Annotated in this window: 207 protein-coding genes and 2 pseudogenes (1 of these 209 only partly in view); 105 read left to right on the top strand and 104 right to left on the bottom strand. The window is 61.3% G+C overall.

Annotated features, from left to right (window positions below):
- Nucleotides 1–142, bottom strand: partial view of a hypothetical protein gene (locus AB1286_RS22910; RefSeq protein WP_430365537.1) — the 5' end (the start) only. The gene continues 869 nt to the left of window position 1, outside the view; the window shows 142 of its 1,011 coding nt (coding positions 1–142); it begins with the start codon at nt 140–142; the stop codon falls past the left edge of the window.
- 371 nt (nt 143–513) lie between these two features.
- Here AB1286_RS22910 and AB1286_RS22905 point away from each other — a divergent pair, with 371 nt between their 5' ends.
- The 3 genes from AB1286_RS22905 to glgX all read left to right on the top strand — a co-directional run bounded on the left by AB1286_RS22905 (nt 514) and on the right by glgX (nt 4,933).
- Nucleotides 514–1,644 carry a branched-chain amino acid ABC transporter substrate-binding protein gene (locus AB1286_RS22905; protein WP_430365536.1) on the top strand — a complete coding sequence of 377 codons (1,131 nt, stop codon included), beginning with the start codon at nt 514–516 and terminating at the stop codon, nt 1,642–1,644.
- 34 nt (nt 1,645–1,678) lie between these two features.
- Entirely contained in the window at nt 1,679–2,686 is a 1,008-nt protein-coding gene (gene lhpH / locus AB1286_RS22900; RefSeq protein WP_430365535.1) for a trans-3-hydroxy-L-proline dehydratase, read from the top strand.
- Between the two features lie 63 nt (nt 2,687–2,749).
- Entirely contained in the window at nt 2,750–4,933 is a 2,184-nt protein-coding gene (glgX, locus tag AB1286_RS22895; protein WP_430365534.1) for a glycogen debranching protein GlgX, read from the top strand.
- 242 nt (nt 4,934–5,175) lie between these two features.
- Here the strand turns inward: glgX and AB1286_RS22890 are convergent, their stop codons facing one another.
- Together AB1286_RS22890 and AB1286_RS22885 are read right to left on the bottom strand one after the other, a co-directional pair.
- Nucleotides 5,176–6,285, bottom strand: a complete 1,110-nt coding sequence (locus AB1286_RS22890; RefSeq protein ID WP_430365533.1) for a hypothetical protein — start codon at nt 6,283–6,285, stop codon at nt 5,176–5,178.
- A gap of 159 nt (nt 6,286–6,444) precedes the next feature.
- Entirely contained in the window at nt 6,445–7,488 is a 1,044-nt protein-coding gene (locus AB1286_RS22885) for a double zinc ribbon domain-containing protein (protein WP_430365532.1), read from the bottom strand.
- 352 nt (nt 7,489–7,840) lie between these two features.
- Here AB1286_RS22885 and AB1286_RS22880 point away from each other — a divergent pair, with 352 nt between their 5' ends.
- Nucleotides 7,841–8,707 (top strand): crotonase/enoyl-CoA hydratase family protein, encoded by an 867-nt coding sequence (locus tag AB1286_RS22880; protein WP_430365531.1) that lies wholly within the window; start codon nt 7,841–7,843, stop codon nt 8,705–8,707.
- A 32-nt stretch (nt 8,708–8,739) separates the two neighbouring features.
- Here the strand turns inward: AB1286_RS22880 and pdeR are convergent, their stop codons facing one another.
- The 8 genes from pdeR to AB1286_RS22840 all read right to left on the bottom strand — a co-directional run bounded on the left by pdeR (nt 8,740) and on the right by AB1286_RS22840 (nt 19,365).
- Nucleotides 8,740–10,743, bottom strand: coding sequence for a cyclic di-GMP phosphodiesterase (gene pdeR / locus AB1286_RS22875; protein WP_430365530.1), 2,004 nt, complete (start codon nt 10,741–10,743; stop codon nt 8,740–8,742).
- A 221-nt stretch (nt 10,744–10,964) separates the two neighbouring features.
- Nucleotides 10,965–12,731 (bottom strand): diguanylate cyclase domain-containing protein, encoded by a 1,767-nt coding sequence (locus AB1286_RS22870; protein ID WP_430365529.1) that lies wholly within the window; start codon nt 12,729–12,731, stop codon nt 10,965–10,967.
- Entirely contained in the window at nt 12,728–13,828 is a 1,101-nt protein-coding gene (locus AB1286_RS22865) for an extracellular solute-binding protein (RefSeq protein ID WP_430365528.1), read from the bottom strand. Before AB1286_RS22865 ends, AB1286_RS22870 begins: the two co-directional genes overlap by 4 nt.
- Before the next feature lie 41 nt (nt 13,829–13,869).
- On the bottom strand, nt 13,870–15,672 hold the full coding sequence (locus tag AB1286_RS22860; RefSeq protein WP_430365527.1) for a methyl-accepting chemotaxis protein: 1,803 nt from the start codon (nt 15,670–15,672) through the stop codon (nt 13,870–13,872).
- 312 nt (nt 15,673–15,984) lie between these two features.
- A complete protein-coding gene (locus tag AB1286_RS22855) occupies nt 15,985–16,842 on the bottom strand; it encodes a class I SAM-dependent methyltransferase (RefSeq protein ID WP_430365526.1) in 858 nt (285 codons plus the stop codon).
- Nucleotides 16,843–17,058: 216 nt separating this feature from the next.
- Nucleotides 17,059–17,700 carry an RBBP9/YdeN family alpha/beta hydrolase gene (locus AB1286_RS22850; protein ID WP_430365525.1) on the bottom strand — a complete coding sequence of 214 codons (642 nt, stop codon included), beginning with the start codon at nt 17,698–17,700 and terminating at the stop codon, nt 17,059–17,061.
- Entirely contained in the window at nt 17,684–17,932 is a 249-nt protein-coding gene (locus AB1286_RS22845; RefSeq protein WP_430365524.1) for a hypothetical protein, read from the bottom strand. The genes AB1286_RS22850 and AB1286_RS22845 overlap by 17 nt, the downstream gene beginning before the upstream one ends.
- On the bottom strand, nt 17,929–19,365 hold the full coding sequence (locus AB1286_RS22840; protein ID WP_430365523.1) for a YeiH family protein: 1,437 nt from the start codon (nt 19,363–19,365) through the stop codon (nt 17,929–17,931). Before AB1286_RS22840 ends, AB1286_RS22845 begins: the two co-directional genes overlap by 4 nt.
- A gap of 203 nt (nt 19,366–19,568) precedes the next feature.
- On the opposite strand from AB1286_RS22840, the gene AB1286_RS22835 reads away from it, so the two are divergent.
- The 4 genes from AB1286_RS22835 to AB1286_RS22820 all read left to right on the top strand — a co-directional run bounded on the left by AB1286_RS22835 (nt 19,569) and on the right by AB1286_RS22820 (nt 23,990).
- Nucleotides 19,569–20,996 carry a class I SAM-dependent methyltransferase gene (locus AB1286_RS22835; RefSeq protein ID WP_430365522.1) on the top strand — a complete coding sequence of 476 codons (1,428 nt, stop codon included), beginning with the start codon at nt 19,569–19,571 and terminating at the stop codon, nt 20,994–20,996.
- Between the two features lie 30 nt (nt 20,997–21,026).
- Nucleotides 21,027–21,833, top strand: a complete 807-nt coding sequence (locus AB1286_RS22830; protein ID WP_430365521.1) for a 4'-phosphopantetheinyl transferase family protein — start codon at nt 21,027–21,029, stop codon at nt 21,831–21,833.
- A gap of 535 nt (nt 21,834–22,368) precedes the next feature.
- Nucleotides 22,369–23,610: a DUF6402 family protein gene (locus AB1286_RS22825; protein ID WP_430365520.1), complete on the top strand. Its 1,242-nt coding sequence runs from the start codon at nt 22,369–22,371 to the stop codon at nt 23,608–23,610.
- A complete protein-coding gene (locus AB1286_RS22820) occupies nt 23,538–23,990 on the top strand; it encodes a hypothetical protein (RefSeq protein ID WP_430367391.1) in 453 nt (150 codons plus the stop codon). Before AB1286_RS22825 ends, AB1286_RS22820 begins: the two co-directional genes overlap by 73 nt.
- 12 nt (nt 23,991–24,002) lie before the next feature.
- On the opposite strand, the gene AB1286_RS22815 is transcribed toward AB1286_RS22820, so the two are convergent.
- Complete coding sequence (locus AB1286_RS22815) at nt 24,003–24,914, bottom strand: LysR family transcriptional regulator (protein ID WP_430365519.1); 912 nt, start codon at nt 24,912–24,914, stop codon at nt 24,003–24,005.
- A 97-nt stretch (nt 24,915–25,011) separates the two neighbouring features.
- On the opposite strand from AB1286_RS22815, the gene AB1286_RS22810 reads away from it, so the two are divergent.
- Together AB1286_RS22810 and AB1286_RS22805 are read left to right on the top strand one after the other, a co-directional pair.
- Complete coding sequence (locus AB1286_RS22810; RefSeq protein ID WP_430365518.1) at nt 25,012–25,458, top strand: ester cyclase; 447 nt, start codon at nt 25,012–25,014, stop codon at nt 25,456–25,458.
- Between the two features lie 29 nt (nt 25,459–25,487).
- Nucleotides 25,488–26,438 (top strand): NADP-dependent oxidoreductase, encoded by a 951-nt coding sequence (locus AB1286_RS22805; RefSeq protein ID WP_430365517.1) that lies wholly within the window; start codon nt 25,488–25,490, stop codon nt 26,436–26,438.
- Between the two features lie 18 nt (nt 26,439–26,456).
- On the opposite strand, the gene AB1286_RS22800 is transcribed toward AB1286_RS22805, so the two are convergent.
- Nucleotides 26,457–27,404, bottom strand: a complete 948-nt coding sequence (locus AB1286_RS22800) for a LysR family transcriptional regulator (protein WP_430365516.1) — start codon at nt 27,402–27,404, stop codon at nt 26,457–26,459.
- A 111-nt stretch (nt 27,405–27,515) separates the two neighbouring features.
- On the opposite strand from AB1286_RS22800, the gene AB1286_RS22795 reads away from it, so the two are divergent.
- Nucleotides 27,516–28,874: an aspartate aminotransferase family protein gene (locus AB1286_RS22795; protein WP_430367288.1), complete on the top strand. Its 1,359-nt coding sequence runs from the start codon at nt 27,516–27,518 to the stop codon at nt 28,872–28,874.
- Between the two features lie 62 nt (nt 28,875–28,936).
- Here AB1286_RS22795 and AB1286_RS22790 read toward each other — a convergent pair whose 3' ends face one another.
- Nucleotides 28,937–29,683, bottom strand: coding sequence for a siderophore-interacting protein (locus tag AB1286_RS22790; RefSeq protein ID WP_430365515.1), 747 nt, complete (start codon nt 29,681–29,683; stop codon nt 28,937–28,939).
- 399 nt (nt 29,684–30,082) lie between these two features.
- Between AB1286_RS22790 and AB1286_RS22785 the strand changes: the two genes are divergently transcribed.
- Entirely contained in the window at nt 30,083–30,655 is a 573-nt protein-coding gene (locus tag AB1286_RS22785) for a TetR/AcrR family transcriptional regulator (RefSeq protein WP_430365514.1), read from the top strand.
- 20 nt (nt 30,656–30,675) lie between these two features.
- Here AB1286_RS22785 and AB1286_RS22780 read toward each other — a convergent pair whose 3' ends face one another.
- The 6 genes from AB1286_RS22780 to AB1286_RS22755 all read right to left on the bottom strand — a co-directional run bounded on the left by AB1286_RS22780 (nt 30,676) and on the right by AB1286_RS22755 (nt 37,848).
- Nucleotides 30,676–31,635, bottom strand: a complete 960-nt coding sequence (locus tag AB1286_RS22780) for a Csu type fimbrial protein (RefSeq protein WP_430365513.1) — start codon at nt 31,633–31,635, stop codon at nt 30,676–30,678.
- Nucleotides 31,632–33,884, bottom strand: coding sequence for a fimbria/pilus outer membrane usher protein (locus AB1286_RS22775; RefSeq protein ID WP_430365512.1), 2,253 nt, complete (start codon nt 33,882–33,884; stop codon nt 31,632–31,634). Before AB1286_RS22775 ends, AB1286_RS22780 begins: the two co-directional genes overlap by 4 nt.
- Nucleotides 33,885–34,050: 166 nt before the next feature.
- On the bottom strand, nt 34,051–34,806 hold the full coding sequence (locus AB1286_RS22770) for a fimbrial biogenesis chaperone (protein ID WP_430365511.1): 756 nt from the start codon (nt 34,804–34,806) through the stop codon (nt 34,051–34,053).
- A 14-nt stretch (nt 34,807–34,820) separates the two neighbouring features.
- Entirely contained in the window at nt 34,821–35,345 is a 525-nt protein-coding gene (locus tag AB1286_RS22765) for a Csu type fimbrial protein (protein WP_430365510.1), read from the bottom strand.
- Nucleotides 35,346–35,602: 257 nt separating this feature from the next.
- Nucleotides 35,603–36,376, bottom strand: coding sequence for a 3-hydroxybutyrate dehydrogenase (locus AB1286_RS22760; protein ID WP_430365509.1), 774 nt, complete (start codon nt 36,374–36,376; stop codon nt 35,603–35,605).
- A gap of 65 nt (nt 36,377–36,441) precedes the next feature.
- The gene (locus AB1286_RS22755) at nt 36,442–37,848 is read right to left on the bottom strand and encodes a sigma-54 interaction domain-containing protein (protein ID WP_430367287.1); all 1,407 of its coding nucleotides are present in this window, start codon (nt 37,846–37,848) and stop codon (nt 36,442–36,444) included.
- A gap of 409 nt (nt 37,849–38,257) precedes the next feature.
- On the opposite strand from AB1286_RS22755, the gene AB1286_RS22750 reads away from it, so the two are divergent.
- The 3 genes from AB1286_RS22750 (at nt 38,258) to AB1286_RS22740 (ending at nt 40,529) form a co-directional block, all read left to right on the top strand.
- Nucleotides 38,258–39,697: an RAD55 family ATPase gene (locus AB1286_RS22750; RefSeq protein ID WP_430365508.1), complete on the top strand. Its 1,440-nt coding sequence runs from the start codon at nt 38,258–38,260 to the stop codon at nt 39,695–39,697.
- Between the two features lie 15 nt (nt 39,698–39,712).
- Nucleotides 39,713–40,087: a response regulator gene (locus AB1286_RS22745; protein WP_430365507.1), complete on the top strand. Its 375-nt coding sequence runs from the start codon at nt 39,713–39,715 to the stop codon at nt 40,085–40,087.
- A gap of 73 nt (nt 40,088–40,160) precedes the next feature.
- The gene (locus AB1286_RS22740) at nt 40,161–40,529 is read left to right on the top strand and encodes a response regulator (protein WP_430365506.1); all 369 of its coding nucleotides are present in this window, start codon (nt 40,161–40,163) and stop codon (nt 40,527–40,529) included.
- A 102-nt stretch (nt 40,530–40,631) separates the two neighbouring features.
- On the opposite strand, the gene AB1286_RS22735 is transcribed toward AB1286_RS22740, so the two are convergent.
- Together AB1286_RS22735 and AB1286_RS22730 are read right to left on the bottom strand one after the other, a co-directional pair.
- On the bottom strand, nt 40,632–41,834 hold the full coding sequence (locus AB1286_RS22735) for an amino acid aminotransferase (protein ID WP_430365505.1): 1,203 nt from the start codon (nt 41,832–41,834) through the stop codon (nt 40,632–40,634).
- A gap of 164 nt (nt 41,835–41,998) precedes the next feature.
- Nucleotides 41,999–42,913, bottom strand: coding sequence for a methyltransferase domain-containing protein (locus tag AB1286_RS22730; RefSeq protein WP_430365504.1), 915 nt, complete (start codon nt 42,911–42,913; stop codon nt 41,999–42,001).
- Between the two features lie 243 nt (nt 42,914–43,156).
- Here AB1286_RS22730 and AB1286_RS22725 point away from each other — a divergent pair, with 243 nt between their 5' ends.
- Complete coding sequence (locus AB1286_RS22725) at nt 43,157–43,363, top strand: hypothetical protein (protein WP_430365503.1); 207 nt, start codon at nt 43,157–43,159, stop codon at nt 43,361–43,363.
- Between the two features lie 23 nt (nt 43,364–43,386).
- On the opposite strand, the gene AB1286_RS22720 is transcribed toward AB1286_RS22725, so the two are convergent.
- Together AB1286_RS22720 and AB1286_RS22715 are read right to left on the bottom strand one after the other, a co-directional pair.
- Nucleotides 43,387–44,532, bottom strand: coding sequence for a sugar-transfer associated ATP-grasp domain-containing protein (locus AB1286_RS22720; protein WP_430365502.1), 1,146 nt, complete (start codon nt 44,530–44,532; stop codon nt 43,387–43,389).
- 53 nt (nt 44,533–44,585) lie between these two features.
- Complete coding sequence (locus AB1286_RS22715) at nt 44,586–44,951, bottom strand: hypothetical protein (protein WP_430365501.1); 366 nt, start codon at nt 44,949–44,951, stop codon at nt 44,586–44,588.
- Nucleotides 44,952–45,168: 217 nt separating this feature from the next.
- Here AB1286_RS22715 and AB1286_RS22710 point away from each other — a divergent pair, with 217 nt between their 5' ends.
- The gene (locus AB1286_RS22710) at nt 45,169–45,828 is read left to right on the top strand and encodes a response regulator (protein WP_430365500.1); all 660 of its coding nucleotides are present in this window, start codon (nt 45,169–45,171) and stop codon (nt 45,826–45,828) included.
- A complete protein-coding gene (locus AB1286_RS22705) occupies nt 45,825–47,294 on the top strand; it encodes an ATP-binding protein (protein WP_430365499.1) in 1,470 nt (489 codons plus the stop codon). The genes AB1286_RS22710 and AB1286_RS22705 overlap by 4 nt, the downstream gene beginning before the upstream one ends.
- Here AB1286_RS22705 and AB1286_RS22700 read toward each other — a convergent pair.
- Nucleotides 47,231–49,534 carry a heavy metal translocating P-type ATPase gene (locus AB1286_RS22700; RefSeq protein WP_430365498.1) on the bottom strand — a complete coding sequence of 768 codons (2,304 nt, stop codon included), beginning with the start codon at nt 49,532–49,534 and terminating at the stop codon, nt 47,231–47,233. The two genes, AB1286_RS22705 and AB1286_RS22700, sit on opposite strands and share 64 nt — an antisense overlap.
- Nucleotides 49,535–49,824: 290 nt before the next feature.
- On the opposite strand from AB1286_RS22700, the gene AB1286_RS22695 reads away from it, so the two are divergent.
- The 3 genes from AB1286_RS22695 to AB1286_RS22685 all read left to right on the top strand — a co-directional run bounded on the left by AB1286_RS22695 (nt 49,825) and on the right by AB1286_RS22685 (nt 52,924).
- Entirely contained in the window at nt 49,825–50,784 is a 960-nt protein-coding gene (locus AB1286_RS22695; protein ID WP_430365497.1) for a universal stress protein, read from the top strand.
- A 252-nt stretch (nt 50,785–51,036) separates the two neighbouring features.
- Nucleotides 51,037–52,245, top strand: coding sequence for a cytochrome C (locus AB1286_RS22690; RefSeq protein WP_430367286.1), 1,209 nt, complete (start codon nt 51,037–51,039; stop codon nt 52,243–52,245).
- A gap of 91 nt (nt 52,246–52,336) precedes the next feature.
- Complete coding sequence (locus tag AB1286_RS22685) at nt 52,337–52,924, top strand: c-type cytochrome (protein WP_430367285.1); 588 nt, start codon at nt 52,337–52,339, stop codon at nt 52,922–52,924.
- A 21-nt stretch (nt 52,925–52,945) separates the two neighbouring features.
- Here AB1286_RS22685 and AB1286_RS22680 read toward each other — a convergent pair whose 3' ends face one another.
- Nucleotides 52,946–54,148: an MFS transporter gene (locus tag AB1286_RS22680; RefSeq protein ID WP_430365496.1), complete on the bottom strand. Its 1,203-nt coding sequence runs from the start codon at nt 54,146–54,148 to the stop codon at nt 52,946–52,948.
- A 116-nt stretch (nt 54,149–54,264) separates the two neighbouring features.
- Between AB1286_RS22680 and AB1286_RS22675 the strand changes: the two genes are divergently transcribed.
- From AB1286_RS22675 to AB1286_RS22650, 6 genes are read left to right on the top strand one after another with little or no spacing between them, the layout of a single operon-like run.
- Nucleotides 54,265–54,660, top strand: a complete 396-nt coding sequence (locus AB1286_RS22675; protein WP_430365495.1) for a BlaI/MecI/CopY family transcriptional regulator — start codon at nt 54,265–54,267, stop codon at nt 54,658–54,660.
- Complete coding sequence (locus tag AB1286_RS22670; RefSeq protein ID WP_430365494.1) at nt 54,650–55,525, top strand: hypothetical protein; 876 nt, start codon at nt 54,650–54,652, stop codon at nt 55,523–55,525. The genes AB1286_RS22675 and AB1286_RS22670 overlap by 11 nt, the downstream gene beginning before the upstream one ends.
- Nucleotides 55,513–56,580, top strand: a complete 1,068-nt coding sequence (locus AB1286_RS22665) for an efflux RND transporter periplasmic adaptor subunit (RefSeq protein WP_430365493.1) — start codon at nt 55,513–55,515, stop codon at nt 56,578–56,580. Before AB1286_RS22670 ends, AB1286_RS22665 begins: the two co-directional genes overlap by 13 nt.
- A gap of 3 nt (nt 56,581–56,583) precedes the next feature.
- The gene (locus tag AB1286_RS22660; RefSeq protein WP_430365492.1) at nt 56,584–59,655 is read left to right on the top strand and encodes an efflux RND transporter permease subunit; all 3,072 of its coding nucleotides are present in this window, start codon (nt 56,584–56,586) and stop codon (nt 59,653–59,655) included.
- Complete coding sequence (locus AB1286_RS22655) at nt 59,652–61,067, top strand: TolC family protein (RefSeq protein ID WP_430365491.1); 1,416 nt, start codon at nt 59,652–59,654, stop codon at nt 61,065–61,067. The genes AB1286_RS22660 and AB1286_RS22655 overlap by 4 nt, the downstream gene beginning before the upstream one ends.
- Nucleotides 61,068–61,086: 19 nt before the next feature.
- The gene (locus tag AB1286_RS22650; RefSeq protein ID WP_430365490.1) at nt 61,087–62,148 is read left to right on the top strand and encodes a DMT family transporter; all 1,062 of its coding nucleotides are present in this window, start codon (nt 61,087–61,089) and stop codon (nt 62,146–62,148) included.
- 37 nt (nt 62,149–62,185) lie between these two features.
- Here the strand turns inward: AB1286_RS22650 and AB1286_RS22645 are convergent, their stop codons facing one another.
- Nucleotides 62,186–62,455 (bottom strand): hypothetical protein, encoded by a 270-nt coding sequence (locus AB1286_RS22645; RefSeq protein ID WP_430367390.1) that lies wholly within the window; start codon nt 62,453–62,455, stop codon nt 62,186–62,188.
- Here AB1286_RS22645 and AB1286_RS22640 point away from each other — a divergent pair.
- A complete protein-coding gene (locus AB1286_RS22640) occupies nt 62,336–63,124 on the top strand; it encodes a glycine betaine ABC transporter substrate-binding protein (RefSeq protein ID WP_430367284.1) in 789 nt (262 codons plus the stop codon). The genes AB1286_RS22645 and AB1286_RS22640 overlap by 120 nt on opposite strands.
- On the opposite strand, the gene AB1286_RS22635 is transcribed toward AB1286_RS22640, so the two are convergent.
- Nucleotides 63,118–63,984, bottom strand: a complete 867-nt coding sequence (locus AB1286_RS22635) for an NAD(P)-dependent oxidoreductase (protein WP_430365489.1) — start codon at nt 63,982–63,984, stop codon at nt 63,118–63,120. The two genes, AB1286_RS22640 and AB1286_RS22635, sit on opposite strands and share 7 nt — an antisense overlap.
- 131 nt (nt 63,985–64,115) lie before the next feature.
- Here AB1286_RS22635 and AB1286_RS22630 point away from each other — a divergent pair, with 131 nt between their 5' ends.
- Nucleotides 64,116–64,715, top strand: coding sequence for a TetR/AcrR family transcriptional regulator (locus tag AB1286_RS22630; protein WP_430365488.1), 600 nt, complete (start codon nt 64,116–64,118; stop codon nt 64,713–64,715).
- A gap of 279 nt (nt 64,716–64,994) precedes the next feature.
- On the opposite strand, the gene AB1286_RS22625 is transcribed toward AB1286_RS22630, so the two are convergent.
- Entirely contained in the window at nt 64,995–66,683 is a 1,689-nt protein-coding gene (locus tag AB1286_RS22625; RefSeq protein WP_430365487.1) for a DUF4041 domain-containing protein, read from the bottom strand.
- Nucleotides 66,684–67,195: 512 nt separating this feature from the next.
- Between AB1286_RS22625 and AB1286_RS22620 the strand changes: the two genes are divergently transcribed.
- Both AB1286_RS22620 and AB1286_RS22615 read left to right on the top strand, forming a co-directional pair.
- Entirely contained in the window at nt 67,196–68,317 is a 1,122-nt protein-coding gene (locus AB1286_RS22620) for a hypothetical protein (RefSeq protein ID WP_430365486.1), read from the top strand.
- A 445-nt stretch (nt 68,318–68,762) separates the two neighbouring features.
- The gene (locus AB1286_RS22615; protein ID WP_430367283.1) at nt 68,763–69,380 is read left to right on the top strand and encodes a LysE family translocator; all 618 of its coding nucleotides are present in this window, start codon (nt 68,763–68,765) and stop codon (nt 69,378–69,380) included.
- A 48-nt stretch (nt 69,381–69,428) separates the two neighbouring features.
- Here the strand turns inward: AB1286_RS22615 and AB1286_RS22610 are convergent, their stop codons facing one another.
- Nucleotides 69,429–70,574 (bottom strand): AraC family transcriptional regulator, encoded by a 1,146-nt coding sequence (locus AB1286_RS22610; RefSeq protein WP_430365485.1) that lies wholly within the window; start codon nt 70,572–70,574, stop codon nt 69,429–69,431.
- A 330-nt stretch (nt 70,575–70,904) separates the two neighbouring features.
- Between AB1286_RS22610 and AB1286_RS22605 the strand changes: the two genes are divergently transcribed.
- From AB1286_RS22605 to AB1286_RS22595, 3 genes are all read left to right on the top strand, one after another.
- On the top strand, nt 70,905–72,542 hold the full coding sequence (locus AB1286_RS22605; protein WP_430365484.1) for an AMP-binding protein: 1,638 nt from the start codon (nt 70,905–70,907) through the stop codon (nt 72,540–72,542).
- A gap of 119 nt (nt 72,543–72,661) precedes the next feature.
- Nucleotides 72,662–73,783 (top strand): Glu/Leu/Phe/Val family dehydrogenase, encoded by a 1,122-nt coding sequence (locus tag AB1286_RS22600; RefSeq protein WP_430365483.1) that lies wholly within the window; start codon nt 72,662–72,664, stop codon nt 73,781–73,783.
- A gap of 208 nt (nt 73,784–73,991) precedes the next feature.
- Nucleotides 73,992–74,552, top strand: coding sequence for a glycine zipper 2TM domain-containing protein (locus AB1286_RS22595; RefSeq protein WP_430365482.1), 561 nt, complete (start codon nt 73,992–73,994; stop codon nt 74,550–74,552).
- 62 nt (nt 74,553–74,614) lie between these two features.
- Here the strand turns inward: AB1286_RS22595 and AB1286_RS22590 are convergent, their stop codons facing one another.
- The 3 genes from AB1286_RS22590 to AB1286_RS22580 form a co-directional block, all read right to left on the bottom strand.
- The gene (locus AB1286_RS22590; RefSeq protein ID WP_430365481.1) at nt 74,615–75,814 is read right to left on the bottom strand and encodes a porin; all 1,200 of its coding nucleotides are present in this window, start codon (nt 75,812–75,814) and stop codon (nt 74,615–74,617) included.
- 136 nt (nt 75,815–75,950) lie between these two features.
- Entirely contained in the window at nt 75,951–77,273 is a 1,323-nt protein-coding gene (locus tag AB1286_RS22585; protein WP_430365480.1) for an MFS transporter, read from the bottom strand.
- A gap of 99 nt (nt 77,274–77,372) precedes the next feature.
- Complete coding sequence (locus AB1286_RS22580; protein WP_430365479.1) at nt 77,373–77,996, bottom strand: gluconokinase; 624 nt, start codon at nt 77,994–77,996, stop codon at nt 77,373–77,375.
- Between the two features lie 149 nt (nt 77,997–78,145).
- Between AB1286_RS22580 and AB1286_RS22575 the strand changes: the two genes are divergently transcribed.
- Nucleotides 78,146–79,174 (top strand): LacI family DNA-binding transcriptional regulator, encoded by a 1,029-nt coding sequence (locus AB1286_RS22575; protein WP_430365478.1) that lies wholly within the window; start codon nt 78,146–78,148, stop codon nt 79,172–79,174.
- Between the two features lie 21 nt (nt 79,175–79,195).
- Here the strand turns inward: AB1286_RS22575 and AB1286_RS22570 are convergent, their stop codons facing one another.
- From AB1286_RS22570 to AB1286_RS22545, 6 genes are all read right to left on the bottom strand, one after another.
- On the bottom strand, nt 79,196–80,551 hold the full coding sequence (locus AB1286_RS22570) for a DNA/RNA non-specific endonuclease (protein WP_430365477.1): 1,356 nt from the start codon (nt 80,549–80,551) through the stop codon (nt 79,196–79,198).
- 362 nt (nt 80,552–80,913) lie between these two features.
- Nucleotides 80,914–81,945 carry a helix-turn-helix domain-containing protein gene (locus tag AB1286_RS22565; protein ID WP_430365476.1) on the bottom strand — a complete coding sequence of 344 codons (1,032 nt, stop codon included), beginning with the start codon at nt 81,943–81,945 and terminating at the stop codon, nt 80,914–80,916.
- Nucleotides 81,946–81,966: 21 nt separating this feature from the next.
- The gene (locus AB1286_RS22560) at nt 81,967–82,815 is read right to left on the bottom strand and encodes a helix-turn-helix domain-containing protein (protein WP_430365475.1); all 849 of its coding nucleotides are present in this window, start codon (nt 82,813–82,815) and stop codon (nt 81,967–81,969) included.
- Nucleotides 82,816–82,937: 122 nt separating this feature from the next.
- Complete coding sequence (gene wecB, locus AB1286_RS22555; protein ID WP_430365474.1) at nt 82,938–84,164, bottom strand: non-hydrolyzing UDP-N-acetylglucosamine 2-epimerase; 1,227 nt, start codon at nt 84,162–84,164, stop codon at nt 82,938–82,940.
- A gap of 47 nt (nt 84,165–84,211) precedes the next feature.
- Nucleotides 84,212–85,852 (bottom strand): NfrA family protein, encoded by a 1,641-nt coding sequence (locus AB1286_RS22550; RefSeq protein WP_430365473.1) that lies wholly within the window; start codon nt 85,850–85,852, stop codon nt 84,212–84,214.
- Nucleotides 85,849–87,762: a glycosyl transferase family protein gene (locus AB1286_RS22545; protein ID WP_430365472.1), complete on the bottom strand. Its 1,914-nt coding sequence runs from the start codon at nt 87,760–87,762 to the stop codon at nt 85,849–85,851. The genes AB1286_RS22550 and AB1286_RS22545 overlap by 4 nt, the downstream gene beginning before the upstream one ends.
- Nucleotides 87,763–88,218: 456 nt before the next feature.
- Between AB1286_RS22545 and AB1286_RS22540 the strand changes: the two genes are divergently transcribed.
- Together AB1286_RS22540 and AB1286_RS22535 are read left to right on the top strand one after the other, a co-directional pair.
- Entirely contained in the window at nt 88,219–90,372 is a 2,154-nt protein-coding gene (locus tag AB1286_RS22540; RefSeq protein WP_430365471.1) for an EAL domain-containing protein, read from the top strand.
- Between the two features lie 105 nt (nt 90,373–90,477).
- On the top strand, nt 90,478–91,968 hold the full coding sequence (locus AB1286_RS22535) for an aminotransferase class V-fold PLP-dependent enzyme (protein WP_430365470.1): 1,491 nt from the start codon (nt 90,478–90,480) through the stop codon (nt 91,966–91,968).
- Between the two features lie 30 nt (nt 91,969–91,998).
- On the opposite strand, the gene AB1286_RS22530 is transcribed toward AB1286_RS22535, so the two are convergent.
- Both AB1286_RS22530 and AB1286_RS22525 read right to left on the bottom strand, forming a co-directional pair.
- Complete coding sequence (locus tag AB1286_RS22530) at nt 91,999–92,883, bottom strand: helix-turn-helix domain-containing protein (protein WP_430365469.1); 885 nt, start codon at nt 92,881–92,883, stop codon at nt 91,999–92,001.
- 196 nt (nt 92,884–93,079) lie between these two features.
- Nucleotides 93,080–94,285 (bottom strand): hypothetical protein, encoded by a 1,206-nt coding sequence (locus AB1286_RS22525; protein ID WP_430365468.1) that lies wholly within the window; start codon nt 94,283–94,285, stop codon nt 93,080–93,082.
- A 351-nt stretch (nt 94,286–94,636) separates the two neighbouring features.
- Here AB1286_RS22525 and AB1286_RS22520 point away from each other — a divergent pair, with 351 nt between their 5' ends.
- The 5 genes from AB1286_RS22520 (at nt 94,637) to AB1286_RS22500 (ending at nt 100,389) form a co-directional block, all read left to right on the top strand.
- On the top strand, nt 94,637–95,779 hold the full coding sequence (locus tag AB1286_RS22520; RefSeq protein WP_430365467.1) for a sensor histidine kinase: 1,143 nt from the start codon (nt 94,637–94,639) through the stop codon (nt 95,777–95,779).
- Nucleotides 95,776–96,189 (top strand): response regulator, encoded by a 414-nt coding sequence (locus AB1286_RS22515; protein WP_430365466.1) that lies wholly within the window; start codon nt 95,776–95,778, stop codon nt 96,187–96,189. The genes AB1286_RS22520 and AB1286_RS22515 overlap by 4 nt, the downstream gene beginning before the upstream one ends.
- Complete coding sequence (locus tag AB1286_RS22510) at nt 96,186–97,688, top strand: response regulator (protein ID WP_430365465.1); 1,503 nt, start codon at nt 96,186–96,188, stop codon at nt 97,686–97,688. The genes AB1286_RS22515 and AB1286_RS22510 overlap by 4 nt, the downstream gene beginning before the upstream one ends.
- On the top strand, nt 97,678–98,319 hold the full coding sequence (locus AB1286_RS22505) for a response regulator (protein WP_430365464.1): 642 nt from the start codon (nt 97,678–97,680) through the stop codon (nt 98,317–98,319). Before AB1286_RS22510 ends, AB1286_RS22505 begins: the two co-directional genes overlap by 11 nt.
- A 228-nt stretch (nt 98,320–98,547) precedes the next feature.
- Nucleotides 98,548–100,389 (top strand): hypothetical protein, encoded by a 1,842-nt coding sequence (locus tag AB1286_RS22500; protein WP_430365463.1) that lies wholly within the window; start codon nt 98,548–98,550, stop codon nt 100,387–100,389.
- 133 nt (nt 100,390–100,522) lie between these two features.
- Here the strand turns inward: AB1286_RS22500 and AB1286_RS22495 are convergent, their stop codons facing one another.
- Entirely contained in the window at nt 100,523–101,509 is a 987-nt protein-coding gene (locus AB1286_RS22495; RefSeq protein ID WP_430365462.1) for an aldo/keto reductase, read from the bottom strand.
- Nucleotides 101,510–101,521: 12 nt separating this feature from the next.
- Nucleotides 101,522–102,295 (bottom strand): SDR family NAD(P)-dependent oxidoreductase, encoded by a 774-nt coding sequence (locus tag AB1286_RS22490; RefSeq protein ID WP_430365461.1) that lies wholly within the window; start codon nt 102,293–102,295, stop codon nt 101,522–101,524.
- 131 nt (nt 102,296–102,426) lie between these two features.
- Between AB1286_RS22490 and AB1286_RS22485 the strand changes: the two genes are divergently transcribed.
- Nucleotides 102,427–103,356 carry a LysR family transcriptional regulator gene (locus tag AB1286_RS22485; protein ID WP_430365460.1) on the top strand — a complete coding sequence of 310 codons (930 nt, stop codon included), beginning with the start codon at nt 102,427–102,429 and terminating at the stop codon, nt 103,354–103,356.
- A 27-nt stretch (nt 103,357–103,383) separates the two neighbouring features.
- Here AB1286_RS22485 and arsB read toward each other — a convergent pair whose 3' ends face one another.
- Genes arsB through AB1286_RS22470 form a run of 3 tightly spaced genes read right to left on the bottom strand, consistent with a single transcriptional unit; the run spans nt 103,384 to nt 105,212 of the window.
- Nucleotides 103,384–104,454 carry an ACR3 family arsenite efflux transporter gene (gene arsB / locus AB1286_RS22480; RefSeq protein WP_430365459.1) on the bottom strand — a complete coding sequence of 357 codons (1,071 nt, stop codon included), beginning with the start codon at nt 104,452–104,454 and terminating at the stop codon, nt 103,384–103,386.
- Nucleotides 104,455–104,463: 9 nt separating this feature from the next.
- Nucleotides 104,464–104,871, bottom strand: coding sequence for an arsenate reductase ArsC (locus AB1286_RS22475; protein WP_430365458.1), 408 nt, complete (start codon nt 104,869–104,871; stop codon nt 104,464–104,466).
- Nucleotides 104,868–105,212, bottom strand: a complete 345-nt coding sequence (locus AB1286_RS22470) for an ArsR/SmtB family transcription factor (protein ID WP_430365457.1) — start codon at nt 105,210–105,212, stop codon at nt 104,868–104,870. Before AB1286_RS22470 ends, AB1286_RS22475 begins: the two co-directional genes overlap by 4 nt.
- Before the next feature lie 221 nt (nt 105,213–105,433).
- Here AB1286_RS22470 and AB1286_RS22465 point away from each other — a divergent pair, with 221 nt between their 5' ends.
- The 6 genes from AB1286_RS22465 to AB1286_RS22440 all read left to right on the top strand — a co-directional run bounded on the left by AB1286_RS22465 (nt 105,434) and on the right by AB1286_RS22440 (nt 109,994).
- Nucleotides 105,434–106,678, top strand: coding sequence for an amidohydrolase family protein (locus AB1286_RS22465; RefSeq protein WP_430365456.1), 1,245 nt, complete (start codon nt 105,434–105,436; stop codon nt 106,676–106,678).
- 267 nt (nt 106,679–106,945) lie between these two features.
- On the top strand, nt 106,946–107,149 hold the full coding sequence (locus tag AB1286_RS22460; protein ID WP_430365455.1) for a cold-shock protein: 204 nt from the start codon (nt 106,946–106,948) through the stop codon (nt 107,147–107,149).
- A gap of 123 nt (nt 107,150–107,272) precedes the next feature.
- Nucleotides 107,273–107,539, top strand: a complete 267-nt coding sequence (gene infA / locus AB1286_RS22455) for a translation initiation factor IF-1 (RefSeq protein WP_430365454.1) — start codon at nt 107,273–107,275, stop codon at nt 107,537–107,539.
- 142 nt (nt 107,540–107,681) lie between these two features.
- Nucleotides 107,682–107,993 carry a DUF4148 domain-containing protein gene (locus AB1286_RS22450; RefSeq protein ID WP_430365453.1) on the top strand — a complete coding sequence of 104 codons (312 nt, stop codon included), beginning with the start codon at nt 107,682–107,684 and terminating at the stop codon, nt 107,991–107,993.
- A 117-nt stretch (nt 107,994–108,110) separates the two neighbouring features.
- Nucleotides 108,111–109,340, top strand: a complete 1,230-nt coding sequence (locus AB1286_RS22445; protein ID WP_430365452.1) for a hypothetical protein — start codon at nt 108,111–108,113, stop codon at nt 109,338–109,340.
- A gap of 105 nt (nt 109,341–109,445) precedes the next feature.
- Entirely contained in the window at nt 109,446–109,994 is a 549-nt protein-coding gene (locus AB1286_RS22440; protein WP_430365451.1) for a GNAT family N-acetyltransferase, read from the top strand.
- 3 nt (nt 109,995–109,997) lie between these two features.
- Here the strand turns inward: AB1286_RS22440 and AB1286_RS22435 are convergent, their stop codons facing one another.
- Complete coding sequence (locus AB1286_RS22435) at nt 109,998–110,954, bottom strand: nitrilase-related carbon-nitrogen hydrolase (protein ID WP_430365450.1); 957 nt, start codon at nt 110,952–110,954, stop codon at nt 109,998–110,000.
- A 93-nt stretch (nt 110,955–111,047) separates the two neighbouring features.
- Between AB1286_RS22435 and AB1286_RS22430 the strand changes: the two genes are divergently transcribed.
- The gene (locus tag AB1286_RS22430) at nt 111,048–111,941 is read left to right on the top strand and encodes a LysR family transcriptional regulator (protein WP_430365449.1); all 894 of its coding nucleotides are present in this window, start codon (nt 111,048–111,050) and stop codon (nt 111,939–111,941) included.
- Between the two features lie 32 nt (nt 111,942–111,973).
- On the opposite strand, the gene AB1286_RS22425 is transcribed toward AB1286_RS22430, so the two are convergent.
- A complete protein-coding gene (locus AB1286_RS22425) occupies nt 111,974–112,225 on the bottom strand; it encodes a GlsB/YeaQ/YmgE family stress response membrane protein (protein WP_430365448.1) in 252 nt (83 codons plus the stop codon).
- A gap of 294 nt (nt 112,226–112,519) precedes the next feature.
- Here AB1286_RS22425 and AB1286_RS22420 point away from each other — a divergent pair, with 294 nt between their 5' ends.
- Both AB1286_RS22420 and AB1286_RS22415 read left to right on the top strand, forming a co-directional pair.
- Complete coding sequence (locus AB1286_RS22420; RefSeq protein WP_430365447.1) at nt 112,520–113,386, top strand: YihY/virulence factor BrkB family protein; 867 nt, start codon at nt 112,520–112,522, stop codon at nt 113,384–113,386.
- A gap of 374 nt (nt 113,387–113,760) precedes the next feature.
- A complete protein-coding gene (locus AB1286_RS22415; protein WP_430365446.1) occupies nt 113,761–114,924 on the top strand; it encodes a porin in 1,164 nt (387 codons plus the stop codon).
- 188 nt (nt 114,925–115,112) lie between these two features.
- On the opposite strand, the gene AB1286_RS22410 is transcribed toward AB1286_RS22415, so the two are convergent.
- The gene (locus tag AB1286_RS22410) at nt 115,113–115,721 is read right to left on the bottom strand and encodes a Fic family protein (protein WP_430365445.1); all 609 of its coding nucleotides are present in this window, start codon (nt 115,719–115,721) and stop codon (nt 115,113–115,115) included.
- A gap of 447 nt (nt 115,722–116,168) precedes the next feature.
- Here AB1286_RS22410 and AB1286_RS22405 point away from each other — a divergent pair, with 447 nt between their 5' ends.
- The 4 genes from AB1286_RS22405 (at nt 116,169) to AB1286_RS22390 (ending at nt 121,530) form a co-directional block, all read left to right on the top strand.
- Nucleotides 116,169–117,833, top strand: coding sequence for a phospholipase C (locus AB1286_RS22405; protein WP_430365444.1), 1,665 nt, complete (start codon nt 116,169–116,171; stop codon nt 117,831–117,833).
- Between the two features lie 122 nt (nt 117,834–117,955).
- Complete coding sequence (locus AB1286_RS22400; RefSeq protein ID WP_430367282.1) at nt 117,956–119,395, top strand: cytochrome-c peroxidase; 1,440 nt, start codon at nt 117,956–117,958, stop codon at nt 119,393–119,395.
- A 321-nt stretch (nt 119,396–119,716) separates the two neighbouring features.
- The gene (locus tag AB1286_RS22395; RefSeq protein WP_430365443.1) at nt 119,717–120,499 is read left to right on the top strand and encodes a cytochrome d ubiquinol oxidase subunit II; all 783 of its coding nucleotides are present in this window, start codon (nt 119,717–119,719) and stop codon (nt 120,497–120,499) included.
- A 92-nt stretch (nt 120,500–120,591) separates the two neighbouring features.
- The gene (locus tag AB1286_RS22390; RefSeq protein ID WP_430365442.1) at nt 120,592–121,530 is read left to right on the top strand and encodes a LysR family transcriptional regulator; all 939 of its coding nucleotides are present in this window, start codon (nt 120,592–120,594) and stop codon (nt 121,528–121,530) included.
- A gap of 26 nt (nt 121,531–121,556) precedes the next feature.
- Here AB1286_RS22390 and AB1286_RS22385 read toward each other — a convergent pair whose 3' ends face one another.
- From AB1286_RS22385 to AB1286_RS22360, 6 genes are all read right to left on the bottom strand, one after another.
- Nucleotides 121,557–122,333, bottom strand: coding sequence for a response regulator (locus AB1286_RS22385; protein WP_430365441.1), 777 nt, complete (start codon nt 122,331–122,333; stop codon nt 121,557–121,559).
- Between the two features lie 63 nt (nt 122,334–122,396).
- Nucleotides 122,397–124,541 carry an ATP-binding protein gene (locus AB1286_RS22380; RefSeq protein WP_430365440.1) on the bottom strand — a complete coding sequence of 715 codons (2,145 nt, stop codon included), beginning with the start codon at nt 124,539–124,541 and terminating at the stop codon, nt 122,397–122,399.
- 17 nt (nt 124,542–124,558) lie between these two features.
- Nucleotides 124,559–124,924 (bottom strand): response regulator, encoded by a 366-nt coding sequence (locus tag AB1286_RS22375; RefSeq protein ID WP_430365439.1) that lies wholly within the window; start codon nt 124,922–124,924, stop codon nt 124,559–124,561.
- Nucleotides 124,925–125,074: 150 nt separating this feature from the next.
- Complete coding sequence (locus AB1286_RS22370; protein WP_430365438.1) at nt 125,075–125,296, bottom strand: hypothetical protein; 222 nt, start codon at nt 125,294–125,296, stop codon at nt 125,075–125,077.
- 167 nt (nt 125,297–125,463) lie between these two features.
- Nucleotides 125,464–127,605, bottom strand: a complete 2,142-nt coding sequence (locus tag AB1286_RS22365) for an FUSC family protein (protein WP_430365437.1) — start codon at nt 127,603–127,605, stop codon at nt 125,464–125,466.
- A gap of 260 nt (nt 127,606–127,865) precedes the next feature.
- On the bottom strand, nt 127,866–129,020 hold the full coding sequence (locus tag AB1286_RS22360; protein ID WP_430365436.1) for a porin: 1,155 nt from the start codon (nt 129,018–129,020) through the stop codon (nt 127,866–127,868).
- Between the two features lie 394 nt (nt 129,021–129,414).
- Here AB1286_RS22360 and AB1286_RS22355 point away from each other — a divergent pair, with 394 nt between their 5' ends.
- Together AB1286_RS22355 and AB1286_RS22350 are read left to right on the top strand one after the other, a co-directional pair.
- Nucleotides 129,415–130,377 (top strand): LysR family transcriptional regulator, encoded by a 963-nt coding sequence (locus tag AB1286_RS22355; RefSeq protein WP_430365435.1) that lies wholly within the window; start codon nt 129,415–129,417, stop codon nt 130,375–130,377.
- Nucleotides 130,378–130,508: 131 nt separating this feature from the next.
- The gene (locus tag AB1286_RS22350) at nt 130,509–130,838 is read left to right on the top strand and encodes a DUF4148 domain-containing protein (RefSeq protein ID WP_430365434.1); all 330 of its coding nucleotides are present in this window, start codon (nt 130,509–130,511) and stop codon (nt 130,836–130,838) included.
- Nucleotides 130,839–130,940: 102 nt separating this feature from the next.
- On the opposite strand, the gene AB1286_RS22345 is transcribed toward AB1286_RS22350, so the two are convergent.
- From AB1286_RS22345 to AB1286_RS22310, 8 genes and pseudogenes are all read right to left on the bottom strand, one after another.
- A complete protein-coding gene (locus AB1286_RS22345) occupies nt 130,941–131,387 on the bottom strand; it encodes an HU family DNA-binding protein (RefSeq protein ID WP_430365433.1) in 447 nt (148 codons plus the stop codon).
- A 264-nt stretch (nt 131,388–131,651) separates the two neighbouring features.
- Entirely contained in the window at nt 131,652–133,760 is a 2,109-nt protein-coding gene (locus AB1286_RS22340; protein ID WP_430365432.1) for a phosphocholine-specific phospholipase C, read from the bottom strand.
- 186 nt (nt 133,761–133,946) lie between these two features.
- Nucleotides 133,947–134,267: a hypothetical protein gene (locus AB1286_RS22335; protein WP_430365431.1), complete on the bottom strand. Its 321-nt coding sequence runs from the start codon at nt 134,265–134,267 to the stop codon at nt 133,947–133,949.
- A gap of 246 nt (nt 134,268–134,513) precedes the next feature.
- Nucleotides 134,514–135,404 (bottom strand): UTP--glucose-1-phosphate uridylyltransferase GalU, encoded by an 891-nt coding sequence (gene galU, locus AB1286_RS22330; RefSeq protein ID WP_430365430.1) that lies wholly within the window; start codon nt 135,402–135,404, stop codon nt 134,514–134,516.
- Between the two features lie 447 nt (nt 135,405–135,851).
- A pseudogene (locus AB1286_RS22325) lies at nt 135,852–137,645 on the bottom strand (glycosyltransferase); the annotation flags it as partial.
- Between the two features lie 266 nt (nt 137,646–137,911).
- A complete protein-coding gene (locus tag AB1286_RS22320; RefSeq protein ID WP_430365429.1) occupies nt 137,912–139,375 on the bottom strand; it encodes an efflux transporter outer membrane subunit in 1,464 nt (487 codons plus the stop codon).
- 18 nt (nt 139,376–139,393) lie between these two features.
- A complete protein-coding gene (locus AB1286_RS22315) occupies nt 139,394–140,995 on the bottom strand; it encodes an MDR family MFS transporter (RefSeq protein WP_430365428.1) in 1,602 nt (533 codons plus the stop codon).
- Entirely contained in the window at nt 140,988–142,127 is a 1,140-nt protein-coding gene (locus AB1286_RS22310; protein ID WP_430365427.1) for an HlyD family secretion protein, read from the bottom strand. The genes AB1286_RS22315 and AB1286_RS22310 overlap by 8 nt, the downstream gene beginning before the upstream one ends.
- A gap of 120 nt (nt 142,128–142,247) precedes the next feature.
- On the opposite strand from AB1286_RS22310, the gene AB1286_RS22305 reads away from it, so the two are divergent.
- Nucleotides 142,248–143,021, top strand: coding sequence for a CerR family C-terminal domain-containing protein (locus tag AB1286_RS22305; RefSeq protein WP_430365426.1), 774 nt, complete (start codon nt 142,248–142,250; stop codon nt 143,019–143,021).
- 217 nt (nt 143,022–143,238) lie between these two features.
- Here AB1286_RS22305 and AB1286_RS22300 read toward each other — a convergent pair whose 3' ends face one another.
- From AB1286_RS22300 to AB1286_RS22275, 6 genes are all read right to left on the bottom strand, one after another.
- Nucleotides 143,239–144,198: a nucleoside hydrolase gene (locus AB1286_RS22300; RefSeq protein ID WP_430365425.1), complete on the bottom strand. Its 960-nt coding sequence runs from the start codon at nt 144,196–144,198 to the stop codon at nt 143,239–143,241.
- Between the two features lie 8 nt (nt 144,199–144,206).
- On the bottom strand, nt 144,207–144,596 hold the full coding sequence (locus tag AB1286_RS22295) for a cytidine deaminase (protein ID WP_430365424.1): 390 nt from the start codon (nt 144,594–144,596) through the stop codon (nt 144,207–144,209).
- A 41-nt stretch (nt 144,597–144,637) separates the two neighbouring features.
- A complete protein-coding gene (locus AB1286_RS22290) occupies nt 144,638–145,915 on the bottom strand; it encodes a NupC/NupG family nucleoside CNT transporter (protein ID WP_430365423.1) in 1,278 nt (425 codons plus the stop codon).
- Between the two features lie 127 nt (nt 145,916–146,042).
- A complete protein-coding gene (locus tag AB1286_RS22285) occupies nt 146,043–146,330 on the bottom strand; it encodes an H-NS family nucleoid-associated regulatory protein (protein WP_430365422.1) in 288 nt (95 codons plus the stop codon).
- 148 nt (nt 146,331–146,478) lie between these two features.
- The gene (locus tag AB1286_RS22280; RefSeq protein WP_430365421.1) at nt 146,479–146,757 is read right to left on the bottom strand and encodes a hypothetical protein; all 279 of its coding nucleotides are present in this window, start codon (nt 146,755–146,757) and stop codon (nt 146,479–146,481) included.
- A 113-nt stretch (nt 146,758–146,870) separates the two neighbouring features.
- Nucleotides 146,871–148,337 (bottom strand): sigma-54 interaction domain-containing protein, encoded by a 1,467-nt coding sequence (locus tag AB1286_RS22275; protein WP_430365420.1) that lies wholly within the window; start codon nt 148,335–148,337, stop codon nt 146,871–146,873.
- A 321-nt stretch (nt 148,338–148,658) separates the two neighbouring features.
- Here AB1286_RS22275 and AB1286_RS22270 point away from each other — a divergent pair, with 321 nt between their 5' ends.
- From AB1286_RS22270 to AB1286_RS22255, 4 genes are all read left to right on the top strand, one after another.
- Nucleotides 148,659–150,062 carry a GntP family permease gene (locus AB1286_RS22270; protein WP_430365419.1) on the top strand — a complete coding sequence of 468 codons (1,404 nt, stop codon included), beginning with the start codon at nt 148,659–148,661 and terminating at the stop codon, nt 150,060–150,062.
- Between the two features lie 170 nt (nt 150,063–150,232).
- Complete coding sequence (locus AB1286_RS22265; RefSeq protein WP_430365418.1) at nt 150,233–150,493, top strand: DUF3079 domain-containing protein; 261 nt, start codon at nt 150,233–150,235, stop codon at nt 150,491–150,493.
- A 386-nt stretch (nt 150,494–150,879) separates the two neighbouring features.
- On the top strand, nt 150,880–153,198 hold the full coding sequence (locus AB1286_RS22260) for a nitric-oxide reductase large subunit (protein ID WP_430365417.1): 2,319 nt from the start codon (nt 150,880–150,882) through the stop codon (nt 153,196–153,198).
- Between the two features lie 154 nt (nt 153,199–153,352).
- Complete coding sequence (locus AB1286_RS22255) at nt 153,353–154,189, top strand: oxidoreductase (protein WP_430365416.1); 837 nt, start codon at nt 153,353–153,355, stop codon at nt 154,187–154,189.
- Between the two features lie 55 nt (nt 154,190–154,244).
- Here the strand turns inward: AB1286_RS22255 and AB1286_RS22250 are convergent, their stop codons facing one another.
- Entirely contained in the window at nt 154,245–154,832 is a 588-nt protein-coding gene (locus AB1286_RS22250) for a J domain-containing protein (RefSeq protein WP_430365415.1), read from the bottom strand.
- A gap of 408 nt (nt 154,833–155,240) precedes the next feature.
- On the opposite strand from AB1286_RS22250, the gene AB1286_RS22245 reads away from it, so the two are divergent.
- Nucleotides 155,241–155,810 (top strand): TetR/AcrR family transcriptional regulator, encoded by a 570-nt coding sequence (locus AB1286_RS22245; protein WP_430365414.1) that lies wholly within the window; start codon nt 155,241–155,243, stop codon nt 155,808–155,810.
- 256 nt (nt 155,811–156,066) lie between these two features.
- On the top strand, nt 156,067–156,312 hold the full coding sequence (locus AB1286_RS22240) for a hypothetical protein (RefSeq protein ID WP_116141685.1): 246 nt from the start codon (nt 156,067–156,069) through the stop codon (nt 156,310–156,312).
- A 122-nt stretch (nt 156,313–156,434) separates the two neighbouring features.
- Here the strand turns inward: AB1286_RS22240 and AB1286_RS22235 are convergent, their stop codons facing one another.
- Nucleotides 156,435–157,859: an OprD family outer membrane porin gene (locus AB1286_RS22235; RefSeq protein WP_430367281.1), complete on the bottom strand. Its 1,425-nt coding sequence runs from the start codon at nt 157,857–157,859 to the stop codon at nt 156,435–156,437.
- Nucleotides 157,860–158,303: 444 nt separating this feature from the next.
- Here AB1286_RS22235 and AB1286_RS22230 point away from each other — a divergent pair, with 444 nt between their 5' ends.
- The 4 genes from AB1286_RS22230 (at nt 158,304) to AB1286_RS22215 (ending at nt 163,431) form a co-directional block, all read left to right on the top strand.
- Nucleotides 158,304–159,815 carry a peptide MFS transporter gene (locus tag AB1286_RS22230; RefSeq protein ID WP_430365413.1) on the top strand — a complete coding sequence of 504 codons (1,512 nt, stop codon included), beginning with the start codon at nt 158,304–158,306 and terminating at the stop codon, nt 159,813–159,815.
- Nucleotides 159,816–160,061: 246 nt separating this feature from the next.
- Complete coding sequence (locus tag AB1286_RS22225) at nt 160,062–161,222, top strand: zinc-binding alcohol dehydrogenase family protein (RefSeq protein WP_430365412.1); 1,161 nt, start codon at nt 160,062–160,064, stop codon at nt 161,220–161,222.
- Between the two features lie 86 nt (nt 161,223–161,308).
- Complete coding sequence (locus AB1286_RS22220) at nt 161,309–162,553, top strand: CaiB/BaiF CoA transferase family protein (RefSeq protein WP_430365411.1); 1,245 nt, start codon at nt 161,309–161,311, stop codon at nt 162,551–162,553.
- A complete protein-coding gene (locus AB1286_RS22215; protein WP_430365410.1) occupies nt 162,550–163,431 on the top strand; it encodes an HpcH/HpaI aldolase/citrate lyase family protein in 882 nt (293 codons plus the stop codon). Before AB1286_RS22220 ends, AB1286_RS22215 begins: the two co-directional genes overlap by 4 nt.
- A gap of 52 nt (nt 163,432–163,483) precedes the next feature.
- Here AB1286_RS22215 and AB1286_RS22210 read toward each other — a convergent pair whose 3' ends face one another.
- Nucleotides 163,484–164,977 carry an MFS transporter gene (locus AB1286_RS22210; protein WP_430365409.1) on the bottom strand — a complete coding sequence of 498 codons (1,494 nt, stop codon included), beginning with the start codon at nt 164,975–164,977 and terminating at the stop codon, nt 163,484–163,486.
- Between the two features lie 191 nt (nt 164,978–165,168).
- Nucleotides 165,169–166,062 carry a LysR family transcriptional regulator gene (locus tag AB1286_RS22205; protein WP_430365408.1) on the bottom strand — a complete coding sequence of 298 codons (894 nt, stop codon included), beginning with the start codon at nt 166,060–166,062 and terminating at the stop codon, nt 165,169–165,171.
- Between the two features lie 256 nt (nt 166,063–166,318).
- Here AB1286_RS22205 and AB1286_RS22200 point away from each other — a divergent pair, with 256 nt between their 5' ends.
- The 4 genes from AB1286_RS22200 to AB1286_RS22185 all read left to right on the top strand — a co-directional run bounded on the left by AB1286_RS22200 (nt 166,319) and on the right by AB1286_RS22185 (nt 173,996).
- Nucleotides 166,319–167,836 carry an alkaline phosphatase family protein gene (locus tag AB1286_RS22200; RefSeq protein ID WP_430365407.1) on the top strand — a complete coding sequence of 506 codons (1,518 nt, stop codon included), beginning with the start codon at nt 166,319–166,321 and terminating at the stop codon, nt 167,834–167,836.
- A 30-nt stretch (nt 167,837–167,866) separates the two neighbouring features.
- The gene (locus AB1286_RS22195) at nt 167,867–168,217 is read left to right on the top strand and encodes a VOC family protein (RefSeq protein WP_430365406.1); all 351 of its coding nucleotides are present in this window, start codon (nt 167,867–167,869) and stop codon (nt 168,215–168,217) included.
- A gap of 900 nt (nt 168,218–169,117) precedes the next feature.
- Nucleotides 169,118–172,924 (top strand): M48 family metallopeptidase, encoded by a 3,807-nt coding sequence (locus AB1286_RS22190; protein ID WP_430365405.1) that lies wholly within the window; start codon nt 169,118–169,120, stop codon nt 172,922–172,924.
- 124 nt (nt 172,925–173,048) lie between these two features.
- A complete protein-coding gene (locus tag AB1286_RS22185) occupies nt 173,049–173,996 on the top strand; it encodes a GlxA family transcriptional regulator (RefSeq protein ID WP_430365404.1) in 948 nt (315 codons plus the stop codon).
- Nucleotides 173,997–174,057: 61 nt separating this feature from the next.
- Here the strand turns inward: AB1286_RS22185 and AB1286_RS22180 are convergent, their stop codons facing one another.
- From AB1286_RS22180 to AB1286_RS22150, 7 genes are all read right to left on the bottom strand, one after another.
- Complete coding sequence (locus tag AB1286_RS22180; protein ID WP_430365403.1) at nt 174,058–174,540, bottom strand: YybH family protein; 483 nt, start codon at nt 174,538–174,540, stop codon at nt 174,058–174,060.
- Nucleotides 174,541–174,666: 126 nt separating this feature from the next.
- Entirely contained in the window at nt 174,667–175,527 is an 861-nt protein-coding gene (locus tag AB1286_RS22175; RefSeq protein ID WP_430365402.1) for a DJ-1/PfpI family protein, read from the bottom strand.
- Between the two features lie 147 nt (nt 175,528–175,674).
- Nucleotides 175,675–176,421, bottom strand: a complete 747-nt coding sequence (locus AB1286_RS22170) for an SDR family oxidoreductase (RefSeq protein ID WP_430365401.1) — start codon at nt 176,419–176,421, stop codon at nt 175,675–175,677.
- Between the two features lie 198 nt (nt 176,422–176,619).
- Complete coding sequence (gene bla, locus AB1286_RS22165; RefSeq protein ID WP_430365400.1) at nt 176,620–177,492, bottom strand: class A beta-lactamase; 873 nt, start codon at nt 177,490–177,492, stop codon at nt 176,620–176,622.
- 49 nt (nt 177,493–177,541) lie between these two features.
- On the bottom strand, nt 177,542–179,302 hold the full coding sequence (locus AB1286_RS22160; protein ID WP_430365399.1) for a M56 family metallopeptidase: 1,761 nt from the start codon (nt 179,300–179,302) through the stop codon (nt 177,542–177,544).
- Nucleotides 179,299–179,682: a BlaI/MecI/CopY family transcriptional regulator gene (locus AB1286_RS22155; protein WP_430365398.1), complete on the bottom strand. Its 384-nt coding sequence runs from the start codon at nt 179,680–179,682 to the stop codon at nt 179,299–179,301. Before AB1286_RS22155 ends, AB1286_RS22160 begins: the two co-directional genes overlap by 4 nt.
- A gap of 118 nt (nt 179,683–179,800) precedes the next feature.
- Nucleotides 179,801–180,385, bottom strand: coding sequence for a glutathione S-transferase C-terminal domain-containing protein (locus tag AB1286_RS22150; protein ID WP_430365397.1), 585 nt, complete (start codon nt 180,383–180,385; stop codon nt 179,801–179,803).
- 92 nt (nt 180,386–180,477) lie between these two features.
- Here AB1286_RS22150 and AB1286_RS22145 point away from each other — a divergent pair, with 92 nt between their 5' ends.
- Entirely contained in the window at nt 180,478–180,846 is a 369-nt protein-coding gene (locus tag AB1286_RS22145; protein WP_430365396.1) for a winged helix-turn-helix transcriptional regulator, read from the top strand.
- Nucleotides 180,847–181,209: 363 nt separating this feature from the next.
- Here AB1286_RS22145 and AB1286_RS22140 read toward each other — a convergent pair whose 3' ends face one another.
- Nucleotides 181,210–181,926, bottom strand: a complete 717-nt coding sequence (locus AB1286_RS22140; protein ID WP_430365395.1) for a hypothetical protein — start codon at nt 181,924–181,926, stop codon at nt 181,210–181,212.
- Nucleotides 181,927–182,239: 313 nt separating this feature from the next.
- Between AB1286_RS22140 and AB1286_RS22135 the strand changes: the two genes are divergently transcribed.
- The 4 genes from AB1286_RS22135 to AB1286_RS22120 all read left to right on the top strand — a co-directional run bounded on the left by AB1286_RS22135 (nt 182,240) and on the right by AB1286_RS22120 (nt 183,929).
- Nucleotides 182,240–182,491 (top strand): type II toxin-antitoxin system Phd/YefM family antitoxin, encoded by a 252-nt coding sequence (locus tag AB1286_RS22135; protein WP_430365394.1) that lies wholly within the window; start codon nt 182,240–182,242, stop codon nt 182,489–182,491.
- Complete coding sequence (locus tag AB1286_RS22130; protein ID WP_430365393.1) at nt 182,475–182,762, top strand: type II toxin-antitoxin system RelE family toxin; 288 nt, start codon at nt 182,475–182,477, stop codon at nt 182,760–182,762. Before AB1286_RS22135 ends, AB1286_RS22130 begins: the two co-directional genes overlap by 17 nt.
- A 139-nt stretch (nt 182,763–182,901) precedes the next feature.
- Nucleotides 182,902–183,267, top strand: coding sequence for a hypothetical protein (locus tag AB1286_RS22125; RefSeq protein WP_430365392.1), 366 nt, complete (start codon nt 182,902–182,904; stop codon nt 183,265–183,267).
- A 152-nt stretch (nt 183,268–183,419) separates the two neighbouring features.
- Nucleotides 183,420–183,929 (top strand): DUF1697 domain-containing protein, encoded by a 510-nt coding sequence (locus AB1286_RS22120; protein WP_430365391.1) that lies wholly within the window; start codon nt 183,420–183,422, stop codon nt 183,927–183,929.
- 214 nt (nt 183,930–184,143) lie between these two features.
- Here AB1286_RS22120 and AB1286_RS22115 read toward each other — a convergent pair whose 3' ends face one another.
- Entirely contained in the window at nt 184,144–185,088 is a 945-nt protein-coding gene (locus tag AB1286_RS22115; protein WP_430365390.1) for a LysR family transcriptional regulator, read from the bottom strand.
- A gap of 231 nt (nt 185,089–185,319) precedes the next feature.
- On the opposite strand from AB1286_RS22115, the gene AB1286_RS22110 reads away from it, so the two are divergent.
- The 7 genes from AB1286_RS22110 (at nt 185,320) to AB1286_RS22080 (ending at nt 191,484) form a co-directional block, all read left to right on the top strand.
- Nucleotides 185,320–186,627 (top strand): MFS transporter, encoded by a 1,308-nt coding sequence (locus tag AB1286_RS22110; protein ID WP_430365389.1) that lies wholly within the window; start codon nt 185,320–185,322, stop codon nt 186,625–186,627.
- A 2-nt stretch (nt 186,628–186,629) separates the two neighbouring features.
- A complete protein-coding gene (locus AB1286_RS22105) occupies nt 186,630–187,820 on the top strand; it encodes a M20 aminoacylase family protein (RefSeq protein ID WP_430365388.1) in 1,191 nt (396 codons plus the stop codon).
- A gap of 498 nt (nt 187,821–188,318) precedes the next feature.
- Nucleotides 188,319–188,567 carry an energy transducer TonB gene (locus AB1286_RS22100; protein ID WP_430365387.1) on the top strand — a complete coding sequence of 83 codons (249 nt, stop codon included), beginning with the start codon at nt 188,319–188,321 and terminating at the stop codon, nt 188,565–188,567.
- A 533-nt stretch (nt 188,568–189,100) separates the two neighbouring features.
- Nucleotides 189,101–189,685, top strand: a complete 585-nt coding sequence (locus AB1286_RS22095; protein WP_430365386.1) for an RNA polymerase sigma factor — start codon at nt 189,101–189,103, stop codon at nt 189,683–189,685.
- A 17-nt stretch (nt 189,686–189,702) separates the two neighbouring features.
- Complete coding sequence (locus AB1286_RS22090; protein WP_430365385.1) at nt 189,703–190,017, top strand: hypothetical protein; 315 nt, start codon at nt 189,703–189,705, stop codon at nt 190,015–190,017.
- A 1-nt stretch (nt 190,018) separates the two neighbouring features.
- Nucleotides 190,019–190,315, top strand: coding sequence for a 4Fe-4S dicluster domain-containing protein (locus AB1286_RS22085; RefSeq protein WP_430365384.1), 297 nt, complete (start codon nt 190,019–190,021; stop codon nt 190,313–190,315).
- 227 nt (nt 190,316–190,542) lie between these two features.
- A complete protein-coding gene (locus AB1286_RS22080) occupies nt 190,543–191,484 on the top strand; it encodes a LysR family transcriptional regulator (RefSeq protein ID WP_430365383.1) in 942 nt (313 codons plus the stop codon).
- Between the two features lie 4 nt (nt 191,485–191,488).
- Here the strand turns inward: AB1286_RS22080 and AB1286_RS22075 are convergent, their stop codons facing one another.
- Entirely contained in the window at nt 191,489–192,568 is a 1,080-nt protein-coding gene (locus AB1286_RS22075; RefSeq protein WP_430365382.1) for a porin, read from the bottom strand.
- A 95-nt stretch (nt 192,569–192,663) separates the two neighbouring features.
- Entirely contained in the window at nt 192,664–193,566 is a 903-nt protein-coding gene (locus AB1286_RS22070; protein WP_430365381.1) for an HpcH/HpaI aldolase/citrate lyase family protein, read from the bottom strand.
- 274 nt (nt 193,567–193,840) lie between these two features.
- On the opposite strand from AB1286_RS22070, the gene AB1286_RS22065 reads away from it, so the two are divergent.
- The 11 genes from AB1286_RS22065 to AB1286_RS22015 all read left to right on the top strand — a co-directional run bounded on the left by AB1286_RS22065 (nt 193,841) and on the right by AB1286_RS22015 (nt 205,253).
- On the top strand, nt 193,841–194,590 hold the full coding sequence (locus tag AB1286_RS22065) for an IclR family transcriptional regulator (RefSeq protein WP_430365380.1): 750 nt from the start codon (nt 193,841–193,843) through the stop codon (nt 194,588–194,590).
- A 39-nt stretch (nt 194,591–194,629) separates the two neighbouring features.
- Entirely contained in the window at nt 194,630–195,916 is a 1,287-nt protein-coding gene (locus AB1286_RS22060) for a CaiB/BaiF CoA transferase family protein (RefSeq protein WP_430365379.1), read from the top strand.
- Nucleotides 195,917–195,982: 66 nt separating this feature from the next.
- On the top strand, nt 195,983–196,990 hold the full coding sequence (locus AB1286_RS22055; protein WP_430365378.1) for a cyclase family protein: 1,008 nt from the start codon (nt 195,983–195,985) through the stop codon (nt 196,988–196,990).
- 23 nt (nt 196,991–197,013) lie between these two features.
- A complete protein-coding gene (locus AB1286_RS22050; RefSeq protein ID WP_430365377.1) occupies nt 197,014–198,468 on the top strand; it encodes an MFS transporter in 1,455 nt (484 codons plus the stop codon).
- Nucleotides 198,469–198,783: 315 nt separating this feature from the next.
- A complete protein-coding gene (locus tag AB1286_RS22045; protein WP_430365376.1) occupies nt 198,784–200,289 on the top strand; it encodes a toluene monooxygenase in 1,506 nt (501 codons plus the stop codon).
- Nucleotides 200,290–200,313: 24 nt separating this feature from the next.
- Nucleotides 200,314–200,574, top strand: a complete 261-nt coding sequence (locus tag AB1286_RS22040) for a toluene-4-monooxygenase system B family protein (protein WP_430365375.1) — start codon at nt 200,314–200,316, stop codon at nt 200,572–200,574.
- A 7-nt stretch (nt 200,575–200,581) separates the two neighbouring features.
- Entirely contained in the window at nt 200,582–200,917 is a 336-nt protein-coding gene (locus tag AB1286_RS22035; protein WP_430365374.1) for a Rieske 2Fe-2S domain-containing protein, read from the top strand.
- A 14-nt stretch (nt 200,918–200,931) separates the two neighbouring features.
- Nucleotides 200,932–201,246: an MmoB/DmpM family protein gene (locus AB1286_RS22030; protein WP_430365373.1), complete on the top strand. Its 315-nt coding sequence runs from the start codon at nt 200,932–200,934 to the stop codon at nt 201,244–201,246.
- A 12-nt stretch (nt 201,247–201,258) separates the two neighbouring features.
- Nucleotides 201,259–202,245, top strand: a complete 987-nt coding sequence (locus AB1286_RS22025; protein WP_430365372.1) for an aromatic/alkene monooxygenase hydroxylase subunit beta — start codon at nt 201,259–201,261, stop codon at nt 202,243–202,245.
- Nucleotides 202,246–202,299: 54 nt separating this feature from the next.
- Entirely contained in the window at nt 202,300–203,307 is a 1,008-nt protein-coding gene (locus AB1286_RS22020; protein WP_430365371.1) for an NADH:ubiquinone reductase (Na(+)-transporting) subunit F, read from the top strand.
- Nucleotides 203,308–203,540: 233 nt separating this feature from the next.
- Nucleotides 203,541–205,253, top strand: a complete 1,713-nt coding sequence (locus AB1286_RS22015; RefSeq protein ID WP_430365370.1) for a sigma 54-interacting transcriptional regulator — start codon at nt 203,541–203,543, stop codon at nt 205,251–205,253.
- A gap of 46 nt (nt 205,254–205,299) precedes the next feature.
- On the opposite strand, the gene AB1286_RS22010 is transcribed toward AB1286_RS22015, so the two are convergent.
- From AB1286_RS22010 to AB1286_RS21935, 16 genes are all read right to left on the bottom strand, one after another.
- Nucleotides 205,300–206,679, bottom strand: coding sequence for an OmpP1/FadL family transporter (locus tag AB1286_RS22010; RefSeq protein WP_430365369.1), 1,380 nt, complete (start codon nt 206,677–206,679; stop codon nt 205,300–205,302).
- A gap of 83 nt (nt 206,680–206,762) precedes the next feature.
- Complete coding sequence (locus tag AB1286_RS22005; protein ID WP_430365368.1) at nt 206,763–207,593, bottom strand: alpha/beta fold hydrolase; 831 nt, start codon at nt 207,591–207,593, stop codon at nt 206,763–206,765.
- 63 nt (nt 207,594–207,656) lie between these two features.
- The gene (locus AB1286_RS22000) at nt 207,657–207,848 is read right to left on the bottom strand and encodes a 2-hydroxymuconate tautomerase (RefSeq protein WP_277428554.1); all 192 of its coding nucleotides are present in this window, start codon (nt 207,846–207,848) and stop codon (nt 207,657–207,659) included.
- 22 nt (nt 207,849–207,870) lie between these two features.
- Entirely contained in the window at nt 207,871–208,659 is a 789-nt protein-coding gene (gene dmpH, locus AB1286_RS21995) for a 2-oxo-3-hexenedioate decarboxylase (protein WP_430365367.1), read from the bottom strand.
- Nucleotides 208,656–209,702, bottom strand: a complete 1,047-nt coding sequence (gene dmpG / locus AB1286_RS21990; protein ID WP_430365366.1) for a 4-hydroxy-2-oxovalerate aldolase — start codon at nt 209,700–209,702, stop codon at nt 208,656–208,658. The genes dmpH and dmpG overlap by 4 nt, the downstream gene beginning before the upstream one ends.
- A gap of 66 nt (nt 209,703–209,768) precedes the next feature.
- The gene (locus tag AB1286_RS21985; protein WP_430365365.1) at nt 209,769–210,692 is read right to left on the bottom strand and encodes an acetaldehyde dehydrogenase (acetylating); all 924 of its coding nucleotides are present in this window, start codon (nt 210,690–210,692) and stop codon (nt 209,769–209,771) included.
- Between the two features lie 29 nt (nt 210,693–210,721).
- Entirely contained in the window at nt 210,722–211,504 is a 783-nt protein-coding gene (dmpE, locus tag AB1286_RS21980) for a 2-oxopent-4-enoate hydratase (protein ID WP_430365364.1), read from the bottom strand.
- Nucleotides 211,505–211,538: 34 nt separating this feature from the next.
- Nucleotides 211,539–213,050, bottom strand: coding sequence for a 2-hydroxymuconic semialdehyde dehydrogenase (locus AB1286_RS21975; protein ID WP_430365363.1), 1,512 nt, complete (start codon nt 213,048–213,050; stop codon nt 211,539–211,541).
- Between the two features lie 107 nt (nt 213,051–213,157).
- Nucleotides 213,158–214,102, bottom strand: a complete 945-nt coding sequence (locus AB1286_RS21970) for a catechol 2,3-dioxygenase (protein WP_430365362.1) — start codon at nt 214,100–214,102, stop codon at nt 213,158–213,160.
- Between the two features lie 27 nt (nt 214,103–214,129).
- The gene (locus AB1286_RS21965) at nt 214,130–214,480 is read right to left on the bottom strand and encodes a 2Fe-2S iron-sulfur cluster-binding protein (RefSeq protein ID WP_430365361.1); all 351 of its coding nucleotides are present in this window, start codon (nt 214,478–214,480) and stop codon (nt 214,130–214,132) included.
- 1 nt (nt 214,481) lies between these two features.
- The gene (locus tag AB1286_RS21960) at nt 214,482–215,549 is read right to left on the bottom strand and encodes an NADH:ubiquinone reductase (Na(+)-transporting) subunit F (RefSeq protein ID WP_430365360.1); all 1,068 of its coding nucleotides are present in this window, start codon (nt 215,547–215,549) and stop codon (nt 214,482–214,484) included.
- 76 nt (nt 215,550–215,625) lie between these two features.
- On the bottom strand, nt 215,626–215,982 hold the full coding sequence (locus AB1286_RS21955) for a phenol hydroxylase subunit P4 (protein ID WP_430365359.1): 357 nt from the start codon (nt 215,980–215,982) through the stop codon (nt 215,626–215,628).
- Nucleotides 215,983–215,997: 15 nt separating this feature from the next.
- The gene (locus AB1286_RS21950) at nt 215,998–217,545 is read right to left on the bottom strand and encodes an aromatic/alkene/methane monooxygenase hydroxylase/oxygenase subunit alpha (RefSeq protein ID WP_430365358.1); all 1,548 of its coding nucleotides are present in this window, start codon (nt 217,543–217,545) and stop codon (nt 215,998–216,000) included.
- A gap of 34 nt (nt 217,546–217,579) precedes the next feature.
- Nucleotides 217,580–217,849, bottom strand: coding sequence for an MmoB/DmpM family protein (locus AB1286_RS21945; RefSeq protein WP_430365357.1), 270 nt, complete (start codon nt 217,847–217,849; stop codon nt 217,580–217,582).
- 31 nt (nt 217,850–217,880) lie between these two features.
- Nucleotides 217,881–218,876 carry an aromatic/alkene monooxygenase hydroxylase subunit beta gene (locus AB1286_RS21940; protein WP_430365356.1) on the bottom strand — a complete coding sequence of 332 codons (996 nt, stop codon included), beginning with the start codon at nt 218,874–218,876 and terminating at the stop codon, nt 217,881–217,883.
- Nucleotides 218,873–219,115, bottom strand: a complete 243-nt coding sequence (locus tag AB1286_RS21935; RefSeq protein ID WP_430365355.1) for a phenol hydroxylase subunit — start codon at nt 219,113–219,115, stop codon at nt 218,873–218,875. The genes AB1286_RS21940 and AB1286_RS21935 overlap by 4 nt, the downstream gene beginning before the upstream one ends.
- A 298-nt stretch (nt 219,116–219,413) precedes the next feature.
- On the opposite strand from AB1286_RS21935, the gene AB1286_RS21930 reads away from it, so the two are divergent.
- The 3 genes from AB1286_RS21930 (at nt 219,414) to AB1286_RS21920 (ending at nt 222,353) form a co-directional block, all read left to right on the top strand.
- Complete coding sequence (locus AB1286_RS21930; RefSeq protein ID WP_430365354.1) at nt 219,414–221,111, top strand: sigma 54-interacting transcriptional regulator; 1,698 nt, start codon at nt 219,414–219,416, stop codon at nt 221,109–221,111.
- Nucleotides 221,108–221,875: a GntR family transcriptional regulator gene (locus AB1286_RS21925; protein WP_430365353.1), complete on the top strand. Its 768-nt coding sequence runs from the start codon at nt 221,108–221,110 to the stop codon at nt 221,873–221,875. Before AB1286_RS21930 ends, AB1286_RS21925 begins: the two co-directional genes overlap by 4 nt.
- A gap of 142 nt (nt 221,876–222,017) precedes the next feature.
- The gene (locus AB1286_RS21920; RefSeq protein ID WP_430365352.1) at nt 222,018–222,353 is read left to right on the top strand and encodes a carboxymuconolactone decarboxylase family protein; all 336 of its coding nucleotides are present in this window, start codon (nt 222,018–222,020) and stop codon (nt 222,351–222,353) included.
- Between the two features lie 2 nt (nt 222,354–222,355).
- On the opposite strand, the gene AB1286_RS21915 is transcribed toward AB1286_RS21920, so the two are convergent.
- A complete protein-coding gene (locus AB1286_RS21915; RefSeq protein ID WP_430365351.1) occupies nt 222,356–222,964 on the bottom strand; it encodes a TetR family transcriptional regulator in 609 nt (202 codons plus the stop codon).
- Between the two features lie 138 nt (nt 222,965–223,102).
- Here AB1286_RS21915 and AB1286_RS21910 point away from each other — a divergent pair, with 138 nt between their 5' ends.
- Nucleotides 223,103–223,834, top strand: a complete 732-nt coding sequence (locus AB1286_RS21910) for an SDR family NAD(P)-dependent oxidoreductase (protein ID WP_430365350.1) — start codon at nt 223,103–223,105, stop codon at nt 223,832–223,834.
- 318 nt (nt 223,835–224,152) lie between these two features.
- Here AB1286_RS21910 and AB1286_RS21905 read toward each other — a convergent pair whose 3' ends face one another.
- Entirely contained in the window at nt 224,153–224,404 is a 252-nt protein-coding gene (locus tag AB1286_RS21905) for a hypothetical protein (RefSeq protein WP_430365349.1), read from the bottom strand.
- 84 nt (nt 224,405–224,488) lie between these two features.
- On the opposite strand from AB1286_RS21905, the pseudogene AB1286_RS21900 reads away from it, so the two are divergent.
- Nucleotides 224,489–225,129 (top strand): annotated as a pseudogene (locus AB1286_RS21900) (DDE-type integrase/transposase/recombinase); the annotation flags it as partial.
- A 55-nt stretch (nt 225,130–225,184) separates the two neighbouring features.
- Here the strand turns inward: AB1286_RS21900 and AB1286_RS21895 are convergent.
- Together AB1286_RS21895 and AB1286_RS21890 are read right to left on the bottom strand one after the other, a co-directional pair.
- Nucleotides 225,185–227,236 (bottom strand): M3 family metallopeptidase, encoded by a 2,052-nt coding sequence (locus tag AB1286_RS21895; protein WP_430365348.1) that lies wholly within the window; start codon nt 227,234–227,236, stop codon nt 225,185–225,187.
- 197 nt (nt 227,237–227,433) lie between these two features.
- Nucleotides 227,434–227,655, bottom strand: coding sequence for a DUF6434 domain-containing protein (locus AB1286_RS21890; protein WP_430365347.1), 222 nt, complete (start codon nt 227,653–227,655; stop codon nt 227,434–227,436).
- A 371-nt stretch (nt 227,656–228,026) separates the two neighbouring features.
- On the opposite strand from AB1286_RS21890, the gene AB1286_RS21885 reads away from it, so the two are divergent.
- The 4 genes from AB1286_RS21885 to AB1286_RS21870 are packed head-to-tail and all read left to right on the top strand — an operon-like array spanning nt 228,027 to nt 230,657.
- Nucleotides 228,027–228,479 (top strand): MarR family winged helix-turn-helix transcriptional regulator, encoded by a 453-nt coding sequence (locus AB1286_RS21885; protein WP_430365346.1) that lies wholly within the window; start codon nt 228,027–228,029, stop codon nt 228,477–228,479.
- Between the two features lie 29 nt (nt 228,480–228,508).
- Complete coding sequence (locus AB1286_RS21880) at nt 228,509–229,072, top strand: isochorismatase family protein (RefSeq protein ID WP_430365345.1); 564 nt, start codon at nt 228,509–228,511, stop codon at nt 229,070–229,072.
- Between the two features lie 2 nt (nt 229,073–229,074).
- On the top strand, nt 229,075–229,404 hold the full coding sequence (locus AB1286_RS21875) for a hypothetical protein (RefSeq protein WP_430365344.1): 330 nt from the start codon (nt 229,075–229,077) through the stop codon (nt 229,402–229,404).
- Nucleotides 229,401–230,657 carry an MFS transporter gene (locus AB1286_RS21870; RefSeq protein WP_430365343.1) on the top strand — a complete coding sequence of 419 codons (1,257 nt, stop codon included), beginning with the start codon at nt 229,401–229,403 and terminating at the stop codon, nt 230,655–230,657. Before AB1286_RS21875 ends, AB1286_RS21870 begins: the two co-directional genes overlap by 4 nt.
- Nucleotides 230,658–230,686: the final 29 nt, after the last annotated feature.

The raw sequence follows: 230,686 nt of genomic DNA, 5'->3' as shown, positions 1-230,686 counted from the left end.
CGCCCAAACGCGAATCGCCCGCAAAATCGACCGGGCGGCTGGCGCCGGCACCGTGAGGTTCAAAGGGACCGCCCGTATAGTCGGCCGTATGCAAGCTCGAATAGGTTGCGCCGAGCGTGCCGAAACCGCTCAGCGTGAACATCGAAAAGAGATCGTCCGCATAGGCACAACGCGCAGTGCATAGCACGGCGGCAAAGGTGCTCAGCGCGAAAGCGCGCGCGGCAATCGGTGGAAGGGGTCGAAACATTACCGCGATTTATCGGTTTGGCTGTCCTCATATACGGCACGGTACGGTTTTTCTTTAGCCGCTACATAGGACGCGCAACGTCGGGAACGCTGCGGGAAGGCCTAGCTGCGCCGCATCGAATACTCGCCATAAGTGTTATGCGCTATTTAGAGTCCTAACTCGGAACGACTCGCGCATCGATGGACCGCATCGATAAGTTGAACGCCTGTCGCTTGCGCGAAATGTGGACTACATTGATTCTTCCCTCAACTCGGTTTCGGACGACCATGCGCTCCCTTACTACCATCGTCGCGGCCGTTTCGGCACTCGTCGTTGTTACGGCGGCACAGGCTCAACAAGACGTTTTGATCGGGCATTCCGCGCCGCTGACGGGCCCGCAAGCCGCAAACGGCAAGGACAACGAAAACGGCGCTCGCCTTGCAGTCGAAGAATTGAATCGGCAGTCGTTCAAAGTCGCGGGCAAGCCGGTGACGTTCACGCTCGTTTCGGAAGACGATCAAGCAGATCCGAAGGTCGGTGTGCAAGTGGCGCAAAACCTAGTCGACAAAAACGTCGTCGCGGTAGTGGGTCCATACAATTCCGGCGTGGCCATTCCGTCCTCGCGCGTCTATAGCAGCGCGGGAATACCGATGCTTCCCGTCGCGTCGAACCCCGACCTGACGAAGCAGGGATTCAATAATATTTTTAGGATCGGCGCGAACGATTCGCAACTCGGCGGGACGATGGGCGAGTTCGCCGCTAAAACGCTGAAGGCCAAGACAGCCGCCGTCATCGACGACCGCACGGCCTACGGTCAAGGCGTAGCCGAGGAATTCATCAAGGAAGCCAAGAAGAACGGAATCCAAATCGTCGACCGGGAATTCACCAATTCGCAAGCCAACGACTTTCTCGGCATTCTGACGACGATCAAATCGAAGAATCCCGATGTGATCTTCTTCGGCGGCTATGCGTCGCAAGGCGCACCGATGGCCAAGCAAATGCTGCAACGCGGCCTGCGCGCGAAGTTACTGGGCGGCGACGGCATTTGCTCGGCCGATATGGGCAAGGTGGCCGGTTCGGCCGCATCGATCGTCTATTGTTCGCAGGGCGGCGTTGCACTCGATTCGACGCCTGCGGGCCGTGCGTTTCTCAAGAAGTACCTCGATACCTATCACACGCAGCCGCAGGTATACGGCGTCAATTACTATGACGGCGTGAAGTTGCTTGCCGATGCGATGGCAAAGGCCGGGACGACGACCGATAAGGCGAAACTCATCGCGCAGTTGCACAAGGCGCATTACAAGGGTGTAGCCGGCACGTATTCGTTCGACGAGAAAGGCGATCTCGAAGGCGCGCCGACGACGGTCTACGTCATTCGCGACGGCTTGCCCGTACCGTACGAAAAAGGCGCGAAGTGATAGGCTGTCGGCCCATCGACACTTCGAGCGCGGCATGAAACTGAATCGATCGATATCCACTGTCGAAGTCCATACCGGCGGCGAACCGTTTCGTATTGTCACGAGCGGTTTGCCGCGCCTTCCCGGCACGAGCATCGTGCAGCGGCGGACATGGCTCAAGGAAAATGCCGACGAAATCCGGCGCGCGCTCATGTTCGAGCCGCGCGGCCATGCCGACATGTACGGGGGCTATCTGACGGAGCCCGTCTCGGCCGGCGCCGATTTCGGCGTGATCTTCCTTCATAACGAAGGCTATAGCGACCACTGCGGACACGGGGTGATCGCGCTCGCGACCGCGGCCGTCGAACTCGGATGGGTCCAGCGCACGCAGCCCGAAACGCGCGTGGGAATCGATGCGCCATGCGGCTTCATCGAGGCGTTCGCCGCGTGGGATGGCGAGCACGTGTCGAGCGTACGTTTCGTCAACGTGCCGTCGTTCATCTGGGAGCGCGACGTCTCGGTGGATACGCCCTCGTTCGGCAAAGTCACGGGCGACATTGCCTACGGCGGCGCGTTTTATTTTTATGCCGACGGCGCGCCGTTCGGATTGCCGATCCGCGAAACGGCGGTCGAGCCGCTGATTCGCTTCGGCGCCGAAGTGAAAGCCGCGGCCAACGCGAAATATCCGGTCGTGCATCCGGAGATTCCCGAAATCAATCATATCTACGGCACGATCATCGCAAACGCCCCCCGCCATCCCGGCTCCACGCAAGCCAATTGCTGCGTATTCGCGGACCGCGAGGTCGATCGTTCACCGACGGGATCGGGCACCGGCGGGCGCGTCGCGCAACTGTACCAACGCGGGCTTCTAAAAGCGGACGACACGCTCGTGAACGAATCGATCGTGGGCACGATCTTCAAAGGGCGGGTACTCGGCGAAACGCGCGTGGGCGACATCGAGGCCGTCATTCCCGAAGTCGAAGGCACCGCGCATATTTGCGGTTTCGCCAACTGGATCATCGACGAGCGCGATCCGCTGACGTACGGTTTCCTCGTGAGATAACCCGCCCTTCGGGAATGAACTTTGCTCTTTCCTGGCGCCTAGACAAAACCGCCGGGAGAGGCCATGCCGAGTACCATATCGATCGCCGAAGGGCTGCCGTTTCCGCTAGGCGCTAGCTGGGACGGTGCGGGGGTGAATTTCGCCCTGTTTTCCGCCAACGCGACCAAAGTGGAGTTGTGCCTATTCGATGAGACTGGAGAACGGGAGCTCGAACGGATCGAGCTGCCCGAATACACCGATGAGGTCTGGCATGTCTATATGCCGGATCTGAGGCCGGGCGCTGTCTACGGCTATCGCGTGCACGGCCCCTACGAGCCCGAGGCCGGTCATCGTTTCAATCCGAACAAGCTCCTGCTCGACCCTTATGCCAAGGCCCACGTCGGCGCATTGAAATGGGACCCCGCCGTATTCGGCTATACGATCGGCGCGCAGGGAGACGACCTGACGTTCGACGAACGCGACAGCGCGCCGTTCATGCCGAAGTGCGTCGTCGTCGATCAGCATTTTTCGTGGACGCACCCGATGCGCGTGCGTGTCCCGTGGGACCGCACGATCCTGTACGAACTTCACGTGCGCGGCTATACGAAACGGCACCCTGCCCTATCGCAACGCTTGCGGGGTACGTTCGAGGGACTGGGCCAGAAGGAAGTCATCGATCACATCAAGCGGCTCGGCGTGACCGCCATCGAATTGATGCCGATCCATTCGTTCGTCAACGACAGCTATTTGCTCGACAAGGGCCTGACGAACTACTGGGGATACAACACGATCGGTTTCTTCGCGGCCGATCCGCGCTTCTTCGCGCGGGGCGCCGGCGCGGTCGGCGAATTCAAGGAGATGATCGACCGCTACCACGATGCAGGCCTCGAGGTCATTCTCGACGTGGTCTACAACCATACCGCGGAGGGCAACGAGCGCGGGCCGACGCTGTCCTTTCGCGGCATCGACAATGCGTCCTATTACCGGCTCCTGCCCGATCAGCAGCGCTATTACATCAACGATACGGGCACGGGCAATACGCTGAACCTATCGCATCCGCGCGTGTTGCAAATGGTCACGGACAGCTTGCGCTATTGGGTCGGCGAAATGAACGTCGACGGCTTCCGTTTCGACCTGGCTACGATCCTGGGCCGCGAACCCTATGGGTTCGACGAAGGCGGCGGCTTTTTGCACAGTTGCCGGCAAGACCCCGTGCTGTCCAGCGTCAAGCTCATCGCCGAGCCGTGGGATTGCGGGCCCGGCGGCTATCAGGTCGGCGGATTTCCGCCGGGCTGGGCCGAATGGAACGACCGCTTCCGCGATACGGTTCGCGCCTTCTGGAAAGGCGACGACGGCACGGCGCCGGAACTGGCCAGCCGGATCACCGGCTCCGGCGACAAGTTCAACCGGCGCGGACGCAGGCCTTGGGCCAGCGTCAACTTCGTGACGGCGCATGACGGCTTCACGTTGAACGACCTCGTCTCCTACAACGATAAGCACAACGAAGCAAACGGAGAGGATAACAACGACGGCCATTCCGACAATAAATCGTGGAATTGCGGCGCCGAGGGCCCAACCGACGACGCGCAAATCCGCGTGTTGCGCGAACGCCAAAAACGCAATCTGTTGGCCACGCTGCTCTTCTCGCAAGGCACGCCGATGATCGTGGCGGGCGACGAGTTCGGCCGAACGCAACGCGGCAACAACAATGCCTATTGTCAGGACAACGAAATTAGCTGGGTCGACTGGGATGCGATCGACGACGACGGACGCGCGCTGACCGATTTCGTCACCAAGTTGACGACGTTGCGCCATACCCTGCCTGTCTTGCGCCGCAATCGCTTCTTGACCGGTCAGTTCGACGAGCGACAGCAATTGTGCGAAGTGCGATGGATGAGCCCCGCGGGCACCGAACTCACCCAGGAGCAATGGCAAGATCCATCGATGCGTTGCTTCGGCGTTCTGCTGGACGGCCGGGCGCAAACGAGCGGCATCCGCAGGAGCGCATCCGATGCGACGCTGCTCGTCGTGCTCAATGCGCATCACGACGTCGTCGAGTTCAAACTGCCCGATATCCCCGGCAGCGATCAGTGGAGCTGCCTCATCGATACGAATATGCCCGTGCGCGACGAGTTGCCGGAATTCGAAACGGGGGATGTCTATCAAGTCACGGGGCGCTCGCTACTGCTTTTCGCTCTGCACGCGAAGGGCCAAACGCAGCGGATCTTCATGAGGTTGGAAAAAGCGCTGACCGAGGAGACGCAATAGCGAATGTCGGATTGCAATGCGGTAAGCCGGCATCGGCGCTACCGCGCCGACGCCGACTTAAGCGATTTGAGATCGGTCAGTGATAAAGCAAGGCGATCAAGATAATGATCGGAATCGGTACACCGAGCAGATAGAGCAGGATCGAGCGCATGGGTCCTCCTTGGTCGGTTGAATTCGCTATGGGGATGGCGCGGGCGTCATCCCCGGTAAGCGTGATGCGTCTTCGTCAAAGCGCTTCGGTTTCAGACATCGCGCAAGCGCCCGCCGAAGACCGCCATGAAGCTTGCGGAAAACGCGCCTAGCAACAGCGCGACGAATAACCAAAGCGAGGCGCCCACGCTTGCGTGGCGCGCCTTGTCCGCGGCAACTTTGGCCGCCCCCTCGATCGCCACCACCTTTTGCTGAAGCTGCCCATAGGTGGCCGCCACGCGCAGTTGCGCGGCCTGCGGCGAAAGACCGGTGTAACGGGAGACGATGCCCGCCACATAAGCCGTGTCCGCAGCCGATAGCGGGTCGTCCGTAGCAAGGCTGTTGACGAAGATACGCGTGACCTCCTGCTTCGGCGGCATCCCGCCTTGGCCCGGCTCGCTCACCGCCGCGGCCGGTTCGGCGGCGCTCGAGACGGCCGGCGTGGCAACCGGCGTGACGACGCTACCCGCCGCGACATTGGCGGTGGCGCCTTGGCTCGCGGAGAGCGGCGGGGACGCCGAGGCCGGTGCCGATGCACTGGACGCGTCGCTCGCGGCCGTATTCGCCGCCGGACTGGCGATTGCCGGCGCGGCGGAGGGCGCGGCCGTGAGGGCAGCCGGACGACGGAATAGCGCATCGACGTAATAGCCTACGGGCCAACGATCCATCGCGGCTTTGGCATCGCCGCGATCGACGACAGACGCCGTGGACGCCGCTTTCTCCAAGGCCTGCGCGCCGGCGCGTTCGGCCGACGGCAACATCGCGGCGGCCAGCGCCGCCGTCGCTAACGTGGCAAGCGCCCAGGACAGGAAACCGTGCGCCGTGTCGCGAAAATAGACCTCGTCGAGTTCGACCGCCGGCCATCGATGCCTGAGCCGGCCGGCGAGATAACCGCCGAGGCCCGACGTGAGAATCTGCGTCACGCAGACCCAGACGATCGCGGCGAAACCGAATGCCGTCGCGCTCGCGCCGGCGTGGTGCCATGGCGAGAGCGCGGCCAGCCCGAGCCCCGTGCCGAGCGTGAGTAGGATCAATCCGAACGCGGCGGCGGCCGCTGCGCCCGCGAAAACGGCACTCCATGAAACGACCGCCGAATGCGCTCGCCAAGCGTCGACGTGTTCCGCCCACGCGGCGGATCTGACAGGTGCGTTGAGTTCGGCCATGACTTGTCTCCGAGAGAGCCGCGCCACGCGCAGCTCGGTTCATGCGGTTCGATAGGTCGGTACGGAATAAACGCATGAGTTCAGGGAGCACGACTTGTGCCCAACCCGGGGCCGCCAGCGCGCGCCGCCACGGCTAGGGGGAAACACAAACGGCGGCGGCTAAGCCTCGCCCTTACCGCACGCGTGGCAAAAGCGGCTGAACGCGTTCTTACGCGTCTGGCAATGGCTGCACGTATTGAACACGGCAATGCCGCAATGCGGGCAAAAATTCGCATGGGGATCGGTCGTGTCGATGGGCCGCTCGCAGCCGGGGCAAACCTTCGCTGCGACTTGCGCATAGGCCTTGACGAAATCGAGCGCTTCGCGTCGACTCGCGCCCGGCTGCTGCTCCTCCTCGCGTTTGCGCTCGAGATAGCGCGACAGCGCGCGAATCGCGTATCGGCCGAGCAGCACCGTCAAGACGATACCGACCGCGTAGCGCACATAGCCGCCGTAACTCGGCAAGTACGGTACGAGCTCGACGAAAAACGCGAACAACGCAAAAAAGATGAAGCCCCAGGCAAACGGCCAGTAACGGCTTTGACGCTTCTTCGCAAACAGCCACCCGGCGATCAGCAACAACGGCAACGTGAACAGCAACCGGATGCCGAATACGCGCAACTCGACGATGCGTTGCGCGCTTCGATATCGATCGTCCGCTTGCGCGTTCAACACGTCGAGCGAGCGCGTCGCGGCATCGCGCTCGTGCTCGAGCGCCAGCCGGCTTTGCTTGAGCGTATCGATCCGTGCTTGCGCATCGCGCTCGCGCCGCGTCGCCGCCTCGAGGGCTTGCGCATGCGCCGTTACCGTCGGGTCTTGCTGTGCATCGGCCGTCGCGTGACGCGTGGCGATGCTCGTGCGGAAGGCTTCTCGCGCCTGCTGCGTATCGTGCTCGGCGGCCGTGAGTAGCAGCATGGCTTGATCGAGCGCATCGCCGTTGGCGCCGAGGTCGGCTTCGGCTTTCTTCAGTTGCGCCTGCATCGGCGCGCTCGCGGTCCGATCCACGAATGCGTCGCGGTCGGCTCCATTCTCGACGCGCGGAAGATCGTCGACGACCTTTCCGCCCAGCCCGATTAAAAAGCCCGCGAATACGATCGCGATGATCCATAAACCACGCTGAAACCAAACCTCGGCCAGCCGCAGCCCTTTTGTCGATACCGTCATGAATGTGATCTCCGCGCGTTGCCGGTTGCTCGCCGGCGACATGGCGGCGAGCAACCGTGCCTTGAATGAACAAGGGCAAACCCGCGGTCGATGATGCCAGAGATGGATGCCGGCCGCATTCAATTACGGCGCCCTACCGTTCGAATGCCCCTATAGCGGGCGAATAACCCGCTATTCGAATCCCTATCGGCCGATTTACGCGTCGATCCTCCAACGGCGCAATCGATTGCACCCCCGGACTTTTACTGATTTCGCTCGGCAGACGAGTTGCGTCACGCAAAATTGCCGCGCCCAAGGATGCATTCGCCTCTTTGAGTTCGGTTCAACCCAATGCAACAGCAAAGGAAAAACCATGCGATTAGACGTCACCCCCGGATGCCGGCTTTTTCACGAGGCGGGCGAATTCACTCAACTCACGGCCTATTACGAGGAGGAGCGACACACCATGTGGATGATGCTTCGTTCCGCGCCGCGGCCATGCTTCAACCAGCAGCTGGTATCGGAAATCATTCGCCTGGCTCGCGCGGCGCGCGAGTCCAAACTCCAGTTCGATTTCTGGGTCACGGGTTCGCTGGTACCCGAAATCTTTAATGTCGGCGGGGACCTGAACTTTTTCGTCGACGCGATCCGCAAGGGCGAGCGCGACCGGCTAATGGCCTACGCGCGCTCGTGCGTCGATGGCGTTTGGGAGATCTACAACGGCTTCGGAACCGATGCCGTCACCGTTGCCGTGGTAGACGGCAGCGCGCTCGGCGGCGGCTTCGAGGCCGCCCTCGCGCATCACTATGTGCTCGCGCAACGCGGTACGAAACTCGGCTTTCCGGAAATCGCATTCAACTTATTCCCGGGAATGGGCGGCTATTCGCTCGTCGCGCGCAAGTCGACCATGCGCGTCGCCGAAACGCTGATCGGCACGGGCGAATCGCGCGTCGCCGAATGGCACGCTGAAAACGCACTCGTCGATGGGCTCTTCGAACCCGGCGACGCAGCGATGTCCACGCGCACGTTCATCGACGTCATCCGGCCCATGCTCAACGGCACACGCGCTATGTTGCGCGCACGGCAGCGCGTATTGCCGCTCGCGAAAGCGGAGCTGATCGAGATTACCGAAGATTGGGTGAATTCGGCGTTTATGCTCGAAGACAAGGACGTCGCGTTCATGGAACGGCTCGTCGTGCTGCAAAACCGGCGCGTGTCGAAGCTGAAGGCCGTCCTCTGAGCCCCGGCATCGGAGAGCCGCCGACGCGAAGCTCAGGCGATGAGCCTGAGCTTTTTCTTATCGACGAGCCACGCTTCGAGGTGCTCCGCCGGCATCGGTTTCGCGTAGAAAAATCCCTGCGCGTAGTCCACGCCGATGTCTCGCAGAAACTGCACTTCCCGCTCGGTCTCGACGCCTTCCGCGACGATCGTGAAGCCGAAGGCGCGCGCCAGTCCCAACACCGAACGTACCAGCGACTGCGCTTGAAAATTTTGATCGATGCCGGTGATAAAGCTGCGATCGAGTTTGATCACGTCGATCGGCAATCGGGTCAACTGGGACAGCGACGAGTAGCCGGTGCCGAAATCGTCGAGCAAAATGCGCGCGCCGAGTTGCTTGAATTGTCGCATCAAATCGATCGCGGCCCTTTCGTCTTCGATGAAGCAGCTTTCCGTCAATTCGATATCGATGAGCGTGCGCGCCGCGCTGTCTTGGTCCACGAGTTCGCGCAGTTGGTTGACGATTTCCGCATCGCGTAGCTGCCGCGCCGATACGTTGACGGACACGCGGAGGTTCAATCCGCTTTCATGCCAGCGGGCCGCCTGCCAGGCCGCCTCGCGCATCAGCCACCGGCCGATCGGGATGATCAAGCCCGATTCCTCGGTGAAACGAATGAATTCCGATGGAGGAACCAACCCACGGCTCGTCGATTGCCAGCGGAGCAACGCTTCGACGCTATGCAGGCGGCCCGTGCATAGGTTGATCAACGGCTGGTAGTGCAAGACGAACTGCTTTTCCTCTATCGCCTTTCTGAGTTCCGTATCGAGCCAGATGTACTTGGCCACTTTCTGGTTCATCTCCGGCGAGAAAACGCGATACGTTTGTTTTCCCGCCTCCTTGGCGGCGTACATCGCCGTATCCGCGTGCGAGATCAATGCTTGCAGCGTCTTGCCGTGTTGCGGATAAAGCGCGATCCCGATCGAGCAGCTCGCATAGACATCGATCAGTTCGAGACGGATCGGCACGCGAAGACGGTCGATGATCGATTGGGACAGAGTTTCGAGCGACCCCTGAGTGCATGAGTCGACCAGGATCAAAAACTCGTCGCCGCCGAGACGCGCCAGCGTCATGCCTTGTCCGAGGCATTCGCTGACGAGCTCGGATACGCGCTTGATCAATGAATCGCCGTTGACGTGTCCATAGTGATCGTTGACGCGTTTAAAGTTATCGAGATCGAGAAACATGATCCCGAGCACACGCGACGGATCGTTGCGCGCATCCTCGAGCGCCCATTCGATTTTCGCGTTGATCGCATAGCGGTTCATGAGGCCGGTCAGTACGTCCTTCGAAGCCAATTCCTTTAGGCGCCGCTGAGCATCGCGCTCGTCGGTGATATCCGTACCGGAGCAAATGATGAACGTTTCTTCGATTCCGCTGCCGCTATGCACGAATTTGTTGCGAAATTGATAGAGGCGCGGGCCTTTGACCGTGTTGATGACGCGTTCGACCTCGAACGATTGCTGCTTTTCGAAAAACTGTTGGATGTTCGTGCGCGACTGGGCCCCCTGGTCGGGCGTCATGAACAATTCAAACGCGCTCTTGCCGATCACATCGACCTCGCGCACGCCCGTCACCTCTTCGCACATGCGATTAAAACGCTGCACGATGCCGTTTCGGTCAAGGATGACGACGAGCGAATTGACTTCGGAGACGACTTGCTCGGCCGCCGCAAGCCCATTCGATAGTGCGTTGGCGACCGAAAGCGTGTCGGAATAGTCGCAAGCGGTACCCGCCCAATTGCGAGCATCGATCTTCTTGCCGACGAGGTGAAGAGTGACCGTATGCCCGCGCAGCGACACATCGAGCGTGCGATGGGAGGTGACGCCGGTCAGTTCGCGAATGCTTCGCGCTTGCTCGGCGCTTAGCGCGACGCTCAAGTTCGCCGAATCGCGCCGCGCCGCGAGCTCCAGCGCGTTGCTGTCGCTGGGAAGCCGCCAGCAAGGGCTTTTCGTTCCGAGCAAGACCTCGAGCACCGAGCCGTCATTTTCGTCGAACATAGCTAGCCCCGTTGAACGAGCACTGCAATCGCACGTGCAATTCAGCAAAATCCGAACCCTGTAACGCTGTGACGGCTCCTATACAGGGGCGGGCCCCCTTGGCATAGGAACGCTGCTTTGCAGCATTCCCGCGGGGACCGATGACAGATGCCCGATTATCGCCCCCGCCCACCACTCCCGGCATTGCCGCGTCATCGCTGATCGCGCTTCACTTTCTCGGTTTATGCAAGCCGGCCGCTGCTTCCGCACTGCGCTTGCGCTTCGTTGGCGCCAAGGGCCTGAAAGCGCACATAGCGGCGATGGATCGACGTCTTCGCAACATACATCGCCGCATCGGCCTTCGCCAGTAGTTCCTCGGCGCGCTGTCCGTCGGCCGGAAATTCGCTGATACCCATACTCGCGCCCACGCGCATGCGGTGCGTACCGACGATCACAGGCTCGTCCATTGCCGTCTGGATCCGTTGCGCAGTCGCATCGATCGCCTCGATCGATCGCTCGTTCGAGAAGAGGATGACGAACTCGTCGCCGCCGAGGCGAGCCACGAGATCGGTTTCCGGCAGGGCCTCGCGCAAGCGCTGCGCGACGGCGACCAGCGTTTCGTCGCCGGCGGAATGGCCGAATCGATCGTTGATTTGCTTGAAACCGTCCAAATCGACGAACATGATCGCCAACCGCTCGCCGTTCGACAATGCATGCCCGACCGATGCCTCGAATCGCTCCATGAATCGCATCCGGTTGGGCAGCCCCGTCAGCGTATCGTGACCCGCAAGATGGCTCAGTTCCTGCTGCCTCGCGTGAAGTGTAGTCATTTGCGAACGAATTTCGAGCCGCATTTGATCGAAGCAGCGCGCGAGCACGCCGATCTCGTCGGAGCGCTTGACCGGCAAACGCTGTGTGCTGTCGCCGTCGAACAGCTGCGTCGCGGCATCGGCCAGCACGCGTAGCGGACGAGCCAGCGCGCGCGCGAATAACGTCGCGAGGACGATTGCGATCGCGCTGGAGACGAGCACCATGCGCACGATTTGGCCACCCAATGCGTTCGCCGATGCCAACACGCTCGTGAGCGACCGTCCAAGGCCGACGACGATGAAGCGGTTACCGTCGACCGTACCGAACGGCGAACGCACGAAAGCGAAAGCTTGCACGGGCGCCCGGCCGATACCGCCCGAGCCGTTGAAGGTGACGCTGTTCGGGCCGCCGTCGAATAGCGCATGGGTTCCGGGAAAGGTGTTTTGCATCAGTACTCGCCGCCCATGCTCGAACCCGAACGTCTGACTCGGATCGGGATGAATGAGAAAATCGCCCCATTGATTGGCGAGATACACGAGATAGCCGGCCGGCAGATCGCGCTCCAGCTTCTGGAACACCTGGGTAAGATCGGTCTCGACGACGAGCACGCCAACCTTGTTTCCATGCGCATCGACGATCGGCGCGCCGATGTACATGCCCGGCCGGCCCGTGTCCACATTCGCCGCCGATTCATGAGCGAGACCGATCGGCGACAGATAAGCATGGCCTTGAACCGTCGCCAGCGTATCGAACACATAGGCGAAATGCCCTTTTTCCTGCAACCGGCTATCGGGAGCGATCACGATCCCATGCGCGCCGCGCTCCACGCGGATTCGTTCGAGCCCATAGTCCGCCCGAGTCACGAGGCGGATGGTCAGATATTCCGGGTGGTGCATCATGAATCGCAGAAAAACCTGCGAAAGTCTCGCGCGGCCCGGATCGCTCGCGTCGTCGCCCCGCGCGACGGCCACGGCGGAGGGCATCGTCGCCAGCACGAGAACGTCGTCGGCCACGTCGCCCAACGCGGCCGTGAAGCGTTGGCTCAGCAACTGGGTGGCCGGCAGCAAGCTGCGCTCCGCTTCCTGCATCATCATCGCGCGGTTGGCGCGATAGGCGTAGTAGCCGGTCGCGCCGGACGCCGCCACGCCGATACAGACGAGCAAAATCGACAGCCGGGCGGTCAATCCGAGCTTCATCATTTCGGGAAGCTCCGGAGCCGGTCGCCCGATTCGATTCGCTGCCACAATGCCGCGCGCTCGCTCGTGCTCTCGACGCGCTCGATCCACACGAGGCGTTGCGCCTCGCGCGATGCTTCGCTCGGCTCGGGCAGCAACGTATTCGCGAGCCCTTCGCGCTGCGTGAGCTGCGCCCCGATCGACGGCTCGAGCATTTGATTGATCCAATCGTAGGCCAGCGCGGGATTGGCGCCGCCCTTGACGATCGCCCAACAATCGAGCCAGGCGAGCGCGCCTTCGTCGGGAATCGCATAGCCCACGTCCGCGCCTGCACGGCGCAAGAGTTCGACCTGCTGGGTCCCATAGTTGCCGAACATCAGAGCGGCATGATGTTGGACAAAAAGCGCCGTCGCCTCCTCGGGCAAGGTGTAATAGGTGAGGAGGTTGCGTCGCAGTTCGACGAGCTTGCGCGCAACGGCGCGCATCTGAGCCGGCGATAGGTGGAACGGATCGCGATAGCCGAGCGCCAAAGCGGCAAACGAAAAGTTATGCTGCGCGCTGTTGAAATCGAGCACCTTGCCGCGATAGCGCGGATCCCACAAAGCCAACATCGAGCGCGGCGCCACGCCAACCTGTTTGCGGTCGTAGATGAGCCCCATCGACGAGTAAGTGAATGGGATTGCATAGGCGTCGTGGCCGTCGACGAGTCCGGGAATCCCGTCCAGTTGCCGAAAATACCGCCGCTGCCCGGCGCGATTCGGAATCGCCGATAGATCGAGCGGTGCCAGCAGGCCCGCACGCGCGTAACGCGCGATCTCGGCGGTGTTGGCGGCCAGCACGTCGTACGGGGGCGGATTGGCGCTATGCATACGCGCCCATAACGCTTCATCGGAATCGACGAGCGTGACCTCGACCTTCACGTGCAAGCGCTTCTCGAAGGCGCTCACCCAATCGTCGTCCGCGTAGCCGGGCCATGCAAGCACGCGCAATACGGTGGGTCGCGGCGAGGCCGAATCGGCCAGCGTGCCTGCCCAAAACGCGCCGAGCACGATCGCGGCGACGACGAGCCGCGCAACGAAGTTGCGCGCACGCCGCCGCGACGTTCGGTTCTTGCCGAACATCCGCTTCCGCTTCCATGCTCGCCGCCCGGCGATCGTCATCGCTACGCCGAGAGCTTGAACTCGCCTACGGCTTGCGCCAGTTTCGCGGCTTGCTCACGCAGCATCTGCGCCGCGGCGGCCGATTGTTCGACGAGCGCGGCGTTCTGCTGCGTCGTATTGTCGAGCTGAGCGAGCGCCTGATTGACTTGGCCCAACCCCGTGCTTTGTTCCGTCGCCGCGATCGAGATTTCGCCGATGACGTTCGTGATCCCGCGTACGCCTTCAACGATCTCGTCCATCGTGGTCCCGGCCGTTTGCACCAATGCGGAGCCGGCTTCGATCCGCTCCACCGACGAGCTGATCAACTGTTTGATCTCCTTGGCCGCCTGCGCGCTGCGTTGCGCAAGCGCCCGCACTTCGGCGGCCACCACGGCAAAGCCGCGGCCGTGTTCGCTCGCGCGTGCCGCCTCGACCGCCGCGTTCAGCGCAAGGATATTCGTTTGAAAAGCGATACCGTCGATGACGCCGATGATGTTCGAGATTTCCGTGGATGCTTTCGTGATCGCATCCATGGTCGAGACGACATCCCCCACCACCTTACCGCCTCGCATAGCGACATTCGATGCCGATTCCGCGAGTTCATTGACTTGCGTGGCGGCATCGGCGGAATTGCGCGCGGTCCCCGAGATCTCCTCGAGCGCCGCGGCGGTCTTTTGCAAGTTCGAGGCCGCAAGCTCGGTACGACTCGATAGATCTTGGTTGCCCTGCGCGATCTCGGCGCTCGCCACGTTGACCGACTCGCTGAAATCGCGAATATGCCGCAAGATGTCGCTGATCTTTCCGGCGAACAAATTGAATGCGTGCGCGATTTGCGACGCTTCGTCATTGCCGCTCACAGGCAGACGTCGCGCCAGATCGCCGCTTCCGCTGGCCACGTCGGTGAGCGCGTCGCGCACGAGCAAGACGCGTTTGAAGGCGGCGTGGGTCAAGGCACCCACCAGCGCGGCGGAAATGAGCGCGACCAGAACGATCGCCACGAGCGTCGTCGTGGCGACAGCCCGCATGCCGCCCGTTACGTCCGCTTGATCCAAGGCGAGCACGAGGCTCCAATCGGTACCGGCGATCGGCTGAGCCCGCAGCAGTTTGGTCTGGCCGTCGATTCGCGTCGCGACGGAGGACGACGCGCCTTGCATCGCCTTGAGCGCATCGGGCGTCAGGGCCGGGGCCATATCGGTAGCCGGCTTCATGATGAGATCCGTCTTGGCGCTCGCAATGACGTTACCCTTCTCGTCGACGAGAAAGGCAAAACTCGCCGGAGTCGGATGTACGGATGTCACGATCTCGCTGACGCTTTGCATGAACAGGCTGGCCGCCATGACCGCCTTCACGTTGCCGTCACGAACGATCGGTACGGCGAATGCAACGGCCGGCTTGCCCGACGACACGTCGCGGTACAGCGCGGTGACGACGATGTGGCCGGCCGCGACAGCTTGCTTATACCAAGGCCGCGCCGTCGGATCGTAGTTCGGCGGAAGCGGCACGTTCGAAAAAGCCGTCTTATCCGGCAAGCCGAGCGTCATGACTTCGAAACCGCCCGATTTGGCCAATAGCTTGAGCGCCGGCACCGGATCGCCCTCTCCGACCGGAAGGGTATCGGCGAGGGCTTGGGTTTCGCGGGTACGGCTTTCGACCCATCCGTCGATGGCCAACGCATGGCCCGTCAGAATGGATTTGAAATTCTGGTCGATGGCTTCGTCGTTATGAATCTTGACGACGTAATAGATGAGCCCGCCCGTGACCGCAAGCGCGGTCACGACGATGGCGACACAAGTCGCGAGGATTCGACCGCGAATGGTTCCGAGCATTGCCGTAAGTCTCCGAGAGCCAGCAAGATACGATTGATAAGCGAAGGCATTACGCTAGAGATAACGACCGCTTACGAAGGAAACTTGAGATGCAAGGATCGAAAAATTGGCAATGACTCACTCTTCCAAGCGCGCATCGGAGCGACGAAATTGCGTAATTAAGGAAATTCTTAACGATTAGCCGACCCGTCGCCAGGGCTCGTCTTGGGCGAAATCGCGCAGTCGCGCGGGCGGCAATGCAGGGGGAGAGGGTGCGCGCGCGCCGCGCCGGGAACCCGAATGATTCGGCGCGGCAGCTGCGTGGTAGCGGTTTTAAATGGGCGCGGGATAGAACGTGCCGCCGACCACATCGTCGGTCGCGACGCCGTGCCAATCGAAATGTTCGACGTCGCGGCGCTTCACGCCGAGATACTGACTATGACAGTACAAGCCGTGGACCCAGCGGCCGCGCAAGTAGGCGTCGGCCAAGGCCGAGAATTTCCCGGAGATCGGATTTGCCATCGTCGCTTCTAGGCATTCGAATCCGAGCGCGGGCGAGAACAGGGCGCGCAATCCCATATCGCTGAATTGAAAGAAGTGCCACGGACGTTCGTGGGAGGAAAACGAGAAGTGCGTTTCGACGAACAAGATACCGCCGATCTTCAGCAGCTTCGATATTTCCGCGGCGACCACCCAAGGCATGGCCAAGTGTTCGAATACCGCGCTAGAAAAGATGAGGTCGAATTTCTCGTCGGGCCCAAAATAGCTCGATAGCTTATGCGCATCGCCGACGACGTCGACGTTCGGTCCCGGGTAGTAGTCGAATCCGACGTATTTCGCTTCCGTGAATCGCGTGCGAATCGTGGATTCGCCCGTCACTTCCCGGCTGCCGATCTCCAGCACCCGCATGCCCGGTTTATTCCCTAGTTCGACACACAGATTTCCCTGATTTTGATGAGCGTCCTTCAGCTTACCCGGCAGGGGAACGCTGTTGTCCAATAAGGCGCGATCTATCTCAGCATCCGACATCGTCGGCTTGAATTGCTTTCGTTGCTCGTTCTTTCCGAACTGGGAAAAATGCACGAACCCTGTCACCAACGGGTTGCGCAGCACCTCTTGCGCAACGTCCGGATTGGCCAACAAATAACCCAACTCACTGAAATTCTCGAAGGTCGCAAGCTCTAACATCATTTTATTTATATGTGCCGTAACGGTTGACGAAAACATTACGGGCTGCAATCCGTCGGATTGCATGCCGGCACTCGGCGCGAATTCCCATTGAACAGGGAATAACCGGAGAGCAGGCGGATGATAGCGCTATCAATCAAACGACTGCGTGACAAAATAACGCACGACGCATCGTATTCCAACCAACGGAATCAAACTCTTTCCATTTTTAGTAAACGATTATCCCGGGGAGAAAACATCTTCGTGCCTTAAAAGCGATCGAGCGGAAGATGAAATCGGTCGCTGCTCGATTTTCTGGAAGACGTTCCTTGCGGCATGATGCACGAGCGTGTCGACGAAGAATTTGGCGCGCGGCCAAGGGCCGAAACCGGCCGCCGTATTGATATGTCCGGCCGCGCCCAAGTTGACGAATGCGCTGCCGAGCCGGCTTGCGAACTCGCGCGCCTCCGGCGCGGACATCCATGGATCGTTTTCACTGCCGATCAAAATCGACGGCACGGCCAAACGGTGCGGCGATAGCCGGCCGCACGCCGCGAACTTTTCAGGGCTCGCGGGGGCGACGAACAAGACGCCGACGATATCGGCCGCAAGCGTCGTGTAGCGAGCGAGGGCATGTACCGTCGCCAGGCACCCGTAGCTGTGCGCAGCCAAGACGAAGGGGCCGCGCGCTTGCTCGAGACGATCGCCGACCGAGCGAGCCCACCCTTCGAGCGACGGGGCCTCCCAATCGAGCTGCTCGACGCGAAGCGAACGCGAGAACTGCCGCTCGAGCCAGCTTTGCCAGTGCGCCGGCTCGCTTCCATGTAGGCCGGGGACCGTCACTAGGCGCGGGGGCCAGTTGAAATTACCGCACACGCTCATCGATATCTCCGTCTTTGCGTAACGCTTCGAACGCCGGGCACACGTCGTCGGGCGAGACGAATTGATCGTGCAGCAGGCAAAGCCGGCTATCGGCCACGCTCGCGCCGTACCCCGATCCCAATACGACGAGCCCCGCCACGGCCCGCTCGATAGTCGCGCGGTCGGGATTGCGGTGCCGGCAGTCGCCGCATCGCGCGAGGCGCCCTGCGCAAACATAGCCCGGCGAACTCATTGACCCAGGCTCCCCCAATAGTGTCCAAACACATGCACCGACAATGCATAGCCGACGATCACATTGACGACCACGCCGGCCGTGAACGCGAGAAACGGTCGAGCGCCGGTTGCGGAAAGCGACTTCAGGCGCGTGGTCAGGCCGATCGAGAAGAAGCAGAAGATAAATGCCCAGGTACGCAGAACGGTGATCGGCCCCGTCAATTCCGGGGTGACGACCTTGCGGTAGGTGCCCAACGTGTGGCCGCTTGCGACCCACGTTACGAACACCGAGGCAACGATGAAGCCGATCACGAACTTGGGAAACCGGGACCAAATCTCACGCGCCCGCGGTTTTGCCGCAACCCCGCTTTCACGGTCCCAACGCGTCGTCGCGACGATCGCCAGTACGAAAGCCCAGATCCCGATCCAGATGTCGCGGCCGACGACTTTCATCAACGTGAAGGCTTGCAAAGCGGCTTCCGGTGCGCCGGCGATGGCTCCCGCCTCCGCGTGCTTCGCGAGATCGCCGTACGCCTGCGCCGCGGCGATGCCGGCCGCATCGGCAAATTCCGATGTGCCGATCCAGGCGCCCGCGACGCCGGTTGGCAGTCCCAGCGCCCGCGAAACGAGCGGCAGCGCGAAAATCATCACGATCGCCCAGCCGATCACGAGCGTGATCGCGACTGGCGCATGCTCGCGCTTGGCGCGCACCGCGCCCGCGATCGCGATCGATGCCGAAACACCGCAGACGGCGCCGCCGGCACCGAGCACGGCGGCGAATCGCTTATCGAGCCCCAGGGCGGAGGCCGTAAAGAAGATCACGAAGAAGGTCAACAGCGAAACGATGCCGGCTTGCCCCACCGCGACCGGTCCGGCCCAAACGAGCAGCGTGAACGGCAGCGTCGCGCCGAGTAGGACGATCCCCACTTTGATATAAAGCTCGACGCGCAATCCCGCATGAAACCAATCGGGCAGTTCGAATAGGTTCGACAGCAAAAGGCCGGCGGCGAGTGCGACAAGCGGCGGCTCGAGGTTGTATTTGAACGCGCCGGTCCACGCACCGAGCGAAAAGATCACGATAGCGCCCAGAAATACGATGGCGAACGATGCGGCGAAATGCGCGACGCGTTGGCCAAGCGCGGCGATAGCGATCGAGAAGAGCGCACCGAATACGGCGAACAGCGCGAGATAGTTTGGCCAATGCGCGCCGAAATACCGGACGGCATCGCCAAGACTCGTCCATGGCGCGGGCGCCACGGCAAGCCATCGGATACTGCCGCCGCTTGCGTAGAAAGCGTAGGCGACCAATATGAGCCCGAGGCCGATCACGATCGACCACCCATCCTCTTGCGACGCCAATGCGCGCCAGAAGGCACCTCGCCTTGGCCCCCGAGCCGTTTCGGGCCCCTGCCCGCTATCGCCGCGTGCCGCGCTAGCTTGCGATCCGCTCATCGTTCATCCCCCGGTCAATTGCGCGCTGCGCATGTCGAGCGACGATTATCGAAAGCGGAGGGAGGAAAACGAACGAATACTTTGGACTATCGATAGCGCGCCCGATGCGTTGAGCCGGGCTGCCACACCGTCTTCCCGTCGGCGCCGCCGCGCCGCCGCGCAGTGTGGCACCATACTAAGCTTGCGAGGAAAACCTCATTCTCATGCAAGCATCCGATTCTTTCTCCGGCTACCTAAGCGACGTGACGTTTCCGGATCGCTTCCATCGGGAGCTGTCCCCCGCCTGGCTGAACTACGCAAGCGTGCTCGGCGGCGCCAGCCCGAAAGCGCTGGACCGGCCGTTCCGTTACCTGGACCTAGGCTGCGGGTTCGCGTATTCCACGATCGTCAACGCCGCGGCCTATCCGCACGCCGAGTTTCATGCCTGCGATTTGAACCCCGCCCACATCGAAGCCGCTTCTCGACGCGCGACACGGCTGGGAGTTCGCAACGTCGCGTTCCACGAGGCCAGCTTCGAAGCCTTGCTCGAGCGGGATCTGCCGGCATTCGATTTCATCGTGCTGCACGGCATTTATAGCTGGGTGGATGCGGACGTGCGGCGCGTGGTGCGACAGCTTGTTGCCGAACGACTTGCCGAAGAAGGGCTCGTTTATTTGAGCTACAACTGTCAGCCAGGCTGGTCCGCCGAGGCGCCGTTGCGCAAGCTGATGCTCGAATTGGCGCAGGCCGCGCCCGGCGACGTCGAGGCGCGCACCGGCAGCGCGATTGCCCGCATGCAAGCGCTCGGTACCCCGAGCTTTCGCTATTTCCGCGACAACCCGGCTGTCGCCGATGCGCTATCCGCGCTGGCGGCGAGCCCGCTCGACTACCTCGCGCACGAGTATTTGAACGGAACGTGGGAAATCCACTACTCGGTGGACGTGATCGACGACATGGCTCGTGCGGGCCTCGCCTATACAGGCAGCGCAACGCTCGCCGACAATCACCCTACGCTGTTGATGGATCGTCAAGCGGCCGAGGCGATGGCCGCGCTGCCGAATGCGCGGTTGAGGCATCTTGCCGAGGATTTCGCCGTCAACCGGCGCTTTCGTCGAGACGTGTTCGTCCGCGGCGGACGCACGGGGCGATCGCAGGCCCAAGCGCTTCAAGCACTCGAAGAGATCTCGATCGGCTGCGCGTCCGAAATCGAGCGAATCGATATCCGAGCGACGATCCCGCGTGGCGTGCTCAGCTTCCAACCCGAATTCATCGCGGATTTGCGCGGGCTGATGCAGCAAGGCTCGATGCGCATCGGCGAGATCGTCGGGCAGCTCGGCGGCGAGGGGCGCAATCCGCGCGAGATTTTGCAGAACCTGCTTTTTCTCGTCGCCGGCGGCATCTTGACGCCGTTCGCGCGGGCGGGGGGATATAACGCCGCTGGGGCGCGGCGTGCGGTAAACGCATCGGCGGCGGCCGCGCTCGCGGCCAGCGCCGCCGATGCGGGTAACGCGTACGTGCCGAGCGAACTGGTCGGAAACGGCGTTGCGCTCGGCGCCGACGAAGCGGCGCAGGCGCTGCAATGGATTGCCGGCGACCAGACAGTGCCCTGCCCCGCACGTCTCGCGCGCCTCGGCGTGTTGTGCGGGACTTGAGGGGACTTGCTAGCGATGACCGATTCAACGATGCGAACGGCCCTTGGCCGCCAAATGCTCGATCAGCTACCGCTGCGCGAGGGCGAGGTCGATATTTGGATCGCCGTCGTCGACCAGGTACCCGGGGTCGACCTGGCCGCTCAATTCGAATGTGTGTTGACGGCGGACGAGCGTGCGCGGCACGGCAGATTCCTGTTCGAGAAAGACCGGCGCCGTTACCTCGTGACGCGCTCGCTGGTCCGCTATGTCCTTTCGCGCTACATCCCGATCGCACCGGCCGATTGGCGCTTCGACGCGACCGAGTTCGGCCGCCCGACGATCGCGAACGCCCATCCGGACACACGCGGTTTGACGTTCAACATTTCGCATTCCGATCGGGTGGTCTTGCTCGGCGTGACGCGCGACGTCCAGCTTGGAATCGATGTCGAGGACCTACAGCGCCGAATTCCGCTCGACGTCGCCGACGGATTTTTCTCGGCCGACGAGGTGCGTCAGTTGCGGTCGCTTCCGGAAGCGTTGCAGCCGGGGCGTTTTCTCGATTTTTGGACGCTCAAGGAGAGCTATATCAAGGCTCGCGGCAAAGGGCTTTCGTTACCGCTCGATCAGTTCGGATTCGACTTGAGCGATCAAGCGGCCCTGCGGGTGTGGTTCGACGAAAGGCTTGGCGATGCGCCGGAACAGTGGACGTTTTGGCAGTGGCGCCCGAGCGAGGAGAGCATTGCCGCGCTTTGTCTTGAAAACAGGCCCGGTGTGGAAAAGCGCATTGCAGTCAGGAGAATCGTGCCGTTCGTTTCGGAAGAGCAGATGGCGTTCGAGGTCTTGCGCGGATCGATGTAGTGGGGTGGGGTTTCCTATCTTGATCGCAGAAACTTTCACACGAGTAGTGAACGATTAGCGGTGCTCTCCCGATAAATTCCGGCGAGGCGTATGGGGCTCGTCGCTGGCTGGCCGTCCGCTAGTCCTCCCGTTTGGGGTCAAGCGACTTATCGAGCAGGCGCATCGCATCACGTGGCGCTCGACATCGTGACCTCATCGCCCTGCAAGCCGAATCAGTCCGATAATTGCGCCTGGTTTCCAGAGCCACCGGACTTCTCAGCTACCCTGCGAGCGCTCATCACTGGGACTCGACGGCGCTTTTTGCTTCGCGCCGTTTTGAGGCCTCCCGCGGTACGGCTGATTCTTCCCTTGTGAAAGCAATCTGTGGCATCGCCCTGCCGTAAACCGGGGCGGAGTCGCAAGCCTTATTCGCCGCGTTCCAAGGGTAGAACTAACAATTCGAATGACAACACAAAATAGAATTGCATACTTCAAACCGGAGAAGGTGGGCCTTTTTTCGCGAGACACAAAGTGGAAGAAGGACTTTTGCAGACCGTTGAACAATCCGCAAGCTCGTATTCTGATGGACAGGGCGCCTGACGGATGGAGGCCACCAGCACCGCAGACCAACGAACCGAGGGCTAACGAGAAGCGCGAGAAGAAACCCGAAAAGCAACTTCTCGATATGCCGAAGCCTGCCGCGCCGTCCGAAAGCAAGCATCAATTAGATGACGACTGCCGCAGGCCGCCGCCGTTCGACATGCTCGATCTTCCCGCCGCGATGGGTAAGATGGGATTTCACGTGGCTGCGAAATTGTCCCGCCGCTGGTTCAATGGCCGAAAAAGCATCGTCGGCAATCTATCCGATCGCTACCCCGACGATATGGTCGATCGCAAGACAGTGTCGCTCGATTTCACCCTCCGGTATGGCGGTGCCGAAGCCAAGCTTCGCAGTTTGGTCAACAAGGAAATTTATACTGAAAATGCGATCACGGCACTCAAAGAAAGCATACTTCATTTTGTTTCAAAACAATTCACAGACCATAGCATCGCTTTTAGTGGCGAGATAGATTCATGGAATCTATCCAATGACGACATTCAAACCTTTCACAAAAATTATCAATTCCAACGTATAAAAGTCAGTAGCTTCGAGACGTTGAACCGAAACGCCGGACCAACCGATCTAACCGCTGCGCTCGGGAACTTCTTTTACATGGCAGCAGTTGCAAACGCCACGGTATATTCCGAGAAATATTGTGACTATACCGGCTCATCGCCACGTTTTTGCTGTCGATCGAGAGTGGAGGTAACGCAGATATACGTCTACGTACGCGACAGCTATTCATTCGCCGACAAGCCCGGTGGCACTGCATCTCAGTACCTTGGTCATTGGAACCGATATGGCATGATATTGGTTCCGGCAGCTATTATCGCCGATACGTTAAACAATGTGATCGGAAGAGAGGGAGGTGGCCTTCAATGGGGCAACAACCCGAACACACCTTCCGCGTCATTAATTTACGACAACGGATTCAAAAGACCAGTCGACATCATAAACGGAATCTTTAAAGATAGCCTTAGGAAGCAGGACGTTTACTATCCAGTTTATAATAGCAACTATAATGCATGGAGAAAGAAATATGATCAAGGCGGAGATTTTGTCATATACTCCGAATTGAAAAAAATAAAATTACCAAAGCCCATTCATTTGACTTTGGAGGAATCATGCAAACCGGGCAAGCAAAATGGATTTCAAAAACATGGAAGATTGCCAAGCGATTTTTCATCGTCATCATAGTAATCTACGGAATCCTATTTGCGATAAATAGGAAATATCCCAAACAATTCTATGATTGCGAGCGAGACACCCAATATTTGCACGGGGGAGTCCAGACCTATGACGGACAAAAATACGGCATAGTCCTTTGCGGCACCGGCGGCGACGAGAACTTTATGGGCGATGAGATCCGACTACAGGTTCTCTCGGAAAAGGGCGAGTTGTTGGCACAGCGAAGATTCACTGTCGACTGGATAACGAACTTTCCGCGAGAGCTGAAATATGGGCCGGACTATGTGACTTACTATGATGCGTCGCAGCAGACCCATTTCGAGCATCGGATCAGCATGCCGCCTACTCGGTGGGATTGGGTTCGGGCTCGACTACCGTTGCTGAGCTAGTCCCCCCGCACCCTATAGCAATCCCGCCTGCTCCGCCACAAACGTCCTTAACCACCGCTGTGCCGGATTGGCATCGCTGCGACGATGCCAAATCAGATCGAACCTCACTTCGGATAGCGCAATCGGCGGTGCGAACAACACGAGCTTGCGGCCCACCGCCGACTTCAGCGCAATACGCTTCAGCACCGTCGCCGTCGCTTGCGTTCGCGCGACGATGTCGGGCACAGCGAACATCTGCGGCAGTGCGACGGCCACCGTGCGGCGCAAACCGCGCTGCATGAGCGCCTGATCGACGAGCCCATAGCGGTCTCCCTCGGGCGAGGCAAGCACGTGCTTAAGCGCAAGATAACTTTTCATCGTCATGCCGCGCCGCGCCGCCGGATTGTCCTTCGAGACGATCGTCACGAATTCGTCGCTGAGGATAGGGCGCGAGAAAATGCGCGGATCAGACTGCGTCGGCGGCACGCCGATCGCCGCATCGATTTCCCCCGCATCCAACAGATCGACCGCCGCGTCGCGATCGTTGAACGCGCGAACGCCAATCGATATCCCCGGCGCCGCTCGCTCCAACGCGGCGAGCAAAGCAGGCAGCAGCACAAACGCCGGGTAATCCGACAACCCGAGGTTGAACGTCAATGAGGCTTCGCCGGGCTCGAAGCTCGGCTCCGCAACCAGCGTTCGTTCGATTTGACGCAACGCTGCACCGATCGGCTCCGCCAGTTCCCTAGCCTTCGGCGTAGGCAAAAGCCCATCGGCACTGCGCAGAAACAACGGATCCCCCAACAACTTACGCAGCCGCGACAGCGCGGCACTCATCGCCGGCTGGCTCACGCCCACCTGCGTGGCCGCGCGCGTCACGTTGCGTTCGCTCATCAAGGCGTCGAACGCCACCAACAGGTTTAAATCGATCCCATGAAAATCCATGATTCGAATAATCATTCATACCGGTTATTTGTTGGACGGATTTTATGCCCATCGACACAATCACGCCATGCTCACCACCCAGAGAAGGCCACAAACCATGCAAGCATCCACGCTCCCAACCCATGAAGCCGCAACGGCAGAGCTAGACGCGGTCAAAACGCTGTATCGCGCATTCAGCGAGAAAAATCCCGATCTCGTCGACGCCATCCTTGCAACCGACTGGGACGATATCCCGCTGGGCCTGGGGCAACAACCGGGACCGGAAGGGATCAAGCCCATCATCAAAAGCTTCGGCGAAGCATTCCCCGACGTTCATATCGCAGTGCACGACGTTGTGCAGGCGCCAGGAAAAGTCGCCGTCCGCGCCGAAATCACCGGCACCCATCAAGGCGAATTCTTCGGCATCGCGCCGACAGGCAAGAAAGTGAGCGTGCGCCTACACGAATTCCATGTGGTCGAGCACGGCCGCTTGAAGACGACATGGCACATGGAGGACTGGTTCGGTCTATTTACGCAACTCGGCAAATTTCCCGTTCAAGACTGAGCCGTACCCCGTACGAACAAGAGATAGATATGAAAGCATCGTTCATCCATTCATTCGGAAGCCCGGATGTCATTGCCGAAGGCGATCTCCCATCACCGTCCATCGGTGCCGACGAAGTTGTAGTACGCGTCGAAGCCGTGGGCTTGAACCCGCTCGATCTGAAGATCATGACGGGCGTCATGCAGCAGGTATTCCCAGTCGAATTCCCCTACGTGCCGGGAACCGACTTCAGCGGCGTCGTCACCAAAGCCGGCGATAACGTGAGCGAGGTGCGCCCCGGCGATCGCGTCGTCGGCCGAACCTCGCCGAACGCAGGCGGCGCACTCGCTCACAGCCTGGCGATAGCGGCCGCCGATCTATGCATGATCCCGTCGGAGATGAGCTTCGAGCAAGCTGCCGCGCTGCCTACCGCCTTCGGCACGGCCAGCCAAAGTCTCATCGACGTAGGCGGTTTGCGGCGCGACGAACGCGTCCTGATCCACGCGGCCGCGGGCGGCGTCGGCATCATGGCGGTGCAATTGGCTAGCGACGCGGGCGCGCATATCGTCGCCACGGCGTCCGCACGCAATCATGACCTCCTTAAAACTTTGGGCGCGGACGAACTTATCGACTACCGCGTCGACGACTTCACACAAATTCGCGATATCGATCTCGTGCTCGATTCCATCGGCGGCGAAACGCTGGAGAAGTCGTGGTCGGTGCTGCGCGCCGGCGGCCGCATCGCAAGCATCGCCGAGTTTGCTATCCGGGAGCGAAAAGGCCTTGCCGGGCAGTTCGTCTTTTTCGCCGAAGCCAAACGTTATCTGCCGAACGCCTTCAGGATGTTCGAGGCGGGCCGGCTCCAGATCGTCATCGACGCGATCTTTGCCGCCGACGAAACGCGCGCCGCCTTTGAAAAACTCGCGACGGGACATGCACGGGGGAAAATCGTCGTTCGCATGGGCAGTGGACATGCCAATCCGGCCAACGCCAACGAATAGACCTCGATACGAGGCCGCCTAAGCCGATCGTGTCTCGGCATGCGCGGCCTCGAGGCAAGCTTGAAACAGCAGGGCCGCGCGCGAAGGCCTAGGCGAGCGGCGCGTGAGCCCTACGTAACGACACTCGTAGTGGAAACGCTGCGGCGCGATAGCCCGCAACAGACCCTTTTGCTCGAAGCTCTCGGCATAATGGTCCGGCAAGAAGCCCAGAAATCGCCCCGATAGAATCAACGTCGCAATCGCTTCTTGATCGAATGCCGTCGCGCGCCGCGTGAGCTTCGCCCGATGGCTAAGCTCCATGTTCGGCGAATGAAAGCCGAGCCCGGCGAACGCATGCTTGCGAATCGTGCTCCATGTAAGACGTGCATGCGACGCATCGAACAGCGGATGCTGACTGCCGCAGTAAAGCAGCATCTGTTCGTCGAACAGGTTCGTATAGACGAGGCTCTTGGACGCGCGATGCGCCGGAATGATGCCGACCTGGTAGCTGCCGTCGATCACTCCGCGTTCGACCTCATTGATCGATGCGACATGCACGTTCAAAGCCACATCGGGCGCGTCGTCGACGAATTGCCGGATCGCATCGCCGATCCGCGCATGCGGGTTGGTGGCGGTTTTGTCGAACACCGCCAGATGAAGCTCGCCGCCCATTTTGTCGTGGATACCGTCGATTCGACTGCGGAATGCCTCGATCGACGAGAGCAACACGAGCGTTTCCTCGTAGACGGTTTGCCCCTCCGCCGTCAGCGTAAACCCGGCCCGCCCGCGCCGGCACAGCACGAGGCCTAGCCGTATCTCCAGGTCTTTGACGTGCCGGCTGATCGTCGAGATGCCGATATTGAGTTCGAGTTCGGCCGCCGCCATACCCCCGCATTGGACGACGGCCTTGAACACGCGCAGCAGCCGCAAATCCATGTCGCTGAGCTGGCCCAGCAGCGCCCGGCTCTTCGTCTTTTTTACTTGCATGAATTGGAAAGTAAAGATTGATATTGCGATATCGAAGAGACTAATTGTCCAGCCGAAAATGCGCAACATACTCACACCGAGGGGCGCCCGGCGCCGAGCGACATGACCGATATGGCAGATATCAATACCGCGTTGAACCAGACAGAAGGCGGCGTCCGGACGGACGCTGCGTGGCTGGAGGCGCACTGGATGCCGTTCACGGCCAATCGGCAGTTCAAGGCCGACCCGCGGATGATCGTCGGCGCCCAAGGCGCCTACTACACCGACGCCGATGGCCGAAAAATCTTCGACGGGCTCTCCGGCCTGTGGTGCTGCGGTCTCGGTCACGGCCGCACGGAGATCACGGAGGCGGTGAGCCGGCAGGTCGCCGCACTCGACTATGCGCCCGCCTTCCAATTCGGCCACCCGAAGTCGTTCGAACTCGCCAATAAAATCAAGGCTTTGACGCCGGACGGGCTCGACTATGTCTTTTTCACGGGCTCGGGCTCGGAAGCCGCCGACACGTCCCTCAAAATGGCACGCGCCTACTGGCGTGCCAAGGGCAAAGGGACCAAGACGCGATTGATCGGCCGCGAAAAGGGCTACCACGGCGTGAACTTCGGCGGCATTTCGGTGGGCGGGATCGGCCCGAACCGCAAGCTGTTCGGCCAGGGAATCGAAGCCGATTTCCTGCCGCACACCCAATTGCCGGAAAACCGCTTCTCGCGCGGCTTGCCGGAGCATGGGGCGCAGTTGGCCGACCGTCTGCTCGAGCTCATCGCCCTGCACGATGCCTCGAACATCGCGGCGGTCATCGTCGAGCCGTTCTCGGGCTCGGCGGGCGTCGTCGTTCCGCCGAAAGGGTATTTGCAGCGGCTACGCGAAATCTGTACGGCGCACGACATCCTGCTGATTTTCGACGAAGTCATCACGGGCTTCGGCCGCACGGGCGCGATGACGGGCGCCGAGTTTTTCGGTGTGACGCCCGATATCGCGAATTTCGCGAAGCAGGTCACGAACGGCGTCCAGCCGCTCGGCGCGGTCGTGGCGAGCAAGGAGATCTACGAGACGTTCATGGCCGCCGGCGGGCCCGACTATATGCTCGAATTCCCGCACGGCTATACGTATTCGGCGCATCCGGTGGCATGCGCGGCGGGCGTAGCCGCACTCGATCTACTGGAGAAAGAAGCCGCGATCGACCGCGTGCGCAATTTGGCGCCGCGTTTCGAGGCAGCAGTGCATGGGCTGAAGGGGCAACGCCATATCGCAGATATCCGCAATTGCGGACTGGCGGCCGGCATCACGATCGAGGCTAAGCCCGGCGAACCGGCACGCCGTCCGTTCGAGATTGCGATGCATTGCTGGAAAAACGGCTTTTATGTGCGCTTCGGCGGCGACACGATTCAGCTCGCGCCGCCGTTCATCGCCGAGCCGCGCGAAATCGACGACCTGGTCAACGCGCTGTCGGACGCACTGAACGCCGTCGATTGAACGGCGATCGGGCTAACCTACCCGACTCGCTAGAAGGCAACGGGCCGCACGCGGCCCTTTCTTCAATCTTCGAATTTCTCGTTCGCGTCGGCGCGGCCTTTGATCCAGTAGCCCGAAGCCTTGACCGAATTGGGAGAACCCTTGAGCACACCACGCACATGGTCACGCACGGCGCGCGTGACGTGTGCCTCCGCCGCAATCCAAACGAAACCGTCGCCGTCGGGCAACGCCAGTTTGGCGAGCGCATCGAGGACCGGCTGCGGATCGTCGGCTCGGTCGGCCGGACGATGCACCCAATGCGCCTCGTATTGCGCGCGCGTGTCGAAAAGCTGCTCGTTCGCCTCGTTCGTGACGGCAACGAGGCTGATCACTTTCGCCCCCGCGGGTGCTTCCTCGATGCTTCGGCCAATCGCGGGCAGCGCGGTTTCGTCGCCAATGAAAAGCCGCCAGGCGGGCTCGCCGTCCATCACCCGCGAGCCTTTCGGGCCGCCCACTTGGAGCGTATCGCCAGGCTTCGCGCCCAGTGCCCAGCGCGTGGCGGGGCCCGCATCATGTAGGGCGAAATCGATATCGAGCGTACCCGCGCTCGTATCGAAGCGGCGCGGCGTGTAGTCGCGCGACACCACCTCACCGCCCTCTTGAACGACGAATAGCTTGATGTGATCGTCGGGCGCGGCGCTAGTGAAATCGTGCAGATCGTCGCCGGCGAACGTGATGCGCAGCATCTCCGGCGTCACGCGCCGCGTCGCGCGGACCGTCAGCTCCCGTCTGCGCAACGTATGCATTACTCGTCTGAAAGTGAAACTCATATCGCACTCCTGGTTTCGATCCCACTACGTTTCAGATCAATCCCACTCTCTTCGCCGAACGCCGACGTGCACGCGCGGGCCATTCGCCCGCCCGGGTTACATCATCGGATGAGCGAGCAGATAGTTCAGCAACGCCGATGCCAAGAGTCCTGCCGCACCAACGAGAAAGAGGGTCTTGATGATAGTCATGAATTCGCTTGTTATAGGTGTTCGGGGCATTTCTGGCTAAGGCTCGCTCGGAGGACGAGCCAACCGCAAGCTCGATGCGATGAAGCTTTTCTTCTAAATACTCAACGGTATCCGAATACTAGCACGGATGCCGATAGCAATTATTCGCCTTTCCGGCATGTCGGATACTTGCTAGGATCTGGCAGATCCCGCTGTCCAGGAGACACACGAATGACGAGGATGACTCGCGAACAAAGTCAAGCGAACACACGCTCCCGGCTACTGTCGGTAGCGCAGCAGCATTTTGCTCGCTATGGCTATGCGGCCTCTTCGCTGGACCGGATCGCGGACGAGGCCGGATTCAGCAAGGGAGCGGTCTATTCGAATTTTTCCGGGAAAGACGATCTGTTTCTAGGGGTACTGGAAGCCCACACGCACGCCACTGTAGCCGAAGTCCTCGATGAATTGAAAGACGCGTCCGACATCGAGGAGGCGATCGAACGAATCGCCGCCTGGGCGACGCGCAATTCGCGGCTCGGCAATTGGCCGATGCTGGTCCTCGAATACGCACGGGTCGCGGCACCCGAGGACAATTTTCGCAAGCAGCAGGAGAAGATCCTGCGCGCACAGTGGAAAGCCCTGGGACGGCTATTGCTTGCGCTTGACGATTCGCCCGATCTCAAGCCGGAAATCCTCGGCGCGCTCGTATTCGAACTTACCTATGCGCCCGCGATGAGTTTCGTCAGCAAGCCCACGTCGGGCGATCTCCTGCGCGTCGCGTTGCGTGGAGTATTCGGAAAATGATCCGCTGAGGGCGCACCGCCTCAAAAGCTGATCGTGGCCGTAATCGTGTCGCTGTAGGTTCCCGGCGCCGGTGTGTTTTGCGGGGGCACTTCGCCGTAGATGGAGAGCACGGTCGTATAGCCGCTTCCCGTTCCGGTTCCGGTCGAGGTTGCGCCTGAGCCGTCGCCCCATACGGTCGCACGCGCCGAATCGAGGTATAGCTGATAGGCGAGCTCCCCCCCGCCGCCCGAGCGCTGCATCTTCCGCGCGACGACATTGCCGCTCGATCCTCCGCTCAACGCGATCCGCCATGCATCTCCGTTCGTACAGCGCGCGGAAATCGCACCGGCTGAACGCAGGCGCGTCGTCGTCGCCGACGTCGCGCCGAAGTTGACATTCGCCGTCGTGATGCGACAGTCGTTGACCACGGTAGCGGAAACGGCGAACGGGAAACGTCCAGCCGAAAAGAGCATCGAGCAATTGGGTTCGATGAAGCCGTAAAACGCGTAGCTCAATTCGGTCGACGTGCCATTGAAGTTTTGCCGATAGCGCGTGTTGCTATTGTTGACTGTCGGAACGGTCAGTTGATTGGCCGCAATCCGCCCATAGACCGTAACGGACTGCGAGGCGCTAGCGCCGCCGGCAGGCTTCGTCAAAATGAGTGCGATCGGCTGCGTCCCTGCGGAAACCGAGCCCCACTCGATCGAACGAGCCGGATCCTGATACAGCGCATATTGCAATGTATTGCCGCCGCTGCGAAGCTCGCGAGGCGCGGTCCCGCCCAAGTTCAGGCAAACGAGCGCATTGGGCATCAACGTGGGGATCGGCCAAGTGCATGTGACCGTAATCGTGCCCGTGGTATCCACCGCGTTCAGCGCGATCGGGCTGACGGGACCGAAGTCGATCGCGGAGGCGGACGCCGAGCAGCCGATCGCATGAGCGGAGGTAGTCTGCAACGTCATGACGAGGAAAACGAATATCGCCAACGCATATCGCTTCATTGCCGGGCCTCCATCAAGCTTGCGCAGGTCAAAGGTCCGATCGTGGGTATTGCGCCGTCGCGCGGCGGCGCGTACGCGAATTGCACCAGGCAACGCGACGTTCCGGCGCCCACCAGCAGGCGATTGTTCGGCTGGAGTTCATCGATAAACGCGATGCCGTCATAGCCGACGATCGTATCCTTTCCGCTTTCCATATCGTGCACGCGCGATCCCGGAGGCAGGGCCTTGCCCCGAGCATCGAGAAGAATCACGGATGCGGCGGCATAGCGACGCATTCCGAATCGCGCCAAGACGCCCGAGCGCGCCTGCGGCGTTATGTTCATCGATGTCACGGCAATGCGCGTATCGACCGGCAGCTTCATGCTGTCGATGCCGATTTGATTGGGCTCGTAAGCATTCAAATCGGACACCAACAAATGGCCGGAGCGATCGGTGACGCCGATTACCCGGTTGTCGTGCAGCACCGGGACGCCGCCCACCCCATCGGTCGAGACCAACGCGAATCCGTCATCGATGCGGCGCGCGAACTCGATGCTTCGATCCATCAACACGACGGCGCCCGCTACGTCGAGCGATGCATTCGCCGCGCTGCCTGTGCGCTGCGCGATCGCCGTCGCCTCGCCGTCGCGGCCTAGATATTGGAATTGAGTCTGGCCGAACGAGGTGCCGCCCATCCGCCCCACTTGCACGCCCCAACCCCATCCGCCCGCGTAGTCGGGCGTACGAATCGCGTTCAACGTGCTGTCGACGCGACCGTTTGCGAACGCACCGCTGGCACTCGTCGAAATCCTTTCGGACGGCGCGAAGTTCAACGCGATGAAGAAGCCCGACGCGTGACGTTGCTTGAAGTCCGAGTACGCATTCAGGTTCAGCGAAACGAGATTGCCGAGGTTCACGGTATAGGAGACGGCGCCGATCCGCGAAGCGAATGCCCCCGAGACCTTCGATCCGATATAACTCAGTGAAATCGATTGATGCCGCACGAAGGGAAGCGACAGCGTCAATTGATCGGTTGCCGATGGGACGAGGGCCCCGTCGCTCGATGCTAGATCGCCGAAATTGCCGTATGCCCGAACCGTCTGCGCCTCGATCGAAAACTGCGGCCGAATCAGTTGGTAACCCAGGCTCGCTTGAACACCGGCGAAATGGCCGGTACTGGCGGACAGCGCGCCGTTGAGTACGCCGGATTGCCCCATCCTCATCAACGCGCCGCCCCCGGCATCCAGGAGCCCGCGCGTGCCCTCGCCATGGGACTCCAAGGTCAGCGCATCGCTTAAGCCATAACGGGCGGAGCCGCTGAGCGCGGGGTGCGGATTGTATGAGAAGGATTCGAGGCCATAGCCTCGGCGCAAAAACCCCGCTTCGAATGAAAAACTCGAGAGCCCCGCCGCGAGCATCCGTGCGTCGACATACAGCGGCAAGGACGTCGAGATCGTTCGACCGAGCGCATCGCGCGTGACGACCGTGGCCGTGCCCGCTCCCGTGATGCCGAAGACGTTATTCACGATGAACGGACCGCTGGGCACGTCGCCGCTGAATTGCTTCACGTTGTTCACATAGACATCGACACTGGACGGAACGACGGCAGAGCCATAGAGCGCGGGAACGGGGAACGTCACCAGGTCGGGCCGCAATGAGAAATTGCTGCGCCACTGAAAGCCGCCGATTCGAATGGAGCGGCTCCAGCTTAGCGACGACGTGATCGTATCGCCGATTTGGACGGTACTCGGCACGGCCGCATTCGACTGGCTCCACGACGTGTCGTAGCGCAAATAGCGGCGGTCGCCGCCTGAAACGTAGGCTATGCCGGATTGGCTGAGCACACCCGACGGATTGAAATAGCGCGCTTCATTTGCCAACGCAATCGGTTGGCCCGGGATGGACGACGCGAATAGATCGTAGTCGACGTAAAGCCCCGAGGACGACGTGGCCGGCGGCGCTTCGGGCAACGCGCGCGTATCGATCGCATGGGGCCTTTGCAAAGCGTCGGGCACGCTCAGCGCGATCGTTTGTCGAGCGGCATCGTACGTGTACCGGAGGCCGGCGACCGTATCGAGCGATATCTCCGCCGCGGCATCGGCACCTAAGCGATCCACGCGCAGCCCCAGTTGTTCCAAGTCGGCCGCGCGTGCATAGAGTTGACCTTTGGATAAACGAAAGCGAGCGATCTTCGAGGTTGGCTGACCGTTCAAGACAACTTCGAGGTAGACGTCTTGCGAGAGGTCCACCCGCGCCACGGGCGTATCCACCGCGTGCTCGCTCTGAGCCTGAGCGCAGCGCGACCCAAGCACCGACGCACATACGAGGAAAGCGCGAAACAGGCCGGCCGCGCGCCTTGCGCAAACTAGGCGCCGCACGATCGCCGACAAGCATGAGGCATAGGCGAGGCTGCACCGTAGGCGCAAGGCCATTGCCCTAGCGGGTGGTTTGCACGTCCACCGCTGCTTCCATGGAACGCGAATTGACGAGTGCTCGCGCCTTCACGCCGCCTTGCAATTCGGCCGCCGTCGGAAGCGTGATCGGCCATTGCCTGCTGCGTCCAGCGAGCACGTATCCCAGCAATCCCTTGCTGACTTCAAACCTTTGGGCGGCGCCATCTAAGAACTCGGCCGCCGCCACCTGGGCACGCCGCGTGCCCCTGTTGTCCACGCGCAGCACCCACCGCTCGCCGCTTCCGATGAGGTGCCACAAGAGCTTGGGCTCTCCCGGTACGCCAGGCGGCTCGATGAAAACCGGTACGGAGTAGCGCAGCCGAATCGTCACGCCGTGAGCCGGTACCTCGGCCGGAGCCGGTAGTTCGTCAACCAATATCCGATAGCTCTGTTCGATTGCGATAGGCGACGAGGCGAGACGAATCAATCGCACCAATTGCGTCGATTGCGGGCCGAGCTCCACGAGCGGAGGGCTCGCGGCGAGTTCGGTCGTCGGCTCGAGGCTATCGTCACCGTCGGCTTGGTCCCAGCGAAACACTCGCACCTGCCCATACAAGGGCTGCACTCCGGAATTGCGCAAAGTCAGGCCGGCCGCCGTCTCGCCGGGTTGCAACTCGAGCACGACCGGCGAGACCTGTAGACTTGCCGCCACGCTCGCGCGCGGCAGCGAGCCGACGACCACGACCGAGACCGCAAACGCGGCGAGCACGATCCGGCATTGGACAAAGCGCGTACCCATAGGCGGGTGCGCGCTCAAAAGTACACAGTCGCGGTCACAGAGGTCTGATACGTATCGGGCTGAGGCGTGGGTTGCGTGGGCACTTGGCCGTAGATTGCGATCGACTGCGCGGCGCCGTTGCCGATACCGCCAACTGTGTTCGTCCCTTGCGTATTGCCCCATATCGTGGCGTGGCCTGCATCTTGGTAGAGCTGGAACGAAACGGCCGTCCCCGTATTGCCGCTGGAAGTGCCCGCCATCAACCGCGTGGCGATGGTGGAGCCGGTCACGGTGCCTGCATCGAGACCGATGTTGTAGGGCGTTGTGTTCGTGCAGTTCACCGCAACCGAGCTTTGCTGATTCACGGCCGTTGTCAGCGGGCCCGTCGCGGTGAAAGCCAATGGATTGGCCGCGATCGTACAGCCCCCTTGCAACACGAGCGACACCGTGAACGTCGCCGTCGCCGTGCCGTTGCTGAATGTGCCCGCGCTCGCGTCGCCCATGAACACCGCGCAGGCTAGCGCCGCCGCGATCATCGACAAAGAAAGGTCTCGCTTCATTTTTTTCCCCTTTAAGCCGTGTGGCGATTTATTGCCGTCAATTGACACCCCTCACGCGATGCGCCGCATGCCACGTCGACGGGTCGAACGGATGCGGCGTTGCCCGCGTTGTAACGAGTATGGTCGAGTCGACGTGATAGTCGTGTGCAGCTTTCAGTCGGCGGGCCAAGCGATCGCACATACTGAGGCGGGGATAAGGCGGTCTTTCGGCCGCCGTGTCTCCGTTTCGATACAGATGTCGCGAAACGGAGACAAACTCATTGCGCCACCCATCCTCCGTCGACGTTCCATGCGGCGCCGTTCACTTGCTTCGCCGCGTCGCCGCACAGAAAGACGACGAGCGCGGCGAGCTCATCGGCCGAAACGAATTGGCCGGACGGCTGTTTCTCGCGCAGGATGATGCGGGTCGCCGCCTCGATATCGATGCCGTCGGCGGCGGCTCTCGCTTCGATTTGTTTTTGCACGAGAGGTGTCAACACCCATCCGGGGCAGATCGCGTTGCAGGTAATGGACTGGCCGGCCGTCTCCAGCGCGACTGTTTTCGTGAAACCGACGAGGCCGTGCTTGGCCGCCACGTAAGCGGATTTATGCGCCGATGCGACGAGGCCGTGGACGGAAGCCACGTTGACGATACGCCCCCACCCGCGCTCGCGCATCCGGGGCAAGGCAAGCCGTGTCGTGTGGAAGGCCGAGGTCAGGTTGATGGCCAGTATGTCGTCCCACTTCTCGATCGGAAACGCCTCGACGGGCGCGGTGTGCTGAATACCCGCATTGTTGACCACGACATCGACGCCGCCGTACCGTTCGCCGGCCTCCGCCATCATCTGCGCGATCTCGTCGGGCCGGCGCATATCCGCAGCCGAATAAATCGCCTGCGCGCCCAGTGCGCTCACCTGTTCAACGGCGCTTGCGTAATCGCCGAAGCCGTTGATGACGAGATTGGCGCCTTCGCGCGCCAGCGCACAAGCGATGGCCAAACCGATGCCGCTGGTGGATCCCGTGACGAGGGCCGTCTTCCCGCTTAATGACATTCATGCTCTCCTGTGCTCGTTCGCGATGGCACGACACGTGCCAAGCGGGGCCACAGGAAAGCAAGTCATATACCATGCGGGGTCGCTATACCGAGGCTGAGCATCTTCTTGTACAGGGTCGCCCGGCCGATGCAAAGGCGCTTGGCGGCATCGGCCACGCGGCCTCCGCATTCGGCCAGTGCGTTTTCGATCAGCGTTCGTTCGAATTGAGCGAGCGCCTCGTCGTAACGCGCGACTCCGATACGCGGCTTGTCGTGCCGCTGCGCGACCGGGCTTGCGTGCATGCCGGCTGCGATGGCGGCTCGGATCAGGTCCGCATCGAGGGTCGCCCCTTCGGCCGCGAGCAGCGCCCGCTCGAGCACGTTGCGCAATTCGCGCACATTGCCCGGCCAATCGTGCCGGCGCAACGCCGTCAATGCCTCGGGAGCGAGCGTCGCCTGCTCGTAACACCCATGCGTGCAGAGCTCATCGAAGATCGCCTCGCAAATTACCTCGATATCGTCCAGGCGCGCCCGCAACGGCGGAACGACGACGTTCAATACGTTGAGCCGATAAAACAAGTCGGAGCGGAAATGGCCGTTCAGAACGGCCTCGTGCAGGTTCTGCGACGTCGCGGCAATGACGCGCACATCCGCATGAATCACCTTGTTCGAGCCCAACGGCTCGAATTCCTTCTCTTGCAGTACGCGCAGGAGTTTGGACTGCAACGCCAGCGGCATGTCGCCGATCTCGTCGAGAAAAAGCGTCCCGCCTTGAGCCGCTTGGAACTTGCCGGGGCGCCCCTTGGGGCCTGCGCCGGTATACGCGCCGGCGGCCGTGCCGAAGAACTCGGCTTCGAGCAACGTATCGGGCAACGCCGCGACGTTGACGCTGACGAACGGCTTGCTCGCGCGCGGCGACGCGGCGTGAATCGCATGGGCCAACAATTCCTTGCCCGTGCCCGTCTCGCCCAACAGCAGAACCGGCGATTGCGCTGCGGCCGTACGACGCGCGTGACGTTTGAGCTCGAGCGTGACCGCGCTCGTCCCCGCGAAGTTGGCGAACGAGTATTTCGGCCGCCGCTCCTGACGCAACGACTCGCGCGCCGAAGCCAATTGCTCTTGCATGAGCCGATAGCGCGCGAGCAACGGCGAGAGCGAATTGAGCCGTTGATGAAGTGCGAACCCGATCGCGCCGATCGTCTCGCCTTGCTCGTCCTTGATCGGCAAACGCATGACGACGAGCGGACTCGGTTCGCCCTCGAGGACATCGAGCAATAGCGGTTCGCCGCTTTGGACCACTTCGCGCATCCGGCTATTGGGGATCACCTCTTCGCAAGGCATGCCGATGACCTGATCGGCGTGCCTCGTGCCGAATCGCTGCACGTATTGCTCGTTGACCCATACGACGCGCGCTTGGTCGTCGACGATCAGCGTCCCCTCGCTCGAGCGCTCCAGCACGTCGAGCAACGATTGCATCGCCGACAGCCGCATATGGGTGTAGTCCGTCAAATTGCGGGCCGTACCGCTCTTTTGCGCACGCGTGCGCCCGCCGCTCGATTTCGGCCGCGCGGCCTGCCTATTTTCGCCTTCGGCGGGCACGATTGCCGCGCCCGAATACGCTTCGTCGGTCGATACCGCCATCGAAATTCTCCTGCTCATGCCGAAATGCATGGTGCTTGTGCCGCGCAAGGGTAGCCGAGTACGAGCATGCTGCCCATCGGTGAAGTCACGAAGCATCCGAGCCGCAAGCGCTCCGTCCCTTGCTCACCGGCCTTCGTCGCCATCCGAACCTGCTGTAGACTTGCGAAATCGATGACGCCAACGGTTCAAACGGCAAGGCCTTACGGCACTTGCCCAGGCCGTCTTGTTCTCACGCCCTTTAAGAAATAGGTCCAACGCAATGGAAAATGTGCCGGCGCGACTGCGCAGCGACGTTCCGGGGCTCGACGAAATATGCGGCGGCGGCCTGATCGCAGGTTCGTCGTACATCATTCAGGGCCGCCCGGGAGCAGGCAAGACGATCCTTGCGAATCAGCTCGCCTTCGCGCAGGCCAGGCAAGGCCGTAAGGTTCTTTACGTGACGTTGCTCGCCGAGTCGCACGATCGCCTATTCCAGTCGCTGTCCACGCTCGAATTTTTCGATGCGGCGAAGGTCGGCAAGGACATCACGTTCATTAGCTTGTTGCGCACCCTGCGCGAAGAAGGGTTGCGTGCACTCGTCGAAATGCTGCGCGGAGAGCTAGCACGGCAAGGCGCGAGCATTCTCGTGTTGGACGGCCTGCTCACGGCACGGGAGACGGCTCATAACAACCTCGACGTCAAAACGTTCGTGGCCGAATTGCAGGGTCACGCGGCTTTTACGGGTTGCACCGTCCTGTTCCTCACGAGCGCCCGCATCGACGAGTCGAGCCCGGAACACACGATGGTCGATGGCGTGCTGCAACTCGAGGAGGCCGTCACCGGCTCGCGCACCGTCCGGCAAATTAGGGTCGCCAAATCGCGCGGCAGCCGTGCGCTGGGCGGCTTCCACTTGTTCGAGATCACGGGCCGCGGCATGGATGTCTATCCGCGCCTCGAAGCGGCACTGGCGCAACCGTCCGGTAACGACACGGCGCCGCCCGAGCGACTGGCCACGGGCGTTCGCGGGCTGGACGAGCGTCTCGGCGGCGGCTTGCCAGCACACTCGGTAACGGTCGTCGTCGGTCCCGCCGGCAGCGGCAAAACGACGTTCGGGCTCGGCTTTTTGCATGCCGCTACGCCGGAGCGGCCAGCCCTGCATTTCGGCTTTTACGAAACGCCGCAGCGGCTCGCGGCGAAAGCGTCGGCGCTCGGCATCGATCTCCAAGCGATGATCGAATCTAAAGCGCTCGCGGTCATGTGGCGGCCGCTCACTGAAAACTTACTGGATAAACTCGCGCACGAATTGCTACAACAGGTGCGCGCCACCGGCGCGCGGCGGGTGTTTATCGACGGGCTCGCCGGTTTCGAGCGCGCCACGGTCGATCCGCATCGCATGGTGGAATTCTTCGCGGCACTGTCAAACGAGTTGCGGGCGATCGGCGTGACGACCATGTGCACCTGGGAAATCAAAGAACTCTCGGGGCCCTGGATTACCAATCCGTCCCCGGAAATCTTGAGTCAAATCGACAACGTGATTGCTTTGCATCACACGCTGACGGACGACACGTTGCGTCGCGGCATGAAAATCATGAAGGTGCGCGATAGCATCTTCGATACGGCCGTGGTGGAGTTCGAGATCGCCGGCAGCGGCATGGGACTGCGGGTGACCGGCTCCGCTCCCGTCACCGCCGCGGTGCGCACCGGAGTAGATTGCCGGTAGGCAACGGATCAACGCATGACTACCCTGCTTGTCGTCGACGACGAGTCGCTCGTGACCGATTTCCTTTCGTTTCTGCTATGGCGCGAAGGGTATGTCGTGCATGCGACTCGCACCGGCAGTGAGGCACTCGAGGCGACCGAGCGAGTACAGCCGGATTTGATCGTGACCGATCTGATGATGCCCGTCATGTCGGGCCTGGAGCTTGCGCAGGCGCTCCAGCGCGACGAAAAGCGAGCAGCTATACCGATCGTTCTATGCACCGCGGCACCGGGTGCGTTGACCGAGGAGGAGAAGCGGCTTTTCGTTGCGGTGCTCCGCAAGCCATACTCGCCGGCGTCGCTGCTCGACATCATCGCTCGCAAGGTTGGCCCGGGGCGGCATCGGGAATGAGTGCGCCGCCAGGCTCGTTGCCCGGTTGAGGCTACGCAGTCCCTGCGGGCAACCACTCGGTCTTGAGCAAGCAATGAAGCGTGTCCTTCTAGTCGACGACGAATACGAACTGCTCGAGGCCCTGAGCTTCGCATTGCAATACGCGGGATATGAGGTCGATTGCGCGAGCAACGGATGCGACGCTCTCGCACATGTGCAACGACAAGTACCCGATCTCGTCGTGACCGACTTCATGATGCCCGATATGGACGGCATGTCCTTATGCCGGTCGCTGCGCGCGCATCCCGACTGGGTGCGCATTCCGATCGCACTGCATACGTCCGCACACGTGAACTCGAGCACTGCCGAGCCGCCGCTATGGGACGCCTTTCTGCGTAAACCGGCGCACATGGACGACTTTCTATCCACCGTGGCACGCCTGTTGCAGCTGGGACGACCCTGAGCGAGCGGCGCCGGGCGCAAATGAGTGCGAATGAGTCGGATCGCACGGCCTTGCACTGCGCGAGATCCGACCCGACCGTCGATCGGGCCTTGGGAATCGGCGTTAGGCGCCCTTTACCAGCACCTTCGAGATCGCATCGGCGACCGGCCCGACGTTGCGCTCGTTCAATCCGGCCACGCACATGCGGCCCGAACGCAAGATGTACACGCCGTGCTCTTCGCGCAGACGGTCCACTTGGTTAGCGTCGAGCCCCGTATAGGTGAACATCCCGCGTTGCTTGATGTAACGCGAAAGGGCCTCGCCACCGATATACCGGCTCAGATGCTCGTGAATCGCCTCGCGCATGCCGGCAATTCGACGGCACATCGCAGCGAGCTCGTCGCGCCACATTTGATTCAGCGCGGGAGAAGTGAGCACCTTGGTGACGATCTTCGCGCCATGCGTGGGCGGGTTGCTGTAGTTCGCGCGCACGGCGCTCGTGAGCTGCCCCACGACGCGCTGTGCTTCGTCCGTGCTCTCGCAGAGCACGCTGAGCCCGCCGCAGCGTTCGCCATACAGCGAAAAATTCTTCGAAAACGAATTCGCGACCAACATCGGCACGTTGCGGCGCGCAAGTTCTCGCACGGCGAATGCGTCTTCGTCGAGGCTCGAACCGAATCCTTGATAGGCGATGTCGACGAACGGCAGCAATTCACGCTTTTGTAGCACAGCGATCAGTTGCTCCCATTGCCCATTGTCCAGATCGACGCCCGTCGGGTTGTGACAGCACGCATGCAGCACGACGATGCTGCGGGGCGCCAATGCATCGATCGCGGCCAGCATCGCATCGAACTTCAAACCGCCCGTGGCATCGTCGTAGTACGGATACGTGTTCACCGTGAACCCGGCCCGCTCGAAAATGAAGCGGTGATTTTCCCAAGTCGGATCGCTGACCCATACTTGTGCCTGCGGGAAATAACGCTTGAGAAAATCGGCGCCGACCTTCAAAGCGCCCGAACCGCCCAGCGTCTGCACGGTGGCGATGCGGCCCTCCGTTCGCGCGGCACAGTCCTCGCCGAATACGAGCGACTGCACGGCGTCGCGATAGGGCGCAAATCCCGCCATCGGCAAATAGGGCTTCGGCCCGAGATCGGCCAGCATCGCCGCTTCGGCCTCGCGAACGGCCTTCATGACCGGCAAGCGGCCGTCGTCGTCGAAATAAATGCCGATGCTCAGATTGATCTTTTCTTGCCGCGGATCTTTCTGGAAATTCTCGTTCAGCGTAAGAATGGGATCGCCGGGATAGGCGTCAACATGTTCGAACATGGTCAATGTCGCTTCAATGGGAGAAGTGGGGTGCCGCTCGCCGGCGCGCAGGCAAGCTCGCGGACGACAGTGTACGGGCGAACGCGAGAAATAAAATTTCGCAATCGATGCGGGCAAACGCCGATTTTAGGTCATAAATTGCGTCGCCCAGTCGATATCGGCGTTTAATGACCCGATTTCGTCGCCGTCAGCCAGGCGATTCGTTGCGCGCCGAATTGCTTGCCGCTCTCGACCAACGGTCGCAACCGCGCTTCGAAAAACGCGCGCTCGTCCTTCGTAAACTGTTCGTCCAAGACCGCTTTCAACGACGGCGCCAGCGGATGCGGCGAACTTTCGACGAATACGTCCCACGCGATCGGGTCGGCCGGCACCACATCGATATGGAGCTCGAGGTGGATATCGATAAAGCCCGCATCGATGGCAAAGCGCACGAGATCGCGCTCGCCATAGTTCGTAATCGGCAGCGCGCTCGCCTTTTCCTCGGTATCGGGAAACTGCGCCGACCGCCAGCGCAACAACAGGGGGAAAAACGCGTCGCCCGCACCCGGCGGCCGCGCATCGACCATCCGCTTCAGGGCGCATACCTCGAACGCCTCGTCGCGCAGCACCGGCTCCGCCATCGATAGACGCCCGCCCGGTTTAAGGATTCGATAAAACTCGCGCATGGCCGTACTCTTGTCCTCGACGTACGCCAACACGGCGCGCATCGCCACGGCATCCACGGCGGCGTCGCCGATTCCGCTCAACTTATCGGCCGGTCCTTCCACGAACGTACATTGCCCCTCAACGCCGCGCTCGGTCGCGCGATGTGCGGCGTGACGCAAGAGCGGCGCGGAAATATCGGTCATCAATACCCGCAGCGAGGGGCCGAACCGTTCGATCGCTCGCATACCGACCAGGCCGTCTCCCGTGCCGATATCGGCAAGCGTCATGCCGTCGCGCAAGCGCGCGCCGTCGAGGACGCGGTCGGCGTATCGCGTCACGTCCGCATGAACTGCCTGCCGATATCCCGTATCGTCGCCGTGTCGACGGCGAAGAACCCATTCGGACCATATGTCCGAGTCTTGTTGGTGCGTCACGTGATCGGATCTCAAGTTGCCTTACCCTATTCATCGATTTTCTTGTGTGCTTCGAATTCTAAGTGATCAAGGCCCGCATAGGCAGCAATCGATACGCGAACATCAGGAATCCTTAATGTTCGTGAGTCATCATAAGCGCCGGCCGATTGCATTTCCGCAACCGGGCTCGCATCTAGGTGGACGCGCGCTCGAATTGACGCAACGGCCGATCCGGTCCGCCAACACACTAAAGGGTAATCACCCATGACCATTTCATCGATCGGCATGCATGCCGCCGGTTTGGCATTGCAATCGGCACTATATGCTTCGTCGGGGAACGAAGCGCGAGAAGTCGGACCCGACCGCGACGGCGACGCCGACGACGGCCGGAATATCGCGTCCATCTCCGTCTCCGCGAGCATCAATCCGCAAGGCCAGAAGGTCGGTACCACGATCAACGTGACCGCCTGAGCCTAGCAACGAACGCCCTCTGTCTATAGAGACTTCGTTAGACCGGTGCCGGCTTCGCCTTGCGGAACCGGCACCGGCGCGGGTGCAGACGCAGCTACCTGCGGCGCGGCGTGGCGCCTCGGTACCAGCAAATCCCATCGCAAATCGGCGAAGCACGGTCCTTGCGTGGCCTCGCTGAATTTGATGTCGTTATGCTCCGCGTTCCACTCCATGAGCTGGACGCGACCATCGTCCGCAACCGCCACATCCCAACCCACGCACCGCGCGTAGGGAACCTTTCGATGATGAGCAAGGACGCTCGTCAAACAGTCGTCGAAGGCGGGAATCTTCACGCCCGCGAATGGAATCTTGCTATCCGGATGTTCTCGCACGACGGTCCAATCCGTCAGATAACCGCTTTCGGCCAACTCTCCCGTGGCGCAATCGACCGGAATCCGAACATGACTACTCGACTGAACGTGCGTATCGGCGTCACGACCGAGGCGCAGGTAGCAGGCACGAATGGACACGACACCGCTATCGTCGACCGCGGTCGTCATGCGCAGCGTCGCGACCGATCGCGGCGCGAAGCGCGCTAAAACCTCATGCTGCACGATGTTTTCTTGGAACACGCCGTTGCCGAGCGTCCTGATCTTCTCGAGATCGAACGTCGCTCGGTCGAAGAAGAATATCCCTCGCCCCTGCAAAGAGTTGTCGACCTTGAATACGACCGAGTCGTTCTGCGAAAACAAGCGCCGGGCAAGCGCTTCGGGGGAAACGACCGTCGCATCGGGCGCCAGGAAAAGCCCGTTGGCGAAATAAGCCAGATCGGGGAACGCGTCGCTATCGAATATCGCGCGTTGCAGCGACTTCAAGCTCGAAGCGATACCGTAGCCGCCCTTGAGCTTCGGCACCACCACATAGCCGTAGTAGTTGTCGGGAATCCAGCCTTCCTTGAAGCGCCCCGCGACAGCCGAATAGACGTACAGCCACGGCGCGTAGCGCAGGTGTCCCAACACATCGTGCGCGTAGGCGTCGGCACGCTCGATATCGGCGCGGCGGGTTTTCCCTAGATAGCCTTCGAGCGTCCTATGAATGGCCGTCGCCTGCAAACGGTGCGACCGATGAAATCGAAGATCGAACACACGGCGAGCCCATTTTCTCGCCACAACCTCGGCATCGACTTTCAAGGGACGCTCCTCTCTTTTATTGCGCAACTCACGCGTTTCAAACGCGGTTCGATTTAAACGGTGTCGGCAAAATCGTCCAGCAATACGATACGTCGGCTACCGAAACGCAAATGAAGCACAACGAGGGAAAGACGCGGACAGCGCGACGAAAGCGACACGGCTCCGTGCTTTCCTCCCCAAACGGTCAGAAATCCGCGCTTATACGCCGAGTGAAACGCGGCATTCGCGATAACGTGCACCGCTATCACGATGCCCACGACGAACGACATGGCGGCGAACCTGAACGCCTCGGATACGAAGATGCGCTCGGGAATGCCGAAGAGCAAGATGCACAGCAGCGAAAAAATTTGAACGAGCGATGCCGCTAGCGAGGCAACCAGCAAATTGGCTCGCACTCGGCCCACCATCGACGGCAACATGTAAGCTCCGACTGTTTCGATCCAGCCGCACCGGCTTGTATGAATCGTCGCGCACCGACGCCGATGATCAGCGGCAAAAATCATATCCTTCAGAGCTTAAGAAATGCTGAAGAAACCCACGATAATGCAGTGCCGGAGGCACTTCTCGTTTACACTGCGCTGCGATTCGCATCGTCTAAATCATTCAGGCACCCCGCGCTGCCGCTAGCAATTGCATATGAGAATTCTTCTTGTTGAAGACGACGAACTGATCGGCTCAGGCGTCGAAATCAGTCTTCGCCAAGCGGGCTACGCCGTGGATTGGGCGCGCGACGGCCGACAAGCCGAGCTCGCGCTCGCCACGAATCACTACGCACTGGTGGTGCTCGATCTAGGTTTGCCCGGCCGCTCCGGCGGCGAGCTGCTCAAAGGGCTACGCGACGCCCGAAACGACGTACCGGTGCTCGTGCTCACCGCTCGCGGCACCATCGGGGATCGCGTGCGCGGTCTTGACGCAGGCGCCGACGACTATCTCGGCAAGCCTTTTGATCTGACGGAATTGCTCGCGCGCTGCCGGGCCCTCGTTCGTCGCTCGCAAGGCCGCAGCGTCGAGCAAATCGTCTGGCGCGATCTGTCGATCGATTTGATTTCGCGAACCGTCACGCGCGGCGATGCGCGCATTCATCTGACGACGCGGGAGTGGGCCGTATTGGTTCAACTCATCACGCATCCGGGCATTCCCCAATCGCGCGCCGATCTGGAGGACAGCCTTTACGGCTGGCAAGAGGAAATCGAAAGCAATGCGATCGAAGTCCATATGTCGAAGCTGCGCAAAAAGCTGGGGCAGGAGCTGATTACGACCGTTCGCGGCGTCGGCTACATGATCGAGAAGCCATGACGCAAAGCTCCATCCGTCGGCGCCTCTCGCTGATGGTACTGGCGAGCGTCGCGCTCGTATGGGCGGTGACGCTCGTCTCCACGTTTCGCCACGCCTCTCAAGAAGTGCGGCGCTGGCAAGATACCCGGCTCGTGGAATACGCCAAGCTCATCGCATTGCTCAGCGACGACGATCTCCTCAAGCTTTCGCGTTCGCACATCGACGCGCGCATCGAATTGCCCCATCCCGACGAGCTGGCCTCGGGCACCGTCGACAGCGATATCGCGCCGCGCGAAATGCTGTTCGCAGTGAAGGATGCGCAAGGCCGCACGATCGCGGCCAGTCCGGCGCTGTCCGAACTCGGTCCTATCGCGCCGCCGCCGGGAAATATCGACGAGCCGTGGTCGGCCACGTTGGGCAATACCGTCTGGCGTATCGAAACGATTCGCGATGCGAACACCGGACGCTTGATCCAAGTCATGCAAACGTCGAACTCGCGCAGCGATTTGGCACGCGACGCGGCGTTGCACGTGAGCCGTCCTTTGCTTCTCGGGCTGCCGGCGCTCGCGTTGCTCGTATGGCTCGCCATCGGGCGCTCGCTCGCCCCGCTGCGCATGCTGTCGGAGACCATCCGCGCGCGAGATGCGACGACGTTCGAGCCCATCGACATCGAGCGCGTGCCGCCGGAGGTGCGGCCGCTCGTCGACGCGATCGATCAATTGCTTGCTCGGCTCAAGCAATCGATCGCGCGCGAGCGAGCGTTCACGTCCGACGCCGCGCACGAACTGAAGACGCCGCTTGCGGCAATCAAAGTGCAGGCGCAGGTCGCACTGGCCGCGGAGGATGCCACGCAGCGGCAATTGGCGATACAGCGCGTCGTGCAAGGTGTAGATCGCAGCACGCGCCTCGCGGAACAATTGCTGCTGCTTGCACGGCTCGACGAGCACGAACGTATCCCGACGGTACCCGTCGCGCTCGACGCATTCGTGCTCGAGGCCATCGCGCGGCATACCGAGCGCGCGCGGCAGAAACAGATCGAGATCTCGTTCGCCGACGTGCTCCACCGCACGGTGCTAGCCGAGCCGTTCCTCATCGGTATCTTGCTCGATAACCTCTTCGACAATTCGATCAAGTACGGGAAACAGGGCGGACACATCGACATCGGATTGTTCGACGACGGCGACGCCGTCAGCTTGGTCGTTCGAGATGACGGCGAAGGCGTTGCGCCATCGGAGATGTCGCGGCTCGTCGATCGTTTTTATCGCGGCGTCAACGCCGCGGCCCCCGGAAGCGGCCTCGGCCTGTCCATCGTCAGACGTATCGTCAGCTACTTCAACGGGCGCCTGACGTTCGAGGCGGGCATCGACGGGGCAGGCCTCACGGTGATCGTCTCGCTGCGGCGCGCGAACGCGCCGGCACCGCATCAATCGCCGGCAGCCGCCGTCGCCGAAAGCACATGGAACAGTTCGTCTTCCTGCTCGCAGTGAAGGCGCACGATCGCGTCAAGGCCATACAGCAACCGCTGAAATTCCGCGAGGCCGCGGGCGTCGGGTCCTTCGGGCGGCAAATCCGCCGTCATATTGGCGAGCAAGCGAACGATCCGAAATATCTCGCGATGCATGCCGCTCATCGCCGCCATCGGATCGTCCCCGCCTAAGAGGCGCGCCAAGCCGGGATAGACATGCGCGTCGTCACGCTGCTCGTGCGGCACTAACTCCCGGGTCAACGATTCGTTCATTTGCGCGAGCGCCGGCGCGACCGATGCCTTCGGCAGCCGAGGCAGCTCATCGGCCAACGCTCTGATTCGCGCGATGACGGGCGCAAGCCGTACGTGCTCCTGCTTCAAATGGTCCGCCTCCTCGCGTGCGAGCGCCCCGGCGGCGAGACGCGGACTCATGCGTAGTACGCGCAGCGCATTGACGATCACGGCGACGTCGATGAATTCTTGAGCGATCGCACCGGCGATCGGCGGCACCAGACCGAACGCCGCCGCGATCATGGCGACGGCGGACATCGCCATGCCGGCCACGACGCTTTGTACCGCGATGCGGCGGGCTCGCCGTGCAATCCGCAACGCATCCACTAAACGATCGAGACGATCGACGAGCAGAACGACGTCGGCGGCCTCCGATGAGGCCGCGGCCCCGCGTGCGCCCATCGCGACGCCAACGTCTGCCGCGGCGAGCGCAGGCGCGTCGTTCACGCCGTCGCCCACCATGATGACGATTCCGTCGGCTCTTGCGGCCTGAATCGCGTCGAGCTTATCGGCCGGCGTTTGTTGCGCGCGCACTTCGGTAACGGCCAATAACGCGCCGACCGTTTCGGCGATGTCGCGCCTATCGCCGGTCAGCATGATCAGCCGCTCGATCCCTTCGCGCTTGAGCAGGCGCAGCGCTCTCGGGGTTTCGAGGCGCAGCTGGTCCGCCATCCGTACGGCTCCGATCATCGCACCATCGACACCGACGAATACCGCGGCTTGCCCCTCATAGCTCAACGTGCGAAGCACGGCAGCGCTCCACTGCGCAACGCGGGTCGCCGCGCTTACGTAGGCGAAGCCGCCGATCGTCACCGCCCGGCCTTCCACTTGGCCCGTTAAGCCCGCGCCGGCGGTTTCGACCACGGCCGACGGCGGCGACAAGCGCACGCCCCGCTCGCGCGCCGCGATCGTCAAAGCCTCGGAGATGACATGGGCGGATGCTTGCGCGAGCGAGGCCGCGTAGTACAGCACGGCCGCCTCCGTCGTTTCGGGACCGCACTCGATCGAGACCAAACGCGCGTGACCCTTGGTGAGCGTCCCTGTCTTGTCGAAAAAGAGAATGGACGCCTGGGCAAGCCGCTCCAACGCGCCGCCGCCCTTGACGAGAATGCCTCGCTTCGCGCAACTCGACATACCGGATACGATCGCAACGGGTACGGCGAGAATCAACGGACAGGGCGTTGCGACCACGAGCACCGCGAGCGCACGCGAGATTTGCCCTGCCATGATCCAACTCGCACCGGCGAGCGCCACGGAAACGAGGACGAAGAACAGCGCGTAGCGATCGGCCAATCGCGCGGCCGGACTCCGCTCGCGCTGGGCCGCTTGTACCATGCGCACGATGCCGGCGAACGTGCTGTCCGCCGCGCGGGCCGACGCGATCATCTCGAACGGGACGCCCGCGTTGAGCACACCGCTACATATCGCTTCGCCCGATAGCCGCCGCACGATCGCCGATTCGCCGGTCAGCGTGGCTTCATCAAGGTCCGCCACACCGGCAAGCGAGCCATCGACGGGTACGAGTTCGCCGCTGCGAACGAGCAGCCGATCGCCGGGCTGCACGGCGTCGAGCGCAACCGAATGCCATTCGCCGTCTTTCAATGCGTTCGCCTGACGCGGAGCGCGGCTCAACAATGCGGTCATTTCGCGCTGCGCGCGGCTCCCCGCATACTGCTCGAGCGCACGACCGCTCGCCACCATCAGCGCGATGACGGCCGCCGCGAGCGTTTCCCCGAGCGCGAGCGCAAGCGCGATCGCCATCCACGCCAAAATGTCCACCCCGGCCTGGCGCCTAATCACCCCTTGTACGATCGATACGGTCAATGCGACCCCTATGGCCGCCGCACCGGAAAACCAAAGCGCTCCAGCGAGCGCCCGAGCCTCTAGCGCGATGCACACGCCGCCCACAGCGAGCGTCGCCGTCGATACGATCAGCAAAGCGAAATCGACGTAACGAAAAGCGCGCGACATGACGCTGCGTGGATTCGCGCCTGAAAAGCGCGATGGATCATCCGCTGAGCGGAAAGGTTTGCCAGGCATGAGTCCAATGCTATGACCCGGCGCCGGCCGCGATTTGATCTGAAGCAAGCGTGTCACGGCGCGCGCTGCCGGCGCTCGTCACTCTGCTTGCGCTTAACAGATCTTCATCAATCGCGCATTACGCACCTTCGCCGGCATTGATTTCAATCAAACAATCAGAACGGTTCGGCCAACACAATAGATCTACGAAATACCGAACCCACATCGACGAGGGCCGAACCATGAGCGCATCGACTCCTCCAATCAGCCCTGCCTGCACCCTGCCCGGTCGGGTCTTGATCGCCGTCGATTCCACCGTCGCGTCCGAACGCGCCATCGCGTACGCGAAAGGGGTCGTGGCACCGGGAGGTCGGGTCCTGCTCGTCAGCGTCGCGGAAAACCCCCGCACGCTAATGCCGACCGGCACCTTCACCGGCGACGTGCTCAAGGCGGCCCGCGAGGAATTGCTAAGGGATGCGAACGAAGCGCTCGCCACGGCACGCGCGGCTTTCGCACGAAGCGATATCCAAGTCGAATCGGAAGCGATCGATTTGTCCAAACACGGCAGCGACGTCACGCATGCCTTGATCGATGCAGCGCAAAGATGGGACGCTCAATTGCTCGTCGTCGGCGCTCGCCAGCACCACGGATTGCTTCGATGGGTCGAGGGCACGGTATCGACTCCATTGGCCGGTCTCGCACCATGCCCCGTTCTCATCGTGCCCGCGACCTATCGCGCCGACGCGGTTCGCGCGGCGCGGCGCATTTTGTTTGCCGTGGACGCTAGCGCGCAAGCCGCCGAGGCGCTTCGCACCGGCCTGCGGTTCGCGACGCATGCTACGGCTGGCAGAGCAATCTATGTCGTCGACCGAGCGGTGCGTTTGAGCGACTTCGTCCCGATCGATGTCCTCGAAGATGCTTTCGTCGAAGAGGGAACGCGCACCCTCGCCAAGGTCGAGCCGCTGCTTGCGGATCGATGCGGCGAAGCGAGTGCCTCGCTCGTCGAAACCAAACGCATAAGCGACGACGTACCCCACGCAATCGTTCGTGAGGCGCACGATTGGCGGGCCGACTTAATCGTTATGGGAACGCACGGCCGACGCGGTCCTTCGCGATGGCTGCTCGGCAGCGTTGCCGAGCATGTCGGCCGCTTAACTGAAACGCCGCTATTGCTTGTACACGCACAAGCGACTGCCGGTTAATTTGAAACGCGTGTATGTGTTAGTTCGAACAACAGGGCACACTTAAATTACATCTTTTGCTCGAATTGTCCTATAAACCGAGAGACATAAAGCAGTAGTCGGGGGGGTGCGATGATTGCCACGCTAAAGCGCAATGTTCGCGCGCGGTATGCAGCGATGCTCATGGCGGCAACGCTTGGGCTTCTTAGTCACGTCGCACAAGCGGTCCCCGCATTCGCGAGGCAGACCGGGCTCGCCTGCGTAGCTTGCCACGTGAGCTTCCCCGAACTGACTCCGTTCGGGCGATTCTTTAAGCTGAGCGGCTATACGCTGACGAACAACAAAACGATCCCGCTCGCGGGGATGGTTCAATTTTCGCAAACCAATACGCGAACGATCCGAAACGATCAATACGATTTCGTCCGCAACGGCGACATCGCGTTGCAACAGGCCAGCCTTTTCTACGGCGGTCGAATCGCGGGGCCCGTCGGCGCATTCGTGCAATGGACCTACGACGGCATCGCCCATCATAGTGGTATCGACAACACCGATATTCGCGCCGCCGGCCAATTCACGCGGGGCGACATCGATTTCATCTACGGGATGACGCTCAACAACAACCCGACGGCGTCGGATGTTTGGAACAGTACGCCGGCATTCGGCTATCCCTATGCATCGAGCAGTGTCTCGCTGACGCCGATGGCCAGTACGCTGATCGACGGCGGGCTCGCGCAACAAGTCGCGGGCTTGACGGCCTATGCGTTTTGGCAACGCAGTATCTATGCGGAATTCGGGTTGTACCGAACCGCCGATCGGATGTTCTCGTTTCTGCGCACGGGTCAGGACATATCGAGTCCGGGCGGCGTTGCGCGCTTATCCGGAAACAACCCCTATTGGCGGCTTGCCTACAATGCCGAGTGGGGTGCGCACTCGCTCATGGTCGGCACATACGGTCTTATCGCGGACAAGTATCCGGACAATACGATCCCCATCTCACCCACCGACCGCTTCACCGACTACGCATTCGACACTCAATATCAATATCTGACCTACACGCATTCGATCACCGCGCAGGCCACCTGGATACACGAGAAGCAAAGTTGGGACGCGAGTTTCCCGAGCGGCGGCATAGGCGCCGGCCCAACGCCGACCAATTCGACCGACACGCTCAACACGTTCAAGGCGAAAGCATCCTATTACTTCCGACGGAAATACGGCGGCACGCTCGCGTATTTTCAAACGACGGGCAGCAACGACCCCGGACTCTATGGCGCGGCGCCAGTGACCGGCAGTGCGAACGGAACGCCGAATTCGAACGGAGTCATTCTCGAGGCGGATTACTTGCCGATTCCCCAAGTCAAGCTATCGGTCCAATACACGTGGTTCCTCAAGTTCAACGGAGCACGCTACAACTACGACGGCAACGGACGCAATGCCAGCGACAACAATACACTGTACTTATTGGCTTGGATCGCGTTCTGACATAGCGCACTCAAAGACAGACGCAACTCATTGGATGGGCCGGAAAATGAAAAAGCCACCGCGTTGCCGCATCGAGTCGGCGATTACGGCCATGTTGCCGCTCATTATTTGTAGCGTGCTATTGAGCGCCCCTTCGGTACGCGCGCAAGACGCCGGTCGCCTTGCCAAGCAATTGTGCGTCGCCTGCCACGGCGTGAGCGGCGACAGCAAATCGCCGATGTTCCCGAAACTCAACGCGCAGACGTCCGACTATCTCGTCGCGCAGTTGAAGGGCTTCCGGCAACACGTTCGCGGCGAATCGGATGCCCGCGCCTATATGTGGGCCATCGCCTCGCAACTCGACGACGCAACGGTCGCATCGCTCGCCGACTACTATTCGCAACAGCCTGCCACAACGGGCGGCACGGGCGACGCCACGCTGATTGCCGAGGGACAAAAGATCTTCGAGCAGGGCCTGCCCGATAAGGGCGTGCCGGCGTGCGCGTCGTGTCACGGCGCGCAAGGACACGGAAACGGGCAATTCCCCCGACTTGCGGGGCAACATGCCGACTATCTCATGCGCCAAATCGAGGTATTTCAGAACGGGACGCGCGCGAACGCCCCGGTGATGTCGGCCGTCGCGCATACGCTCGGGAAGGACGATGCGAAAGCGGTCACGACGTTCCTTCAGTCGCAATAGCGCCGATGCGGTAAAGCGGGCTCAATGTTTGGCGATGCGAAGCCGGCCGGCGGTCGCAAGCAGCAACAGCGTAGTCATGCCGAAGGCCGCGCCCGCATAGAACGTCGCCGCTGCGCCGACACGATCCCACAATGCTCCGGCGATGACGCTCGAGGCCACCGTGACCACGCCGCTCAACAAATTGAAAAAGCCGAACGCGGTCCCGCGCAGTTGAGCAGGCGCGGTATGCGCGACCATCGCCGCGAGCAATCCCTGCGTCATACCCATGTGCAGTCCCCAGAGCACCACGCCGGCGACGACAACCGTCCAATGCACGCCGTGCGCCAATACGACGTCCGATGCGATCAGCAGGATCAGCCCCGCCACCAGCAATCGGTTATGGCTCATCTGATCGGCGAGCTTACCGAACGGATACGCGGATAACGCATAGACGACGTTCATGGCGACCATCACGAGGGGGACCAGCGCGATCGGAACGCCGCTCTTCATGGCTCGCAAGACGATGAACGCTTCGCTAAAGCGCGCGAGCGAAAAAGACGCGCCGACCGCCACGACCCACCAGTAGGAACGGCTCAATTGCTTGATGCTATTCCAGCGAATCGGATTGCCGCGCGTGCGCTCTCCCTCGCGCCGTGGCTCTCTGATTCCCAATGCCAGTACGGCCACAGACAGCAACCCGGGAATCAAGGCGAGCCAGAATGCGAGCCGGAAGTTATCGCGCCAAGCCAGCATGACCGTCACGCCCAACAGCGGCCCCAAGAACGCGCCCACGGTGTCGAGCGATTGCCGCAATCCGAAGGCCGCCCCACGTAAATGCGAAGGCGTGACGTCGGCAACGAGCGCATCGCGCGGCGCGCCGCGAATGCCTTTACCGATGCGATCCACGATGCGCGCGGTAGCGACGACGCCGATCGTCGGTGCGATCGCGAACAGCGGCTTGCTGAGTGCGCCCATCGCATAGCCAGTCACCGCGAGCCATTTGCGGTTGTGCAGATAGTCGCTCAACGCCCCCGAAAACAGCTTGACGATAGGTGCGGTGGCCTCGGCCACGCCCTCGATGATCCCGATGGTGGCGGCGCTCGCACCGAGGCTCGTCATCAGAAACATCGGCAAAAGGCTATGGATCATTTCGGACGAGACGTCCATGAGCAGGCTGACGCAACCGAGTATCCAAACACTGCTGGGTATCTGCCGCAGGACACCGGCCCGCGAATTTGTACTCATTCGCTTCCCACCTTCCACGAATACGGTTCGAACGGACCGACGCCATGGAGGCGCCGGCGCTATCCCTCGAAAATCCGCGCTTGACGCGGCTACGACAGCCGTCGTAATGTAGCCAAATGAATCGATACCGTCTACCTGCCGACGACCTCGAGTATGCGGCATTGACCGTGCTCTGGGAGCTTGGCACCGCTTCGGTACGTGCCCTGCACGAACGCCTCGGCGCGCCGGCGGGCCGCGTCTATACCACCACGGCGAAGGTCGTCGACCGCTTGCGGGAAAAAGGGCTCATCACGCGCGAGCGCATTGCAGGCGGATTCGTCTATCGTCCCGCCGTCGATCGTATCGATGTGGAGCGCGCCCGGGCACGACAACTCGTCACTCGCTTTCTCGGTACCACACCGCGTGCCGCCGTTGCGACGCTCGTCGATGCCGTCGGCGAAATCGACCCGGTCCTCCTCGAAGAACTCGAGCAGGCGATCCGTGCCAAAAGGAGTCGCAGCGATGGAACGTGAATCGTTATTGACGTTGCTGATGCTCGTACTCGGCGGTATCGCGCTCCAACCGCTTGCCATCGCCGCGCCGCGCTCGAACCCAACGAGCGCCGAACGTCAGGCTTGGATACGCCTCTTGCTTCCTGTCGCTCCGGCCTTATTGACGGCGGCTTGGCTATGCGGCTGGGCGCTTCGCGAGCCCGATCCGGTAGCCGATCGCGTCAATCGATGGGTACTGATCGCCGCCTGCCTGCCGTTCGCCGTCGTCTTCGCTCGCGCAACGGCGCGCGCGCTGTGGGCGCTCGCGCGCGACCCCTCGCAAGCCGGCGTCTGCACGGCCGGGCTCTTGCGACCGAAGGTCGTATTCTCGCCGTTCCTTGCGAAGACGTTGGACGACGCCGCGCTCGAAGCAGCTTGGCAACACGAGCAGGCGCACGCACGCCATCGCGATCCGCTGCGAATCTGGCTCGCGCAGTTTGCGACCGACTTGCAGTGGCCCTGGCCCGGCGCGGGCGTGCGCTTCGAGGCATGGCTCGAGGCGCTCGAATATGCGCGTGACGATGAAGCGCGCCGGCATGGCGTGTCGGGCGAGGCGCTAGCAGCGGCATTGCTCGCCACGCTGCGTCACACGAACGCGCTACATGCGGCGAACGCGGAACCGGGTAGGCAGGCGGCGCTCGCACAAGCGCGGCTCGTCGGCAGTCGCAACGCACTTCAAAGGCGTATCGCCCGCTTGCTCGCTCCATTGTCGGCTTCGCCCGCATCGAATACGTCGGAGCGTGCATGGTACGGGGCGCCTTTCGCCGGCCTGTTGCTGCTTGCAGCGGCACTTGGCGCGTACTACGGCGACCCCATCATGCGCGAGTTGCTCGCATGGACATCCTGACTCGCTACCCACGTCGCCTAGCATGCATTGCGGCGGTGCTCGCCGCACTCCCCTTGACTATCTTGTCGTATGCGCTGCCGGTACATGCCGGCAGTTCGGGTACGACGGTGATCGTCCACCAGCAAACGCTGCCCGTTCAGTTCAGTGCATACGGTCAGGTCGAGCCCACGTCGATCGTCAACGTTCGCACCGTGGAGGCCGGCACACTCAGCGAGCTGCACGTCGCGCCGGGCAGTCGCGTGCAAGCAGGCGAGGTGCTCGCCCGCTTGAACGGCCCGCAAATGCGAGCGCTGTTGACCGAGCGCGAGACCTCACTGCAAAGCGCGAAAGCAAAGCTCGACGCCGCCACGCATGCGCTTACCGTCGCCCGATCGCACCTCGCATTGCAATTGACGACCCGGCAGGCGGTTGATAGCGCATCGAGCGAACTGGCCGCCGCACGCGCCTCGGCAGAAACGGCGCAAACGCGGTTGGACGAAGCGCGCAACCAACAAACGATCAAGGCCCCTACCGCGGGCTCGGTCATCTCGGTGCAGTCGGCCGACGGCGAACAGGCCCAAACTGGGCAGACGCTGCTGACGATCCAGCCGAACGGACCGCTATGGGTTCGCGCGAAGTACTACGGCGCGGACGCGTCGGCGCTGCGCATCGGCATGACGGGCCAAATCGAGTTGGCGGGAGGCAACGCCGTCGTCCCCGTCAAGCTCGTGGCCATCGCACCCGCCGCCGCAACGGACGGCGGCGTTCAAGTCGGTCTCGCCGCAACGTCTCGGACCGATTGGATCGCCGGCCAGTGGGGTAGCGTGACGCTCGACGGCCCTTCGACCGCTTATGTCATGGTGCCGACAGCCGCGTTGATTCTCGATCGCGGCCAATGGTGGGTGCTCGTTCATACGCCGAAGGGCGACCAGCCGCGCCGCGTGGTGCCGGGTCAAGCGCACGGGTGGCAGACCGGCATCGTCTCCGGACTGCGGCCGGGCGAAGAAGTCGTCGCCCAGGACGCCTTCCTCGAATACCACCGCGATATCGCCCAAACCTACCAACCGCCCGACTGACCCATGGACCGCGATGTTTCGATACCGCGCGTATTGCGGCGCCCGGTGCTCTGGGTGCTGGTACTCGGCGCGGTGCTGATCTATGCGGCCTACGCGTTCGTCCGCATGCCGGTGGAAGTGCTGCCTCAGTTCGATTTTCCGCAGATCGGCGTAACGGCCCATCTCCCCGGTACGACGGCGACCGAACTCGAACGGCTCGTGGTCAATCCGCTGGAAAGCCAGATCCTGACCTTGACGAATATCGGCAGCGTGCGTTCGGTGATGGGCAACGGCACCGTCCAAATCGACGTACGGTTCCGGGAAGGAAGCAACGCGCAAATCGATCTGCAAGCGGTAAATGGCGCCATCGATCGAGCGCGTGCCGAGCTTCCGGCGCAGATCGATCCCGTCGCCGAGATCATGGGGAATGCCATCAACGAAGTGGCCGACTACGCTGCGCGTATTCCCGCCGATGTCGCACCTGCGCAAGTCCAGCGCGATTTGAGGGCGAACATCGTGCCCGCGCTGCGCGCCATCCCCGGCGTTCAATTCGTGCATGTCTATGGGGCCGGCGACGAAGCGCTCTGGATTCAGCCCGATCTCGGCGCCATGCAACGCTACGGCGTTCCGGTAACCGCGCTCGCCCAGGCCGTGCAGGCTCAAGTGCTGCTGGAGCCGGCGGGTTTCGTGACGATGGGCCACAACGACGTACTGATCGAAGCGCGCAATTTGCCCGTGCACGTCGGCGAACTCGAACGCATTCCGGTGACGACCTCGAGCGGCCCCGTGCCGCTCGGCGCGCTCGCGAAAGTCGTGCGGTCTCCGGAGCCGACCCATAACGCCGTCGCGCTCGATGGACGCCCGAGCGTCGCTTTGACCATCATCAAGCAACCGGGCGCCTCCACGCTCGCGGTGACGCGAGCCGTGCAAGCGACGCTCGATGCGAGCCTGTCGCAATTGCCGTCCGGCGTGAGCTGGGTGAGCACCTATAGCCAAGGTCACGTCGTGCGGCTCGTCGGGGCCGATCTTGGCCGTAATCTTTTGATCGGCGCCGTGCTCGCCGTTCTCGTGCTGTTTTGGGTGCTCGGCGCCGGGCGCGGGATCGTGACGCTGGCCCTGAGCATCCCGCTCTCGCTCGCGCTCGGCATCGCCGCCCTGCACGCGTTCGGACAAGACCTAAACCTGATGACGCTCGGGGCATTGACCGTCGCGGTCGGGCTGCTCGCGGACGACGCGATCATCGTCCTCGAAAGCATCTATCACCGGTGGGAAAGCGGCGACGCGCATTGGGCCGGCGTCTGGAACGGCTTGAAGGCGATCGCGATCCCGGACGTCACGGGCACGTTGACGAATGTCGCGATCTACATGCCGTTGCTATTCGTCGGCGGGTTGGTCGGCCTCTTTTTCATCCCGTTCTCGCTTGCGATGATTCTGGCGCTGCTCGCGTCGTTGCTCGTTTCGTTGACGCTCACGCCGCTTAGTCTCGGCTTTCTGAACGCAAGGTCGGCCGCCGGCACGAGCAGCGGCCGTCGTCTGCTGCAACGCCTACAGGCAGCCAATGAACGGCTCTTCGTCTGGGTGTCGCGCGCGCCTCGCGCAAGTCTTGCGATCACGTTCGCGGTGCTGCTGCTCAGTCTCGCCGCTCTCGTACTCGTACCGGTCAACTTCCTGCCGCTACCCAACGAAGGCGTGCTGCTCGAATCATTCACATTGCCGCCCGGCAGCTCACTGCTCGATGCACGCGCAGCTGTCGGCACGATTTCCCAACGGTTGCTGCATGAGCGCACCGTCGCGCACGTGTCCGCCCGTATCGGCTCGTCGGCGTCGACCTCGTACACCGAACCGGCCTATGCCGGCGAAATCCAAGTCGTGCTCAAGCCCGGCGTGAGCGTGAATGCGCTCGATGCGATCGGCGAACGCATTCAACGGGCGTCGCAGTTGCCCGGCGTGCAACTGGCGATCGATACGCCGACGATCGAGCGCGTCGGCGAAAGCCTATCGGGTTTGCCGCAGCCTTTCGTGATCCACGTCTTCGGCACGAGCGTCGCGCGGCTGCGCGCCCTCTCGCAAGAAATCGCAGCAAGATTGCGGCATATTTCGGCTTTGAGCGACGTCTTCGATAACGACGGCTATCCGGTCACGCAACTGCAAATCGAGCCCGACACGCAGGCGCTGGGCGCGAACGGCATGACGCCGGCCGCGCTCTATGCGCAGCTCGATGCGCTCGTCAATGGAGAAGTCGTCACGCGCGTGCCCGACGGCAACGTGCCGCTCGATCTCTATCTTCGTCTCGCGGACGCGCCCCAGCGCGGCCTCGACGAGCTCGGCGCCCTGCCGATCCGCACGTCGAACGGGTGGACGCCGTTGTCGCAACTGGCGCGCCTCACGCTCGTCAGTACGCCTAATCAAATGCAGCACGTGGCCGGAGCCCGCGCGCTCGACATCCTTGCTACGCCGAACGGTCCGTTAGGCAGCACCGATGCTGCTGCGCGACACGCACTCGAAGGCTTGCCTCTGCCTCCCGGCTACCGGATCGAATTCGGGGGACTGGCCGCGCAGATCGAGCAGGCCGCGCTCGGTCTTGCGCTCGCGACGCTGACCGCATTCGCCATCATGATCGGCATCTTGCTGCTGCAATTCGACGGCTTGCTGATTCCGGCCATTTTGTTGCTCGAAATTCCGCTGGCACTGACAGGCGGCACGATCGCGCTCGTCATCAGCGGCGTGGGGCTCAACGCAACGGGCATGATCGGCTTTCTGACGCTGATCGGTATAGGTCTTCGCCATAGCATCGTGCTGCTTGATCGCGTACGGCATAACGAAACGGCGGGAATGCCCGTGGAGGAAGCCGTACGCGAAGCGATCGGCGTCCGCTTTCGCCCGATCGTGTTGACCGCCGTCACGGCCACGCTCGGGATGTTGCCGACGGCACTCGGTCTAGGGCAAGGCGCGGCCCCCGAACAAGGGCTCGCGGTCGTCATCCTCGGCGGCTTGCTATGGAGTGCGGTACGCAGCACCAATCTGATACCGGCGCTTTATCTGCACTGGCGCCGCAATCAAATCGCCCGCCTCGCCGCACGGGAAACGCCGCCATGAAAGCGATGGCCACGCATTCGCTCAAATGGACGGCGAGCAGATTCGAGTCGTCGGGAATGATGAAGCGCTCGCTACGCCGAAGCCTCGTTGCCACCATGCTCGCTATGAGCGGATGTGCGTCCTATCATCCGCTTCCGCTCCCCGATCATGCTCGCCTCGTCGATCGAATCGGCAACGTGAGGCACACGCTGCCTGCGAGCGCTACGCGCCATGACATCGACGTCGGCAAGCCGCTGAGCGTCGACGATATCGGCTTGCTCGCGGTATTGAACGATCCGGAGCTACGCACTGAGCGCGGCGAGTTCGCGCTCGCACAAGCGGATCTCACGCAAAGCAAAACGCTGCCGAATCCTTCGATCGGTTTGACCTACGCGGCTTTACTCGGCGGCGAGGGGACGACGGACGCGTTTAGCGCGTCGCTGACGCAAGACGTCAAATCGATCCTGACCTATCGCCGACGCGTGGCGGCGGCACAGGCGCACGTGTCGCAAATCGACGCCGAGTTGCTTTGGAAAGAATGGCAGGTTGCCCAAAAGGCCCGGCTTTTAGCCGTGGATTTGTATTGGGACGGGCGCTCGGAGCAAAGCAGCGAAGCGGCGCTCGATGCCATCGAGCAGACCGCTTCGCGCGTACAAAAGGAAGTCGACGCCGGCGAGATGAGCCAATCGGATCTTGCGCCCCTACTGGCGTCGAAAGCGGCGCTCGAGCAATCGATTTCGTCCTCGCGTCTGTCCACGCTGAAGAACTGGGCGGACCTCGACGCGCTGCTGGGCATGACGCCGAACGCGCGCTTCGCCCTCGCGCGGCCCCAACCGCCGGCCCTGCCGCCCGATCTCGACGCGCAAATCGCGGCGGTGGCCGAGCGCCGTCCCGACTTGATTGCCCTTCGGTTGGGATATCGCAGCGCCGATGAGAACGTACGCGCCGCAATCCTCGGACAATTTCCCGCGCTCGTCCTCGGCGGTTCGTGGAGTTCCGATACCTCCGACGTTCGATCGGGCGGCCCGACGGTCACGTTCGACTTGCCGATCTTCGACCGCAACCAAGGCCAAATTGCGCGAACGCAAGCCACGCGGCGCGTGCTTTACGAGCAGTATCAGAGCCGTCTCGACGAAGTCGATACGCAGATCCTCGCGCTTGTCGCGCGCAGCCGGCAGATCGCCGCGTCGCTCGATATGGCGCGCGACGACGCGACAAGCGCCGACACGCAAGCCGCCCGAGCCAGGCAGGCGTTCAATGCAGGGACCCTCGATCGGCGCGCGCTAATCGAAGTCGAGATGACCGCACTGACACGGCGCCGCGACGTCTACAATTTCGAGCGAGCCCTAGCCGAGGCACGTACCGGGCTTGCCTTGGCGCTCGGCTCGGGCCTGCCCCGCACCCGGCTTGCCCCGCAAGATCCGGGAATGTAAGAAATCGATCGAAGACGCCATGCAAGTCAGATTCAATGCCGCCCTCACCGCTTTGCTCGCGGCCGCTCTATTCGGTGCAACGACCCCGTTAGCGAAGCTTTTGCTCGGGGCGCTATCGCCATTCATGCTGGCGGGGCTCTTTTATCTCGGCAGCGGCGTCGGCCTCGCTCTGACGATTGCCGTGCGGCGACTCCTACGCCAAAAGCCGACGCAGCACGATGAGACACGCGTTCACCGAAGTGAAATCGCATGGCTTGCCGGCGCCATCGTCGCGGGGGGCGTAGCCGGTCCTGCGCTGCTCATGCTGGGATTGGCGAGCACGCCTGCCGCCACCGGTTCGCTGCTGCTCAATCTCGAAGGCGTATTCACCGCGGTCATTGCGTGGGTGGTATTCCGCGAGAACGTGGACATACAAGTTTTCCTCGGCATGGTGGCGATCGTGGCGGGCGGCGTATTGCTGTCGTGGACAGGCGGTGCGGCCGGGGTTCCCGTGGGCGCCCTGCTCGTTGCCGGCGCTTGCCTGTGTTGGGCCATCGACAACAACCTGACGCGCAAGGTATCGACCAACGATGCGATGGTGATCGCCTGTCTAAAGGGACTCGTCGCTGGGCCCGTCAATCTCTCGATCGCTCATTTGACGGGCGCGGCCCTGCCAAGCGCGGGCCAGGCGGCCGCCGCGATGGCCACGGGATTCGCCGGTTATGGCGTCAGCCTCGTGCTGTTCGTCGTCGCGCTACGCAATCTCGGCACCGCACGCACGGGCGCGTATTTTTCCGTGGCGCCGCTGTTCGGCGTGGCACTGTCGCTCGTCCTATGGCCGGCGATGCCGCCGATCGTCTTCTGGTGCGCCGCAGCGTTGATGGCAATCGGCGTGGGACTGCACTTGCGCGAGCGCCACGAGCACACGCATACGCACGAACCGTTGGCGCACACCCATCGGCATCGGCACGACGAACACCACCGACACGAGCACGACTTCGAGTGGGACGGCACCGAGCCGCATACGCATTCCCATCGGCACTCGACCGTCACGCACACGCACGCCCACTACCCCGACATTCATCACCGCCATTCGCACTAGCCGCTTTTCAGCCCCGGCCGCTCGGGGCGGCCATCGGCTATACGCTGACAAGCGAGGCGGCGATTTTCTTCCGTGCATTGAAACTGAACGCTGTTCCGGCGACTGGTTCGATCGCGCTAGCGGTCGCAAGATGGGCATGTGCCGTTCTTGAAACGTCTTTTTTGCCCATGCCACTGCCATGTCCCACATCGAACCCATCGTCAAACTCGCCACGATCGATCTTTCCTTCCATCACGCTGCCGCCGGCATTGTTCGGGCCGTTCTGGCGCGTCACGGCATCCGGGTCGAAGAAATTCGCCGTCCGCATGAAGCCGCCTTCGAGCTATTAAAGAGCGGCGAGGCGGACATGCTTTGCTCCGCATGGCTACCGGGTAGCCATGGCGTCTATTTCGACTCGATTGCCAACGAATTCGATCCGCTTTGCGTCCTCTACACGCCCTATGCGCTGTGGGGCGTTCCCGATTACGTGCCGGCCGATGCCGTATCGAGCGTGGCGGATCTCAAGCGACCCGACGTTGCCGCGCGCATGACCAAACTCATTCAAGGCATCGGCCCGGGCGCCGGCATCTCGCGCTTTTCGCGAGAAATCGTCGCCGCTTACGATCTCGAGCGCTACGGCTATCGATTCGAGAACGGGACGCTCGAACAATGCGCCGCGGCGTTCGAGGATGCAGTGCGGGACCGACGCTGGTGCGTCGTGCCCTTATGGCAGCCCCAATACCTGCATTGGCAGCATGCGATTCGCGAACTGCACGAGCCGTCGGGTCTCCTGCGCGGCACCGACGCCGCCACGCTCGTTCTGCGCAAATCGACGCGCGATACGTTGCCCAGCGAGGCGATTGCCGCCCTATGCTCGCTGGCCCCAGGCAATAGCGAAATCACCCGGCTCGATCATTTGATTTCGCGCGAAGGGCTGGAGCCGGAGATAGCGGGCGAACGCTACCTTTGCGAAAAAGACAGTGACCGCACTCATTGATTCGGTGCGGGCCGGCTCGCGCCGATGGTCAATTCGGCCATGACCGACCAGTCGCGATCGCCCAGCCCGGCTTCGACCGCTTCCGCCATTCGGCCATGCACCGCTGCGAGCATCGGTAAAGCGCGGCCCATATCGGCAGCGACTTCCGATGCGAGGCGGAGGTCTTTCAATCCCAGCATTGCCTTGAAGCCGGGCTCGTAGTTGCCGTTCGCGATGTTCGCCGAATAAACCTGATACGAGCGGCTGCCGAACAACGTGCCGAGAATCAGATCGAAAAATCTATCGCGCGAGAGTCCATTGGCCTCCGTCAGCACGACAGCTTCGGCCATCGCTTCGATCGCCATCGAGATCATCATGTTGCATGCGATCTTGGCGGCGTTCGCGGCCGGCGCGTGAGGACCCATGTCCCAGATCCTGCCGCCGATGACTTCGAGCAGCGGCCGGATCCTTTCGACTGCCGCGGGATCGCCGCCGGCGAGCACGTTCAGTTCCCCCTTCGCCGCGACGTCGGGCCGGCCCAGTACGGGCGCGGAAACAAAGCCGACGCCGGCCTTTTCATGCGCTGCGACGAGTTCGCTCGCGAAGGCCACCGAAATGGTCGACGCGACGATATGGACCGCCCCGGCCCGAGCCTCGTCCAATGCGCCGGGCGCAAGGACGACCGAGCGTATCGCCGCGTCGTCCGACAGCATCGTAAACACGGCATCGCTTTCGAATGCTTGCGCCGGGGTGTCCACCATCGTGACGCCTTCGATCGCGCCGCCCGAACGGTTCCAGGCCCTGACAGCGTGACCGGCCACAGCGAGATTCCGCGCCATCGCCTTGCCCATCGCCCCCAATCCGATAAAGCCAACGTCCATTCTCTTTCCCCATCAAAGCGCCGTCCGCCAGCGGATGACGACACGCTCGTCGCTCCCGTTCACGGTTTCGCTTGAGTTAAAATAGCGATCACTATATATTTCGAGAAACAGCATCGCAAGGAATTTTTATAGTGACCACTAAATTAGAGAGTGCGCCGAGGCCGGGGCGTGGCCGGCCGCGCACGTTCGACCCTGAAGCCGCCTTGGCGATCGGCCAGCGCATGTTCCACGAATCGGGTTACGACGCGGTCGGGCTCAGTGCGCTGACGACCGAGCTCGGCATCACGCCACCGAGTTTTTACGCGGCGTTCGGCAGTAAAGCGGCGTTCTTCCAACGTGTGCTCGAACGGTACGCCGGTACGCAACTGGCGCTGGCCGGCATTCTCGTGGCGGGACGACCGCCGGTGGAGGCGCTCGCTGACCTGCTCGAACGGGCGGCGCGCACCTACGCGCGCGATCCCGAGCGCACCGGCTGCCTCGTGCTCGAAGCCGCGCGCGGCAATGCCGAGAGCGAAAGCGCCGTACTCGCGCGCGAGGTGGCGCAACGGCGCCGTGAACAGGTGCGCGCGTTCGTTGCGAAATCGCATCCGCGCCGTGCCGATGTGGTGACGGACTACGTATCGACCACGCTGTCGGGCCTGTCCGGCAGTGCGCGCGAAGGGATGACGGAAGCGCGGCTCGTTAAAGTCGCCAAGGCGGCCGAGGCGGGGCTTAGCGCTTTGCTTGAATGAGAAAGGAAGTGGAGGGAGAGAGGATGGCTATGGCCTCTCGAAAAAGAGAACTTTGCGCCCGCAGACAGATCAACGATCATGGCCATCTTTTCTGAAAGAGGCGTACGCTCCTCGCCTCAGAAAAAGTGTCCTCGACAAGGGAATTCGCAGAAAAATCGTCCTTAGAGCATGCCCGCCTCAGTCGGTGTATCTCGGGCAGAACTTGCCGGCAAACAGCCTCATTCGACGAAAAGAATCCGTAGGCGCTGTAACATCGGTCATCCGGACGATAGCGTGGAATCAGCCTATCGACGCAGACTCCACCCCACTATCCTCATCTTCCTCTAACGCAGCCTCATAAGCCATTTGCTGCCTGAACCACTTATCGCGCTGTTCCGGGTCGGACTCAATCTGACGCGCAATTGCAAGACTCTCGCGATACTGCGCCGCGGCAGCCGTCATCGTCCATGACACGTTCAGCCCCATGTCCTCGACAGTTGTCCTAAGATCCGCGAGGCCTACGCGGAAGAACTCCTTGCGCGGATTGACCTTGTTAACCTGGGCCTCGAAGAACTTGCGATGCAACGTCCTCTCGAGCGCGGGAGCATCCTCGGACCAAATCATCGCGTGGATATCAAACGAAAACGGCACGCTCGCATCACCAAGCTCTCGAACGCGGTCCAACGGCTCAAGACGGCGCGTCAGTCCAACCTTGTAAACATGCTCGCCAAACGAGCCGATGTTGGAAATGATGTAGACGTGCCCCGCTTTCGTTTGCTGCGCCATCGAAAGTGCACGTTGGTTCTTCTCGTCTGCTTGTCGTAACTTTTCTTCGAGCTCGGCAAGCTGAGCCTCGAATTGCGCCTTCTGCTCTTCCGTGGCTCGTGCAATCTGACTTTGCGCCTTTTCCATCGCCCGGCGAATCAAGTCTTGTTCCTTCGCAGCATCACGTATTGCACGCTCATATTCACGGCGAGCTTTTTCCTCCTCGCGCATCTGCTCACGAATCTGCCGCTGCTCCTCCTTCTCACGCTCGCGTAGCTCGTACGTCCGTACCGACCAGACCAGCTCGTCAATGCGCGCGTCGATATACTCCTTTGAAATCCGAGCATTTCGAAATGCGGCGCCGTTGTGATTTACCAGCGCGGCCGCATCCTTGATTTCCTGTTGCAGCGTGCCGAAGTTGTCCGCTTTAGCGCGCGAGAGGATGGAATCTACCTTCCCATTAAACGCGTCAACGACAAACCTGATAGCGGTATCGCGGCGGACTTTCTCCACGTAATCGCACTCCGCAGCCCGTTTCTGTGCCGCCATTAATTTCGAATAATCACGCGCAACTTTAAGCCGCTTCCCAGCCTCCGTATGCGAATAGGTCTCAGCCAGGCCATCGAGCAAACTGTGGCTGGGAATCATGTACGAATCCCCGTAGCCGTCAATGATGTTCTTCATAGCTTCCACCGTCGCTGTCAGACGGTCGGCATCGTTCAACGCACGGAGAGCATCACCACCGATTTCCTCTGCTCGGGTACGCGCGTCGTCGATAACCTTCGCCGCTTGCGAGCTCGCGCGCGAAATCATCTGCTCCGCTTCGCCGCGCTTCTGCTTGGCTTCAGCCGTCGCTTCTGCCACCAAACGTGTCGCCTCTTCCACGGCAGCTACAACGGACGCCGCGGACTTGCTCTCAGCAAAAAGCAGGATTTGAGCCGCTTCGGACCTGATGCGGTCAGCCTCCACCACGGTGTCGCGTATATCGACAAACTTGGAGAGCGAGTCTCTATCCGCCGTCGCTGTCGCCAGTTGTACTCGCAAATCGGCAATCTCATTTGCGTTCGCGGTATCGTTTTCCGCCTTCGCAGTTCGCAATGTTTCGAAGCGCATACCGAGATCGGCAGCTTCCTTCTTGCTTACTGACAATGCCTGGAAGGCGACGTAGTATCGCCACAGCAGCACCGCGGCGAAGAGGACAAGAATTGTAAGAGCTAAACCCACGGTCTCTCTCAAGGTTTTGCGTGCCGTCGGCCCTCGTAGCGGTTCCGGCACACCTATTTGATTTTTTCAACAGGCACTACTTTGCCACGTTCTCACCGCGGATGCGTGAACGGGGCTCCAAAATTTCCTAGGACTATTCCTAAATATCACCCGAACGTATCCTAACTCCACATTGCGTTTAACCTTATGCGTGATCTTGCAAGATTGAATGCCTCGAGCGAATAAGCTGCGAAGCGGCGGCGTATCTGGAGATCGACAGCTATGGTCTGTTCTCTATCTCCATCAACGCGACTACAATCGCATCGTCGCCCGCATGCGCCAGTGGACCAAATGCTGTTGCCGATCTTGGTCGTCCGGTAATGATGGGCTACCGCCCGACGTGATTGGCTGCGGCTGCCCCACTACGCTCGAACAAGGCCGCAGACGCACAGTCGAAGTGGTAAAAATGGCCCCATTTGTTTGACAGAGCAATGACATATGTCATTTCTAAGAATCGATATATCGAGGACATAATGATAGACCAAGAGCAACTCAAAAATATCGCAAATCAAATTAAACTATCAGGCTATCCACTTGAGCACTGGACCTCATCTCTACTGAGAGCGGAGGGTTGGTTTGTAACCACAAATCGCTACTACCTAGATTCAGACGATAAGAGGCCGAGAGAGATGGATATTATCGCCCACAAGGAAAAAAATCTTGGAAGATTTAAAGTTAGAACGGTCATATTGATAAGCTGCAAGAAATCCAAAAATTCAGTTTGGGGATTTTTGCGTCGACCGTTCCCCACGGAGAGAAATCGGACAAATTTATTTCCCGTTATGATCACATCAAACACTCCATCAATAAACCATTCTCTTCAAGATTGGAAATGGTCTTCCGATTATTGCAAATTCATAACAACACAGGGCTTGCCAGACTGGTTCGACGTTCCTCGATATGATGTTTTTGCACACCAGCAGATCCCATTAACCGAAAAAGGCAAACTTCATGACGGCGACATGCATAGCGCGACAATGCAACTTATCAAGGCACAGGCTTATGAAATGGCTGCGTATCGTAGACGAGATGCGCACGAGGTTACGCAATTCAACTTGATTTCTCTTACGGAGGGTGATTTTGTCGGCATTAATTTTGGCGATGGTGAGTCGATTGATGCCGAGGAAATATCAGAGCAGGTCGCCCTCGCAAGCTACAAGATAGACAACTGTGATCACAATTCTCGAGTGCTCTACCTTACGAAGAACGCCTTCTCGGCTGGCATGTCGAAATTTACCGACCTTCACGCCCTGAATGTCGAATTCTTTGATAATCTAGACAAAAAATTCCTAGAAAATGCCATCCACGACAAAGAAAAACGGATGGTGCACATTGATCAATTCGTTACTCGCACGAAAAATCTTATATTGAGGCAGACTCGAAGCTTCAGCACTCCCCCATACACCGTACCAGACTTAAAAATCTCACTACTTGCCGAAACGTCGAACAACCCAACTGTCTTCATAACCGCCAAAGACTCCGAAATCTTAGATGCGGCCCGCACACCCTACATAAAGGAATATCTTGCGAGAGACCTTAAGTTTTTTTGGGGATATGAAGGTGATTTCGATGTGAATGCAACCCGTGAAATGTGACGATCAATCGCCGGCAGCTCTGCGGTCGCAGCGCGCCTGGAAGCAAGACTCTGTAATGCTAGAAACGAGAAATTTGGCAACTAAACAGTATGTTTTCAAACAGCATTCACGTCGCGGATGTAGCGCCAGAATGGAGCCGATACCGTGTTGGCCGCTGAGTTACCTGTTCTCACGAACGATTGGATGCCATGCGTAGCGGCGTGGCGTTACCAGCACGCCGATCAAACGGTTCGGCAGCCGAGGTCACATCCTTTTCATACGAAGCTCAAGGACGACTTATCGATATTGCCGACTTTTTTTGGGGACAACAGTAGGGATCGAATAGTCCACCTACCCTCACCCCTGCTCCGTACCGCTAATTAACTAGCAATCTGTACCGGTACTGTTCCGCACACTGCACGTAGACTGTCTCGACTACCCCATCAGCCGGATCTACGAAGCGATGCTGCCCACTTTGTCCTATGCCGCCCTTTCCGCCGCGATGACGTTCGCGCTGGTCATGTCGATCACCCCTGGCCCGAACAACACGATGCTGCTCGCCTCTGGCGTGAACTTCGGTCTTCGCCGCACGATGCCGCACATGCTCGGAATCACCTGCGGCTGCGTCATCATGCTGATCGCCATCGCATTGGGACTGGGACAAGTCTTCGCACGATTCCCTCGGTTGTACTCCGTCATGGAAGCAATCAGCGCGGCCTATCTGCTCTATCTCGCTTGGAAGATCGCGCGATCGGGCGGGTTGTCCGTCGGCGCATCGAACGAGCGGCCCTTCACGTTCCTCCAAGCGGCCGCATTCCAATGGGTCAACCCGAAGGCATGGATGATGGCGGTGACCGGCGCAACCGCATTCCGGCTCAACGACAACCTACTCGTCAACGCCCTTTTCTTAGCGGTGGCCTTCGCGATCGTCAATCTGCCGAGCATTACCGTATGGGCTGCATTCGGTCTCGGCGTGCGGCGATTCCTATCGGGGCCGACGATGCTGCGTACCTTCAATTGGACGATGGCGGCATTATTGATCGTATCCATCGTGCCGATGGTGGGTCATGCATCGCCCCAATGAACCGCTAGCCGCAAAGCACCCGCCGCCGCCTGTTTGCGCGGCGACTTCTCAAAGAGCGCCGATAGCGTCGTACGTCCCCAGGGCTCCGCTGCGCCGCACCTCGCTTGGCGTCTTGCCGGTCCAGCGCTTGAACGCATGACGGAATCCGACCGAATCGCTAAACCCCAAGGTCTGGGCGATGTCCTCGACACCGAGCGACGTAGTCGTCAAATAGTCGATCGCAAGCGCCTTGCGTACGCTCGTGAACAATTCGCTGTACGAAGTGCCCTCGGCCTCGAGCTTGCGACGCAGCGTACGCGAGGTCATGCATAGGCATTCGGCGATTTGTTCGATGTCGGGAAACTGTCCCGGCGTGCGCGTCAACTCTTGATAGACACGCCGTGTGATCCCCGCCTGCCAGCGCAATTGCTCGAGTTGATGAGCGCAATGCCTAGACACCTGCGCGGCCGTGATGGAATTGGCGAGCCGTGGCGAGCGCGATAGCCAAGACGCCGGATAGCTGAGCAGATTCTGCGGCTGATCGAAGGCGAGCGGACACTCCAAGGCTTCGGCGAGCGCGGCCGCGTGCGGCGGTTCGGCACGCATAAAACTCGCCCTCGCCGGCACGCACCAACTGCCCATGATGTCCTTGGTCAAGATCACGTGCACCGTGAATTGCAAGTCGATCAGGAAGTCGTAGAGCGGCACATCCAGATCCGGCAAGAGAATCTCGCCGCGCTCGGGAAATATCCAGACCAATGCGTCGTCCCGCTCCACCCAGCGGATATCGAGCATCGGATTGGCGAGCTGATGGTATTTGACGGCGGTATCGAACGCCCGTCGCAGCGTCTCCGAGCACAGTAGGGCATAGCCGTACATACCGTAGCCCGACACATGCATCCGGCGCCCCACCCGTACGCCGAGATCGGGCTTCGGATAGAGCCGAACCGCATTGCGCGCGGCATCGAGAAATTGCATCGACGACGTCAGCGTAAACGGATCCGCGACCGTTTCCGGCGTGAGCCCGGTCCCCTCGAGCAAAGCCCGCGCATCCAACCCCAACTCCACACCCACCTCGACGAGCGCCGCAAGCTTGGAAGGCGAAAAGCGATGCTCGCGCAATTGAACGCCAGGGACTTCCCGAGACAACCGCTCCCGGCGCTTTTCGTTCGATCCGTTGCCTGAAGAAACGGCGGTGGCGATGGCACGTTCCATGTCCGAAATGATGCGTATTGTCCCGGGCCGCATTGTGCACCTCGGGACGCCGGCCGACCATAGGGTGCACTCCCGACCGTGTGCCGTCGCACGCTTTATTTCATCGTCGCCACTGCTCGATCGTTCGCCGTTTGCGCCGCCCTCTCGGGCTCGCGTGTCCGTTGCAATCATCGTTTTGGCCACGTCGATCATTTGCACCGCGCGGCAAGCGAGCGATAGTCGCCACGCGGTGCGCGCTCAAGGCTCCGAGCCTACCGAGCGATGCGCAAGCGTTCGGCCGCGGCAGCCATTCGGTCCCCGCCGGTACGACCCAACCCATAAGGAGCGACATTGAGCAGGAGACATTGGACCCGATCGTACGGATCGATCCCCGTCGAGATCGACGCGGATCGTCATTCGTCCTTGAACGCCGTCTTGGGACAAGCGATGCGGCAATTCGCCGCAAAGCCGGCATTCCACGCATTCGGTACCACGCTGACGTATGCGGATGTCGATCGCATGTCGCACGCATTTGCGGCGTATCTGCAAAAAGTCGCGGGCGTGAAAGCGGGCGATCGTGTCGCGGTCATGCTGCCGAACTTGTTGGCCTTTCCGATTGCCGCCATCGCGGTTTGGAAGATCGGCGGCGTGCTCGTGAGCGTCAACCCGCTCTATACGACGCGCGAGCTACAGCATCAACTGAACGATGCCGGAGTGGAATCGATCGTCGTATGCAACGCATCGGCGGCGACGCTCGCGGCCGTCATCGACAGCACGAACGTAAAAACAGTGGTGACCGTGGGTCAGGGCGATTGCGGCGGCGTCGGCCCGGTCCCGACCGACGCGGATCGCGCGGCACTACGCAACGCGGTGAGTCTCTCGGCAGCGATCGCGCGCGGCGAGACGCTCGAGTGCGACCCGGCGGACGTAGGTGGCAACGACGCATTGCTGCTGCAATACACGGGCGGCACGACGGGTGTCTCGAAGGGAGCGACGCTCTCGCATCGCAATCTCATCGCGAATATCGAGCAATTCAAGGCATTCATGACCGGCGCACTCGAGCCGGGCGCCGAGGTGGTGGTCACCGCGATTCCGCTTTATCACATCTTCGCGTTGGCGGTGAACTTCCTCACGTACTTCTCCATTGGCGCGGAAAACTGGCTCGTCGCGAATCCGCGCAACGTCGAAGCCTTGTTCGACGTGCTCGATGCCGCGCGGCCGACGATCTTGACGGGCGTGAACACGCTGTATGCCACGCTCGCATCGCACGGGCGCATGGGCACGACGGACTGGTCGCGCTTGAAGCTATCGGCCGGCGGCGGCGCCGCGGTGATGAGCGTGGTATCGGAACGCTGGCACGCAGCGACGGGCAAGATTATCCGCGAGGGGTATGGCTTATCGGAGACCTCGCCCGTGATTTCGTTCACCCCTCAGTTCGTCGACGAATTCACGGCAACGACGGGTTTGCCCGTGCCCTCCACCGACGTCAAATTGCTCGACGATGCGGATAACGATGTCGATATCGGCGCATGCGGCGAAGTGTGCGTGAAAGGCCCGCAGGTGACGGCCGGGTATTGGAACGCACCGGAGGCCAATGCCAAGGCGTTCACGGCCGACGGCTATTTCAGGACCGGCGATATCGGCGTATTTAACGCGCAGGGCTTTTTGAAGATCGTCGATCGGAAGAAAGACATGATCATCGTGTCGGGCTTTAACGTCTATCCGAACGAAGTCGAATCGGTCGCCGCCGCCTTCGCAGGCGTCGCCGAATGCGCATGTATCGGCGCACCCGATCCCAAAACGGGCGAGGCCGTCGAGCTATTCGTGGTTCGAAGGGCGAATAGCGACGTCAGCGAAAGCGCCCTTCTCGCACACTGCCGATCGGCCTTGGCCGCCTATAAAGTGCCGAAGCTGGTGCGCTTCGTCGATGCGCTGCCGAAATCGACGGTCGGCAAAATCCTCAGACGCGAGTTGCATCGCATGGGATGACCGAAGGCGTCGCGCGTTTGATCCGAATCAATCTGCAATGATTCGCAACGTCCAAGCTTGAAGCAAGCCGAGCATCGACCGTTGGCAGTCGGTGCTCGGCATTCGACGAGACTTGGAAAATGGCCGCGATCAACGATGTCTTCAGCTTCGCCGACGAATTGGGTCCCGCGAAGATCGTTCATGTGCACAACCGGGCGATCGGGCTGCGCGCAACGCTCGTCGTCGACAACGTCGCCGCCGGTCCCGCGATCGGCGGCGTGCGCATGGCGCCCGACGTCAGCACCGAGGAGTGCTTTCGCCTCGCGCGGGCAATGACGTTCAAGAACGCGGCCGCGGGCCTCGCCCACGGCGGAGGGAAAGTCGTTCTCTATGGCGATCCCAAGATGCCGCACGACGGCAAGGAGCGGTTGATCCGAGGCCTCGCCGGCGCGCTCGCCGACATTCGCGATTACATCTTCGGACCCGACATGGGCACCGACGAAACGTGCATGGCGTGGGTCCATGATGAGATCGGTCGCGCGGTCGGCTTGCCGCGCGAACTGGGCGGCATCCCACTCGACGAGATCGGTGCGACCGGCTGGGGCATCGCGCATGCGGCCGAAATCGCGGCGCCGTACTGCAAGGTCGAGCTCGCCGGCGCACGCGTGGTCATCCAAGGGTACGGCGCCGTGGGACGGCACGCGGCAAGATTTCTCGCGCGCAAAGGCGCCGTCGTCGTCGCGGCCGCGGACTCCGCCGGCACAGTTGTGGATCGTGCCGGCTTGGAGCTCGCATTGCTCGATCGAGTAAAAGCCGAAGGCAAGTCGGTGCTCGACTATCCCGGCGGCGAAAAATCGGCGCGCGAAGCCGTGCTCGACGTCGAGTGCGAAATCTGGATTCCCGCGGCCCGGCCGGATGTCGTGCGCGAAGAGAACGTGGCACGACTGAAAACGCGCTTAGTCGTTCAAGGGGCGAACATTCCGTTCACGCTCGGAGCCGAGCAATACCTTCACACGAATGGCGTGCTCTGCGTGCCGGACTTCATTGCGAATGCCGGCGGCGTGATTTGCGCGGCAGTCGAATACCATGGCGGTGACGAACGCACGGCGCTCGACACGATTGCCGATAAGGTCCGCGACAACACGCGTGCGGTGCTCGATGCCGCGACGGCGCACGGCCGATTGCCACGCGATGCGGCGACCGATTTGGCGATCGAGCGCGTGAAAAAAGCCATGTCGCTGCGTCGCTGGGGTACGTCCTGATCGATTCGCACAGCGTGTCCGGCGGCAGTCGAACACGGCTTAAAAACATCAAATAATGGGCCGCACATCGCCCGGCCCATCCCGCCGCAACAGACTTTACACACTGTTACCCGGCGCCCGCGTACAGTCGATTGCGCTTTCCCTATACTCCGGTCCGCAACTGATTCGTTTGCGCCTTGCAAGCGCTCTATCGATACCGAGAAATCCCATGAAACGGCCCACGCTGATCCAGTCCGCCTTGCTCGTTGCTCTCGTCGCGACGTCTACGCTCTCGCTTACGGGGTGCGTGGCACCGGGACCGTACGGCATGTACGGTTCGCAGCCGCAGTACGCGCAACCGACCTACGCCCAACCGAGCTACAGCGAGCCGAGCTATGCACAACCGGCCTACACGCCGCCGCCCCAGCCCGCGTATGTCCAACCCGGCAATTACGGCACGCAATACGGTACGGTGACGAACATTCGTCCGATCGGCGGCGCGACGAGCCCATCGGGCGTGGCCGGTTCGCTGGTCGGCGCATTAGTGGGCGGGGTGCTCGGCAATCAGATCGGCCGTGGGCACGGACGCGATGCCGCGACGGTCATCGGTGCGCTCGGCGGTGCGGTAGCCGGCAATCAGATCGGCCAAAACATGGGACAACCTTCAGGCTACCGCGTGGACATCCAGTTGAGCGACGGCACGATGCGCTCGTTCGATATGCAAACGCCGGGCGATTTGCGGCCGGGCGAGCGCGTACGCATCGACGGCAACCAAATCTCGCGGGATTGATGCAGCGCCGATCTTCGCGCGACGCGCGTGACGCGCCGCGCGAAATCGGCCGTCGTGTGCGGTTAAAACCGATGCACGAGACCGACGCCGACGCCGATTTGATTGCGCGTCGACGACGGGTTACCGCTAAAGCCATCGCCGATCGATGCCGTAGCGTCGACGATCGCGCCGTTGTTCATTGTCTGCCCGCTCGCATGCTGATACGCCTGCGCCGCGTATAAGCCGGTGCGCTTGGAGAGCGCGTAATACTGGGTCAGCGTGAATTGTTGATACTGGGCGCCCTTCGCTACGCCGTTGGCCTTCGTCGCACGCGTATAGGCATAGCCCGCCCCGAAGTCCCAAGCTGCTGCCGGCTTGAAGTGGAGTACCGCACCCAACGTATTGAAAATCGCTGTATCGCGAAAGGCCGAATTCACCCCCGGAACGTATTGCACGTTCGAATACGACACGCTCACATCCCAAGCCGACGAGAACTTATAGCCGCCCGTTACCGCGATGCGTTGCTGCGCCTGCGCCGTGACGTAGCCGTTGTTGATGGCTGACACCGCGGTTTGCGCGCCGCCGTTCGAAGTCGTCGAATTCGCGCCCCAGGCGCCGCCGCCCGAAGTCGAATTGTTGATGCGTTGGAACGCCGCCGCGATGCCGAACGGTCCTTGCAGATACTGCACGCCCGCACTCCACGTCGAGCCGGCGTTCACGCTGCCGGGCTCGCCGCCGAACGAATACGAGCCGCCGAACGTGAAGCCGTGCAACGAAGGCGACATATAGACGAGCGAATTGTTCGCACGGTACAGCGTATCGAGCGAATCGATGTCGCCGGGATGGGCGCCGAAGTATCCCGTCAGCCACGTCGTGGGGCTATACGGGGCAAGCAGCGTGTAATACGCCGTGTATTGCCGCCCAGCCGTTAGCGTCCCGAATCGGTCGTTCGTCATCCCCACCCAGGCCTGGCGCGTGAACAGGCCGTTCGTATATTGCGATGCGCCGTTGGTCGCCGCGAAGCCCGATTCGAGCGTAAAGATTGCCTTCGAACCGCCGCCTAGATCCTCGGATCCCTTCAGCCCGAAGCGATCGCCCAGCCACACGCCCGTGGACATTTTGACGAGCGAATGACCCGGTGCGGACGAACCGAGCGTCGTACCGTTGTTCTGATAAGCCAGGCCGTTATCGACCACCCCGTAAAGCGTCACGCTGCCCTGCGCACACGCGAGTTGGGACATCAATGCGGCGCAGGCGGCGAGAGTCATCGTTGTCGTTTTCATCGTTACTTCGTCTCCTATTAGGACTACTAATTAAATTTTTGCTACCGAAATCAACACTTCGATTTCGGCGAGGAACACGCGAGAAGGAGAAAGGCAGGTGCCGGGCGGGTCTATGAGCACCCGCCCGGCAAGAAGATCAAGCCAAGGACGTTGTGCGGCGGCTCACCGGTTCGTCCGGCTCGGCGACCGGCTCGATCCGGCCCATGACGAACACGAAAGAGACGATGCCGACCACGAGGATGACGCCCGCGATCAAGAAGGCGTTCGTGAACGAATTCGTGGCGCCGACGATGAAGCCCGTTACGACAGGCGCCGCCACGCCCATGAGGTTATTGGCGAAGTTCATGATGCCGCCGATGGTGCCCACCCCGCCCTTCGGCGCGATCAGCGAGGGCAGCGACCAGCCCACGGGTGCCGCCGCGGCGAGCCCGCCCAGCGCAACCGAGATCCAGACGATGGCCCACATGGGGTTAGTCGTCAGCGTGGCGCCGAAGACCGCGAGGCCCAGCACCATGCCGCAGACGAGCACGGCCTTGCGCACACGCGTTTCGTCACGCCCCTGAGCGATCAAATGATCGATCAACCAGCCGCCGACGACCAGATCGGCGACCGTCGCCACCGCCCAGGGGATTGCCGCAAAGCCCGCCGACTTGAGGATGCTCATGTGCATCGTCTGCACGAGGTATCCCGGCAGCCACGTCAGGAACAGATAGAACGAGTACCCGTACGCGGCAAAGCCGATCGTGAGCCCCCAGACTTTCGACTTCTTCAGCAGATAACCGAGCATCGACACGGCACTCGCACTCGGCGCGCCCTCGGGCGTGGCGCCGCCCTCGACGATATAGCGGCGCTCGGCTTCCGAAAGCTTCGGGTCTTTGCTCGGATCGCGGTAGATCAAGAGGAACGCGACGAAATAGGCGAAGCTCATGAACGCCGTCACGCCGAAGCCCCAGCGCCAGCCCAAGCCCACGACCACCACCGCCACGAGCGGCACGCCGATCACGTTCGAGAATTTCGCGGCCGCATCGAAGATCGCCGTCGCGAGCGCGCGCTCCTTGCGCGGGAACCAGTAACCGGTGGCCTTCGCGCTAACGGGGAAACCCGGCGCTTCGGCCACGCCGAGCATCGCACGCGCCGCGAAGATGCCGCCGAAGCCGCTGGCAAACGCCGTTACCGCCGATGCGGCCGCCCACAGGAAGGAGCCCCAGCGACCGAGACGGGTCACCCCGCAACGGTCTAGGATCACCCCTGCCGGTATTTGCAACAGCGCGTAGGGCCAGAAAAACGCGCTGAAGAGCAGGCCCATTTCGGCCGGAGAAATATTGAACGCAGCCTTAAGCTGCGGCGCCGCGACAGAAAGATTGATGCGGTCGAAATAGTTGATGAGCACGCCTACGCCCAACAATACCCCCATCACCCAACGCCGCTTCGCAACTTTTTGTGTTGCCGTCGATGCCATCATCGTCTCCTCAAATTTTGTCGGACTGGCTTCGTGAATCGTTGGAGTGCGTCCTGCGGCAGACAATAAAGCGCCGCGACGACGTACTCCGCGTTTGACCTATCGCTGAACCGGGAAAGGAGCCGCCATCGCGCACCGATTGCCCGCGTGCGAAGGCGCATCGCCAAAGACAGCGCTATCTCTTGTGACCGAGGAATAACCGCCGTCCAGAACCGTGTCCCGGTGCCAGTCGAAGGCTTGATCGACGATCGCGTCGAGCGGACGCGTCGCATCGACCGTGAGAATCGCCGCTTCGTCCACGGGCGCTTCCAAATCCGCGAACTGACTTGCCACCAGCGAATCAGGCATGAAGTGGCCGCTGCGCGTTCCCACGCGTTTCGCCGCTTCTTCCTGCGGCAGGCTCAGAAAGACAAAGCCGGTCGCCGGGCTGCCTAGCCGCAGACGCTCCCGATAGCGACGCTTCAGCGCCGAGCAAGCGAGCACCACGCGCTCGCCGCGTTCGCAAGCATCCTTCAGCTCGGCCGCCAGGCGGTCGAGCCAACCCCAACGGTCGGCGTCGACGAGCCCGATGCCGCGCCGCATTTTTTCGACGTTGGTAGCCGGATGAAACGCGTCGCCTTCAATGAAGCGGCCGCCGAGACGTGCGGCAAGAGCGTGCGCGACGCTCGATTTCCCGCAGCCTGCGACGCCCATGACGACGATAGCCGATACGGTCTGGTCCATCGATTCGAGTTCCTTGCGTTGAGATAGCGCTATCTCTTCTTACCGAAAGAAAGGCGGCTTCGGGCCGCCTCTCGCTTCAATCCGTCCCCATTCGAATACAATATCGAACGTTTGTACGACGGTTGAGACAGCGCTATCCTAGTTGAATCATGACGACCCCGACACCCAGGAAAACCCGCGGCACCGGCCGCCCGACGCTAGAGGAAGTGGCTCGCCGCGCCGGCGTGAGCACGATCACGGCCTCCCGCGCCCTGCGAGGCCTCTCGTCGGTCGGGGCGGAGTACGTCGATCGGGTGCAAGAGGCCGCGCGCGCGTTGAACTATGTGGCCAATCCCGCCGCCCGTGCGCTCGCGAGGGCGCAGAGCGATACGGTGGCCGTGTTGGTGCCGTCGCTGACGAACAACGTGTTTACCGACGTCGTCGAGGCAATTCATACGGTGCTGCGGCCGCACGGCATCGAAATTCTGATCGGCAACTCGCACTACTTGCGCGACGAAGAGGAAGCGCTTGTACGTCACTACCTGGCCTCGCCGCCGATGGGAATGATCGTGACGGGCTTCGACCGAACCGAGGCCGCGCGGCGGCTTATCGATGCGAGCGGCGTCCCGTGCGTCTATATGATGGAGCTTGCCCGCGCGGACAATCTCTATTGCGTCGGCTTCTCTCAAGAGGACGCGGGCGAAGCGGTGGCTCGGCATCTCGTTGCGCGCGGTTGCCGCCGCAATGCGTTTGTAGCCGCGCAACTCGACACGCGGATGTTGCAACGGGGCGAAGGCTTTCGCCGTGCATTGCAGCGTGCGGGGCTGCATGATCCCGAGCTCGAAATTCTGACGCCCGCGCCTTCGTCGATCGGGCTCGGTTGCGAGCTTTTCCGGCAATTGATGACGCAACGCCCGGACGTCGACGGCATCTTTCTCGGCAACGACGACTTGGCGCAAGGCGCCCTTTTCGAGGCACGACGGATGAACATCCGTGTGCCGGAGGACGTGGCGATCGTAGGCTTCAACGATTTGGCGGGGTCCGCAGATTGCGTGCCCCGGCTAACGACAGTACGCACGCCGCGCGCCGAGATGGGGCGCACGGCAGCCGATCTTTTGCTCTCGATCATGCGAGCGGAGCCCGTCGCCACCCCAATGGTCGATCTCGGCTTCGAACTCGTGGTCCGAGAAAGCGCTTAAGGGCAACCGCCGCTTTCCTCGCTATCGTTTGCTGTTTCGCTCCAAACGGCCGAGCGCGAGCGCGCGAAAGTCCGTTTTGACTTTCGATTTTCTGGCTCGCGTTTTCGGAACCCTAGCACGCTCGATGATCCCCTGCACCATGGTTTGGTTGGACTTCGCGCGATTCCATTTACCGCTCACCACCTGGGCGTTGCTGAAAGCGTCGGTCCCATTTTTTGCCCCGGCTTTCGCGATGATGTGATCGATCTGTGGGGCAAAGGCCGTCGAGTCTAGGAAAAGCGCCCCGCGCGGCATATGCATCGTCGCCTCCGGGCTAGTCGCAGGCAAACCGTTGCGCCACTCGCGAACCGCGTACTCGTAGCGGCCCATAGTCGGTTCTTCACCCGGATCCCTACCGTTCATCAATACTTGAACTTCTCGATAGACCTCGTCGAACTGATTGTCGGAAATCAGCAGACTCTCTTGATCGTGCAGGACCATATTCGCGGCAAAGATCAACTCTCGCTGCCAGTCCGCGAAGCCTTTCGAGCGAAAGCAAAGCGCGAGGTCCTTCTTGGCGAGCTTAGGAAAGAGTCGTCCAAGCTCGCCCGTCGAAAGCATATAGTCGAGGACCGCGTAAGGGCGCAGATCCACCGGCGGAAGCTTAAAGTCGAAGCCTCTCGAGCAAGCGGTGCCCTCAAGTTTCCAGTTCGCAGTCATCATGTCCTGCTGAGCCTGGAGGAGAGGCGTCTCGAGGATCCGCGCCATCGTTTGCAGGCTGCCCAAGTCCAATTTCGCCACGATCGTTATATCGGCGTCCGGCAAAATCAAGCTTGGAAGACTCGTCGCCAGCTTAATCTCTCGAATCTGTTCGACTTTAAAGGGCGAGAAAAGCGCCTTAACCGGCAAGTGGTATCCCATCGGGATAGCGCGAACGCTTCCGGCCATAAAATACGAACTCCACGTGTGCTGGCTACGCAACACGCTCTTTGTGCCGAAACTATATAACCGGACCACATAGCCGACGGGTATCCGCGGGTCTTGATTCGGTGCTCCATAAACGCATTGGATCCGCAACCCCAACAATTCGCCGGAGTGCTTGGCTGCAAGTGTGGTCAGTACGGCCTCCACCTGCTGCTTCCATGTCTGCTGATTGAAAACACGCGACATGGGAACGAGATTGCGTTCATGGTCCGCGCCGCCGAAGACGTCGGCAAGCAAGTGCCCACGCTCTGTGTGCGGAGGCATTTCGTCGTAGAGATCGACGTCGTCTTCGACCTCGTCGCGCGGCCCCCGCAACGAGAGGGGGTATGACGTTAGCGTTTTTCGTTTTCCGCCGTTAGTCGAACTCGGATTCAACACCGCGTAGGCAAAAGTGACACGCTTGCGGTTCGCCACGGAAGTCCGAAACCCGACGGGCATGTGGTTTCCCGGCCGGAATTGGAAATCCTCGCTTTCCGTACACCAGGCCAATATTTTTGGCATTTGTTGGTCTCCCCGCGACTACGTTCGGCCAATTCGTAGGAAAAGCAGCCCGATCCCGCACGCGCGCCGGTGTCTTCCGGCGCCCCCATACTGCTATGCGAAATCGTGTCGGCTCGAATGCTCGCATGCTGAACGTCCAAAACTCAATAAAGCCAAAGCGGAATGCCAACGAATGGTCCCAGCGTCTCAATGAGTTGTCTTTCCGTCTCGATGCGACAGAAAATCATAGCCACATGGCTCGGATGAGCGCTTCGTTACGCCCCAGACTTCGAGGTTCAACGTATCTGTGAGAGCCATGCCCGCCAGTCATGGGCTTGAACCGACAGCACGGGGTTCGCATGGCCTTCCAACGCAAGGGCTCGCGTTTCGCGCGGCGACATGCCGATAGCCCTACGATAGGCCCGCGTGAAATTCGACGCGTCGAGAAAACCATAGGCTTGGGCGATATCGGCAATGGATCGATGTCCTTGCGAGCGATCGGATAAGATGCCGTGACACAGCCGCAGGCGCTGTTGACGAAGATAGTGGAAAAAGCCCCCTACCGGTTCGAACAATCGGTAAAGCGTGGCGCGCGAGATGCCGAAGTGCGAAGCGACCCCTTGCGGCGTCAAGGTCAGATTCGTTATCTCTACGTCGAGATATCTGCAAATCGCCGAGAAAAGGCTCTGAGTCACTGCGCCGGCATTCGACTCGGTCACCGCGCTGTTGATCGCCGCAGCGGCCAATTGCAACGTCCCTGGCATAACGGCCTGGGCCTGCGCGTTATCAAGCTGCCCGGCAGTGCGATACAACGCGCAGAGGTGATCGCGCAAAAGCGCGATGAGCGGCGCGTTGCCGCTCATCACACGCATACTGAGTTCATCGGGCGAGCGCAGCAAAGGCGCCAGCAGCCGGCGCGGCACGACGAGACTGAGGAAGCGGCTGTCGCTCGTGCTCGTGGACAACGCTTGCGCCGCATCCACGATAAAAAGATCGCCGGGTCGAGTCGCGCTGTCATTGCCGCCGTCGCGCCGGCCACAGCTGCCGTCCAAGTAGTACTGAAGCACATAGGAGTCGATACCGTCGCGGCCGAGCTTCGAGCGCGACCGGTCGTAGTGCTGGGCCTGCGCGCTGATCATGCCAAGGCCCGTTTCTCCTAACAGATAGGCGTCCACCTGCGCTTGGAAACCATTCGCTTCGCCTCCGGCCGAGCGCGCATCGAACATCACGTTGATCGCCTCGCGCCACGCATCGAACTGAAGCTCGGGCGGCAGCACGCTCGTATCGAAATGCGAATGGGGGAGCTTACTCGAGAGGATGTCGGTCATAGCGCTTTTATCTTGAGCCGCCTAGTTGGCCAACGAAACGTGCAGTTCCATGTCGCGCGCTTGCTCATCCCCTCCGGTCGGCAGTGTCTGATAGATTTCAAAGGCACCCGCTGTTCCGAACGCCTCTTTCGATTGTTGAAACCAAGAAAGCACACGCGGCCGCAATCGAGCATGCCCCTCCATATATGTGCATCGCAACGAGAACACGACAAAGCGCGACGGCTCGGCGGCCAATTCGATCCAGCCGTCGGGAAGCGCATCCGGCGGCAGCGGCGCCTCGATGGCACAACCGTATCGGATCTGATCGGCGGGCGTGTTGTCGGGGTCGTCGAAAATCACGCCGTAGAACGGACCGATTGCCTTTAGATTCGACACATGAAGACGATCCGAGAAATCGGCCCAATGCATCAGTACTTGGTTATAAGCGCCGACATACCGGCGCATCCATAGCCGCCGCGGCTCGACCGATCGTTCGCTGCGTATCCCGATGGTTGGCTCCGGCGCTGCTTGCTCGAAAGGCGCGTAACGGGCGTGCGCCGCCTTCCTCATCTTCATCGGCGAAACGCCCTTCTCCTTCGAAAACGCGCGCGTAAACGATTGCTGGCCGTTATAGCCGACATTGAGTGCGACATCGAGCAAAGGCGCATGAGTCAGCGTGACGAAATTCGATGCGACCTGAAGTTTGCTCTGCTGAATGAATTCCCCGAGATCGAGACCCGTCTCGCGTTTGAATAGGCGCTGGAGCTGAAAGCGGCTCATCCCTACTTCACGCGCCAGGTCCTCGACGCGCAGCCCCGTGTCGCTGTCCATGGACTGCGTATAGACGGTCGTCTCGATCTTGCCGATGACGTGAGCAACGATCTTATTCATATTTTCCCCGTATTGCGGCCGCGCCTTCGATGTGCGCGATGGGTGAAATCTAACATGTCTTATTCCGCGATCCCGATGCGCACGCAAATCGGCTTGCCGTAACAGATCTGGGAGGCGTTACCTTATGCGGCCCGCACCGCGCGTAGTCCGACTGCCAACGCATCGTGCTCCGACATCGGAAACCGCTTCGAGTCGGCCGCCCCCATCGAGACGATTTCTTCGGAAGCGGGGGCCTGCTCCAATGCCGCAAGAATACGGCTGCTTGCATGACCGTCGCCATAGGGATTGGCGGCATGTGCCATGGCCTCATAATTCGCGCGGCTATCGAGCAGTCGCTCGATCTCCTCGACGATGCGGGCCGTATCGGTTCCCACGAGCCGTGCGGTGCCGGCCTCTAACGCTTCGGGCCGCTCCGTCGTTTCGCGGGTAACGAGAACAGGCTTGCCGAGTGCCGGCGCCTCCTCTTGGATGCCGCCCGAATCGGTCACGATAAGGTAGGCGCGTGACATTAAGTAGACGAACGACGCATACTGTTGCGGCCCGATCAGTCTCACGTTCGGCAGACCGCCGAGAATCGCGTTCACAGCCTCGCCAACGCGTGGATTGGGGTGCACGGGATAGAGCAATTCGACATCGCTGCGCTTGCGCGCGAGCGCCCGTAGCGCAAGGCAGATCCGTTCGAGCGGCTCGCCGAAACTCTCGCGGCGGTGCCCTGTCACGAGAATGAGCTTACGCGACGGGTCGAGAAACGAAAAGTCGGCCGCGGCCTGTGCGGCAAGCACGGGGTCCGTCTTCAGTCTCTCCTGCGTTTGCAGCAACGCATCGATCACGGTGTTGCCGGTCAGGATCACCTGCTCGGGCGGCACGCCCTCGCCGTACAGGTTGCGCTTCGCCGTTTCGGTCGGGGCGAAATGCCATGAGGCGACCGCGTCCGTTACGCGGCGATTCAACTCTTCGGGCCACGGCGAATGAATATTGCCGGTTCTCAGCCCTGCTTCGACGTGACCGATCGGTATGTATCGGTAAAACGCCGCGAGGCTCGTCGCCAGCGTGGTAGTCGTATCTCCATGCACCAAGACGATATCGGGCCGCGCGGCATCGAACACCCCTCCTATCCGATTCAAAATATTCGCCGTCAGATCCGATAGCGATTGGTTTTCGTGCATCACGTTCAGATCGAAATCGGGCTCGATGTCGAACAGCGAGAGCACTTGATCGAGCATTTGCCGATGTTGCGCCGTCACGCAGACGGTCACCTCGAATGCTGAATGTTGCTTCAGCGCCCGCACGAGCGGTGCCATCTTGATCGCCTCCGGGCGCGTTCCAAATACCGTCAATACGCGTTGCATCGTCGTTCTCCCCGGCTGCCGCCGGATGTCATGTCTAATGGATCGTTTTAAAACCAAAGGGTCGTGCGAACCACCAGCCCTTTTGCTCGATTGGCGTCGGTCAAGCGCAGGCGGTACTGCACGTTCAAATCGAACCAGCTTGCCGGCGCGCGATAGGCGCTTTCTCGAAACCAGTACCGCAGCCCGACACCGGGCCCGACACCGAGTGCAAGCCGATGCGGCGCGCGGCTGTCGAAGTCGCCGGCAACCGCGGCATGCGGAAATACGACAAGGCGCCCGCCGATCGAATCAAGCCGCCAAGCGTGGCCATAGCGCAGTTCGACCGGCTGGATGAAACGTCCCTGATTGGCGAAATAGGCGCTCTCGGTATAGATCTGCCAGCTCGGCCAATCCGGCTTGATCGGGTGAAGATCGATACCCTCGTCGAGCGAATAGCCGATCCGAAACAGCGTGTCGTCGTAGGCGGTACGGCCGCCCTTGATCAGCTTTTCGACGGTGAACACCAGATCGCGCGACGGGAAGGGTTTATAGCGCGCGCCCATCGACCATTGCAGCGTCGGCAAGCCCGTGGCACCGCCGCTACGGTCGTATAGCGTCGTGTACTGCCGCGCGAAGAGTTGAAAAATCTTTCCGTCCCGATAGCCGATCTTGGAAGGCTGCCAATAGATCTCAGTCCCACCTTGGAAGAGGCCGATCGTCTCTTGAGGACCGAATCCGCCCGATTGATATGCGCCGTTCACCACGACGCCGACCCGCCGCTCGGCATCGTCGATCGCGCGGCGATAGCCGAACGCGCGCTCGGCATCGTATTGACCTGCTCGTGCATTCGCATCGAGGCTGCGTCGAAACAGATCGTCGGCGATTTCGTTTTCGTTAAGGCCACGCGCGAGGTAAGCTGCGTCGGCATATTGCGTCGCAGTGGCCGGCTGTCGCGCAAAGCCGGTGCGAAACAAGGCGAGCGCTTTCCTTTCGAGCGCGCGATCGTGCTTGCCAAGCGATAGCGCGGTGTAAGCCGCGTCGACGTATTGAGAAGCCGTGCCCGTCTCCTTTGCGAAGCTCGCCTCGAACAACTCGAGCGCTTTCCTTGCATACGTGGGATCGTCGACGGCCAGATCGCGCGCCGCATAGGCCGCATCCGCATATTGCTGCGCGGTACCCGGCTGCAATGCGAAACTCGCGTCGAACAGCTCGAGTGCGCGCCTATCGTTCGCACGATCGCTATCGCCTAGACTCCGGGCCGCATAGGCCGCATCGAGATATTGAACGGCCGTGCCCGGCTGCTGCGCGAAGCTCGCATCGAAAAACTCAATCGCTTTCCTGGCATAAGACCCATCGATCGTAGAGAAACGGCGCGCCGTATAGGCTGCATCGAGATACTCGTCCGCCGTGCCCGGACGTTGCGCGAAGGCCGCTTCAAAGAAGACGAGCGCCTTCCTATCGTATTGGGCGTCGTGCTTGCCGAGGCGCGTTGCCGCGTAGGCGGCGTCGAGGTATGCGCGCGCCGTTGCCGGATGCCGAGCGAAACTCGCTTCGAACGATGCGAGGGCGTCCGCATCGTTTCCGGCATGCACGAGCGCGTACGCAGTGTCGAGAGATCGGCTGGTTTCATCCTGCGCGTAAGCGAGAGGAGCGGCGACGCAGACCGATAAGGCCGCGCAAACGGACAGCGCCGAAAAGCGTCGAGTCATATCGAGTCCACCTTCGACCGGTCGGCTCGGGCCTCGCCCGGAAGATGCAATTCATCGAGCGCGGCCGTGATCTCGGCCTCCGATGCGATGAAACATTGCACATCGACTCCGGCAGCAGCGCGCAACTGCGCCATGGCGGTCTCGTCGAGGGGGCTCGGAACCGCGACGTTCAACGCGCCCGCTTCGCCGTCTCCAAACGGAACGGCTTGATGGCGTAGCGCGATATACGCAGGCAAACGCGACACGAACGCCCGCCAATCGCGATCGCGCAAGTCCGCGCGCGGCAGCCCGGCCTGGAACGCGATCGCATCGGCAAGCGTGTGCGCGTCCAGCCCCGCGCCATCGACCAGCAATTCGCCCAACCGTATTCCGGGGTGGCTCTTTTGCATGGCCAGGGCGTCGTCAAGCTGTTTCTGCGTGATCGAATGCCAAGACAGCAGCAATTCGCCGAGACTGTGATGAACGAGCTTCAAATCCTCGCGCGACGGGTACGAATGCTTCGTCTTGTCCCAACCGATCGGTTGGCCCGTGATAGCCGAGACGGCGTATAGCCGCCAAGCGCGGCAGACCGCGAAGAAGTTGATGAAGTTGTTGACGACGAGCCGGGGGATCGAGAGCGCACCTTGTCGCCAACCGTTTAGTCGCGAGACGAAATAAACACGCTGAAATACCCGGTTTCCGAGCATCGCCGCGTTGACGAACATGATGTCGGCGAGCCAAGTCGGCGACGCCTCCAACAGCGTTTGATCGTCGACGATCCACCCGCGCGCCGCGGCAAAACGTTGACCCAGGTGATTGAATAGCAGGACGTAGGCGAGAATCGTCACGAGCGAAGTCACCGTACCCTTGCGGTCCCGCAGGTACATGTATTTGGTCGCCAGCGAACCGCGCCATCCGAGCCTATGCGCACCCTGAAACGCGATGCCGATAATCCAGCGCGCGCGTTGCCGGTAGGCGGCTCGAAACGTGCCCGGGAAAAGTTCGCGCGTGGCGATGATGCTCTTCGCGTCGATTTCGCGATGCTGCCCCCCCAGTAGGCGCCGGCGTCTCGTCTTGTATTCGAGCGGAAGCCAAACGAACGCCATGCGAGCACCGATACGCTTCATTTGGAAGCTTGTGTCGTAGTCTTCCGTCAGGCTGTCCGTGCAAAAGGGCTCGTCCTTCCCCGACTCGAGCAATCGATCGACGATGCGGCGGCTATAGCACGATGCGACGCCGGCGCCCGGCACACACCCTGTCAAGCTTTCGCGCACGACGAGATCCTTCGAATGCCACTCGCTGAAGTCGTCGAGGTAGGTGCATCCCACCCAGTCGCTCCACTTCCGTTCGAGCGACAGCACCGGAAGCTGAAGAAAGTCTTTCCGCTCGATCAAGTGATTGAAGAGCTTGAGCTCCAGGGGATGAACGATGTCCTCGCAGTCATGCATCGCAATTCCAGCGAAGCGCATGGCATGCGTGGCCTCGTGCTCGAGAATCGATTGGACGATCCAGTTGAGGCAATCGGCTTTGCACGTCGGTCCGTCATGCGGCACCATCGCGGGCCGCACGACGTTCGGATAGCGCCGCGCCATACGCTCGGCCTCGATCGTCGTATCGGCATCGTTGCGATAGGTACCGACGAAGATGACGAACTTGCGATATTCGAGCGTCGCTATGGTGTGCTCGATCATTTGCGCCAGCACCGCGTACTCCTTCCACGCGGGCACCATGATCGCGAACCATCGTTCCTCTTCGGTGCGAAGGGCTTGCGCCGTCAGTCTGGGGTAGCGCCGGCGTATGACTAGAGCGCGGTACGCGGCACGGATCCAGTAATAGGCGTCGATGAACAGATCGTCGAGCGACGACGCTAAGATGACCACGCATGCAATCACGACGAGAAGATTGAACGCGTTGAAGTACGCTGCTTGCACAGACAAGATCCCCGTATAAAGCCTATTTTTTAACTGCCCTCGGGGCTCTTGGATAACGTCCGAGCCGTTTTCGTATAGGTCAAATGTATCGTTGAGGACAACGAACTAAGTTGACGGCAGTCAACCGCGACCGGGCGCATGATGAAAACGCAACACCCTGTCTCGTGGGGTTTGACACGCTTCCTATCGATCCTGTCGATGCTCGTAATGGCGCCAAAACGAGCAAACGTTGTCGTGCACCGGTTCCAATCGACATCCGGCTAAAGCGGATCGCGTCCTTGACCCAGATCAAGGCCGACGAAGATGGCCTTAGTCAAACTGCTTGCGCATGCGAGATCCCGCGGTGACGCATCGCGAACGTTCGAAGCCGAGACAGTGTTTTCACCGCCGAAGATCCGTCTCCATTCGCCTAGAAATGCAAGTAGCCGTTGCGAAAGCGGTATCGTCGGAGACGCGATGAACGAACGACCCAAGCAAGAAGGCCTTCATCCGCTTCATCCTCGCGTCGAGCAAGCGCAATCGCCGCCGAACGGATACGCGTCGCCCTACGGCTACGCGGCTCGGACAGTACTCACAACGATTCAGACGACGCTGGAACACGCGATTCCAGAGGCGATCGAACTCTTCTACCTCCGGCTCAATCGACTCGAATTGCCGAAGCAATTGCTCGGCACGCTATCGCCCGACGAACACATGCATTTGCGCGCGGCGCAAAAGGACAATCTCAAGCTGATCGCCGACCCCGCACTAACGGAGGAGGCTCATCGCGCCTCGGCGATCAAGATCGGGCGGATCCATGCGATCGTCGGCCTCGACCGGCAACACTTGGCCCGCAGTCGCGGCATCTTGCTAGGATCGCTCACCGATTGCATCGACGTATCCGCCTACGGCGAATGCCTCTCTATCCTTTCGCGTCGGCTCAATCGCGACCTAGCCTGGCAACTCGAGGCGTACGAATCGCTACAAGAAGCTAGGCAACAAGCGTTGCTCGACATTACCGAGCTCGCCTGGTCGGCAAGCAGCTACACGGATCTCATCGCTCAGCTGGTTCGTATCCTCGCCTCGTTGGACGAGGTCACCGCCTGCGCCATCGGTCGCCCCGATCATCAAGGCGCGCTGCGCTTCGAAGCGGTATCGGACAAGCGCATGCAAAGCTATCTCGAGTCGATGGAGGAATCCGATTGCAGTATCTCGATTCATGCCGACGATCCGACCGGTCAAGGTCCTGCCGGAAAAGCATGGCGCGGCGGAAAACCGGAGCGCGTGCTCAATTTTCAAACCGATCTCGCCGTGACGGCCTGGCGCGATATCGCGCGTAGTGCCGGTTTCCGGTCGAGCATCGCGATTCCCATTCGCGCTCCCGGCCATCTGCCGTTGGCAATCTTGTCCCTATACAGCGCGCTGCCCGGCGGATATAGCGGCACGAGCCAGCGCATCTTCGTGGATCTGCTTCAGACGCTGCTCGGCTTCGCCTTAGCACGCATCCAAGCGACCGAAGGCGAGGGGCATACGATACCGTTCGGCGTACGTCAGCGATGGGTTACGCTGCTTCGCTCCGATGCGTTGCAAATGCACTATCAACCGATCGTCGACTTGATGACAGGGGAAGTGCAAAAGGTCGAGGTCTTGGCTCGTCTCTACGACGGCGACCGACTGCTGACGCCGGGCGACTTCTTGAGCGTGCTGTCGATAGAAGATTATTTCGCCCTCTATGTGCGTGCGCTCGAGCGCGCTTTGGAGCAACGCAATACCTGGCTTCGGGCCGGCTTCGATTTGGGCATCTCCATCAACCTGCCGCCGATGGCGCTGCATGACAGCCGCTACCTGCAAGCCACCCAAGAAGCGATGGATGCGCTTGGCTGCCCTCCGGGACGGCTCACGCTCGAAGTGCTCGAAACCGAGCGCGTACCGCAAAGCCTCGAAAGCCGCGACGAATTCGGCAAGTTCAAGGCAATCGGCGTTCTGCTGGCGGAAGACGATCTAGGATCGGGACACAGCAGCTTGGCTCGCTTGCATGAATTTCCTTTCGATCTGGTCAAGATCGATCGGTCCATCGTGGGAGAGATCAAACGCGATGCGTCCGATCCGCTGCGCTTCGTCTATCAGTTGACGCGGCTCGGGCATTCGCTCGGCATGTCGGTCGTCGCCGAAGGCATCGAGGATCCCGCGCTCTTGCCGGCGCTGCGGATTCTCGGCGTCGACGCGGCGCAGGGATACGCGATTGCACGTCCGCTGCCGGCAGATGAATTCTTCGCTTGGCTTCACGGCCGCAAGAGTTCGCCCGCGGACGAAAACGACGGCAATCGGTTCGTTCAACTCGCGCAGTTCATGCTCTGGGAAGAAAAGCTTTCCCTCGTGATGAACGACCCACATTGCAGGGAAAGACTCCGCGGCGGCCCGCCGACAGATCGCGAGGCAGACCGCAGCGAACGCGAACGCGGCGACCAGCCCCTCGTCGCAGCGCTAATCGGTACGGAGGGCGGCGCGAGCGGTGGCTTATTCGCCACGCCATGGCAGCGGCGCCTGGTTCAACTCGCGCTCGAGTATGGAATGCGTAGTCAGGAATATCGCACCCTGCGCGACCAGCTGCAAAGCCGCGTACCGGCGTAAAGAGAAAATTCTTCTATCGATATTCGAATTCTCGATAGATTTTGGAGCCATTTTCCAGCACGTTCGCCATATCATGCCCTCTTATCGATTGGTAAGAGAATCAGCATGAGCATCAGCGCGAACGAAACGTTGCATTACCTCGACTACGCAGCAACGACGCCGGCGGATCCGCGCGTGATAGAGGCGATGTGCGCCTGCCTGGGCTTCGACGGCGTCTTCGGCAACCCCGCGTCCACTTCCCATGCGGCCGGGACGCTCGCGCGGAAAAAGGTCGAACAAGCGCGCGCCCAAGTGGCTGCGCTCATCGGCGCCGACGCGGACGAGATCATCTGGACATCGGGCGCCACCGAATCGAACAATCTCGCGCTCAAAGGCTACGCCGACGCGGTGACCGAGCGGCGCCATTTGATGACGAGCCGTATCGAGCACAAGGCCGTTCTCGATACGATGGCGAGCCTCTCCGAGCGGGGCTTTTCGGTCAGCTATCTATCGCCGTCGCCGAACGGCGACATCACGGCCGACGCCGTCGCGGCCGCCCTGCGTCCGGACACGGGGCTCGTCTCGCTGATGCTCGTGAACAACGAACTCGGGACGCTGACCGACATCGCGCCCATCGCTCGGATCGTGCATGCCGCGGGCGCACTGCTGCATGTCGATGCGGCTCAGGCGCTCGGCAAGACGCCGATCGACGTCCGTGCCCTCGGAATCGACCTCTTGTCGATGTCCGCACACAAAGTCTATGGACCTAAAGGTATCGGCGCACTCTATATCCGCCGTGACATCACGTCCCGCATCGCCCCTCAAATGCATGGCGGAGGGCACGAGCGCGGATTGCGTTCGGGTACGCTCGCGACGCATCAGATCGTCGGCATGGGCACCGCATGCGAGTTGGCCGCGTCGAAACTCGAGGCCGAGGCAGCCAGGATCTGTGCGCTTAGCGCGCGCCTGAGAGAGTCGGTGTTGGCGCTAGGGAATATTTCGGAGAACGCCCGCCTTGCGCGACGTATCCCTCACACGTTGAGTCTGACCGTCGATGTGCCCGGCTTTTATCCATCGATGCTCGGCGACGCGCTCGCCGTCTCGTCCACGTCCGCCTGCAACTCGAACGCCGGTACGCCGTCGCATGTGCTGACGGCAATCGGTCTCGATCCGGAAGCAGCCGGCCGAACGGTACGCGTGAGTTTGGGCCGCTTTACGGCGGAGCGTGATATCGATTTTGCGGTCTCGTGCTTCCGTCGCGCCATCGAGCAATGCCGTGCGACGGCGTCGAGCGGATTCGCCGTTTCGCGGCAAATTGCACCCGCCGATCTGAAGGCGATACGCAACGCGGGCTTCCGCTCCGTCATCTGCAATCGCCCCGACGGAGAGAGCCCGGACCAGCCTGCCTTCGAAGAAATCGCCGCGGCCGCCCGCGAATTGGGCATCGAGGCGCGCTATCTGCCGATCGAGCCCGGCGAAAACGGCGATGCGCAGGTCGACGCCTTCGGCGCATTGGTGGAAGCGCTGCCGAAACCTATCCTCGCCTATTGCCGAACCGGAAACCGAGCAGGGATGCTTTGGAATCGTCTGGCAACCCGCAGTACGGCCCAGGCTTAGTTTCCGGCTATCGGCGCCGCGGCCGGCCGGTCAGTGCGGAATATAGTGGCCGCTCATCTGCTCGAGCTCGGCCATATTCACGATCGATACCTGCTTGCCCGCGCATTTGACGAGTCCGAGCGAGCCCAATTTGGACAGCCCGCGACTCACCGTTTCGAGCGTCAGGCCCAAATGGCATCCGATTTCGTCGCGCGTCATACGCAGGTTGAAATCGTGCGAGGAGTATCCGCGCTGCGCGTAGCGCTTCGAGATGTTGAGCAGGAACGCGACTAACCGCTCGAGCGCCGTCATCCGGCCCATCAGCATGAGTAGCGCCGATTCGCGCACGAGCTCGCGGCTCATCAGCTTGTGTAGATGGTTTCTCAAGCTCAGATCTTGTTCGCTCATTTCCGTCAGGGCATGGAACGGAAGCGAACATACGATGCCGTCTTCGAGCGCGATGGCATCGAATGCGTGAACGCCGGTCCCGATGCCGTCCATCCCAACGAACTCGCCCGCAATGGGGAAGCCGATGATCTGCTCGCGGCCGTCGTTATCGATAGCCACGGTCTTGAACGATCCGACTTTGCCGACATAAAGATTGCGGAACGGCTCGCCCGCTCGAAAGATCGCCTCGCCCTGTTTGATTTTGCGCGTGTTGCCGAAGACGCCGTTATGCGCGGCGGCTTTCTTCGTATCGAAACCCTCGGGCATGCAGAATTTGCGCGAGCTGCAATGTTCGCAGTCGTTGCGATCGGCTGCGCGTGCCGTGGCCGGCGTGGATTCGGGCGCTTGCGTATGCCATGCGATCGGCGATACGGCTGCGGCGCGTGCGCCTTGGCTCTGCGTCCGGCCCGGACCGCGCGGCAAACTCACCGCTGCTTTCGCCGCTTGCGGCGCGCCGAGTTCGATTTCCGCGAATGTTGTGCTGTGCATGTCCGTGCTCCCAAGGGGCGTAGATCGAAGTGTCGGCGGGCAGCCGTTTCATATCGCCTACCGTTAGACGCATTGTCCCGAACAAGCCAAGTCGCGACTATCGGCGATCCATGTCGCGTTTCGTAGGGGATCCCCTACATAAGAATGCAGCGTGCATAGCGAATCGCGCCGGCAGCCCGGCTCCGGCGCTGCCGGCTCACAAGCCGTCGCGCTCGGGTCGAGCCTGCTCGACGCGCCTGATATAGCGATCGAATACGCCTGCGATGCGATCGCATGCGAAGCGCCCGACTGACGTAACGTTAAGCTGCTTGTCCCCGACTTCGATCGCGCCGTCGCGACGAAACGGTTCAAGCGTAGAGAGTTCTCGGCGAAACGTCGACTGAAAATCGATGCCGTAGCATAGCTCGATCGCTTCGATATCGACTGAAAAATTCGTCAGCAAGCTTGCCATGACGGATCGACGGAGCAAGTCGTCTGCCGTGCAAAGAAACCCACGCTCGATAGGCAGCCGCTCTCCTTGCAGCATCGCCGCATAGGTTTTCGGGTCAGCCCAGTTCTGGTATTGCATCGGCCCGATGTTACCGATTGCGCCTTGACCGATCGCGATCGACGTGTGTGAAACACGCCTGCCGTAACCGTAGGGCCCCGGTACCAGCGCCGCCAGCCGCTTAGCATCGACAAAGGCATCGGAATGCAAAGCAAAGGCGTCGTGAGCGATGTACTCGTAACCGGTCGAGATCAACGTCGCGTAGGTTTCTTGCCATGCGCGCCGCACGAGGCTGGCCTCATCCCATCTGGCCGCCGTCTTCTGAGTCGCGGCGTCGTCGAGTCGCGCGAAAAAAATCCGGCTGGGCCGGCAAGCGGTCAGGACAGCCACCCACTCGCGCACGGTTCGCATCGGCACGGTCGGCACCGCGATCGGCAAATCGACGGCAATGGCACGGAAGCCTTCTTCACGCGTTTGAGCGAAAAATCGCTCGATCGATGCCGAGTTAGGAACGCGCGTCGGAGCGATGCTTGCGCGCAACGTGGTCACCCCAAGCGCGCGCAATATCGACAGCTGCGCGGGCGAACGCGCGTCCATCGTCACATGGGCTGTAAATCCCGCGCTGTCTTGGACGTCGTAACAGTCCGTCATCGTGGCGTGCAGACGCGACAAGGCCGGCTCCGGCAGGCTCGTTACGCCAACGGACCAATAGACATGCGACACGCCGGCGCGTGTCCCATGCTTGCGCGCGAAGAGCGACATCTCTTGCCGCAACAAATTCGCGCGCACGTCGTCGATGGCCGACTGATCGCGCGATAAGCCCTCTCCCCGGTGGCGGCCCACGGGGGTTAGGACGGCTAAGGTCGAGGGGCGAAACCAATGCGGTTGACGGCTCGCCTTGATCCACGACTCCACGTAGGACGCACCAAGGGCCTGCACAAACCATTCTGGCCCGGGATAACTAAAGTGCATGGCGTGCATGACGCGCGGCCGGATCGTAGTGACACTGGAGCACGTATCTTCCCCTGACGGCGCGCGCGCAGACATGACCTGCGTCAAGCACTGCCCTCGGCCGGTCAGCTCAGGGGGAATTTGCCGTCTAACATTGCCTCGCCGCGAGCGCGGGGCATCTAAAAAAGCTTTCGCACTGTTAAAATCGACGCTATTCCTGTTGGACGGGTATTGCGCTGCGCATTAGGTCCGCTATCGCCTGCGAACAGGTTGCATGCGCTCAATGGCGCACATGCCCCCACTGACTCGCCAAATATGAAAAACCATATCCTCGAAGGCCAAACACTGGACTGGCTGTTGAGTTCAGCTGCCGACGCGTTGATCATCGTCGATCGAGACGGCCGAATTGCGCTCGCCAATCCGCCCGCGGAACGATTGTTCGGCTATTCGAGCCAGGAGATGATCGGCCAGGCGCTGGAAATCTTGATGCCCGAGCGATTCCGCACGGCGCACGTCGCCGAACGAGTGGATTACTTCTCGCAGCTCAGAGCGCGCCCCATGGGCGTGGGGATGGAGTTGCGCGGTCAACGCAAGGACGGCACGGAAATTCCGGTCGAGATCAGCCTATCGCCCTTGGAAACCGATCGCGGGCTCAAACTCGTGATGGCGACCATTCACGATGTCAGCGTTCGCAAAAAGGCGGAGCAAGCGTTGCTCGATAGCGAGGCACGCTTGCGTGGATTGATGCAAGAGATCAGCGCCGCCAATGAAGAATTGACGAACTTCGCCTACGTCGTATCGCATGATTTGAAAGCCCCGCTGCGCGGAATCGCGTCGCTCGCGGATTGGCTGTCGCAAGACTATGCCGACAAATTCGACGAGGAAGGCAAAGAGCATATGCGGCTCTTGATTCGCCGCGTGCACCGTATGAGCGCATTGATCGACGGGATTCTCGAATACTCTCGGGCCGGCCGGATCAAGGAAACCTCGACGGTCTTGGATTTGAACGCCCTGCTGCGCGAGGTGATCGACCTCTTGGCGCCGCCTTCTCACATCGAAATCGAGGTTGCCGGGTCGCTGCCCACGCTGCTTGCCGATAAGACTCGGATCCAACAGGTCTTTCAAAACCTGTTGTCGAATTCGATCAAATACATGGATAAACCGGTCGGCCGCGTTCGCGTCGACTGCGTCCGGCAAGACGATGCGCTGCGGTTTTCCGTGTCCGACAACGGCCCAGGCATCGAGCAACGGCATTTCGAGCGGATCTTCCAACTCTTCCAAACACTGACGCCGCGCGATCAGTTCGAGAGCACGGGGGTTGGCTTGGCCTTGGTCAAGAAAATCGTCGAGATGTATGGCGGCCACGCCTGGCTGGAGTCAGAGGTGGGCACGGGCAGTACCTTCTTTTTTACTCTACCGCGGCAAATGCTTGCCCCATCGACGGAGAACAACGCATGAGGATTCCGAACAAACCCATCCTGGTGGTCGAGGACGACGACGTCGACGTCATGACGATTCGGCGCGCGCTGAAGGAAATCCACGTCACCAATCCGGTCGTCCGTCAGGAAAACGGCGAAAACGCGATCGCCTACTTGCGCGACAAGCAGAACACGATGCCCTGTATCATCTTGCTGGATTTGAACATGCCCGTCATGAGCGGGATCGAATTTCTCGAGGTGGTCAAGAACGACGAGCATCTGAAGCGAATCCCGGTGGTGGTGCTGACGACGTCCAAGGAGCAGGAAGACAAGGTCGACAGCTTCAACTTCAGCGTCGCCGGCTATATGGCCAAACCGGTCGATTACCGCCAGTTCGTCGATGTCATGCGCTCGATCGACGTCTACTGGTCGCTTAGCGAACTACCGTGACGGCCACGCGCCGCAACGATATGGCTGCGCCGAACGAAATCCGTATCTTGCTCGTCGAGGACGATCTCGTCGATCGGATCGCGTGCAAGCGTGCGCTCGCGGCCGATAGCGAGCGCCATTACGTCTTCATCGAAGCCGATACGGGCGAGCAAGGATTGCTGCTCGCGGCCGAGCAGCGGCCCGACTGCATCTTGCTCGACTATCACCTCCCCGATCAGACCGGGCTCGAGTTTCTCGAGGCGCTCGCGCGCGACGATGGAGAAATGGCCGTTCCGGTCATGGTGTTGACCGGCGGGAGCAGCGCGGCCTTGGCAGTGGAATTGATGCGACGCGGCGCGCGCGACTATCTAACGAAGGATGCCGATCGGCATTATCTGGGGCAGATATCGGCGGCGATCGAGCGCATGCTCAACGCACAACGGCTGCTCCAAGCGAAACGCGCGGCCGAGATGAGGTTTCGCGCGCTGGTCGAGCAGATACAGGCCATTACCTATATCTGGTCCACCGCGCAAAACCGGCTCGAATACGTCAGCCCCCAAATCGCCATGCTTGGCTTCACCGCCGAGCAATGGCTATTCGGCCCGTCGTTCCATGAGGCGCATGTTCATCCCGACGATCGCGATCGCGTGCGGCAAGCCGTGACGGCAAGTCGCACGAGCGGGGAGCCGCTCAGTATCGAATACCGGATGACGGCCAAGGACGGCAAGATCTTTTGGTTTCGCGACGAGGCGCAGATCGTCCACGACGGATCGGCGCACCCGCCGATCCAAGGGATCTTGCTCGACGTCACGCACAGCAAGCTCGCCGAACAAACGTTGCAGCGCTCCCAAGCGGAGCTTCGTTCGCTCGCCGCGCATCAAGAGCGGATCAAGGAGGACGAGCGCAAGCGGATCGCACAAGAGATCCACGACGAGCTAGGGAGCCTTCTGACAGGCATCAAAGCCTATGTATCGGTATCGGTCGAGCGCACGGTTCGGGCCGGCGGGACGGCCGATCCGCTGCTCGTGGACGCAACGCGCCTGGCCGACGATGCGATCGGCGCGGTCCGTCGCGTGATTACCGATCTGAGGCCGAGCGTCTTGGACCAGTTAGGCGTTTGGGAGGCGATGAAGTGGTACGCCAATCAAATCCAAACGCGCGCCGATCTCATTTGCGACTGTTCGATCGATCCCGCGTTATCGACACTCTCGATCGACGCCGAATTGAGCACGATGCTGTTTCGCGTCGTTCAGGAAGCGCTGACGAATACCGTGCGTCATGCGAACGCCTCGCACGTCAGCATTCGCGCCTATGCGCGTAACGACGAAGTCTTCATCGAGGTCAAGGACAACGGCAAGGGCATCACGCGCAAGGATCAGGTCAACGGCCAATCCTGGGGCATTCTCGGGATGCATGAACGAGCCCGGCATTTCGGCGGCAGTTTGACGATCTCGGGTCGCCCCGAACACGGCACGACCATCGAGTTGCGGATTCCGATTGGGGATACACATGGCCAGTGAGACGATCAAGGTTCTGCTTGTCGACGACCACACGATCGTTCGCAACGGCGTGCGATTGATGTTGAGCTCGGCGGCCGACATCGAGGTCACCGCGGAGGCTGCATCCGCCGCCGAGGCAACCCAGGCGATCGATGCTCAGCGATTCGACGTCGCCTTGGTCGACATCGCGTTGCCGGGGAAGAATGGGCTCGACTTGCTCAAAAGCATACAGGCCAGCCACCCGGAGCTCGCCGTACTGATTCTCAGTACCTACGCCGAAGACATCTACGCCATGCGAGCGCTCAAGCTCGGCGCGGCGGGCTATTTGACGAAAGACAGCTCGGCGGCAACGCTGATCGAAGCCGTCCGCAAGGCATCGAAGGGCGGCAAATACGTGAGCCCGTCTCTTGCCGAGCGATTCGCGAGCGCGATGAGCGGCAAATCGGGCGCTACGCACGAGGTGCTTTCCGATCGCGAACTCGAAGTATTGAAATTGCTTGCTCGCGGCGAAAGTCTGGTCAATATCGGCGAGCGATTGCATCTGAGTCCCAAGACGGTCACCACGTATCGGTCGCGGATACTGGACAAAATGGGCTTCGGCAGCAACGCCGAACTCACCCGCTATGCACTCGAAAACGGTCTGCTGAGCTAAAGCCGTTCGCGCGTACGGTCATCGTGCGGTCATGTTTTCTAGATCTTATTCGCTCGGCGGCTTGCATCGGCCGAGGCAATGTGCAATAGGCACATTAGGACAAAACAAGCGATCGCCAGGGTATAAAGTTATTTGGCTACGAGCCGTTATAGACGAATCACCCGCACTCATATAAGCGAGGAGGTTTTCTTGATAACGGTATCGCCTTCGAGATTAGTCAATAGCGCAGTGAACGTCGTACCGGCAGAGAGCTCGCCGGTCGCGCCGAGTAAGCTGCAACGCACGGGGCAAGAATCGGGGACGCTCGATTCGGCTGTCGTCTCCCTTGCCGCGGCTACTCAAATTCCCCCATCGATTTACGCGTTGCCGAGCATCACGTTGACGAATCCGTCCAGCGATGCGATCAGTACGCAAATGGTCCAGAATTATGTGAATTCGGTATCGCCTTCGTCGCCCACCCGCTTCCAAGGACTCGGCAGCGCCTTGCTCGATCGGTTCACCAATAGTGGCGCAAATTATGCACAATCCGCGCAACTCAGTGCGCCGCCCGGAACAGTCGGTATCGGCAGCGAAAGCGGCAATGGGATTGAATCCGACATCAAACTGACCGTTAAGACGAAGAGCGGCATCGATGTGGCATTAACGCTCGAAAGCACGGACGGCGGCCTGTCCGTCGGCATTCAATCGAGCGGGACGCTTAGCGATTCCGAGCGCAAGGCGCTTTCCAGTCTGGCCGGCGCTTTTCAACAAGCCATCGACGCAGCGAGCGCCGAGCCGCCGAAACTCGATCTGACGGGGTTGATGAAATTCGATCCGTCGGTGCTGGCCTCGGTCGATTTCACCGCGGGCGAAACAAACGGCGGAAAGTCTGTCCAGTCCGTCGCTTTCCATGCCGATAGCGCCACGCGGACAGTCGCTGTCACGAATGCACAGGGAAGCATCCACCTCAGCGTCGATGCGAACGATTCGGCAATCGCCGGCACGCCGCAACAGCGGTCAGCCGCGATCGCCGACTATCTCGCGCAATTCGATCAAGCCGCTGCGCGAGGCCATGCCGACGCGAGCTTGATGACGATGTTCAAAGACGCCTTCACTGAGTTGAATGAAGGCAGCGGCACGCAAACCTCGGCGAGCGCCGCGGCTAAGTCGTCTCGTTTGAACGATGCGGGCCTTGCGATGCTGACGGGGCTAGCGGATTTCAGCGCATCGATTACGGATACGACGAAGTCGGTTAATCCGATGCATCCCGCCGAAGTCGATTCGTTCTCCTATCAGGTCTCGCAGACGACGCAGATCGACGGAACGCCGCCGCTCGACGGCAGCGTCCGCCAGGCGGAGCAATCGCAACTCAGTGCCACGTTCCACACCGGCATATCGGGCGGCCCGGCGCCCGTGCTGACATCGCAGCGTGCATCACAGAGTTACGACTACGTCACGATCGAAGATATCGCTCAAAGCACGACCGCGTTCGGCTATCGACAAGGCGAACTAACGCTGGCCGCTTCCGAGCAGTCGGCGAGTCGATCGACACGCACGCAAACCTATGAGAACGGCAACGCAACGCAAGATTTGACGACGTTCGATGAGCAATCTCGCTCGACCGATCTACTTTTGTTGCTGAAAAAGCTGCCCGAAGCGCAAGACGAGGCGAGCCGGCAACAGGTCCTATCGAACGTGCACGATGCGATCGCACTGCAAGCGGATCCCGCCAAACTGACGGACTCGGCGAAGTCTTCCGCGGGCGGCACCATTCCGGCGTCGACGTTGCTGGCAGGGGGAGCGGGGCAATCGGGCGGGGCATCTTCGGCCACATCGCAAGCCTCGATCCGTCAAATCCAGCAGCGCATTGCGCAGCTCCAACGGCAATTGGCGGCGGTGGAAGCGCGGATTGCCGCTATGAAGCAAACGGCCAAAAGCCCGTCGGGCGCAAGCGAAGCCCAGACGGAATTGGGTGCGTTGCAGCAGCAAGCGGCCAGCATCCAAGCCGCTTTGTCGACGGCGGAAGGTGCGCTCGTTCAGGCAGTTCACGGTTCGGGCAGCGCGAGCCAGACCAGCGGTTCAACCGAGTAAGCCGCATCGTCCGTCGCATTCGCCCCGCACGTCGCGAGTGCCGATCCGTGCCAAGCATCCCGCACTCGGATCGGCACCGCTATGCCATTTCGGAACGGTCGATCTTTCGATCGACCGACCGGCCCAAGCCGCCTCACCAAGCGTGGTGGACGAAAGGCGCGATTTTGCCCAAATAAAGCGCACGCAGCGCCGTCATGGTTGCATCGGTGAGCGGCGGCAAGTCGCTCGCCGCCGCGTTCGCCTGCGCCTGTTCCCGGTTCTTGGCGCCCGGAATCACCGTCGTCACGGCGTCGTTCATCAAAATCCAACGCAGCGCGAACTGTGCCATCGTCACACCCGCCGGCACCAAGGGGCGAATCGCCTCGACCGCTTGGAGCGCCACGTCGTAAGGCACGCCCGCAAACGTCTCGCCCTTGTCGAAGGCTTGTCCTTCGCGATTGAACTGGCGGTGATCGTCGGCGGCGAACGTCGTATCGGCTTTCATCTTGCCCGTGAGCAACCCCGATGCGAGCGGCACGCGCACGATAACGGCAATGTCCTTCGCGCGCGCCTCGCGCATGAAAAGATCGGCCGGCCGCTGCCGAAAGATGTTGTAGATGATCTGAACGGACTTCACACCCGGGTATTCGATCGCCTTCAACCCCTCCTCGACCTTTTCCACCGAGACACCGTAGTTGCGAATCTTGCCCGATGCGACGAGCTTCTCCATCGCCTCGAACACCTCCGGCCGGTAGTACACCTCGGTCGGCGGACAGTGCAATTGCACGAGATCCAGGCAATCGGTATCGAGATTGGTCAGCGACCGGTCGACGAATGCATTGAGATTCGCCGCGTTATAGCCCTCGGCCAAATGAGGATCGAGTCTCCGGCCCGCCTTGGTCGCGACGAACGGTCGTGGGCCGCCGCGTTCCTTAAGCACCGCCGAGATGATCCGCTCGGAGCGTCCATCGCCGTACACGTCGGCCGTATCGATAAACGTCGTGCCGCTATCGAGCGCCGCATGCAACGCGGCCTTTGCATCGCTCTCCGAAACGTCGCCCCACGACCCGCCGATCGCCCATGCGCCGAACCCGATTTCGGAAACCGCCTTGCCTGTTTGTCCAAATAACCGCTGATTCATTTCACTCCTCTTTCATGGCATCAGTTGTCCGCCGTTGACTTCGATGATCTGCCCGGTGATGTATCCGGACAGCGTGGGTGACGCTAGGAAAAGAAACGCGCCGACACACTCCTCGGGAAGCCCCGCCCTGCCCATCGGCACGGATGCCGTTTGCAATGCCATGACGTCGGGGGGCGTGTAGCGATCGTGAAACGGCGTCTGAATGAGTCCCGGCGCGACCGCGTTGACGCGAATGCCGTCCTGCACGAACTCTTTCGCCTGGCCGCGTGTGATGCTGCTGACGAAGCTTTTCGTCGCCGCATAGAGCACGGCCCCTGCGCCTCCGCCGCTGCGCGCCGCGACGGACGACGTATTGATCACATAGCCGCGCGACGTCTTGAGAAACGGATAGGCGGCCGAGGTCGCCTCCCATACCGAACGCGCGTTGAGATTGATCACGCGATCGAAATGCGCCTGCGACATCTCGGTTGACTTGATGCGCCCCAACATGCCGCCTGCGTTGTTGACGAGACCGTCGAGGCCACCGAGCACATCGGCCGCAGCCGCAACGACGCCCGACGCGCCATCGGGCTCGCTCAAGTCGCCGCGAACGAGTTCGATCCGCTCGGGGCATTCGGCGCGCAGCGCTTGCGCGGCCGCCTCGCTCTCGTGGTAATGCGCGACCACGCGCGCGCCCTGCGCGGCGAACGCGCGCACGAGCGCCGCTCCGATTCCCGTCGATCCACCTGTCACGAGAACCTTCGTGCCGTTCAAATCGCCAATACGGATGTGCTCGACATTCGGCATGGATCCCTCTTTCGAAAAATGGCGAGCCGCAAGCCCGGCGGGCCTCGCCCCACGTTTATATCGGCCGGGAGGGAAATCATGGCATGGCATAGAATGAATGGAATTCACTGAGTAGCTGAACAACATTCATCATGGCAAAGAACGATCGGATCGATTTCGCGGACCTCAAATCGTTTCTCACGATCGTGCGGTGCGGCAGCTTCCGGCTGGCTGCCATCGAGATGGGGCAGACCCCGTCGGCGATCAGCCACGCCATGCGGCGACTCGAGGCGCGCTTGGGCGCGAAACTGCTGAATCGAACAAGCCGAGCGGTTTCGACGACGGCGGCCGGACGCGATCTCGCCGCGCGCTTGGAAGACGGGTTCAATCTGATCGGCTCGGCGCTCGAAACGTTCGACGCGCCCGGCGCGGGAAGACTCGGCGAAATACGGCTCAACGTATTCGCCGACGCCGCCGACTTATTGATCGCACCGGCGCTGCCGGAGTTCGCGCGCCTTTGTCCGGAGGTTCGTTTGACGGTGGTCGTCGAAAACCGGCCCATCGATATCGTGGCCGAAGGGTACGACGCGGGCATTCGCTACGGCCATTACGTGCCGGAAAACATGGTGGCGGTGCCGCTCACCGGCCCGCAACGATGGGTCATGGCGGCGTCGCCCGGTTATCTCGAACGGCACGGCACGCCGCGCGAGCCAAACGACCTGGCAAACCATACGTGCCTACAGCTGTTGCTGGGCGACAATTCGAGCTACCGCTGGGAAATCAACGACGCCGGCGAAAAGCGCCGCATCCGCGTGCCGGGGTTGCTGACGATCAACGACACCGCGACGACGATTGCGGCATGCAAGGCAGGGCTGGGAATCGCCTATTTACTCGAAGCGAGGATCGCAAGCGAATTGAAGCGAGGCGAGGTGCGGGTCGTGCTGGCGAGCAATGCATTCGTCGAGGACCCGCTTCATATGTATTACGGCAGCCGCCGCTACAACCACCCCGCACTCGTCACGCTGATCAATATCATCCGAGGTCAGCATGCACTGCCGAAGCTTACGAGGAAGAGGACGTAATACGTACGCCTGCCTCACCTCAATCGATTAAGCGCAGCGCTCGTACCATCGGCGCGAACGCATCACCACGCGTACCACCAGCAGCATCACGGGCACCTCGACGAGCACACCGACCACCGTGGCCAGTGCCGCGCCGGATTGAAAGCCGAACAAGCTGATCGCCGCTGCGACGGCCAACTCGAAAAAATTCGACGCCCCGATTAGCGCGGATGGGCATGCGATGCTATGCGATTCCCCCAGCGCGCGATTCAACCCGTATGCAAGGGCCGAATTGAAAAATACCTGAATGACGATCGGCACCGCGAGCAGCGCGATCACCAGCGGCTGCTTGATGATCGCATCGCCTTGGAACGCGAACAAGAGAACGAGCGTGGCAAGCAGCGCGGCAATCGACCAGGGGCCGATCTTCGACATCGTGACCTCGAACGCCGCGGTACCCTTCGCCAACAAGCGATTGCGCCAAATCTGGGCAAGGATCACGGGGATGACGATATAGAGCACGACCGATGTGACGAGCGTCTTCCAAGGTACGACGATCGCGGAGATGCCGAGCAAGAAGGCCACGATCGGCGCGAACGCAAACACCATGATCGTATCGTTCAACGCGACTTGCGATAGCGTGAACAGCGGGTCGCCGTTAGACAGCTTGCTCCAGACGAACACCATTGCCGTGCAGGGGGCGGCTGCGAGCAGGATGAGACCGGCGACATAGCTATCGAGTTGGTCGGCCGGCAGCATGGCGGCGAACAAATGGCGAATGAACAGCCAAGCGAGAAATGCCATAGAAAACGGCTTGACGAGCCAATTGACGAACAACGTTACGCCGATCCCACGGACATGACGCTTGACCTCGTGAAGCGCACCCAAGTCCACCTTGACGAGCATCGGGACGATCATCACCCAAATGAGCAGACCGACCGGTAGATTGACCTGCGCGAATTCGATCGCGCCGATGCGATAAAAAACGCCGGGGGCGACCTGCCCCGCCGCGATCCCCGCCACGATACAGAGGAACACCCACAAGGACAGGTATCGCTCGAAAAAACTCATGGCCGGTTTCGTGTTTACGCGGCCGGCCTGCTCGGATCGAACTGACATCGCAATACCTTATGAAAACAGGGCTTCGCGCACCGCCGGCACCAAACGGGCGCGGATATCGTTGCGCACGGCGATAAAGCTATCGAGGGGTTCGCCGTGCGGATCGTGGAAGCTCACGTGAATGCGCTTCACCGGCCCCGGGAAAATGGGACACGTTTCCTTGGCGTTGTCGCAGACGCTGACCACGAGGTCGATCGGTTCGTTTATCACCGCTTCGATCGTCTTCGGATAAAGACCGTCGGTGGGAAGGCCGGCCAATTCAAGCGCTCGGAGGGCCCCGTCGGCGACTTTCGGTTGAGGCGCGGTGCCGGCCGAAATAGCGCGCACACTGCCGGCGAGGTCATGGTTGAGAATGACTTCGCCCATTTGAGAGCGGCATGAATTGCCGGTACAAAGCACGAGGACTGTCTTGGTCATGATTCGGATTTCTCTCTTGGCTTCTTACAGGCCGATGGACTGATGGGCACGCATGGATTGCCGCCGCAGCAGTTCTCGGTCAGGAATGTCAGTAGCGCACCCATTTCCGTGTAATTCGCCGAATAGATCATGAACCGGCCACGCGGCACCGCCGCCACGAGCCCGGCATGCGTCAGCTCTTTCAAGTGAAACGACAACGAAGACGGGGCGATACTCAAACGCTCGGCGACCTGACCGGCAGGCAGCCCGTTCGGCCCAGCCTGCACGAGCAATCGAAAGACGGCGAGCCTCGACTCTTGCGCCAACGCGCTCAACGCGCGGACCACTTGGTTCGTTTCCATGTTTCAATAATAATCGAAATATAAAAAGAAGCCAATACGTCGACGAGCAACGATCGAGTCCCATCACAACGGCGCATGCCATCGAGTCATTTATCATACGTAAAGCGCACCCTAATTCCCGCGCTGTTCGGCGTCACGAAATCCGCCGACAATCGCGAACGAATGCGCCGTGGCATGCACGCGTGACGCCTTGCCCTTTATCAACCGACTCAGATTTTGCAATGACCATTACCTTGCTTGAAGGCGGTAACGTCCTCGATCTCGATCGTGGCACGCTGCTCGAACATCATCATGTCGTTATCGAGGGCGAGCGGATCCTGGAAATCACCGATCGCCCGGTCGATTTGCCGAACGCGCAAACGATCGACGTGCGAGGCAAGACCGTGATGCCCGGGTTGATCGATTGTCACGTGCATGTGCTGGCATCGAACGCCAACCTCGGCGCGAACGCTGCTCAGCCGAACATCCTGGCCGTCATTCGCGCGCTACCGATCCTCGATGCCATGCTCTCGCGCGGGTTCACCAGCGTGCGCGATGCGGGCGGCGCGGATTGGAGCCTCATGCACGCGATCGAAACGGGCCTCGTACCGGGGCCGCGTATTTTCCCCTCGGGCAAGGCGCTCTCGCAAACAGGCGGACATGGCGACTTCCGCCCGCGCAGCGATGTACTCGAACCGTGCTCGTGCTGTTTCCGCACAGGTGCGATCGCCCGCGTGGCGGATGGCGTCGACGCCGTGCGGCTCGCCGTCCGCGAAGAGATTCAAAAGGGCGCCACGCAAATCAAGATCATGGCATCGGGCGGGGTCGCGTCTCCAACCGATCCCATCGCCAACACGCAATACTCGGAAGACGAAATTCGTGCGATCGTCGATGAAGCTCAAGCCGCCAATACCTATGTGATGGCGCATGCCTACACGGGCCGGGCGATCGCGCGTGCCGTTCGTTGCGGCGTGCGGACGATCGAACACGGCAATCTCGTCGACGAACAGACGGCCCGCCTCATGCACGAGCTCGGCGCGTTCGTGGTGCCGACGCTCGTCACCTACGACGCGCTCGCGCAGCACGGCGCGCAGTTCGGGATGCTGCCGGCCTCGATCGCGAAAGTCGCGTCCGTGCAGCGCGCCGGCCGCGAATCGTTGGAGATCTATGCGAAGGCCGGCGTGAAGATGGGTTTCGGTTCCGATCTACTCGGCGACATGCACACGTTTCAATGCGGCGAATTCAGCATCCGCGCCGAGGTACTCGGCAACTTGGAGGCACTGCGTTCGGCCACGACGATCGCAGCGGAGATCGTCAATATGCAAGGACAGTTGGGGGTGGTGGCGGCAGGAGCCCTTGCCGATCTGCTCGTGCTCGACGGTAACCCGCTCGACGATATCGGCGTCGTCGGCAACGACGGCAAGCATGTGCGATACGTGCTGCAACGGGGAAAAATCGTCAAGACCCGTCAAACGACGGCGGACTGAACGGCCCGCGCCGCGGCGCTCGACAGCGGCCGGCGCCTCGCTCCCGAGCGAGGCGCCGGCTCTTGCCGCAGCGCCTCCCCAACGAAATGTCTTGACCGTGCCCACCATTACGCGTAAGGTCGATAGTTGAAGTCTTCAAGAAGCGCGATTGCTGTTCATCATTGACCGCGACCTGGCGGTATTCGTTGTCCTCTCCCTCCTTGATTTTCATTGTCGTGCCCCTTCGGGCGCGCGCATTCGCTCGTCTATTTTTTTCAAAGGATTTACATGGATACCGGTATCGTCAAATGGTTCAACGACAGCAAAGGTTTTGGCTTCATCTCGCCTGACAACGGCAAGGACGACCTGTTCGCCCACTTCTCCGAAATTCGCGCCGACGGCTTCCGCACGCTCGTCGAAGGTCAGCGCGTGAGCTTCGAAACGAAGCAAGGCCCGAAGGGTCTGCAAGCGGCCAACATCAAGCCGCTCTAATCGCCGTCCGTATTTCCCGTCATACGCGTCGGCAGGCCTTGTGGGTCGCCGACAACACTACGGCCGCGAGCCGTTGCCCTCGTTCGATACGAAGGCTCGGCCGCCATCACTGGGGATATCAATTTGGCAAAGGAAGAGTTGCTTGAACTAGACGGCGTCGTCGACGAAGTGCTGCCCGACAGCCGCTATCGCGTCACCCTCGAGAACGGGACCATCATCGCCGCCTATGCGGCCGGCCGATTGAAAAAGAACCATATCCGCATCTTGGCCGGCGACCGCGTACGACTGGAATTGTCGCTTTACGACCTGACCAAAGGTCGCATCAACTACCGGCACAAAGACGAACGCGCTGCGCCCAGTGCGGGACGCCCGCCGATGCGCCGGCGTTAAATCTGCCGTCCGTTGCGCCGTCCGCGCGCAACGACTCGCTTCAAACGATCGCCGGCACACCGGTTTCGGCTTGCGTCGCCGTCGACGCAAGCGGGCAAACTGTTTGCGTGAGAAACTCGAGTCCATCGCAAGGAGGCTCGAGATGAAATACCCCTCGCCCACATCGACGATTGTTTCCCTGTTCGCGCTATTGCTTGCCGGCTGCGTCGTCTCGGGCGCGCCACAGGCCGGTTATGCACCGCTTACCGCCCGTCAGTGCCGCGATCTGACGGCGCTCAAGAACGGAGCGCCGCTCACGCACGAGCGGAACTTGAGCGAATTGGCCGCACTCGAGGAAGCCGGGTACCAGCCGTCGTTATTCTTCGATCCGTACTATCCGGAAGATTTGCAAGCAGCGCAGCGCCGAGTGGATCGTTGGTACGAGACGCAGTGCCAAGGCACTCAGTCCGGTTGATGCGGCAGGCAATCGTTAGACATCAGATCGAACGCGGCGCGCTGCGAATGGCGGTAAGTACGGGCACGTTTAAAATAAACGCCCGCTTTCCGACCTGAATTACGCCAACGCACGCCCATGAAGTCGCAGAACAAACTTGCCTCGACGCGTCTAGCCGCCATCTCCACGATCGTATTCGCTGCTTTATTCGCGGCGAGCGCGTCGTCAGCGGCCGAGAGCACAGAAACCGAAGCACAACCGCAGCCCTCCCTCGATTGCAAATTGGAGACGGGGGCCTGCGCGCCGTGGAAGTATGTGGGGCAGACCACCTATGCGTTCGCAAATGAAGCGACTCGTACGCACGCCCACGACGCATTTCGGCTGTGGGCGGACGAGAAGCACGCCTTAGTCGCGGTCGACATGCGCTGGGACTTGACGCCCTTTATGTCGATGCCGCCGCGCGCGCCGGCTGGGAATCTGTTGTTTGAATGCGGTGACGGCGCGGCCAAATGCGAACTCATCAAAACGGACAGCCAGCAGCAGGTCTCGCATATCGTCGGCGGTCAGGGCGACGATAGGGTGGCGGAAGTCGAAACGTACAGCGCGGATAGCCTGAACTCATTCGATCCCAGCTATGCGCAGTCGAGCGACCGCGGTCGTACATGGTCGCCGATCAAGCTGCCGACGGCTTGCACGCGCAAGGCCACATGCACGTTCGCGTTTCCAGCCCCGCACCGATACGTACTACTCGTGACCGATATATCGGCTGATTCGTTCGACGCCTGGAGGACACGTGTTTTTCTATCGAAAGATAGCGCGCGTACATGGACGCCGCTCACGCAAGGCGAGGGTGTTGCCGCCTTTAGATGGAATGCGGCCGTTACACCGCGCACCGTCGACCTGGTGCAAGGCCGAGACAATGCCCCCAAGTCGATCACCGAAATCGACGATGACGGCCGAGCGACTACGGTATTGAGCAATGCCGAACAATTGCGGGGCCGCGTGGGCAGCCTGCTGGTCCGAGGCGACACGCTGTACGCGCTTCTCGACAGCGGCGCTTACCCGGCTTCGGGTGCACGCCTCTACGCGATCAAGAGCGGCGCCGCAACTCAAGTTTGGGCCGCAAACGACGACTCAGGTGGCGCATGGGCGACGCCCGAGTTGCTTGTCGTCGACACATGGAATCGGCAGGAATTCATCAAATCCGTAGGCGAATTCCGCAGAACGCTACATGTCAGCACCGACGACGGCGCGCACTGGCAGCGTTACGTCATACCGGACGAGTTCACGAACAGCGAAATCACCGTCGCGGGGCACCGCATTTGGGCCGTGTCGGGCCAAGGCGTCGCCTACTTTGACGCGCGTTGAGTGCGAGGTGAGGCGGTAGGCTCTAGTTGCCCGCACGCCTCTTCGACACACAAAAATGTCGGTATACACTGCGAGGCACCGATCACCTTGCAAGGTTGCATTGAGATGCCGATACCCGACGTGTCCACGTTGTCGACCGAACGCCTAACGCTGCGTCCGCTTCGAGCGGAGGACGCCAATCCGATGTTCTCGATGTATTCGGACGTAGAATTCATGCGCTACTGGTCGTTTCCCGTGATGAAGCGTTACGAACAGGCCGTCGATTATGTTGCGCGCCGCATGCAAGGCTCGGTGACGCAAATGGAGATTTTCTGGGCTATCGAGCTTACGGCGACGCGGGAGATGATCGGCACCTGCTGCCTGTTCGATGCCGACCCCGTGTCCAAGCACGCGGAAATCGGCTTCGGTTTGCATCGCGCCTTCTGGGGCCACGGCTACATGAGCGAAGCGGCGAGCGCCGCCGTCGATTGCGCGTTCGACGTGCTGCAATTGCATCGGCTAGAAGCGGAAATCGATCCGCGCAATACGGCCTCGGCACGCGTGCTCGAACGCTTGGGCTTCGTCAAGGAAGGGTTGCTACGCGAACGCTGGATCATCGACGACGAGATCTCGGACGGCGCCATTTACGGGCTGTTGCGGACCGACCGCCGGTAAGCGCTAGCGCGTCGGCCTTTTTCTGCCGACGACCGCGAAGCTGATCGCCACCGAACCGCGCGCGCACGCCTCGCGCTCCGGAGGCGACCAAGGCCGAGCGTCCCCATACGATTGCGTCTCCGACGCCATCAACGAAGCGTAGAGCTCCGGTTTGCGCGCGGCAAGCCAGCGACGAGCGTCGCTTTGCCGGGCAAGTTCGGGATCGATCGACGCCGTTGCCACGGGACAATCCGCGCTCGCGCCTCGCGCGATCACCGCGCCGCACGGGTCGGCAATGAGCGCGACTCCCGGTTTGCACGTCCCTCTCGCGTCGGCCCGGGCATCGCTTAGGACAGCGAACATTCCGTTGTCGCCGGCGCGTGCCGGCATCGCGCGGACAAACCAGTCGGGCTGGGGCGCAGCACCGCCCCCAACGTTGCTGCGATGCGGCGCCACGAGCAGGGTCGCCCCCTTGACCGCGGCCACTCGCGCGTTCTCCGGCATGTAGTTGTCCGCCCCGATCAAGATGCTCATCTTGATGCCCCAGGGCGTATCGAATACTTCGAACAATCCCCCGCTGCGCAAATGCGGGCTCTCCGTGGGGTACACCTTTCGATGGACGTGGCGCGCGCCGCCGGGCATACACACGACATAGCTGTTATAAAGCGCGCCGTCGTTCGCACGCTCGATCCAGCCGACGCCGGCCGCCACACCCGTCGCGTCGACAGCACGTCCGACAGCGGCAATCGAGGGCCCGTCAAGCGGCTCCGACAGCGCTTCGAGTTCGCCTCGACGAAGTCGTTCCACGCGGGCCGAGCCGACTAGGCTCATTTCGGGAAACACGGCCAAGCCCACGTGTTCGCGGGCAAGCTCGCCAAGCCGCTCGGCGATTCCGAGGAACGACGCTTTTTCCGCGGCTGCGGGCGACGAAGCAAAGGGCAGCGCGGCAACCCGAAGCGGGGCAACGGAAGCATTGGACATGGCGTACACGATCGGCGATGGAATACGGCTATTGGAGCGCTCGGCGATCAATTAGTAAAATGAATGCTTTTCCCCGTTCGATTCCACAAACGAATGGATCTCAAACTCCTCCGAGCCTACCTCGCCGTGGCCGAACTCGGGCATTTCGGCCGCGCCGCCGATGCCTTGCATACGAGCCAGCCGGCACTGAGCAAGCAAATCGTTGCGCTGGAAGCGAGCCTCGGCGCGCGGCTATTCGAACGCGGCAGGCATGGAGCTCAGTTGACGACCTTCGGTGCCGACTTCTTGCCGGACGCCGCGGCGCTCGTCCGCGATGCCGACGACATGCTGCTGCGCGCAAAGGAAGCGAGCGGCGGTAAGCGCGGCCGTCTGCGCGTAGGTCTGTGCCTGTCCGTGCTCACCATCGCCCCGCGCTTGATCGCCGACTTCCGGCGCCTGCATCCGAACGTGAACGTGACGCTGGTCGATCTCTCGTCGGCCGAGCAAACGCGCCGCTTGCTGGCCGGCACGCTCGACGTCGGCTTCATGCGCATGTCGAGCGGCGACGAACTCGCCACCGTGCCGATCATCGACGAATCGCTCGCACTGGCTATCCCGCAAGAGGCCAAAATCAAGCGGCTTCCCGCCGATTTGAACGTACTGAACGATATCGGCTTCGTCGCATTGACCCGTGCGCGCCAGGCCGGGACAGCCGATCAAGTCGATCGCTGGTGCGCCGAACGCGGCTTCACGCCACGCATCGTCCAAGAAGCACAGGATGTGCAATCGGTACTGGCCACGGTCGCGGCGGGTGTGGGCGTCGCATTCGTCCCTTCCCGCATGCGCTATTTGCTGCGCGATGCGACCGTGCTCACGCTGCAAGGCCCCCACGCGCGTTGGCGCGTCGGGCTCGCCTGGCAGGCGGGCCGCGACGACGTCGTCACCCAACGCTTCGTGGCGTTCGCGCGCGCGGCGCTTAAGCGCCAACGCGCCGCCGGGCCGGATTGACCGGGCAGTCGCGCCCGGCACGTGGCGGACCGCTACGATCGCTTGAACAAGCGTATGACGAACAGCAAGATCACCGCGCCGACGACGGCCGTAATGATCGAGCTGATCCACCCGCCGCCGATCGACAGATGAAGGACCCCGGCCAACCAACCGCCGATGAACGCCCCGACTATGCCGACGATGATATCGACGATGATGCCGAAGCCGCTGCCCTTGACGAGCAGACCCGCCAGCCATCCGGCGATGGCGCCGATGATGAGCCACGCGATGATGCCGTGTTGCATAGTTTCCCCCCGCTTCCGGTTATTGACGCGTTGCACGATTCGACTGCCTCGCCCCCGTCATGAATAAAAGGGGGACCATCGTGCACTCTAGTCGAGTTCGGCGTGATGCACCGGTAAATTTTTGTTAAACGTCGATCTGCCGGCGCGCGCTAGGGCGCGTCATGCCGACTCTTGGGACCCTCGCGACCATAAACAGGCATGCCGCCTGCAACCATCGTAAGCACCGGGGATACGAACGATCGGGGCAAAACGATGTCTTCCTTTTCGCTGAGTCGATTGCCGAGGGCCGCCCGCATGGAAGGGGCATGCGCCGTCGATGCGGTGCAGCACTTCGGCAACGACCGCTGCACGACGATGGCTGCCGGCATTGCGTTTTATTCGGCGTTTTCGCTGGCTCCGATGCTCGTCATGGTGATCGCCGTAGCGGGCTGGTTCTTCGGCACGAATGCCATACGCGGGCAGATCTTCCAGGACGCGCATTTGCTGATCGGAGACGAGGCGGCCGCCGCGATCCAAATGATCGTCGTCAACGCGCGCTCGCATAGCGGTTCGGGCGGCATGGCCGCGATCATCTCCTTCGCGGCACTGGCGCTCGGGGCTTCCGCGACATTCGCCTCGCTGAATACGGCCTTATCGGTGGTATGGCCGGCTAATGCCTCGAACCGAGTCTCGAGCGTGATCGCGCTCGTGAAGGTGAGGTTGATTTCCTTCGGTCTCGTACTCGGCGTCGCCTTTCTCGCGATCGTATCGCTCGTCCTCGATACCGTCGTCACCTATATCGGCGACTGGCTATTGGGCGGCACGCCGTTCGTCATAATCGGCAACGTCTTGCAACTGATACTCGGCGTGGTCGTACTGGCATTCGCGTTCGCCGCGCTTCTGAAGTTCTTGCCCGACGCGCGTGTGGCGTGGCACGACGCCTTGACGGGCGGAGTCGTCGCCGCATTGCTCTTCACCGCGGGCAAAAAGCTCTTTGCGCTGTATCTCGCGCACGCGGGACTCTCGAATGCATTCGGCGCCGCCGGATCGCTCGCCGTATTGCTGATGTGGTTGTACTTTTCCGCCGCCGTGCTGCTACTCGGTGCGGAATACGCAGCGGCGAGAGGGCGGCGTCACGGGCGAGTTCAATTACGCGGACAGACCGATAAGACTGACGATTAAGTTCGCATAGTGCGCCAATACATATTCGATCGACTTTGTCTAGTCGCGAGACTCGCGCTGCTATGGGGCATAGTGCCGCTTATATGTGCGCAACGCACCGATCGATATCGGCATGCCGCGTCGTAGCGCCCGCTGGGACCCCATACGGTGCGCGATGCTCACACGATGGGAAAACTTGCGCTATTGCGTCGCAATTTTGCACTTTTTCCAATTCAGTATTTCGTAGACAACAATAATCGCGTAGTCGTTTTTACGTGGTTGCGGACGGCCTGTTTCCTTTTGACGACACTACCTTTTTTTCCACTCTGCCTTTCAATGACGTTGCGCTATTCTCCTTTCCGCAACTTCTAATAATCGCTTCGCGTGGAGAAATGATGAAAAAAATCGCTCTGTCAACCCTCTCGCTTGCCCTGCTCGCCGCGACCGGTGCCGCGCACGCTCAATCCAGCGTGACGCTTTATGGCGTGATCGACGACTCGCTCACGTACGTGCACAACGCGCAAGGCAATAAGAATTTGTGGGCGTTGGGCAACAACAGCGGCGGCGACTTGGCCGGTACGCGTTGGGGCATCAAGGGACAAGAGGATCTGGGCGGCGGTTTGGCTGCGATCTTCCAATTGGAAAACGGCTTCAACCCGCAAAACGGTCAGCTCGGCCAAGGCAATCGTGAATTCGGCCGTCAAGCATTCGTCGGCCTGACGAGCCAAACGTACGGTACGTTGACGCTGGGCCGTCAGTACGACCCCGTGGTCGACATGGTTCAAGGCATCACGGCCGATAACTACTTCGGCAGCGTGTTCGCTACGCCGGGCGACGTCGACAACTACGACAACAGCGCTCGTACGAACAACGCAGTGAAGTACGTGACGGCGAACTACGCCGGCTTCCAAGCCGAGGCGATGTACGCATTCGGCGGCGTCGCGGGTTCGACGGAAAGCGGTCAAACGTGGTCGCTCGCAGCCGCGTACAACAACGGTCCGCTGGGCCTGGCCGCAGGTTACTACCATTCCGATAACTCGAACGCGCTGTCGACGACGACGGGTCTGCGCGCCGGTTGGGATGCGAATGCGACGTCGGGCAGCACGTTCAACAGCGCCATCAACAACGGCTACGCTTCGGCTAAGTCGATCGGCATCGCACGCGTGGCTGGCCAATACGCGGTCGGTCCGTTCACGATGGGTCTGAGCTACAGCAACGCGCAGTACAAGCCTGATGCGTTCTCGGGCTTCGGCTCGACCGAGAAGTACAACTCGGGCAGCGGCTTCTTCAACTACCAAGCAACGGCCGCGTTGTTGGTTGGCGTGGGCTACACGTACATGAAGTCGAGCGGCGATTCGTCGGCAACGTACCACCAAGCTTCGCTGGGCGCCGATTACTCGCTGTCCAAGCGCACCGACGTCTACCTCGTCGGCGGCTATCAGCACGCAAGCGGCCATACGGCCGGCGGCGCTGCGGCTACGGCATCGATCGGTTCGTACGGTTACGACGGCACGAACACGCAAGAGCTCGTCGCTCTGGGCCTGCGTCACAAGTTCTAACAAACTCGTTCGAGCAATCGACGAGAACAATACCTAGCAGTACGCTTTATCAAGCCAGCCGGAGTTGCTCCGGCTGGCTTTTTTCTTTGCGCTCGCGTCTTTCGCGAGGCGGGGAAGGTGCGACGCGCAAGTCACTCCTGCGCGCGCGCTCGATGATGGCGGCGCATCCCGCAGGCCCGCCCATCACCTTACGTAGCTTCGGGATGGCAATCGACAAGAAACCCCAGCATCTCCGTAGCATCGCGGTTCAGATAGAACCGAATCATCTTCTCGTTGAAAACCTGCGCCTTTGCCGCAGGGATGCTGATGGCATCGATGCCGTTCGACATCAGCACGCCGTTCATCATGAATCGCGACGTACGCTTGTTTCCGTCGAAGAAAAACCGTTGCAACGCGCCGAACAGGAAGAACGCGGTGCCTTTTTCGAAAGCGTCGGACACGTCGTCGTTCAATGCGTCGACGCCACGGCGAAACGCCTCGTCCAGATTTGTTCCACCGTTAACCGTAGGCAACGGCGTATAGCGCCCGTGTTCGCCCAAACCGACGTCGGGCGTGTAATGCCACTCGTCCCCCTCTCCTCTGAAATGCCCCCATTCCAGGGCCTCATTTCTGGCGACTAGTCGGTGCAAATGGACGAACGTAGCCTTATCCAGGCAGAACTGTCCGCTCTTCACTAGCTTGAGCAGCAGCTTGGAGCTCTCAACCAAGTTCAGAATCTGTTCCTGGTCGGAGATCCTACGGCCTCCCACGGTGATCCCGTCCAGCAACGTCTTGACCTCCGGGAAGGACGCTTGCATCCCATACGAACTCGGGAAGCATCTTGTGGAATCGAAAGCAGACTCGCTCGGCCGAATACCGCGGAATGTCGTTCGGAATAGCGGCACGATCCCACTGAAATCCTAACGCCTCGAAAAGCTTCATCACCCTCACCTTGCATGCATTCTCGGCGCTAAGCCGATGACGATGCACATCATACCGTTGCCGGTTACGCCCCATTTCGGCTACCTCCTCAGCATGATGCCTATTGCGCTCGACTAAGCGCGTTGAACGAATGAAATTGAAAGCTAACGAAATAGAGTCGAAAGCTATGTGTCGCGGACGCTTAACACTTGAATGGTCCAATGCGCCGTTCGTCCGAAAAATAACCATCGTCAACCGCGCTTTCGTTCGCTGTCATTCTCTCGGGATCGAATGACGAGGCTTGCAAGCGATACGCGGCGACGACAAACCAGGAGTTCGTCCCCATGTTTCGCCGTCAGCTTCTCCCCATTGCAGTGGCCGTTGCATCGCTGGCCGTGCTCGCCGCATGCGGCAGCAGCAACAACCCGGCCGCAACGCCGACCGCGTCGGTCAGCGTTCAAGACTCCGCGACGACTGCAACGCCCATCAAACACGTCGTGGTGATCTACGGGGAAAACGTCTCGTTCGACCACTACTTCGCGACTTACCCGAACGCGACGAACCCGGCCGGTGAACCGGCATTCGCGGCAGCGTCGGGCACGCCGACGGTCAGCGGCTTGAGCGGTACGCTCCTGACGGCCAACTTGAACTCGACGAACGCAGCGAACGGCGCGGGCGCATCGAATCCGTTCCGCCTCGACCGCACGCAAGCGGCGACGGCCGACCAAAACCACGCCTACACGGCCGAAGAACAAGCGTACGACAACGGCCTCATGGACCTCTTCCCGAAGTACACGGGTCGCGGAACAAGCGGCGGCGCCGGCGCATTCGGCACGACCGGCCAGGTCATGGGCTACTACGACGGCAACACGGTCACGGCACTGTGGAACTACGCGCAGAACTACGCGATGAGCGATAACGCGTACACGGACACGTACGGTCCGTCGACGCCGGGCGCACTCGAAGTCATCGCCGGCCAAACGAACGGCATGCAAATCGTGAAATCGTCGCGCAGCTCGTACTACACGGCCGACGGTCAAGGCGGCTTGACGATGATCAACGACGTCGACCCGGGCTTCGACACCTGCTCGAGCACGACCGACCAAGCGATGATGCTCGGCAAGAACATCGGCGATCTGCTGAACGCCAAGAGCATCACGTGGGGCGGCTTCATGGGCGGCTTCAATCTCGCGACGACGAACGGCAACGGCACGACGGGTTGCGCACGCAGCACGACGTCGACCGTCGTGAACGCCGCGACCGCCGATTACATCCCGCACCACAACTGGTTCCAGTACTACAAGACCACGTCGAACCCGACGCACGCACGTCCGACGTCGATGGCCGCGGTCGGCTTCACGAACGTGCCGAACAGCACGACGGTCGATCCGGCGAACCACCAGTACGACTCCGACGATTTCTTCGCCGCTGTCAGCGCGGGCAATTTCCCGTCGGTCAGCTTCGTGAAGGCGCCGGCGTATCAGGACGGCCACGCAGGCTACTCGGATCCGCTCGACGAGCAAGCGTTCGTCACGAAGGTCGTGAACTTCCTCGAACAGCAGCCCGATTGGCAAAACACGGCCGTGATCGTGGCCTGGGATGACTCGGACGGCTGGTACGACCACCAGTACGCAACGCCGACTTCGGCTTCGTTCTCGAGCGCGGACCAACTGAACGGGAACGGCATCTGCGGTACCGGCACGGCTCCGGCAGGCCTGAACGGTCAACCCGTGAACGGCCGCTGCGGCCCGGGCACGCGCATCCCGTTCGTCGTCATCTCGCCGTACGCCAAGAAGAACTATGTTGACCACACGGCGATTTCGCAAGCGTCCGTCGTCCGCTTCATCGAAGACAACTGGCTCGGCGGTCAACGCATCGGCGGCGGCTCGTTCGACGCCACGGCCGGCAGCATGATGAACATGTTCGATTTCACGAGCGCGCCGCGCACGACGCCGCTGTTCTTGGATCCGACGCTGGGTACGCAAGTAAGCACGGCTCCGAAGAGCTAACTTACGGCAACCAGCCTGTCGCCGGCGTGGCTCGAGCCACGCTAGCGCACCGATGACCCCACAGCCCGGCAACGGGCTGTGGCTTTTTGTCAGATAGCACTTCACGTTTCATCACCGACACGATGCAGCCGCTCGATTCCGCCTTGCCGAACACGCCCGCCGAACATGGCCACTCTTCCAGCCGCCGACACAAGCGCGTTCGCGCCGCCGCTTTCGGCCTCGCGATCGCCGCGGCACTCGCCTGTGCATGGGCGCTGGCCTACCCCGAGCGCACACCGGCCGCCGTCGGCGACATCGTGGAGCAATTGACGGGGGCCAACCCCCATCCCGTCCATCTTCAGCGCCCTGCGGTCGCGCCGCTGAGCGCCATGGCCCAACTGGGCAAGCAGATTTTCTTCGATCAGAGCCTGTCGGCGTCGGGCAAGCTCTCCTGCGCGTCGTGCCACAGCCCCGCAAACGCTTACGGTCCCGCGAATGCATTGCCGGTCCAATTCGGCGGACCGTCGATGACGCTGCAAGGCGATCGTCCGCCGCCTTCGTTGATGTACCTGAATCGACAGCCGAACTTCAGTATCGGTCCCGATACCGCCGATGCCGATACGGCAGCGAATTTCGCGCAGGAAGCGGCCGCCGCATCGGGCGTCGCACGTGCGCAGAAAACGGCTGGGGCGGCACCCGCGGCCCCCGCGATGGTGCCGCAAGGCGGCATGTTCTGGGACGGCCGCGCCGATACCTTGCAAGCGCAAGCGTTCGGACCGCTGATGAACCCGGTCGAGATGGCGAACAAGAGCGAGGCCGACGTCGCCGCCAAATTCGAACACGGCGCCTACCGTACCCAATTGCAGCAACTATTCGGGCCAAACATTTTCAACGATTCGCGCCTGTTGCTGTCGGAGGCGATGTTCGCCGTCGCACGGTACCAAGTGGAAGATCCGTCGTTCCACCCGTATTCGAGCAAATACGATTATTGGCTCGAAGGGCGCGCGCGTCTCACGCGAGCCGAGATACACGGCTTGCAGCTATTCAACGATCCGGCCAAGGCCAACTGCGCGGGGTGCCATCTGTCGAAGCCCTCCCGCGACGGCCTGCCGCCGATGTTTACCGACTATCAGTACGAAGCGCTCGGCGTGCCGCGCAACGGCGCGCTCGCGGTCAATCGCAATCCTGCGTTCTACGACATGGGCGTCTGCGGCCCCCATCGCACTGACCTTGCATCGCAAACGCAATACTGCGGCATGTTCCTCACGCCGACGCTGCGCAATGCCGCCACGCGCCACGCCTTCTTTCACAACGGCGTGTATCACTCCCTCGACGAAGTCATGAACTTTTATAACTTGCGCGAGGTGGCGCCGGACAAGATCTACCCGCACGATGCGCAAGGCCATACCCTGAAGTATGACGATCTGCCCGCGAAGTATCACGCCAACATCGATACGGCGGATGCGCCTTTCGATCGCAAAACGGGTGACGCTCCTGCGATGACGGATGCCGACATCAAGGACATCATCGCGTTCTTGCAAACGCTGACGGACGGCTACCAACCGAACGGCTCCACGCATTAAAGATTGGTTTCATCAGACTTGAACCCGCTAAGGGTTCAGTGAAAGGATATTGCAGACACCGTCTGCAATATCCTTCTCGCCCCTCTCCCTCGCATTCCCCCTCCCGGCAAGCCGTCGACCCGCGACGCGGCGCTCGTTACGCATACCCGTTACGAATGTAATGAGCGCGCGCCGAATCGCAATCGCTCGGCAACAGACGAGAACCAAACTCCGTCCAACGTCACTTGGGTTGCCGTCCGTCGTTTTCGGCGTCGACCTTATCGTGCGCATCATTGACCGCGGCGTGCTGCTCGGCGTCCGGCCGCTAATCGCGAAAACGTCATGCTTGTCTGGTTCTGGCTCGCCGAACTGGCCGTTGCCCTCGCCGCCTATGTCGCGGTCGACGGCATCGAACTCGGTATCGGCATTCTCAGCGGCTTTGCCGCAACGGCCTCATGGCGCGACCGGATGGTCGCCTCCATGGCGCCGGTAGAGGATCGTCATGGGACTTGGCTCGTGGTCGCGGGCACATTTCTATTCGGCGCTTTTCCCGCCATCTATTCGATCGCTTTTCCCGCGCTCTACGTCCCGCTCTCGGCCATGTTAGCCGGATTCATCATGCGCTTTGCGGCGTCCGAGTTGCGCCGCAAAGCGCACCCGGCTCGCCGGCTATGGGACCACGTGCTTTTCGCCGGCTCGCTGCTCGCCGCCTTCGCGCAGGGCGTGGCAATCGGTACCTGCGCCAAGGGTGTGCCTCTCGACCGCGTGCATTGCACGGGCAACGAGTTCGCGTGGGCCAGCGTCTTTCCGCTTTGGTCCGGAATCGGCGCGGTGCTCTGCTATGCCATGCTCGGCGCCGGCTGGCTGGCGCTCGATGGGGCGGCGGACCTGCACCGTTTCGGTTGCGAAATCCTCGACCGTCTCACGCCGCCGACGATCTGCGTTTTCGCGGCCATGTTCGTCACCGCGCTCATCACTCACCCCCTGATCGAAACACGCTCGCGGCTTCATCCCGCGCTCTTCGTACTGCCGGCACTGAGCGCCGGCCGGCGCGCGCGTCGAATCGGGCGAGGCCCATGCGCTCGACGAATTTCGTATCGACTCGACCGCATGGCGACGGCATGAGCCACATCGGATCGCCAGTGTGTCGGTGTAGGCCCACTCAAGCACAACGCATTTTGGATTTATAAAAACTGTCTATGAATACGTTGCAGAACATGCAGACTTTCGTCCAAGTCGTGGACTCGGGCAGTTTCACGGCCGCGGCAAACTCGCTCGATATGAGCGCGGCCTCGACGTCCAAGGCAGTGAGCGAGCTCGAACAGCATCTGCGCATTCGTCTACTCACCCGCTCCACGCGCCGCATTACCTTGACGGACGCCGGGCGTAACTACCTCGAGCACTGCCGAAAGATCGTGCGAGCGGTCGACGCGGCGCAGCAGGAGGTGTGCGAAGCAAGCAGCCGCGCAAACGGCCTACTGCGGATCCATAGTTTCGCAAGCCTCGGACAGCACTACATCGTTCCCGCGATTCATGCGTATCGCCGGCTGTACCCCGATGTACGGATCGAGCTGCAACTCTCGCAGACCTTGCCCGATCTGTTCGACGGCACCTGCGATACTTCGATCCTCGCCGTCTCCAGCCTGCGCGACTCCGAAATCGTCATGCATCGATTCGGTTCGACCTATAGCGTGCTCTGCGCGTCGCAAGCGTATCTGGACGCGCGCGGTACGCCCGCTCGTCCGAGCGACCTCATCGAGCATGACTGTCTGGCATTGAGCACGCCCACGTTTTCGCCGCGCGAGTGGACGCTCGAAAAAGCGGACGGTAGCCTCGCCGATCGCATCGCGATCAACAGCGTGTTCCGAATCAATATGGCCGAATCGCTGGTCGGCGCGATTCGCGCGGATATGGGTATCGGGCCGTTACCGGTCTATTCCGCTCTAGCGGGATTGCGCGCGGGCACGCTCGTGCGCGTGTTGCCCGAATACACGCTCGAAACCAAGAGTATCTGCGCACTCTTCCCGTCGCGCCGTTACCTCGACGCAAGAACGCGCACGTGGTCCGACTTCATGCGCGACTATCTGCCTTCCGCGCTCGCGCGCGATCAGGAAGCGCTCGCGAGCCTAATCGCCGAGCAGCAAGGATCCCGCTGAAGCGCGGCTCAATCGGCAACGCGCCCTCAAGACTCGCGATCGCCGTCGTCGGTCGCGGCGGAGCCGACCGCGGCCCGGCTTAGCTTGTCCACCGCAACGGCGAAAACATATCCGGCACCGCGCTCGGTCTTGATGTATTCGGGTCGCGAGGGGTTCTCTTCGATCTTGCGCCGCAAGCGTAGGATCTGGACGTCGATCGAGCGGTCGTAGACGTCGTCGTACAACCGGCTCGCCTCGAGCAGTTGTTCGCGCGTGAGCACTCGGCCCGGCGCCGCCAAAAACGCGCTCAATAAAGAGAACTCGCCGTTGGTCAGCGGCACGTTCTCGCCCGCCGGCGTAGTCAGTTTGCGCGTGCCGATATTGAGCTGCCAACCCGCGAAGCGATATGCGCGCGCGTCGAGCTGACGCCCGCTCGCGGCGGCCACGACGGCGGAGCGCCGTAGCAGCGCACGTACGCGAGCCAGCAATTCACGCGAACTGAAGGGCTTGGTCAGATAATCGTCGGCGCCCAATTCCAGCGCCATGACGCGGTCGGCTTCGTCACGGCGGCCCGATACGACGATGATGGGCAACGTGGACGACTCGCGAATCTTGCGCGCGATATCGATGCCGTCCTCGCCGGGCAAGCGCAGATCGAGTACGACGAGGTCGATGGCCTGCTCCTCGAGCGCCTTGGCCATTTCCTTGCCGTTGGCCGCAACGCTCACGCGCATGTCGTTTTCGCTCAGATAGGCGGCAATGAGATCGCGCACCGCTTCGTCATCGTCGACCACGAGCACATGGGCAGGGTTGATGTCGTTCATGAGGGACTGCTTTCGGCAACGCAAAGGAAAATTATAGTTGGAAGCGCCGGATCGACCACCGTGTCAACCCACGCCATCGCGTTTGAGCGCTTCGCGAACCGCAGCCGCCAGGTCCACGAGCAGCACCGGCTTTTTCAAAACCGTGCGAACGCCGAGCGCGCGCGTATCTTCCTCCGCGACCGCGGTGCCGTAACCGCTCATGAGTAGAAACGGCAAATCGGCGCGCACGGTTCTGATTTTCCCGATCAATTCGGTACCCGTCATCTCCGGCATCGAGTGATCGGTCAGCACCAGATCGAAACGCCCCGGATCGGCGAGGAAGGTTTCCAGCGCTTCGAGCGGCGAAGAAAATCCGAGCGGTTCATAGCCGAGTTCGGCCAACAGATCCTCGCAAAGCTCGACGAGCGCCCGCTCGTCGTCCACTAGTAGGATCGTCTCGCCGTTTCCGCGCTTCGTTTCGGTGGCCCGTCGCGGCGCCGCCGCAGGACGCTGAGCGGACAACGGCAAATAAATGTCGAACCGAGTGCCGCGTCCGACTTCGCTCTTCACTTCGATGGCCCCGCCATATTCCTTGACGATGCCGTCCACGAGCGAAAGGCCGAGGCCTGTCCCGCCCACCGACTTGCGGGTCGTGAAGAAAGGATCGAACATTCGCTCTTGAACCGTGGGACTAATGCCGGCCCCCGTGTCCGCCACGCCGACGCATACGTAGCGACCGCTTTGAAGCGTACCCGAGGTCAGCGCCAACGCTTGAGCGGTCGCGACCTCGCGGGCCGACACGGTGATCGTCCCCGACTCCGGGAGCGCGTGACGTGCGTTGCTGCATAGATTCATCACGACCTGATGCAGGTGCGTGGGATCGCCCAGCACATAGGCCTGCGGCGCGCCAAGCTCGAGAACGACCGTCACCTCGGGGGGCAAACTGGCTTTGAGCAATTCCACCGTCTCGACGAGAACCTGTTCCACATGCACCGGCAGGCGGGCCGTCATGCCGCTGCGGCTGAACGCGAGAATCCGTTCGACCAATAGGCTCGCGCGCATGCCTGCATTGAGCACCTGCTGAACGTCGCGCCGAAGCGGAGCGTCCGCGGCGAGTGCGCGGTACACTCGCTCGCCGTAGCCGACGATCGCGCTCAAGATGTTGTTGAAGTCGTGAGCGATACCGCCCGCGAACGTACCGAGCGCCTCCAGCTTTTGCGATTGGCGCAATTGCGCCTCGAGCCGCAGGCGTTCGACCTCGGCCTCCCGGCGCGCGCTCACGTCGTCGATCACGGCCACGAGCATCCCACCCAGCGCGCCGCTTTCGGAGAGCCGGGAAATCGTGATCTCGGTCCAAATGACGTGCCCATCCCGATGGATGTAACGCTTCTCGAACTTGACCGACGAGCGTTCGCCGCGCTCGAGTTCTCCGATCTTGACCTGCATCGATTCGATATCGTCGGGATGCGTGATGTCGGAGGCGCCCAATTGCTGCAACTCGTCTATCGAATAACCCACCATGCGTTTGAACGCCGGATTGGCGACCATGTAGGGCTGGTTCGGCTGCAACATGACGATACCCACCGGCGCCTCGTCGAACACGGCGCGCCAGCGCTGTTCGCCGGCCGCGAGCTCGCTGTTGGCCAACGCCTGGCGGCGGACCTGCCGCACCATCGCGTAGAGCAAGATGAGCACGAACGACGAAATGGCAAGCGTACGCACGAGCGCCGTCCACGCGTTGCCGCGCCACTCGCGCAGGATGTCCGCGCGCGGGCGGCCTACGTCGATCGTCAACGGATAGCCGGGCACGGGCAGCCGGGCAGTCTCGAGCTCGTTCGACTCGTCTTGCGGCAGCGACGCGCCTGCCGCACAGCGAAACGCGCTCTCGGCACCGGTGCCCGTTAGCGCGACCACCAGGCGCTCATCGCGCGCCATGTCGCCGACCCGAGCGAGTAGCGTCCCGCAATCGAGATCGCTGGGATGCTGCAACGCCGAGGGCATCCGATCGAGCGTGCCGCCGATGTGATCGGCTAGCACACGCGCAACGAGCGCGACGGTACGGTGACCTTCTTCGAGGGAAATTCGCCGAGCCTCACGCACGTTGTGAAAAGCCGCGGCGCACACGAGCGTGACGAGCAGCAGTCCACCCACGACCGTGGTGCGGTAACGGCTATGGATCGGCCAGCCGTCGTAAGTGCCGGCGGGCCTGCCGGAGGAAGGGGTATGCACGTTCTCGAGGCAGGCTTTTATTGGACGGGCTCGCCCATGAGTTGTCTGACGTTTGCGACGAGCGCGCCGCAATCGAGCGGCTTCGCAAGCACTCGGTCGGCACCGAGTTGCCGCGCAACCGACCCCGCCGTGGCCGCATTGAACCGGAAACGGCCCGAGATGGCAACGATTCGTGCATTGGGGTAGCTCGCGCGCAACGCGCGAAGGCTATCGGCGCCGCCCGTCTTCGGCTCGCCCAGGTCGACCACGAGCAGCTTCGGCACCGGGCCGGCATGTGCATCGATGAGCGAGGCCGCCGCGAGACCCGCATCGAGCAAGGTCGCGACGATCAACTCGCGCATCACCGAATCGTCTTCGATCACGAGAATTTGGTCCGCACTCACAATATCCTTTTGCCCCGCCGCTGTGCACGCGTAGTGCAGGCTGGCGAGGCAACGGTAGCTGCGGGCGGTTACCGGTCTGTTTCGGGCATCAACCCGTTAGGTTACATCCGAAACATAGGTGCGCGCCGAAGCCGGCGCGGCATGACGGCGTCAAGCGCCGAAGTAGATGTTGCAAAACGACACCGGACCGACGCAGTGGTCTTCGCTACCGGTTTGCGATCGCGGCTGTGCCCGCGCGGCAGCTTGCGCATCGGCGCTGCTCGGCGTGCTTTGTGCGGCGGCAGCGGCGGCCGTCACGGGCACGTTGCTCTGCGCATGAGCGACGGCGGCGCATAGGGAAAGGGCGAGAACGAGGCATTGCAGGGGTTTCACGGCTGGACTCCGAACAAGCAGCAAAGCGTGCTGCGACGGGACAAACTATAAGACGCGGTGTCGCATCAATTAAGCAGCCGCTGCGGAAAGGAGACTTTGCTCGGCCGGATCAATGCGGCGATCTCGTGCCGATGCGAAACGGCCTTTGCGCTTGTTCATGCGCCCGCTCATACGCGGCTCGCTTCCTCTCGATGAAACGGCGCGTCGTAATCGAGCAGCGCGCTACGCAACAGATAGAGGTCGCCCGCAAGTTGCTGGAACGTCGTTTGACGGGGCCCCGGCCCCACCGTGCGTGCCTGCACGGCCACCCTGGCCAGCGCCCGATCCGCGGCGCGCACCGCCAACGCCACGCGGCGCGCATCGGGTTGCTCGAACAAGTCCGCTACGCGCCGCCCGGTGTGTTCGACGCAACGCACCCAGCGATGTCGATCCGGTACGCGCTCGGGCGCGAGCCTGCCGAGGTTCGTGCGCAAGTCCAGTAACGCCTGCCCAAGCTCCAGCGTTGCGAGCAGCCAGTGCCACGCCTCGTCGTATCGACGCGTACCGGGCGTGAGCAATATGCGCAGCTGCGAGGACAAATCGTGCGTACGTGCGTGAAAGCGCGCATCGGCCCCATCGAGCCGGGTGGTCCATGCAAACGCCACTTCCCGTCGAAGGTCGCGCTGAATACGGCCCACCACCCACGGCGTTTGCAACGGAAAGACCAATGTCCCCATCACTACGGAGACAAGGAGTGCCGAGACCACGGCGAGCCCGTTGTTCAGCAGCGCGTCGGGCGTGTAGTTCATCACGTTGTCCGGCCCCGCGAGCACGACGAAGAAAACGCATAGACCGATACCGTATCCCGACACGGCCGGGCGCGCCGCCAGAAAAGCGCTGCCGGCGACGATCGGTGCGAGCACCATGCATAACAGCGGAAAGCCGTCGATCGCCGGATAGACGTAGCACATATAGACATAGCCGAGCGCCACGGCGGCGGCCGCGCCCAATGCGATTTGCATCGAAAGCTTTTCGGGGCGAGGGGCGGCCGATGTGAGACCGGTCACGATCGCGGCCGCGATAACGGCCAACTCGCCGCTCGGCCACGCGGTCGACACCCAAAACGCGCTGACGGCACCCACCGTCAGCGCGTTGCGCACGAACGTCAGCGCGACCACGTACGCGCTCGTACGCGTGGGCGGCGCCGCCACTCGCGGCGCCGAATCGGCTCGCGCATGGCCGGCGTCCGCGTCCAAGTATGCGAGCAGGCTGCCGATGAGCCGGTGGAGCGCTTCGCGCATCGTCTGCGTTTCGATCGAAGAAGGGATGTCCTCGTTCGCTGCGGGCGCCTGCGGCGAGCGAGGCGCGAGCGAATCGGCAAGACGAGCCAGCTCGGCGAGCGGCTGCGGATCGGGTGCGTGGGCGGAGTCGGCGCGCCACCGGTCGATCAGCGCCGAGGCTTGCCGCAATGCCGGCGATACGTCGGCCGTCAGTGCATTCGCGCCCGAACGGTCGAGCCGTTCGATCTGCTGCTCGAGCACGTGCAGCCGCGAGCATAGCGCAGCGAATTCGCCATCGATCTTGGTCAGCCGCCGGCTCCGCATGCGCAGGTTCGGGTCTTCGTAGGAGGCGAACGTGCGCGCCGCCTCGAACCCCGCGATGCCGGCCGCCAGGCCCGCGAAGCGCTGCTGGAACGAGGCGTCGTCGCAACGGCCGCCGAGCACGTCGGCGCATAGTTCGAGGATCGCGTTGCGGCGCTGACGCTGTCCATGCATGAGCGCGGTGCTGGCGCGAACCGGGAATACCAGCGCGCTGAACGCCGCCGAACAAAGGATACCGATGGTGACTTCCGCCGCGCGCGTCAACGCGGCGATAAACAGCGCATCGGGATGCGTCGTCGCCGGAATGCCGACGAGGACCGCCGTATAACCCGCAAGCACGAAGGCGTACCACCGGAAATGCCGGAAGCGGACGGCAAGCGCGGTACAGGTGGCGGTCCAAAGCGTGAGCACGCCGAGATACATCTCGGGCTGCTGCGGAAACACCGCGCCGAAGACCACGGCGGCGCTCGCCCCCGCCGCCGTGCCGAGAACGCGATAGAAGCACTTGGCGAGCACCATGCCCGTCACCGGCTGCATGAGGACGAACACGGTCAGCATAGCCACGGGAGGCGCCGGCAATTCGAGCGTCATCGCAATACCGAGCGCGACGAGGGCCGCGCATGTGGTCTTGAACAGATGAAGCCATATCAAGCCGTCGCGCGCGGCGAAATCCGACGCCGCCTCGCACAACCGCTTGAAAAAATAGGGCGTGGCGCTTCGTCCGGACAATGACGATTCGAAATCAGGTCGGGTGCTCACGATGGCGAGGGAGAAGGCGCTGCGTGCAGCGGCGAAATAGGATCGAATGCCGCGGTTGCAGCGGCATTTCAGAGGCCGCTTGCCGTATTACATTTGAATCAACGGGCGCGAATCGCCCTAAAAAAAAGCGCGGCGAGAACGCCGCGCAAAAACTCACTCAAGAGATACAGCTACCGCTTCTCTCGGCAAGCGAGAGGGACTACCAACTACAGGGGGTACAGAAAATTCCTTTAGAAGCGCGTGCGCATACCGATCGTGCCGACTACCTGGTTTGCCGTCGACGACGCGCCGCCCGCCGTATTGATGAAGGCGACGTAATGGTTGCCCGAGGCATGCTGGTACATCGCTTCGAGATAGACGTCCGTTCGCTTGGACAGCGCATAGACGCTCTGGAAATCGACCGAATGCCACTTCGGATCGTTGCCGAACGTCGCGGTGTTGTCGACGTGACCATCCGTATACGTATAGGCGAGGCCCAACGTCAGTTGCGGGGTCGCCGCGTAACGTCCGTTCACTTCGTAGTTGTTGAACGACACGTTTCCGCCCGCCGAACCGAAGGAATTCGAATTCTCGAACAAGCTGTGCGTATAGACGAAGCCGGCCGTTACCGGTCCGATCGCGTAATTCAGCCCACCGCCGATCACACGCTGTACGCCCGCGCCCAGCGCAAACCCGCCCTTGCCGTTCGCCGTCGATTCCGCGATATCGATCGCGCCGGGGCTGCCGGCGCTCGTGCCCGTCGAGCCGTTGATCTGCAAGTAGCCCGCCGCTACGTTCAACGGGCCGTTGTTATAGCTCACGCCGAAGCTGTATGCGCGATCGGCCGAGAAATTCTGGTTGTTCGAGAACGCGTACATGCCACCGAACTTCAGCCCGTAGATGCTGTTGCTCGCATACTTCACGGCATTGCTGATCCGCACCGAGTGGTTCAGATTGTCGTTGTCGAACGGGTGCGCAAACCCCGTATCGCCGAACGTACCGGCCGTTGCCGACAGCGGTGCGACATAGTCCACCAAGGAATCGTACTGACGGCCGAGCGTGAGCGTGCCGAACTCGCGGCTAGCAAGACCCAAGTACGCTTGGCGGCCGAAGAACCGGCTGTCCTGGCCAAGCTTGCCGTTTTGCACGTTGAATCCGTTCTCCAACACGAACAGCGCCTTAAGACCGCCGCCGAGGTCCTCCGCGCCGCGCACGCCGAAACGGCTGCCGTTAATGTTGCCGCTCGTCGCTTGCCACAGCGGGCCATGCGCGCCGCCGCTCGCCACGTTGTTCGTGTACATCAGTCCGGCATCGATCAGGCCGTACAGCGTTACCGCGCTTTGTGCGTGAGCCGCCGACGCGGCGACCAAACCCACTGCGCACAGTGCCAAGTGCAACTTTTTCACGAATTAGCTCCACGATTGTTCGGATGACTGAATGAATCAGCGGACGCAGTGTAGGAATTGATGCGCCTGAAAAAAGCCCATTCATCCGGATCGGTCCATTCCGTGGACGCGGGTAATCGATTCAATAATCCGTCACAGTGCCGCTGCGCCGAGCCTTCGCGAGACAAACGGGCACGGCCGCCCCGACGGGGAGTACGAGCGAGTTGCACCGAAACCACAGTCTGGGCGCGCATCGCCCAAGCACCCTCGGAGCCGCTCATTACATTTGAAATCGACCGCACGGGGCGATGAAACAGCGACGAAACAGCGCACTTCGATACTTCTCGCATCTCCAGACCGAAAGCCTCGCGCCCGCCTGCGCCTATCGGCATACCTCACGAATGCATCAGGCCAGATGAACACCTTGCACAACATGCAGATCTTTGTCCGGGTCATCGATACCGGCAGCTTCACGGCCGCTGCGGCGTCGCTCGACGTCGGCCTTGGCACCGCATCGCGGGCCATCAGCGAGCTGGAAGAACATCTGCGCACGCGCCTCATACACCGTTCCACACGACGCATTTCCCCGACGGCCGAAGGGCTCGTCTACGCCGAGCGATGCCGGCGCATTCTGGCGGACGTCGTACGCGCCGAAGACGATACCGCGAGCGCCGCGGATCGCCCGAGCGGCTTGCTGCGCGTTCATAGCTTAGCCAGTCTCGGTCAGCGGCACGTCATGCCCGCGATCAAGCACTACCGTGCGCGTTATCCGGAAGTGCAGGTGGAATTGACCTTGTCGCAGACGCCCCCCAGCCTCTTCGACGGGACCTGCGATGCGTCGGTCATTGCGTGGTCGTCTGCGGCCGACGGCAATACGACTTCGCATCGCCTGGGGTATTCGCATAGCATCTTGTGCGCCTCGCCGGGCTATTTGAATACGCGCGGTGCGCCGGAAACGTTAAACGAGCTCTCGTCGCACGCATGCCTCACGCTCGGCACGTCCGACTCCGCGTCCAGCCTCTGGCGTCTCGAAGGGCCCGACGGCGAAGTCGTCCCGTTGGAAATCGATAGCGTCGTCAGCATCAACATTGCCGAATCGCTGGCGACGGCGGCACGCGTGGGCATGGGGATCGCGGCAATTCCGGCCTATGCCGCGCTCGACCAGTTGCACGACGGCACCCTAGTGCGCGTGCTGCCGCACTACACGCTCGATACGCGCCAGGTGTGCGTGCTCTATCCCTCGCATCGATTCGTCGATGCGCGCACGCGCTCGTGGATCAATTTCATTTGCGCTTGGCTCCCCCCGCGACTCGAACGCGACGTGTCGGCGTTGAACGAATTGGCCGCGGGCATCGACGCGCAAACCGTCGCCGCCTGAATGTCTCGATTGCGGCCGCCGCCGGAAAGATTCCTTCTCCGGGCATGCGTTAACCCTAAGCGGCGCCCGCTCTACACTGGGCTATCGAATCAAGGCATACCCCGTCCCCCCCGTCCACGGAGCCTCTCAACGTGAAATCGCTTACCCGCGTCCTTACGCTTTCCGCCGTCCTCATCGTTCCCGCCGTTTCGTTCGCGCAATCGAATGGCCCGCTGACCCGCGCGCAAGTACGCGCCGAACTCGTGCAACTCGAAAGCACCGGCTGGCGCCCCGGCGCAGGCAAGGATCCTCATTACCCGGAGGACATCCAAGCAGCGGAAGCGAAAGTTGCCGCGATGAATGCGGCGAGCGGCTACGGCGGCAGCGCGAACGGAAGCGCTAACGCCGGACAACCGCATGAGGCGCAAACGCGCGCCGCCCAAACCTCGGGCGACTTCGCCCAGCTCTACCGCAACCCTTGAGCGCTCGACGTATGCGCCGCTTCGAGCGGCGCACGCAGCGCAAAAAAAATCCGCGAAGGCGATGACGCCTTTGCGGATTTTTTGTCGACCGAAGCAGCTAAATTAGCCCGCCGCAGCGTCCTTCAGCTTCTTCAGCGCACGTGCCTTGATGCGCACGCTTGCCGGCTTGGCCGGGAACCAACGCTCTTCGCCCGTGAACGGATCCTTGCCGAAGCGCTTCTTCTTTGCCGGAACGGCTTGCACGACGATCTTGAGCAGACCCGACAGCGTGAACTCGCCGGCACCCTTCTTGTGCACCGAGCCGAGGATCGTGTCTTCGAGCGCAGCCAGCACTGCCTTGACGGACTTCGGTTCGATAGCCGCGCGCTCAGCGAGGTGAGCAGCCAGCGAGGCCTTCGTGAAGGTGTCCTTGATCGGCGACGGAGCGCCGGACGCCTTCACGGCGACCTTCTTAGCCGCGGCAGTCTTCGCGGGAGCCTTCTTGGCAACGACTTTCTTTGCCGGTGCGGCAGCAGCCTTTTTCGCAACCTTCTTTGCGGAAGTAACCATGTTTCTCCTACCTGTTGGTCGTTGAACGCATGAAACGGGCACGATGTGCAACGCTTCAACGCCGGATTCTACAAGCGCCGCGCGGCTTCATGCATCTCTTTTTTGTATTTCGGGCGTATGTTTACAGGGGTTTTGTTGCGCGCGGCCGACTATTTCGCCGCTAGATAGGCCCGTCGTCGATCCCGAACAACCGTCGACGACGGGTATAGAGGGGGCTTTCAGATGAGACAAGCCCCGAAATCACACCATCTTTAAAGGCCCTGTTCAGGCGATGCCGAGCGCGGGATCGCTCGTGCTGTGCCGGCCCGTTTCGACGTGACCGGCCAGCATGCGCACGAACAACGGGTCGGTATCGACGCTCACGTGCAGGTCGTACCAAGCATGATGCGCACGCAAATCGACATACAGGTCCACACTTTCGCCGCCCGCGACGCGGCGCTTGTGCGTGCTGCCGTCGTAGGCGTTGGAAATCGTGAACTCGCACGCCGCCGAGCCCTTGTTTTGCAGGCACAGCTGAAGGTTGCCGTTCGCGACGTCGTACGACTCGACCACTTCGGGCACGGCTACGCCCGCACTCCACCAATGCGCCGCCACCGCGCGCCCGGCGAACCGGCGTGCAAAGCCGTTCGGACCATGCACCGCGAAATCGTAGCTACCGTCCAAATGCAGCGCGAAATCGTCGGTGAGATGCTTGTGCGGCTCCACCGTATAGGCGCGCGGAGCGTCCAAGCTATGCGCCTTGTAGACGTGAAACGCGGCGCCCGCGTGCCCCGTATTCGTGAATTTCAACCGAAGCTGCGCCTCGCCCGCATCCGCGTGAGCACGGACGAACAACTCGTAGGGCAAAGCGCGCGCCGGACGCACGCCCGGCTCCTGGGCGGGCTTGGCCTGCACCAGCGGCGGCAACGGCACGTAGTCGGGGTGGCGCTGTTGGTCGGGCGGCACGTAGCCGCTCGTGCTCGGCAGCGTCGGGAACGTGGCGTTGGGATTGGCGAAATCGAATGCGCGCGTCAAATCGCCGCAAACGGCCTTGCGCCACGGCGTGATGTTCGCCTCGCACAGATTGTGCGCGTGGCCGAAGCGGCGAGCGATGAAGCGAATGATCGACGTATGGTCGAACGTCTCGGAGCAGACCCATCCGCCTTTCGACCACGGCGAGACTACCAGCATCGGCACGCGCGGCCCCAAACCGTAGGGCCCGGCGGGATAAGTCGCATTCCCGGCGAAGTACTCGTTCGTGGTGTCCACGGTCGATAGGCCCGATTCTTTCGACCAGGGCGCATACGGCGGTGCGACGTGATCGAAGAAGCCGTCGTTCTCGTCGTAGGTGATGAGCAGTGCGGTCTTGCTCCACAGCGCGGGATTGGACGTGAGCACCTGCAACACTTGATCGACATACCATGCGCCGTAATTCGCGGGCCAGTTCGGGTGTTCCGAATACGCCTCGGGCGCGACGATCCACGACACTTGCGGCAGCGTACCGTTCGCGACGTCTTGCTTGAGCAGGTCGAAATAGCCGCCGCTCGCGGCCACGTTGGTGCCCGTGCGTGCACGCTCGTAAAGCGGATCGCCCGGTTGCGCGTTGCGATATTGATTGAAGTAGAGCAGCGAGTTGTCGCCGTAGTTGCCGATATAGGCGTTCTGCGTCCATCCCCAAGAACCTGCCGCATTCAGACCCGTGCCGATATCCTGATAGATCTTCCACGAGATGCCGGCCGATTGCAGCACTTCGGGATAGGTCGACCAGCCGTACCCTGCCTCGGCATTGTCGATGACGGGGCCGCCGCCCTTACCGTCATTGCCGACCCAACCGGTCCACATGTAGTAGCGATTCGGATCGGTGGGCGTCATGCCCGAGCAGTGATAGGCGTCGCAAATCGTGAACGCATCGGCGAGCTGGTAGTGAAACGGAATATCTTGGCGCGTCAGATACGCCATCGTCGTAGTGCCCTTTGCGCTGACCCATTGATCGTAACGGCCACCGTTCCACGCGTTATGCGTGGTCGTCCAATCGTGGGGCAAGTCCTGGAGGAACTGCATGCCCAGATCGGGCGCGCTCGGCCGGAACGGCAGGACCTGGCCGGCATCGGCCAGCAAGGGCTGCTGCCAGACGGAATTGCCGTTGGGCAAACGGATCGCGCGCCGGTCGCCGTAGCCCCGCACGCCGCGCAGCGTGCCGAAGTAGTGGTCGAACGAGCGATTCTCTTGCATGAGAATCACGATGTGCTCGATGTCGTTGATGCTGCGCGTGGCGTCGTTCGCGGGAATCGCGAGCGCGTTACGGATACCGGCGGGCAACGCGCCCATCGCGGCGGCCGCGCCTGCCGCTTGAGCGGCGGCGCGCAGAAAATCACGGCGGCTGTTCGATGTCATATTGAATTCGTGTTTCTGACGAGGGAAAGGAACGATGACGGCATCGCGCTCGGCGATGCGCATCGGCGCACTACGGCAAAACGAACGACTGCAAGACACAAGCAACGGACGGCACTACGAAGATAGGCGATAAGCACGTGCTTTCCGCCTACGCGCCGCCGCCCGAATAACGGTAAAGCGAACGGTTCAGTCGGCGGTATGCATGACCGGCGGCAGCAGCGCATCGGATGCGGCGTGCTCGGGCGTGCCGTCTCCCGTATCGAATTGCTGCGCACGCGCGCTCGCTTGCGGTGCGAGCGCCGCGCGTGTTCCCGGCAACATGGCCGTCGTGGTTTCGGATCGCGCCTCGACGTCGTCATGGCCGCCGTCGCAGCCCGAGGCAAGCGCACAGACCGCGCCGGCGGCCATCGCCGCGATCAGCACGCGCCGATATCGGGCAAGCGGCGAAACGATGGGGAAACGTTTGCTCGGCAAACCGAAGGCTGTCCACGATCGTCGCTGGGTCATCGCCACTGCAAGCTCCCGCGCGTGAGTCCGCGCACTATGCCGGACACCGCGGCATGCACGGTATCCGATCGAATGGCCGACAAGCTTAGAAACGAATCGTGTCCGCTTGATGAATGGGAATGCGTCGCAAACGCGAAAACGCGCGCACGGCGAGGCCGGGCGCGCGTTGGTGCGATAAGGTGCCTGGGGCGATGTCGAAAGCGCGGCGCTTGAGGGCAGCCGGCCGCCTATGCATCGCCCGGGCTGTTACGAAGACGACGATGCGAGATGCCCGACGTAATCGCGCAGGTATGCATCGAATGCGCCCCCGATCTCGGGGTGCCGCAGCGCGAATTCGACGGTGGCTTTCAGATAGCCGAGCTTGCTGCCGCAATCGAAGCGCTGGCCGTAGTACCGGTAGGCAAGCACCTGCTCTTCGGCGAGCAGCGCATGCAGCGCGTCGGTCAACTGCAACTCGCCTTGCACGGACGGCTCTAGGCGGCGCAAATGCTGGAAGATGCTCGGCATCAACACATAGCGCCCCACGACGCCGAGATTCGACGGCGCGGCCTCGGGCGAGGGCTTCTCGACGATGCCCGAGAGCTTGAAGATGTCCTCCTCCCATTCGCGCCCTTCGACGATGCCGTAGGAACGGCTGTCTTCGCGCGCGATCGCTTCGACGCCGATGATCGTGCTGTGATAGTGATTGAAGACGTCGATCATCTGCTTCATGACGGGCTGCGCGCCGTGCAGCAGATCGTCGGCGAGGATCACCGCAAACGGGCTATCGGCGACGAGCTTTTCGGCGCACAGCACCGCATGGCCGAGGCCGCGCGCGGCCGGCTGACGCACGTAAAAGCAATCGACGTGGCTCGGTTTGATGCCGCGCACGAGCTCCAGCAGCTTCTCCTTGCCGCGCGCCTCGAGCTCCGCTTCGATTTCATACGACGTGTCGAAGTGATCTTCGATCGCGCGCTTGCTGCGGCCCGTGACGAAGATCAGTTCGGTGATACCCGCTTCGATCGCCTCTTCGACCGCATATTGGATCAACGGCTTATCGACGACGGGCAGCATCTCCTTGGGACTTGCCTTGGTGGCCGGAAGGAACCGCGTGCCCAGACCCGCCACTGGAAACACCGCTTTCGTAACTTTCAACATCGTTCGTTCCCTTGGGGTAATTGTTATCGTGACTGCGGCGCGCGCCCATCCCAAGCTCCGCGCCGCTCGATACGAGCGATCCAATGCGATCGCGCACTACCAACAAAAGCCGGTCATCGCGCCTTGTGTACGCGAGGCGCAGTTTTGACTCGAACCCGCCGAAATACAGCTATCTGATCAAATAGTGGGTATTCTCGTGATCAGTCGATATAGGACGGCGTCACGGCCGACCGCCGGTTACGCGGGCCGGCGCTCAAGCTGCGCGCCGGCGCATCCCTTACGCATACCGCCCGCCCGGTGAAGCGGTAAAGCGTGGCCGCCCGCTCAGCGAGCGCCGCGCATCGCGGCCTGTGCGAGGATGGCCGAAACGCTCTCGATCTGCTTGCGAGGCGCGCACGGTTGCGACTTCGCCGGCTCGGCCCCGCGTTGCCCCCGCGGTTCCTCGTCGACAACATCGATACGCAACCGCGCCGATTTCGTAAAGGCTTCGAACGCTTGTTTGGAGGCGGCGCTATCGGCAATCGCGCGATCGAGCGCTACGCGTGCGCACCACTTGAGCGCTAAGCGCTGAGCCCGTCCGAGCGGGTCGGCCCCGACGCTTTGACGCAAGTGCCATACCACCGGACGTCGTACGACCATACCGGCCAGGGCGCCGACGAGCATCGTGCGCGGCGTATTCGCATAGATGACGTCGACATGCCGCGCGCGTTTGACTGTCTCGCGCACGAGCGACACGATGCCGGGCAGCGTGCGCGACTTGGGCCGGCTCTTGCGCTCCGTTTCGCCGTACAGCACGGGCGCATCGAGCACATCGACCGCTACCCCCGCTTCTTCCAACGCAAGACGGAACGGGCCGTCGTCGAAGAGCACGACTTCGACCGATTCCCTCAGATGACTCGCGACATTGAGCAACGATAGTTCCGCTTCGTCGAGGCCTCCGCTCTGATCGAGCGCAAGCACTCGGACCGAGCCCGGCATGGATGCCGACGAAACGCCGCCCGAACCGCCCGTCGAGGGCGTGCCGCCGGCTTGCCTCGTCGCCCCCGGCATGACTTGTTCGACGAACGCCATGAAGCGCTCGCGAAACGTCGCGATCGAAAAGCGTTCCGCATTCAAGCGGCAGTCGTGCGGCGAAAAGCGATGCGCATTGTGCTCGAAGTCGCGAACGGCGGCAACGATCGACGGCACGCTCTGTTCGCGAAAGAAGATACCCGTGGGGTGGGCGTCGCCGAGCTCGCGCACGGTCTCCAGCACACCGCCCTTACCGAATGCAATGACGGGCGTGCCGCACGCCTGAGCCTCGACCGGCGCGATGCCGAAATCTTCCTCGGCCGCGAACACGAAAGCCCTTGCCCGCCGCATATGCTCGTGCAAAACCGAGAACGGCTGATACCCCAGAATCTCGATGTTCGGACCCGCCTTCGCGCGGATCGCCTTCATCTCCGGGCCGTCGCCGATCACGACGAGCCGCTTGCCGGGCATGCGAGAGAATGCTTCGACGATCAGATCGATCTTTTTGTACGGCACCATCCGCGACGCCGTGAGGTAGAAATCTTCCTTGTTCTCGCCGACGAGAAACGATTGAACGTCGACGGGCGGAAAGATCACGCGGGAATCGCGGTGATAGACCTTCTTGATGCGCCGCGCGATGAATTGCGAGTTCGCGACGAAATGGTCGACGGCATTGGACGTGCGCGTGTCCCAATTGCGGATGTAGTGCAGCACGGCCCTCGCCATCGCCGAACGCAGCCCACGCGTCAGGTTGGACTGCTCGAGATATTGATGCTGCAAATCCCACGCGTAGCGAATCGGCGAGTGCACGTAGCTGATGTGCACTTGATCGGGGCCGGTCAGTACCCCCTTGGCCACCGCGTGACTGCTCGAAATGACGAGGTCGTACGCGCTCAAGTCGAGTTGCTCGATCGCGATCGGCATCAAGGGCAGATAGGCGCGATACTTTTTCCGCGCGAGCGGGAGCCGTTGAATGAACGAGGTCGTGGCTCGTTTGCCTTGCAAGAACTTACGATCTTCAACAAAATCGACGAGGCTAAATACGTCGGCCTGCGGGAAGCAGGCGAGCATTTGCTCGAGCACGCGCTCGGCGCCTGCGTAGGTGACAAGCCAATCGTGGACGATCGCCACGCGCGGCGCGCGTGCGATCGGCGCCGGTTGCGGGGCCCGGAAGGCCTCGCTGTGTAAATCCAACGTGGCGGATGCTTCGGCGAAAGTGTCGTGACTCATGCGGCTTCTCCTCTAGCCGCATTAGCCTACGAACAAAGTATTCTGGGTAAAGGTCGAAATTATTTCAAAAAAATGCAGCGCCCCGCCCGGAGCGCGCTGCGCGGGCGCCTCGCATGATAAAAACGCCCGTTGTCTTCATACTTTTTTCTCATTTTTTTCGTATCGCCGTATGGCTTCGATCACGCTGATAGGTATTCGAAAGCCACGGGTGCAGACGCACTGCTTGTTCAATTTACACGGTTTGTAAAAGCTGCCGCCGCCCAAGCTCAACCGGCGCTCGGTCGCGCTTGCCAGCCGAGACCGAGGCTCTTTTGCAGTTGAATGAAATCCTCGATGAGCTGCGCACGGCCTGCGATCACGTCTTGTTGCGCGCTGAACTGCGTACGTTCGGTGTCGAGCAAGTCTATCGCCGACGCCACGCCCGCGCCATAGCGCTGCCGCATCAACGTCGATGCGCGCTGCGCCGATGCGTCCACTTCCTCCAGCCGCACGACGTGCTCGCGCTGATGTCCGTAACGCGATAGCGCCGAATTCGCATCTTCGAGCGCCGCGAGGACCGTATGTTCGTAGTGGGCGCTCGCCTCGTCGCGCGATGCCTGCGCCGAGCGCACGTCGGCACTCACGCGCCCGAAATCGAGCACGTTCCATTGCAGATACGGCACGCCGAGCCACGAGAAATTCGTTTTCCTGAACAAATGCCCCGGATCGGCCGCCGTAAAGCCGATATCCCCTAGCAACGAGACCTTCGGGAAGTAATCGGCAACATGCTCGCCGATCTGCGCGTTGCTCGATGCAAGGCGCCGCTCGGCCGCGCGGATATCGGGCCGTTGCCGCAGTAGCGCGGCGGCATCGCCCACGGCAACGGTCGCGGGCAATGCCGGCAGCGGCCGTGCATCGGCAAGCTCGGCATCGAGCGCACCCGGCGCCTGCCCCGTCAAGACCGCGAGGCGGTCGAGCGATTCGGCGATCTGCTGATCCAGCGGCACGAGCGCGGCTCGCGTAGTCTGCACTTGCCCCGCCAAGCGTTCGACGTCGACGTCGGCCGCCGTTCCATGGGCGCGGCGCTGCTGCGTAAGCGTCAGCATCTGCTGTTGCAGTCCGGCCGATCGCTTGGCCAGCACGAGACGCTGCTGCTCGTCGCGCAGATCGATATAGGCCTGCGCCACTTCGGCCGCGAGCGATACCTGCGTATCGGCGAGATCCGCATCGAGCGCGTCCGCCTCGTCGGACGCCGCCTCGATCGAGCGGCGCGTGCCGCCGAACAAATCGATCTCCCACGACGCATCGAGCCCGGCGGTATAGAGCTGCAAGGGACCGCGGCCGTTTCGGTTGCCGCCCGAGAGCGCGGAGAGATCGGGGCTGCGCATGCGAACCGCAGCCGCGTCGACCGAGGCCTTCGGCAACTCGTTCGCTCGCGTGCGCATCAACTGCGCGCGTGCCGCGCGCAAACGCGCTTGTGCGACGTGGATGTCCGGATTGTGTGCGAGCGCCGCTTCGATCAGCGCATCGAGTTGCGTATCGCCCAACGCATGCCACCACGCGTTCGGCGCAGGCTCGGTGCCCACGACACCGGCGCCCGGGGCACGAACGAAGGTGCCCGCCTTGATCGCATCGGCCGCGACGGGAGGGGCGCCATGATAGTCCGGCCCGACCGTGCAGGCCGACAACGCGCACAACGCAATAGCGGTACAAGAAGCGGCGACGAACCGCGGGGAACGACGAATCGACATAGTCGTGGCCTAAAACCTTTAATGCCCCGCCGAGGGCGAGTTGCCCGGCTGCGACGCCGGCCGTTTCAACATGAGTGCGAGCGGGATGCAGGCAAGCAGTCCGATGGACAGTAGATAGAACGTTTCGGAGTACGTCATGACCAACGCCTGCTGCTGGATTTGCTGCGCCAATTGCGCGAGGGCTTGCATCTTCGCGTATGCGGCATCGCCCGTTCGCGCGAGCCAGTTCGCCGCGCTCGCCGCCATGCGCTCCTGCCCGATCAACGAATTGGCCGTGACGGAATCACGCAATGCGGCGACATGGTAGGCATTGCGCCGATCGATGATCACGCCGATGACGGCCAGTCCCACCGAGCCGCCGAGATTGCGCGCCATGTTGTACAGACCGGCCGCGTCGCCCGAGTCTTCCCGCGACACCGCCGACATCGACGCTTGATTGAGCGGCATCATCGCCAGCATCTGCCCGACACCGCGCAGCAGCTGCGACCAGACGAAATCGTGTCCCGCGCTTTGCGCGGTCAAGCTCGTATCGAACATGCAACTGACGGCGAAGCAAACGAGCCCGCTGATGACCATCAAACGGAAATCGACCTTGCCGAGCAATTTGGGCAGCACCGGCATCATCAAGAACGCGGGAATGCCCGAGAGCAGCATGATGTTGCCCGATTGCTCCGCGTTGTAGCCCGAAACGAGGCTCAAGAACTGCGGCACGAGATACGCCACGCCGTAGAGCCCCGCACCGACCGAGAAGACGATGACGATGACGCTCGCATAACGCGGATTGCGCAACAGCGAGAGCCGCATGATCGGTTTAGCCGCGACGAACTGCGAGATGCCGATCAAGATAAAGCCGAGCAGCGTAATCGTCGAAAACGTCACGATCTCGCTCGATTCGAACCACTGGTGCCGCTGCCCTTCTTCCAACACGAGCGTCAGCGAACTCAGTCCGATCGACAGCCCGACGATACCGATCCAATCCGCGTTGATGAAGTCGTGCCAATGCGGTCGATCGGCAGGCAAGCCCGCAAGCAGCAATGCCAGCAGCGCGATACACACGGGCAGGTTGATGAAGAAGCACCATTTCCAAGAGACGTTTTCGGCCAGCCATCCCCCGAGCACGGGGCCGAGTAGCGGCCCGAGCAAGACGATAAGACCGAAGATCGTCATCCCGACGGCAAGCTGCGAGCGCGGCAGCCGCGTGCGAATGATCGTTTGCGCGGTCGGAATCATCGCCCCGCCCGTGAACCCTTGGCCGACCCGGCCGATGATCATCCACTCGAGCGAATGCGATGCGCCGCAGACCATCGAAAACGCCATGAACAGCGCGGCGTTCGTCAGCAAAAAGTTGCGCAGGCCGAACACGCGCGTGAGCCACGCGGCGAGCGGGATCATGACGATCTCCGACATCAGATAGCCCGTCGAGATCCACGTGCCCTCGGTTCCCGTCGCCCCCACCGACCCCTGAATCTGCGGCAACGCCGAGTTCGTGATCGAGATGTCGAGCGTCGCCATCAGCGCCCCGAGCGATCCGGCCGCCACCGCGATCCAATCGTTCGCGTGCGCATGCTCGGGCTGGCTCGGCGCACCGGCCGTCGCCGGCTGCGATGGCGCGTTAGCCATGCGCGTTCTCTGCGGCAAGCCGGCGATCGTCGGCCTGTGCGGATCGCGTATCGACATCGACGGTCACCGACAACCCCGGCAACAGCAACGCACGCGTTTGCGGACCTGCATCGACGCGAATCCGCACCGGCACCCGCTGCACGATCTTCGTGAAATTGCCCGTCGCATTCTCGGGCGGCAGCAAGGCGAACTGCGAGCCCGTGCCCGGCGCGAAGCTGTCCACGACGCCGTGCAACTCGATCCCGCGCAGCGCGTCGACATGCAGTGTGGCGCTTTGGCCCGGGCGCATCTGGCCGATTTGCGTTTCCTTGAAATTCGCTTCTAGATAGAGGCTTTGCACCGGCACGACGGAAAGCAGGCGCGTGCCCGGTTGCACATACTGGCCGATCCGCACGGACCGATCGCCGATCTTGCCTGCAATCGAGCTATAGAGCGTCGTGTCGTTCAAGTCGAGTTGCGCTTGGCGCAAGCTTGCGCGCGCCGCTTCGACTTGAGCGCGGGCTTGGGCGATCTGCGCTGTCGTGGCATCGATCTGCGTCTGCGCGGAACGCACGGCGGCCGCGTTGGCTTGAACCGTCGCGCGCGCCTGGTCCCGCGTGCTGACCAAGCTTGCGAGCCGTTCGCTCGTCTCGGCGCCCGTGGCCGCGAGCGGCGCATAGCGGGTCACGTCGTCTTGCGCATGGCGCTCCGCGACGTGCGCGACTTGCTCTTGCGCCTGGGCTTGTACGACACCTGCCTGCTGCTGCTTCAAATCGGCTTGCGCTCGCGCGAGATCGGCCTCGCGCGCATCGACGGTGGCCTGCGCCTGAGCGAGCGATGCTTCGTACTGCCGAGTATCGAGCCGCACGAGCGGCGCGCCGGCCGCCACGGCTTCGTTATCGCGCACAAACACTTGCGTGACGTAACCGCTGATTTTGGGGGCGACGGTCACGCTATCGGCCTGCAAATAGGCATCGTCGGTACTTTCTATAAAGCGCCCGACCGTCCACCAATGCGCGATCCAAGCGATACCCGCTACGAGCGCGACGAGCAGCACGCCGATGAGCCAGCCGCGATTACGCGCGCGCCGTGGGGCGCCACCGCCCTCTTGTTGCGTCTGGCCGCGTGGCCGCGCCTCGGTTGTCGTTGACATGATTCCGGTGTCCTACCGTCTGAGAAATGATTCGGCCACAATTATTCCAGTTGGAAAAAATGTGTCAAGTGATATATTTCTGACGCACACCGCCGTAAACGTTAGAAAGGAATCCAGGTCATGACCGAGACGAAGCGCCCCCGCCGTTCTACCGAAGGGGGCTATGCGCGCGGCGAGGAGACGCGCCTTCGCATCATCCAGGCTGCCATCGAGCTATTCGGCGAGCATGGGTTCGTCGCGGCTTCGACGCGCGACATCGCGGCGAAAGCCGGCGTGAACGCTCCGGCGTTGCAGTACTACTTCGAAAATAAGGAAGGCGTGTATCGCGCCTGCGCCAACCATCTCGCCGACGAGGTTTGGGAAAAATTCGAACCGGTGGTTCGCCGCTCGACGCAGGCGCTGGAATCGACCGACGATCTCTCCGAGCTCATCGAAGCGTTCATCGATCTGCAACGCGTGATGATGGACAAAGCCTTGGAAACATCGAGGGCGCCGGCGCTCAAGCTGTTTTTCGTGCGCGAGCAAGGCGGTCAAGAACCCCCGATCGCCACCGAGATTCTTCAGCAGCGCGTTCGGCGTCCGCTCAATAGCGTCGCCACGAAAATCATCGCGAAAATTTGCGGCAAACCTTCGGACGATCCGTTGACGATCATGCGCCTCGTCTCTCTGCACGGACAGTTCTCGCTATTTCACATGGCTCCGCGCAGCATGCTGATGTTATTCGGCTGGCCTGCGCTCGATGCGCAGAAGGTCGAGTTCGTCAAACAAGTGGTCTTCTCGAATACGCGCGCGTTGCTGCGGATGTGGGCGGGCGAGCGCGAAGCGGCAAGTGCCGAAGCGAAAACCGCCGCAGCGCGCCGCAAACGTCCCGCACGCGTGAGTGCGAACGGCTGATCGATCGACCGGTTGAAAGCGAAGCGTTCGCCTCGCGGCCGGGCAAGCGCGAAAGGTGAGGGTTTGCGGGAGCAGCGTAAGAGCGAGGACCGAAAGCCCTTTGTGCAGGCGCGCTAGCGCCTGCACAAACAGCCGTAAGGTGAGCGTTTTCGGGAGTAGGAGCAGGAGCATGATCGCAACGGCGATATGCTCCCGCCCGCTTCGTCGATCGAAACGCTTAGGCCTTGCGACTCAACGTGCGCGCATAGAGGGCGAGCACGGCCGCACTATCGACTTCGACGCAAACGTCGCATGCGGGCCTGTCGTCCCAGGCCGGCGCGGGCGCCGCGAATCCGTTCGGCTTCTGAATCGTATGTCCGGCAGCGATGCCTTCGGTCAACACGCGCACGGGCCCGCTGCGCGTCGTGTACAACTGTGGCGCGAGCAAATAGGCGACGGCCGACGAATCGTGTACGTAGATGCCCTCGAGTCCGGCGCTCGAACGATGAAAGGCTTCATAGTCTCGCGACACGTCCCAAATGAACTGCCCGATGTCCCCCGCCGCATCGCGCAGCTTCGCAAGGTAGCCGGTGGTCATGATCGTGACTTGCGTGACGTCGAGGCCGACGATCGCGACGGGCCATGCGGCGCCGAACACGATATCGGCCGCATGCGGATCGCCGGCCATATTCGCCTCGGCTGCGGGCGAGACGTTGCCGTTCATGCCGCCGGTACCGAACGCGCCGCCCATGACGACGACTTGTTTGACGAGGCTTGCGATTGCCGGATCCTCTTCGAGCGCGAGCGCGAGATTCGTCAGCGGTCCGACCGCGACAAGCGCGACCTCGCCCGGATGCGCGCGAACGGTGTCGATAATGAATCGATGCGCCGGACGTGCATCGAGCGCGGCTTGCCCTTGCGGCGCCAATCCCGTGTTGCCGAGGCCGTCGTCGCCGTGAATCCAGCCGATCGGCGCGGGGGCTTCTCGTTGCAGCGGTGCGGCGGCGCCGCGCGCGACGGGCACGCCGGGCGCGAATCGCTCGACGAGATACAGCGCATTGCGCGTCGTCGTCTCGATCGTCGCGTTGCCGAATACGCTCGTGACGCCGAGTAGTTCGATCTCCGGATGCAGCGCTTGGAACACGAGCGCCATCGAGTCGTCGACGCCGGGGTCCGTATCGTAGATGACTTTATGCATAGCCGGCCTCACAGATAGAAAGCGTCGGGCAACTGTTCGCGCGCCGAAGTATCGCGCATATCGCCGCGCAGATTGCCCAACCTGATCGGCAGATCGGGGCCGCCCAATTCGATGATGACCTGGCGGCAGGCGCCGCACGGCGCGATGGGTCCATCGGTATCGCCGATCACGGCGAGCGCCGCGAATTCGTCGCGCCGGCATCCGGCCGCGATCGCGCTGAAAAACGCCGTGCGCTCGGCGCAGTTGCAAAGACCGTACGAGGCGTTTTCGACGTTGCAGCCGTCGAAAACCCGTCCGTCCTTGGTCAGCAAAGCCGCGCCCACCTTAAATTTCGAATACGGCGCATAGGCTTTTTCACGGGCCGTCTTCGCTCTTTCGAGCAATTGCTCCAATGTCATAGCATCCCTCTTTTCAATCCGCCGATCGCCCGTTTCGACGATCAATGAAACGTTAAAAACATTCCGGCGATCGTGGCACTCATCAAATTCGATAGAGTCCCGGCCAACACGACACGCAGCCCGTAACGGGCTACCTCCGAACGGCGCTCGGGCGCGACGGCGCTGAAACCTCCCGTCAGCACGGCGATCGAGGCGAAATTCGCGAAACCGCAGAGTGCAAACGAGACGATCGCCAACGTGCGCGGCGTCAGCACCTGGAGTCCCGCAGCGGCCACGCTCGCCGTATCCTTCAAGTACGGCGACAGCGAGGCATAGGCTACGAATTCGTTGAGAATGATCTTCTGTCCGAGGAAATTACCCGCCACCATGGCTTCATTCCACGGCACGCCGATCAAATACGCGAGCGGCGCGAAGACGGTACCGAGGATCGACTGCATCGAAACGTTCGGATGGCCGAACCATCCGCCGATGCCGCCGACCAAACCGTTGAGGAGTGCGATCAAACCGACGAATGCGATCAGCATGGCACCGACCATGACGGCGATCTTGAGGCCGACGGCGGCGCCGGAACTCGCCGCCTCGATCATGTTCGCCGGACGGCGTTCGTCGAAGCTCAGCTCCTCGAGGCGAACGCGGCTCGGCTCCGTGCTCGGATGAATGATTTTGGCGAATAGCAGTCCGCCGGGCACGGCCATGAACGAGGCTGCCAGCAGATATTCGATCCGCACGCCGAGACCGGCGTATCCCGCCAACACCGAGCCGGCGACGGCGGCCATCCCGCTCGACATGACGGCGAACAACTCGGCGCCTGTCATGTCGCGCGCGAATGGTTTGACGACAGCCGGCATTTCGCTTTGTCCAAGAAAGATCGTCGTGACCGCCGAAAACGATTCGAGTTTCGACACCCCGAGCAGCCGCTGAAACAGCGTGCCGAGAACGATCACAATCCATCGCATGACGCCGAGGTAGTACAACACCGAGATCAATGCGGTCACGAAGATGATGGCGGGCAGCACGCGCACGGCGAATACGAATCCGCCGTCGCCGAACAACGCAAACATTTTGGACTGGACGAGACCGCCGAATAAAAATTCGATGCCGGCATTGCCATAGTCCAGGACGTGATTGACGCCGGCGGCCATATCGGCCAGCACCACCTTACCGAACGGTACGAACAGCACGAATGCGCCGATCGCGACTTGCGTGAGCAGTGCCATTATCACGGTGCGGGGCCGGATTGCACGGCGATTCGTGGAAAACGCGAATGCAATCGCCAATAGGACGGCCATACCCAAGAGGTTTCGAGCGATCGAAGCCATGTCTCTCCATATTTTTAAATTGTTGTGATGGCTGCGATGCTAAACGAAACCGTAGTCGAACGAAAAGCAAAAGCATGCTTTTCGTTCGACTCGGCGGGCGCCGAACGGCGCCGAGGACTGCTGAGTACTACTGAATGAGGAACTTGTCGCGCCGCTTGCCGAGCCATGCCGGCGCACGGCCGCGTCCGCTCCAGGTGGCGCCCGTCTTCGGATCCCGATACTTCGGCGGCAGGCCGCCCGTTTTACGCGACGTCGCGCGCTTACTGCTAAAGCCAAGCTCCTCGGCGGTGATGCCGTACTCCGCGATCTGCTCCTTGATTTGATCGATCGTCGTGGAAAGCTCTTTTTCGCGAGCGGCTTCCATTTGTGCCTGCACCTTTGCCAGTTGTTCGGTCAACTGCCTATACGTCGCCATAGAAAATCGCCTCCTTGTTGATTGACGGTAAACGCTTCTCTGACTGCCCGTTCGTGCAAAAGTGCATTCGCCGGGGACCTACCTAGCCAGCAAACCATGGACCTCGGCGATGCGCGCTTGCCGCCCGGTAGGTCCACGGTATGCCGACTCATTTACGCTTGCAAGCAAACAGTAATTTATGCGAGCCGTCGATATCCGATTGATCGAGGATGTCGATATCGCCGCCGCAGATGGCGCGCGCATGCTCCGTGCAGTTGTCCCACGCGGCAGCCGCCGAACATTGAACGACCGTGGTGGGCCGCCCGTCGCTCGTAAAGAGCGGCGCGCTCGTACCGCATGCCGCGAGGATCGCGGCGCATGCCGACGCCGCCGCAACCGAGCGAGCCATCGCACCCGCGCGCGAATGAAAGAAAGACATGCCCTTCATTGAACGAACTCCTTTGGCCTAACGTTCTTTTTTCGAATGGCCGAGTATGCCACGGCATAAAGCGGGGGCTGTCGCCGTCGTCAATCGTTCAAGCAGCAAAGGCCCGAGAACGTTCAAATATCGATTCCCAAGGCCGCTATCTTTTTATAAAGCGTGGCTCGCCCCATCCCGATTCGCGCGGCCGCTTCGGCAACGTGGCCGCCCGTCGCGCGCAGGGCATCGCCGAGAAAACGACGCTCGAAGTCCGCCATCGCCTGCCCGTAGGAATCCGAGCGCCCCGCGTGGGCATCGGCATGCGACGCACGCGCGTCCCCATCGTGCACGCCACCCGGCATCGGCTGCACGACTGTGCCGATGAAAGCGGCGAGCGTGCGCGCATCTATGCGCTCGGTATCGGAGAGCATGACCGCGCGTTCCAATGCGTTTCGCAACTCGCGCACATTGCCGGGCCATTCGTGCGAGGCCAGCAAACGCAAGGCATCGTCTTGCAATTCGAAGTGCCGGCCATGCCCGCCCCGGCCCGGCGCGCAAAGCTCCTCCAAGATCGCGTAGGCCAGCGCTTCGATATCGGAGCGCCGCGAGCGTAGCGGCGGTGCATGAATCGTGAGGACGTTGAGCCGATAAAACAAATCCGCGCGGAAGCGTCCCGCCGCGACGAGCGCCGGCAGATCCGCCGAGGTCGCCGCAACGATACGGACATCGGTGCGTACGATCCGATTCGAGCCTAACGGCTCGAACTCCTGATCTTGGAGCACGCGCAGCAGCTTGCCTTGCAGTTGCAACGGCATATCGCCGATCTCGTCGAGAAAGAGCGTGCCGCCATGCGCGAGCTCGAACTTGCCCGCTCGGCCGCGCCGCTGGGCACCCGTATAAGCGCCCGGGTCCGCGCCGAAGAATTCCGCTTCCAGCAGCGTGTCGGGAATCGCCGCGACATTCACGGTGACGAGCGGCCCGCTCGCGCGCGACGACGTTCCGTGGATCGCGTGCGCGAGCAACTCCTTTCCCGTACCCGTTTCGCCAAGCACAAGCACGGGCGAATCGACGCTCGCCGCGCGCCGTGCCTGCCGCTTCACCTCGAGACTGGCCGCACTCGTGCCGACGAAGCTCGCCAACGTATATTTGGCCCGCCGCGCCTGCGCCAGCGATTGCCGCGCCGCAATCAATTCGGCCTGCACGCGCGAGTAATGCGAGAAAAGCGGCGTGAGCGATTTCATTTCGTCGAATAGCGCAAAGCCGACCGCACCCACCGTTTTTCCCGTCTCGTCTTCGAGCGGTAGCCGCGTCACGACAAGCGGCTCGCGCCCGTTTTCAAGTACGTCGAGCAAAATCGGTTTGCCCGTTTGCACGACTTCGCGCATCAAGCTATTTGGAATGACCGCCTCGCAGTCGAGCCCAATCGCTTGACGCGTATCGGTAAAACCAAAGCGCGCCGCATAGCGCTCGCTGATCCAAACGATCCGCGCATCGGAATCGACGATCAACGTGCCTTCGCTGAAATTCTCAAACGCTTTAAACAACGAATTCATGGCGCGGCGGACGATCGCGCTGTAATCGGCCGGTACGCCGATAAGGTCGCTCATTTGAGATTGTGTCTCCGGGTTGTGCGCGATCGGCGGCTCGACCGATCGATTCTCCAATCGGCGACAGCATATCTCAGATTGGAGACATCACCCAAATCCCTAACGAATCGCCAATACCGCGCACTAGCTCGGCATTTCCAATGGCTCGACCGTCTCCATTCGGAGATCGGCACCCAAGTCATAAAACCGGTTTCCTACTCCGGCGCGGCCAATCGTCTCGCTCAGCAAGCGGCGGCGTGCCATGGCACGGAAACTGCAATATGCGCTCCCTGCATTTTCCCGTGCGCACCCTCGCACTCACGATCACAATTTGGAGACCCGATGTCGTTCGTCATCGTTCTTGCCGCATTGGCGTTCTTGATGTTCGCCGCCTACCGCGGCTACAGCGTGATTCTATTCGCGCCGATCGCCGCCTTGGCCGCCGTCTTACTGACCGATCCCGCCGCCGTCGCGCCGGTTTTCACCGGCATCTTCATGGAGAAGATGGTCGGCTTCGTCAAACTCTATTTCCCGGTCTTTTTGCTGGGCGCCGTCTTCGGCAAGGTCATCGAACTCGCCGGGTTCTCCGAGGCGATCGTCGCCGCGGCCATTCGCTATATCGGCCGGAGCCGCGCCAATGCCGTGATCGTGGCCGTCTGCGCGTTGCTGACCTACGGCGGCGTATCGCTGTTCGTTGTCGTGTTCGCGGTCTATCCGTTCGCCGCCGAACTCTATCGTCAGAGCAACATTCCGAAGCGCTTGATGCCCGGCGCCATTGCGCTCGGCGCCTTCTCGTTCACGATGGATTCGCTGCCCGGCACGCCCCAGATTCAAAACATCATTCCGAGTGCGTTCTTCAAGACCACGGGATGGGCGGCACCGGCGCTCGGCACCATCGGTTCGGTATTCATCATCGTGGTCGGGCTCACGTATCTCGAGTGGCGCCGGCGTTCGGCGCTCGCGAAAGGCGAAGGCTACGGCACTTCGCTCGTGAATGAGCCCGAGCACGTCGGTACGAGCACGTTGCCGCATCCGCTCGTCGCGATCGCACCGCTCGTGCTCGTGGGCGTCGCGAACTTCGCACTGACCAAGTTGATTCCGCAATGGTACGGCGCCGACACCTATATCGTGCCGCCCGACGTTTTGCCGGGCGTGCATACGCCGCTATCGGCGACGATCAAGACGGTCGTCGCCGTTTGGTCGGTCGAGGGTGCGCTGATCGCCGGCATCTTGCTCGTCGCCGTCACGGCGTTCAATCGCGTCCGCGCTCGCTTCGCGACCGGCACGAAAAGCGCCGTCGCCGGCGCCTTGCTCGCATCGATGAATACGGCATCGGAATACGGCTTCGGCGGCGTCATCGCGGCACTGCCGGGCTTTCTCGTCGTGGGCGGCGCGCTCAAATCGATTCCCAATCCGCTCGTCAATGCCGCCGTATCGGTCAGTTCGCTGGCCGGCATCACGGGCTCGGCGTCGGGCGGCATGAGTATCGCGCTCGCAGCGATGTCCGATTGGTTCGTTAAAAACGCAACGGCCGCGCACATCCCGCTCGAGGTGCTGCATCGTGTCGTGGCCATGGCCAGCGGCGGCATGGATACGCTGCCTCACAACGGTGCCGTTATCACGTTGCTGGCCGTGACGGGGCTCACGCACAAGGAATCGTATCGCGACATCTTCGCCGTCACGCTCATCAAAACGCTGGCGGTCTTCTTCGTGATCGGCGTCTATTACACCACCGGCATCGTTTGATTTAAAAACGCCGTGGGCCGCGGCATGCGGCCCTCCTCTCTCCCGAACCATCAAGCGGCTAGGATGCATGCGGCAAATGGTCCTTATGCGTCGTTCTGACACAGAAGCGCCCCATACCGAAGCAGGATAATCGTCTTCATAGGTTGCTGCCGACGGATGGGAGAACACGCATGGCCAAGGTATTTCCGCTGCACCCGGTCCATCCGGAGCGGCTTTGCTGGGGATGTGACCACTACTGCGCAGCCGACGACATGCGCTGCGGCAACGGACAGAGCCGCACGCAGCATCCCGCCGAATTGCTTGGCGACGATTGGTACGACCAAGGCGATTGGGGACTCGACGTCCATCCCGGCGATAAGTGCGTCAAACCCGATAGCGCGCCGTCGAACCGAGAAGGCACTACGGCGATGACGCAACACGCGCCGGGATAAGCGCCTCCCGATACGCCCCTCCCTCTCCTGCACTCAAAGCGGCGCGGACCAATCTGACTGCGCCGCCTACCAACACCCGCGCATCCTGCGCGATCTCATTGCCACCGGCAATCGTGTGGCATGCCTCGCACTTCGTTTCTACATCGAACTTGTTTTGCTAAGCGCGGTTCGCGCGTGCCCACCGAAGTCATTGCGCATCGTCTTTGCGCTGAGCTTAGCGGCTGCTTTTTCGCAAATGATTAGGGCGTCCATTTCGGAGGATATGTACTACGCTGGGTTAGCGCGGCGGCAGCGCAAACGAAATATCACGTTTGCCCAGTATGCATTCGCTTTTATGACTCGGGTCGAAGAGTGTCACCACGAAGTGTTCGAAAAGGAGAACCTTGATGGATACGAACGCGACGATCCTGCAACGCATGGAGGAAGACCGGGTAAGTGCCGTTTTGAAATGGGTACTTCTCGGCATCGCGATTATTACTTTTGCGCTTCTCGCCTGGGCGACGCTCATCACCTACCGGACATCGCCCCCGCAACCGGATCGATTCACGGCCCCTGACGGCACCCTAGTCATGACTGCGCAAGATATCGAGGACGGCAAGGCGTCTTTTCAGCGCGCCGACCTGATGGATTACGGGAGCATCTACGGCATGGGATCGTATTTCGGCGAAGACTATACCGCCGAATACCTGCTGCGTCTCGGCCAAGTCACTGCCGATAACCTCGCGCGCGAGCGCTTCGGCAAAACATTCGCCGCACTCGGCGACGACGATCGCCGGGCTGTGCAAGCCGCGATGCAACGGCAGCTTCAGGACATCGATCTCTCACGCGCGCAAGTGCCGTTATCGGCAGCCGTCGCCGCTGCCTTGAGCACGCTGCAAGCGGAGATTGCGCAGCAGCTAACGCATCACGATTTCATCAAGGGGTGGACCCAGGCCTATAGCTTGGATGATCGCAACGCCGCAAAAACCGCCGATTTCATTTTGTATTCGGCACTGACCACGGTCGCACGGCGACCGGGCAGCAATGTCTCGTGGACTCAGAACTGGCCGTACGAGCCGTTCGTCGGCAACGTGCCGACGACAAGCACCTTCGGCTGGACCTGGGCGAGCTACTGTTTCACGTTCTTTTGCTTTGGCGCCGTTCTCTTCGTCTATCACCGCTACATCCGCGTCGACGACCAAGGCACGATGGACCCGACGCTCATTCAGTTCCGCGGCATGGCGCCAAGCCAGCGGAAGGTGGGCAAGTACTTCCTCGTTGTCGCCGCCGTCCTGCTGCTGCAAATCGCCGCCGGTGCCATCCTAGGCCACTATTACTCCGATCGCGCCAGCTTCTACGGTCTGCATTTCGACGACGTCTTGCCGTTCAATTTCTGGCGCAGCATCCATATCCAAGCCCCAATCGTCTGGATCGGTCTTTCCTGGATCGGTGCCGGCTTATTTCTCGCGCCGGCCATCAGCGGGCGCGAGCCCGCGGGGCAAGGGCCCCTTGTGGACTTACTGTTTTGGGCGACCGTCGTCATCGTTGCCGGGGCGCTCATCGGCGATTACCTCGGCATCATGGGTTTCATCGGCAAGGGTTGGTTCTGGTTCGGCAATCAGGGGCTCTCTTACCTCGAGCTGGGCCGATTCTGGCAGATCGGCTTTTTCGCGGGACTCGCGTTTTGGAGCGTCCTGGTGCTTCGCGGCCTCTGGCCGAACATCACCGCCCTCAAGGAAGCCGCCCAGCAATTCTGGACCGGCCATATCCGTCTCGAACACCTTATCTGGGCATCGACGACGAATATCGCACTGCTGTACGTATTCGGCATGGTTCCGTTGTTCGGTGTGAATCCGTCGTTCACGATCACCGACTTTTGGCGCTGGTGGGTCGTGCATCTTTGGGTCGAGCAATCGTTCGAATTCTTTGCGGCGGCGATCAGCGCCTACCTGCTCATGGGGCTCGGCCTCGTGTCGCGTCAATTGGCCGAGCGCTCCGTTTATCTCGAACTCATTCTTATTTTCCTAGGCGGCGTGCTAGGCACCGGGCATCACATTTATTGGGTCGGTGCCTCCGGCCTGTGGGTGCCGGTCGGCAGTATGTTTTCCTTCATCGAGGTACTGCCGCTCGTGCTGCTGATCCTCGACGCGATGGAGCACCATAGCCTGATCAAGAAGCAGCATCAGTTTCGTTACGGTCTCGCCTATACGTACGTCCTCGGCTCGGCATTCTGGAATTTCGTCGGCGCCGGCGTGTTCGGCGGCGGTACGCTGAACGCGCCGCTCGTCAACTACTACGAACACGGCACCTTCCTTACCTTGAATCATGCCCATACGTCCTTGTTCGGCGCATTCGGGCTGCTTGCCATCGGACTCATCTATTTCTGCCTGCGCTACGCCGCCGCGGATCGCACGACGTTCAGCGATAAGCTCGGCCTATGGGCGTTTTGGCTTTACAACGCGGGCCTCGTGCTGTGGATCGTCTTAAACTTTTTCCCAGTCGGCTGGCCTCAACTGAACGCGGTCTACGACCACGGTCTTGCCTATGCACGTAGCCTAGCCTTTTACGATACGACCGGCCTCTGGCAGTGGCTTCGCTTCGTGGGCGATATACCGTTCGCCATTGCCGCCCTGTTGATGGCCTTCGATTTCATCTTGAAGATGGGGCCGATGATTCCCGCAATCGCCAATCGCTGGGGGATCCGGCGCCAAAGCCGGCAAGGATGAGCGTGGCGGCGCAGAGGCTCTCTCGCCGATGCGTGGGCTCACGCGCCGCACCGGCGAGGCACGTTCATTGCGCCCTCTACGGTCCGCCGACACGCTGCGCTATGCCGTAGCATAGGCAGTGACTTCATTGCGACCGGAGGGATCGATGTCCACCATGCAAAGCAAAGTTTTTCTCATCACGGGCGTCAGCAGCGGCCTTGGCCGTGCGCTCGCGCAAGCGGCCATCGCCGACGGCCACCGCGTCGTCGGTACGCTGCGCGATCAAGCCGCGCTCGGCGAATTCGAACTGCTGGGCCCCGGTCGCGCGGTGGGCAAACTGCTCGACGTCACCCACACCGATGCGATCGGCGATACGATCGCCGATATCGAAGGCAAAGTCGGGCCGATCGACGTCCTCGTCAACAACGCCGGCTACGGCTATGAAAGCATCTTGGAGGAATCGACGCTGGCCGACTGGCGCAAGCAATTCGACGTCAACGTCTTCGGCGCCGTCGCAATGATGCAAGCGGTGCTGCCTTACATGCGCCGTCGCAAACGCGGCCATATTATCAATATCACGTCGATGGGCGGCTACATGACGCTGCCTGGCCTCAGCGCCTATCACGGCACGAAGTTCGCGCTCGAAGGTATCTCGGAGAGCCTCGCTCGCGAAGTGGCCGACCTGGGCATTAAAGTGACCGCCGTCGCACCCGGTGCATTTCGCACCGATTGGGCGGGACGCTCGCTCGTGCGCGGCGCGCGCTCCATCGCCGACTACGACGCCGTGTTCGATCCGGTGCGCGCGCGTCGGCAATCGGTCAGCGGCAAACAACCGGGCGACCCCGCGAAAGCGGCTCGTGCCATTCTCGACGTCATCGCATCGAACAACCCGCCGATGCATCTGCTGCTCGGCACGGACGCCGTCACCCGCGTGACCGAAAAGCTCGATGCATTGCGCGCGGAATTCAGCGCGTGGGAATCGCTGTCGAAATCGACCGATTTCACTTCCTGAGCGGGAACGGCGAGCCGCGCGGCGCACGATCGGCTTCGCCGCCCGCTCGCCGGCCTTAGGGGCGCAAACCGAACATGCCATGCCAAAGCGTGGTGAACAACCCGGCATGTCCGATCGGTTCCTCTTCGGTGGACGCATCGGCCGGCATCGCGCGAGAAGACCCGGGCACCGCTTTTTGCCGGTCGCCGCGCGATTTCTCGGCCGCGAAGGCTGCGACCCCGTCGGCAATGCGCGCGGCTAACGCCTCATCGCATCCTCGGCCGAGCAGCACGCCGAAGACGACATCGCGATTGTGGCCGCGCTCGGCATAGCGCATCGCCAGCGCCACGTATTTCTCATACCGTTCGCGCTGCGCCTGAGCCTCGCGCTCTGCCCGTTCGCGTGCTTGCCGCGCCTGCCGTTCCTCATGCTCGCGCAATTTACTCATTTCCTGCGCAAACACGGTGTCGTAGACGCGCCGCTGTTCGGGGTCGGACAAAATCGCGTAAGCCTGCTTGATTTCTTGGAATGCATCGTGCGCGGCGGCTTCGCGACCTTGATTGCGATCCGGGTGCGCCCGCATCGCCGCCTTTCGATACGCGCGTTTGATCTCGTCCTCGGAGGCGTCTTCGCGCACGCCGAGCGCTTCATACAGCGTCACCATATGTCGTGGAAGGGATAGTTGCCGGCACATCGATCGTATCACCGGGCCTTGAGCAGGGCGCGAAGCACGGCGCGTTTGGCCGCCGAAACGGCCTTTAACGACGAAAGCAAATTGTCAGCTTGACTTTTTGAACGGCGCCGAAAACGTGCAAGCACCTCATGCGAGCCCAAAATAAAACGCTCGTGCAATCCGATTAGTCGCGCAAAGGACTTGATTTCATCGCGCGCTTCGATTTGAATGACGAAGCTTCGAGATCATGTCGCGCATTGAGAGACTGCGCGGCAAGCCGATTCACGTCATAAACCGCGATAAGTTTCTTCTGAAATCCGTTTTTCGAGGAAGAAGCTTCGCGGCCGACGGGCTTCGACGCGAAAACACATAACTTTCACTATAGAAGCGGGCCTCTAAATGAGCGAAAAAAAGAAAGCGCTGATCGAAACCGCGACTCGGCTATTTTCGCAGTTCGGTTTTCACGCTGTCGGCATCGACCGAATCATCGCCGAATCGCGCGTCGCGAAGATGACGATGTATAAGCACTTCCCCTCCAAAAGCCGCCTTGTCGTCGAAGTGCTGAACGAACAAGGCGCGGGGTTCGCGGCGGGCATCGCCGCGGCGGTCGCCGCGCACACGGATGCGTTGGACAAGCTCCACGCGATCTTCCAATGGCACGACACCTGGTTCCGTGCCGAGTCGTTCACCGGCAACATGCTGATCCACGCGGCGGCGGAATTTCATGCCGAAGAAAATGAAATTCTCGCCGCATCCGAAGCACAGCGTCGCGCTTTTGTCCATTCGCTCGAACGCATTCTCGACGAACGTTTCGATCATGAAACCGCCGTTCGGCTCGCGCGTCGCTGCGCGCTGCTACTCGACGGCGCCACGCTCGCGCGGCAATTGAGCGGCCGTGTCGATGCGGCGCGCGACGCCTGGGAAATCGCACAAGCCCTCGTCGAAAACGAACGCGTGCACGTCGCCTAGCGGCCGGTGCCGGCCCGCGCCGGCGCCGAGAAAATTCGAAAGCGTCAACCCCAAGTGCACGCTCTGTGGCGCGTTGTGTTCGTGCACTTTTAAAAGCCACTGACGCCAGCGAACTTCGCGATACACTCATCGCCATGAAATGGGCGCGGGGCCGGTCGTCATGCCTGTCGCAAACGGCGCTATGCGCGCACGGCGACAGACATGGGCTCATGTAAGCCCGTACAATCGGTTCACCCACGACTCGAGGAAACGTTCGATGCGCACCACCGGCTCTTCCGGGGCAATGACCCTGCTCACCGAAATCCACGATACGGGCGGACATGTCGTCCGCACACTGCGACTCGAAGCAACAGACGACGGTAAAAGTATTCATCTGATCGAAGTCGACGAGCGTAAGCCCGGCATCCACCGGGAAGTGCGTTACGAGATCACGCCGGCCGAACTGATTGCGGCAATTCGAGCCCATGGGGCGGAATTACCGGGCGAACAACACGTACGGTAAATTTACCGGCACTCGATCGCCGGTTCTCGCGCGATCCGTCTCACCCCTCGTTTTCCCTTTAGGCAATCCAGGCGACTCGCGGCGGCATCGCCGCCACCGCGAGTCGTTCGGCACATCCCCCGTCAGAAGATACGCGTCGGCAGCGTGACTAAGAGCCGATAGACCTGATTCGTACCGTCCGAGTAAAAGGCCGATCCGACGTGCCACTGAGCAATCAACGTGAACTTCGCATTGCGCAGCGGCCCGCTTTGCACGACGTAGGTCGGGATGAAGCCGAACTCATGATGCCGGCCATGCAGCGGTTGGCCGTTTCGCTGGTAAAGCGCGTCATAAGACGCCCCATCTTGCGCGTATCGCTGCGCGCCCACCGACGTATCGGCGCCCCATCCTTGCTGAGCCCATACGATGGCGGTAAGCCCCGGCAGGCCGGCTTGCTTGCCGTCGAACGTATAGCGCAACTGAAGCGACTGTTCGTGCGGGGCGTTGTAATCGACATCCATCGAATTGACGAGATATACCCCCGCGGTTTCATCGATGTAATCGAAGAACTGATCGCCCAAGATCTTTTGGTAGGCCACCAGCAACCCATGAGGGCCGCGCTGCGCCGATAGCGACGCGCTGTAGGCATTGTTATGAATCGGTCCTTGCCGCGACGCCCCGGTATCGTGCGTCGAATAGAGATTGGCGAAGCCGGTCAGCCTCAACGAGCGCACGTTGCCGAACCCATGTTGCAACGAAGCGTAATACTGGCGCCATAAGTCGTCCGCTTGGTCGGCGTATAGCGACACCGAGCCGTCGGGCGAATAATCCCAAGTCGCACCCGCGTAGCTCACGCGCTTGAACGACACGCGCCCATATGTCGTGCGCAGATCGACAAGATTGGTCTGGCCGCGCGGGTCCGCCTTGGTAAAACTGCCAGCTTGCAGCGCAAGCCCGTTCACTTCGCGCGAGAGCAGCGACGCACCGAGAAACGTCGGGGGCAGCGCCCGATTGTCGTGAGGGTCGAGGAACGGATTCGACACTTGTTGCAGGCCATACTTCAATACGGAGTCCGAAATGCGTGCCTTCAAGCTATAGAGACCGGGATAGGCCCATGCGAGCCGACGCTCGCCGTCGCTATGGCGTCCGTTGTAGACCATGTTGTGAGCGCCGCGGCCACCGTCGAGCTTCAGCGCGCCGAACAGCGCCGCATCGATGCCGAAACCGATCGGCCCGCGTGTGAAGCCCGATTCGAATTTGGCCTGAAGGCTTTCGACCCACGCATGCCGGCTGATGCCGCTCAAGTGATAGTAGTCGGTGTAATTGCGCCATTCGAGGCCAAAGCGACTATCGGCGACGAACCCCGCGCTGCTCGCCTGGCTCGAGCGCGGCGTAGGGGGCTTTTGGGTCAAGGCCGACTCCGTTCCCACGAGGGCATTCGGCGTGGTGGCCTCTTGAGCGATCTGCGGTAAGGGCGGCGACGGCGCCCGTACGGGCTCGTCGGCGAATGCGACTGTGATGCCGGCTGTGATGCCGGCCAATGCCTGCAAGCCGAAAGTCAATGTAATTGCATGGGAGCCGACCGCGACTATCCTGTCAAAAGCATTGGGCCGTGACCATGAGCGCGCAACTAGGGGTACGATAGCGCCCGTCGCGTAGGTACGCGACGAGGCCCTCGCAAATATATGCGTGGCTTTCATAATGGCGAATGACGGTTTGAAATGCGACGGGAAGGAGCAATCGGCCAATTGCAACGCGCATCAGAGCACGGGCTCGGTTTGGCGCGCAGCTATCAATTGTGTTGGGCGCCCCCCGCACTGGTGCATACCCGAAGTGACGCACGCGACCAACGCTAGGAGAATCGCGCGCGGCGCTGCTGGCAGCGGCGTGCCGGCACACGCTCGCTTAAGCGAGCGCGGCGATCGATGCGCTATCGCGCGATCGGTCGCCGGCGTTCGAACTCCGCACGCAAAACGTGCGAAAGTCATTCGACCTATCAGGGAGAACTTTTAATGAATTCGTCGGCTTCGCAAACGAGATCGTTTACGACGGTCTTTTTAGTCGAAATGTGGGAGCGCTTCGGCTATTACGGCATGGGTGCGCTACTCGTGCTTTATATGGTCGAGCGGCTTGGTTTCGGCGATGCACGCGCGAACCTCACTTGGGGCGCGTTCACTGCACTCGTTTATGCGGCGCCGTCGATCGGCGGATGGGTCGGCGATAAGATTCTCGGGACGCGCCGCACGATGCTGTTCGGCGCCATCGTGCTCGCCTTCGGCTACGGGATGCTCGCGCTACCCGACGAGCGGTTGTCCTTCCTCTATACGTCGCTCGGCGTCATCGTCGTCGGCAACGGTCTATTCAAAGCGAATTCCGCCAACCTCGTTCGCCGCATCTACGAGGGCGACGACGCACGTATCGACAGCGCCTTCACGATCTACTACATGGCCGTCAACATCGGCTCGACGATCTCGATCCTCGCCACGCCCTGGATCAAAGACCGTTGGGGTTGGCGCGCGGCATTTGCCGTCTGCTGCGCCGGCATGATCCTCGGCGTGCTCAATTTCTTCTTGCGCTACCGCTCGCTGTCGCACGTGGGCTCCGGCCCCGATGCCAAGCCGGTCGTATGGTCCCGCCTGGGCTTGGTTGCAATCGGAGCGGTCGGACTCGGCACCGCGGCGACATTCGTGCTCGGCAATAAGACCCTCGCCGTGACCTGCGTCGATATCGCCGGGATCATCATCCTCGCGCTGTTCGGGTACATGATCGCGAAATGCGATCGTTCGGAGCGCGCAGGTCTAGTCGCCGCGCTCGTGCTTTCCGCGCAGTCGATTCTGTTTTTCATCTTCTACCAGCAGCAGATGACCTCGCTGACGCTGTTCGCGTTGCGCAACGTCGACCCGACCTTCTCGTTGTTCGGCATCCATCTGTTCTCGTGGAGCGCAGCGCAATTCCAAGCACTGAATCCGATTTGGATCATGGCGCTGAGCCCTATCCTCGCCTCGACGTATACGCGGCTCGCGAAGGGACGCGGCGACCTGAGCATCGCCTCGAAATTCGCGCTCGGCTATGTGGCCGTGGCGATCGGCTTCCTCATCTATGCGTTTAGCGGCCGCTACGCCGTGGACGGTCGCGTGTCTTCCTGGTTCATGGTGTGGGGCTACGGGTTGAACTCGCTCGGAGAATTGCTCGTGAGCGGTCTCGGTCTCGCGATGATCGCCCGCTACATCCCGGCTCGAATGAGCGGCTTCATGATGGGCGCCTACTTCCTTGCCACCGGCATTTCCCAATACTTGGGCAGCGTCGTCGCGAACTACGCGCAGATGCCGTCGAATAACTTGCCCGCAACGCAATCGCTTACGCTCTATACGGATTTGTTCGGCAAGCTCGGCTGGCTCGCCGTGGCAGGCGTCGCCATGTCGCTGGCGCTCTTGCCGCTGATGCGCAAGCTTTCCGATCAACATCGCCGCGCATCGAGCGACGCGCTCGCAGCGTCCAGCACCGCGAGCATGGCCGCCGAGTGATCGGCTGACCGATTGCGGCCGCGACGGCCGCACTCGCTTTCTCACCGGCAGTCCCCCTCATGCCCCGGTGACCGTCATGGGTCGCCGGGGCATGTCGTTTGAAACGTCGGTTTCATCTCGCCTCACGCGGCGCGCTCATTCAAGACCCGAATATGTGCATCGCAACAATCCATTTCAAACATACGCCTGAGCATCCTATCGTCAACGTGGGTTCCGCATCTCAACGCCAACCGAAGCGAGGCCACGATGATCAGCACCGATGCATGGGTTCTTTACGCCGGTCCCGAAGACAAAGCCGGCCAGCCGATACCGGGCGAACTGCACCGCGAAACGTTCTCCTTTCCCGACATGGCGGACGACGAAGTATTGGTCGAGCCGCTTTACGGTTCCTGGGAAGCCAACCTCGACCATGCGCTTTCGCGCAATCCTGTCGACATCTGCCGCCAGCGGCGTGAGGAAAAGATCGTGCTCGGCAACGGCGCGCTTGTGCGCGTGATCGAGCGAGGGCGCGCGGTCAAGTCGCTCGGCGACGGCGACGTTTGCATGCTGATGCCGTTCGGTAAGCGCGACGAAAACGGCTTCGCCGAGCTCGTGTTCGCCTATGACGCACCCGGAACGATCGGCGTCATGGCGCGACGCACGAAAGTGAGCGCCGACAATCTAGTCCCCCTGCCCGCTCACAGCCGTCATTCCTTGTTGCGATGGACCACTTACGGACGGTACTTCACCGCTTGGGACAATTGGAAGGTCGCCTCGGCCTGTTGGCGGGCGCAGCTTCCGCATGCCGATCCGGAAAACCATCTCGTGTTCGGCTGGGGCGGCGGCACGACGCTTGCCGAGCTCGCGCTCGCCAAACGCGAAGGCTTCCGGGTGGCGATGACGGCGAGTAACGACACCCGGCTCCGTGAAATCGCCGAACTGGGCATCACGCCCGTCGATAGGCGCAGATTCCCGAACCTAGCATTCGACGAGGCGCGCTATCGCGACGATCCTGAGTACCGTACGGCATACAAAGCCTCGGAGCATGTGTTGCTCGAGACGATCGCCGAGTTGAGCGATGGCAAGGGCGTCTCGATCTTTCTCGACAACTTGGGCGGTGCGCTTTACCGCGCGACGATGCGTGCGGTCGGCCGGACCGGGATCGTCGCGACCGTCGGATGGAAAACGGGCATGCGGCTCTGGAATTTGCGCGCGACCGAATGCATCAATCGCCGTTTGCACGTGCATACGCATGCATGGCGCCACGGCGATAGCGAAACGATTCGCGACTTCCAAGAGGCAACCGATTGGATCGGCCCCGAGCCGACCGAGGTGTTCGACTTCGACGATGTTCCCAAGCTCGCCGATGCGTACTTGCACGGCAGAGTTCAAACGTACTTCCCCATTTACCGCGTGAACGGTAGTTAAGCGTGTTCGCTCATTCAATGCGATCGAATCCGATAATCGATTAGCACAACTAACCGATTTAGACCGACGATCTGAAGGAGAACGGCATGATGCTGCATGATTTCGAATTGAACGACGCCAAGGCCGATGCGACCGAGTCCGTCGACCAACGGCCTGCGCTTGCGGGCGTGCGGGTGCTCGACGTGGCGACGCTTTTCGCCGCGCCGCTTTCCGCGACACTACTCGCGGACTATGGCGCCGAAGTGATCAAGGTCGAGCACCCCTCGGGAGACCCGGCGCGTAAATACGGTGCACGTCACGAGAACGTTCCGCTCTGGTGGAAAGTGCTCGCCCGCAATAAGCAAGCGGTGACGTTGAACCTCGGCGCGCCCGAGGGGCAGCGCATCTTTTTGGAAATGGTCGAGCAAGCCGACGTCGTCGTCGAAAACTTCCGCCCCGGCACCCTTGAACGATGGGGCCTTGGATACGACACGCTATCGGCCGTCAATCCGGGGCTCATCTTGTTACGCGTGACCGCCTTCGGGCAATTCGGCCCCTACGCTCGCCGCCCCGGTTTCGGTACGCTGGCCGAGGCGATGAGCGGCCTTGCAGGGATCACCGGCGAAGCGGACGGCCCGCCGCTGCTTCCCTCCTTCCCTCTCGCCGATACGATCGCCGGGCTCACCGCCGCGTTCGCGATCATGACGGCATTGTGGGCACGCGAGCGCACGGGGCAAGGGCAAGTCGTCGATCTGGCCATCATCGAGACGATGCTGGCCGCCATGGGTGCGCAAGTACTCACGTACGACCAGACAGGCGAGGTCCCGAGGCGAATGGGCAATCGCTCGCCGAACAATGCGCCGCGCGGCGTGTACCGCACGGCCGACGGCCAGTGGGTGGCGCTCTCGACCTCGGCGCACAGTATTGCCGAACGCGTCATGCGGCTCGTCGGTCGCGAAGACTTGATCGCTAAACCGTGGTTCGCCACGGGGCCGTCGCGCGCCAAGCATGTCGATGAACTCGACGCCGCCGTCGGAGGGTGGATCGGCAAGCGCTCGAGGGATGAGGTGATTCGAGCCTTCGAGCAAGCCGAAGCCGCGATCGCGCCGGTGTACGACATTGCAGACGTCATGCGCGATCCGCAATATGCCGCGCTCGGCACGATCGTCAAAGTCGACGACGACGAGCTTGGCTCGTTTCGTACACATAACGTCCCGTTCCGGCTCTCTCGCACGCCGGGCGCGATTCGATGGGGCGGGCCGACGCGCGGCGAGCACAACGCGGCAATCTACGGTTCGCTCGGCTTCAAGTCGCATGAATTGGCCCAACTGCGCGATCGGGGTGTGCTATGACGGCGAACGACAGCCGCACTTATCGAAGCTACCTATACGTACCCGCGCATAAGACGAGCGTCGTCGACAAAGCCTATGCGAGCGAGGCCGATGCGATCGTGCTCGACCTCGAAGATGCCGTTCCGGCCGATCGGAAGGTCGAAGCGCGCGTGCAGGCGGCCGCCGTACTCGCGTCCGGTCCGCCGAAACCGACTTATGTTCGCGTGAATCCGGTTTCGAGTCCTTGGTGTCGGGACGACGTCGAAGCGATCGCGCAACCGTCGCTCATCGCACTACGTTTGCCCAAATGCGACGGCCCCGATGAGATCCGCACGGTCGCGTCTTGGCTCGATTCGTTTCAATGCACCGCGCGCATTCAGATCTTGATCGAATCGGCTTATGCCGTGGAGACGGCATACCAGCTTGCGACGTCGTCGCCACGGCTCGATCGCATCGGCGTGGGCGAAAGCGATCTGCGCGCCGATTTGCAAGTGGGCGTCGATAACCTCACGCTCGAGTATTGCCGCGTGCGTTGCGTCGTCGTTTCTCGCGCGGCCGGGCTTGCTGCGCCGATTCAGACCGTGTATCACACGTTGAACGATCTCGACGGTTTGCGGGAATCGACGCTGCGGGCCAAAGCGATGGGGTTCGTCGGCCGGTTCGTTTTTCATCCTTCTCAGTTGCCTGTCGTCAACGACGTGTTTACACCTTCCGATGACGAAGTACGGGCAGCGCGGGGCGTGCTCGACGCCGTCGCTTCGGCGGCCGGCGAGCGGACCGGATCGTCGGTGTATGTGCTGCCGGATGGGCGTGTCATCGCGCCGCCGCTCGTCGCCAATGCCCGTGTCACGTTGGCGTTGGCTGAGCAACTTAGACAGGAGTCCACTCATCCGGTATAGCGATTCGATCGTTGGGCCCGATAACAGCATTCGATACAGACTAGAGCGGCGCTCAAGTGGGCGCCGCTCTAGTCTGTCGTGCGACAAGCAATACGGAGAGCCCTACGCAGGTGGCGAACAGCAGCGAGACGATGCCCATACCCAATTGGTACGCTCGGACATACGCGACCGGCGTGCGATTCGCAGCCAGCACCGAGAAAAAGGCACCGCTGATCGCCGTCGCGCCAAATGCCGATCCGATCTGGAGCATCGACGTCACGACGCCGGAAGCAAGCCCCGCCTGAGCGGGCTCGATTTCGCCGACGACAATACGTACCACCGACGGCAACACTGTGCCGTGCCCCATTCCGGCAAGCATTAGCCCGAAATAAAACGTCACCCCGGGAGAAAGAGCATCCATCAATGCGAGGCCCGAGAGGCCGAAGCCGACTGCGAGCAACATGAACCCCGCAGTCAAGACATGACTGCCTATCCGATGAACTAGCGCGGGCGAGAGCAGTGGCCCGAGTACCGCACCAACACCGAACGGAAGGATGGCCACGCCGGAGATGAGGGCGCTCCAGTGCAACCCACCCTGCAAATAGATGCCGTATGTCAGAAAGAAAACGCTATCGCAGTAGAAACAGAACGCAAGTACAAGACCGATCGAAAACACCGGATTGCGAAACAGCACTATATCCATGAGCGGATCACCGCCACTCCTTTTGAGTCGTCGCTCGGCCAGCACAAAGAGTAATAAAGTCGGCGCGCTCAGCCCTAGGCACACGAACGTCCATCGTGGCCAACCGGCCTCGCGCCCCTGCGTCAACGGGTAGATGATGAGCGTCAAGAGCAACGAAAGGAGAACTAGCCCAATCAAATCGATACGCCTGCCCTGCATTGGCTTGTTTTCGGGCACGAAGCACCAAGCGCCCACCAAGGCGAGGGTGCCAACGGGCACGTTGATGAGAAAGATCGATGGCCAATCGAGGCCGAACGGCTTGAATGTAATGAGTGCGCCGCCGCCGAGTTGGCCCACTACCGACGCGATCCCGAAGACGAAGCCGTATAAACCCATGACCTTCGTTTGCTGCTCTGGTGGAAAGACCGTCCGGATCGTCGCAAGAATTTGCGGGACCATGATCGCGGCGGCCGCGCCTTGCAAGATGCGTGCGACGACAAGAAAGCCACCGCTCGTTGAACCCGCACATAGCGCCGACGAGACGACAAAACCGGCGAGCCCCGCCATGAACATCCTCTTACGTCCGTACAAATCGCCCAAGCGGCCACCTGTCACGAGCAAAATCGCGAATGCCGATGCATAAACGGAAACAATCAACTGCAATTGCGCTGACGTTGCATGCAAGCCTGTTCGGATTGCCGGAAGCGCTAGATTGACGATGAAATAGTCGAGTGGAGACAGAAACGCTCCGGTCAGCAAAACAACGAGCGCCAACTTCTGTGAAAGCCTCTGCCGACTTTTGGTCGGCGGCTCGGCCGCGATAGACGAAGCGACAGATGTTTCGGCTGTCGACGCTACGCGTCGATTGAACAGCTCGAATTTCATGGCGGGGGCTTAGATAGTGTTACCAGAGACTGGCTGCGTGTGAGCATCCGCCGGTTGCCGACGAACGGTCATCCGCGAGTACGTTAACTGACCCCGCGCAAAACAAACAGATCTCGATCCATATTTCAGAAACAACAGATCTGTAGGGCGAAACGCCGTGCTGCTGCCGCCTCGAACAACAAGGGGTTGATTCAAACGGCGACGACGCGGTGCTCTGCATACTGCTCGAGATCCCGGCCGTTTTCGATGCTTCCAAATGAGGCCGCCAAAGCGCGCACGGCGGTGGCCGACGCCGAATCGACGACGGATGAATACAGCAAGATGTCCGATTCCGGCAGACGAGGCAGCCCCAATCGCGAGCCAATGTCGATTGCGCCGAGCGGGGCGACGCTATACGCAAGCGCAGCCACAGCCAAACCCGCCGACACCGCCGCAGTAACTGCCGCGATACCGCCTCCGATGAACACTTCTCGCCAAGCGATGCCCGCTTCGTCGAGCGCTTGAGTCGAGAGCGCTCGCACTCCGCAGGTCGCCGCGAGCGAAGCAAGCCGCAAAGGCTCACCTTCCCGGTGGGTCCAATGCGGCGAGGCGAACCACCCGAACCGTTCGCGCGCGAGCAATTCGCCATCCCAGCGATCATCCTCCCTCCGCACGATCGCTGCGTCGATCGTCCTCTTTCCGAATGCATCGACGAGCGCGCGCGAGGCGTCGATCCTTATTTCGACGATGAGACTAGGGTCATGCGCGCCCAATCGCGCAAGCAAAGTAGGCAAATTCGGGCCCGCTACTTGATCGCTAATGCCGATCGTCACGCGCTTGGCTTCTTCGTTGAGCCCGGCCAAGGCCAATTCATGGGCTGCAACGAAATTTCGAGCAGGCCGCAGAAACGATAGCCCCTGCGGGGACAACCGAACCTGCCGCGGCGTACGCTCAAGCAGCCGATGCCCTAAGCGTTCCTCAAGCCGCTTGATCTTGATACTGACCGCTGCTTGCGATGTGCCGAGCGCATGCGCCGCCTTGGTAAAGCTGCCGAAATCGGCCACCAAAACGAAAGCGTGAACGGATTCGACATCAAGCGTAATCATGGTGAGTACCCTCCGAGAATGCGGTGCCCCATATGATGCGCGGGATTTTCTTGTCATGCCTTTTGACTAGACTGGAGATCGCCTCGGCAATCGCTTATGTTGGTTAGTTAGACAACTCAGTGCGTTCACCGACATCAAATCGCAACCTTACGGTTCGTAGCATCGAGAAATCGGCGCGTTGGGATGCCTTGCGGCGGCCCGATTTCCGCATTGACCCGAAGTAGCCAGGTCGGTCCACCTCGAAAAGGAGCACACCATGGAGCTGCTGTTCGATCACGTCGTTGTACTCATGCTTGAGAATCGGTCCTTCGACCACTTGTTCGGCTACCTCGGCAAAGGAGAAGGACTGCCCGATGGCGGTGCGACCAACTACCTGACACCGGGCGACCCGACGTCGACCGCGTTTCACTCGCGACGAGGCGGCGACTTCACGGCCGTCGGCCAAGGCCCGTCGCATTCGCTCAAACAAACCAACGAGCAACTGTTCGGCACGACGCACGAGCCAGCGAGCGGTACCGCCGGCGAACCGATGCTCGACGGCTTTGTTTCCTCGTTTAGAACGTCCTTGAAGTTCGATCTCAAGCGCGAGCCGACTGAGAGCGAGCTTCAGCAAGTGATGAACTGCTTCGACCCCGTCCAACTGCCGGTGCTGTCGACATTGGCCCGCAACTTCGTTCTATGCGACCGCTGGTTCGCAGACGTGCCTGGGCCGACGATGCCCAACCGAGCATTCGTGCACGCAGCAACGTCGCAAGGTTATACGGATAACGCGAGCTGGAAGCCGGCGTTCACTTGCGACACGCTCTACGACCGGCTCAATGCTGCGAAAAAGGCGTGGCGGATCTACTATCACGACAGCAACGATGTCCTCGAGCTGTATCCCAACGTCGAAAAGAAAGTTGGCGATAACGTATTGTTCGAAGGCAACTTTCTGAGCGACGTGGCAAGCGACAATCTCGCCACCTACTCGTTCATCGTTCCGGCCTTCATGGGTTCGCCCGAGCAACCGGTCAACAGCATGCACGCGCCCGCGGACGTGCGGCCGGCGGAAAAGCTGGCGGCAGACGTCTACACCGCCTTGCAGGCCCACGAAGACGTATGGAAGAAAACGCTTTTTATCCTCCTCTTCGACGAGCATGGCGGGTACTACGACCACGTGAAGCCGCCGAAAACCGTCTCGCCGGACGGTATTGCTGGGCGTACCGATCAACCATTCCTCGTGCCGTTTGACTTTCAACGCCTTGGCCTGCGTGTACCGTGCATCCTCATTTCGCCGTGGTTCGCACCCGCCGTCGACTCGACTGTGTATAGCCATTCGACCATTCCGGGCTCAATGATCGAAGCGTTCGGTCTCGGTTCGTTCTTAACCAAGCGCGATGCCAATGCGGCGAAGTTGACCCAAACCTATCTCGCCAAGAACGCCACTCGTCAATGGCGCACCGACACGCCCCATGTCACTGTTCCGGTTCAGCCGACGGCCATCGATGCCATGCAAAGAGAGTTGCTAGACGGCTCCGTCTATCTGGACCCGCACCCTGAAAATCGAAACGCGCTTCGTACTCGCGACATTCAAGATCCACAACACGCCAGGCAGTTCGTTCGAACGCAAGTCGCGAAACACTTGGAGCATTACTTTGCGTCGGGCGGCAATAGCGAATCCGCGGGACGCCTGTCGGCAGACAATCAGCCGGCTACGCCGTCCGTTAGCGCATCGCGCATCGACGAGCTAAGATCCTCGAAGGGAAAACCTACTGAGCCCGCGATACGACCATGAGTCGTCGATCCATATGCGAAGGAGCCAAAGTTGGAAGTCAAACGGGTAATCGCGAATTTCAAAGCGCTTGATCTCGATCGGGCTCGGGCGTTCTATCAAGATGTCCTTGGCCTCGAGCTCTTGATGGACCACGGCTGGATCAAGACCTATGGCTCCCAGACACAGATGACCGTTCAGGTGAGCTTCGCCACGGAAGGAGGCTCCGGCACGCCCGTGCCGGACCTATCGATCGAAGTGGATGATGTGGATGCGGCGTTCGAACGCATGAAGGCTGCCGGCTTTGCGATTGAGTATGGTCCTGTCGACGAGCCATGGGGAGTCCGCCGGTTTTTCGTGCGCGACCCGTTCGAAAGACTGGTCAATATCCTTGCGCATACGTGAGCGCCGTTCGCGGGCTTGGCGAAATCGCAAAGGAATCGCAAAAGCGAAAACTTTCACGCCACCTGGGACGACATCCCCGAAGTTCTCCAGTCAAGCCACATCGATGCAGCTTGGATCGCGCTTGCACGGAAGGTACCTGTAACCAAAGGGGCGATCTACGATTGGCCGACGCTTTGGGCGAGTGAGACACTCGCGCAGGCTCGTATAGCCGTCAAGAACTTGACCTTCGGCCGCAGGCAAAACGGCCTTTGGACGGTGCCACTCACTGGCCGGTACGACGATTCGATGGCGCCAATAAAGAAACGTCCGTTGACATACGGTGGGGCACGGCTTGCTCAGACGCTACAGGCCATCTGGCCGTAAGTGTCGCGATCTTCGAACAGTACTCAGCCTGTATTGGCGGCCGATCGAAATAGCGCCAAGCAACCGATCATCGGCTAAAGAGCAAACTCGGATCGGGAAAATAAATTGATAAAACATACTGACTTGTCTGGATATTTTTAACTTATAGGCTATATGCGGCCGCGTTTTGCTCCACGGCTCGCGCGGATGAGCATGTCTCCATAGCGCGCGAGATCGTATTGCCCCTCGTACAGCGCCAATTTTTCGTATAAGCCGCGCACTCATTGAAGGGCGCGTTGCGGCTCCGTTCGACTCAAGTTTTCCTCGCAATTGCCGTTAGGATACCGAATCCCCATGCGCGAATTGCCTTGTTCGAGGCCTGGGCGAAGATCTAAAAGATTGGGTCAATTCTCATTCTTCATCAAATAAAGACACGCCACATGCCGCCTCGCTTCTCGCTGCGACCGAATTAGCAAGGAACAGCAACTCCATTGTTGGGGTGCGCCGCCTTGGCTCCGTCCGCCGTTCGTTCTAAATCGTTCAGCTACCACATCTGCTATGGAAAACCACTACCCTGCGGGTCCTTCGGAAGTGCCGGTCGGCTTCACGCGGCCCAGTGCGTCCTATAAGCGCAAAGCCTGGATGGCAGTGGCCGGGCTGGTCATCTTCATCGCGCTATACCTTGCTTTGACGGTTTGGTTCGCGACGACAGGCATCAACCGACTACTGGCACTGAATGCGCATTCGAGTCCGATCGATGTCCTTGTCTGTGCATCCAGCCTATTTCTGACCGCGTTCCTGATCAAGGCGCTGTTCTTTATCAAGAAAGGCAAATACGCAGGTGCGATCGAACTCGAGCGAGCGGAGCAGCCGGGCCTATTCGCCTTCCTCGATCGGATGGCGGACGAGGCCGGCGCGCCTCGGCCCCACAAGGTGTTTTTGAGCGGTCGAGTCAACGCGGCGGTGTTCTATGACCTGTCGCTCGTCAACTTGTTCTTCCCGTCGCGCAAGAACCTCGAGATCGGCCTGCCGTTGGTAAACATGCTCAACCTGAGCGAGTTCAAGGCCGTCTGTGCGCACGAGTTCGGGCATTTCGCACAGCGCTCCATGGCACTCGGGCGGTGGGTGTACACCACCCAGCAGATCGCGGCGCATATCGTCGGCAAGCGCGATGCGCTGGATGGCTTCGTGCGACGCCTATCGAATTTCGACATTCGCGTAGCATGGATCGGCTGGGGGCTCGGCCTTATCGTGTGGGCGCTGCGTTCGATCGTCGATACGGCGTTCCGGCTGGTGATGATCGTTCAACGCGCGCTATCGCGCGAGATGGAAATGCAAGCCGATTTGGTCGCCGTCTCGCTCACCGGCAGCGATGCACTGATCCACGCGCTGCATCAATTGCAGGTAGCCGACGACGCCTGGGAGCGCGCCGTGGGTTTCGCGCGCGGCGAAGCCGCCTCCGAGCGCCCACCCCGCGACGTCTTTGTCGTGCAACAGGCTGTCGCCGCCCGGCTCGGCCACATTTATAACGACCCAGCTTACGGCCTGCGGCCCAAAGTGCCTGACACCGAGTCCGCCGCGTTTCGCGTCTTCAAGGCGGAACTCGCTCAACCGCCGCGCATGTGGGCAACCCATCCTCTAAACCACGAGCGCGAAGAAAACGCCAAGCGCATCTATCTAACTGCGCCGGAGGACACGCGCAGCGCCTGGACCATCTTCGAGAACGCACCCGCCTTGCGCGAGCGTATTACCCAGCAGTTGATAGGCCAGAACGAGCACGCCGTGGCTGAGCCGGACGTCACCTTGCAACGACTTGACGACCAATTCGCCATCGAGCAACTCAAGCCGGACTATCGTGGCATCTATCTGGGTTTCCCCGTCACGCGCCACGCCGCGCACGTCGACGACCTGTACGCGCAGGTGCCGGCAGATGGGACTCTCGATCCGGAGACGTTGTATCCCGCTTCGATCAGTCAGGATTTGGATGCGCTGCGAGCAGCGGATCGCGAGCATGCGTTGCTGCGTTCGCTGCGGGACGGCGCCTACGTTGCCGCCGACGGCGTGATTCGCCACCGCGGGCGCATCATCAAGCGGAGCGAACTGCAACCGGCCATCGATACCTTGGGGGCTGAACGCGCTCAGATACGCGCGCGTTTGGCGGCTGTGCTCAAGCATGTGCGCAGCCTACATCTCACTCACGCCGAACGACTGTCGCCCCAATGGCATGCCTATCTGAAAGGCCTCTTGCACGTGCTGCATTACGCGAATCACGCCGAGGCGGAACTGCGCGACACGCAAGCGGCTCTCGCGCGCTGCTGGCAACGTGTCACAACGACGGGATCGGTCAACAAGCGCGGCGTGAAAGAGGTCCTGGCCAACGCAGAATCCGTGCAGCGCGCGCTAACCGACGTGTTTGGTATGAGGGCCCACCTTCAGCCGGGCGAGCGAATTCTCGCCGAACTCGGTCAAGAAAGCTGGTCTACGATGTTAGGCGGGCTCGACCTGCGCAATCCCGTGCGCGAAAACATCAACGATTGGCTGCGCTTGGTCGATAGCTGGGTCAATCATGCGGCCGGGTGCCTGTCGCGGCTCGGCCGCGCCGCGCTTGGCGAATTGCTGCGCAGCGAGGCGGGTATCGCCGCAGCCACTCGCGGCGAACCGCTGCCCGACGCGCCCGCCGAGGCACCCACGGCCCCTTCCGAATACAGCACGCTCGTCATCGATACCGAGCGCTTCCAGCGCATCGAGCATCCTGATTTCTGGGAGCGCTTCCGCTCCGCGAACGGGTTTCTTCCAGGGCTGGCACGCGCTGCCGCAGCCACTGGCATTGTCGGCGCGGTGTTGTTGTTCGGTTGGTCGATCGACGAAGCTTCGGTCGTGGTCTACAACCCATTGGCGCGAACGGTGATAGCGACCGTAGACGGCCAGCGGCTCACGCTCGCGCCGAACGCGCATGCCAGTGTCGAGGTTCACGCCGGTCGCGACATCGCCGTCGAAGCGCTTACGCAAGACGGCGATCGGATCGAAGCGTTCCGCGTTCCGATCGACCGCGCAGACAAGCATTTCGTCTACACCGTAGCGAGCGCCGCGCCGTTGCGCCAATGGACCGCGGCATACGGCTCCGCCGCGGCTGCACCGCCCGCCTTGTTGGCACCGCGGCGTTGGCAGCCCGCTACCACCGACGTCGTGTTTGCCGCGCCTCCGACCAGCATCAAGAGTAACGGCGGAGGCGGGACTCGCACCGTCCTCGAGGGCAGCGATGACTTGACGCCTGAAGCGCTCGTTAAGCAGTTGAACGACAAGACCGCCGCCGCGCCTGTGCTGCTATCGCATGTTCGATACGATGCGCCCGACAGTGCGCATCTTGACGACTGGCTACACTTGGCCAGCCCCATTCCCGATTTCGACGAAGCCTTCGCGGCACGCCGCGCGCGCTTCCCGATCGACGTGGTGGCCATGCGGTTCGAGCAGGACGCGGCCAAGGGTACGGCTGCGCACGATATCGTCTGCGCCCGGCAACGGGCACTGGCCGACACGTCCCCGGACCAGCCGGATCTCGCCTACCTCGCCACGCGGTGCATGCCTGCCGGTCCGGACAAGGACGCAGCGTTCAAAGCCGCCCATCGACGCTGGCCCGATTCTGCGTGGTACGCCAATGCAGTCGGCTGGGACGCCAGCCTTCAAGGACGCTACCTCGAGGCGCTGGCCGACTACGACGTGGCGCTCAAGAACGATGCGCTGCACGAATTCGCCGCCGTCGAGTCGCTGCGCATGGCGCGCCTCGTCGATCCGGAGGCGGCGAAATCCCGCGAAGCGTCGCTGGCTGAGCAGTCTTCCACGGTGCGCGCGCTGCTGATGTACGAGCCGGCGGACACGCGACCCGCCGAAGCGTATCTGCCGATTATCCTGCTCGGCCGCGGCAAGCTGGATGATGCGGTGTCATCCTCCGTCGGCACACCTGCTTACGCCCACGTATTGCGGATGGCCGCGGCCTCATACGGTGCTTCACCCGAACTGCGCGCGCGTGCGCAAAGCTTATCCGCGGACGAAGGCATCGATCAGTACACGGCGATATTGGCTCTTGCCATGGGCGCCCAGGCCAGCACACCGGCTATCCGAGCGCTCGAGGCCATGATGGTTAAGCAGTACGACATGCCGGATTTTCCGTCGAGGCTGGACCGCTTCCTCGCCTTGGCACGCGCCGGCGACGTTGCGGCCGTCCGCTTGTTGGATGGTCTTCCCGTAGAACTGCGAGCTCAAGCCCTGGTGGCAGGAATCTATGTGATGGGCACTCGCGCCCCCGAGCAATGGCGTACCTTCGCACGCCGCGCACTGTTCTCGGCGGAGCGGCCGTACTTGGGGTAGCGAATCGGCTGTGGGGTATTCGATGAGGGCACAATTGACGAGTTGACCTCATCGGCGGCGACATGACGTTATCGGAGGGTTTTCCGTAAAATAGGTCTTCCTTTTGCCTTCCACCAACGTCGCTATGCATCGCATTGGATTTTTCGTTTGCCGCGGCCACGATGCGCTCGATCTCGGCGGGCCGCTCTCGGCGTTTAATCAGGTGGCTACAGTCGCCGGCCATCCTCGGTACGATCTCCATGTCATTTCGCAGTCCGGGGGCCCCGTCCCCGGCAACACGGGCGTTCCGATCGAGACAAAGCCGATCGGAAAGCGCAAGTTCGATACCATCGTTTTCGTGGGTGGCGATATCGATCCGATGCTGACATCGGAGAACATCGCCGCCGCCAAAAAATTAGCCGCTAAGGCATCGCGCGTGGCGAGCGTGTGTACGGGAGCGTTTCTGCTGGCGGAGACCGGTCTGCTGGATGGATTGAGCGCAACGACACATTGGCGATATGCGGCTCTTTTTCAGTCGCGCTTCCCCCGCACCAAAGTCGAGGGCAATAGCATTTATATCGTGGACGGCCATATTTGGACGTCGGCCGGGATCGCCTCGGGAATAGATCTGGCGCTCGGCATGATCGAGAAAGATCTAGGTTCGGATACCGCGCGCGCTGTTTCCAGGCTTTTGGTTGTTCCGTATCGTCGACCGGGCGGGCAGTCCCAATTCTCCGCGATGTCGCAGATGGAGCCGGAATCGGATCGCATCCGCATCGCCCTGAACTTCGCCAGGGAACATCTGGCCGAAGCGTTACCTGTCGAGCGACTCGCCGATGCGGCGCGACTGAGTCTGCGACAGTTCGGACGAGCATTTCGCCGGGAAACTGGCGAAACGCCCGCCAAGGCGGTCGAACGCTTGCGGGTTGAAGCTGCGAGACTGCGCCTACAGGATGGTAGCGAGCCGATCGAACAGATTGCGCTGGCAGTGGGATTCACCGATCCGGAACGGATGCGAAGGGCCTTCATCAAACTGCATGGCCATCCTCCACAGACGATCCGGCGCGAAAGCAGATCGAACCGCGCACACTGAACAAGCGGAGCGCCGGCCCTCGTGGCGCTCCCGGTACTTGGCTAACTATGCCGCTATTTGCTCAACGACCATCGGATTTACGGGCCGGGTAATCATTCCAGATGTCGCGATGCAATTTCCACACCCCGTCCTCCTTCAGAAATACGAGGATCTGCTTGCCGCGGTATTTGAGGTTTCCGGCATGGTCACGGATGTCCGCATCCGAAACCTCCGTGACGATACCGTCGCTACCGTAGAACTCGTAATTGCTGAACGATACGGTGTCGGGTTTAGCCCCGGCATATCGCTTGGCGAAGTATGAGGCAATCGTGCTACCACCCGTCACTTTGTCGCCACCGGGCGGCAGGAGGGTACCGTCGTGGGTATAGAGACGGCCTATCGCCTCGTAATCCCCTCGCGCAAAAGCGTCGGCCCATCGTGCATTCTCGGCTTTGATGGCCGCTTCGGCTTGAGGTTGGGGGGTATCGGCAAATGCGGGTACGGCAAACGCGAAAAAGGAAAAGCAGGCGGCAATAGCCGCGGCAACGCGACGATTCTGTTGCATTTAAGGACTTCCGATTAGGGTTTAGATCGAAGGGGCTGCGTTCGATTGCGCAGGACAGGCAAGCAATGTCGGCTTCGGCTTCATCGAGATGCCTACAGGCCCCCATCGACATTGCCTGCGGACATCTCAGCGAACGCCAGGGATTCGCGCGAGTCCTTTAGATGCACCGGGCAGTTCTTTGTCGACCATGGCGACGACTTCCGGCCGCGCGTCTCTCGGATGACCGGAGTGGAACGGCGGAGCGGGGTCGTATTCAATGACGAGTTGCGTGAATTCGGCGGCTTGTCGACCGCGCAGCTTCGCCGCGACGCGAAGGGCGAAATCGATGCCCGCTGTAACGCCGCCGCCGCTCATGAAGCGGCCGTTGTCGTCTTCCACGAATCGATCCGGCACGGGGATCGCGCCATACTCGGCGAGCTTGTTGACGAAGGCCCAATGGCAGGCGCTTCGTTTGCCGTTCAGCACGCCCGTCGCGGCGAGCACCAATGACCCATTGCAAACCGACGTCACGTGTTTGGCGCTTTCCGCCAAACGCCGGATCTGCTTTTGATACTCGGGCCCCATCGGTACCGACAAATCAGACCCGCCGGGCACGAGGATCAGGTCCGTTTGTGCGATATCGGCCAGTCTTTCGGTGTTGCCATACACCACGCCGAATTCGAGCTTCACGCTGCCCCCATTGAGGCTTGCGTAGCGAACGTTCGTATTGGGCAATCGATGGAAGATCTCACTGGGACCGGCGAAATCGAGAAGCGTCCCGCCGTCGTAATTGACAATCAAAATGTTGAGCGGGTCATTCGGAGCAAGTGCTCCTTTGGCGTCTGCCTGCGCAAGAGCAGGTGTGGCGCGCCCAAGCAGTGCTCCGCCGCCGAGCACGGCACCCAGCGTGGCCATGCTTCCGAACTTGAGAATATCGCGGCGCGAACGACCCGCTCCTGTGAGTGGCTTTCCGGAGCCATTCTTTTCGCTACTGTCGGTCAAGATCATTTCTCCTTGCGCTTCGGCCCCGTCCGCGTGCGCAACCCGGTTGGGCCGGATTGAAAACCACCACGACAAGAAGGCGTGGTGGACATGTGATCAAGGTATGGATGAGCCGGACGAACGTACCGGGCTCATGAGTCGGAAAACGCGGACCTAGAGCTGCGAGGCGCCGCCGTCGACAATCAGTTCGCTGCCGACCACGTAGGAAGATTCGTCGCTGGCGAGATAGAGCGCCGCGTAGGCAATGTCCTCTGCCTTTCCCATATGGCCGACAGGGATCGTTTTCGCGAACTCGCTTTTGAAGTTGCGGACGTCTTCATCCGATAAACCCCATTTGCTGAGGAGGGGTGTGTCCATGCCGCCGGGCGCGATTGCGTTGAACCGGATCTTGCGATCGAGAAACTCGTAGGACCAACTACGCGCAAGCGAGCGCACGGCGGCCTTCGCCGCCGCGGTCAGCGATATGCCATGCTTGCCGGTCTGGGCGACGAACGATGTATTGAGAATGAAGGAGGAGCCTTCCCGCAAGTCCGGTAGGACCGCTTGGAGCGTATATACGACGCCCTTGACGTTAATGCCCATGATCTCGTTGTAGAGATCGTCGTCGATGTCATCAACCGCGGACGGGAAAGCCCAACCTGCGTTGGCGAATACGATATCTAGACCGCCGAGCTTTTCTTTTATCTCCGCGGCAATCGCCCGCATGTCGTCGAGCGAACGTACATCGCCCTTCAAAACTAACGCATGCTCGCCAAGCTCGGACTTCGCGCGCTCTAGTGCGGCAAGGTCGCGACCGGTGACCGCTACCCGAGCGCCTTCCGCGATAAAAAGCTTGGCCGTTGCGAGACCGATACCGCTGGTACCGCCCGTGATCAAAGCCGATTTGTTCTTGAGCCTCATCTTCCGTTCCTTTCTTTGCTTGAGATTGACCAAACCGGCAGCTCAATACGCAATCGCGCGTGAACTGTGTTCCGGCTTGATTCCTCCGCAAATTATGGGATCCGAAGGGAATGGCTCAAAGGTCGTATATCCCTCAAAACACGCCATGCGTGGTCTAGGTTAGCCACTTGAGCATGATGCGCCTAGACGGCTCAGAGGTCATGCCGCACTCGTCGCCCACTGCACGAATGCGTTGCCTGCTTCGCGCAACACGCCTTCGCGTGCCTCCATCCCGACGCCCGGCGCATCGTAGTAGACGGCGACGAGTAACGGCGCGCGGCCGGGCGGGCGCACCAGCGCATAGTCGTTGGTTTCGCTTTCGACGCTGGTCCCGGGCCGGTCGGCTGCCTGCCAGCCGGCCGGCAATACAGCGCGAATCCGGTTGAGGCCCGGCTTGCAGTCGGTCATGCCGCGCTCAAGTTGCTCGCGCGAACCGGCACTCAATACATCGCCGAGTAAAAGGCGCTGCGCCGTGGTGGCGATGGCCCTTGGCGTCGTAGTGTCGAGCTGGCCGTGATAACGGTTCGAGTCGGGCTCGTAGCGGTCCGAGCGCGTGACCGTGTCACCAAGCCCGCGAACGAATCGGGTCAATCCAGCGGGACCGCCGATGCTACGCATCAGCAAAATCGCGGCCGTGTTGTCGCTCTCGACCAGAATCGCTCTGCACAGCGCATCGATCGACATTGCGCCGCGCGCGAGATTCGCCTTAGTCACGGGCGACGTAAAGACGAGGTCTTTTTCCGTATAGTGCACGAGGCGATCGAGCCGCTCCGCCCCGCTGTCTACGCGCGTCAGTATCTGCGCTGCGAGTATGCCCTTAAAAGTGCTGCACATTAGAAAGCGTTCGTTGGCGCGATAGCTCAACGTACGTCCCGAGCCGGTATCGATGGCGAATACGCCGAGGCGTCCACCATTGCGACGCTCGATATCGGCGAGCGGCGATTCGGCTGCATAGAGCGCGGGAGCCACGCCGAATCCAGCAAGAAAAGGCAATCCAATCAATAGCTTTCGACGCGCGATCGAATGAGTCACGGTTAGGTCCTGTCAATCAGAGTGAGAAAAGCGGTCAGCGCGACGAACGTCAGGCCACCTTATCCGCCAACAAGAGGCGACGAATGTTGATTGCGTCGCGCACGGGGAACGCCGACGGTTCGGCGTCTAGAAAGACCATCGTGACGCTATCCCGAACCGTGCGTAGCCGCATGATCAGGCAACGTCCCGCCGCGTCGGTGAAGCCGGTTTTCGACAAGGCGATGTCCCAACCTTTTTGTCCGACGAGCGGATTCGTATTCCGGTATTCGACGAGTTTGCCGTCGATCGGGACGACGCTGTGTGAGGCGGTGGTCGCGCGCGCGATAGCCGGATAGCGCGCAGCGGCGTTCACCATGACCGAGACGTCGCTTGCTGTCGATGTGTTGTGCGGCGAGAGTCCCGTCGGCTCGTCGATCGTCGTGTGCTTAAGCCCTAGGGCGGCGATCTTGGCACGCATTGCGGCCCGAAACGCCGTGAAGCCGCCCGGATAGTCACGCGCCAGCGCATAGGCGGCGCTGTTATTCGAGGACATCAGTGCGAGTTGCAACACCGCATAAAGCGGCAGGCGCGAGCCGACCGGCAATCCCGTACGACTGGAACGCAACGCTTCGGCGTCGTGGGCGTCGACGCGAATGGTGCGGTTCATGTCGGGCTGGGTATCGAGCACAACCATTGCCGTCATCAATTTCGTCAACGATGCGATCGGCACGATATCGTCCGGCCGCTTCCGGACCAGGACTTGCCCGGAGTTGTCGTCAATCACCACGACATGGTTCGATTCGAGCAATCCGATCGGCACGATGCCATCCGCTTCGTGTAAAGCGGGTAGGGGCGAAAATGCCCGAGCCCCTGCGCACAATGCGACGAAGCCCAATACGATAGCCGGGACATATACCGGCCAGTTCGTCGAATACGGAACGGGATCGCAAAGACGCTTGATGCGGTTCAACAAGTGGCCGCCCTGCGCCGATTGCCCAACGAGCGCATAGTCGTTGGGAGTCGATTGGACAATGTCCAGTTGCTCGAGCGCAAACGCCAAGCGTTGCGGACTTTGAATGAGGTTGGCGGCGATTTGATCGGCCACGCACTCTCGCTCGATACGAACTTGCCGCGACAGCCACCACACCGCCGGATGATAAAAAAGCAGCGCCTCGATTACGCTTTGCAGCAAGTTGATCAAATAATCGGCACGCTTGATATGCGCGATCTCGTGCGCAAGCAACGCCTCGAGCAGAACGGGGGGCATGCGCGTTAGCAATGCCGCCGGAACCAACACCAACGGTCGCCACCAGCCGATCGTCAGCGGGCTCGATAGATGCGTTGCTACACGCAGCGTCACCGCGCGCGATACGCCGCAACGCGCGGCCAGCGAAGAGACGCTGTCTTGCCACCGGCCGCTACGCCCATCCGAAACCGTGCGACCGATCCGCCGCACCCACAGCAAGCCGGCGGCCAGACGGCATAGCATGGCCGCGACACCGATGAGCCATGCCCCAACCAGCCAGGGCATGACGTCTTTCATCGTCCACGCACGGTGGGGGTGGATTGACCGCACGACCTGAGAATCGATCATGAGAAGCCAATCGGATGTTCGCGCCCCCGCCTCGATGCCTCGATACATATCGAGTACCGGCACACCGAGACACACCAGCAGCGAAACACAGAGCAGCGCATAGCGACTCTGCGGGCTCGCGTCGCGCAATAGCCGCAACGACAGCGCCGTTGCCATGCCGATCAACGCGCCTTTCCAGACGAATTGCATGAGGGCCCATCCCAATGCCTGGACGAGCGTCCAGGAGAAAGGACTCATTGCTCATCCCCATGCAGAAACTTGCGAATTTCCTCTCGTTCTTCCTGAGTCACGTGCTTGCGCAAAGCGGCCATGACGAGTGCCTTGCCCGAACCTGAGAACGCTTTGTGAATCAGTTCCTTGAGCAGATTGGTTTGCAGCATCTTTTGGCTTTGCGCGGGGGCATAAACGTGGGACCGTTCGCTCTCGTCGCGCGCGAGCAGCCCCTTCCCATGCATGACCTGCATCTGGCGCAATACCGTGGCATAGGTAACGTCCGCCCGTTCCTCTTGCATGGCCTGATGGACCTGCTTAACGGTGGCAGGAGCGATTGGCCATAGGAGACGTAGAAGTTCGAGTTCCGCTGCGGTTGGCCTCGCGATGGGGGCGGCTTTGGTCATGGGGAAACCCTGCACGAAGACGAAGAGATGTAGATTAATTTGTCTAGATCAAATTGTCTACATCTCTATCGTCAACGCCTCGCCGAAGTCACGTCCCTGCTGACGGCGCTTTGCCGCTTTACCCTAGCCCCTCCTCGGCCAGCGCCTGTTTGACTGATGCACGCTCCTGCATGCGGCTAAAGTACGCATCGAATAGATTCGGCACCTCGATGTCATATGTTTTTGCCCATCTCACCATGACAAACAGGTAGAGGTCTGCAATGGTTGCCTGAGCGCCGGTGACGAAAGACTTGTCGCCAAGCTGCGCGGCAAGCGCAGCAAAATGCCTAGTCAAGATCTGCTTCGCCCTCGTTTGCTCGGACTCGGGCGCCCGCTTCCACAGCGGCTTGAAGTTGCCGTGGAGCTCGGTTGTCATGAACGACAATGCTTCGATTGCATGCCAGCGGACAAGCCCGTCTTTCGGCAGTAGCTTTTCGGTTCGCTCCGCGATATACACGAGATTGGCTAACGCTTCGCTCAGTACGTTTCCATCGTCGAGTTCGAGAGTCGGAACGAATCCATGCGGATTCAGGCTGAGCAAATCGCGGCCATCGGCAGTGCGTTTGTCGCGGGTAATGCTAACGAGCTCAAAAGGCAAGTCTGCTTCGATCAACGCGATGTGGACGGCGAGACTGCAAGCGCCGGGATGATAGAAAAGCTTCATGATATTGTCGACACACTAAGAAGGCGGAACGGGCATTTAGTATGTGACAGGTGCCCATTTTCCGAAAACGCATATCTTCTGGACCAAGTCATATGGATATGACCACATCGGCTGAGACGCCACGCAACTGTAGTGGTGTCAGCGAAATATTCAGTCAGGTAGGAGAGAAATGGACGATGCAGGTGGTGGTCGCGCTTCGCCACGAGCCACGGCGCTTTAATGTCATCAAGCGAGTCGTGAGCGGCATCTCGCAGCAGATGTTGACGCGGACGTTGAAGACGCTGGAGCGCGATGGGATGGTTGAACGCACCGTCCGCGATACGACGCCCCCGCAAGTCGACTACGCGTTGACCGAGCTTGGACGGTCACTCGCAGAGACCGTTCGGCAACTTGCGGAATGGGCAAGCGTGCATCGAGCGGTGATTCATCACAACCGGGTGCGGTACGACGAACGGAGCTGAGATCTGTTGTCGGGGCGGTGCGTCGCTCACAACAGCTTCGCCCCGATGATCAATTGAGTCATTTCGGCTGTTGGTCTGTCGCGAGTTCGACGGCTGTGTCGGATCACATCAAAGGCAACGACTTCCGGATGCGATGCGCTGCGTATTCCCGCCGACTTGCCGATCGGAACCGCGTAACTGCACCGTCGGTAACAGTCATCGAAGAGCCACAGCCCTTCGCAAATGGAACAATGAGCACGGCATCTCCGGCGCCGATTGCACGACGAGACGTGCGAGGACAGAGAGGGGTAGGCTCGGCGCCGTCTTCGCCTTCCGGCCATGAACGGACGCTCGACGTCAACGCGCAGTCGTCAAATCGACCAGTCAATTGTTTTGCATAGCAAGGTCAGTGACGAACTTGTCACATGTGGATCGGGCCCACGCTACTTCGTCACCTGGCCCAAACAGCTGCGCGATGACGAACTTGCCCTTCACTAGAATTGCACTCGCGCACATTACGACCATCGAGGTTTTCGGCTGTCCGTCAACCTGAATTTTCATTGGCACGACCTCCGTGCGCGTGAATGCGACGTCGTCGTCGCGATCAATGCCAACCAAGGTGGGAGCATCAAATTTGATGTTCTCTACTACATGTCCCGGCACAAGGGTTTGATTCAATTGTGCGCGTCGCTCGGCTGCCTGCTCAGTAGCCAAGTCGCTGTATTGCTGTAGATTCTTGAGGTTAGAGCGGCTGTACGCGGTGACGGTGCGAAACTCATGAACCGACATGGAGTTCGACGCGATAGTCTTGGGTACCTTGACGATGATGTACCGAGGAACGCGGCCGAGTTGCGCCTGGAAGCTGAGCAATTGTGCGTTGGATTCAATCAGCGGTGCAGCAATCTGCTGGCTCTTGGGATCGGCCGTGTAATCATCGAAACCTGGGACAACCGGAATAGCTATTTTCTCGACACCGACCGTTACCGTGTTGCCCGCCGCCCGGGCGGCAGGCACTGCGGCGACTGCAAGGATAGCGGCAATCACCAAGAGTTGGGTCTTACTGCAACCGCGCGCGCGTAAGTCGAACACTTTATCGTTCATAGGTTTCCTTCCGATCGCTAGCGCTGGTGGTTATCGCATTAACGACCGCTTTCCGAGAATTTAAAGGGCAGCTCCGGGTCGGGCTGCGACCTCCCCGTGGCGCCGAGCGTCGACACGGCATCCGTGGTCGGGGTGCAGCCTGGAACGATAGTTCGGACCCTACTTAAATCATCTTTGATGGAAGGGCTCGTCCGCGCATCGCCACAAGCCAACGATCCCGGCCCTAAATGGGGCAGACATAGCGCTAGCGAGCTTGACGAGACCTCTTGATAGACCTATTATTTGGTCTAATACTTGGATATTTTAGCGCACCATGGAAACGATACTTGCCGAGCAAACCGTCGGGATCTCTGAGCTGAAGGCAAATCCCAACCTCGTCATCGAGCATGCAGAGGAAGGCGTTGTGGCGGTCCTCAATCGCAACAAACCTGTCGCATACATTCTTACTGCTGATCAATATTCGGCGCTCATGGAGCGAGTCGAAGACTATGAGTTGGCCGAGCTCGCACGCGAGCGCATGAACCAACCGACCGTGAGGGTTACGCTTGATGACCTTCGCGCTTGATTTCGTTGAAGAGGCGCTGAAGGAATGGAAGAAGCTTGACGGCGGTGCGAAGGCGCAATTCCTGAAGAAATTGGAGGAGCGTCTGGAAACGCCGCGCGTTGCGTCTGCGGCGCTTCGTGGAATGCGTGACTGTTACAAGATCAAGCTGCGATCTAAAGGGTACCGCCTCGTCTATCAGGTGAAAGATGACGTCGTGGTCGTCTTGGTTCTAGCGGTAGGGCGACGAGACGAAATTTATTCCGGAGCTCACAAGCGCTTGCCGGCTGGGTGATGGCGGTAACCGGCCAGAATAGGACACTCGACGGGGATCTCGGAATCGCAAACCATCTGTCGATGGACCATGAGATGAGGTTAAATCCAAATCAAGGCCAAATCCTTTCCCCGCGCACGGACTCCATCCGCCAAACAGAATGACCTGGACGCTTCCACCTCAAGGCAAGAGCAATGCGCCAACGTGGTTAAAAACGAGCCTTACTCTCCTCTATCGTTTGCTATGCGGACTGTTGGTACTAGGCACGCTTTTGCTCATTGTGATGCAAGTATTTGACATTCCGATTCCGTTCGATACGCCTCGGACGTTTTCGCTATTCATCCTGGCCGGGGGAGTGCTCGCGCTCACACACGCCTTGCGCACTTGGCTTTTGCGCCTGCCGATCCCGACTCGATACTCCCAACCGGTGCCATATGGCTATCCAGGATGGCGCGGCTTTCTCCAAGCCCAGTTTGCTACAGGATGTTTCCTGTTTTTCTTCGGTGCCCTGCTGCTTTTGCTTTGAGTCGTAAACGTCGCCGAGTCTAATGGCCGCTTTATAGAAAGATCGTTGTCTCTTATGGGTCGAAAGCCGCCACCACAATGCATTGCCACGGCAAGATCCCGTCTCCGCCAATCCCCAAAGCCACGCAACAGGCGTGGCGATAGAATGCACGGATGACCACATATATTGCTCTCTTGCGAGCCGTGAACGTCGGCGGCACAGGCAAACTCCCCATGGCCGAGTTGCGAGCGATGTGCGAATCCGTCGGCTTTTCCAAGGTACGCACCTATATCGCAAGCGGCAACGTCGTCTTCGAAAGCCGCCTCTCCGAAGCGTCGGTAAAGACCAAGCTGGAGCGTTGCCTGGAAACATACGCCGGCAAGCAGGTAGGCGTTGTAATCCGAACCGGAGTGGAGTTGGCTGCCGTACTGGCGGGCAACCCTTTCCAATCAGCAGCACCGAATCGAACGGTCGCTATATTCCTCGATGCACCTCCACCCACGGACACCCTATCCGGCGTGAGCGGCCAACAAGCGGAAGAGATCGCGCTCGGAAAGCGCGAGATCTACGTGCATTATGGAGACGGCATGGCGAAATCAAAGCTGAAGATCCAAGCCGCCAAGTCCGGAACCGCCCGCAATATGAACACGGTGGCAACGCTCGCCGAATGGGCCGCTGCGTAGCTCGAAGTCACTCACGCGTCTTTGTGCGGCCATGAGCGGACGTCGAATGGTTGATGCGGAGAACTCGGAGCGACCACATAGGGTCGGCCACAGCCGACCGCTCCTCGAACGGTAGCAGGCCAGAAGGGGACGCCCTTTACAGCTCAGCCCTTTCCCGAGATTCGAAAAAGCGCCCTACTCCTTTTGTTTTTTGACCCCAGGTCAGTAAGCAGCATCACTTCACCGCGTCGGTTTCCGACGTCACTTCGTCGGTCCACTGCGCGTACGGGTCGAACGGTACGCGTGTCTCCATATCGCGTATGAATCGAGAAAGCGGCCCGTTCATATGATCGCGGCGCCACACGAATTCCAGCGGATAGGTCAAGGTCAGTTCGGGATGCTCAATCAGCTGCGTTCCGGGCGGGCAGCTATGTAGCGAGGTATCCGGCACGATCGAATAGCCGAGTCCTGCGGCCACGAGCCCGAGAATCGTCGTCGTATCGCCGCCAAGCTGCACGATGTTAGGCGAGAATCCGGCCAGCTGACACTGGCGGATCAGGAAATCGTAATAGGCGGGTGCGGTATCGCGGTCGAACCACACGCATGGCAGCGGTGCGAGATCGGCGAGCCGCGCCGGAACCTTCATGATTGCCGATGCCCGCTTCGGCATCGCGATGCGCAGTCCACAGCGCAGCACCGTGATCGCGTCGAAGCGCGTGTCGCGCACGTCGCGCCAACCGAGAAACCCACCATCGAGCTTGCCTTCCGCGAGCGCGATCAACTGCTTTGCCGCGAGCAGCGGCTCGACGCGCAGAGAGATATCGGGCTGCGCCTGCCGGAAACGATTGATCTGCGACAGGATCGCCGGATGCCAGCTATAGGTGGGCGATACACCTAGCCGCAGTGCGCCCGCGCTGCCCTGCGCTACTCTCAACGCACGTTGCCGTGCCGACTGAAAATCGATCAACAGCCTGCGCGCATCGAGCGCGAACTGTTCGCCGGCGGCAGTCAGTTCGACGCCTTTGGCGCTGCGCGAAAAAAGCGGCGCGCCGAGTTCTTCCTCCAAATCGCGAATCTGTCGGCTCAAGGCCGGCTGCACGATATGAAGTTGCCGCGCCGCAGCAGCCACGCTACCCGAATCGGCGACGGCGAGGAAATAGCGTATGTGTCGGATGTCCATAGGCACACCGAGGCGTAATGTTGCGCGAAGTCTCGCATGCCAAAGATGCGCGAGCCAGACGGGCTAACCCGCTTGGCATCGTATGAGGGGTGGCTGCGAGCCTTGTACGGCAAGGGCTTGCCGGGGGCTATGCCCAAAAGGTATCGGCGCTATTTTTAAACAGTATGCCGAAAGAGCATAGCGCTGGCGTTAAGTTGACGATCATTCCAACGATACGCGGACACAGCTCCCATGCGACGAAACACACCACCACGCGACCTCGCCGCAAGCGACATCAAGACCTTTGCGGCCGCATCGATCGGCAATCTGCTCGAGATCTACGACTTCATCGCCTACGGCATTTTCGCCGTCCCCATCTCCCGCACTTTCTTCGCCACCCACTCGGAATTCGTGTCGCTGCTGCTGACGTTCATCACGTTCGCAGTCGGCTTCGTCGCGCGTCCGCTCGGCGCGCTGGTGCTCGGCCGTTACGCGGATCGCGCCGGCCGCCGACGCGCGCTCAGTCTCACGCTGATATTGATGGCAGCCGGTACGCTCGTGCCTGCCGTGTGCCCTTCGTATGCCGCGATCGGCATGGCGGCGCCGGTGATCGTCGCGTGCGGACGTCTATTGCAGGGCTTTTCCGCAGGCGGCGAGATCGGCGGCGCGGTTGCGTTGCTGGTGGAGAACGCGGGCGAGTCGCACAAGGGTTTCGCCTCGTCGTTCCAGCAGATGTCGCAAGGCGGCGGAGCGATGCTCGCGGGTCTCGTCGGACTCATGCTGACGCATCTGTTTACCGATGCGCAGATCACGGGCGGTGCGTGGCGTCTCGCATTCGTGTTCGGTCTTTTGATCGGCCCGGTGGGCTGGTATGTGCGCCGTTCGATTCCGGAGACCGCTGCCTTCGAGCGCGCGAGCCTGCAACGCAAGGCCGACCTGTGGCCGCAACTCATGCTCTATCGCTGGCGGCTGCTGGGCGGTGTCGGCATCCTGGTGTTCTGGACCATCGCCACCTACGTGTCGAACTACTTCACGACCTACGCGGTACGCGAACTGCATCTGAGCCTCTTCGACAGCTATCTCGGCCAACTTGGCTACGGTATTACGATGGTGATCGCCTGTCCGCTGATCGGTGCGCTGTCCGACCGTATCGGCGTGCGCAAGCCGATGCTCGTCGGCGCGCTCGTCACCGCGGTAGCCGCGTATCCGCTCTTCTGGTTTCTAGCCCAGCATCCCGGCCGCTTCACGCTGATCGCGGTGCAGATGATCATCTCGATCCTGCTCGCCTGCTATGCGGCCTGCGCATCGAACGTGCTGGCGAGCTTCTTCCCGGTTCAGTTCCGCGCCACCGGCGTCGGCTTCTCGTACGCGACCGGCGTGACGATCTTCGGCGGCCTGACGCCCCTACTGGTGACGAGCCTGATCGGCATGACGGGCGACAAGCTCGTGATCGGCTACTACCTGGCCGCTGCGGCGCTTGTCAGCTGCATTCCGGTCGCATTGTCGCCGCGCACGCACACTTCTTCCCAACCACAGGCACCGGTTGCCTTGACTGAATGACCATGCTGAACGACCCGCGTCTCGACGCTATCGAAGACGATCTCATCAAAATCCGCCGCCATCTGCACGCTCATCCGGAATTGCGCCACGAAGAGGAACAAACGGCCGACTACGTCGCCGCACGACTCGCCGAATGGGGCATCGAAGTAGTGCGTAACATCGGCGGCCATGGCCTCGTCGGCGTGCTGCGCAGCGGCAAGAGCCCCCGTTCGATCGGTCTGCGCGCCGACATGGACGCGTTGCCGATGCAGGAGCACAACCGCTTCGCGCATGCCTCGCGCTTTCCTGGCCGCATGCACGCATGCGGCCACGACGGCCATACCGCGATGCTGCTGGGCGCCGCGCGCTACCTCGCCGAACATCGCGAGTTCGATGGCACGATCAACTTCATCTTCCAGCCGGCAGAAGAAGGCGGCGCCGGCGCGCGCCTAATGATCGAAGACGGACTCTTCGAGCGTTGTCCGATGGATGCCGTGTTCGGCGCGCACAACTGGCCAGGCATCGCGGCCGGTGCGTTCGCGCTGCGGCCTGACGCGATCATGGCGTCGAGCAACACGTTCAAGGCGGAGCTATCGGGTTTCGGTTCACATGCTGCCCAACCGCATCGCAGCGTGGACCCGGTGATCGCCGCCACCACGCTCGCGCAAGCGTGGCAGACCATCGTGTCGCGCAACGTCAATCCGAACGATCCCGCCGTGCTGTCGATCACCGAGATCCACGCGGGCAGCACGGTCAACGTGATTCCTGGACAGGCGAGCCTGAGCGGCACGGTGCGCACATTCAGCGTCGACGTGCTCGATCTGATCGAGCGGCGCATGCGCGATATCGCGCACGGCGTGGCCGCCGCGTTCGACGTGCGCGTGGAGTTCGAATTCCAGCGCATGTATCCGCCGCTCGTGAACGATCGGGCGTCGACCGCTTTCGCGGGGGAAGTGCTGAAGTCGGTATTCGGCGCTGCGAACGTCGATGAAAACATCGCACCGCAGATGCCGTCGGAAGACTTTGCGTTCTATCTACAGCACCGTCCCGGCTGCTATGTTTTTATCGGTAACGGCGACGGCTCGGAATATGGCACCTGCGGCTGTGCGATTCCGCTGCACAGCCCAAACTACGACTTCAACGATGCGCTGCTCAAACCGGGCACCGCGTGGTGGGTATCGCTGGCTCGGGCTTGGTTGCCGGTGCCACGTTGAGGCGGGTGGCGGTTGCGACACTGCTCGGTTGGACGCCGGCGCCATATGCATCGGAGATCCGGATGGCGCGATGCGGCGAGTAACCATCGCGACGGACACCCCACGCCGGGTCTGACACGCGGCCTCGAGGCAACCGTCTGATCGGGGCGCGCAGGCGAGCAGTAATTCATATCAACCGGGCGCGTTTCGATCAACGAACCCGAGTTCTGCTATCCGGGCGATGGGTCATTCGCAACAGCGGCATCCGTGCCTTAACTGAAGCAATTGAAACAATGACAGGAACACTCTTTAACGCTATATTCTGAATCGAATTATGCGTATGCGCTCAAAACATAAAACCAATCGATAGCCTTATTACCTACAAAAATGAAAACAGTCCTCAGTGCGCTGCGCGTCGCGGTCTTGTTCGCCGGCTGCGGCCTTCTCATATCTTGCACCGCGGTGTCGAATGCACCAACCCCAGCTGCGTCACCGGTCCGCGATGGAATCTACTGTAAGATGGCCAAGCCGGAGTTTCCTCTGGAATCGCAAAAAGCCCACGAAAGCGGTAAGACGAAGCTTATGTTTGAACTTAGTCCCACGGGAAACTTTGAACACATTACCGTGGTGGAATCGAGTGGCTACCAGCGTCTCGACGATAGTGCCATCAAGTCAGTCCAAGCCAGTCATTGCCTGCCGTATTACAAAAACGGCAAAGCTGTAAGCATCGGGGTTACTTCAGCGTATGATTTTCTCCCAGTGAAATAGGACAAGAGTGCACATTTCCTAGCGAGACTCTCCGGTCGAACAGCGACGCCGCCGCGGACGAAGGCGATGAGAGGCTAGATCTTGCATGCCGACGTCGCTGCGCGATACCGCGTTCCGTCTCGGAACCGACATCCAAAAGGAGACGGGATGCAGGACCGTTCACAGCCGACGAGTCGCACGTGTTTTTGTACGGACTGGGTATTGTGCGAGAACTTGCCGCATGGAAGCACAATTAGTTGTCCGGTTGCTACGGTGTTACTGAGTTCATCCGGAATTTTATGAGCGTTGGAAACACGAGCAAACGTCAACGATAGGTCGAATTTCCCCAGATCGTCATAGTCCAGATTCTGTCCGATCGACAATGACTGCGCCACATATGCAGCCGATTTTCATTTGTATGCCCTCCTTTTTTGATTTCAGATCGGCGAGCCGCGCCGCTTTAGGGAGGCACTAACCCCCAAGCTGCGAGCCGCCCCCCCCAAAAATCCCCCCAACGTCCACAATATTCCCTCGCCCCATCCGTCTTCAGGGGCATGGACCAGCCATTCACCCCGGACACGATGGACGAACGAGACCGCGACATGACCGCGACGATCGTGCGCGAGCGCACGCGGCTCGGGAATTTCATCCGGCGCCGCGTACGCGACCCGAGCGATGCCGAGGACATCCTGCAAGACGTCTTCTACGAATTCGTGCAAGCGTACCGTCTACCCGCGCCCATCGAGCAGGCGAGCGCGTGGCTGTTTCGCGTCGCACGCAACCGCATCATCGACCGCTTCCGCAAGAAGAAGGAACAGCCGCTCGCCGAGTTGTCCGACAGCGATGCCGCCGCGGACGAAGACGATTACCGGCTGGATCTGGCCTTGCCCGCGCACGATGCCGGCCCTGAAGCGCAGTACGCACGCAGCGTCTTGCTGGACGCCCTGCTGACAGCGCTCGACGAGTTGCCGGCCAACCAGCGCGAGGCATTCGTCGCGCACGAACTGGAAGGGCGCAGTTTCAAAGACATGTCGGCGGAAAGCGGCGTGGCGGTCAATACGCTAATCGCGCGCAAGCGTTACGCGGTACTGCATCTGCGCGCGCGGTTGCAAAACACGTATGACGAACTCGATATCTAAAGAAAAGGAGTCGATCGATGAATTACCGGAAGTTCAGATGGGCCGGCAAAGCGGTGTTTGTTCTGGTGGCGATTGTCGCACTCGGATGGGGCGTCACACTCCTATGGAATTGGGTGATGCCCGCACTGTTCGCCGGCGCGCGAACGATCGATTTCGCGCATGCGCTTGGCTTGCTCGTGTTGAGTCGGATTTTGTTCGGCGGATTCCGCGGTTACGGCGGCGGCTGGCGCCATAGACGCCACTGGCGGAAGTGGGAAGCGATGTCGCCCGAGGAGCGCGAGCGTTTTCGCTCATCATGGCGTGCGCAATGCGAAACGCCGAAGGGAGAATGACATGCGCGAGACGTCGACCACTGTCTGCAAGCAGCCGCCGGGCGTGATCGTGCCAACGGTCGATCTGCGCCGTTGCGAGGGCAAGGGCGATTGCCTCACGGTCTGCCCGGAAAACGTATTCGAGATCCGGCGCATCGACGACGCCGATTACCGCAGTCTCGGCATGCTGCATCGTTTCAAACTGCGCGTGCACGGCATGCAGGTTGCCTATACGCCGAACGCCGACGCATGCCGTTCATGCGGCTTATGCGTGACGGCTTGCCCCGAGCGCGCGATCACGCTGACCCGGGCGAAATAATGACGGGGCCGGAATTCACTGTGGTGACGGCGTAAATCGCGGTATTCGATTGGTCATCTCGACGTAGCTAACCGTGCCCGCGCTTACGCTTTAATAATTGAAGTGTCAATACTGGACCCTAAAGAGGTCATTGATGAAGATGAATGGTCGTGTTCCCTTGGGGCCGAGCGGGTGACGCTATGCGTTACGGCCCATATCCACTACTCAGTGAGCATAGGGTCGCCACCATGAATCTTCGTTCAGTCGATTTGAATTTGCTCGTCACGCTCGATGCGCTCCTCAGCGAGAAGCAGGTCACGCGCGCCGGCAAGAAAATCGGGTTGACGCAACCGGCTGTCAGCAACGCGCTCGGCCGGCTGCGCCATATGTTCAAGGACGAGATCCTCGTGCGCGCAGCCGCCGGCATGGAGCTGACGCCGCGCGCCAAAGCGCTCGCGCCGACGATCCGTCAAATCCTTCAGCAAATCGAAGCCTTGCTCGCCTCGGAGCAATCGTTCGATCCACTCCAATCGGAACGGCAATTCGCGCTGAGAATGTCCGATTTGACCGAGCTTTTGTTTTTGCCGGCGCTGTCGCGCAGCATCCGCGCCACAGCCCCCAAAGTTAAGTTGAGCGTAGTGCATCTCTCGCCGCAACACGCCATCGAGGCCCTAATAGAGGGCACGATCGACATGGCGCTCAGCACCGGCCTCGACGATTCCGGTTCGCTGCGTTCGCAGATCCTGCTGCGCGACCGCATGGTATGCGTCACGAGTCGCCGATACGTGTCCTCGCATCAACCGCTTTCGCTCGATCGCTTCGTCGCACTGGATTTCTTGAACGTGTCATCCAGTTGCACGGGAAGCGGCGTCGTCGACAGCCGACTGGCCGAACTTCATTGCGCCCGGCGCGTCGTCCTCACTGTCCCGCATTGGCTCGTGGTACCGGACATGCTGATCGCCCTTCCCGTTTCCGTCATTATGTCGGCGCGCCACGCGGCGACGTTACAGTCCGGCCGCTTCGCCATCCAAGAGTTGCCGCTAGCATTGGAGCCATTGATTTGGTCGCTCTACTGGCACCCGCGCCACGATACAAACAACGCGCATCGTTGGCTCCGTACGCGAATACTCGAATCCACCGCGTCGATGAAAGACCAGTCGCTCTCCTCCGAGGCGGAGGCATTATGCTGACCCATCAAAACTGCTTACGCATCCCCAATGCCACGCCCGCGCTCGACGTTTTGCCGCTGGCGAGCGAATAGCCGAGAAAGTTGTAGTTGTAATTATCGAAATCGAGCGCCGCACGCCAAGCATAGCCCCCGGCTACGTAAAGCAGCGTCGACTTTGACAGCGAATAGTCCATTTCAAGCGTGACCTGCTTCGGGTTGGCAGGGGCGGCGGCCGCCGCCCCTACCCCGGGGTTTTGCAACACGACATTCTCGTAATAAAAGCCGCCGAGCGCCTGCAACGCTGGCGTGAACCGGTACCGCACGCCAGCCCAATAAAAATCGAATCGCGTCACGACACCCGGCGTCGTCACATTGGCACTCCCGTGTTCGAAGCCCGCAATGAAGGTCGCCGGGCCAGGACGGATCATCGCCGCAATCGCATACCGCCGAAAATGCGTCACGTTCGGAACGGCACCGTTGACATCGTCATAGCCCGCGGCCACCCCCACCAAGCCGCTCGAATATTCGATGCCGAAACCCGATCCGGCACCCGCACTGAAAGCACCAGGGGTGCCGCCGAACGAATAATGTGCGCGCAACGAGAACCGGTCGAAGTCCGCGTAGTACTTGACCATGTTGTTTTCGCGGAAGTTGATCCCAACGATGGCACCGTCCGGCTCATAAAGCGTCGAATAGCCGTTCGTCAGCGAGTAGTGATCGAAAACATCGAACAACGAGGTGTACTGCCGCCCGAAGCGCACGCCGCCCCACCCCGCCCGGCTCAGCGCGAGCCATGCGCCCCGATCGAAGCCGCCCGTCGCGACGCCCTTCCCGTTGTTCATAAAGATCGAGCTTTCCAAACGCACGTCGACACGCCAACCGTCCCGCAGTTCTTCCACTGCCTTGATGCCCCATCGCGATCCGCTTTTCCCTCCCGAGCCCATACGTACGAGCGTGCCGGAACCCTGAGCCGGCGTGGGTTGGTTAGTCACGATTTCGGTATAGATGTCGGCTATGCCATAGAGCGTGACGTTCGTCTGCCCGATCGCACCCGCCGATGCCGAAGCCAATCCCATACCGCATGCCGTCAGCCATTGCTTGTTCATTTCCCACTGTCTCCTTAGTAGTCCTTATTGTTTTTCGAGTAGTACATCGACCGCATCTGCATCGCTGCCCTAGCGGCCAAACTTCCGTGCCGCTACTACGACGCGTGCTGCAAGCGCCGGCTCAACGCAGCATCGCGTTCGATAACACGCCGAGCCTGAGCGAGAACGGGCAAGTCGATCATCTTTCCGTCCACGGCGACTGCGCCGCGGCCGGCGCTGCGCGCAACAGCGTAAGCGTCGACGATATGACGGGCGCGGGCCACCTCGTCCGCCGAGGGCGAGAACGCGCAATTGAGCGCGTCGACCTGTTTCGGATGAATGCAGGTCGCGCCGACAAAACCGAACTCCGCCGATTCGCGCGCCATCCGCTCGAGGCCGGCGAGATCGCTTAGCTCGTCCGGCGTACCGATCAAGCCGAGCGGCCAAACGCCGGCAGCCGCCGCCGCGATAACCAGCAATTGCTTCGGGACGCGCAATACGTTCGCATTGGCCTGACTACCGCATCGCAGCGCGAAGTCGCCCCCACCGAGCATCATTCCAACGGTTCGCGCCGATGCGCGCGCAATTCGATCCATGCACTCGAATGCTTGCGGCGTCTCGATCGTCGCGATTATCCGCGTAGCACCGCGCTCGCGGCCATGTTCGTGCTCGAGCATGTCCAAACATTCGTCGATCGCCGTCAGATGCGATGCACCGAGCACTTTCGGCACGACTACGCCCGTCACGCCCGCGTCCACAGCCGCACGCAAGTCCTCCACCATCCAACGCAACGGCCCGTTCACACGAACAAGCACGCTCATTCCCGTCGCCGCGATCCGCCGCGCCGCCACAGGCAGCACGCTTCGCGCGTCGCGCTTCGATTCGGGAGGCACGCTGTCCTCCAGATCGAGCAACGCCGCATCGGCACGCGAACGGCAAGCGCTATCCACATAGCGGCTGATATGCGCCGGTACATAGAGCAAAGAGCGCCAAGGAAGGAACGGCAAAGCTTCGGTCATCACGGTCACCAAATTCACAAAATGAAAGTGACTTTCATTTTCTTGCCACATGCACGCGGCGGTCAAACTATCGTAAACCCGTTCTGCTGTGCACAATGGCCATCGTCAGCTCTCCTTACTATTCGCTTGCACGAACCGAAACGTGTTGACATGTCCAACTCAACGGATAAAAATGAAAGTGACTTTTGTTTTTTTAACCAGGGCGGCTCCGCGGCGATCGCACCATCGCGTCGAACGGCGTACCCGGTTCGTTACGGTCTAAGTAGAGGTTCAAATGAATGCTCAAGCCGATGGCGGCGTCGCCGCCGTCAATCGCGCCCTCACGGCGCTTCTCGCCTTCGGCGATGCCCCCAACGGATTGATGCTCGCGCAGGTCAGCGAAGCGACTGGGCTGAACATGAGCACGTTGCTGCGGCTGTTCGAATCGCTCGAGACTTTCCGCTTCATCAAACGGCTGCCCGACGGCCGTTATGTCCTCGGTCCGGCTAGCTTTCACCTAGGCATCATGTATCGCGAGTCCTTCCAACTACGCGAATACGCCGTTCCGATCTTGCGCAAATTGACCGACGAAACGGGAGAAACGGCGGCCTACTACGTGCGGGAAGGCGACGAGCGCGTTTGTTTATTTCGCTTTTACGCTCGGCGCGCCGTTCACACGCATTTGCGCGAAGGCGATCGTTTCCCGCTCGATGCCGGCGCGGCCGGCCGTGTCCTGCTGGCGTTTTCGGGAACACGCGGCAACGACTACGACAAGGTGGCCGAACTCGGCTATGCCGTGTCGATCGGCGAACGCGATCCCGAAAGCGCGGCGATCGCGTGTCCCGTCTTCGGCGTCGGCCGCATGCTGAGCGGCACGATCTCGCTCGGTGTGCCGCGCTATCGATTCAACAAAAAAGTACTCGCCGACTATCTGCCGCTCGTCCAGGCGGCTGCCGCTCAGTTGACGCACGAACTGGGGGGCGACCTGCCCGGCGGCTTCTCGAATCAATCTCAAGCGGCGGTACACAGCGCGCTGAACGACTAATGCGCCTCGTTGGCGGCCGCGCCACATAGGAGACGAAGGATGTCCGTAGCACACATGCCCGCGCAAGACGCTCGCGCCGCGCGGCGAGGAAGCACAGGCGCCATTCACGAAAAGCGATTCGACGGCGCAGCGCGCGGTCCGCTCGACGGAATACGCGTCATCGACTTGTCGCGCCTCATTGCGGGCAACATGCTGAGCCTTCAGCTTGCCGATTTCGGCGCCGATGTCGTCAAAGTCGAGAACGAGCGCGGAGATACGCTTCGCGCCGTCGGCGCGGGGGGCATTAGCACCAATTGGAAAGTCTACGGGCGCAATAAGCGCAGCGTCTGCCTAGATCTGCGTTCGGCGGCGGGGCTCGAGCTCGTACGCAAGCTGGTCGCGCAAGCCGATGTCTTCATCGAAAGTTTCAAGCCGGGCGTTCTCGAGCAAATGGGCCTCGGGCCTGACGTGCTGCACGCGATTCGCCCCTCGCTCGTGATCGCGCGCATCTCGGGCTGGGGGCAGACGGGTCCCTATCGGCATAAGCCCGGCTTCGGGACGCTGGCGGAAGGTTACTCAGGCTTTGCCGCCATCAACGGCTTCGCCGACCGCGAGCCCGTATTGCCTCCGATCTTCCTCGGCGATATGACGGCCGGGCTCTCCGGCGCCATCGCCGTTTTGGTCGCGCTGCTATCCCGGTCGCGGCGCGATACGCCGGGGCAAGTGATCGACGTGTCGCTATTCGAGCCGATGTTTTCGATCCTCGGCCCGCTCGCCGCCAACTATGCGATGACGGGCAAGATCAAGCCGCGCACGGGCAGCCGCTCGACCAATACGGCACCGCGCAATGCGTATCGCACCCGCGACGACAAGTGGCTGTGTCTTTCGACTTCGACGCAAACGATGGCCGAGCGGCTGTTTCGTGCCATCGGGCACGCCGAATTGATCGACGATCCGCGGTATGCAAACAACGTCGAGCGCGTCCAGCGTGCCGACGAACTCGATGCCATCGTCGGGGCCTTCATCGCCGAACGCGATCTGGACGCCAACCTCGCGTTTTTCGAATCGGCCGGCGTCACGGTCGGCCCAATCTACGACGTCGCCCAAATCGTTCAGGACTCCTATGTGATCGAACGTGAAGTGCTCGTGGAACTTCCCGACGCGGATGTCGGCAGCTTGCCGATGCACAACATCGTGCCTCGCCTTTCGGGTACGCCTGGCGTATTTCGCCGACCGGCGCCCTCGCTAGGCGAACACAATCGCGAGGTGCTAATGCCGCTCGTCGGCGAATGCGAGTATGCGGCGCTGACCGAGCAAGGCGTCATCGTCGGATCTCGCACCGAATAGCCGGAGACGGCCGCACGGTAGGCTGCGCTTGCGCCGCGGCCTGTCATAACAATGGAGACATAGCGCATGAATCCACGTTGGATTCGCCGCCCGCCCGGATCGAATTGGGGCGAGTTCGGTGCTGACGATCAAAAAGGCCGCTTGAATTGGCTCACGCCCGAGAAGGTGCGGCTGGCGGCGGCCGAAGTTCGTGAGGGGCTCGTCTTTTCGCTGAGTCTTCCGCTCGACGTGCCGCGCGGCGGCGGGCTGAATGGACGCCGCCGCCCTCCCGCGATTTCGCCGGCTTTTCTCGACGGCAAACCCTATTTCGGCTATCGCGCCGACGAGCGCGTGCGCGGAGCGACCGATGTCGTCTGCGACGACGCCTTTTGCATGCACTCGCAGTTCTCGACGCAATGGGACGCGCTCTCGCATGTCGGCTCGCTATTCGACGCCGACGACGACGGCCACGCCGAACGCGTCTTCTATAACGGCTATCGCATGGGCGAGCATATCCGCGTGCCGGAAAACGGCGCGGCAGCCGGCGGTGCGCACGCGCTCGGTATCGAGGTCATGGCGCAGGCCGGCATGCAAGGACGCGGCGTCATGGTGGACCTGCGCCGCCGTTTCGGCGACGAACGCCGCAAGATCGGCTACGACGATTGGATGCGCACGTTGGAGGCCGATGGCATCGAAGTGGAGCGCGGCGACATCGTCTGCGTCCATACCGGATTTGCCGATAGATTGCTGACGAGCGATAACGCATCGCTGAACATCTGTTGCGTGCTCGACGGGGACGACGTGCAACTGCGGCGCTGGATCGACGAATCGGGCCTCGTCGCGCTCGTCGCCGACAACCATGCGGTGGAGGAGCGGCCACAACAGCTGGCCGATCGCGACTCGCCGGGAGCGATGATGCCGCTACACGAGCTGTGTCTCTTCAAGCTCGGCATTCATCTAGGCGAGTTATGGCACCTAACGCCGCTCGCGGCCTGGCTTGTGCACAACAAGCGCTTTCGCTTTCTCTTGACCGCGCCGCCGCTCCATTTGCGCGGCCTCGTAGGTTCACCGGTCAACCCGATTGCGACTGTCTGACAACAACTCTTCAGGAGACCTTCATGTCCACCTCCCAGGCGTCGTCGATCACGGCGCGCATCGACCGTCTGCCGCCGACTCGCACCGTCTGGCACATCGTTTTGCTATTGAGCGTAGGCGGCTTCTTCGAAGTCTACGATCTATTCCAGATGACTTATCTACCGTCGGGGCTCGTTCGCGACGGCATCTTCCACGTCGGCGCCAATGGCTTATTCGGCATGTCCGATCAGGGCGCGCTGGGCGCCGCGACGTTTGCGGGGCTTTTCATCGGCGAGATCTTCTTGTCGCGATTCGCCGATGTCGTCGGCCGACGGATCTTATTCACGAGTTCGCTCGTGCTCTATACGGCCGCCAGCTTGGCGATGTGTTGGCAACATACGGCGCTCGGCATTTGCTTGTGCCGTCTCATCGCCGGTTGCGGCGCGGGCGCCGAGCTGATTACGATCGGCGCGTTTCTGACCGAACTCGTGCCCAAGGCCGTACGCGGTCGCGCATTCGCCTTGTGCTTCTCGGTCTCTTACCTGGCGATGCCCGTGCTCGCCTTCGCTTCCTGGCGGTTGATTCCCCACGCCCCGCTCGGACTCTCGGGTTGGCGCTGGGTGGTCTTACTCGGCGGCAGCGGCGCCGTCGTCGCGGGCTGGCTGCAAGCGAAGCTACCCGAATCGCCGCGTTGGCTCGCAATGCGCGGACGCGAGCGCGAAGCGCTGGCCGTTCTGACGTCGATCGAGCAGCGCGTGGAGCGCGAACATGGACGCCCGTTGCCGCCGCCGATGCGTGAGGCACATCCGGTCCCTCGGGCCGAATCGACGACGCCGGCGCCTTCGATGTGGGCCGGCGGCTATCGTCGGCGCACGTGGATGCTCATCGCATTCAATGCGTTTCTCAGCATCGGCTTTTTCGGCTTCAGTCAATGGCTCCCGACGCTCCTGGTCGCACAAGGCGCCGCCGTCACGAAAAGCCTTTGGTACTCGTTTCTCATCGCGTTCGCGTTCCCGGTCTCGCCTTTCATCGCCGGCGGACTGGCCGATCGCATCGAACGCAAATGGCTCATCGTGGCGTGCGCGTTAGGGGTTGCCCTATTCGGTACGGCGTTCGCCATGGTCGGGCATTCACCATTTGCCGTCGTGTTCGGTCTGCTCGTCACGCTGTGCAATGCCGTGATGGCCGGCAACGCCACCGCCTATCAAGCCGAAATTTTCCCGACGCAAATCCGCGGCAAGGCGTTGGGCTTCGTCCATTCGATCGGACGGCTGACGGGCGTCGCCAGCAGCTTTCTCGTCGCGCTCCTGCTCCAGCATGGCGGTCCCGCCGCCGTTTTCACATTGATCGTCGCCAGCATGGGTATCGTGATCGTCTCGATCGGCGCCTTCGGCCCTCGCACGAACGGCCGCTCGCTCGAAGAGATCGCGGGCGAGGCGGCGAGCGGCGTCCGACGCATCGGCCCATCGGCACATGCAGCGCGAATTCAAACGCGATGATTGACGGTAAGCGCTTTCTTAATTCGCAATATCGAGATTGTTGATCAATTGATCAAGCCCGCGAGCAGACGCTTTTCGTTTGGATTTGATTAAGCCGTCAAACCGAGGCTCGACGCCGGGGCCGTTTCATCATCCGGCCACCGTGCCCTCATACCCGCGCAGATGCGCCGGCGCTAGGAATCTCGGGATTTCTCGCGTTTAGGCGGTCCTGATTCAACGCCATTGGCATTGCCCTTGCATTGGAAGAGGCGCCCGGTACGGTCACCGATCTACCGGGACATACCTGAGACCTATTCCAATCACGGAGACAACCCCATGGCGTTACTCGAACGCGCGGCGTGGTACGACATCGCACGCTCCACCAACTGGACCCCGAGCTATGTGACGCAGTCCGAGCTCTTTCCCGAACTCATGTCGGGCGCCCAAGGCGTACCGATGGAGGATTGGGAAGCCTACGACGAGCCCTATAAGACCTCCTATCCCGAGTACGTCCGCGTCCAACGCGAGAAAGATGCGGGTGCTTACTCGGTGAAGGCTGCGCTCGAGCGCAGCCGCATGTTCGAAGACGCCGATCCGGGCTGGCTCTCGATCCTTAAGGCGCACTACGGCGCGATCGCCCTCGGCGAGTATGCGGCCATGAGCGCGGAGGCGCGCATGGCACGCTTCGGGCGAGCGCCCGGCATGCGCAACATGGCGACGTTCGGCATGCTCGACGAGAACCGCCACGGGCAACTTCAACTGTATTTCCCGCACGATTACTGCCCGAAAGATCGTCAGTTCGACTGGGCCCATAAGGCTTATCACACGAACGAATGGGGCGCCATCGCCGCACGCAGCACGTTCGACGATCTATTCATGTCGCGCAGCGCGATCGAAATCGCCGTCATGCTGACGTTCGCGTTCGAGACGGGCTTCACCAACATGCAGTTCCTCGGTTTAGCGGCAGACGCAGCCGAGGCCGGCGATTTCACGTTCGCGAGCCTCATTTCGAGCATTCAGACCGACGAGTCGCGCCATGCGCAGATCGGCGGCCCCGCATTGCAGATTCTCATTGCAAACGGGCGCAAGGAGCAGGCTCAAAAACTCGTGGACATCGCAATCGCGCGCGCTTGGCGCTTGTTCTGCCTGCTCACGGGCACGTCGATGGACTATGCGACGCCGCTCGAACACCGCAAGCAATCGTTTAAAGAGTTCATGCGCGAGTGGATCGTCGGCCAATTCGAACGCACGCTGATCGACCTGGGCCTCGACCTGCCCTGGTACTGGGACCAAATGATCAACGAGTTCGATTACCAGCATCACGCCTATCAAATGGGCATTTGGTTCTGGCGTCCGACGGTTTGGTGGAATCCCGCTGCCGGCATGACGCCGGATTGCCGCGAATGGCTCGAAGAGAAATATCCGGGCTGGAACGATACGTTCGGCAAGGCATGGGACGTCATCATCGAGAACCTGCTGGCGGGCAAGCCGGAACTCACGGTTCCCGAGACGCTGCCGATCGTCTGCAACATGAGCCAACTGCCGATCTGTGCGGTGCCCGGCAACGGCTGGAACGTGAAGGACTATCCGCTCGATTACAAAGGCCGAACCTATCACTTCAATTCCGAAATCGATCGTTGGGTCTTCGAGCAAGACCCCGTGCGATATCGCGATCACCTGACGCTCGTCGACCGCTTCCTGGCCGGCCATATTCAACCGCCCAATTTGATGGGCGCGCTCAAGTACATGAATCTCGCACCCGGTGAAATCGGCGACGACGCCCATCACTACGCGTGGGTCGAGGCTTATCGCGCACGGCGCGAAGACAAACGCGCCGCTTGAAGCGGTGTCTGCATGGAGGACGACATGGCACTTTTTCCCCTGATTTCGAATTTTCAGTACGACTTCGTACTGCAACTGGTGGCCGTCGATACGGAGAACACGATCGACGAGGTGGCGGCCGCGGCCGCTCATCACTCCGTGGGACGGCGCGTCGCGCCGCGTCCCGACAAAGTCGTACGCGTTCGTCGCCAAGGCGGCGAGGCGTTTTATCCGCGCGACGCCAAATTGAGCGATACCGACATCGTGCCGATGGAGACGCTCGAATTCATCTTCTGCGACGCATGAGGCCGCTATGAGCTATCGGAAAGTATGCACCCTCGACGACGTCTGGGAAGGCGAGATGACCGAGGTCGAAGTGGACGGACATGTGATCGTGCTCGTCCGCCCCGAAGGGGGCGAGCCCCGCGCCTTTCAAGGGATTTGTCCGCACCAGGACATCCCGCTTGCCGAAGGGAAATTCGACGGCCGCGTATTGATGTGCCGCGCGCATCAATGGACGTTCGACGTGTCCACCGGCAAGGGCATCAACCCCGGTGACTGCCGCCTGGCCGAGTACGCCGTGAAAGTCGACGGCGACGACGTGCTCGTATCGGTCCAAGGCGTCGAGCCGCTTTTTGCCCATTCTTGAATTCGGAAAACCCCATGAGCACCGACAACACCGCACAGGCCTATCGCAACAACCGCGTCGGCCCTGTGCTGCGCGCGAGCAGCATCACGGCCGGCGTCATCGAAGCCGCGCACGAAGACAACCCGGGCAAGGAAATCAATGTCGACGACAAGCTGGCCTATGTGCGCATCTATGCCGACGGCGAGTTGATTTTGCGTCGCGCCACGCTGGAGGAGGCACTGGGCCGACCGTTTCGCATGTCCGAGCTCGAAGTGAATCTGAGCTCCTTCGCGGGCCGCATCGAAACGACCGACGACTACGTGCGCTTCTATTACGAAAAAACGCTGTAACCGGAGACGAGCATGACCCAACCCGACATCCTAAAGCCCCTGAAAACGTGGAGCCATTTGGCCGCACGCAGGCGCAAGCCGAGCGAGTACGAAATCGTCTCGACCAATCTGCACTACACCACCGACAATCCCGACGCGCCGTTCGAACTCGATCCGAACTTCGAAATGGCACAGTGGTTCAAGCGTTATCGCAACGCTTCGCCGCTCAAGCATCCCGATTGGAATGCGTTTCGCGACCCCGACGAAATCGTCTATCGCACCTACAACATGCAGCAAGACGGACAAGAGACATACGTGCTCGGCTTGCTCGATCAATTTTCGGAACGCGGTCACGATGCGATGCTCGAGCGACCCTGGGCCGGAACGTTGGCTCGGCTCTATACGCCCGCGCGCTTTCTCTTTCATGCCCTGCAAATGGGTTCGGCCTACCTCACGCAAATCGCGCCGGCCTCCACGATCTCGAACTGCGCGGCCTACCAAACGGCCGACTCGTTGCGCTGGCTGACGCACACGGCCTATCGCACGCGCGAACTCTCGCAAACGTTCGGCGAGACCGGGTTCGGCGAGAACGAGCGGCAGATCTGGGAACTCGATCCCGCATGGCAGGGCTTTCGCAAACTCGTCGAACACGCGTTGACGGCATGGGATTGGGGCGAGAGTTTCGTTGCGCTCAGCCTCATCGTGCGACCGGCCGTCGAGGAAACCGTGCTACGCGCGCTCGGCACCGCCGCGCGCCAACATGGCGATACGTTGCTCGGATTGCTGATCGATGCCCAGCTCATCGATGCCCAACGCCATCGCCGATGGGCGACCGAACTCGTCCGCATGGCGCTGGAAGAGGAAGGCAATCGCGACGTGCTGAGGGCTTGGGTCGCCAAGTGGGCGCCGCTCGGCCAGGCCGCGATCGAGGATTGGTGCGCGGCGTTGCCCGACGCGGGCCAGGCTGCCGCCGATGCGATCGCCGCCACGGAATCGTTCCGGCGCTCGATCGGACTTTAAGTCGATACGGCCGGCGCAAGCCGGCCGCGCACTTCCACCCTGCCTTAAGCCACCATGAAATACCGGATCACCCTTGACTCGGGCGAGGCGTTCGACGTCGCCCACGACGAAGACACCCTGTTGCGCGGCGCGCTGCGCGCGGGCATAGGATTGCCGCACGAGTGCAGCGTCGGCGGTTGCGGCGCTTGCCGATTCGAACTCGTCGACGGTTCGGTCGATACGCTCTGGCACGAAGCGCCCGGGCTCACCGAGCGCGACCGCAAGCGCGGCAAGCGCCTAGCGTGCCAATCGAAGCCGTCGGGGGATTGCACGATCCGCGTACGCTGCGACGACAGCTATCGCCCCGTCGTCGCTGCATCGAAATGGACCGCCACGTTGAAGGCGCGGCGTGCCTTGACGGCCGACATGAGCGAATTCACGTTTCACGTCCCGGAACAGGCAAGTTTTCGCGCGGGGCAGTATGCCTTGCTGTATCCGGCTGCCGCCACCGGCGCGCGAGCGTATTCGATGTCGAACCTGGCGAACGGCGAAGGCCTATGGCAATTCATCATCCGCCGGGTACCAGGCGGCGCCGGCAGCAATGCGCTCTTCGACGCGATCGAGATCGGCGAGCAAATCGTGCTCGATGGGCCCTACGGTCATGCCCATCTGCGCGACGACAGCCCGCGCGATATCGTCTGCATCGCGGGCGGTTCGGGATTGGCGCCGATGCTTTCCATCGTACGCGGTGCGCTCGCGCAGCCCGGTGCGCGCCGCGTACGCTTCTTCTACGGGGCACGCAGCCAGGCCGATCTCAGTGCGCTACAGGCCCTCGATACGCTCGCGGCAGACCATCCGCACTTGAAAATCGACGTCGTGCTATCCGCGCCGCAGCCGGCGCCGCCCTGGGACGGAGAAACAGGCTTCGTGCATACGCTCGTCGAACGAGAACTAGCTTTGTCGATCGCCGAACACGAGTTTTACTTCGCCGGCCCACCGCCGATGATCGAAGCCGTGCAAGAGATGTTGATGCTGCGGCATCGCGTCCCGTTCGACCAGATCCATTTCGATCGATTCGTCTGATCTTCCGCCGCGTGCCGAACGGATGCGATGCGCGCGGCCGCCCGCCGCGACCGGATGTCCTCGTCCAGCGTGATTCCACCAATCGCCAGCGGTCGGCGAGCGGCGTAAGCTGAGACGTCATCCGGTTCAGCGCTTGCCGCACGGCAGCGATCGAGGTCAGCATGCACGAACGTCCGCCACACGCCGGCAAACACGGCTCCGTCTCCCACCCATTACCCAAAGCCGCTACATCGATGTCCCACGAGGGGCCGAAGGAAATCCGCGTACCGGCGATTCATGACCTGGCCAAGCGGCTTCGCTTCGCGCCCCAGCAAGGACGCATCTGGCTCGACGATCAGCGCATGATGCTCATGCACATCAGCTCGCTCGGCGCGTTGCGCCAAGAGCTGATCGAAAGTCTGGGCAAGGAGACCGCGCGAGGGCTCATCACGCGCATCGGCTACCAAGCCGGCAGTCACGATGCAGCCATGACGCGTAAAGTGCGGGCCGGGTCGAATCGGTACGACGACTTCTTGGCAGGCCCTCAACTGGTTTCGCTGGAAGGCATCGTCCATTGCGAACCGATCGCACTAGAGATCGACGTCGAGCGAGGTCACTACTTCGGGGATTTCTATTTGATCGACAGCTCGGAAGCGGAAGCGCACGTCGCCAGCTACGGCATCGGCCACGAGCCCGTGTGTTGGATGTTGATCGGCTATGCCTGCGGATATACGAGTGCGTTCATGGGCAAGCCGATCCTATGGCGAGAGGTGGAATGCCGCGGTATGGGGCATGCGAAATGCCGCGTGATCGGCAAGCCCGTCGAAGATTGGCAAGACGCCGAAGACGATCTGCGCTTCTTGCAGATCGGCGATTTCGTCAAATGGTCGCTGAAGCCCGAAGCCGCACTGCCGGCAACGAGTCGAATCGCCGCGCGGCTCGCGCAAGCACCCGAGAATAGCTTCGGCGTGGTCGGTGCGTCCGCCGGTTTCAATACGGTGTGCCATATGGTCACGAAGGCCGCGCCGACCGAGGCGACCGTGCTCTTTCTCGGCGAAAGCGGGGTTGGCAAGGAGGTCTTCGCCAATAACCTGCATCGTTTGAGCAAGCGCGCGGACGGCCCGTTCGTCGCGGTCAACTGCGCCTCGATTCCCGAGCACTTGATGGAATCGGAGTTATTCGGCGTGGAACGCGGCGGCTATACCGGTGCGACCTCGTCGCGGCCGGGCCGGTTCGAGCGCGCTAACGGCGGCACGCTTTTCCTCGACGAAGTCGGCACGCTCAGCTTCACCGCACAAGGCAAGCTGCTGCGTGCCCTTCAGCAGGGCGAGATCGAACGCGTCGGCGACACGCGCACCCGCAAAATCGACGTGCGCGTGATCGCGGCAACCAACGTGAATCTGCGCGAAGCCGTGAAGACGGGTCAATTCAGGGAGGACTTGTTCTTCCGCTTAAACGTCTTCCCGATCCTCGTACCCCCGCTGCGCGATCGGCGCGACGACATCCCGCTGATGATGAACTGGTTCTTGCAGCGCCTCGCTAAGAAGCACGGCAAGAACATCACGGGATTCCGCGAGCGGGCCGTCGATGCGATGTTCAACTACGGCTGGCCCGGCAACGTGCGCGAACTCGAAAACATGATCGAGCGCGCGGTCATCTTGGCCGAAGACGGCGGCGCGCTCGATCTGTGCCATCTGTTCACGACCGGCGAGGAAATCGATGCCTCGTCGTTCGTACTCAAACGAAGCGGCAACCTCGCGCCCATCAACGATGTCGTCGAAGGGGGCACGCCCACGGACATGCCGACGAGCCGCCCCGGGTTAGCCGAAACGGAAGCGGCGATGCTGCGCGCGGCCGTGGCGGAGGCGAACGGCAACCTGTCGCTTGCGGCCCGTGTCCTAGGTATCAGCCGTCCCAAGCTCGCCTATCGGCTACGCAAATACGGCATCCCCGTGGACCGCGATTGAATACCGGGCGGCACGCCGAGTCGACTCGGCGTGCCCGGTGCGCAACTTAGAAGCGCTTTTGATAGGCAATGACGGCGTTGAGTTGCGAATGCGTCACCTTGAGCGGCACGGCCGTATTCGGTGCGCTCGAGTTGGTCAGCGTCTTTTGCATGCCCACCGACAGCCCGAAATCGAGCACGTCGTCTTTTCCGAATGCATAGGACACGCCGCCCGTGACACTCGTCGTCGGGATGGACGGGACAACTGCGAGCATCACGCCGTTCGGCACGGCTTCTTGAGCATAGTGAAAGCCCGCGCGAAACGTCCACTTCTCGTTGTAGCGATATTGCGCACCCAGCCCGAACACGTTGATGTCCCGATAGTTCTGCGGCAACGACAGATTCAAATTCGCGCCGGTGCCCGACTGCACGAACGTCACGTTGATATCCTTCATTACGCTCGCCAGAAACACGCGCTGGTAATCGGCCGATACACTCCATTGATCGTTGAAGCGATGGCTGATTCCGGCCGTGAACTGAGCGGGCATCTCGAACTGATGGATCGTGATATCGCCGCCGATCGGAATATTGCCGGCGACCGAACTAACCGCGGTCAGCGTGGCGTGCCCCGTTAGATCGCCCACATGCGTCTTGAAGTTATAGGCGAGGCCCAAGGTCGTATCGGGCGTGATCCGATAGGTCAAACCGAGTTTCCCGCCGATGCCCCAAGCACTGGCGCCGCCGCCGACGATGCCCTTGTGTGCGAAGTCGATATATCCGCCCGAGAGTCCGGGAACGCTGACCAGCGTCGGCAACAGCGTGCCCGAGACGCGATTTTGCGCGGCGAGTGCGCCGATTTGCGAGGCATCGAGCAGCATGCCGAGGTTCAACGATGTCCATACCGCGTCGATCGAGCCGCCCACCGTCAGCTTGTCATTGACCTTATAGGCCATGGCAAAAGGCACGCGCAGTACGAGCAACCGCGAGAAATTGTCCAAACCCGTGTCGATGCCGTTCGTGACCGTACGAGACAAGAAGCTGCTCGCGCCGTATTGCGTGCCCAGTCCACCTTCGGCGAAGGCGCCGACACCGAACGCGTACGGCCCCCGTCGATAGACGAACGATGCTTCGGGCGCGAAGTACGGGCCGTTATTGCCGCCGTGATTGCCCGATACCGCCGTTTCGCCTGTCGCCGTATTGGTGGCCTTGATGTTCGTCGTCACGACGTCGAGCCCCATACCCAAATACCGTCCCTCGCTCATCAGACCGAGCGTCGCCGGGTTCATCATCATGGCGCCGGGGCCGATATCGTAGGCGGCGCCGGTGCCGCCCATCGCGCGCGACACCGGACCGAAACCCTCCAGATTGAAAACGTCCGTGGCTTGGGCGTGGGCCGCCCAAACCGCTAGACATGCTGCTGCCGCGGCACGAATGCAATTGCCTTTCACATCTGTCTCCTGACCTTCGAATAAATCGATTAATAATTTGTCGTGGTTCTAATACAGCCGAGTTGGGCGCTCGGCCCGCCTTTTTAGGCGTTGGGCTCGCTGAAATGGTCGATGACGAGCCGGTTGAAGCGCGCGGCGTGTTCGATTTGCGTCCAGTGGCCGCATTGCCCGAACACGTGCAACTGCGAGCGATCGATGAGTCGGTGCAGGCGCAGCGAGGCGTCGAGCGGAATCACGCGATCGTCGCGACCGTGAACGATCAACGTGTCATGCGCGAGCGAACGGATCGCCGTCTCGGGGCTCGCCAGCGCATCGACCCATCGTTGCCGGGGCGCCGGGAACATCTGCGAAAACGCCTCCTGGTAGCCTGGGCGGATGCTTGCCTCGTAACGCAGCTTGGCCAACTCGTCGGTCACGCGCGTGCGGTCGAAGGCGAAGATGTCGAGCAGGCCGCGCATGGTGTCGATCGACGGCTCATAGCCCCACACGGCGTCGAGCCCTTCCGTGATCGGAAAAGAAACGCCCGCGCTGCCCATGAGCACCAGCTTGCCGACGCGTTGCGGCGCGTGGATCGCCAGCGCCAGTGCCAGGGCTCCGCCGAACGAGTTGCCCACCACGTGGGCCCGCTCGATGTCGAGCGCATCGAGCAGCCCCAATAGATGGGCGAGCCAGCTTTGCATCGAATAACGATGTCCCTCGGGACGCTGGGTTTCCCCGAACCCCACCATGTCGGGTGCCACGACGCGGAAGTGGGGAGAAAGCGCCGGTATCGTCAACCGCCAGTTGGCCCACGCCGTCACGCCGGGCCCCGATCCGTGAATCAACAGCACGGCCGGCCCCTTGCCCTGATCGTGGTAATTCGTGCGAATACCCGCGGCGACGATCGAATCTCCAACTTCAGGATTCGTTTGCATAGTCTGTAACCGATAAAAGAGAAGAAAGTCGAAGCGAACGAACCGCTCCTGTCCTGCGCGCCGTCAGCGGCCTCGCTTTTTCGCGCTTTGCCCGCCGATGCCGAAATGCGCTTTCGGCATCTCGGTGACGATCACTCGCACGGCCTCCAGCGGGGCGTCGATGGCACGGTGGATCGCTTCGCTGACTTCGGCGATCAACCGCTCCTTCTTCTCTTCGTCTCGACCTTCCAAGATGTACAGATGAGCGATGGGCACGATGGCCTCCCTTTCCGATGCGTTAGATGAACCGCACGCTGGTGCTGCCCATGCCTTGGACGCGCAGCGTGACGTTGTCGCCGGCCTCGACGGCCACGGCTTCCGTGATCCCGCCCGACAGAATCAGGCTGCCGGCCGGGATCGATTCGCCGCGCGCGCCGAGGTGGTTAGCCAATTGCGCGACCGCCGCCGCGGGGTGACCGAGCACCGCCGCGCCGGCGCCGAACGAGACGGGCCGGCCGTTCTTCTCCATGACGATGCCGATCGTTCGCAGATCGATGCCGTTCACGGCCAAGGGCTGGCCGCCGACGACGAATCGCGCGGCCGACGTGTTGTCGGCCACGACGCTCTTCAGGTCGAACTTGAAGTCGCGATAGCGGCTATCGATGATCTCGATGCCGGCGATGACGAAATCGGTGGCCGCCAGCACGCTGCCGATATGACAGCCCGGGCCCTTGAGCTCCGTCTTCGTGACGAACGCGATCTCGGGCTCGACCTTCGGATGGATCAGCGTGCGCGTCTCGCATACGCCGCCGTCGTCGATCGAGAACGTATCGACGAGGTAACCGAACACGGGCGTATCGACGCCCATTTGGCGCATCTTCGCGTGGGAGGTCAGTCCGGCCTTGTAGCCGATGAGCGTTGCACCGCGCTGCAAGTGGCGTCGGCGCATCGCGTCTTGAATCGCGTAGGCATCCTCCCAGTCCATCTGCGGCCAATCGTCGGTGATCTTGACCGTGTCGCGCGCTTCGCGAGCGCAGTCGTCGAGGCGCTGCGCAAGCGCGTCGAGGGTGTCGGTAGTGAGGTTCATGCCGCTTCCTTCGCCGCGCGCTCGGCGCGCTCCTTGCGCAACGTCAGCGCGGTGTCCTCGATCATGTCTTCCTGGCCGCCCACCATCCCGCGCCGACCGAGTTCGACGAGAATGTCGCGGGCCGGCACGCCGTACTTCTCGCCGGCGCGTTTCGCGAAGAGCAAGAACGATCCATAGACGCCTGCGTAGCCGAGCGTCAGTGCATCGCGATCGATACGAATCGGAAAATCCATCATCGGCACGACGAGGTCTTCGGCCACGTCCTGAATCTTCCAGACGTCCACCCCCGTTTCGATCCCCATGCGATCGCAAACCGCCACGAACACTTCAAGCGGCGTATTCCCCGCGCCTGCGCCGAGGCCGGCCGCCGCACCGTCGATACGGTTTGCCCCGCTCTCGATCGCGGCCAGCGAATTGGCCACGCCCATGGCCAAGTTGTGATGGCCGTGAAACCCGAGTTCCGTCTCGGGCTTCAGCGCCTCGCGTACTGCACTTAGGCGCGCCTTGACGTCGTCGGGCAGCATGTAGCCCGCCGAGTCGGTGATGTAGATACAGTTCGCGCCGTAGCCTTCCATCAGCTTCGCTTGCTTGACGAGGCCTTCCGGGCTGTTCATATGGCTCATCATCAGAAAGCCGACCGTATCCATCTCGAGCTTGCGTGCCATCGTGATGTGCTGTTCGGAGACGTCGGCCTCGGTGCAGTGCGTCGCCACGCGGATCGTGTGAACGCCGAGCCCGTGCGCCATCTGCAAGTGATCGACGGTGCCGATGCCCGGCAACAGCAGCGCCGATACCTTCGCGCGCTCGAGCAGCGGGATGACCGCGCTCAGATACTCCTCGTCGCTATGCGCCGGAAAGCCGTAGTTGACCGACGAGCCGCCGAGCCCGTCGCCGTGCGTCACTTCGATGAGCGGCACACCGGCGTCGTCGAGTCCCTTGGCGATCGTGCGCATCTGCTCGAGCGTCATTTGATGACGCTTCGGATGCATGCCGTCACGCAGCGTCATGTCGTGAACGGTGATTCGCTTGCCCTTGAGATTCATCGCAATTCCTTAGTAATCCTAAATAGCCTCGTCATTGGCTACCCGTGGGGATAGCAATCGACCCGATCAGGCGGTTTCGCGCTCCGCCGCGGCGAGCGTCGGTTGGTCACCCAGCAATTGTTCGGCGAACATTTCGGCCGTGCGAGCGGCCGCCGCAGTCATGATGTCGAGATTGCCCGCGTAGCGCGGCAGGTAGTCGCCAAGGCCCGCCACTTCCAAATAGACCGACACGCGATTGCCGTCGAACACGGGACCGTTCACGAGCCGGTAGCCGGGCACGTAGCGTTGAACTTCCGCCACCATCGCGTGGATCGATTCGGTGATGCGTGCTTGATCGGGCTCGCCTTCGGTCAGACAGTGGACGGTGTCGCGCATGATCAGCGGCGGCTCGGCCGGATTGATGACGATGATCGCCTTGCCGCGCTTGGCGCCACCCACTTTGGCTACGGCCGCCGAGGTCGTACGCGTGAATTCGTCGATGTTCTTGCGCGTGCCGGGGCCCGCCGAGCGCGACGACACCGTGGCAATGATTTCGGCATAGTCGAGCGGCTGCACGCGCGAGACCGCATACACCATCGGAATCGTCGCCTGACCGCCGCAGGTCACCATGTTGACGTTCGTCTCGCCCTTGCCGAGGTGCTCGCGCAAGTTCACGGGCGGCACGCAATACGGGCCGATAGCGGCCGGGGTGAGATCGATCATCATGACGCCGAGCTCGACGAGCTTGCGACTGTTCTCGGCATGCACGTAAGCGCTCGTTGCGTCGAACGCGATCTGAATGTTGTCTGCCTTCACGTGCGGCAGCAGGCCGTCGACACCTTCTGCGGTCGTTTTGATTCCCAGCTCCCGGGCGCGCTTGAGGCCGTCCGATTCCGGATCGATGCCGACCATCCAAACGGGTTCGAGTACGGGGCTGCGTAAGAGCTTGGCGAGCAAATCGGTGCCGATGTTGCCGGGGCCGATCAATGCGCAACGAATTTTCCGAGTCATGAGCAATGTCCTTCTGAAAGTCGATGAGATCAGGCGAAGCGCACCGAGCAGGCGCCGATGCCGCCGATCGAAACGCGGAAGTCGTCCCCCGGCGCAATGGTCGCCATCGCGGCGAGCGCACCCGAGAGCACGATTTCGCCTGCTTTGAGGGGAATGCCGAGGCGGCCCAGCGTATTGGCGAGCCAAGCGACGGCGTTGACGGGGGATCCGAGCGCCGCCGCGCCCGCGCCCGTGCCGATCACCTCGCCGTTCTTCTCGAGCACCATCCCGCAAACGGCGAGATCGACATCGCGGGGACGCACCGCGCGGTCGCCGAGCACGAAGACACCGCACGAAGCGTTGTCGGCCACCGTGTCTTGGATCTTGATCTGCCAATTGCGGATACGCGAATCGACGATCTCGAAGCAAGGCATCACGCATTCGGTCGCCGCGAGCACCATCGCGTTGGTAATCCCGGGGCCGAGCAGATCCTTTTTGAGCACGAAGGCGATCTCGCCCTCGGCCTTCGGTTGAATCAACGTATCGAGCGCGATTTGTTCGCCTTCGCCGTAGACCATCCCGGACAGCAAATAGCCGAAGTCGGGCTGATAGACGCCGAGCATGTCCATGACGGCTTTCGACGTCACGCCGATCTTCTTGCCGACGACGACTTCCCCGGCCGCGAGCCGACGTCCCACCATGCGCTGCTGGACGTGATAGGCGTCTTCGATCGACATCTGCGGATAGCGGTCGGTCAGTGGCGCGAGCGTTTCACGCGTGGCGAGCGCAGCGTACAGGCTGTCGCCGAGCTCGTTGATCAATGATGAGTCCATGAGTTTTTCCGATGTGTGCAATCGATAGAGCCGGTCAAAGCTTCACGCATACGTTCTTCAATTCGGTGTAGAACTCGAGCGAATGCACGCCGCCTTCCCTGCCGATACCGGACTGCTTCGCCCCTCCGAACGGCGTGCGCAGATCGCGCAGGAACCACGAGTTGACCCAGGCGATGCCCACCTCGATCACGGCCGCCACCCGATGGGCGCGCGATAGGTTTGTCGTCCAGACCGCTGTGGCCAATCCATAGTCGTTATCGTTGGCTCGGCGCACCACTTCCTCTTCCGTATCGAACGGCATGACGAGCGTGCAGGGGCCGAAGATTTCCTCTCTCGCGATCGGCGAGTCGTCGTTCAGGCCCGTCCAGATCGTCGGCTGAACCCAAGCGCCGCGCGCAAGTTCATCGGGCATGTCGGGCACGCCCCCGCCCGTAACGACGTGCGCGCCCAATTGCACGGCCTTGGCGTAGTACGACAAGACCTTGCGCTTATGCTCTTGGCTGATGAGCGGGCCCATGCCGGTGGCTTCATCGTTCGGCAAGCCGATACGCAGACGTTCGGCCCCTTGTTTCAACGCCGCGACGAAGCGATCGAAGATCGGACGCTCGACATAAACACGCTCCGTCCCGAGACACACTTGGCCGGAATTGGCAAAGCACGAGCGCAGGGTGCCTTCGATCGCGGCGTCGAAATCGCAATCCGCAAAGACGACGGCCGCATTCTTGCCGCCCATCTCGAGACTCACGGGTCGTGCGCCCTCGGCGGCGGCCTTCATGATCGCAGCGCCCGTTCGCGTTTCGCCCGTGAAGGTGATGGCGTTGACGCCGGGATGCGTCGTTAGATATTCCCCCGCCGAGCCGGGGCCGAAACCATGCACGACGTTGTAGACGCCGCGCGGTACTCCCGCCTCATTCATAACCTCGCCGAGCAGCGCCGCCGTCTGCGGCGTTTCCTCCGACGGCTTCACGACCACCGTGTTTCCGCAGGCAAGCGCCGGCCCGACCTTCCACGTCATCAACAGCAGAGGAAGATTCCACGGGCACACGACGCCGACCACGCCGACCGGCCGCCGCAGCGCATAGTTGAGCGCGCCGGCACCGTCGGGCGTCGCCATTTCGAAGCACTCGCTCGGAACGTTCTTGACCACGTCGGCAAAGATTCTGAAATTGGCTGCACCGCGCGGAATGTCGATATGGCGCGCGAGGCTAGCCGGCTTGCCGGTATCGGCGATTTCGGCCGACAGAAAATCGTCGAAGCGGCGGTTGATACCGTCGGCGAGCGCATAGAGGATTTGCACGCGCTCGGCGACGGTCATGGTGCCCCAAGGTCCATGCAGCGCTGAGCGCGCAGCGCGTACGGCGGCGTCCACTTGCTCGCGGCCGGCTTCGGCCACGCGCCCGATGACGGCGTCGTCAAGCGGCGAACGCTTGTCGAACCAGCGCACGCCGTCGACGTACTCGCCGCCGATGAAATTGCGGATTTCTCGAACGCCGCGATGCGCGGCGGCCGCGCCGTCCGTGACGGCGGAAGGGGGGGTCGTCAACATAGTCGTTTCAACGAAGAAATCGTGATCCTCGAAAGGCGTCGGGGTACCGCTGCATGCGCGAACGTTCGCCGGTTCATCCGTTCGTTCACGCATGCGGTTACATGCGATCAGGTGTAGACGGTCGTAAACGCCTCATTGATCTCGCCCGAGTGGAAGAAAATGCCGCGCCCCAGGTCCTCTTCGGTCCAAGTCGTCACGGGGCGATCGGGTTGTGCCAGATAGCCGAGCCCGGCGAACGTTTCGTTGCGGTTGCCGCTCGGGTCGAAGAAATAGATCGTCGTGCCGCGCGTAATGCCGTGCCGCGTCGGCGCGACGTCGATCTTCACGCGGTTTTTCCCCATCACGTCCGCGGACTTCAGCACATCGGCCCAATCGTCGAGATAGAACGCGATATGGTGCAGACCGTTCGTCGGTCCACCGACGAACGCGATGTCATGCGGCGTCGTGCTGCGGAACAGCCACGCGGCGGCTTGAATGCTATTGCCCGGGCCAACCATCACTTGTTCCGACAAGTAGAAGTCCAGACACGTCTTCATGAACTGCGTGTTCTCGGCCACGCGGTTGATGCCCTTCTCGGGGTCGAGCTCGCACATCAACAGACAATGATCGAGCCAGTGCACGGCGGAGCCCTTCACGTCGTCGGGCCACGGATCGGGGTTCAGCGAACCCACCTCCGTACCCACTTGCTCCTTGTAGGCGTACAAACGCATGACGTGGCCGCTCGGAAGCTTGAACTCGAGCATGCGACCGGTGGCCGGCAGCGTGCCCTCGGGCAGCATGCGCGTCTCGATCCCGTACGCCTCGATCCGCTGGCGCAGCGCCTCCAAATCCTCCTCGTGCTCGACCTTGTAGGCCACGTGATCGAGGCCCGCTTGGTCGGCGGACGTCAGAATCAGCGAATACTTGTCCCACTCGTCCCAGCATTTCAAATAGACGTCGCCGTTGCTGTCGCGCATCGTCTCCTTCAGGCCAAGCACGTCCTGGTAGTGCTTGAGCGCCGCATTCATATCCATGACCCGCAGCTTCGCGTGGCCGATCCGCATTACACCCATGATGGCTCTCCTCCTTCTCCGGTTTATCTATGCTTGGGATTCGCGCTGCGCGAATCCCTTGAAAAACGGTTTTTGCATCTTGCCCGCCACCTCGAGTTCCAAATCGCCGCCGCACGGCGCGATCCGGCACGCGAGCGAGTAGCCGGCTTGCTCCTCGTCCACCGTGACGTGCGCGCGGCTAACGGGCCCAAGCTTGCGCACTTCGCCATGCAGCACGCGAACCTTGCACACCCCGCAGCCGCCGTTCAGGCAACCGACCGGAATGCCGCGGCGCCCGAGCTTCGCCATACCCGCGAGCAGCGACTCGTGCCCCGAGCAGCTATAACGCTCGCCCGTTTGCGCAATCGTTACGGCGACTTTCGTGTCGGCTGCATCCACGTCACACCTTTCTGAAAAGCGGGCTGCGCATTTGCTGCGCATCCGCGGCCGAAATGAATTTCTCGTGGTAGATGTCGCTCTCGAACAGGCGGCCCTGCATAAGCGTCGTAATGCAGGCGTCGATCATGGCCGGCGGCCCGCACAAATACGCTTGGTGTCCGGCGAAGCTGTTGTCGAAGTGCGCGCGCGCCGCTTCGTGAACGAAGCCGTGCGCGATCTCTCCCGGGCAGGCCGCGTCTGTGGTTTCCGATAACGCGGGTACATAGGTGAAATTGCTATAGCGGCGGCTCAGTTCGCGGAAGTCGTCGTCGTAATAGAGTTCGGCCGCGTTGCGCTGCCCATAGACCAGCGTGATGGGCTCCGTGCATCCGCTTTGGAGCAGATCGAGAATCATCGAGCGCGGGCTCGAGAGGCCCGAGCCGCCCGCCATGAAAATCATCGGCCTATGCGCGGACTTGCGGACGAAGAACCGCCCATACGGCCCGGAAAGCCGGAGCCGATCGCCTACGGCGAGTTCGTCGTGCAAGTACGCCGTCCCGGCGCCGCCGGGTACCCGCCGTACGTTCAACTCGATCTCGCCCGACGCCTGCACATCGGCCGGCGAGTTCGCGATCGAGAACGCGCGCCGCTCTTGCATGCCGGGGATTTCCAATTGGACGTACTGGCCTGCTTGGAAATGAAGCGGCTCGCTCAGGCGCAGGTGAATCGCCTTGATCGTCGGCGTCAACTCGACGATGCGCGTCACTTCCGCGGTGAAGTCCTTCACAGGGATGGTTTGCGCATCGGCGTCTTCCTCGACGTCGGCTTCGATCACCGTATCGGCCTCGAGCGTCGCGCAACAGGCGAGCGCCTTGCGTTCCTCGCGTTCGAAATCCATGAGCGCGAAGGGATTGGCATTGCCGAGATCGACCTCACCCTCGAGCACTTCGATCTTGCAAGTCCCGCACAATCCGTGTCCGCAGGCATGCGGTATGTAGATTCCCTGGCGCAGCGCGGCATCGAGGATGGTTTGTCCGTCCTCGACTTCGATGGTCGCGCCCAAGGGCTCGATGGTCAGTTGATGGCTCATGATGAATCGATACGTCAATTTGCGATCGCGAACCGGCGCGTTCGCGCGGCCGGTTCGCTCACGCAGGGTGAATCCATTAGCTGCAAGAACCCTTGATCCCGTTCAGCCCAGGCGTGCGGAAACGGATCAGCGTCTTGTGTCCGATGCCGTTTTCCGCGAGCGACTTCTCGGGACTCGGGGTGAACGGCTCGCCGCCCATCGTCCATTGCGCCCCGCTCCAATCGATCCGCGCGAAGTCGGGGTGGCTGCCGTAAATCGACGGCAGGATCTGCGCGGTCAAAGCGCCGAACGGCGTATCCGGCGGCAGCGGCAAACAGAACGGCGCAGGGAACATCAAGTGGTCTTCCCACCCGACATAGACGAGCGGTGCGGGAAACTTCTCCACCGTGTCTCGAGGCGGAAAGCTGTACGGTTTAAGCGCGGTGACGGTCACGACTGTCTCCTTTCGTTAGACGCTGGTAGCCTGGCCGCGCCAGGCCGCGAAGTTCTTCTGGTCCTCCGATCCCTCGAAGTCCATGGTGTCGCGCGCCTCGACCTCGTAGTAGTCGAGCACGGCCGCCAGCGGATCGAAACCCTCTCGGGACGGATCGACATCGGGCTTGAAGCAGTTGCCCTGATAGATCTGATGCACGGGCAGCCATGCCTGCACGTACTTCTCGGGCTCGTGTTCGAAGATCTCTTTGCAGTGATCGCTGCAAAAGTGATAGCGATTGCCGAGATAGCTCGATTCGCGCGCACACGTTTTCGTCGCATCGCCCGGCTCCGTGAAGAACATGGGGATCTGGCAGGTTTGGCACAGCATCGGCAACGTCTTGACGTAAAAGCGCTCGTCGGCATCGGCACGTTCGCCCCAATACTCCAGGCGCGGCCGGTAGAGCTGGTCGAAGCTCTCCGGATACTTAGCCGAGAGCCATGCCATTTCGTCTTGGCGCGGCAACCAGGTATGAAACGGCGCGGCGGCGCCGAACGCGTAGAACGTGGCCCACGCTTGATGGCTAAGGTGATCCTTGCCTTCGCAGGCGTCTTTCCAGCCCTTGGGTTCGCGGATGCCGTAACGGGCGAGGTCTTTGAACAGCGCGCCGCCGTTTTGCTCGGCGTACATTTCCCATGCTTCCTTCCAGCTCATGACACGCTTGGGCTGCATGTAGTCCATCATCATCGCAACCAGCGTAAGCAGGCGATAACCGCGCCAAAACCATTTGTCGATCCAGCGCTGCACGATCGGCACGTTCTGCGGGTCTTGTTCGAGCAGGAACTTGATGCACTCGATGCCGAGCGTCATGTGGCGCGACTCGTCCGATTGGGCCGAGAAGCCGAACGTCACCGTCGACATATCGCCGTTGTACGCGGCGCCCGACATGAACGGGACGAACAGCAGGTTCGTCAGCACGTACTCGAACGAGAAGCTGACGGCCGTCAGAAACTCGAACGGACCGGCGGTGCAAGCGTCTTCGAAGAACGACTTCGGCACGGACAGGTACCAGACGCGATCGAACCAATGGTTCGAGTGGTGCATCCCATTGAAGAACTTGTTGTAAGTCGACATGGCATGCGTTTCGGTTTGGTAGTGCCGCAACTCGTCGATCGACTGCATTTGACAAGCCACGCGCGCGCCTTCGCCCGTGAAGTGCCGGCCCACGTGTGCGAAACCTCGATGGGCGTAGTACTCGAGCGGCGTCACGCCTTGAATGAAGAGCTTCAGCGCGTTGATGTAGCGCGCATCGGTCACGCCGAGAAATGCGTTGTTCTGCGTGAACGCGTCGATGACGGCGTAGAGCTTTTTCTCCTTTTCGCCCTGATACTTCCAGTACGCATCCATCGTGAGGCGAAACGGATCGACCCATTTGTCCCAATCGTGGATCTTGATGCCCTCGTACCGATCGTACGGGAACACCTGCTCCATCGGTTGATAAGTCGTCTCCCAGCCGAGGCCGCGCGTCATTGCCGCGTAGCGCTCTTTCAGGCCGAGCTTTTTCTTCAGCACAGGCGTGTCCATTCGTGTCTCCTTACTATGTTCGATATCGAATGCTTCAGTTCGTCCAGCTCAGCGTCAATTGATCGTCGTCCTCGTCGATATGGCCTGAGAGCGTGATCAGGTTCACGTGAAGCTGCTGGAGGTCGAACCGCGATCCGGTCAGGTTTTCGATGGTTTCGCGACGGATCGTCAAACGCCCGGGCGCATCGATCTTCACCATGGCCGGCGATTCGATCGCGACCGCGCCGGGGTTGTCGGCGAGAATCGCTTCGACGACCGGCCGGGACTCCTCGTTGGCCTGAAAGGCGATAAACACATTGGACATGCTTCTCTTCCTAATCGATAAGGACTGCTAATCAGATCGCAAGACCCAGCTTCGCGATACGCCCGCGCCATTGCTCGCGCGCTTCGTCGAGCATGGCCGCACTGCTCGCGGGGAATGCAAGCTCCGCGAGCGGAAGCAACGCTTCGGTCGCACGTGCTTCCCAGGTTTGCAGCCAGCGAGTCAATTGCACTTTGTTCCGCTCCGACTCGGCCGCCATCGTTTTGACGACCGCATCCACCCAGCGGCTCGATTCGTCGTGCCATTCGGGCATGAAGGCCGTGAGCATCGCGACCGCGCTGCCGCCGGCCAACGCCACGTGCTCGTCGACGAAGCGCTCGTAGACGAGCGGGTACAGCAGGCCGTCGAGAACGAGGTTTTGTGCGACGAAAAGCTCCACGGGGTCGGCCAGCACGAGCGTGTCTTCCACATAGCGGCGCAGCGGCTGCCAAGTTGCCGCCTGCATCCAGGCTTGCTTGGCTTCGTCGAGCGCGTCCGGGCCCGACATCGTCAGGGCGAGCCGCGTCAGATACTGCGCGACGCCTAGGTTGTCCATCGCATGGAACATCGCGGGCGCCGTGAATGCGGTCCCGTAGCCGAGCGCGCAAATCTGCGAGTTGTTCATGTTCGCGCCCCAGGCCACGTGGCGCAAAGGCACGAGTACCTGCTGCGTAAGGTGAACGAGCTCGTCGGACATCGCATCGATCATCCGGCGCGATTCGACGAAGTCGAAATTCGCCTCCATCGTGTCCTGCTGACGCGCACGTGTCGTGGTCCACGATGCGTAGTAGAACTGGCGCGGGTCTTTCAGCGCATACCAGTTCGCAAGCTCGATCGCGGTGCGTGCCGTATCGAACAGCTCGTGTTGCGGATCCCAGGTCGGGCGATAGTGGAAGTTCGCGGCGGGCTGCGCGCCCATCGTGCCTTCTTGATAACGCGATGCCGCTTTGTCTCCGCCTATCTGCCCGGCGACGTGGGCAAAGGTGTTGCGCAGCGGCTTGATGTCCACTGTTTTCAGATCGATGGTCACTGCTTGCTCCTGCTGAAGATGGGTTCGCCTTCCGTATCGAGCATCACGACATCCTGTGCGCGGCAAAACGCTTCGAATGCGTCGCTCGGCAACATGAGTTCGACGCACAGCTCGGGAATGCCGACGGCAAACTCGAATTCCACGAAGCCGCGCGAATTGACGCGGGTCACTTTGACGAACTTGCGGGTCGGGTCGAATACGTCCGTGCCGGCCCGCGTGGGTACCGAATCGTTGTGCATAGCGGGTGTCTCCTCCGTGCGGGACCATCAATGCAGCAAGCGTGCCATTCGGCAGGCGTGGCACCGAAAATCTCGAGAAATTAGGGGAAAGCACTGACGTCAGGGACCCGCTTTCGGCGCAGAATCGCGGTTAACCCGAACATCTTTCGTCACCTAAACGCCTCGTCAGAACATTGATTTCGAAGCGGTTTTTATGTTTTGATCAACACCGTCTGGGGCGTTTGATGAAATCGTGAATTCAACGCCCCTATCGCACGACGAAGGCTTGTTTTCGCAAAATCTCGATGGAGCAGGCGGCATGACCACTCGGAAACCCAGCGCGTATCCGTCCGATGCGGACCTACGGCGGCTCATCCATTTTTCGACGGAAGACGGCCGCATCTGGTTGGCCGGGCAGCGCATGGTGCTTCTTCATACGGCCGCGCTCGCCGCGTTGCGAAAGGAGATGATCGAGAACGTGGGGCCCGCGCAAACGCGTCGATGCTTCACGCGTGCCGGCTTTGCCGCGGGGGAGCGCGATGCGGCGCTCGCGCGCGAGATCCGCGGCAACGCCTCGCTTAGCGACATGTTCGCCGTCGGCCCGCAACTGCATATGCTGGAAGGGGCCGTGCGCGTGACGCCGCTGCGCTTTAGCGCCGATCCCGAAACGGGCGCGTTCGACGGCGAATACGATTGGGAGCACTCGTGGGAAGCCGAGGTCCACAAGCACAACTACGGGCTGCAAGCCGAGCCGGTCTGCTGGATGTTGATCGGCTATGCCTCGGGATACACGAGCGCGTTCATGGGCCGCACCATCTTGTTCAAGGAAACGGCTTGCATGGGCAAGGGCGATGCGCATTGCCGAATCGTCGGCAAACCGCTCGAACAATGGCCCGACGCCGACGAGTTGGCCTCATGGTTCAAGCCGGACTCGCTGCTCAGTACGATCGAACATCTACAGACCGAAGTCGAGACGCTGCGCCAAGAAGTGATGCCCGATGCCGATCGAACCGATTTGATCGGCCGCTCCGAAGCGTTTAGGACCGCTTATGAATTACTGAGAACGGCGGCGCCGACGAAGGTGACCGTCTTGCTTACCGGCGAAACGGGGGTGGGCAAGGAGCGCTTCGCGCGTGCGCTGCATACGTTGAGCCCGCGCGCAAGTGAAGCGTTCGTCGCCGTGAATTGCGCCGCGATTCCACATGCGTTGATCGAGTCGGAATTGTTCGGCGCCGAGAAAGGCGCTTATACGGGATCGCAGGCCCCGCGTGCGGGACGGTTCGAGCGCGCCGACGGCGGAACGCTATTTCTCGATGAAATCGGCGAATTGCCGATGGAGCTGCAAGCGAAGCTGCTGCGTGTCATTCAGGAAGGTGAAGTCGAACGACTGGGCTCGACGCAGGCGCGCAAGGTCGACGTACGCCTGGTCGCCGCCACCAATCAGGATCTGAGCCGGGCCGTCCAGGAAGGACGCTTTCGTGCCGACCTGTTCTATCGAATCAATGTCTACCCCGTAGCGATTCCCGCGCTGCGCGAACGCCGCGACGATATCGAGCCACTGGCCCAAGCGATGCTGGAGCGCTTTGCGCGCATGCACGGCAAACCGCCGCCCACTTTGAGCGATCACGCCCGCGATGCGCTGCGCGGATACGCGTGGCCCGGCAACGTCCGCGAATTGGAGAACTTGATCGAGCGCGCGGTCATTTTGTCGAAGCCCAACCGGCCCGTCGAAGCGCGAGAGCTTTTTCCGGGCATGGGACTGCCCGTCGGCGCCGGTGTCGATCAGCAAGGGCAGATCGCCGAAGGCGGTGCGGCTTCGTTCGACTGCGAAGCGCTGCTGAGTCAATTGCAAAGCAGCGGCGAAGGACTGGAGGGGCTTGAGCGTGCGCTACTGCGCGAGGCCGTGAGCCAAGCAAGCGGAAACTTATCCGCCGCCGCACGCATGCTCGGGCTCACGCGACCGCAACTGAGTTATCGGCTCAGCCGCGATCAAGACAAGGGAGGCGATCCATCATGAAGCACCCAGCTCTCGGTCAGCTTTTCAGCGCCGCGGACCTCGGCGAATACGAGACAGCGCACCCATCGGAGGCCTCCACGATCGCCACCGAAGCGGGTGGTCAAGCACGCACCCTCGGCGAGCAGGCCTATCACGAGTTACGGCAGCACATCATCGACGGTCGATACCCGCCCGGCACCAAGTTGCGCGTGGAGCACCTGAAGGATGTTTATAGCGTCGGAGCGGGCACATTGCGCGAGGCACTGACCCGGCTTGTTAGCGACGCGCTTGTCGTCGCCGAAGGGCAACGCGGCTTCCGCGTCACGCCGATGTCGCTCGCCGACCTCGAAGACATCACGCGTTTGCGCATCCACATTGAGGTGGATGCGCTGCGCGAATCGGTGCGGCGCGGCGACGATGCCTGGGAACAGCGCGTGCGCCGGAGCTTCGAGCTCTTATCCGCCGTCGAGCAACCGGTTTCCATCGAGAATCGAAGCACGTGGGAGGCGTACAACAAGCGATTTCACGAAGCGTTGATCTCGGCGGCTGCGTCGCCGTGGACTTACTTGATCCTGCGGATCTTGTCGCAGCACGGGGAGCGTTATCGGCGCCTGTGCATCGGACTCGAGGATAGCCGGCGCAACGTCCACGAAGAACATGCCTGCATCTTCGAAGCCGCCATGCAACGGGCCGATGCGCGCGCCGCACTGGCGCTCGAGGACCACATCGGCACGACGCTGGCGACAGTTAGAAGAGCGCCGCCGGGGACGTTGCCGTTTGCATGACATGAGCGGCGTTGGGGGTGCGCTCCGCGCGGCATTTAGGCATTACCTTCGCTTGCCGCCATGGCGATTTCGGACTAGACCGTCGGCATCGATCGAACCGAACGCGTCCTGGCGCAACGTAGAGAACAACTGCCACTACTGCATGGCGGGTCACAGCACGCTGGCGAAGATGATCAAGATGGGTGCAGGCGTGATCGCCACGCTGCGCGCCGGCACGCCGCCGCCCGATGCAAAGCTCGAAGCGCTGCATCGCTTCGCAACGTTCGTCGTGCGTGAGCGTGGCTTCGTCCCGGACGCCGAGGTCGACGCGTTTCTCTCCGCCGGTTACCCCCGTCAAAACGTCCTCGAAGTGATTCTGGGCGTCGCGACCAAGGTGATGAGAACTACACCAACCACATCGTACATACCGACCTCGACGGCTTCAAGGTATCGACGCCTGCCCTCGCTAGCCGAGAATAAAGCAGTGGCACACGACTGAAGTCACCCACGCTCTTGCGAAGCCAAGGAGGTTTCAACTATGGTCCCTGCCGGCGGCGTTCCGAGAGCGGCCGTGTAGGCGACACACATGGAAATCAGTTCTTGACGCACGGCCTCGCCTTCCGCCGGACGAAGATTGCGCTCGAAAACGCTCCGCACAGTACCGAAGATCGTCGTCACCAGTGTGAGATTGACGGTCGCCAAATTCTCAACGACGGTTTTAGAGGATGCGAACATCGCAGTAGTCGCGGCATCGACCCGGCGCCCGAATGCTTCGATCAGAGGACCGTTGTCGATCTCGGCAACGGATTGATAAAGGGCTCGCGTTACGTCGGCACGCTCGGTTTTTGCTTTCCAGTAAGTGTCCACGAGCGCTTGGATCATCGTTTCAATTGGTCCGCCGTGTTGTGCGAGACAGGCGCATTCGATGCGCTCGGCCAGCGCCTCCAGGTACCGCTCGTTCAACGCATAGAACAATGCCTGCTTGTTCGGGAAGTATTGATACAAAGTGCCGACGGACACACCCGCGCGCTCGGCGACCCGCGTTGTCGTTAGGCGACGTGGTCCAAAGACCAGCAAAACCTGAATAGTCGCTTCAAAAACTGCATCCACAGTCACCGCCGCACGCGCCTGACGCGGCTTCCTACGAGGGGTTAGGCGAGACGTTGTGCGAGAGGCCATAAGCGAATAGAAAAACTGAAGATTACTTCATAAGATGACTGCTTGCAGACAACTCGGAAGGGTTCACTAATGAGCAGCACCAATCGGATCGCACTGGTCACAGGCGCCAACAAAGGCATTGGGTTGGAGATTGCACGACAACTTGCTCAAGCTGGCGTTCATGTTGTTCTCGGCGTTCGCAATGCGCAGCGCGCGGGTGTCGCCGTCGATGACTTGTCTTCGCAGGGGCTTAGTGTGGAAGCAGTGCCGCTCAACATCGACGACAAGGCGAGCATCGCTGCCGCAGCCGACAGCATTCTGACAAAACACGGCAAGCTGGACATCCTCGTCAACAATGCCGGCATCGTCGACGCAGCCGACGGGCCGCCCAGCACGGCGTCGCCCGACGCTGCGAAGCGGATACTAGAGACGAACTTCATTGGCACCTTGGCGGTCACGCAAGCAATGCTGCCCCTGCTGCACAAATCGTCCGCCGCGCGGATTGTGAATCTGTCGAGCTCGCTCGGCTCGTTGACGCTGAACGGCGATCCTGCGTCTCCTTATTATTCTGCGAGGCTGATTGGCTATAACGCATCGAAAGCAGCGGTTAACATGCTCACGGTGCAAATGGCGGAAGAACTTAAGGAAACCGCAATCCTGGTTAATTCCGTAAGTCCGGGCTATGTGAGAACGGACCTTACCGGCCACACGGGCTTCATGACGCCCGAAGAAGGGGCGAAGCTTCCAGTGAAGTACGCCCTGCTTGATGATGATGCCGTTTCCGGCACTTTCGTGGAACCGGGTGGCGTCACCCCATGGTGATCGATAGCTCGGCCCGACGAGCTTAATCTCCCACTGGCAGCTAACTGGCGTACTTGAAAGCTCTTAGCTCCGCCCGTTTGATACCCATCCCCGGTCGTCTCAATGTCTCTTACTGGAAACGACCGGTCCCGAGAATGGCTATGCAACGACTACGTCGAACGGCTGGAACTGGCCGGCTAGCGCCCGACGACAGAGCGAGCCAATCGCATCGGTGGGTCCTCGATGCAAAAGGCATGAGGCGACCGAGGCTGTGTGCAAACGTGCGCAAGCTCAACACCTCTTCTGGTCGATGCTTTGCGCAAAGGGACACCTGAAAAGCTAGCGGTTCCGCGCGAACTTGAGTTCGATAATGGGTTCGGCAGAGGCCAAAAAAGTGCTGACCTGTTCAGTTGCGCTTGGATCGAGTCCAGGATGCTCGCCGTCGAGGTATTCGATCATCTCTTCAGGCGGCCAAGGTCCAAGTGAGGCCATGTAGTCAGCGATCTCATCCTGAATCTGCCGCCATGATTCGTACCGTCGTCGCGACACGAGAATTCGATCACTTCGCGTGTAAATCACATGCAGGTCCACGAGCTTTCCCGGCAATGAATTTGGGCCTTCATTCTCTCATGTGATCGTCTAGATTTTCTTGAGCACTTCGAGGTCGGAGGAACACGGCTGACCGACAATCATCGCAATTGGGGCTTTGGGCTGTGTTTTCGGTACCTGCGCAATGTGAAGGGTTTCGGCTGGAGCCATAAGCGCGTGTACCGGATTTACCGAGAACTGGAACTGAACCTGCGCATCAAGCATCGCAAACGGCTTGTGCGGCAGGCGCCGGAGCCGTTGATCGTACCGGCATCGGTGAATGCGGTATGGTCGATGGACTTCATGCACGGCCAGTTGAAGGACTGGCCGCAGTATCCGGCTGTTAAACGTGATAGACGACTTTAACCGCGAAGCGTTAGGCATCTAGATCGACTTCTCGCTCCCCTCTGTGCGCGTCATCCGGGTCCTGGAGCCGATCATCGGCTGGCGAGGACGGCCGATCGCGATACGGTGCGATAACGGGCCGAAGTACCTGAGCGATGCGGTCACGCAATGGGCTGCAAGGCATGGCATCGCGTTGAACTACATTCAGCATGGCAAGCCGCAGCAGAACTGTGCGCTACGAGTGGCTATCGCAGTACTACTGGGACGATCTTGGGCATGTGCAGCACTTCGCGACCGAACGGAAGTGGCAATACAATCACGAGCGCCCTAACACGGGCCTTGGCGGCGTGACGCGGAAACAACGGCTCATGGCGGCGGCATAGTCTCTACTTCTGACTCGCGTTAAAAGCGGGGGGATTACCTCACCACCCCCGTAAGCTATTCACTTGCGGTACTCAGCCACTGAGCGAATCCTCGCCTTCGAGCCAGTGGCCCGATATCGGGGCCTCTAGACCGGAAGTTGCGGAACGCAGCGCCTGGCTCAACTGAATTACCTCGACTCAGCAAGCATGCGGTCAAACGTTGAGCCGTCTGCACATCGAATGGGTCACCGGCCTCCTCGAACGCCTCGAAGACGTCGGATTCCAATACCTGTGCCCAAAGGTAGCCGTAGTACCCGGCGGCATAGCCGCTTTCCGAGAAAATGTGTCGGAAATTCCACAGGTGCATATTCATGTCCGCCTGCGGGATTGCGCCCAATGCGGCGAGCTGCTCAGTCTCGAATGCCTCGATATCGATGGATCGTACGTCCTCGACGCTATGCAGTGCGATATCGATCAGCGCAGGCGCCAAATAACGTACGAGCTCGAATCCCTCATTGAATATGCGCGAAGCCGAGATCTGAGCAAGAACTTCGGGCGGCAGCGGCTCCCCCGTTTCGACATGCCTCGCATGACGCGCTAGTACTTCCGGCTGCCAGATCCAGTTCTCGAATAAGTGCGACGGTAACTCGACAAAGTCACGGGCAACACGCGTGCCGGATTGCTGGTAGAACCGTACGTCCGAGAGCAGACTGTGCAGCGCATGTCCGAATTCGTGGAACACGGTTGTTGCCTGATCGATATCGAGTAGCGCCCGACCGGCATGGTCCCGAACAGCCGATACGCTATTGATTGCAATCGGTAACGTTGGTGTGTCGCCCCCGCTTTGCAATCGGAATTCCGATTCCCACGCGCCCGGCTGTTTACGTTCTCGGGCGAAATAGTCACCGACGAAATAGCCACTCGTGCAGCCATCGCGACGGATCTCCCAGACCCGAGCATCGGAGTGATGCAAGGGGATATCGTGTCTTTCATGAAACGACAATCCGAAAAGCCGATTTGCGCAGTCGAATGCGGCGCCAATCAGGGCTTCAAGCTCGAGGTACTGACTAACCGATGCCATATCCAGATTGAAACGCCTGTCGCGAAGCTTGGCGGACAAATAGCGCCAGTCCCACGGCTCAATATCAGTCGGCTCCCCTAGTTCAGCCGCCAACGTTCGGAGTTCAGCGAGTTCGCTGCCGCACAGCGCCTTCGCAGGAGCCCAGACCTTGTTCAGCAATGAAAGCGCGTTCTCGGGCGAGCCGGCCATCCTATCTTCGAGCACATAAGCGGCGTAGCTCTTATACCCGAGCAAGTGGGCCAATTCCTGGCGCAGCTGGACCATTTCGCTGGCAATTTCTCGATTGTCAAACGCACCGTCGCGGGCGCGACCAATCCAGGCTCGCCACAAAGTTTCTCTTAAATCTCGCCGGGAAGAATAGGTCAAGAACGAAGTAGCGCTCGCATGAATCAATGTAAAAACGTAGCTGGCCGATACTGCGTCCGCAGTTTCCCGACGTGCCGTGCTCCGGACAAATTCAGGAAGACCAATCAACTCGGATTCATCTGTGAGGATGAGTTTGAACGCATCTGTAGCCGACATCAGGTTACGCTGAAACAGGACGCCCAGTTCGGCAAGTTGCTCCTTGATGACAACCAGTCGCGTTCCATCCGCTTCGCTCAATGCAATGCCGGCGCGGAGGTAGTTCCGTTGCAACTGTTCGAGCAGGCGCATTTCATCGTCGGCAAGACCTAGGGCATGTCTCTCCCGGTATAGCTCGTCGAGGCGCCGGAAGAAGCCCTTATGGCGAAGGACCTCAACGCGATGCCGGGCGAGCCTGGCCGACGCCGTCGCTTCGACGGCCCGTAGCTCGTCGGTCGAGACCGTCAAACCTAATATTTCCAACAGCGCTTCGACGCGATCGATATGGCCAGATGCGTGATCGAATGGGAGAACCGTGTTTGCGAATGTAGGTGCGTCTGCACATGCCGCAATTACGTCAAGGCGAGCGAGTTGCTCCGCCGCAAGATGTTCAATTGCAGGATTTAGATGCTCGGGTCTTATGCTATGAAAAAGTGGGAATTGACTTGCCTCGTTCCAATCTTTGAGCAGCGGATTTTGTTTCATAGCAAATTAGGGGATGCTGACCTGACTGAACATATTACGCCAATTTACTCATAGGCGCGCTCTCAGAAGAAAGGCTTCAGACCGGTACGTATAAAAACTTCCCAATCACTCTATAGAGTCGAGCGTCCCCTTTCGGCAAAAGATCGCAATTTTTGTTCCTAGCCGCGTGCGGCCTGATACGTTCAGGAAAATGGCAGCTAAGTTTCCAGGTCGGCCTTGCGCAACCTAATCCATTCGTCTGCCACCTCCCCCATGTTCTTTGGTACCCCGCTTCTAATCCAAGCCATAAAGGATCGATCGAACCTGAATGCCTCACCACACTCATTCCTCAGAAACCGACGAACGCTCTGGGTATTTTTGTAATTTTCGTCAATTTTCGTGGCCCGGTTAATCGGGCCTCGGTGCCAATCAAATGTCATGGAGGCTCCTTTCTTAGGAGTTGCTGTGGAAGAGCGTAGCTATTGTTACAGATCTACCCCGCAGCGCCGAGTGGCCGAAGTTGGCCGGACACGGAAGTCCGCCGTGTGCCGGTGATCGCTGCCGCTCCCTCGACGGGAGAGCTTCTGTCATCGACCCATATTCGTCAATGCCCTCTTGGCGATGAATGACCGTTATCCGCAGTAAAGCTTCCGGTCATGCATGACCGGAAGTGCGGGGCGAATGCCGAGAGGACGTCCAGAAGGAAAGCCCCAGGGTCGGCCTGCATGTCTTGAAAGCGCATAGTCGTCTATCACCGCTATCAATACAGTTTATCTGTACAGTTTTTCTGTTCTTGTGGTATGGTGGGTGCATGGTCAAGTCATCACTCACATCCGAAGCGCCATCAGCCGCCTCCCTGGCCGGTGAACTGCGCATTTCCCTAGGCAAATTGATCCGCCGGCTGCGGGAGCAGGCGCATCCGGGCGACTTCACATCCGCTCAGAAGTCGGTGCTACTCCGCCTGGATCGCGACGGGCCCGCAACCGTCTCCGCCCTCGCGCGGGCGGAAAGTGTGCGCCCGCAGTCCATGCGCATCACGGTGGCCGGTCTGGAGGCGATGGGCGCCATAAACGGCAAACCCGACCCGACCGATGGCCGGCAAACCCTCATCGATTTAACGCCTGGCTTCAGGAAAACCCTCAAGGAGAGTCGGGCCGCCAAAGAGGACTGGCTGGTCCGTGCCCTACAGGCACAACTGTCCCCCAAGGAACAAAGCGAACTCGCGGCTGCGGTGAAACTACTACAGCGCCTCGCGGACTTCTGAGCTATTCCCAGCCCGTTTCAGGAATTAACATGGCCCTCACCAGGCTTGATCCGAACACCGCCCTTATCATCGTTGACCTGCAAAAAGGCATCGTCGATTCGCCCTTCATCCATCCCATCGAGGGAATCGTAGATCGCGCGCGTGCACTAATCGATGCGTTCCGTGAGCACGGTTTGCCGGTCGTGCTGGTCAACGTCGCTGGCGTAGCACCGGGCCGCACCGAGCGGCCACGTCGCAGCGAATCGTTCCCCGCTGGATGGACAGACTTCATCCCCGAACTCGATCGGAGGTCCGGTGACATCGTCGTAACGAAGCGAACCTGGGGCGCATTCGCCAGCACCGACCTCAAAGACCGGCTGAAAGCACTGGGCGTCACCCAGGTCGTTGTCACCGGCGTCGCCACAGGGACCGGCGTCGAGGCGACAGCCCGTCAGGCATACGAGCAGGGATTCAATGTGACCCTGGCCCTCGACGCCATGACGGACATGCGTCCCGAGGCGCACGACTACAGCATTAAGAACGTTTTCCCGAGGCTGGGTGAAACGGGTACGGCTCAAGACATCATCGATCTGCTGGCAACGAGGAGCGCCTGAAAATGGAATGGCTTCATCTCGTCTCCTACTTCTTCGGCGGCGCCTTTCTCACGAACGCTGTGCCGCACTTTGTCGCCGGCGTGAAGGGAGAACGGTTCCAGAGTCCGTTCGCAAAACCGCCGGGGCAAGGGCTATCCTCATCGACCGTGAATGTGCTCTGGGGGTTTCTCAATCTGATCGTCGGCTACGCGCTCATCTGTCACATCGGTGATTTCGACCTGAGGAGCACGAGCGATGCCGTCGCATTCGGGCTCGGCATCCTGGCCATTGGGCTGCTTTCCGCGCGGCTATTTGGCCGCTTCCACGGCGGCAATACGCCGGAACATTCGTGAGTGCAGCAGCAACGGGCATCTTCCGTTCGCTGAAGAACTTCAATTACCGCATCTGGGCGGTTGGTGCGCTGGTCTCCAACGTGGGAACGTGGATGCAACGCACGGCCCAGGACTGGCTGGTGCTGACCCAGCTCACGCATCACAATGCGTCGGCCGTGGGCACCGTCATGGCGCTCCAGTTCGGGCCACAGCTTCTGTTGCTCCCCTGGACCGGCTTCGCGGCCGATCACTACAACCAGCGCAAGCTCCTGATGGCGACCCAGGCGGCGATGGGTGTGCTTGCGTTAGCGCTGGGAATTATCACCGTCATCGGCGTCGTCCAGCTGTGGCACGTCTACGTATTTGCCTTTCTGTCCGGCTGCGCCTCGGCCTTTGACGCCCCCGTGCGCCAGACCTTTGTGGCAGAACTGGTCGGCGATGCTGATCTACCAAACGCGGTCGCGCTCAACTCGACCTCATTCAACGCAGCGCGAATGATCGGGCCGGCGGCGGCCGGTCTGGTCATCGCTTCGGTCGGCACCGGCTGGGCATTCTTGCTCAACGGCGCCAGCTTCGTCGGGGTGCTGGCCTCCCTGTTTCTGCTCCGCATCTCCGGTCTGCACGCAAACACACGGGCACATCGGACCAAGGGTGGTCTCACTGAGGGATTGCGGTATGTACGGGCCCGACCGGACCTCAAGGCGATCCTGGTCATGCTTTTCCTGATCGGTACGTTCGGACTGAATTTCCCGATCTTCATCTCGACCATGGCCGTCAGCGTCTTCCACGCTGATGCAAGTGGCTACGGCCTCCTGTCGTCGATCATGGCCATCGGTACCGTTTCGGGGGCACTGCTTGCCGCCGGCCGCGATCGGCCACGGTTCATGTCCTTGCTGATCGGTGCCGCGATTTTCGGACTCGGCTGCACGCTGGCCGTCATCGCACCGGGCTACTGGCTGTTCGCCGGCGCGCTGGTCGTCATCGGCGTAGCCGCCTTGACCTTTACCAACGCGACCAACAGCCTGATGCAGCTCTCGACAGAACCTGCCATGCGCGGACGGGTGATGGCACTGCGCGTGGGTATCGCGCTCGGGGGTACGCCGATCGGCGCGCCTATCGTGGGTTGGGTGGCGGATCATCTGGGCCCACGCTGGGCGCTCGGCGTCGGCGCGGCAGCAGGCTTCGCCGCTGCTATCGTGGCCATCTACGTCATAACCCGGCAGATTCATCTGCCTCGGCGGGACGAACTTCCCGAGGGACACAATTCTCGTTGATGTTGAACGACGCGAGCGACACAACGGGC

The organism is Trinickia sp. NRRL B-1857 (genome assembly GCF_050470685.1).
Lineage (GTDB): Bacteria > Pseudomonadota > Gammaproteobacteria > Burkholderiales > Burkholderiaceae > Trinickia.
Note: the sequence above shows the minus strand (reverse complement) of the source record. Positions and strands in the feature narration are given on the sequence as shown.

Bases quoted from the DNA above. Each gene is read 5' to 3' on its own strand.
- AB1286_RS22575 (WP_430365478.1), top strand. From the start codon at position 78,146: ATGACGACCCCGACACCCAGGAAAACCCGCGGCACCGGCCGCCCGACG.
- AB1286_RS22055 (WP_430365378.1), top strand. From the start codon at position 195,983: ATGAATCCACGTTGGATTCGCCGCCCGCCCGGATCGAATTGGGGCGAG.
- AB1286_RS22880 (WP_430365531.1), top strand. From the start codon at position 7,841: ATGCGATTAGACGTCACCCCCGGATGCCGGCTTTTTCACGAGGCGGGC.
- AB1286_RS21950 (WP_430365358.1), bottom strand. From the start codon at position 217,545: ATGGACACGCCTGTGCTGAAGAAAAAGCTCGGCCTGAAAGAGCGCTAC.
- AB1286_RS21970 (WP_430365362.1), bottom strand. From the start codon at position 214,102: ATGGGTGTAATGCGGATCGGCCACGCGAAGCTGCGGGTCATGGATATG.
- AB1286_RS22080 (WP_430365383.1), top strand. From the start codon at position 190,543: ATGAATCTTCGTTCAGTCGATTTGAATTTGCTCGTCACGCTCGATGCG.
- AB1286_RS22275 (WP_430365420.1), bottom strand. From the start codon at position 148,337: ATGAGCGACCTTATCGGCGTACCGGCCGATTACAGCGCGATCGTCCGC.
- AB1286_RS22345 (WP_430365433.1), bottom strand. From the start codon at position 131,387: ATGGTTACTTCCGCAAAGAAGGTTGCGAAAAAGGCTGCTGCCGCACCG.
- AB1286_RS22095 (WP_430365386.1), top strand. From the start codon at position 189,101: ATGGACCAGCCATTCACCCCGGACACGATGGACGAACGAGACCGCGAC.
- AB1286_RS22700 (WP_430365498.1), bottom strand. From the start codon at position 49,534: ATGTCGCGCGCTTTTCGTTACGTCGATTTCGCTTTGCTGATCGTATCG.
- AB1286_RS21935 (WP_430365355.1), bottom strand. From the start codon at position 219,115: ATGCACAACGATTCGGTACCCACGCGGGCCGGCACGGACGTATTCGAC.
- AB1286_RS22310 (WP_430365427.1), bottom strand. From the start codon at position 142,127: ATGTCAACGACAACCGAGGCGCGGCCACGCGGCCAGACGCAACAAGAG.
- AB1286_RS22840 (WP_430365523.1), bottom strand. From the start codon at position 19,365: ATGAGCGGATCGCAAGCTAGCGCGGCACGCGGCGATAGCGGGCAGGGG.
- AB1286_RS22905 (WP_430365536.1), top strand. From the start codon at position 514: ATGCGCTCCCTTACTACCATCGTCGCGGCCGTTTCGGCACTCGTCGTT.
- AB1286_RS22890 (WP_430365533.1), bottom strand. From the start codon at position 6,285: ATGGCCGAACTCAACGCACCTGTCAGATCCGCCGCGTGGGCGGAACAC.
- AB1286_RS22355 (WP_430365435.1), top strand. From the start codon at position 129,415: ATGAACACCTTGCACAACATGCAGATCTTTGTCCGGGTCATCGATACC.
- AB1286_RS22035 (WP_430365374.1), top strand. From the start codon at position 200,582: ATGAGCTATCGGAAAGTATGCACCCTCGACGACGTCTGGGAAGGCGAG.
- dmpG (WP_430365366.1), bottom strand. From the start codon at position 209,702: ATGAATCTCAAGGGCAAGCGAATCACCGTTCACGACATGACGCTGCGT.
- AB1286_RS22585 (WP_430365480.1), bottom strand. From the start codon at position 77,273: ATGGCATCGACGGCAACACAAAAAGTTGCGAAGCGGCGTTGGGTGATG.
- AB1286_RS21875 (WP_430365344.1), top strand. From the start codon at position 229,075: ATGGAATGGCTTCATCTCGTCTCCTACTTCTTCGGCGGCGCCTTTCTC.
- AB1286_RS22495 (WP_430365462.1), bottom strand. From the start codon at position 101,509: ATGAATCAGCGGTTATTTGGACAAACAGGCAAGGCGGTTTCCGAAATC.
- AB1286_RS22680 (WP_430365496.1), bottom strand. From the start codon at position 54,148: ATGAGTACAAATTCGCGGGCCGGTGTCCTGCGGCAGATACCCAGCAGT.
- AB1286_RS22535 (WP_430365470.1), top strand. From the start codon at position 90,478: ATGAGCATCAGCGCGAACGAAACGTTGCATTACCTCGACTACGCAGCA.
- AB1286_RS22230 (WP_430365413.1), top strand. From the start codon at position 158,304: ATGAATTCGTCGGCTTCGCAAACGAGATCGTTTACGACGGTCTTTTTA.
- AB1286_RS22610 (WP_430365485.1), bottom strand. From the start codon at position 70,574: ATGGAACGTGCCATCGCCACCGCCGTTTCTTCAGGCAACGGATCGAAC.
- AB1286_RS22835 (WP_430365522.1), top strand. From the start codon at position 19,569: ATGCAAGCATCCGATTCTTTCTCCGGCTACCTAAGCGACGTGACGTTT.
- AB1286_RS22885 (WP_430365532.1), bottom strand. From the start codon at position 7,488: ATGACGGTATCGACAAAAGGGCTGCGGCTGGCCGAGGTTTGGTTTCAG.
- AB1286_RS22465 (WP_430365456.1), top strand. From the start codon at position 105,434: ATGACCATTACCTTGCTTGAAGGCGGTAACGTCCTCGATCTCGATCGT.
- AB1286_RS22185 (WP_430365404.1), top strand. From the start codon at position 173,049: ATGCATCGCATTGGATTTTTCGTTTGCCGCGGCCACGATGCGCTCGAT.
- AB1286_RS22155 (WP_430365398.1), bottom strand. From the start codon at position 179,682: ATGACCAAAGCCGCCCCCATCGCGAGGCCAACCGCAGCGGAACTCGAA.
- AB1286_RS22070 (WP_430365381.1), bottom strand. From the start codon at position 193,566: ATGACCGAAGCTTTGCCGTTCCTTCCTTGGCGCTCTTTGCTCTATGTA.
- AB1286_RS22865 (WP_430365528.1), bottom strand. From the start codon at position 13,828: ATGTTCGGCAAGAACCGAACGTCGCGGCGGCGTGCGCGCAACTTCGTT.
- AB1286_RS22665 (WP_430365493.1), top strand. From the start codon at position 55,513: ATGGACATCCTGACTCGCTACCCACGTCGCCTAGCATGCATTGCGGCG.
- AB1286_RS22415 (WP_430365446.1), top strand. From the start codon at position 113,761: ATGAAAAAAATCGCTCTGTCAACCCTCTCGCTTGCCCTGCTCGCCGCG.
- AB1286_RS22490 (WP_430365461.1), bottom strand. From the start codon at position 102,295: ATGCCGAATGTCGAGCACATCCGTATTGGCGATTTGAACGGCACGAAG.
- AB1286_RS21945 (WP_430365357.1), bottom strand. From the start codon at position 217,849: ATGTCCAATGTGTTTATCGCCTTTCAGGCCAACGAGGAGTCCCGGCCG.
- AB1286_RS22790 (WP_430365515.1), bottom strand. From the start codon at position 29,683: ATGAGTTTCACTTTCAGACGAGTAATGCATACGTTGCGCAGACGGGAG.
- AB1286_RS22425 (WP_430365448.1), bottom strand. From the start codon at position 112,225: ATGCAACACGGCATCATCGCGTGGCTCATCATCGGCGCCATCGCCGGA.
- AB1286_RS22305 (WP_430365426.1), top strand. From the start codon at position 142,248: ATGACCGAGACGAAGCGCCCCCGCCGTTCTACCGAAGGGGGCTATGCG.
- AB1286_RS22125 (WP_430365392.1), top strand. From the start codon at position 182,902: ATGACCTGGACGCTTCCACCTCAAGGCAAGAGCAATGCGCCAACGTGG.
- AB1286_RS22115 (WP_430365390.1), bottom strand. From the start codon at position 185,088: ATGGACATCCGACACATACGCTATTTCCTCGCCGTCGCCGATTCGGGT.
- AB1286_RS22420 (WP_430365447.1), top strand. From the start codon at position 112,520: ATGGAAGGGGCATGCGCCGTCGATGCGGTGCAGCACTTCGGCAACGAC.
- AB1286_RS22475 (WP_430365458.1), bottom strand. From the start codon at position 104,871: ATGACCAAGACAGTCCTCGTGCTTTGTACCGGCAATTCATGCCGCTCT.
- AB1286_RS22100 (WP_430365387.1), top strand. From the start codon at position 188,319: ATGGCCAAGCCGGAGTTTCCTCTGGAATCGCAAAAAGCCCACGAAAGC.
- AB1286_RS22315 (WP_430365428.1), bottom strand. From the start codon at position 140,995: ATGGCTAACGCGCCATCGCAGCCGGCGACGGCCGGTGCGCCGAGCCAG.
- dmpE (WP_430365364.1), bottom strand. From the start codon at position 211,504: ATGGACTCATCATTGATCAACGAGCTCGGCGACAGCCTGTACGCTGCG.
- AB1286_RS22260 (WP_430365417.1), top strand. From the start codon at position 150,880: ATGGATACGAACGCGACGATCCTGCAACGCATGGAGGAAGACCGGGTA.
- AB1286_RS22245 (WP_430365414.1), top strand. From the start codon at position 155,241: ATGAGCGAAAAAAAGAAAGCGCTGATCGAAACCGCGACTCGGCTATTT.
- AB1286_RS22660 (WP_430365492.1), top strand. From the start codon at position 56,584: ATGGACCGCGATGTTTCGATACCGCGCGTATTGCGGCGCCCGGTGCTC.
- AB1286_RS22210 (WP_430365409.1), bottom strand. From the start codon at position 164,977: ATGAAATTCGAGCTGTTCAATCGACGCGTAGCGTCGACAGCCGAAACA.
- AB1286_RS22160 (WP_430365399.1), bottom strand. From the start codon at position 179,302: ATGAGTCCTTTCTCCTGGACGCTCGTCCAGGCATTGGGATGGGCCCTC.
- AB1286_RS22250 (WP_430365415.1), bottom strand. From the start codon at position 154,832: ATGGTGACGCTGTATGAAGCGCTCGGCGTGCGCGAAGACGCCTCCGAG.
- AB1286_RS22740 (WP_430365506.1), top strand. From the start codon at position 40,161: ATGAAGCGTGTCCTTCTAGTCGACGACGAATACGAACTGCTCGAGGCC.
- AB1286_RS22695 (WP_430365497.1), top strand. From the start codon at position 49,825: ATGAGCGCATCGACTCCTCCAATCAGCCCTGCCTGCACCCTGCCCGGT.
- AB1286_RS22800 (WP_430365516.1), bottom strand. From the start codon at position 27,404: ATGCAAGTAAAAAAGACGAAGAGCCGGGCGCTGCTGGGCCAGCTCAGC.
- AB1286_RS22340 (WP_430365432.1), bottom strand. From the start codon at position 133,760: ATGACATCGAACAGCCGCCGTGATTTTCTGCGCGCCGCCGCTCAAGCG.
- AB1286_RS22300 (WP_430365425.1), bottom strand. From the start codon at position 144,198: ATGCATAAAGTCATCTACGATACGGACCCCGGCGTCGACGACTCGATG.
- AB1286_RS22645 (WP_430367390.1), bottom strand. From the start codon at position 62,455: ATGCGGACGGCGAATTTCTTCGACCCGGATGCCGTGACGCGCCAGAAC.
- AB1286_RS22770 (WP_430365511.1), bottom strand. From the start codon at position 34,806: ATGGGTACGCGCTTTGTCCAATGCCGGATCGTGCTCGCCGCGTTTGCG.
- AB1286_RS22620 (WP_430365486.1), top strand. From the start codon at position 67,196: ATGATAGACCAAGAGCAACTCAAAAATATCGCAAATCAAATTAAACTA.
- AB1286_RS22120 (WP_430365391.1), top strand. From the start codon at position 183,420: ATGACCACATATATTGCTCTCTTGCGAGCCGTGAACGTCGGCGGCACA.
- AB1286_RS22440 (WP_430365451.1), top strand. From the start codon at position 109,446: ATGCCGATACCCGACGTGTCCACGTTGTCGACCGAACGCCTAACGCTG.
- AB1286_RS22815 (WP_430365519.1), bottom strand. From the start codon at position 24,914: ATGGATTTTCATGGGATCGATTTAAACCTGTTGGTGGCGTTCGACGCC.
- AB1286_RS22215 (WP_430365410.1), top strand. From the start codon at position 162,550: ATGACGGCGAACGACAGCCGCACTTATCGAAGCTACCTATACGTACCC.
- AB1286_RS22750 (WP_430365508.1), top strand. From the start codon at position 38,258: ATGGAAAATGTGCCGGCGCGACTGCGCAGCGACGTTCCGGGGCTCGAC.
- AB1286_RS21925 (WP_430365353.1), top strand. From the start codon at position 221,108: ATGAAGCACCCAGCTCTCGGTCAGCTTTTCAGCGCCGCGGACCTCGGC.
- AB1286_RS22845 (WP_430365524.1), bottom strand. From the start codon at position 17,932: ATGAGTTCGCCGGGCTATGTTTGCGCAGGGCGCCTCGCGCGATGCGGC.
- AB1286_RS22710 (WP_430365500.1), top strand. From the start codon at position 45,169: ATGAGAATTCTTCTTGTTGAAGACGACGAACTGATCGGCTCAGGCGTC.
- AB1286_RS22140 (WP_430365395.1), bottom strand. From the start codon at position 181,926: ATGAACGATAAAGTGTTCGACTTACGCGCGCGCGGTTGCAGTAAGACC.
- galU (WP_430365430.1), bottom strand. From the start codon at position 135,404: ATGTTGAAAGTTACGAAAGCGGTGTTTCCAGTGGCGGGTCTGGGCACG.
- AB1286_RS22190 (WP_430365405.1), top strand. From the start codon at position 169,118: ATGGAAAACCACTACCCTGCGGGTCCTTCGGAAGTGCCGGTCGGCTTC.
- AB1286_RS22855 (WP_430365526.1), bottom strand. From the start codon at position 16,842: ATGATGTTAGAGCTTGCGACCTTCGAGAATTTCAGTGAGTTGGGTTAT.
- AB1286_RS22655 (WP_430365491.1), top strand. From the start codon at position 59,652: ATGAAAGCGATGGCCACGCATTCGCTCAAATGGACGGCGAGCAGATTC.
- AB1286_RS22145 (WP_430365396.1), top strand. From the start codon at position 180,478: ATGGATATGACCACATCGGCTGAGACGCCACGCAACTGTAGTGGTGTC.
- AB1286_RS22180 (WP_430365403.1), bottom strand. From the start codon at position 174,540: ATGCAACAGAATCGTCGCGTTGCCGCGGCTATTGCCGCCTGCTTTTCC.
- AB1286_RS22780 (WP_430365513.1), bottom strand. From the start codon at position 31,635: ATGAAGCGATATGCGTTGGCGATATTCGTTTTCCTCGTCATGACGTTG.
- AB1286_RS22590 (WP_430365481.1), bottom strand. From the start codon at position 75,814: ATGAAAACGACAACGATGACTCTCGCCGCCTGCGCCGCATTGATGTCC.
- AB1286_RS22470 (WP_430365457.1), bottom strand. From the start codon at position 105,212: ATGGAAACGAACCAAGTGGTCCGCGCGTTGAGCGCGTTGGCGCAAGAG.
- AB1286_RS22765 (WP_430365510.1), bottom strand. From the start codon at position 35,345: ATGAAGCGAGACCTTTCTTTGTCGATGATCGCGGCGGCGCTAGCCTGC.
- AB1286_RS21895 (WP_430365348.1), bottom strand. From the start codon at position 227,236: ATGAAACAAAATCCGCTGCTCAAAGATTGGAACGAGGCAAGTCAATTC.
- arsB (WP_430365459.1), bottom strand. From the start codon at position 104,454: ATGTCAGTTCGATCCGAGCAGGCCGGCCGCGTAAACACGAAACCGGCC.
- AB1286_RS21975 (WP_430365363.1), bottom strand. From the start codon at position 213,050: ATGTTGACGACCCCCCCTTCCGCCGTCACGGACGGCGCGGCCGCCGCG.
- AB1286_RS22290 (WP_430365423.1), bottom strand. From the start codon at position 145,915: ATGGCTTCGATCGCTCGAAACCTCTTGGGTATGGCCGTCCTATTGGCG.
- AB1286_RS21960 (WP_430365360.1), bottom strand. From the start codon at position 215,549: ATGAGCCATCAACTGACCATCGAGCCCTTGGGCGCGACCATCGAAGTC.
- lhpH (WP_430365535.1), top strand. From the start codon at position 1,679: ATGAAACTGAATCGATCGATATCCACTGTCGAAGTCCATACCGGCGGC.
- AB1286_RS22205 (WP_430365408.1), bottom strand. From the start codon at position 166,062: ATGATTACGCTTGATGTCGAATCCGTTCACGCTTTCGTTTTGGTGGCC.
- AB1286_RS21885 (WP_430365346.1), top strand. From the start codon at position 228,027: ATGGTCAAGTCATCACTCACATCCGAAGCGCCATCAGCCGCCTCCCTG.
- AB1286_RS22065 (WP_430365380.1), top strand. From the start codon at position 193,841: ATGAATGCTCAAGCCGATGGCGGCGTCGCCGCCGTCAATCGCGCCCTC.
- AB1286_RS22405 (WP_430365444.1), top strand. From the start codon at position 116,169: ATGTTTCGCCGTCAGCTTCTCCCCATTGCAGTGGCCGTTGCATCGCTG.
- AB1286_RS22050 (WP_430365377.1), top strand. From the start codon at position 197,014: ATGTCCACCTCCCAGGCGTCGTCGATCACGGCGCGCATCGACCGTCTG.
- AB1286_RS22135 (WP_430365394.1), top strand. From the start codon at position 182,240: ATGGAAACGATACTTGCCGAGCAAACCGTCGGGATCTCTGAGCTGAAG.
- AB1286_RS22725 (WP_430365503.1), top strand. From the start codon at position 43,157: ATGACCATTTCATCGATCGGCATGCATGCCGCCGGTTTGGCATTGCAA.
- AB1286_RS22090 (WP_430365385.1), top strand. From the start codon at position 189,703: ATGAATTACCGGAAGTTCAGATGGGCCGGCAAAGCGGTGTTTGTTCTG.
- AB1286_RS22540 (WP_430365471.1), top strand. From the start codon at position 88,219: ATGAACGAACGACCCAAGCAAGAAGGCCTTCATCCGCTTCATCCTCGC.
- AB1286_RS21920 (WP_430365352.1), top strand. From the start codon at position 222,018: ATGGCGGGTCACAGCACGCTGGCGAAGATGATCAAGATGGGTGCAGGC.
- AB1286_RS22285 (WP_430365422.1), bottom strand. From the start codon at position 146,330: ATGGCGACGTATAGGCAGTTGACCGAACAACTGGCAAAGGTGCAGGCA.
- AB1286_RS22030 (WP_430365373.1), top strand. From the start codon at position 200,932: ATGAGCACCGACAACACCGCACAGGCCTATCGCAACAACCGCGTCGGC.
- AB1286_RS22715 (WP_430365501.1), bottom strand. From the start codon at position 44,951: ATGTTGCCGTCGATGGTGGGCCGAGTGCGAGCCAATTTGCTGGTTGCC.
- AB1286_RS22045 (WP_430365376.1), top strand. From the start codon at position 198,784: ATGGCGTTACTCGAACGCGCGGCGTGGTACGACATCGCACGCTCCACC.
- AB1286_RS22450 (WP_430365453.1), top strand. From the start codon at position 107,682: ATGAAATACCCCTCGCCCACATCGACGATTGTTTCCCTGTTCGCGCTA.
- AB1286_RS22435 (WP_430365450.1), bottom strand. From the start codon at position 110,954: ATGTCCAATGCTTCCGTTGCCCCGCTTCGGGTTGCCGCGCTGCCCTTT.
- AB1286_RS22650 (WP_430365490.1), top strand. From the start codon at position 61,087: ATGCAAGTCAGATTCAATGCCGCCCTCACCGCTTTGCTCGCGGCCGCT.
- AB1286_RS22520 (WP_430365467.1), top strand. From the start codon at position 94,637: ATGAAAAACCATATCCTCGAAGGCCAAACACTGGACTGGCTGTTGAGT.
- AB1286_RS22820 (WP_430367391.1), top strand. From the start codon at position 23,538: ATGCAAACCGGGCAAGCAAAATGGATTTCAAAAACATGGAAGATTGCC.
- AB1286_RS22795 (WP_430367288.1), top strand. From the start codon at position 27,516: ATGGCAGATATCAATACCGCGTTGAACCAGACAGAAGGCGGCGTCCGG.
- AB1286_RS22735 (WP_430365505.1), bottom strand. From the start codon at position 41,834: ATGTTCGAACATGTTGACGCCTATCCCGGCGATCCCATTCTTACGCTG.
- AB1286_RS21985 (WP_430365365.1), bottom strand. From the start codon at position 210,692: ATGACTCGGAAAATTCGTTGCGCATTGATCGGCCCCGGCAACATCGGC.
- AB1286_RS22745 (WP_430365507.1), top strand. From the start codon at position 39,713: ATGACTACCCTGCTTGTCGTCGACGACGAGTCGCTCGTGACCGATTTC.
- AB1286_RS22085 (WP_430365384.1), top strand. From the start codon at position 190,019: ATGCGCGAGACGTCGACCACTGTCTGCAAGCAGCCGCCGGGCGTGATC.
- AB1286_RS22395 (WP_430365443.1), top strand. From the start codon at position 119,717: ATGCTTGTCTGGTTCTGGCTCGCCGAACTGGCCGTTGCCCTCGCCGCC.
- AB1286_RS22860 (WP_430365527.1), bottom strand. From the start codon at position 15,672: ATGCTCGGAACCATTCGCGGTCGAATCCTCGCGACTTGTGTCGCCATC.
- AB1286_RS22580 (WP_430365479.1), bottom strand. From the start codon at position 77,996: ATGGACCAGACCGTATCGGCTATCGTCGTCATGGGCGTCGCAGGCTGC.
- AB1286_RS22040 (WP_430365375.1), top strand. From the start codon at position 200,314: ATGGCACTTTTTCCCCTGATTTCGAATTTTCAGTACGACTTCGTACTG.
- AB1286_RS22460 (WP_430365455.1), top strand. From the start codon at position 106,946: ATGGATACCGGTATCGTCAAATGGTTCAACGACAGCAAAGGTTTTGGC.
- AB1286_RS22265 (WP_430365418.1), top strand. From the start codon at position 150,233: ATGGCCAAGGTATTTCCGCTGCACCCGGTCCATCCGGAGCGGCTTTGC.
- AB1286_RS22600 (WP_430365483.1), top strand. From the start codon at position 72,662: ATGGCCGCGATCAACGATGTCTTCAGCTTCGCCGACGAATTGGGTCCC.
- AB1286_RS22320 (WP_430365429.1), bottom strand. From the start codon at position 139,375: ATGTCGATTCGTCGTTCCCCGCGGTTCGTCGCCGCTTCTTGTACCGCT.
- AB1286_RS22170 (WP_430365401.1), bottom strand. From the start codon at position 176,421: ATGAGGCTCAAGAACAAATCGGCTTTGATCACGGGCGGTACCAGCGGT.
- AB1286_RS22295 (WP_430365424.1), bottom strand. From the start codon at position 144,596: ATGACATTGGAGCAATTGCTCGAAAGAGCGAAGACGGCCCGTGAAAAA.
- AB1286_RS22105 (WP_430365388.1), top strand. From the start codon at position 186,630: ATGCTGAACGACCCGCGTCTCGACGCTATCGAAGACGATCTCATCAAA.
- AB1286_RS22005 (WP_430365368.1), bottom strand. From the start codon at position 207,593: ATGCAAACGAATCCTGAAGTTGGAGATTCGATCGTCGCCGCGGGTATT.
- AB1286_RS22225 (WP_430365412.1), top strand. From the start codon at position 160,062: ATGATCAGCACCGATGCATGGGTTCTTTACGCCGGTCCCGAAGACAAA.
- AB1286_RS21930 (WP_430365354.1), top strand. From the start codon at position 219,414: ATGACCACTCGGAAACCCAGCGCGTATCCGTCCGATGCGGACCTACGG.
- AB1286_RS22335 (WP_430365431.1), bottom strand. From the start codon at position 134,267: ATGACCCAGCGACGATCGTGGACAGCCTTCGGTTTGCCGAGCAAACGT.
- AB1286_RS22810 (WP_430365518.1), top strand. From the start codon at position 25,012: ATGCAAGCATCCACGCTCCCAACCCATGAAGCCGCAACGGCAGAGCTA.
- AB1286_RS22390 (WP_430365442.1), top strand. From the start codon at position 120,592: ATGCAGACTTTCGTCCAAGTCGTGGACTCGGGCAGTTTCACGGCCGCG.
- AB1286_RS22255 (WP_430365416.1), top strand. From the start codon at position 153,353: ATGCAAAGCAAAGTTTTTCTCATCACGGGCGTCAGCAGCGGCCTTGGC.
- AB1286_RS22850 (WP_430365525.1), bottom strand. From the start codon at position 17,700: ATGAGCGTGTGCGGTAATTTCAACTGGCCCCCGCGCCTAGTGACGGTC.
- AB1286_RS22870 (WP_430365529.1), bottom strand. From the start codon at position 12,731: ATGATGAAGCTCGGATTGACCGCCCGGCTGTCGATTTTGCTCGTCTGT.
- AB1286_RS22400 (WP_430367282.1), top strand. From the start codon at position 117,956: ATGCAGCCGCTCGATTCCGCCTTGCCGAACACGCCCGCCGAACATGGC.
- AB1286_RS22670 (WP_430365494.1), top strand. From the start codon at position 54,650: ATGGAACGTGAATCGTTATTGACGTTGCTGATGCTCGTACTCGGCGGT.
- AB1286_RS22685 (WP_430367285.1), top strand. From the start codon at position 52,337: ATGTTGCCGCTCATTATTTGTAGCGTGCTATTGAGCGCCCCTTCGGTA.
- AB1286_RS22675 (WP_430365495.1), top strand. From the start codon at position 54,265: ATGAATCGATACCGTCTACCTGCCGACGACCTCGAGTATGCGGCATTG.
- AB1286_RS22015 (WP_430365370.1), top strand. From the start codon at position 203,541: ATGTCCCACGAGGGGCCGAAGGAAATCCGCGTACCGGCGATTCATGAC.
- AB1286_RS22805 (WP_430365517.1), top strand. From the start codon at position 25,488: ATGAAAGCATCGTTCATCCATTCATTCGGAAGCCCGGATGTCATTGCC.
- AB1286_RS22785 (WP_430365514.1), top strand. From the start codon at position 30,083: ATGACGAGGATGACTCGCGAACAAAGTCAAGCGAACACACGCTCCCGG.
- AB1286_RS21890 (WP_430365347.1), bottom strand. From the start codon at position 227,655: ATGACATTTGATTGGCACCGAGGCCCGATTAACCGGGCCACGAAAATT.
- AB1286_RS22075 (WP_430365382.1), bottom strand. From the start codon at position 192,568: ATGAACAAGCAATGGCTGACGGCATGCGGTATGGGATTGGCTTCGGCA.
- AB1286_RS22110 (WP_430365389.1), top strand. From the start codon at position 185,320: ATGCGACGAAACACACCACCACGCGACCTCGCCGCAAGCGACATCAAG.
- AB1286_RS22150 (WP_430365397.1), bottom strand. From the start codon at position 180,385: ATGAAGCTTTTCTATCATCCCGGCGCTTGCAGTCTCGCCGTCCACATC.
- AB1286_RS22280 (WP_430365421.1), bottom strand. From the start codon at position 146,757: ATGAAGGGCATGTCTTTCTTTCATTCGCGCGCGGGTGCGATGGCTCGC.
- dmpH (WP_430365367.1), bottom strand. From the start codon at position 208,659: ATGAACCTCACTACCGACACCCTCGACGCGCTTGCGCAGCGCCTCGAC.
- AB1286_RS22130 (WP_430365393.1), top strand. From the start codon at position 182,475: ATGACCTTCGCGCTTGATTTCGTTGAAGAGGCGCTGAAGGAATGGAAG.
- AB1286_RS22635 (WP_430365489.1), bottom strand. From the start codon at position 63,984: ATGGACGTTGGCTTTATCGGATTGGGGGCGATGGGCAAGGCGATGGCG.
- AB1286_RS21910 (WP_430365350.1), top strand. From the start codon at position 223,103: ATGAGCAGCACCAATCGGATCGCACTGGTCACAGGCGCCAACAAAGGC.
- AB1286_RS22505 (WP_430365464.1), top strand. From the start codon at position 97,678: ATGGCCAGTGAGACGATCAAGGTTCTGCTTGTCGACGACCACACGATC.
- AB1286_RS22705 (WP_430365499.1), top strand. From the start codon at position 45,825: ATGACGCAAAGCTCCATCCGTCGGCGCCTCTCGCTGATGGTACTGGCG.
- AB1286_RS22485 (WP_430365460.1), top strand. From the start codon at position 102,427: ATGGCAAAGAACGATCGGATCGATTTCGCGGACCTCAAATCGTTTCTC.
- AB1286_RS21880 (WP_430365345.1), top strand. From the start codon at position 228,509: ATGGCCCTCACCAGGCTTGATCCGAACACCGCCCTTATCATCGTTGAC.
- AB1286_RS22760 (WP_430365509.1), bottom strand. From the start codon at position 36,376: ATGTCATTAAGCGGGAAGACGGCCCTCGTCACGGGATCCACCAGCGGC.
- AB1286_RS22560 (WP_430365475.1), bottom strand. From the start codon at position 82,815: ATGAATAAGATCGTTGCTCACGTCATCGGCAAGATCGAGACGACCGTC.
- AB1286_RS22240 (WP_116141685.1), top strand. From the start codon at position 156,067: ATGCGCACCACCGGCTCTTCCGGGGCAATGACCCTGCTCACCGAAATC.
- AB1286_RS22025 (WP_430365372.1), top strand. From the start codon at position 201,259: ATGACCCAACCCGACATCCTAAAGCCCCTGAAAACGTGGAGCCATTTG.
- pdeR (WP_430365530.1), bottom strand. From the start codon at position 10,743: ATGTTCGACGAAAATGACGGCTCGGTGCTCGAGGTCTTGCTCGGAACG.
- AB1286_RS22270 (WP_430365419.1), top strand. From the start codon at position 148,659: ATGTCGTTCGTCATCGTTCTTGCCGCATTGGCGTTCTTGATGTTCGCC.
- AB1286_RS22410 (WP_430365445.1), bottom strand. From the start codon at position 115,721: ATGCAAGCGTCCTTCCCGGAGGTCAAGACGTTGCTGGACGGGATCACC.
- AB1286_RS22445 (WP_430365452.1), top strand. From the start codon at position 108,111: ATGAAGTCGCAGAACAAACTTGCCTCGACGCGTCTAGCCGCCATCTCC.
- AB1286_RS22830 (WP_430365521.1), top strand. From the start codon at position 21,027: ATGCGAACGGCCCTTGGCCGCCAAATGCTCGATCAGCTACCGCTGCGC.
- AB1286_RS22595 (WP_430365482.1), top strand. From the start codon at position 73,992: ATGAAACGGCCCACGCTGATCCAGTCCGCCTTGCTCGTTGCTCTCGTC.
- AB1286_RS22020 (WP_430365371.1), top strand. From the start codon at position 202,300: ATGAAATACCGGATCACCCTTGACTCGGGCGAGGCGTTCGACGTCGCC.
- glgX (WP_430365534.1), top strand. From the start codon at position 2,750: ATGCCGAGTACCATATCGATCGCCGAAGGGCTGCCGTTTCCGCTAGGC.
- AB1286_RS22220 (WP_430365411.1), top strand. From the start codon at position 161,309: ATGATGCTGCATGATTTCGAATTGAACGACGCCAAGGCCGATGCGACC.
- AB1286_RS22565 (WP_430365476.1), bottom strand. From the start codon at position 81,945: ATGACCGACATCCTCTCGAGTAAGCTCCCCCATTCGCATTTCGATACG.
- AB1286_RS22530 (WP_430365469.1), bottom strand. From the start codon at position 92,883: ATGCACAGCACAACATTCGCGGAAATCGAACTCGGCGCGCCGCAAGCG.
- wecB (WP_430365474.1), bottom strand. From the start codon at position 84,164: ATGCAACGCGTATTGACGGTATTTGGAACGCGCCCGGAGGCGATCAAG.
- AB1286_RS22755 (WP_430367287.1), bottom strand. From the start codon at position 37,848: ATGCGGCTGTCGGCGATGCAATCGTTGCTCGACGTGCTGGAGCGCTCG.
- AB1286_RS22060 (WP_430365379.1), top strand. From the start codon at position 194,630: ATGTCCGTAGCACACATGCCCGCGCAAGACGCTCGCGCCGCGCGGCGA.
- AB1286_RS22430 (WP_430365449.1), top strand. From the start codon at position 111,048: ATGGATCTCAAACTCCTCCGAGCCTACCTCGCCGTGGCCGAACTCGGG.
- AB1286_RS22385 (WP_430365441.1), bottom strand. From the start codon at position 122,333: ATGAACGACATCAACCCTGCCCATGTGCTCGTGGTCGACGATGACGAA.
- AB1286_RS22550 (WP_430365473.1), bottom strand. From the start codon at position 85,852: ATGACTCGACGCTTTTCGGCGCTGTCCGTTTGCGCGGCCTTATCGGTC.
- AB1286_RS22515 (WP_430365466.1), top strand. From the start codon at position 95,776: ATGAGGATTCCGAACAAACCCATCCTGGTGGTCGAGGACGACGACGTC.
- AB1286_RS22200 (WP_430365407.1), top strand. From the start codon at position 166,319: ATGGAGCTGCTGTTCGATCACGTCGTTGTACTCATGCTTGAGAATCGG.
- AB1286_RS22175 (WP_430365402.1), bottom strand. From the start codon at position 175,527: ATGATCTTGACCGACAGTAGCGAAAAGAATGGCTCCGGAAAGCCACTC.